Origin of the sequence: Microbacterium sp. NPDC079176 (genome assembly GCF_040686675.1) — a bacterium.
In the GTDB taxonomy this organism is placed as follows: domain Bacteria; phylum Actinomycetota; class Actinomycetes; order Actinomycetales; family Microbacteriaceae; genus Microbacterium.
On sequence record NZ_JBFBLM010000004.1, the window covers coordinates 341,446 to 540,073 of the forward strand.

The following is a 198,628-nucleotide window of genomic DNA, read 5'->3' on the forward strand; positions in this document are numbered from 1 at the left end:
GGCGGCTGGTCGTAGCTTCTAGGCATCGGGCAAGGTGCCCGTCGGGTCGGCCTCAGGATGACGACTCGTGACCCCCTGGTCGACTCGTTCGAATAACCGGGAGTTCCCCGGGTCGGGAGTGGGTCGTGACCTCACGTACAGCGCAGCAGTCCACCAGCACCGCGCAGCAGTCCACCCGTAAGACGACGACGCGAGCGGGGGCGGAGGGTCCTGATCAGGATCTTCGGACCTATGTGCTCGACACGTCCGTCCTGCTGAGCGATCCGCAGGCGTTCTTCCGGTTCGCCGAGCACTCGGTCGTCCTTCCGGTGGTGGTCATCACCGAACTCGAAGGCAAGCGGCACGACCCGGAGATCGGATACTTCGCCCGTCAGGCGCTTCGCCACCTCGATGACCTTCGCGTCGAGCACGGACGGCTGGACTTCCCCGTCGAGGTCGGCGAGGGCGGCACGCTTCGGGTCGAGCTGGCCAACACGGACTCCTCGGTGCTCCCGGCCGGCATCCGGCTGAGCGACAACGACACCCGCATCCTCTCGGTCGCGATGAACCTCGCGCAGGACGGTCAGGACGTCACGATCGTCTCGAAGGACCTCCCGATGCGCGTCAAGGCGGCCTCGCTCGGTCTGCGTGCCGAGGAGTACCTCGCCGAGCAGGCCGTCGATTCGGGATGGACCGGAATCACCACGCTCGACCTGTCCGGTGACGAGATCAGCGATCTCTACGAGAGCGAGGTGGGCATCAGCGAAGATGCGAGGGGCCTGCCGGTGAACACCGGGCTCATCATCCACTCCGAGCGCGGTTCCGCACTCGGCAGGATCACGGGAGACGGCGAGTACAAGCTCGTCCGCGGCGACCGCGACATCTTCGGCATGCACGGGCGGTCCGCCGAGCAGCGGATCGCGATCGACCTGCTCACCGACCCGGACATCGGCATCGTCTCGCTGGGCGGGCGCGCGGGCACCGGAAAGTCCGCCCTGGCTCTCTGCGCCGGCCTCGAGGCAGTGCTCGAACGACAGCAGCAGAAGAAGATCATCGTCTTCCGCCCGCTGTTCGCCGTCGGAGGCCAGGAGCTCGGCTACCTGCCCGGAGATCAGGGCGAGAAGATGGGCCCGTGGGGGCAGGCGGTGTTCGACACGCTCGGTTCGGTCGTGTCAGGCAACGTCATGGAGGAGGTCGTCGAACGGGGCATTCTCGAGGTGCTCCCGCTCACGCACATCCGCGGTCGGTCGCTGCACGACGCGTTCGTGATCGTCGACGAGGCGCAGTCGCTCGAGCGCAACGTGCTGCTGACCGTCCTCAGCCGCATGGGGCAGAACTCGCGCGTGATCCTGACCCACGACGTCGGCCAGCGCGACAACCTCCGTGTCGGCCGTCATGACGGCATCGCCAGCGTGATCGAGACGCTCAAGGGGCATGACCTGTTCGCCCACGTGACGCTGATGCGGTCCGAGCGCTCCGCGATCGCCGCCCTGGTGACCGAGCTTCTCGAAGGGGGCGAACTCAGCTGACCTGAGTGGTCCGACAGCGGATGCCGTGGTGTCACGGCATCCGCTGTCGCATGTTCCGGCGGATGCGTCGGCGATTCGCTTCCGTCGGCGTGGTCGTCGGATTACGCTCGTGGCACCGAACGCAGACGATGGAGTGATGCGCCATGAGTGACACAACGAAGACTGTCGAAGACCACTCGCTTCCCCCGGTGGCTGTCGATGAGAAGCCGCGCTGGACACCGCTGAAGATCGTCCTCTGGGCGGCGATCGCGCTGCTGGGCGGTGTCGCCTGGACGATGCTCGCCATCGTCAGAGGCGAGACGGTGAACGCGATCTGGTTCGTGTTCGCGGCGGTCTGCACCTATCTCGTCTTCTACCGTTTCTACTCGAAGTTCATCGAGCGCAACCTCGTCAAGCCGAACGACCGGCGCGCGACACCCGCCGAGTACAAGGCGGACGGCAAGGACTACGTCGCGACCGACCGTCGAGTGCTGTTCGGTCACCACTTCGCCGCGATCGCGGGTGCCGGCCCTCTCGTGGGACCCGTGCTCGCCGCGCAGATGGGCTACCTGCCGGGCACGATCTGGATCATCGTCGGAGTCGTCCTGGCGGGTGCCGTGCAGGACTACCTCGTGATGTTCTTCTCGATGCGCCGGGGCGGGCGCTCTCTCGGCCAGATGGCCCGCGACGAGCTCGGTCGATTCGGCGGCACGGCGGCCATCGTCGCCACACTCCTCATCATGATCATCATCACGGCGATCCTCGCTCTCGTCGTGGTGAACGCCCTCGGCGAGAGCCCCTGGGGCGTGTTCTCCGTGGCCATGACGATCCCGATCGCCCTGTTCATGGGCGCGTACCTCCGGTGGATCCGACCAGGCAAGATCACCGAGGTGTCGCTCATCGGGTTCGTGCTCCTGATGGCGGCGATCATCGGCGGCGGGATGGTCGCCGAGACCGACTGGGGTCAGGCGGTCTTCACCCTCGACCGCACGACGATCGCGTGGGGGATCATCATCTACGGCTTCATCGCCGCGGTGCTGCCGGTGTGGATGCTGCTCGCTCCGCGCGACTACCTCTCGACCTTCATGAAGATCGGCGTGATCGTGGCACTCGCCGTCGCGATTCTCTTCGTGCGGCCCGAGATCACCGTCCCGGCCTTCAGTGAATTCGCTGCGGGGGAGACGGGGCCGGTCTGGGCGGGTTCCCTCTTCCCGTTCCTGTTCGTGACGATCGCCTGCGGGGCGCTGAGCGGATTCCATGCGCTCATCGCGTCGGGCACCACGCCGAAGATGATCGAGAAGGAGAAGCAGACCCGCTTCATCGGCTACGGCGGCATGCTCATGGAGTCGTTCGTCGCGATCATGGCGCTCGTCGCCGCGATCTCGATCGACCGTGGTCTGTACTTCGCGATGAACTCCTCGCCGGCCGCGACCCTCGGCACCGTCGAAGGCGCCGTGCAGTTCGTCAACAGCCTCGGGCTGACGGGGGTGAACCTGACCCCCGAGATGCTCACGAGCACGGCCGAGGCTGTGGGGGAGGAGTCGATCGTCTCCCGGACCGGCGGTGCGCCGACCCTCGCTCTCGGCCTCGCGCACATCATGCAGCAGTGGATCGGCGGCACCGGGATGATGGCGTTCTGGTATCACTTCGCGATCATGTTCGAGGCGCTGTTCATCCTGACCGCGGTGGATGCCGGCACCCGTGTCGCGCGATTCATGCTGCAGGACTCGGTCGGCAACGTCATCCCCCGTTTCAAGGACACGTCGTGGCGGGTCGGGGCCTGGATCTGCACGGCGGTGATGGTCGCGGGCTGGGGCGCGGTGCTGATCATGGGCGTCACGGACCCTCTCGGCGGCATCAACACCCTGTTCCCGTTGTTCGGCATCGCCAACCAGCTGCTGGCGGCCATCGCGCTCGCCGTGGTGCTCACCATCGTCGCCCGCAGGCGCACGTTCACGGTTCTCTGGGTGGTCGCTCTGCCGCTGGCATTCGTGACGGTCGTCACCGTCACGGCGTCGCTGCAGAAGATCTTCTCGAGCGTGCCGCAGGTCGGCTACTTCGCCAATCACGTCGCCTTCCGCGACGCGCTGGCTGCGGGCGAGACGTCGTTCGGCACGGCGACCAGCGTCGCCGCGATGGAGGCGGTGGTGCGCAACACGATGATCCAGGGCATCCTGTCGGTGACTTTCCTGGTGCTGTCTGTGATCGTCATCACGATCTCGATCGTCAAGGTCATCCAGGCGGTGCGACCCGGGCCGATCATCGATCACGAGGACCCGGAGGTGCCGTCGCGTCGGTTCGCTCCGGCAGGACTCATCGCCTCACCGGAGGAGCGCGCGGTCGAGAAGGAGTGGAACGCGCTGCCCTCGTCCGCCCAGCCGACGAGGGGGCACTGATGTCTGCGGCGGTGACCGACGCGGCGCGCAGGATCTGGCACTCCGTCGCCTGGTACATGAACGGCGTGACAGGGCAGTCGCGGTACACGGCCTACGTCGCGCACGAACAGGAGCGGCATCCCGAGCGAGAGCCGCTCACCGAACGCGAGTTCTGGCGGGCGCACTACGCCCAGCAGGATGCCGACCCCGGAGCCCGGTGCTGCTGAGGGGCAGACGACGGATGCCGCAGGGAACGAGTCCCTGCGGCATCCGTCGTGTCAGTGTCCGGTGATCAACCCGGGTGGGTCATCGACAGCAGGTCGAGCTTCTCGTCGAGCTGCTCGAGCGTCAGGTCCCCGCGCTCGACATAGCCGAGGTCGATCACGGCGTCGCGCACCGTGATGCCCTTCGCGACCGAGTGCTTGGCGATCTTCGCCGCAGCCTCGTAGCCGATGAGCTTGTTGAGCGGGGTGACGATCGACGGGCTCATTCCGGCGAAAGCCGCGGCGCGGTCGAGGTTCGCCTGCAGTCCGTCGACGGTCTTGTCGGCGAGCACGCGCGAGGCGTTGGCGAGCAGACGGATCGACTCGAGAACGGCGGTGCCCATGACCGGGATCGCGACGTTGAGCTCGAACGAGCCGGATGCTCCGGCCCAGGCGACGGTCGCGTCGTTGCCGATCACTCGTGCGCACACCATCAGCACGGCCTCGGGGACGACCGGGTTCACCTTTCCGGGCATGATCGAGGAACCCGGCTGCAGGTCGGGGATGTGCAGTTCGCCGAGTCCGGTGTTGGGGCCGGAGCCCATCCAGCGCAGGTCGTTGTTGATCTTGGTCAGCGAGACGGCGATCGTGCGCAGCGCGCCGGACGCCTCGACGAGACCGTCGCGGTTGGCCTGTGCCTCGAAGTGATCCTTGGCCTCGGTGATCGGAAGCTCGGTCTCGGCCGCGAGGAGCTCGATGACCTTCTGCGGGAATCCGAGCGGGGTGTTGATGCCGGTGCCGGTGGCGGTGCCGCCGAGCGGGACCTCGGCGACGCGGGGGAGCGCCGACTGCACGCGCTCGATGCCGAGGCGCATCTGACGGGCGTAGCCGCCGAACTCCTGGCCCAGGGTGACGGGCGTGGCGTCCATGAGGTGCGTGCGACCCGATTTCACCGCGTCCTTCCACAGCTCGGCCTTCGCCTCGAAGGCGACGGCGAGGTGGTCGAGCGCGGGGATGAGGGTGTCGATGAGCGCCTGCGTGACAGCGATGTGCACCGAGGTCGGGAACACGTCGTTCGACGACTGCGAGGCGTTCACATGGTCGTTCGGGTGCACATCCGCACCGAGGATGCGCGTCGCGAGCGTCGCGAGCACCTCGTTCATGTTCATGTTCGACGACGTGCCGGAGCCCGTCTGGTAGGTGTCGACGGGGAACTCGCCGTCATGTGCACCGGATGCGACCTCGTCGGCGGCCTGGGCGATCGCGTCCGCGATGGCCCCATCGAGCGTGCCCAGCTCCTTGTTCGCGAGCGCGGCGGCCTTCTTGATGCGCGCGAGGGCGGCGATCTGCGTGGATTCGAGGCCCTTGCCCGAGATCGGGAAGTTCTCGACGGCGCGCTGCGTCTGTGCGCCGTAGAGTGCGTTCACGGGAACACGCACCTCGCCCATCGTGTCGTGCTCGATGCGGTAGCCCTGCGCGTCTGCGCCGCTGTGCTGGTCGGTCATTCCGAACCCTCCTTGGTTGCGGGGCTGTGCCCCTCGGTGTCGTTTCCGTCTGTGTCGAGTCCGACCGTGATGACGGGAATCGCGGTTCCCTCGGCCAGACGGTAGTTGGCGCCGACGATGCCCAGACGACCCTCGGCGACGGCGTGGGAGATCACCTCGGACGACTGCAGCAGGTCGCGGACCGTGTTGCGCAGGTGCTCCTGGCCGACCAGGTCGGCGTCGATCTCGGCGACCGTGGTCCCGCCACTCTCGACGAGCACCTTCCGGGCCGCAGGCACGATCGGTGCGATGAGCTTCCAGATGTGCGGCGGCAGCGGCGCCGCGTCGATCGCGGTGCCGTCGATGGCGGCGCGCACAGCACCGCACGAGTCGTGTGCGAGCACGACGATCAGGGGGACGTTCAGCACCGCGACCGCGTACTCGAGGCTCGCGACGATCGACTCGCCGATCACCTGACCGGCATTGCGGACGACGAACAGGTCGCCGAGCCCCAGGTCGAAGATGATCTCCGCGGCCAGCCGGGAGTCGGAGCATCCGAACAGGGTGGCGACAGGATGCTGCGCCGCAGCCAGGTGCTTGCGTCGGGCGACATCCTGATTCGGGTGCCGCGGGGCGTCATCGACGAATCGCTGGTTGCCCTCCTGCATCTGCTTCCAGGCGGCGGCGGGCGTGAGCGTGTCTGTCATGAGGGCTACTCCGAGAGGTCGCGGATCTGGGGGACGAGGGACTCGGCGAGCTCGGCGGTGGAGTCGGCGGAGCGTGAGCCGTAGAGCAGCAGGTAGTCGTCACCCGCCTGGGTGCCGATCGCATAGGTGATGTTCTGCTTCGCACCGGCATCGCCGAGGTCGTAGACGTCCCACTCCAGCCCGCCGATCGACGTCGTGTCCGTCGGCGCGGTTCCGTTGAGGCGCTGCGGGGCCCAGGCTGCGTCAGCATCGAAGGCCTGTGCCAGCTTGATGAATCCGCGCTCATCCTCGGCTGACGGGGCGAGGGTGACATCCCAGACCGTCGTCGCGCCGCTCGTGAGCTCGGCCGTGTTGACTCTCCAGAAGTCGGCCAGGTCGGGCACGATCACCGGGCGATCCATGGTGGACTCCACGTCCGCGGCTACGCCGACCACGTCGATCTTCTGGGCGGTCGCGGGTTCGCCACGGGGAACTGCGAGCACGATCACCGTGACGATGGCCAGCGTGACGATCAGAGCGGCCACCAGGCTGCGCACCGTCTGGCTCGAGCGATAGGCCTTGCTCGACGCGGCCTTGCGGGCCGCCGTCTCTTCGGGGGTCTCCGGCCGGCCCAGTTCGGCGACGATGGGAGCGGGCTTGCTCATGAGTCGTCTCCGTCGGCGGCACCGGTCGACGTCGCACGGGCGGCCTCGAGGCGACGCTTGGCGCCGAGCAGCCATTCCTCACAGCGGGCCGCCAGGGCCTCGCCGCGCTCCCAGAGAGCGAGCGACTGCTCGAGGGTCGGAGCGCCCTGTTCGAGCTCGGAGACGACCTTCACGAGCTCATCGCGAGCGGCCTCGAATGACAGCGTGTCCACAGGGGTGTCGTTCGGCGCACTCACGCCTCCATCCTACGCGGTACGCGGGACCCGCTCATCCGGAGCGGGGCACCGGTGCTTCCGCGATCTCGCCCTCGGAACGGGCCGCGACGGAGCCGCGGTCGACCGTGATCGTCAGGCTGCTGCCGGCCGGAGCGTCGGCGGCGTCGCGGAGGATCACTCCGCCCTCGAGATGGGCGATCGCATAGCCGCGCGACAGCGTGGCCGCGGGGGAGAGCGCCCGCAGTGAGGCTCGCAGCTCGCTCGTCGCACGGCCGGCCGCATCGTGCTGACGGGTGATCGTGTCGCGTCCCCGCGAAAGCAGCAGCCACACGTCCTGAGAACGCGACTCGATGATCGGGTCGGGGGAGCGCAGCGAGGGACGGGACCGCAGCTGCTCGAGCTGTGCGATGTCGTGCGACAGCCGCTGCGTCAGTCGGGTCGTGGCTCGGGATCGCAGCTGCGCGATCAGCGCCCGCTGCTCGCTGACGTCGGGTACGACGCGCTTCGCGGCATCCGTCGGAGTCGATGCGCGCAGGTCGGCCACGTCGTCCAGAAGCGGATGATCGTTCTCGTGTCCGATCGCGCTGACGATCGGAGTCGTTGCCGCGGCCACAGCCCGGACGAGTCGTTCGTCACTGAATCCGAGCAGCGTTTGCGGATCGCCGCCGCCGCGGGCGATGACGATCACGTCGACATCCGGGTCGGCGTCCAGTCGTGCCAGAGCGGCGAGGGTCTCGGGGACGCACCGGTCGCCCTGAACAGCCGCATACTCCGTGCGGAAGCGCACCTGGGGCCAACGCAACTCGGCGTTGCGGTGCACGTCCTTCTCGGCATCCGACTTCTCTCCCGTGATCAGGCCGATCACATGGGGGAGGAACGGGAGGCGCTTCTTGCGCGAGGCGTCGAACAGGCCCTCCTGGCGCAGCTGCAGTCGCAGCTTCTCCAGCTTCTCCAGCTGATCGCCGAGGCCCACGTGCTTCATCGCCGAGACGGCGAAGCTGAAATCGCCGGCCTTGACGAAGTAGTCGGCCTTGACGGCGGCGACGACATGGTCGCCGACAGCCAGATCGCCGGGGATCCGCGGGCGCACACTCGACCAGATCCTGATGGAGATCTGCGCGTCGGAGCGGGTGTCCTTGAGCCGGGCGAAGATGTTGCCCCCGCGCACGTTCCAGGAGGTGATCTCGCCTTCGACCCACACCGTGTTCCAGCGCGCCACGAAGTCGCGGATCGTCGCGTTCAGGCGTGCGACCGAGGTCGGTGCGTCGGCCGAGGAGTCGCGCGGGGCGACCGCATCCGCCGGCGGAGTCTCGCCAGGACGCGTCGATGCTTCGAAGACCGTCATGCGCTCGGTGCCCCTTCCCGCTCCTGCTCAGGTTCTCGGCGGTAGAATTCAAGGGTGACCTCGACTGCCGTTCATCTGCCTCTGCCGCGCATCCCCCGAGTACGTGGGGCGGCCGGGCGGCTTCAGGATAACCCGGTCGTCGGGAACAAGCGTGTTCTGCTCGCCGCTCCGCGCGGATACTGCGCCGGCGTCGACCGGGCTGTGGTCGCCGTCGAGAAGGCGCTCGAGCGCTACGGCGCGCCGGTCTACGTGCGCAAGCAGATCGTGCACAACATCCACGTCGTCACCGAGCTCGAGGAGAAGGGCGCGATCTTCGTCGAGGAGGTCGACGAGGTTCCCGAGGGCGCTCACGTCGTCTTCAGTGCGCACGGAGTCTCCCCCGCGGTCGTCGAGGCGGCGTCGGACCGCGGCCTGCACGCCATCGACGCGACCTGCCCGCTGGTCACCAAGGTTCACCGCGAGGCAGTACGTTTCGCCCGCGACGATTTCGAGATCCTGCTCATCGGTCACGAGGGGCACGAAGAGGTCGAGGGCACCGCGGGAGAGGCTCCCGAGCATGTGACCATCGTGAACTCGCCCGCCGAAGCCGACACCGTGCAGGTGAAGGACCCCTCGAAGGTGGTCTGGCTCTCGCAGACCACGCTCTCGGTCGACGAGACCATGGAGACCGTGAACCGACTGCGGGCCCGGTTCCCCGAGATGCACAATCCGCCGTCCGATGACATCTGCTACGCCACGCAGAACCGCCAGGTCGCCATCAAGAAGGTCGCGGCGAACGCCGACCTCGTGATCGTCGTCGGTTCCTCGAACTCGTCGAATTCGGTGCGCCTCGTCGAGGTCGCGCTCGAATACGGCGCGAAGGCCGCCTATCGCGTGGACTACGCCGAAGAGGTCAAGCAGGAGTGGCTCGACGGCGTTGCGACGGTCGGTGTCACCTCCGGCGCCTCCGTGCCCGAGGTGCTGGTTCGCGAGGTCCTCGACGCACTCGACGGAGCGGGTTACCGCGACGTCGAAGAGGTCAAGACGGCGGAGGAGGACCTCATGTTCTCCCTGCCCAAGGAGCTGCGACAGGATGCCGCGGGTCAGCGAGACGCGCGTGCGCTGGGAGGCCGTTCCTCCAGCGGGAACGCCTGACGGTGGCCGCCACAGAGGCGGCGCCGACGCTGATCGGCTCGGTGCAGCGCGCGCTCCGACTCGTCGACATGGTCGCGAACTCTCCGCGCCCGGTGCCGGTCAAGACTCTCGCCATGCGAACCGGCCTCACCCCGGGCACGACCTACAACCTCGTGCGCACACTGGTGCATGAGGGGTATCTCGTGAGCGAGCCCGACGGTCTGGTCCTCGGCGAGAACTTCCCCGCTTTCCGGCTGCAGTCCGACGCCGGGGGCGTGTTCTTCGCGCATGTCCGCATGGCCCTGCGTCAGACCGCCGACGAGGTGGGTGCTTCCGCATACCTGTCCCGCTATCAGGACGGCGAAGTGCACCTCATCGACATCGTGGATGCCCCGCGCAGTCCTCGGCTCGATCTGTGGGTGGGTCTGGATTCGAGCGCGCATGCCACGGCGCTCGGCAAGCAGATCCTCAGCGATCTGAGCCGAGAGGAGCGTGACGACTATCTCTCGCGGCATCCGCTGGAGGAACTCACGTCTCGCACGATCAGTGACCGGCGTGCGCTGATCGCGGAGCTCGACCGCTCTCCGGGATTCGCCGTGGACCGCGAGGAGTATGCCATCGGCAACACCTGCATCGCCGTTCCCGTGATCGCCCCGAGCGTCAGAGCCTCACTCGCCGTCTCGCTTCCTGTGGGACACCCGCGCTTCGATCGCGGCCTGCTCGGGAAGCTCAAGCTCGTGGCGAGGCGGTTGTCCATGCAGTTGGGGGCGGACGCTCTGGGCGGCGGCGCAGCCCGTCTGGCGACGCCGATCTGACGCAGCACGTGTCGCCCGTCTGATGCTCTTCACTATCTGAAGAAGTGCCTCTGGTGCTCGGGCACGCGCTTTCCTAACATGTGAGGTGTAGTCGTCTGTGCAATCGGCGCTACAGGTGGAGGAATGTCCCCAGCGTTCCTCACCCCACTTGGATGACGAGCGTCCCCAGCGTTCCGAGTCCGCGGCCCCGAGGAGTCCCCACTCCTCCGGGGCCGCCATTCTTTTGACGCCCGCAGTCTGTGAGTCGTGCAGAGACCGGGCGGATACCATGGCCGAATGACCGATCAGCGTCCTCAGTACGGCGAAATCGCGACCCTCGAAGAGCAGCGGAGGGCAGCAGGGCTGCCGCCGCTGGGCGAGGTGCCGGCTGTGGATGTGAGCGGGACCGAGGACGCGCCCGCTCCCGGTGACCGAGTCCCGTCCGCATCGGCAGCGGCTCGTCCGCGTCCCGTCGATCGCTTCGTGACCATCGCACTGCTCGCCTACGGGCTGATCAATGTCGTGATGACAGGACTGTCATACCTCGACTTCTCCACCGCGATGAATCAGATGATGACGGTGCTCGGCGTGGACGGCGAGTTCACCAACTTCGCTGAGGGCCGGATCTGGGGCACCGTCGCGGCGATAGTGCTCGCCGTGGGCTGGTCGCTCACCGCTTTCCTGTCGATCCGCCGCCTGCGCGCCGGCAAGCTCTCGTGGTGGGTTCCGCTGGTCGGTGCGGCCGTGACCCTGCTCGTGGCGTCTGTATGCGCCGCGATTCCGCTGATGAACGACCCGGCGTTCATCGACTTCGTCGCCAAGACGGCGGGTGGATGACCCCGTGAAACAGGAGATGCCCCCGGCCGTTCGGTCGGGGGCATCTGCGTTGTCCGGCTGGATCAGCTCTGGGACTGGCCGTACGAGCCGAGCTGGCGCGTGGACTCGACGACGCGAGCGGCCATGGCCGTCTCCGCGATCTTGCCCCAGGCGCGCGGGTCATACTGCTTCTTGTTGCCGACCTCGCCGTCGACCTTGAGCACACCGTCGTAGTTCTTGAACATGTAGTCCGCGATGGCACGCGTGTAGGCGTACTGCGTGTCGGTGTCGATGTTCATCTTGATGACGCCGTTGGCCACCGCGAGGGCGATCTCCTCATCGGTCGAACCAGAACCGCCGTGGAAGACGAGGTCGAGCGGCTTCGCGCCGGTGTTGTACTTCTCGGCGACCTGCTGCTGGATCTCTCCGAGGAGCTCGGGACGCAGCTTCACTCCGCCCGGCTTGTAGACGCCGTGGACGTTGCCGAACGTGAGGGCTGCGATGTAGCGCCCCTGCTCGCCGAGACCGAGCGCCTGGACGGCCTGGTCGACGTCCGCGAACGTCGTGTAGAGGGCATCGTTGGATCCCTCGTGCGCCACACCGTCTTCCTCGCCGCCGACGACGCCGATCTCGACCTCGAGGATGGCGTTGATGTTCTTCATGCGGGGCAGGAGATCCTTGGCGATCTCGATGTTCTCCGCGAGCGGCACGGCCGAGCCGTCCCACATGTGGGACTGGAAGATCGGGTTGCGTCCCGCCTTGACCTCGTCTTCGGAGGCGGAGATCAGCGGCTCGACGAAGCCGGCGAGAGCATCCTTCGGGCAGTGGTCGGTGTGCAGCGCGACGGTGATCGGGTAGTTCTTCGCGACCTCGGTCGCGAAGCGCGCGAAGGCGAGTGCGCCGGTCGCGCGGGCCTTGACCGTGTGGCCGGCGAAGTAGTCGGCGCCGCCGGTGGTGACCTGGATGATTCCGTCGGAACCTGCCTCGGTCAGGCCCTGGAGGACCGAGTTGATGGTCTGCGAGCTCGAGACGTTGAAAGCCGGGTACGCGAAGCCGCCGGCCTTCGCGCGGTCGAGCATTTCGGCGTACTGATCCGGGGTGGCGACGGGCATGAGAACTCCTGCGATTTGGGGAAGCCGGGACAGCAGTCACTCTATCGGGGCTGACTGCCCGATGCTGTCGGCGGTGACCGGGCGAGCACGCCCTCCTACCCGTGTGTTAAGAATCGGGATTCCTTCGTCGTCGCTCGACCGAAAACTGCCGTTTCAGACGTTCACACTGGTTAGGCTGACCGCATGGTTAGTCTTACAGCGGATCTCAGCCCCCTTCGTCCCGATCGAAACCTCGCGATGGAGCTGGTGCGGGCCACTGAAGCAGCCGCCATCCGCGCCGTTCCGTTCATCGGTCGTGGCGCGAAGGAGGCGGCGGACGGCGCCGCCGTCGATGCGATGCGTGCCTTCCTCGGGACAGTGGCCTTTCAGGGGCGAGTGGTCATCGGTGAGGGCGAGAAGGACAATGCTCCGATGCTCTTCAACGGCGAAGAGGTCGGCACCGGCAGCGGCCCGGAGTGCGACATCGCGGTCGACCCGATCGATGGCACCTCGCTGACCGCAGCAGGACGTCAGAATGCGCTCTCCGTCATCGCCGTCTCCGATCGCGGATCGATGCTCGACGCGTCCAGCGTCTTCTATATGGACAAGCTCGTCACGGGCCCTGCCGGTGTCGGAGTGGTCGACATCCGCCTGCCGATCGGCGAGAACATCCGCAAGCTCGCGGGGGCTCTCGGCAAGCCGGTGGACGAGATCGTCGTCTCGGTGCTGAACCGTCCGCGTCACGAGCAGCTGATCCAGGAGATCCGGGATGCCGGTGCCGGGACGCGACTCATGAGCGACGGCGACGTCGCCGGCGGGATCAACGCGGCGCGTCACGCGGCCCGAACCGACATGTGCGTCGGGGTGGGCGGCAGCCCCGAGGGAATCGTGACGGCGTGTGCGATCAAGGCTCTCGGCGGTCACATCCAGGGGCGTCTCTGGCCTCGCGACGACGATGAGCGCCAGCGCGGAATCGACGCCGGCCTCGACATGGACAAGGTCTACGAGGCCGACGATCTCGTGCGCGGGGACAACACGATCTTCGTCGCCACCGGCGTCACGGACGGCCAGCTGGTGGCCGGCGTCCGACGCGAGGGCGGCTACATCTACACCGAGAGCGTCGTGCTGCGCGGTGCCTCGGGAACCCTTCGCCGGATCGCCTCGGAGCACCTCGTCTCGAAGTGGCTCTGACTGCCGTGTCCTGAGCGCGCGGGTCGGGAACGGGCCCCTCATCGTTACCGACCCGGTACCGCCTGTGCGGTGCTGAGCCGAGCTTTCTCGTGGGTTCGTGTGACAATTGACACTGGATTTGTCGCCGTCGACGGAGCCGCCAGGCACCGCAGGCACAGGAGGGCAGACCGATGACAACGCAGCACACGAATGGTTCCCAGGGCACGCCGACCAAGATCGTGACGACGCCGACCGGCCGGATCATGCGGATCAACGTCGACGAGGCCGGAGTGCCTCTGCCGATCGCGACTCCGGCGGCGCCTGTCGTCAAGACGGCTGTCTCAGATCCCGCTCGACGTGCGGACGTGCTGTTCCGCAAGCGCCTCGACGAGGGGCACGAGATCAGCTCCTGGTGGATGGTCGGAGCTTTCGTCGTGACCAGCGGCCTCGTGATCCTGCTGCTCAGCGGCGTACCGGGCGTCGCCTGATCTCAGCGGCGGGGCTCTTCCGCCTCGACCGGTCGGGATGCTGAATCCGCGTTCGCCGATTCGTCGCTGACCCGGCCGCGAACGTCTCCGACATCGGCCTGGATCGACGTACCCGGCGCAGCGGACGCATCGTCAGCAGCATGGGGGATGCGGAGCTCGGAGCCGATCTCCGCACCGGAGCCGCTCATGAGCTCTGCCGAGGTGAAGCGTCGCGTCTGCGCGGTGATCGCCGGTGGGGCGGAGTCGAGCGTCGACGCGCTGATTCCGGGGAACTGCCTGGCCGTCACGAGCACACGGCTCTCGAGCGAACCCGCGAATCTGTTGTAGCTGTCGACCGTGCGCTCGAGTGCGCGGCGCAGATCGTCGGCGTGCCCCGCGAGGACGCCGAGTCGGTCGTAGAGCTGGGTGCCGAGATTCAGCAGTGCGCGCGCCTCGGTCGACACCTCTTGCTGCGTCCAGCTGTAGGCCACGGTCTTGAGCACGGCCCACAGATTCACCGGGGACGCGAGCGCCACCTTCTTCGTGAATGCGTAGTCCAGCAGCGTCGGGTCTTCGTCGATGGCTGCGGCGAGCAGCGACTCGCTCGGCAGGAAGCAGATGACGAACTCAGGACTGGCGTCGAGGCCCGTCCAGTACGCCTTCTTCGCGAGTGCGTCCACGTGCGCGCGAACGGCCTTCACGTGCTTCTGCATGTGGGAGCGACGCTGTGTCTCATGCGCGTCCCCGATCGGCAGTGCCGATGCCTCGAGGTAGGCATCGAGCGGAACCTTGGCGTCGACCGCGATCGATGTGCCGCCGGCGAGACGGATCACCATGTCGGGCCGTCCCTGACCCCGGTCTGACGAGATGCTGGACTGCAGATCGAAGTCGACGTGTCGGATCAGCCCTGCGGCCTCGACGACCCGTCGCAGCTGCGTCTCACCCCAGACCCCTCGTGTGGCGGTCGAGCGCAGTGCTCCGGCGAGCGACTCGGTCGTCGAGCGCAACGCCTCGTCGGACTCCTGCGCGCGCCTGAGCTGCTCCGCGAGCGATCCGAACTGCGCATGACGCTCCTGCTCGATCGCCGAGACCTTCTGCTGCATCTGCTGGAGACTCTCGCGCACGGGAGCGAGAGCGGTGAGCACCGCATTCTGCTGCTGCACCCGCTGCGCCTCGGCGCGCTGCTCGAGCCTCGCGTGCTCGACGGCATCCCGATACAGGTCGTACTGTCGGTCGCGATCGTCTCGAGCTGCGGCGAGCTCGGCCTCGGCGCGAGCGAGGTCTGCTGCTCCGCGCGATCCGCGGAGGAACCACCCCACGGCGGCGCCGGCCGCGAGCGCGACCAGGAGAAGAACGAGCGTGAGAGCATCCATGTGCTCCATGATGCGCTCGGCCACGGACATTCGTCCGGTGCGACTCAGGCGACCGCGCGCTCCGGGGTGGCGAGGACCGGCTCGGTCACTCGCAGCGACAATGCATCCGCCAGGGAGAAGACGTCGGACGCGCCGTGTCGGCGAGCGGCGTCGATGATGATGTGGGCGCACGCGAGCGCGTCCGCAAGCGCGTCATGGTGCGAGAAGCCGGTGAAGCCCGCAGCCTCTGCGGCCTTCGGGAGTCGGTACGACTCGATGTCGTAGGTCTTGCGAGCCACCTGCAGGCTGCACAGCGAGCGATACGGCGGGCAGTCGCCGCCGGTGGCCTCGGACGCCCGGCGGAGCACGTTGAGGTCGAAGCCCGCGTTGTGCGCCACGAGCACGTCGGCGCCGGCGAAGGCGCACAGGCGGTCGAACTGATCGGCCCAGGTGGCCGCGTCGATCACGTCGTGGGCGCGGATGCCGTGGATCTTGGTGTTCCACTCCTGGAACTCGTCGTGACCGGCGGGCGGGCGGATCAACCATCCGGCGGTGGCGACGATCCTGCCGTCGCGCACCCGCACGAGGCCGACGGAGCAGGCCGAGGCGGGGCTGGAGTTCGCCGTCTCGAAGTCGATTGCGGTAAAATCCAGTGGCACATCCCCACTCTCTCCCGGCATCCGAGACGCTCCAGGATGACGCGCCGTAGGCTGGCGACATGAGTACCGACCGAGCGACATCCTTCGGCGCCGAGGCCGCGAACTACGAGGCGGGAAGACCCGAGTATCCCTTCGAGGCCGTGTCGTGGATGCTCGATCCGATGCCTCACGGCTCCCGTCGCATCGCCGACGTGGGCGCGGGCACCGGAAAGCTCACACGTGTGCTCGCGCAGGCCCCGGATGCCGAGGTCGTCGCCGTGGATCCGGACGCCGCCATGCTTGCGACACTGCGGCGCAGCGTTCCCGGTGTTCCGACTTTCCAGGGAACAGCCGAACGGATGCCGCTGCCCGACGCCAGCCTCGACGCCGCCGTGCTGGGTCAGGCCTGGCACTGGGTCGAGCCGTCTGCGGCGTCCCTCGAACTCGGACGAGTCGTCCGCACCGGGGGAGTGCTGGGGCTGATCTGGAACATCCGCGACGAACGCGCGGACTGGGTGCGCCGTCTCACTGACATCATGCACAGCAGTCCGGCGGAGGACATGGTCAACGGACCCGGCTCCGACGGCCCGCGCATCGAGGCCCCCTTCACGGGGATTGAGAAGCAGCAGTGGGAGTGGACCCGGGCGATGAACCGGACGCAGTTGCATCAGATGGCGCGCTCGCGCAGCTACCTGATCGCGGCGTCGAACGACGAACGCTCAGAGATCACACGGCAGATGGACGCGCTGTTCGACGAGCTCGGACTCGACGGTGAGGGGACGATCGACCTGCCCTACGTGACGCACGCGTTCCGCGCCGTGCGAGCCTGACACCGACACCCGCAGGGGCTGCGCATCTGCGACCGGTAGACTCGACCCCCGTGGCTCTCACTATCGGAATCGTCGGCCTGCCCAATGTCGGCAAGTCCACCCTCTTCAACGCTCTGACCAAGAACGACGTGCTCGCGGCGAACTATCCGTTCGCGACGATCGAGCCGAACGTCGGGGTGGTGAACCTGCCCGATCCTCGTCTCGACAAGCTCGCCGAGATCTTCGGCAGCGAGCGCATCCTGCCCGCCGCGGTGTCGTTCGTCGACATCGCCGGCATCGTGCGCGGCGCGAGCGAGGGAGAGGGACTCGGCAACAAGTTCCTCGCGAACATCCGCGAGGCGGATGCCATCGCCCAGGTCGTGCGCGGGTTCGCAGATGACGATGTCGTGCACGTGGACGGTGCGGTCAATCCGGCATCCGACATGGAGACCATCAACGCCGAGCTCATGCTGGCCGACCTCGAGACCGTCGACAAGGCGATCACGCGGTACGAGAAGGAGGTGCGCGGCAAGAAGATCGAGCCCGTCGTCCTCGAGACCGCCAACGCGGCGAAGGATGCGCTCGAGCGTGGTGTGCTGCTGTCCGTCGCGGGCATCGATCTGACGCCGATCCGCGAGCTCGGACTCCTCACCGCCAAGCCGGTCATCTTCGTCTTCAACGTCGACGAGGGCGTGCTCACCGACGACGCCCGCAAGGCGGAGCTCGCCGCGCTGGTCGCCCCGGCGAAGGCCATCTTCCTCGACGCCAAGATCGAGTCCGAGCTGATCGACCTCGACCCCGAGGATGCCGCAGAGCTGCTCGCGTCGACCGGGCAGGACGAGTCCGGTCTCGACCAGCTCGCCCGCATCGGCTTCGACACTCTCGGACTGCAGACCTACCTCACGGCTGGCCCGAAAGAGGCGCGCGCGTGGACGATCCCCAAGGGATCCAAGGCGCCGCAGGCCGCCGGAGTCATCCACACCGACTTCGAGAAGGGCTTCATCAAGGCTGAGATCGTCTCGTTCGACGACCTCGTCGAGACCGGGTCCGTCGTCGAAGCCCGCTCCAAGGGCAAGGCGCGCCTCGAGGGCAAGGACTACGTCATGCAGGACGGCGACGTCGTGGAGTTCCGTTTCAACAACTGAGCGAGGTTCTGCCCGAGTGCTGAGGAGATCGGCACCGGCGCGTACGAAGCCGCGGGGTGCGAATCAGATCTCGTCGCTACGTCGAGCACGCACGGTCCAGCCGACCTGCATCAGTGCCTCCGTGAGGCGGTCGGCGGCAGCGCTCGCGACGTCGACGCTTGCGTCAGAGCAGACGTCGATGGCGATCGGCGGCGGATCGGCGAAGCGTGGGATCTGCACCTCTGCCCAGGCGTCGGGCGACAGCGGTACCCGAGGGGACGCGGTGCGGGCGTCTCGGATGGCGCTGTCCGCCGCGAAAGCGATGACGTCCAGCGCATGGAGCTTGGTGATCGGCATGTCCACCACGAGGGTGACGGCGAAAGTCGCGTCTGCGGTATCCCCGAATTCTGGCCTCACCGCATGAAGATATCACTGCGCGGTCGGTGCGGATACGAGCGTCACAGCGACGGGCGATGATCGCCATGCTGTGGAGTCGCGAGCGAACTCGGCGCGCACAGCCGGTCTAGCTGCGACGCTCGACATCCTGACTCAAGAGCTCGGGCCAGGCTTCGACATGTTCAGGAGTGCGGGCGACCGCCAGGGTCGCGTGCGGGAGCAGCTCGGCAAGGGATTCTGCGGTCCACAGCGGGTGGCCGGGGTCGTCCACCCAGGCCAATATCGTCGTCGGCACATCGATCCCTGCGACCGCCTCAGGGGCGGGCAAGTCGCTGAGCGCTGCACCGCGAAGCAACGACGGCAGAAGGGCATCGGCGACGTCGGGCCATGTCTCCGGTGCCGAGACGGCGGCCGGGGGTGGCGTCGATCCGCGCGTGCCGGCGAGGAACGCCTCCACACCATCGGCTTCGATCAGCGCAGCCGCGGCTCGGTAGATATCCGCTTGATCGGGTCTGGTCTTCCACCCGGTGGGCGGCACCATGAGTGTGAGTCCGGTGAAGCGGTCCGGCTCGAGCGACGCAGCGTGCAGAAGGGTCGCGGCACCCATCGAGGGGCCGACCCCGTGGACGCGCTCGCCGGGGAACCAATGATCGAGCAACCGCAGAAGATCATCCGCCAGGTTCGGCCAGCGATAGTCGTCGGCAACCTTCCGCCCGGTCGAACGGCCATGGCCGCGTGCGTCGTACCGCAGGAGTCGAGTTCCGCTCAGTCCGCGACCGAGGTCGAGATTGAGCACCCGGTCGCGGGCCCGACTCGACGTGAGGCCATGCAGCTGGACGACGGGGTGCCCGCCTTCATCGCTCAGGGCGACAGCCAGCTCGGCTCCGGGTACCTCGAAGGTGGGCATCAGGCTCCTCGATCGATGACTGAGCGAGTCTGCTCGGGCAGTCGTGTTGAGTGATCAGGTTATCCGGACGATATGGTGCTACCCATGCGACTGACCAACGTCACGCACCTCCGCCTCCCCTTCGGACGGCTCTGGGGGTACGACGTCAGCGCGTCCGCGCTCGGACGACCCCTGCCCGTGTCGTTCGACCAGCGACTGCATGTCGGGGCGGGTGACCGACCCGGCTCCTGGATGGCTCTGTCGTTCCGGTTGCCCGCACAGACCGATCGTGAATCGATCGCGGATGCGTGGCTGGCTGTCGTCGCTCGACATGGCACGCTGCGATCGGCCTTCGCACGTGGTGCGGACGGCGATCCGACGCTTCACGAGATCGAGATCAGCCCCGGAAGCTGGGTCGAGCATCAGGTGGGCCCTGGTCAGGCGGTCAATGACGCGCTGCGCGATATCCTCGACGCGGAGTGCTCCCCATACGGACGTCCGTCCCATCGGCTGTGCGTGCTGGAGACCGCTGCGGGGCTCACGGTCGTGATCGCGGCGGACCACGCGCACGTCGACATGTGGTCGATGCTCGTGATCGTGCGCGATCTGCTGTCCGCGCTGGACGCGGGCAAGACGGGCGCGAAACCGATGTCGACGCTGAGGTCGGCGCCGGCATTCGTCGAACACACGCAGGCGCTGCTGGACAAGGACCCTGCACCGGACCACGTGCGGCGGCGATGGGAAGCGATCATCGCGGACAGCGGCGGTGTGATGCCGCAGTTCCCCCTGTCGCTGGGCGCACCCGAGCCGCATCGCGAGCGCGTGGAAGTGCGCGATGTGTTCGATGTCGACGACGCCGCGGCATTCGCCGCGCAGGCCCGTGACGATGGCGTCTCCACGCTCGCATCTGCGGTCGTCGCGATGACTGCGGTGACGCGCGAAGTCGCGGGTACTGCGCTGCGAGCCGTGTTCCCCGTGCACAGTCGCTTCGAGGACGACTGGCATGACTCGGTCGGCTGGTTCATCACGAATTCCGTCCTCGAATCGGAGCTCGCCGAACCGCACGCTGCAGCAGCGGCCGTCAAGGAAGCAGTACAACTCGGTGCGTGGCCGCTCGCAGATGTGCTCGCACCGTGGGGTGGGATGCCGGTGGCTCCCGGGATGTTCGCGATCTCGTGGCTGGATCTGCGCAGGCTGCCCGTGCGGATCGACTCCGTCGGGCTCGACGCCCAGTACGTCAGCGCGGCAACCGACACCGACGGCGTCATGCTGTGGTTCATCCTGGACGAGTCCGGTCTGCACCTGAGATGCCGCTATCCCGACACCGCAGAGGCTCGCACCAATGTCGGCGGATGGCTCGACCTGCTCGTAGCCAGGATGCAGGCCGACGCGCGGTCCTCAGTGCGGGGACGACTGCAGGTGGCGGGCCGAACCTTCCGTGTCGAGCGGGCGACTCGGGATGACATCGAGGCGATCGCAGCGCTGCTGTCGGACGATCGATTCGGTGCAGACCGTGAGAGTGTCGAACTCGACCGATACGAGGCGGGCTTCCGCGCCGTCATCCGCGACGCATCCAACTACCTGGGGGTCGTCCGGGACAGCGCCGACCGCATCGTCGCCACCATGCAGTTGACCGTCATCCCGGGGCTCTCTCGCGGCGGGTCGACCCGACTGCAGATCGAGGGACTGCGTGTCGCGACGGCGGAGCGATCACGGGGCCTGGGCGCGGCGATGCTGGAGTGGGCGCACGAGTTCGGTCGTGCGCGGGGGGCGACGCTGTCACAGATCACCACAGACGAGGCTCGGGATCGCACCCGCGCGTTCTACACCCGGCTCGGCTACCAGACGGCCCACGTCGGGCTCAAACGGAACATCTAGCGCGCGTCACACCGCCAGGGCGTGCGGGTAATCCGTCGATCGTCCCTGGAAGCTCAGGATGCTCGGGTTCTGGATCATTCCGTCGCGGATCTCGATCGCGCGTGTGAGCGTCGAGCTCTCGGCCCACGCGTCGGGGCCTTCGAGAACAGTGCGGAGGAAAGGCAGGAGAGCTTCGCTGATGTCCCACGTGGCCGAGTTCCAGAGATACGACGGGCTGTGGTCGACGGCGTAGTAGTTCACGCCCTGACCCACCGTGAACATCGGCTCGTCGAAGGTCGTCGGGGTCGCCCACTCGAAGCCCATGCCCTCGTCGCACGACACATCGATGATCAGGCTGCCCGAGGCGAAACGGGACAGGTCCTCGGTGCGCAGATACGTCAACGGCGCCGCGACATCCTGCAGGGTGCAGTTCACGACGATGTCGTACGTCGCCAGGAAGTCGGGGAGCAGCACGGAGCCGTCCTCCGTCTCGACCTCGCTGAGGTGCGTGGGGCCGTCGTCGGTGTTCAGCTGAGTGAGGTGCGAGTTGTGGATGGGGGAGCCCACGGCGGCCGCCCCGCGCTGAGTGAGGACTTCGATGTCGTGCACCCCGTGAGCATTCAATGCCGTCACCGCGCCGCGTGCCGTCGCCCCGAAGCCGATGACGACTGCGCGCAGGCGCGGGCCGTAGTCCCCGGTCGAGCCGACGAGGCTCATCGCATGGATGACCGAGCAGTAGCCGGCCAGCTCGTTGTTCTTGTGGAAGACGTGCAGGCTCATGTCTCCCTGCGGGGTCCAGTGGTTCATGGCCTCGAAGGCGATCAGCGTGAGACGGCTGTCGATCGCGGTCTGCGTGAGAGCGACGTCCTGCACGCAGTGCGGCCAGCCCCACAGGATGCCGCCAGCGCTGATCTCGGCGACATCCGCGAGCTGCGGCTTGGGCAGCAGCAGCACGTCAGCGGAGGCGAGCACGTCAGACCGCGCGGCGACCCGGCCCACGCGGGACTCCACATAGCCGGCCTCCAGCTGGAAGTCGGCGCCGTACCCGTGCTCGACGATCATGCGAGCGCGCACATCCGCGTCGATGCGGTCGAGATGGCGGGGATGGATCGGGAGGCGCCGTTCGTTCTCCATCGAGGAGTTCGCCAGCAGGCCGAGGGTCAGAAGCTCCGGGCCGGAGGTCGGGGTATGGACGGACGAGCGTGTCGTGTCTGACAACGGGTTCCCATCTTCGGGGAACCAGAGTCAGCTCCTGGCCTGACTCTACGCCCCTGCGCGCCTGAGGTGGGGCGGGGCCGATCTCCGCCGACGGGCTCGACTACGCTGGAAAGCGATCCCTGACATCCGAACGAGGAGCCGCGCGCCCATGACCGATACCCAGATCTTCGAGCCAGAGGGCCGCGCGATCCCCTTCGTGGATGAGGGAGACGGTCCGGTCAAGCTGGTTCTGATCCAGGAGCAGGGACTCGCCGCCGACGTGCTGGGCGTCGCCGCGCACTATCTCGCCGAAGAGGCGGGTTTCCATGTGCTGCGGATCGGCCACCGCGCGGCATCCGATGCCTCGCTCGACGAGCGTGTCGACGACGTCATCGACGTGATCGATCACGTCGGAATCGAGGACACCTGGGTCGGCGGTCATGGCTTCGGTGGGACGATCGCACGCGCCCTCGTGGCAGCGCACAGCGACCGGGCCAACGGTCTGCTGCTGCTCGGCGTCGAGGACGTCGACATCGCCGTCGCACCGGCGATCCCCGTGCTGATCGTTCAGGGAACCGAAGACACCGACACCCCGGCCGCCACTGCCGAGGCGTTGCAGGCCACGATGCCTGACCGTTCCAGCATCAAGACGATCGCCGGCGACCACCTGTTCCCGATGCACCACCCGATCGAGACCGGCGTGATCATCGAGGAATACCTGGACTGGGACTGACTGATCACCAGCGCGCAGTCCGACTTCTGCGTACGCACCACGATGCAGCGCGAGGCGGCGGAAGGCTATGACGTGACCCTCGTGAGTGACGCGCACACGACGGTCTGACGAGAGTCGCGCTCTATATTGATCTCGTGACCCAGTATGCAGCTCAGGCCAAGACGAACCTGCTCGCCCTGGTGGGCTTCATCGCCGCGTTCGTGATCCCTCTTGCGGGTGTGATCCTGTCGATCTTCGCGCGCCGACAGCTGGACGCTCCCGGGAACACCGAGTCCGGCCGGGGCCTCGCTCGGTGGGCGATGGTGATCGGCATCCTCGGCACGCTCGCTCAGGTCGCCTTCTTCATCCTCTGGTTCTCGCTCTTCTTCCGCGCCGTGGCCTGACGGTCACCGGGCCGGGGCGGGCGTGGACCAGCCGTGAGCCTGACAGACTGGTCTGATGACCGCCACCCTCGTCGCCCAGAACCTGGCAGGCGGCTACGGCCACCGCATCCTCTTCGAGGGCCTCGACCTGACTGTCGCTCCCGGTGACGTCATCGGCGTGGTAGGTGCGAACGGCGCAGGGAAATCGACTCTGCTCCGCCTGCTCGCCGGTGTGGATGCGCCGATGGGCGGGTCGATCTCGCTCGCGCCCACCGACGCTTTCGTCGGCTGGCTGCCTCAGGAGCATGAGCGCGTCGACGGCGAGACGGTGGCGGGATACATCGCGCGCCGCACGGGCTGCGCGACGGCGACGAGTGAGATGGATGCCGCTGCAGCGGCGCTCGGCGATCCCACGCTCGCCCCGGCGGGCACGGACCCCGCCGACACCTATTCTCAGGCGCTCGATCGGTGGCTCGCGAGCGGTGCCGCCGATCTCGAGGAGCGCATCCCTGCGGTGCTCGCCGACCTCGGACTCCCGAGCACGAGCGGCGTCGCGGAGGACGCGCTCATGACCGGCCTGTCCGGCGGCCAGGCGGCTCGCGTCGGACTCGCCGCACTGCTGCTGTCGCGGTTCGACATCGTCTTCCTCGACGAGCCGACCAACGACCTCGACCTCGATGGGCTGGAGCGCCTCGAGGCGTTCGTACGCGGTCTCCGCGGCGGCGTCGTTCTCGTCAGCCACGACCGCGAGTTCCTGGCTCGCAGCGTCACCCGCGTGCTCGAACTCGATCTCGCCCAGGGATCGAATCGTCTCTACGGGGGCGGCTACGACGCCTACATCGAGGAACGCGCCGTCGTGCGTCGGCACCTGCGGGAGAAGTACGACGAGTTCGCCGACAAGAAGGCGGACCTCGTCGCGCGGGCGCGCACCCAGCGAGAATGGTCGAGCCAGGGCGTCCGGAACGCGATGAAGAAGGCTCCGGACAACGACAAGATCAGGCGCAAGGCGTCGACGGAGTCGAGTGAGAAGCAGGCGCAGAAGGTGCGTCAGATGGAAAGCCGGATCGCACGACTGGACGAGGTCGAGGAGCCGCGCAAGGAATGGCAGCTGGAGTTCACGATCGGCTCTGCGCCCCGATCGAGCAGCGTGGTCTCGACACTCAACGGGGCGGTCTTCCAGCAGGGCGCGTTCACGCTGGGGCCGCTGTCTCTGCAGGTGGACGTCGGCGACCGCATCGGAATCACCGGTCCCAACGGCGCCGGCAAGTCGACTCTGCTCCGTGGGCTCCTCGGACGACAGCAACCCGTCGAGGGGACCGCGGCGCTCGGGAGCAGCGTGCAGATCGGCGAGATCGACCAGGCTCGGTCGCTGCTGATCGGCGATTCTGCGCTCGCCGATGCGTTCGAGGCTCTCGTGCCCGAGATGTCGTCGGCCGAGGTGCGCACGCTGCTGGCGAAGTTCGGTCTGAGGGCAGACCACGTCACGCGTTCCGTCGAAGCCCTGTCACCGGGTGAACGCACGCGGGCGGCACTGGCGCTGCTGCAGGCGCGGGGAGTCAATCTGCTCGTCCTCGACGAGCCGACCAACCACCTCGACCTGCCGGCGATCGAACAACTCGAGCAGGCGCTCCAGTCGTACACCGGAACTCTGCTGCTGGTCACGCACGACCGACGGATGCTGGAGGCTGTCCAGACCGATCGGCGGTGGTCCGTCGAGAGCGGCCAGGTCACCGAACGCTGAGGCTCAGCGACCCTGACGCTTCTTGTAGGGCTTCGGCTGACCCTTCACGATGGGCGCGCGACCTTTGCCCTTGGACGCCTTGGCCTTGCCGCCCGCCGGGCCCGCCGTCTTCGGCGCGGGCGGGGGAGCGGCGGCCACGGTCGCCTGCGCTTCGGCGAGGAACAGCTCTCCCACGTTCGTGAGTCGCGGCGTCCCTTCGCGATTGATCAGCGTGTGTCCGACCTCGTCCTCGAGCTTGTCGAGAGAGGTGTATAGGGAGGCCAGGGGAATGCCCAGCTGGGAAGCGGCTCGGGGGAAGTGCAGCGTCTCAGCGAGGACGACGTAGCGACGGAGCAATGCCAGCTTCATGCGGGGGAACGGTCCTTCTGGATCCGCGACGATCACGGGTCTCCGTCTAACCTACGCGAGGCGGATGCGCGGCAGTCCCAGACGCACGGATGCCGCGGCTCGATGAGCCGCGGCACCCGGTGGCGGATCTCCTCAGGAGACCTGCGGAAGCACGGCGAAGGACACGGATCCCTCGTCATCGACGCCGGCGTCGAGCACCTTGTCATCGAGCGCGGCTGCGGCGGTCTCATCGAGGAAGAGTCGGGTGCCCGACACCTCGACGACCTGGTCGTCGGGTTCCGGGTCCGGCGTCACGAGGACGGCGAGGCGCGCACCCCCATCCGGTCCAGGGGCGGGCGTGGAGTGGATGCGAAGCCCGGCGTCGTCAGCGTCGGTCTGACGGCTGACGAGGGTGTTCACGATTGCGGTGGCGTTATCGGTGAGGGTGAGCACAGGACTCTCCTTCCGGTTGCGGTCACGACGCGGGTGCGGCGTGACGGGCCACGATTCCGCACTCGGCGGGACGATTCAACCCGACGCGCCCGTTCAGAGGGGTCTCACACCTGACGCAGAGGTTTTCTCAGGAACACCTGCTCGGTTCCGTCGCCCTGCGGCACGCGCTCGGCCTCCTCGTATCCGCATGACTCGTACAGGCGGATGTTGGCCTCGCTCAGACTGCCGGTGAAGAGCTCGGCCACATCCGCGCTCGACGCGCGTTCGGCCGCGTCGAGCAGCGTGCGCCCGATGCCCTCTCCCTGCATGTCGGGCGCGATCGCGATCCTGCCGATCAGTAGCACGCCGTCGTCCTCGACGAACCGGATGACCCCGACCAGCCGTCCGTCCTTGCGCGCCGCGAGGCCGCTGCTGGAACGCAGCTCGGCCTCCACTTCGGGGAGCGTCTGGGTCAGCGGGGGCATATCGGCGCTGCCGTAGATCTGCGCCTCCGACACGAACGCCGCGCGTTGCAGGGTGAGCACCTCACCCGCATCCGACTCCGAGGTCGGGCCGATCACCACATCCGATGCGTGGTCGTCGATCTCGGTCTGTGCTCTCTCTGATTTCGTCACTGCGCCACGATCTGATGAGACCGGGGGGACTGTCAACCCCCTCGATACGGGCCGCGAGCGGAGCTAATCTCGCAGTTTCCAACCCCAGGAGGACTCATGGCTGAGAAGAGCACGTCCAAGAGCGCGTCCAAGACCGGCACCGCATCCAAGCGCGGAGCGAAGACGACGAGAAGGCAGAACGCCGAGAAGGGATTCACGGCGTCGCCCACCCTCGCCGCGAACCTGCAGCTCGTGCTGGTCGACCTGATCGAGCTCTCACTACAGGGCAAGCAGGCACACTGGAACGTCGTCGGACGCAACTTCCGGGACACCCACCGTCAGCTCGACGAGATCATCGACGCCGCGCGCACGTTCAGCGACACGGTCGCCGAGCGGATGCGGGCACTGCACGCGGTGCCCGACGGACGCACGGACACGATCGCGGAATCGACCTCTCTTCCCGCGTTCCCGATGGGCGAGGTCTCGACGACCGACACGATCGACCTCATCACCGCGCGCCTCGAGGCGACGATCGGGACGATCCGCGACGTGCACGATGCCGTCGACGAGGAAGACCCCACGTCGGCCGACATCCTGCACGCGGTGCTCGAGAGCCTGGAGCAGTTCGCGTGGATGGTGAGTGCCGAGAACCGCACTCCCGCGACCAGCTGAGCTGACGTCTCACTCTCGTTCGTCCTCCCGCGTACGTTCGGCCTCTCGCCGGACCAGGCGCGGGAGGACGAGCCAGAGGAGGAGGACGGCGACCAGTGAGGAGACGAGCGCGATGAGCCCGGCGGCGCGATCGACGGTGAAGTCGATGATGAGGGTGGTCACACCGATCGTCAGTGCGGAGATCGCCACGAGGTCGATCTTCACGATCCGAGCGGCCACCCGGACGAGTTCGGGTTTGCGGCGGCGACCGAACAGCGCCCGGTGCATGCCCACCGGCGCGAGCGCCAGGATCGTCGCCAGCGCGGCGAGTGCCACCAGCACCACGTACAGATCCCTCTGGACCTCGTCCATGTCCTCGAAGCGGGGAGTGAAGGCGACGGCCAGCAGGAATCCGGTGAGGATCTGCGTACCGGTCTGCATCACTCGCAGCTCCTGCAGGAGCTCCTCCCAGTTGCGGTCGGCGCGCTCGTTCCGAGTCTCGTCGCGTCCGTCTCGTCGGTCGTCGAGCTCGCTCGACGGTGCAGATCGGTGGTCGGGTTCCATGCAGTCAGTTTTGCGGCACCGCTCGGAGTCTGTCCAGACTCTTGCGCAGATGCACTCGAGGAGCAGGGGATGACGCTTCCACCGATCCGCGAGTGGTGGCCCGGGCTGTCGCTCGAGGCGCGAGTCGAGGTGCTCGGAGATACCGCGCCGCACCTCGGCGCGCGAACGCGGGATGAGATCAGGACGATCACCGGGGCTGTGGTCGGCATGGCCGAGACGCTGTCCGACGACGATCTGGAGTACGCCCGTTCCGAGGCCCGGTCGGAGATCGAGCAGGAGGACTCGGCCTGAGACGGCGTTGTCAGCTGTCGCCGTTCGCGTGCTCCTCGCGCAGCCGCGGCACGGTGCGGCGTTCGGGACGGAGACCGGCCTTGTCTGCGTAGAACGCCCGGATCCTGTCCATGTCAGCGGCGACGTCCCCCGTCAGCTCGATCGTGGGGCCGAGTCCGGTGGTCATCGTGGTGCGGTCGACGAAACCGAGAGTCACCGGCATCCCGGTCTCTCGTGCGATCCGATAGAAGCCGGACTTCCAGTACTCGTTGCCCCCGCGAGTGCCGTCGGGCGTGATCACGAGGCCGAAGACGCCGCCGGAATGGACCTGCTCCACGACGTCGTTGACGACCCGCGCCGGGTCGGCGCGGTCCACGGCGATGCCGCCGAGACGACGCATGATCGGACCCCGCCACCCGCGGAACAGGCTGTTCTTGCCGAGCCAGTGCACCTCGATGCCCAGTCTCCACGCGATCGCCAGCATGAGCACGAAGTCCCAGTTGGACGTGTGCGGCGCACCGATGAGGATGGTGGGTCTCTGAGGAGTGGCCTCGGCGGTGAGGGTCCAGCGGCTGACTGCCCAGAAGAAGCGGGCGAGGAGTCGTTTGAGCACTCGTCCACCGTAGGGCAGAACGTCTGATGATCAGCCGCCCCCCGGCCGCCGCCGCATTTCCGCGCCATGCCGTCGCCACAGGCGTACGATCGAATGATGGCCAAGACACAGGACTCCGCCGAGCAGGACGCACCGACCGTGCTTCAGCCGCTGACCGGAACTCCGAACCTGCTTGATGACGACGCCGCCGGGTACTGCAGCGGCGGCGTCTGCCACTTCCCTGCGCCGAAGACGCAGTAGCAGGAGAAGCCGCCGCAGCGGGACGATCAGTGCCCGCCGTGCGCTCCGCCGGAGACGTCGTCTGCCGGCTTGCGGACGAAGGGGCTCAGCGCCACCGCAGCCAGCGAGATGATCGCGGCGATGAGGAATGCCATGCGGGCACCCGGCGCACCGGCGACCGCCGTGGGGAGCCCTTCGGCTTCTCCGGCGTGCAGGATGGCGGAGTACGTCACCGTCAGCACCGCCACGCCCGCCGCGCCACCGACCTGCTGGAGGGTGTTCAGCACAGCGGAGCCGTGTGAGTACAGCGAACGCTGCAGCGACCCGAGCGACGCGGAGAACAACGGCGTGAACGACATCGCGAGTCCGACCGACATGGCCGCCTGCACGATGATGAGGACCCACCACACGGTGTGCTCGCCGACGGTCGAGTAGTAGAACAGCGCGGCCGACACGAGGATCGTTCCGGGGATCAGCAGCGGGCGAGTGCCGCGTGCGTCGTACACCCGACCCATGATGGGGCCGAGCAGACCCATCAGCACCGAACCGGGAAGGAGGATGAGGCCGGACTCGAGGGCGTTGAGGCCGGCGACGTTCTGCAGGTACTGCGGCAGAAGGGTCAGCGTCCCGAACATCGACAGCGCGAGGATCGTCATGATGACGACCGAGAACGTGAAGTTCGCCGAGCGGAACACGCGCAGGTCGAGCAGTGCGTCGTCGACCCGCTGCAGCACCAGCTGGCGCCACACGAACAGCGCGAGTGCGACGGCACCCACGACGAGAGCGACGACACCGGCGGTCTCGCCGGATCCGCCTTCGCCGCCGAACTGGCTGAGACCGAAGACGATGCCGCCGAATCCGAGAGCGGCGAGCGGGATGGAGACGACATCGAGGGGGACCACTCGGGTCTCACCCAGGTTGGTCATCCACTTGACGCCGATGAGCAGCGAGACGAGCGCGATGGGCAGGATGATCGCGAACAGCGCACGCCAGTGGAGCGTCTCGAGGACCGCACCGGCGAGCGTCGGTCCGATCGCGGGAGCGAGCGAGATGACGAGTCCGACGCGCCCCATCATGCGTCCGCGCGACTGGGCGGGGACGACGTTCATGATGGTGGTCATGAGGAGCGGCATCATGATGCCCGTGCCGGCGGCCTGGATGACGCGGCCGGCGAGGAGGATCTCGAAGCCGGGCGCCACGAGGGCGACCAGGGTTCCGAGCGAGAACGAGATCATCGCGGCGATGAAGACCTGACGGGTCGTGAAGCGCTGCAGGATGAACCCGGTCGTCGGGATGACGACCGCCATGGTGAGCATGAACGCGCTCGTCAGCCACTGGCCGAGCTCGGGCGGGATGCCCAGATCGACGTTCAGATGGGGGATCGCGATGCCCATCGTGGTCTCGTTGAGGATCGCGACGAACGCGGCGACGAGCAGGAGCCAGATCACGCGCATGTCGCTGCGGGCGATCTCGCCGCTGCGCGCGGGAGGGGGCGTGGTGATCGACCCGGTGTCGACGGCAGACATACGGCCTCCAAGGCACTGAAGAGAGGGAGAGATCGCGCGAGTGCGCGGGGACCACTCAGCGTAACCACAGGTTCGGACATTTCATTCCGGATCCCTCTGAATCCGCTCTCAGCGGACGGACGCCCGCGCTGAGCGCGTCCCGGGGTCATGCGTGCTGACTACGCTGGCGACATGAGCATGGGTGGTGGACGCGGGGGATTCCGCGGTGTGGACGAGAGCGCACAGCGTCGGCTCAACGCCGAGGCACCGCGCATCAGCGGGCTCGGATCCAGGGTGATCGCGCTGTTCCGTCCGTACCGCTGGCGCATCTTCTGGACCGGCGTATTGGTTGTGATCGGCGCCGCCATCGCCGTGATCCCGCCGCTGATCGTGCAGCGCATCTTCGACGACGCGCTCTTCCCCGTCGACGGCGGTGGCCCCCAGCTGCAGCTCCTGATCTGGCTGGTCTCGGCGATGGTCGGGCTCTTCCTCCTCTCCGCCGTCCTCGGCGTCGCGCAGACCTGGCTCACCTCGACCGTCGGCAACAGCGTCACGGGCGACCTGCGGGTCCGGCTGTTCGAGCATCTGCAGGCCATGGAGCTCGGATTCTTCACCCGGACGAAGACCGGCGTCATCCAGTCGCGTCTGCAGAACGACGTCGGCGGCGTCTCGGGCGTCCTGACCAACACCGTGACCAGCATCCTCGGCAATGTCGTGACGGTCATCGCCTCCCTCGTCGCGATGATCCTGATCGATTGGCGGCTCACGCTGATCGCTGTCGTGCTCATGCCGTTCCTCATCATCGTGCAGCGACGCGTGGGGCAGGTCCGTGCGCGCATCGCCGGCGAGACCCAGGAGTCACTGTCCGAGCTCACCTCCATCACGCAGGAGACTCTGAGCGTGTCGGGGATGCTCCTGTCGAAGGCGTTCAACCGACAGCGCACCGAATCGCAGCGGTACCAGGCCGAGAACCGCAACCAGGTGAGGCTGCAGGTACGGCGGGCGATGAGCGGGCAGGGCTTCTTCGCGGTCGTCCAGGTGCTGATGGCGAGCGTCCCCGCGGTCATCTACCTCGTCTCGGGCTACTTGATCGCCGGCGGCACCGGCGCGATCACCGCGGGAACCGTCGTCGCCTTCACGACCGTCCAGGCCCGTCTGCTGCAGCCGCTGATGGGCCTCATGCGGGTGTCGCTCGACCTTCAGACGTCGTCTGCGCTGTTCGCGCGCATCTTCGAGTACCTCGACCTGGTGCCCGAGATCCAGGACGCCCCGGATGCGATCACGGTCGCTGAAGCGCCGGGGCCACGGGGACGGATCGAGTTCGCCGACGTCGTCTTCCGCTATCCGGACGCGGCACCCGATGCTCGCCCCACCCTGCAGGGCGTCTCGTTCGTGGCCGAGCCCGGTCAGCACGTCGCATTCGTCGGTCCCTCGGGTGCGGGCAAGACGACGGTGCTGTATCTGGCGCCGAGACTGTACGAGGCGCATGGCGGCGCGGTGCTGTTCGCGGGAGCGGACGTGAAGACCCTCACGCAGGAGTCGATCATCGACCAGGTCGGCATCGTCTCGCAGGAGACGTACCTGTTCCACGCGACGATCCGCGAGAACCTGCTGTACGCCAGACCCGACGCGACGGACGAGGAGATGATCGCCGCCTGCACCGCAGCAAACATCCATCACATCATCAGCGGGTTCGAAGACGGCTATGACACCGTGGTCGGAGAACGGGGATACCGTCTCTCGGGCGGTGAGAAGCAGCGCATCGCGATCGCCCGAGTGCTGTTGAAGGATCCGCCCGTGCTGCTGCTCGACGAAGCGACGTCCGCTCTCGACACGGTGTCGGAGCGCGTCGTGCAGGAGGCGTTGGACGAAGCGGCCAAGGGGCGCACGACGCTGACGATCGCGCATCGACTCTCGACGATCATGGGTGCCGACGTCATCCATGTCGTCGAAGCCGGCCTGATCGTGGAGTCGGGCACTCACGCCGAGCTCCTCGCGCGGGGCGGCCTCTATGCCGAGCTCGCCGCGCAGCAGGTGGCCGCTTCGCGAGTGCTCGATACGGAGAGGGCCGTCGAGACGGCCGTCTCGGGAGGCGTGCGCGCCGCCCTCGCCCACCGTCGGGCCGACCGGGCTCCGGAGGATTCCGCCGGGGCCGATGCGGTCGACGCGCTCACCGCTCCGGTTCCGCTGCTCGACGTGTCCCGTGCCGACGAGCGGGTCTACCCGGCCGAGGGGTGAGACGTGCTCAGTGCACCGACAGGCCGCCGTCGATGAACAGCGACTGCCCGGTGACGTAGCTCGAGCCGGCGCCGGCGAGGAACACGGCCGCGGCCGCGAAATCCGACGGCAGTCCGTTGCGTCCGATCATGGTCCGTGCGGCGAGGGCGGCGATCTGCTCGGGGTCCTCCTGCAGCCGGGCGTTGAGCGGGGTGAGCACGAACCCGGGAACGAGACTGTTGCTCGTGACTCCGGTGCCTCCCCATGCCTCGGCCTCCGAGCGCATCAGCGACTCCACGGCTCCCTTCGAGGCGCCGTAGACGCCGCTGCCGACGAACGCGCGGTGCGCCTGCTGTGAGCTGATGTGGATCAGGCGCCCGTAGCCCCGCTCGGCCATGCCGGTGGCATAGCGCTGGCCGAGCAGGAAAGGGGCGAGCGCATTCACGGTCATCGTCGCGTCCCAGTCGTCCTCGGTGATCTCGGAGAACGGCGGGCGGATGTTGATCCCTGCGGAGTTCACCAGGATGTCCGGCTCGCCGAACGGCGCGACGGCCGCTTCAGCGAGGGCTCGGATTCCCTCCCGCGTGCCGAGGTCTCCGACGACTCCTGCCGCCCGGCATCCGGCGCGGGTGAGCTCCGCCACGGTCTCGGCAATCCGCGCTTCACCGCGCGCCACGATCACGGTCGAGGCGCCTGCGCTCGCGAGTGCCGTCGCGATGCCGCGTCCGATGCCCGAGCTGCCACCGGTGACGACGGCGGTGCGCCCCTCGAGCGAGAAGAGGTCGGCGAGGTACTGGTTCATCGGTCTCCAGAGTGCGGGTCTCACCACGCCAGCGCGGCGGTGAGGGCGGGATCGGGGCGGGCGGCGGCGTGCTCGGGGAGTGCTTCGATCTCGGCGACGAACGCGTCGACCTCGTCTGAGTAGTCCGGTTCGGTGTGCGTGCGCGCGATCTCGAGCAGCGGCGGAATGTCCATGGCCAGGATCAGCTCGAGACGGGCAGTGACGGCGGCCTGTGCCCCCGCCTCGTGCAGCACGCGGATTCCTCCGCGCAGAGCCGTGAGATAGTCGCGCAGCACGGGGAGCTTCGCACGCCCCTGCGTGATCGAGGTGCCGTCCGCGCGCAGGCGCCAGCGCACCACGGTGTCGGGGATGACATCGAAGCTGCGCGCCCGTGTGTACATCAGCTGGGCGACCACCTGATCCTCGTAGGCGACGCCCTCGGGGAACCTCAGATCGTTCCAGAACTCGGTGCGGCTGACCTTCGACCAAGCCACGATGTTCGCGCTCGCTCGAGGGTGCTCCGCGATCGTGGTGGCGAGTCGTTCGGGCGACGTCGCTGCCGACACCCACGGCTGCACGCGCCCCGCGACGTAGCGCTCGCCGTCGAAGCGCGACCGCACGTAGGCGCCGGCGACGAAATCGCTGCCGGTCTCGGCGAGCGTCCCCACGAGTCGTTCGAGGGCAGAGGGCGTGAGTTCGTCGTCTCCGTCGAGGAAGCCGATCAGGGGAGTGTCGACGAGGTCGATGCCGACGTTCCGCGCGGCACCCAGGCCGCGGGACGCCTCGTGCTGCACCGCCCGGAACCGAGGATCCGATGCGGCTGCCGCGGCGAAGATCTCCGCCGTGTCGTCTGTGGATCCGTCGTCGATGAGGATCGCGTTCCACCGCGTCTCGGTCTGCGAGCGCAGCGACTCGAGTGCGGCAGGAGCGAAGGCGCCGATGTCGCGGCCGGGGACGATCAGGGTCACGATCGGGGCGGAGGCGGTCACGAGCCGAGTCTATGGCCGGCCGGTCGGGCTCGTCGTTCAGGGGTGGGTGACCGCGCGCACCGATTCGGCGACCAGCCCGGCGAGCCGTTCGGCCAGGTCGTGCGGGAGCGCCTCGCGTCCGAAGGTGAACCGCACAGAGGTCTGCGCGACCGCGGGGGAGATCCCGCATGCGAGAAGCACATGCGAGGGCTCGTCGCTTCCGGCGGCGCAGGCAGAACCGCTCGACGACACCACGCCCCGACGCTCGAGCTCGAGCAGGACAGCCTCCCCGCTGACTCCGGCGAACGTGAAGCTCGCTGTGCCGGGCAGCCGTGTCACGGGGTCGCCGGTGAGGGCCGCCTGCGGCACGAGTGCGTGCACCGCGGCGATGAAGCGCCCCGTCGACTCAGCGACCCGGGCGCTCGCCTCCTCGCGCTCCGCGTCGGCGAGCTCCAGCGCTGTCGCGAGGGCCACCGCGCCGGCGACGTTCTCGGTGCCCGAACGGCGTCCTCGTTCCTGGCCGCCCCCGTGCATGAGCGGCTCGAGCGCGACGCGCCCTCGCACGGCGAGAGCTCCGACCCCCTTCGGAGCTCCGAGCTTGTGCCCGGCGATCGCGACGGCATCCGCTCCGAGGCCGCTGAGCGGCAGCCACCCCGCAGACTGCACGGCGTCGACATGCACCGGGACGCCTGCCTCCCTCGCGGCTGCTGCGAGGGAGGCGACGTCCTGGACCGTGCCGATCTCGTTGTTGGCGTGTCCGAAGGCGACCAGTGCGGTGTCATCGCGCAGGGCCTGCGTCAGAGCGGCGACGGAGATCCTGCCGAGGCCGTCGACGGGGATCGGCGTCACCTCGACGTCGTGGAAGCGCCGCAGGTGGTCGGCGGATTCGAGGATCGACTCGTGCTCGATCGGCGAGACGACCAGATGCCGGCGACCGCGTGCGAGGGCTGCCAGCACGATGCCCTTCACCGCGAGATTGTTCGATTCCGTTCCACCGGATGTGAAGATCACATCGCCCGCGCGCATGCCCAGCACTCGGGCCACCCGCGACCGTGCGTCATCGAGTGCGCTCGCCGCGGCCTCACCGTACGTGTGGTGGCTCGACGGATTGCCGAAGACCCCGGTCAGGAACGGGCGCATGGCCTCGACGACCTCCGGTCGCACCGGAGCCGTTGCGGCGTGATCGAGATAGAGCATCCCCGTCAGTCGATCCGCACGTCGAGACCGAGATCGAGCGCCCGGGCGGAGTGCGTCAGGGCGCCGACCGAGATGACGTCGACCCCGGTCGCCGCGATCGCCCCGACCGTGTCGAGAGCGACCCCGCCCGAGGCTTCGACCTGCGCGCGATCGCCGATCATCGAGACCCCGGCGCGCAGGTCGTCGAGAGAGAAGTTGTCGAGCAGCACCGTGTGCGCACCCCCGTCGAGCACGGCGGGGATCTGATCGAGCCGGTCGACCTCGACGACCACGTGCGTCGTGTGAGGCAGCCGGGAGAGCGCATCCCGCAGAGCCGAGGCGAGGTCGACGCCCGAGCGCTTCAGCACCGCGAGATGGTTGTCCTTGGCCATCACCGCATCGGACAGCGAGAACCGGTGGTTGTGACCACCGCCCGAGAGCACCGCATGCCGTTCGAACGCTCGCATGCCCGGGGTCGTCTTCCGCGTGTCGGCGATCCGCGCCGATGTCCCCTCGACCGCGCGCACGTAGGCGGCGGTGGCTGTCGCGACACCGCTCATCCGCTGGGTGAAGTTCAGAGCGATGCGCTCGGCGGTGAGGATGCCGCGGGCCGAGCCGGATACCGAGGCGAGCACGTCGCCCGCCTCGAAGGCGTCTCCGTCGCCCACATGCACGTCGACCGCGATCGCCGGATCGGTGAGGTGGAACGCGGCCGCGAACACCTCGCCGCCGCTGAAGGTGCCCGCTTCGCGGGCGACGAGGTCGGCAGTGGCGGTGGCATCCGCGGGAAGCAGGGTCGCGCTCGTCAGGTCGCCCCAGGGGGCGTCTTCCTCGAGGGCTGCGCTGACCACGCGGGTGATGTGGGCGGCGGTGAGCATCAGACTGTCTCCAGGAGAGGTGAGGCGAGGGGTTCGCGGAAGTGCGCACCGACGGAATCGGTGCGAGCGAGCGCGGCAGACGCGGTCGCGCGGGCGAGCAGGAGGAGGTTCGCATCCTCGCGCTCGCGGACGGTGGCCGGCTCGGGAATCGCGGCGAGCCAGCGGCCGACGATGGTTGCGGCGTGTCGCAGACCCTCTTCCGAGCGCAGCAGGCCGACGTGGTCCCACATCAGGCGCTGCAGCGCTGCGCGACTGAAGTCGGCGCCGACAGCGATCTCGCCGGTGGATTCCGACTCCTCGGACAGAGGTGCGCGAGGCGCCGAGCCGCGCTGCGAGCTGACGGGAGGATGCTGCCAGGGCGTGCCGAGCGCGGCTGCCGCGCGGGCTCCGAAGACCGCGCCTTCGAGCAGCGAGTTCGAGGCGAGACGATTCGCGCCGTGCACGCCGGTGCGCGCGACCTCGCCCACGGCGAAGAGCCCGGGGACGGAGGTGCGCCCGTCGAGGTCGGTGACGACGCCTCCCATCAGATAGTGGGCGGCGGGTGTCACCGGGATCGGAGTGGAGGCCCAGTCGAGACCGCGTTCCCGCGTCACGCGATCAATCGTCGGGAATCGCTGCGCGAGTCTGAGTCCGCCGATCATGGTCGCGTCGAGACGCACCGGGGAGCCCTGTCGGGCGGACTGGCGGGCGATCGCCCGCGCGACGACGTCGCGCGGGGCGAGCTCGCCGTCCGGGTGGCTGTCGAAGACGAATCGCCGGCCGTCGGCGTCCACCAGCGTCGCCCCTTCGCCGCGGACCGCTTCCGAGACGAGGAAGGCGGGACCCTCGGCCAGGATCGTCGGATGGAACTGCACGAACTCGAGGTCGGCCACCGCGGCCCCGATCCGCACGGCGGCGGCGATGCCGTCGCCCGTGGTGCCGAGGGGATTCGTGGTATGCGCATACAGGTGCCCTGCGCCGCCCGTGGCGAGCACGACCGCGTCGGCGGAGAGCTCCGAGACCGCCCCGCCGACCTGGACCCGCACGCCGCGCACGACGCCGTCCTCGGCGATCACGTCGGCCAGAAAGGCGCCCTCCACGACGGTGACATCCGCGTCGCGGACCGAGGCCACCATCGCCCGGGTGATCTCTGCTCCCGTGGCATCCCCTCCGGCGTGCACGATGCGTGCGTGACGGTGCGCCGCCTCCCGCCCGAGCAGCAGCCGCCCGTCGGGTGAGCGGTCGAACGCGACGCCTCGGGCGATCAGCTCCGCGATCCTGGTCGCGCCCTCGTGCACGAGAACATCGACCGCGGCGGGATCCGAGAGTCCTGCTCCGGCATCGATGGTGTCTGCGGCGTGCTGTGCCGCCGAGTCGCCGACGCCGTAGATTCCGGCGACGCCGCCCTGCGCGTACCCCGTGCAGCCGTCGCCCAGCGCACCCTTCGTCACGACCGTGACCGAGTGACCGGTCTCGTGCGCGTGCAGGGCCGTCGTGAGTCCGGCGATGCCCGAGCCGACGACGACGACGTTCATCGGGCGCTCGCCGCCACGGGCGGCTTCGCCGCCAGCATCCGTTCGAGGGCGATGCGGGCGGGGTCGGCCACGTCCGCCGTCACCGTGATCCGATTCGGCGTGCGGCCCGCGACGAGCTCTTCGAGCACCCAGGCGAGATACCCGGGGTGGATGCGGTACATCGTCGAGCAGGGGCACACCACCGGGTCCAGGCAGAAGATCTCGTGCTGGGGGAACTGCGCCGCGAGGCGACGGACGAGGTTGATCTCGGTGCCGATCGCGAAGGTGGTCGGCGTGGTCGCCGCGGCGATCGCCCGACGGATGTAGTCGGTCGATCCCGCCTCGTCCGCCGCGTCCACGACGGCCATCGGGCACTCAGGGTGCACGATCACCCGGACCCCGGGGTGCTCGGCCCGCGCCTGGTCGATCTGATCCACGGTGAAACGGCGGTGCACCGAGCAGAACCCGTGCCAGAGGATCACCTGCGAGTCGACGAGCTGTGCCGCGGAGGATCCGCCGAGCGCCTGGCGCGGGTTCCACATCGGCATCCGCTCGAGCGGTACGCCCATCGCCTTCGCGGTGTTGCGGCCGAGGTGCTGGTCGGGGAAGAAGAGCACGCGCTGACCGCGCTCGAATGCCCACTCGAGTACGGTCTGCGCATTCGAGGAGGTGCACACGATTCCTCCGTGGCGCCCCACGAAGCCCTTGATCGCGGCCGACGAGTTCATATACGTGACGGGGATCACCGGCACCCGTCCACCCGCATCGGGTGTGTCGAGGTCGCCCAGCACGTCTGCGAGCTGCTCCCAGCAGTCCTCGACCTGATCGATGTCCGCCATATCGGCCATCGAGCATCCGGCCGCCAGATTGGGCAGGATCACGGCCTGGTCGGGTCCCGAGAGCAGATCAGCCGTCTCGGCCATGAAGTGCACTCCGCAGAACACGATCGCCTCGGCGTTCGGACGCTCCTTCGCCGCGGTCGCGAGCTGGAACGAGTCGCCCACGTAGTCGGCGTGCCGCACGACCTCTTCGCGCTGGTAGAAGTGCCCGAGCACGACGGCGCGGTCACCGAGGGTGGCCTTCGCGATGCGGATGCGCTCGTCGAGGTCGGCCTCGCCGGCATCTCGGTACTCGGCGGGGAGCTCTCCCTGCCGCGGAGCGCCGGTGGGGATGACGTCGCCCATCGACGACCCGGGACCGTATCCGGGGCGGGAGTCGAAGTCCCAGGGGCCGGCGGCGAGGTCGGTCGCGCACGTCGCGTCGGTCGAGGCGCCGGACACGATCGACTGGATCGCGTGATCGACAGAGGCGTCGATCGGCTGGACGACCGGTGTGGGAACGAAGGTGATGCTCATCGGGTGCTCGTCTCCTCGGGGCCGAGGGGGCCGTGATCGGCCAGCTCGACGTCGGTGTTGTAGCGGTACAGGCGGGCGGGTCGGTGGTTGCCGGTGCGGAACCGGTCGGTGGGAAGGAGGTTGCCGGCGGATTCGACCTGGCGGCGGAAGTTGGCCGGATCCAGGTGCTTGCCGAGAATGGCCTCGTACGCCTCGCGGAGATCCGCCAGGGTGAACTCGGCAGGAAGGAAGCCGTGGGCGACGCGGCTGTAGCCGACCTTGTTCCGCAGTCGCCACAGGGCGTACTCGACGATCTTCGTGTGATCGAAGGCCAGCGCCGGGAGCTCATCGAGGTCGACCCAGCGCACGTTCTCCGGAGCCTTGCCGGATGCCCGATGCGCCGCGCTCTGCGCGTCGACGTCATCCTGGCGGAGCAGTGCCCAGTACACGATCGACACGACGCGGGTGGGGGAGCGGTCGACGGCCCCGAAGGCGTAGAGCTGCTCGAGATAGCTCGGCGTCAGTCCCGTCGTCTCGGCCAGAGTCCTGGCTGCGGCGTCGACAGCCGATTCGGTCTCGGTGAGCCAGCCGCCGGGGAGGGCCCACTGGCCGGCGAACGGCTCGCGCGTGCGCAGCACGAGTGGCAGCGCGAGCACCGCCGAGCCGTCCTCGGCGCGTCGAAGGGTGAGGATCACGGTCGACACGGCGACGTCGATGCCTCTGCTTTGGGTCATATGTACCTTAACCTCCTGCTCCGATCTTAGTGTCATCTCGACTGTTAGTGCATCTTCATGACGCCACCGCCCCTGAGGCCGAAACGTTATATACCAGCGTTCTGGACTCTTGTCGCTAGGAAAGGGATTTGTTAGGTTACTGTCCTAACAAATCCCTTTCGGGATCTGTTGCGAACTCCGTCCGGAGTTCGACTCCACCCGGAGAAATCCCTCCTGCAGTGCAGCACCGAGAGGAAATACAGAATGATCCGTAACGGAAGGCGCAAGATCGCGCTCACCGCTGTGGCGGGGGCATCCGTCCTCGCCCTGGGCCTGACGGCCTGTGGCGCAGGCGGAGGCAACGAGGGGAGCGGTGGCGATGGCGACCGTGCTCTTCGTGTCTGGGCCGGCAGCCAGACCCCCATCACCGCGAACTACAACCCGTTCGCCCCGACCGTGCTCCACGGTGCACTCGGGCCGATCTACGAGCCGCTGTTCTTCTTCAACAAGACGGCGGATTCCGAGCCCGTCGGTCTGATCGGAGACTCGTACGAATACAACGAGGACGGCACGGTGATCACGATCGCCATCAAGCCCGATCTCAAGTGGAGCGACGGAGAGCCGCTGACCGCCGCGGACGTCGCGTTCTCCTTCACCTACGAGGCCAACAACCCTGAGGGCAACGGTCTCGTCTCGGCGGAGGCGACCGACGACACCACGGTCGTCCTCACGTACACGACCGCGCAGTACACGACCGAGTTCCAGCGCCTCGGTTCGACCTACATCCTCCCCGAGCACGTGTGGGCGGAGGTCACCGACTTCGCGAACTTCGCCAACGAAGAGCCGGTCGGCTCCGGCGCCTACGTGGTCGACAAGACGACGAGCGAGTCGTACACGCTCGTCGCCAACGAGAACTTCCGCGACGCCGACGAGCTCGGAGTCAAGAAGGTCCAGTACATCGCGGTCGACAACAACCAGACCGCACAGGACCTGCTCGCCGCCGGCAAGCTCGACTGGACGGGCATGTTCATCCCGAACCCGGACGACGTCACGGGCAACGGAGCGATCGATTGGATCAACACGCCGCAGGACCCGACCGTCCTGTACACGTGCTCGAACGCCGAGCTCGGCTGCACGGGTCCCCAGACCGACGTCGCGGTTCGACAGGCGCTCAACGTCGCGATCGACCGCGCGGCCATCAAGGACAAGGCGTTCGTCGGTCTGACCGGCGACATCTCGCCGACCTTCGCGCTGCTGCCCCGTGACGAGAAGTGGGTCGCGGACTCCGCCAACGAGATCAGCCCCCAGGAGGCGAACGCCGACGAGGCTGGCGAGATCCTCGAGGCCGCCGGCTACACGAAGGACGGCGACTTCTACGCGAAGGACGGCGTGCCGCTCGAGCTCAGCCTGATCTCGGTCGACGGCTGGACCGACTACAACGATGCGGCGAAGCTGATCGCCGAGCAGGCAGAGGCTGCCGGCATCAAGATCACGGCATCCACGGTGCAGTGGCAGGAATTCTCGGACGCCCGTCAGGGCGGTGAGTTCCAGCTGATCGTCGGCGGTGTGGTCGGAACCTCGGTGGCCGACCCGTTCCAGATCTACCGCGACTGGTTCGGCGGCACGACCGTCGGTTCGACCGCAGCGGTGGGCTCGGAGGTGCCCGCGGGGCGTTGGAACTTCAGCCGATACAGCAACCCCGTCGTCGACACGGCCGTCCAGGCCGCGATCAGCACGAACGACGAGGCAGAGAAGAAGGAGCTGTACGGCACGATCCAGACCGAGATCGTCCGTGATCTGCCCTACATCCCGCTCGTGATCAACGCGACGCAGACCTTCTACAACACGAAGGACTTCACGGGATGGCCGACGGAGGAGGACCTCTACGCCTTCCCGCCGTCCTGGGGTGCGATCGCGGCGGGCTACGTCCTGACGCAGCTCGAGCCGGCGAACTAAGCACATGGAGTCGGGGGAGCAGGAAGCACGGTCAGTGACATGAAGTTCTATGCACGAAGAATCGGGTTCTACGCGTTCACGCTATGGGCCGCGATCTCACTCAACTTCCTGCTTCCCCGGCTCATGCCGGGGAACCCGGCGGACATCATGATCGCCAAGATGCAGCGAGCGGGCGGGGAGGTCTCCGAGACCACGATCCGCAACATCAAGCTGCTTCTCGGCGGTGATGACTCGTCCCTCTGGGATCAGTACATCGCGTACTGGGGGCGCATGTTCCAGGGCGACCTGGGTATCTCCGTCACCAAGTTCCCCGCGCCGGTGAGCGAGCTGATCGGGCAGGCGCTGCCCTGGACACTCATCCTCGTCGGCACGGTGACCGTGATCTCCTTCATCCTCGGCGTCGTGCTCGGCGCCTGGGCAGGATGGAAGCGCGGAACGTGGGTCGACCACCTCATCCCGGCGACCACCGTGCTGCAGTCCATCCCGTACTTCTGGATGGCGCTGCTGCTCGTCTCGGTGTTCGCGGTCGGGCTCGGCTGGTTCCCGATCTTCGGCGGCTACGACGTGTTCGACTTCCCGGACGGTCCCGAGCCGACCTGGGCGTTCTTCATGGATGCGCTCTCGCACGCCATCCTGCCCGCACTAACGATCGTGATCTCGTCGGTGGGCGGCTGGATGTTCGGGATGCGCAACATGATGGTGCAGACCATGGCCGAGGACTACGTGCTCACGGCCGAGGCCAAGGGGCTCCGTCCGCGTCGCATCATGACCACGTACGCCGCCCGCAATGCCGCGATCCCGTCGATCGCCGGCTTCTCGATCACCCTGGGATTCGTTGTCGCCGGCTCCATCGTCATGGAGCAGGTCTTCACCTACCCGGGCATCGGGAAGCTGATGTTCCAGGCGGTCACGAACAACGACTACGCGCTGATGCAGGGACTCTTCCTCGTCATCACGATCACGGTGCTCGCCGCCAACTTCATCATGGACCTCGTCTATGGCTTCATCGACCCGAGGGCTCGCCAGAATGTCTGACACCGAGAACACAGTGCTGATCACGAAGGATCAGCCCATGACCCAGCCTGCGAGCACGATCTCTCTCGCCACCCAGCGGGGCCGCAGACGCCGCCGCGTCCTTCCCACCTCATCGACGAAGTTCATCATCGGCGCGAGCATCGTGATCGCGATCGTGCTGTTCGCGATCATCGCGCCGATCTTCTCGCAGGACCCTCGAAGCACCGACAACCCCGCACTGCTCCCGCCCTCGCCGGAGCACTGGTTAGGCACCACCAAGCTGGGCAACGACATGTTCGCCCAGCTCGCCATCGGCGCCCAGGGCTCGCTCCTCGTGGGCGTGGTAGCGGGCGGAATCGCCATCATCCTGTCGCTTGTCTTCGGAGTCCTCGCGGGGTACCTCGGCGGATGGCGCGAGGACACCCTGGCGCTGCTGACCAACGTGATGATCGTGATCCCCGGCCTGCCGCTGGTGATGGTGATCTCCTCCTTCGTCCCGCAGCGCAGCTGGCAGCTCGTCGCGTTCGTGCTCGGCATCACGTCCTGGGCCGGTGCCGCCTACGTGCTCAGGCTGCAGACCCGATCTCTGCGCACCCGTGACTACGTCTACGCGTCCAAGGTCGCGGGAGAGCGATCCTTCCGCGTCATCCTGGTCGAGATCATGCCGAACCTGCTGCCGTTACTCACCGCGCAGTTCCTGTTCGCGATCATCTTCGCGATCCTCGGCGAGGCCGGACTCTCATACCTCGGTCTCGGCCCCAACTCCTCCATCACCTGGGGGACGATCCTCAACGACGCGCAGTCAGGTCAGGCGCTCGGACGAGGCGCCTGGTGGTGGTTCGTCCCACCGGGAATCATGATCGCCATGCTCGGCGCCGGACTCTCGCTCATCAACTTCGCGATCGACGAGGTCATCAACCCCAAGCTCCGCAATGCACCCGACGCCGCTCGGCGCGTGCGCAAGGCGGCCAAGACGAAGGGGGTCGCCGCATGAGCGCTCCGGATGCCGTGCTGACCGCACGGGACGTGTCGATCGAGTACGAGGTGGATCCGCCCGTGAAGGCGGTCCGCAACGTCTCTCTCACACTCAACCGAGGCGAGATCCTCGGCCTCGCCGGTGAGTCCGGCTGCGGCAAGACGACGCTCGCCTACGGCATGAATCGGCTGCTCAAGGCTCCTGCGCTCATGACCAGCGGCGAGATCGTGTTCCATGACCGCGACGGCCACGACATCGACATCGTCGCTCTCGACGGCGATGGGCTGCGGGCCTTCCGCTGGGACAAGATCTCGATGGTGTTCCAGGGAGCGATGAACTCGCTCAATCCGGTCATCAGCGTCAAGGCGCAGATCTTCGACATCTTCGAGACCCATCGCCCCGGCATGTCCAAGAAGGACAAGCAGGCGCGGGCCGAAGAGCTGCTGACCCTGGTCGGGGTCGACCCGTCGAGACTGACGAGCTTCCCCCATGAGCTGTCCGGTGGCATGCGTCAGCGCATGATGATCGCGATGGCGCTCGCGCTGGACCCGCAGGTGATGATCATGGACGAGCCGACCACGGCGCTCGACGTGGTCGTGCAGCGCGGGATCATCCGCGAGATCATGCGGCTGCGTGAGCGGCTGGGCTTCGCGGTGATCTTCATCACGCACGACCTGCCCATGCTGATCGAGATCAGCGACCGCATCGCCGTGATGCTGCAGGGGCAGATCGTCGAGGAGGGCACCGCGGAGGAGATCTACCGCACGCCCCAGCACGAATACACCAAGAAGCTGCTGTCGAGCTTCCCGAGTCTGACCGGCGAACGCGGAGATTTCGTCCGCACCGGCAACCAGCCCAGTCAGGAGGAGGTCCGATGAGTGCTCCCACCCTCGAAGCCCGCAACCTGGTGAAGGACTTCACGCTGCGATCCGGCCTCAAGACGTCGGTCCTGCACGCGGTGAAGGACGTCTCGTTCACCATCGAAGCGGGGAAGACGGTCGCTCTCGTCGGCGAATCCGGGTCGGGCAAGTCGACGATCGCCCGGATGCTGATGAAGCTCGAGACGCCGACGGGCGGGCAGATCCTGCTCGACGGCAAGGACTCGGGCATGCGAGGCCGCGCCGTGGAGGACTACCGCTCCCAGGTGCAGATGGTCTTCCAGGACCCCTTCGCGTCACTCAACCCGTTCCACACGATCATCCATCACCTGGAGCGGCCGATCCGGCTCCACCACCCCAAGCTGTCTGGCTCCCAAGTGCGGGCGCGGGCGATCGAGCTGCTCGAGCGCGTGCGGCTGTCGCCCGGCGAGAGCTTCGCGGAACGTCGCCCGCATGAGCTGTCCGGTGGTCAGCGGCAGCGCGTGGCGATCGCTCGTGCGCTCGCCCCGGGCGCGCGGTTCATCGTCGCGGATGAGCCGGTCTCGATGCTCGATGTCTCGATCCGACTGGGAGTGCTCAACCTGCTGGCAGACCTGCAGCGGGAGGAGAACCTCGGCGTGCTCTACATCACGCACGATCTCGCGACGGCACGTCACTTCAGCGACGAGATCATGGTGCTCTACAAGGGCGATGTCGTCGAGCGCGGCCCCGCCGACGAGGTCATCCTCAATCCGCAGCACGAGTACACCAGGACATTGCTGGGCGCCGCGCCCGAGCCCGAGAACCTCGGGCGTCTGCGAGACGAGGTCAGAGCCGAGCTGGCGGGTCGCTGACCTCCAGTGGATGACGCCGCGCTCGCCTGGCGCCCCACCCTCGGGGCGTCGGGGGAGCGCGGCTTTCTGCGGCCTGTGCCGACGACGTCGACCCGCTAGACTGAGGCCACAAGTGAAGACAGGCCGAATGACCCACGCGGGAGAGCCCCGGCGAATGCAGCCGGGCACCGAAGGAGCAAGCCTCCCCGCCAATCTCTCAGGTACGCGTACCGCGCGGTTCCGGCCACTCTGAAAAGCGATCTCGAGCGACGCCGCGTCAGCTCGGATCCGCCGACGGTGAAAGCCCAGTCTCTGGGCGAAGCTCTCAGGCTCATGACAGAGGGGGAGTTCCCAGGAGCAGCGTCGCTGTTCCGCCCGATCCAGCCCGGGAGAACTCCATGTCCGACCCCCGCTACACCCCGCTGCGTGAGCGCCACGAGGCGCTCGGTGCATCGTTCACCGACTTCGGCGGTTGGCAGATGCCGGTGCGATACACGTCCGACCTCGCCGAGCACCACGCCGTGCGGCAGGCGGCCGGCATCTTCGACATCTCCCATATGGCGGAGTTCCTCGTCACCGGCGACTTCGCCGGGGAGTTCCTCGACTACTCGCTCGCGGGCCGGCTGTCGGCGATGGCGGTCGGCAAGGCGAAGTACTCCCTGATGCTCGCCGACGACGGCGGGATCATCGACGACGTCATCGTCTACCGGCTCGCAGACGACCGCTTCCTGGTGATCGCGAACGCGGGGAACCGCGGATTCGTCGACGCGGCGTTCGCATCGCGCGTCCGTTCGTTCCCATCGCGGATCGAACGCGAGATGCCCGCCAGGGCCGAGGGAGAGGACCGCAGCTTCGCGGGGTTCATCGGCGACAGGGGCGTGGACGTCGAAGACGTCTCCGACGACTATGCCCTGCTCGCGGTCCAGGGCCCCGCCTCCGAGGCGATCGTCTCGTCGACGCCGGGCATCACCGATCTCGGCACCCCATGGGCGGAGCAGAAGTACTACGCCTGGGCCGATGCGCTGTTCCAGGGTGCACCGCTGCTGCTCGCCCGCACGGGCTACACGGGTGAGGACGGATTCGAGCTTCTGGTGAGAGCCGCCGACGCACCCGCCCTGTGGGACGCCCTCGTCGAGGCGGGTAAGCCGCACGGGCTCGTCCCCGCGGGCCTCGCCGCGCGCGACACCCTCCGGCTCGAAGCGGGGATGCCTCTCTACGGTCACGAGCTCTCGCGCGAGACGAAGCCGTCTCAGGCCGGTCTCGGGCGAGTGGTGGTGTCCGACAAAGACGACTTCATCGGCAAGGGAGCGGTGCATGCCGCATCCGACGCTCCGGTGCTCGTCGGCCTGGTCGCCGAGGGCAAGCGTGCCGGACGCGCGGGCTACTCGGTGGTCGACGCGGACGGCATCGTGCTGGGCGAGGTCACCAGCGGTGCACTGAGCCCGACGCTCGGCCACCCGATCGCGATGGCCTACGTGGCACCTTCTTCCGCTGCCGCGGGAACCGCAGTATTCCTTGATGTGCGGGGGACCAGGATCCCCGCGACCGTGACCGCCCTGCCTTTCTACCGGAGGACCAAATGACCGATCTCAACGCACTCAGCTATACCGACGAGCACGAGTGGATCGCCGCTGACGGTGACACCGTGACCATCGGGATCACCGACTACGCGGCCGACAAGCTGGGAGACGTCGTGTTCGTCGAACTCCCCGCCGTCGGCACCGAGATCACCGCAGGGTCGGTCGTCGGTGAGATCGAGTCGACCAAGTCGGTCGGCGAACTCTACGCCCCGGTCACCGGCACGGTCGTCGAGATCAACGACGCCGTCGTCGACGACCCGTCGCTCGTGAACGCCGAGCCGTTCGACGGAGGCTGGCTCATCAAGGTCTCCGTCGCCGCCGGTGCGCTCGAGGGCCTGATGGATCGCGACGCGTACGTCGCTCTCACGGAGGGCTGATCGTCCAGTGGTCTCTTTCGCCGATCGTCATATCGGAACCACCGCCGCCGCCCAGCGCCAGATGCTCGACACGCTGGGCGTCGAGTCGAAGCTCGAGGACTGGAGCCCGGTCGAGGCGCTGATGCGTCAGGCCGTGCCCGCTTCGATCTTCACCCCCGCCTCCACGGAGTCCGTGATCCCGCGCGCAGCGAGCGAGACCGAGGCGCTCGCCGAGCTGCGAGCGCTCGCGTCCCGCAACACGGTGAACCGGCCGATGATCGGTCTCGGGTACTACGGCACGATCACCCCTCAGGTGATCCAGCGCAATGTGCTCGAGAATCCGTCGTGGTACACCGCGTACACGCCGTACCAGCCCGAGATCTCGCAGGGTCGCCTCGAAGCACTCATCAACTTCCAGACGATGGTCGCCGAACTGACCGGCCTGACCACCGCGAACGCGTCGATGCTCGACGAATCGACCGCTGTGGTCGAGGGGATGCTGCTGGCACGCCGCGCGTCGAAGAAGGCGTCGAACGTCTTCGCCGTCGACGCCGACGCGTTCCCGCAGACGAAGGCACTGCTCGAGACCCGTGCCGAGGCCGTGGGCATCGAACTGGTGTCCGTCGACTTCGCGGCGGGTGAAGAGCTGCCCGCCGAGCTGTTCGGCGTCTTCGTGCAGTACCCGGGGGCCTCCGGGCGAGTCTGGAACCCGGCGGCCGTGATCGATGCGGCGCACCTCGCGGGCGGGCTCGCCGTCGTCGCGGCCGACCTCCTCGCGCTCACCCTCATCGCGTCGCCCGGCTCGCTCGGGGCCGATGTCGCGGTCGGGACGACGCAGCGCTTCGGCGTGCCGATCGGCTTCGGAGGCCCGCACGCGGGCTACATGGCTGTGCGCGCAGGGCTCGAACGTCAGCTGCCCGGCCGTCTCGTCGGCGTCTCTGTCGATGCCGACGGCAAGCCGGCGTATCGGCTGTCGCTGCAGACCCGCGAGCAGCACATCCGCCGCGAGAAGGCGACGAGCAACATCTGCACCGCTCAGGTGCTGCTCGCCGTGATGGCGTCGATGTACGCCGTCTACCACGGTCCCGATGGACTGAAGGCGATCGCCCGGGAGGTCGCGGCCAAGACCGCGATGCTGCGCGACTGGCTCGCCGATGCGGGTGCGGACGTCGTGCACGACTCGTTCTTCGACACCCTCCAGGTGCGGGTGCCGGGGCGCGCTGCCGAGTTCGTGGAGCAGGCCCATCACGGTTTCGGCATCCTGCTGCACGCCGCGGATGCCGACACGATCGGCATCTCGATCGACGAGACCACGACGGTCGCCGAGCTCCATCAGGTCGCTCAGGTCTTCGGCGGTGCCCGGGAGCGCGCATTCGGATTCTTCGGCTCCGGTTCGCAGGGCGGCCTCCCCGGCGATCTGCTCCGTCAGGACGAGTACCTCACGCACCCCGTCTTCCACGCGCACCGCAGCGAGACGGCGATGATGCGCTATCTCAAGAGCCTCGCCGATCGTGACTATGCGCTCGACCGCGGCATGATCCCGCTCGGGTCCTGCACGATGAAGCTCAACGCGGCGACCGAGATGGCGTCGATCACGTGGCCGGAGTTCGCGGGCATCCACCCGTTCGCGCCGGCATCCGATGTCGCGGGGTATCTCGACATGATCACGCAGCTCGAAGCGTGGCTCGCCGAGGTCACGGGGTACGACGCCGTCTCGCTGCAGCCGAACGCCGGCTCGCAGGGCGAGCTGGCCGGCCTTCTCGCCATCCGCGGATACCACCTCGCGAACGGCGACACGCAGCGCACGGTGTGCCTGATCCCGTCGTCCGCGCACGGCACCAACGCGGCCTCCGCGGTGCTCGCCGGAATGAAGGTCGTCGTCGTGGCGTGCGATGAGCTCGGGAACGTCGACCTCGACGACCTGCGGGCGAAGATCGCGGCGCACGCCGACGAGCTCTCGGCGCTGATGATCACCTACCCGTCGACGCATGGCGTCTACGAGCAGGACGTGGTCGAGATCACGACCGCGGTGCACGACGCCGGCGGCCAGGTGTACGTGGACGGTGCGAACCTCAACGCGCTGCTCGGCTACGCCCGGTTTGGCGATCTCGGCGGCGACGTCTCGCACCTCAACCTGCACAAGACGTTCGCGATCCCGCACGGCGGCGGCGGCCCCGGTGTGGGCCCCGTCGCAGCCAAGGCGCACCTCGCGGCCCACCTGCCGTCGCACCCGCTCGCGCAGCGGGCGGAGCATGCGGGCGGATTCGTCTTCGAAGGCGGCGCGGTTTCGGCGGCACCGTACGGATCTGCGGGCATCCTGCCGATCTCCTGGTCCTATGTGCGGATGATGGGCGCCGACGGCCTCCGTCACGCGACCGCGGCCGCGGTGCTGTCCGCGAACTACATCGCCGCGCGCCTGGGCGAGCACTTCCCCGTGCTGTACGCGGGGGAGGACGGCCGGGTGGCGCACGAGTGCATCCTCGACCTGCGTCCGCTTCGCGAGGAGACCGGGATCACCGTCGACGACGTCGCCAAGCGACTGATCGACTTCGGCTTCCACGCACCGACCATGTCGTTCCCGGTCGCGGGGACTCTGATGGTGGAACCCACCGAGTCCGAGGACCTCGGCGAGATCGAGCGGTTCATCGAGGCCATGATCATGATCAAGGCCGAAGCGGATGCCGTCGCCGCCGGGCGCTGGCCCGCGGACGACAACCCTCTCGTCAACGCTCCGCACACCGCAGTCTCGCTGATCGCGGGGGAGTGGGAGCACGCCTACAGCCGTGAAGACGCCGCCTATCCGGTGCACGCTCTGGTGGCAGGCAAGTACTGGCCGCCCGTGCGCCGCATCGACCAGGCGTACGGTGACCGCAACCTCGTGTGCGCCTGCCCGCCGATCGAGGCGTTCGCCTGAACCGAATCCTGAGGGGTGACGGCGTCGTGTCCATGCGGACACGACGCCGTCACTCGTTTCCGTGCATTTCCGCGTGTTTCGGGGATGTTTCAGTTGGTCACCACTCAGTAACGGTTCATTAGCCGAGAGCAGCGTCCGCGAAACCGCGGGTTACAGTCAACTATCCCTACGCGTTCGACGATGAGCGCGCAGTCTGATGAATACCCGTCCACAGGAGGACACAAAGTGAAGCGCAACAAGATCGCCCTTGCGGGCACTGCGCTGTTCGCGATCGGCGCCCTGGCGCTCGCGGGCTGCGCGAGCGGTGGAAGCGGCAATGAAGGCGACGGCGGCTCCGGTGCGAACACCGACGCCGACGCCATCATCACCACGAACGGCTCGGAGCCCGAGAACCCGCTGATCCCCACCAACACCAACGAGGTGGGCGGCGGAAAGATCCTCGACGAGATCTTCGCCGGTCTGATCTACTACGACGCCGACGGCAAGCCCGTCAACGACGTGGCTGAGGAGATCACCACGGAGGACCCGCAGAACCTCACCGTCAAGATCAAGGAAGGCCTGACCTTCACCGACGGTGAAGAAGTCACCGCCGACAACTTCATCAAGGCGTGGAACGAGGGCGCCAAGGCGTCGAACGCTCACCTCTCCAGCTACTTCTTCGAGGACATCGAGGGCTTCAGCTACGACACCGACTCCGAGCTCACGGGTCTCAAGCAGGTCGATGACTACACCTTCACGATCGCGCTGAACAAGCCGGCATCCGACTTCGCTCTGCGTCTCGGCTACTCGGCCTTCTACCCGCTCCCCGACGTCGCGTTCGAGGACATGGAAGCGTTCGGTCAGAACCCGATCGGCAACGGTCCGTACATGATCGACGGCGAAGACGCGTGGCAGCACGACGTCCAGATCGACCTCGTCCGCAACGACGACTACGACGGTGGCCGTCAGGCCGCCAACGGCGGTCTGACCATCAAGTTCTACGCCACGCAGGAGGCCGCATACGCCGACCTGCTGTCGAACGAGGTCGACGTCATCGACGCGATCCCGACGAACTCGCTCCCGGTCTTCACCGACGAGCTCGGCGACCGTGCTGTGAACCAGCCCTCCGCTGTGTTCCAGTCCTTCACCATCGGCCAGTTCCTCCCGCACTTCAGCGGCGAAGAGGGCCAGCTGCGTCGTCAGGCGCTGTCGATGGCGATCAACCGCGAGGAGATCACCGAGACGATCTTCTCGGGCACCCGCACCCCGGCATCCGACTTCACCTCTCCGGTCATCGACGGCTGGTCCGACTCGGTTCCCGGCAGCGAGGTCCTCGACTTCGACCCCGAGAAGGCGAAGGAGCTGTGGGCTGAGGCCGACGCCATCGCACCGTGGGACGGCGAGTTCAAGATCGCGTACAACTCCGACGGCGGCCACGACGCCTGGGTCGACGCGGTGAGCAACAGCATCAAGAACACGCTCGGCATCGAGGCATCGGGTGACCCGTACCCGACCTTCCAGGACCTTCGCACGAAGATCAACGACCGCACCATCACCACGGCTGCGCGCTCGGGCTGGCAGGCCGACTACCCGGGTCTGTACAACTTCCTCGGACCGCTCTACGCCACCGGCGCAGGCTCCAACGACGGTGACTACACGAACCCCGAGTTCGACGAGCTCATCTCCGCCGGCATCAGCAACCCCGACGCCGAGGCTCAGATCGAGGACTTCACCAAGGCGCAGGAGGTCCTGTTCCAGGACCTTCCCGCGATCCCGCTGTGGTACTCGAACGTGACCGGTGGCTTCAGCGAGAACGTCGACAACGTCACGTTCGGCTGGAACTCGGTTCCGCTGTACTACGAGATCACGAAGGCCGGCGAGTAAGTCTGACGGCACTTCACCTGTGAGGCGGTGACGATTCTTCGTCACCGCCTCACAGGCTTGTGTTCACGTAGCTTTCTTTCCCCTCAAGAAGGGACAAGCGGATGCTCGGTTACATTCTGAGACGTCTCCTGCAGGTGATCCCGGTCTTCTTCGGAGCCACCCTGCTCATTTACTTCCTCGTGTTCGCCATGCCCGGCGACCCGATCCTCGCCCTGTTCGGCGACAAGACGCCCAACCCGGCGGTCGTCGAGCAGCTGCGCGCGCAATACCACCTGGACCAGCCGTTCATCGTGCAGTACTGGTACTACATCACCGGCGTCTTCCAGGGCGACCTGGGCACGACCTACTCGGGCCGCCCGGTCTCGGCTGTGCTCGCCGCCACGCTTCCTGTCACCGGCCGACTCGCAGTGATGGCCATCGCCATCGAGTTCGTGCTCGCCATCGTCATCGGCACCATCTCGGCGCTGCGCAAGGGCAAGCTGTTCGACAACGTCTCGCTCGTCGTGGCGCTGGTCGCGATCGCGATCCCGATCTTCGTGGTGGCGTTCCTCGCGCAGTACTTCCTCGCGATCCAGCTCGGCTGGTTCAAGCCCACGGTGGGTGCGGACAACGACTGGGGCGGGCTGTGGCTGCCGGCGATCGTGCTCGGTTTCAGCCTCTATGCAGTGAGCATGCGTCTCATGCGCAGCTCGGTCATCGAGACCCTGAACCAGGACTGGGTGCGCACGGCGTACAGCAAGGGCCTCTCGCGCAACCGCGTGCTGCCCGTGCACGTGCTGCGCAACTCCCTGATCCCGGTGATCACGAACTCCGCCACGAACTTCGGCGTGCTGCTCGTGGGCGCCACCGTCACCGAGGGCATCTTCAACGTCCCCGGTGTGGGAAACACGCTCTTCCAGGCGATCCAGCGCGGCGAGGGACCCACGGTCGTCTCGTTCGTGACCGTGTTCGTCATCCTGTACGTGTTGGTGAACCTTCTCATCGACCTGCTCTACGGTCTGCTCGACCCGAGGATTCGCTATGCCTGATCCCACATCTCAGAAGCACTACGTCGCTCCGATCGAGACGGAGTCGATCGCGGTCGACGCCGTTCGGATCTCGGACAAGCCCAGCAACCTCTGGCGTGACGCCTGGTTCGACCTGCGTCGTCGTCCGCTGTTCTGGTTCTCGGTCGTCCTCGCGCTGTTCTTCCTCGTGATGGCGCTGTGGCCGACTCTGTTCACCGCGACGCCGCCGAACAACGACTGCCAGCTGTCGAACAGCAACGGCGGTCCGACGGACGGACACCCGCTCGGGTTCACGTTCCAGGGCTGCGACATCTATGCGCGCATCGTCTGGGGTGCTCAGACGTCGCTGGCCGTCGGCCTCATCGCGACGCTGATCTCGTCCGTTCTCGGCCTGATCATGGGAGCTCTCGCGGGCTTCTACGGCGGATGGCTCGACTCGGTGCTCTCGCGCATCGGCGACATCTTCTTCGCCATCCCGTACATCCTCGCGGCCGTCGTCGTGATGACCGTGTTCCGGGATTCCCGTTCGGTGTGGACGCTCGCGTTCGCCATCGGAGCGTTCGCCTGGGCGTCCACGGCTCGCGTCGTGCGGGCCGAGGTGCTCCGCGTGCGTCAGGCGGACTTCGTGATGGCGTCGCAGGCGCTCGGTCAGTCGAAGTTCAAGATCCTCCTGAACCACGTGGTCCCGAACGCCATCGCTCCGCTGCTCGTCGTCTCGACGCTCGGCCTCGCCGCCGCGATCGTCGCGGAAGCGACGCTCTCGTTCCTCGGGGTGGGTCTCGGCAGCGACGTGATGTCGTGGGGAAATGACATCGCGAAGGCTCAGGCATCGCTGCGTGTCGCGCCGATGGCGCTCATCTATCCGTCGATCGCCCTCACCCTCGCGGTGCTGGCGTTCGTCACCCTGGGCGAGCTCATCCGAGACGCCCTCGACCCGAAGGCGAGGGCACGCCGATGAGCGAGCGAATCACCGAACAGGTCCCGCTGCTGAGCATCCGCGACCTGAGCGTCGCGTTCCGCACGCAGGAGGGTCTGCGCGAAGTGCTCCACGGAGTGAGCTTCGACGTCATGCCCGGAGAGACCGTCGCGATCGTGGGCGAGTCGGGCTCGGGCAAGTCCACGACGGCCACGGCCATCGTGAACCTGCTGCCCGGCACCGGCCAGGTCACCGCGGGATCGATCACCCTCGAGGGGCGTGAGCTCACGACGCTCAACCGTCGCGAGATCGAGGCCGTCCGAGGCCGGGACATCGGCTTCGTGCCGCAGGACCCGATGTCGAATCTCAACCCCGTCTGGAGCATCGGCTTCCAGGTGAAGGAGGCGATCCGTGCGAACGGCATCGCCCAGGGGCGCGACGCGGCCAAGGCGCGCACCGTCGAGGTGCTGCAGCAGGCCGGACTCGCCGACGCCGAGAAGCGTCTGCACCAGTTCCCGCACCAGTTCTCGGGAGGCATGCGCCAGCGCGCGCTGATCGGGATGGGCCTCGCGGCCGACCCCAAGCTGCTCATCGCCGACGAGCCGACCTCGGCTCTCGACGTCACTGTGCAGCGCGTGATCCTCGACCACATGGCGTCGCTCACCCGTGACAAGGGCACCTCGGTGCTCCTGATCACACACGATCTCGGTCTCGCAGCCGAGCGGGCGGACAAGATCATCGTGATGAACGGCGGCAACATCGTCGAGTCCGGTCCCAGCCGCGAGATCCTCGAGAACCCGCAGCACCCGTACACGAAGCGACTGGTCGCCGCGGCGCCCAGCGTCGCATCGCAGCGCATCCAGGCGGTGGTGGAGGACCGGGGGATCGAGACGCTCGACGACCTCGCCGACATCCCGCCGACGGTGCGCGTCGCCGGACTCACGAAGGACTACCGGATCCGCCAGGGGAACTTCCGCAGTGAAGCGTTCCGCGCTGTCGACGACGTGTCCTTCGAGATCCCTCGCGGCAAGACGCTCGCGCTCGTGGGCGAGTCGGGCTCTGGCAAGTCCACGGTCGCCAAGATGGTGCTGAAGCTCGAAGAGCCGACCAGCGGAACCATCGAGATCGACGGGCAGGATGTGTCGAGGCTGTCGAATGCGCAGGCGTTCGGTCTGCGTCGGCGCATGCAGCCGGTCTTCCAGGACCCGTACGGCTCGCTCGATCCACTGCGCAACATCGGCAACACGATCGCCGAGCCGATGCAGATCCACGGCGTCGGCGATCGCGCCTCGCAGCGCGAGCGGGTCGAGGAGCTGCTCGACCAGGTCTCGCTTCCGCGCGTCCTCGCGACCCGCTATCCGAACGAGCTCTCGGGCGGTCAGCGTCAGCGTGTCGCGATCGCACGCGCTCTCGCGCTCAAGCCCGACATCATCGTCCTCGACGAGGCGGTGTCGGCGCTCGACGTGCTGGTGCAGGATCAGGTGCTGCAGCTGCTGGCCGAGCTCCAGTCGGAGCTCGGGCTCACCTACCTGTTCATCACTCACGACCTCGCGGTCGTCCGAGTGTCGAGCGATCTGGTGTGCGTCATGGAGAAGGGCAAGATCGTCGAGCAGGGCACTGTCGACGAGATCTTCGCGAATCCCCAGCAGGAGTACACCGATCGTCTGCTCAAGGCGATCCCCGGGGCGACCATCACCCTCGGCGGTCACTGAGAGTGAGCATCGACCCTCGACCGGAGGCCGCACGGACTTTCCGTGCGGCCTCCGGGCCTGTCTCCCTCGTGCTGTGCTCGCTGCTCGCGATCTTCCTGCTCGGCGACGCCGTCGTACGCGCCGGCTGGGGCCAGATGCTCCTGCTCGCACCCTGGGTGCTGCTCGGACTCTGGGTGGTCTACGAGATCGCGTTCGTCTCGGTCGTCCGCATCGACGACCAGGGAGCGATGGTGCAGAACATGCTGCGTCGCACGTCGTTCGGCTGGAGCCGCGTGCGCGACGTCGACCTGCGCTGGCAGCTTGTCTTCTCGCTCGACGACGGCACCGACCTGTCGAGCTACGGAGGGCCGGCTCGAGCGCGGCCCGTGCGACGCGCGACCGGCGACGACGAGGCCAAGGCCCCTGTCGCGCTCCGCGACCTCACCGACGTCCGTGACCGCTGGCAGGCTGCTCTCTCCGGTGCGGACGCGCCGATCCGCCGCACGTGGGACTATCGGGCGCTCATCGCCCTCGGTGTCATCGTGCTCTGGGCCGTGGCGTCGATCCTGATCGCGAACGGCTGACCCCGCCTCGGCTCTCAGCCGGGCAACCCGAACAGCGCCGGCCAGGTCGCCGCAGCCCACGGGTAGCCGACGAACACGGTCGCGTCGATCAGGAAGTGCGCGACGAGGAACGGCATGAGCCGTCCGCTGCGCTGGAACAGCCATCCGAAGAGCAGGCCCATCGCGAAGTTGCCGATGAAGGCGCCGGGCCCCTGGTAGAGGTGGTAGCTCGCGCGCAGCAGTGACGTCGTCAGGATGACGGTCCACGGGCCCCACCCGAGCTGCTTCAGACGGGCGAACAGATATCCCAGCACCACGAACTCCTCCTGGAGCGATGCACGGGCTGCCGCGAGAAGGAGGATCGGCACGGTCCACCAGTGGGCGCCCTGGCCCGAGGGGTCGACCGCGACGAAGATCCCCATGGCTCTTCCGGCCAGGTAGAGCCCGATCCCCGGGATGCCGATCGCCGCGACGAGCAGTGCGCCCCGCCCGATGTCGGCACCCACGCGGGTCCCGTCGAGGCCGAGCCTGCCGAGGTGCGGCCTCGACGACTGCCAGAGCAGGAAGCAGACGAGCAGCACCGGGACGATCGAGAATCCGATCGAGAGGACCTGATAGACCAGGTCGAAGATCTCCCGATCGCTGCGGGACGGATTGAGCGCGGCCGTCTGATCGGCGAGAGGCGTCTCGTCGGTGAGTCGGTAGGCCAGCTGCACGATCGCGTACACCGCGGACTGCCCGAGCCCGAGAGCCAGCACGATCGCGATCTCCCACCACAGGCGTGCTCTCGGGGATGGGGCGTTCGAGGGGAGGCTCATGGCATCACCGATCGTACTCGCGCGGCTGGCACTGCTATGGCATGGGCGCGTGCACTTCGACAGCCCACGTGCGCATGAGCTGTCGCTCTTCGGCTGTGCAGATGTAGTCGTAGCCGTAGTCTCGACCGTCGAAGGTCAGGGTCCACAGATCCAGATAGGTCAGTGCGTAGCAGTCGGCGAACACCTCGCTGTTCCCCTGAAAGTGCCCCTGCTCGACGAGGACGCCAGATGACCCCAGCTCGGCCCCGTTCGCATCGCTGTCGGCTCGCATGTAGAGGTGCGAGAGCTCGTGCAGAACGACCAGACGGATGGCGGTGTCGCCGCCGAGCTGGTCTTCAGGCAGAAGGTGAACCGTCAGCGTTTCCTCGGAGATGCAGCCGATCGTCACACTTCCGTCATCCGGTTCTCCGGGGGTCCCGCACTCGGTGTCCGCGTTCCATGCGATGTCGATGAATCCCTGGCCGGCTTCGTCGACGATCGCCTCGCTGACCGAACCGGAGACGTTCGCTCGTCGCGCGGCGGCGTCGGCGATCCGCTGCTCGAGGCTCTGCCGGATGGCCTTGGCTTCGCTCGCATGGTCAGCGACCGACGCGTCGGTGACAGGGGGCTGCGAGATCGACGCCTCCAGGCGTCGGAACGTCATGAGGTCCGCGACCAGGGGAGCCACCGGGTTCGCCTCGATCTGTGCATAGAGCTCATAGAACCTGCTCCGCTCCGCATCGAACGCCGCCAGCGACTCGGAGCGGGAGCCGGTTCCCTGTGCTGCCGGCTGCTCCGGCGACGAAGAGGACGCAAACAGCCCTGCGACGACGAGCACCACGACGAGGGCGAAGCCCAGCAGAGCGATTCCACCGCAACCGAGGAGCGCGCACAGCCCGCCCCTTCCTCGCCGCGGAACAGGGGCTGGAGCTGGAGCAGCCATCGCCGCTCGGATCGCGGGATTGACTGCGAGTATCCACTCGCGCAGCTGCGGGTAGCAGGCGGGGTGATGCAGTAGGAGCGAATGCAGATCTCCCCGGCGTGCGGCTATCTCTGCGAGCAGAGCGGGTGGCGTCGCAGGATTCTGCACGGCGGCCAGGTCGGTGTCGTGCATGTGGCCGCTCATGCGGCCACGGTATCGCACAGCCCTCGCACCGGCGCGACGGTCGAGGTCGTACTTCGCCGTTCAGGAACGACTCGCCCGAATACGATAGTCTGGAACGTCGGCTTCTCGGCAAAACCCCTCACTCTTTAGGACATCTGCATGGCGCACGCCCTTCGCTCTGACCTCCGCAACGTCGCAATCGTCGCGCACGTCGACCACGGCAAGACCACTCTCGTCGACGCCATGCTGCGTCAGACCGGCTCGTTCGGCGAACACGCCCACGTCGATGAGCGCGCGATGGACTCGAACGACCTCGAGCGCGAGAAGGGCATCACGATCCTCGCCAAGAACACGGCGATCACCTACAAGGGCAAGCATGCTCAGGGCAAGGAGATCACGATCAACGTGATCGACACCCCCGGCCACGCCGACTTCGGTGGTGAGGTCGAGCGCGGCCTGTCGATGGTCGACGGCGTCGTGCTGCTCGTCGACGCCAGCGAGGGCCCGCTCCCGCAGACCCGTTTCGTGCTGCGCAAGGCTCTCGAGGCCAAGCTGCCCGTCATCCTCCTGGTCAACAAGACCGACCGTCCCGACGCTCGTATCGCCGAGGTCGAGGAAGAGGCCCACGACCTGCTGCTCGGCCTCGCGTCCGACCTCGTCGACGACGTGCCCGACCTCGATGTCGACGCCCTGCTCGACGTTCCCGTCGTCTACGCGTCCGGCCGTGCCGGCGCGGCCTCGCAGAACCGCCCCGCCGACGGATCGCTGCCCGACAACGACGACCTCGAGCCGCTGTTCGAGGCGATCCTCGAGCACGTCCCCGCTCCCGCCTACGACGACGAGCACCCGCTGCAGGCCTGGGTCACCAACCTCGACTCCAGCCCCTTCCTCGGTCGTCTCGCTCTGCTGCGCGTCTTCAACGGCACGCTGAAGAAGGGCCAGACGGTCGCCTGGGTCCGCGCTGACGGCACGCACCAGAACGCACGCATCACCGAGCTGCTCAAGACGCGGGCGCTCGAGCGCTACCCGGCCGATTCGGCGGGCCCGGGCGACATCGTCGCCATCGCCGGCTTCGAGAACATCACGATCGGCGAGACGATCGCCGACCCCGAGGATGTCCGGCCGCTTCCCGCGATCACCGTCGACGACCCGGCCATCTCGATGACGATCGGCACCAACACCTCGCCGCTCATGGGCAAGGTCAAGGGTCACAAGCTCACCGCTCGCATGGTCAAGGACCGTCTCGACAAGGAGCTGATCGGCAACGTCTCGCTCAAGGTCGTCGACATCGGACGCCCGGACGCCTGGGAGGTGCAGGGCCGCGGAGAGCTGGCGCTGGCCATCCTCGTCGAGAACATGCGCCGTGAGGGCTTCGAGCTCACCGTCGGCAAGCCGCAGGTGGTCACGAAGAAGATCGACGGCAAGACGTACGAGCCGTTCGAGCACCTCACGATCGACACGCCGGAGGAGCACCTCGGCGCGATCACGCAGCTTCTGGCGAACCGCAAGGGCCGCATGGAGAACATGACGAACCACGGCACCGGCTGGGTGCGCATGGAGTTCATCGTCCCGTCGCGCGGTCTCATCGGGTTCCGCAGCGAGTTCCTCACGACGACCCGAGGCACCGGCATCGCGAACGCGATCTCGCACGGCTACGAGCCGTGGGCCGGTTCCATCACGACCCGTCAGAACGGCTCGATCGTGGCCGACCGTCAGGGCGTCGTGACTCCGTTCGCGATGATCGCCCTGCAGGAGCGCATGTCGTTCTTCGTGCAGCCCACGCAGGAGGTCTACGAGGGCATGGTCATCGGCGAGAACTCCCGCGCCGACGACATGGACGTCAACATCACGAAGGAGAAGAAGCTCACCAACATGCGTGCGGCGAGCTCCGACACCTTCGAGTCGATGACGCCCCCGCGCCAGCTGACGCTCGAGGAGAGCCTCGAGTTCGCCCGTGACGACGAATGCGTCGAGGTCACGCCCGAGGTCGTCCGCATCCGCAAGGTGAATCTCGACGCGAACACTCGTGCGCGTGAGACCGCTCGCCTGAAGCGCCAGGACGCGAACGTCTGAGAATCGTCTGAGAGAAGGGGCCCTGTACCGCCGGAAACGGCGGTACAGGGCCCCTTTCTCACGAAACGTCCAGGAGTGCCGTTGCAGAATCGTTACCTTGCGCCTGGGGCGATCTCCCGATGAGTGTCCTGTGACGGGCGTACGACGACCCGAAAGTCGAACCCAATGCTTCACACCACCCGTGCGCTTCGGCGCGCCCACGCGGCGGCGACAGCTCGTAACGCCATCACGGCGCGTCGCCCGAAACTGATTCTCGGAACGATCACCGGAGGCGTGCTCGGCCTCGCTCTGACGGTCGGCATCGTGTCCGCCCCCGCGGCCGGCGCCGAGCTGCCGGACGCCGTCGCAGGCGTCACCTCGTTCGTCACCGGCGAGCCGGACGCCCCGGCCAAGAGCGCGGATGACTCGGCGCTCACGATGGTCGCCGCTCAGGATGCCGTCGCGGCAGCTGAGGCGCTGAACGCAGAGGTCGCGGCATCGGGCCTCGATCTGGGCGCCGCACCCTCGAGCGTCGACACGGCTGACGTGACCACGTGGGTCGATCAGCTGGCGGACCGTGATGACTTCTCGAACAGAGAGCTCTCGAGCCTGACCGCGTACGCAGTCACCGGAACGGACGAGATCGTCGCGGAGACCGCTGCGCTGCAGGCGTCCTATGTCGCAGCCCAGGAGGCGAAGGCCGCTGCGGACGCGGCTGCGGCCCAGGCGGCGGCTGAAGCCGCGGCGCTCGCTCAGACGAACACCGTCGACGGCGCGAAGGCCGCGGCTCGCGACATCGCGTCGAGCGAGTACGGCTGGGGCGAGGACCAGTTCTCCTGCCTGAACTCGCTGTGGACCAAGGAGTCCGGCTGGAACTACAAGGCGTACAACGCCTCGGGTGGCGCGACGGGGATCCCGCAGGCTCTGCCCGGAAGCAAGATGGCGTCAGCCGGGTCCGACTGGCAGACCAACGCGGCCACTCAGATCCGCTGGGGCCTCGGGTACATCTCGTCGGTCTACGGCACCCCCTGCAGTGCGTGGGGCCACTCCCAGTCGGTGAACTGGTACTGAGCCGCAGCTCCGCACACCCTCCCTCCGAGACCCACCCCGCCTGCGTGCGGTGGTGGGTCTCGGTGTGTCCGGACATGTGTCGCAACAGGGCACTGCATGCCCTAGGCAGCGCGACGCATTGGCACTACGGTGAGCGATGACGGCTGGGGGGTCGTGGACTCGAAGGAGAACGCATGGACGTCGCGGCGCTGGCTGGCATCCCGCAGCAGGTCTCGACGGGTGGGCTGCCCGGGTGGGAGAGGGTCGACCAGCTCGTGCGTGAGGCTCATCGTCTGTATGCGCAGGACCACGGCGGCGCGGTCGCCGACTACATCCCGGTGCTCGCCGAGGCCGACCCCGAGCTGTTCGGTCTCGCGGTCATCGAGGTCGACGGCGGCCTGCATGACGCCGGGGATGCGCAGCATCCGTTCTCGATCCAGTCGATCTCGAAGATGTTCGTCTACGCCCTGGCGATCCAGGAGCACGGCCATGAGCGGGTGCGCGACATCGTCGGCGTCAACAACACCGGCCTCGCCTTCAACTCGCTGATGGCGCTCGAGCTCAACGGCGGACACCCCATGAATCCGATGGTCAACGCCGGTGCGATCGCGACGACGGCACTGATGCCGGGGCAGACGGCTGTCGAGCAGTGGGAGCGCGTGCGCGAGGGGCTCTCTGCTTTCGCCGGCCGCGCGCTGAGCCTCGACGGCGTGGTGTACGCCTCGGAAGCCGCGACCAACGAGCGCAACCGGGCGATGGGCTGGCTGCTCCGCAGCTACGGACGGCTGGTCGGCGACCCCGACGAGGTCGTCGACGTCTACACGCGTCAGTGCGCTCTCAGCGTCACGGCCCACGACCTCGCGGTGATGGGGGCGACGCTCGCCGACGGCGGCGTGAATCCGATCACGGGCGAGCGGGTGGTCTCTGCGGACGTCTGCCGCGACACTCTCGCAGTGGTGGCATCCACGGGCCTCTACGAGGCCTCGGGTGAGTGGCTGTTCGAGATCGGGCTGCCCGCCAAGTCGGGTGTGGCAGGAGGGATCGTCGCCGTCGCGCCGGGCAAGGGTGCCGTCGCCGGATTCTCACCGCGCCTCGACGCGGCGGGAAACTCCGTGCGATCGCAGCTCGCCATCGGTCACCTCTCCCGCGCTCTCGGACTGAACCTGTTCGCCTCCGCGCCCGCGCCGACCGCTCGGTCGACGGACTGACCTCCTTTCCCGCTCAGAGGACCCTGCCATGACACTCACTTCTCCGGCATCCACGAAGACCTCCTGGATGCCGCTCGTCAGTCTCTTCCTCGCCCAGGTGCTCATGTCGTTCAACGTGGCAGCCCTGCCGATATCCCTCGGTGGCATGGTCAGTGAGTTCGGCGTGCCGCCGACGGTCGCCAGCACCACCATCGTGATGTACGGCCTCGCCGTGGCCGCCCTCGTGATGACCGGCGCGAAGCTCGGTCAGCGGGTCGGCTGGGTCCTCATCTTCCGGATCGTGATCGGCTTGTTCGCCGCGTCGTCGGTGCTGATGATCGTGTCCCCGAGCGTGGGCTGGGCCATCGCGGGGCAGGCGGTCGCCGGCGCCGCCGCAGCGATCATCGTCCCCTCGATCGTGGCGCTGATCGCCGAGAACTATCGGGGCGCGCAGCAGGCGACGGCGATCGGTGCGATCGGGTCCGCCCGAGCCATTTCGGGAGTCACCGCGTTCCTCATCGGCGGCACGCTCGGCACCCTGGTCGGATGGCGGCCGATGTTCTTCATCGTGTTCGGCATCGCCGTGGTCGTCTTCGCGTTCAGCTTCACGCTGCGAGGTGATGGGGGAGACGCGTCGATCCGCATCGACCTCGTGGCGTCGCTCCTCATCGGCGCGGCCATCGTGCTTCTGACCCTGGGTTTCAACAACCTCAACGGGTGGGGTGCCGTCGCTGCGACCGAGGCCGCACCCTTCAACATCCTCGGGCTCTCGCCTGCGCCCGCCTTCGTCGTCGTCGGGATCGTGCTCGGTCAATGCTTCTTCGTCTGGACTCGCCGTCGGATGGCCGAGGGCAAGGTGCCGCTGATCGACCTCAGCATCCTCGACTCGTCGAAGGAGCGCGCTGCCGTGTACGCGATGTTCATCGTCGTGGCGCTCGAGGCGTGCGTGAACTTCACCATCCCCCTGTACATCCAGATCGTGCAGGGAAGGACGCCCTTCGACACGTCGCTCGCGATGATGCCTTTCAACCTGACCGTGTTCATCACCGCCACACTCGTCGTCCGGTTCTACAAGCGCTACCCGCCGCGGGTCATCGGCGTCTTCGGCTTCATCCTCACCACGGTCGCGCTCGTCTGGCTGTCCTTCGTGGTGAACAACAACTGGGAGACGCTTCCGACGATCCTCGGGCTGGTCGTGTTCGGCATCGGTCAGGGTGCGCTCGTGACCCTCGTCTTCAACGTGCTCGTCACCGCGGCGCCGGCTGAGCTCGCGGGTGATGTCGGCTCGTTGCGCGGCACCACGCAGAATCTCGCCTCGGCGGTCGGGACCGCTCTGGCCGGCGCACTCCTCGTCTCGCTCCTCGGGGTGAGCATCGGCCGCGCGGTCGTCGAGCACCCCGAGCTGCCGCCGTCGCTCGTCGCGCAGGTCGACATGGACAACCTGAACTTCGCCAGCAACGACGACCTGCGCGCAGCACTCGAGCAGACGGATGCGACGCCCGAGCAGGTCGACGCGGCGGTGGCCGTCAACGAGGAGTCGCGTCTGGGGACGCTGCGACTCGGCCTGCTGCTGCTCGCGGGACTCAGTGCCGTGGCGATCCTGCCTGCATCCCGGCTGCCGAAGTACAAGCCGGACGAGATCCCGGACCCGTCACCGGTCTCGGGCTCCGCGCCGAAGTGATGCTCAGCGCAGCTCCGAGATGAGCACCGCACTGGTCGAGGCGACGGTCGCCTCGAACACGTGGGGCGCGTCTCCGGCGTACGAGAGATAGTCGCCCGGGTTCAGCAGCACGGGGGCGTCCGACGGACCGATCCGAGCCTGGCCGGAGATGAGGATCACGTGTTCGGTCGTTCCCACGTGATGCGGATCGGAGCGGCGTGGATCCCCCGGATCCGCGTGGATCAGGTACACATCCCGCCTCGCACCCGGCGGGCTCGCTGAGAGCAGGGTCGCGCTGTACGCGGCGACCGACGACGGGACGCCCGTGAGGTCATCGGCGCGGATGAGCGTCGGCGCGTTGCTCTGCTGATCGACGAGGACGGCGAACGGCACCCCGAGCGCGACGCCGAGCGCCCAGAGCGTCTCGACGCTGGGGTTGCCGGCACCGGACTCCAGTTGGGAGACGGTCGCCTTCGAGATTCCCGCTCGACGCGCCAACTCCGACACGGACAGTCCGGCTCTCTCCCTCTCTCTGCGCAGAGTGCGGGCGATGCGCGTTCGGAGTTCCTCCATGTGTTCATCATGTCAAACGATCGTTCGCTTGACTATCCCGGACACCGCGTTCAGAATGATGGTCATGTGTTCACCGCAGCGAACGATCGTGCGATGAGCGCCGACCGCGAGGTCTGGCGTGAAGCGCTGGGAGTCGTGCTCGCCACCAGCGCCTATGGCATCTCGTTCGGCGCGCTGGCCGTGGCATCCGGACTCGACGTCTGGCAGGCGTGCGTGCTGAGCCTGCTGATGTTCACGGGCGGGTCGCAGTTCGCCTTCGTCGGAGTCTTCGCCGCCGGAGGAGTGTCCGCACTGCCGTCGGCGATCGCGTCGGCCGCGCTGCTGGGAGTGCGCAATGTCGCATACGGCATGCGGATGTCACCCGTCGTCGGCACGACCACCGGACGGCGGATAGCGGCGGCGCACTTCACGATCGACGAGTCGACCGCCGTGGCCATCTCGCAGACTGATCCGCGGCTGAGGCAGGTCGGCTTCTGGGTCACCGGGATCGGCATCTTCATCGGCTGGAACATCACGACCCTGATCGGGGCACTCGTCGGCGACGTGCTCGGTGACCCCAAGACCTGGGGGCTGGATGCTGCGGCGGCCGCGGCGTTCCTGGCTCTGCTCTGGCCGCGCCTGAAGGAACGTCAGGCCATAGCGGTCGGGGTGGCTGCGGCGGTGGTGGCGGCCGCCCTCACGCCGTTCATCATGCCCGGGCTGCCCGTGCTCGTGGCAGCCGTCGTCGCGATCATCGTGGGCTGGTTCAACTGGCTCGGTCGAGTCGATGCCTCCGCACTCGACGGTGGGGAGGCCGCCGCGTGAGCATCTGGAGTGCGATCCTTCTCGCTGCGGTGATCTGCCTCGCTCTGAAGGCCGCCGGGTACCTCGTGCCGCCCTCGGTGCTCGAGGCACCGCGACCGGCGCGCATCTCCGATCTGCTCACCGTGGCCCTGCTCGCCGCGCTCGTGGCCGTGCAGACCCTCGGAGCCGGGCAGGCCGTCGTCGTCGATGCACGGGTTCCCGCTCTGCTCGTCGCGGCCGGGCTTCTCTGGCTGCGTCAGTCGTTCCTCGTCGTGGTGGTCGCGGCCGCCCTCGTCGCGGCTCTCCTGCGCCTGTTCGGGCTCGCTGTCTGAGCGCCCCTTCGCGGCGGCGCGCGTAGGATCGACTCGTGCGTATCGGATGGATCTCCCGGGTGCTCTCCTGGATCGCCGCGGCTCTCGTCGGCGGCGTGTTCGGCGTCGCAGGGACGATCGGTCACAGCCTCATGTGGGGTCCCGTGCCCGTCGGACTCATCGTCGGAGCGATCGCGTGCGGCGCGATCCTCGTCGCGATCCGCGCGCTCACCCACGACCGAGGCGCGACTCTCGCCGCGGGGCTCGGCATGCTCGGCATGCTGGTGCTCATCTCCGGCGTCGGGCCCGGGGGATCGGTGGTCGTCGAAGACACGCTCAGCGGTCGCATCTGGACCTATCTCGTCGCGGGGCTCGTGCTCCTCGCTGTCGCATGGCCCTCGTTCTCGCGGCTTCCGACTCGCACCGAGGCGCAGGCGTCGACGGCCGCGGCATCCGGCACGGCGCCCGGCGCAGACGAGGCGACCGCCCCTCGTGCCCCCGTCCTGGGCGATCGGACCGGCGGCGAGTCGTAGACTGGAGGGGTGACGTATGTGATCGCCCTCCCGTGCGTCGATGTCAAGGATCGCGCCTGCATCGACGAGTGCCCCGTTGACTGTATCTATGAGGGCGAACGCTCGCTGTACATCCACCCCGACGAATGCGTCGACTGCGGCGCGTGCGAACCCGTCTGCCCGGTCGAGGCGATCTACTACGAAGACGACCTGCCCGACGAGTGGCAGGACTACTACAAGGCCAACGTCGAGTTCTTCGACGAGGTGGGCTCCCCGGGCGGTGCGGCCAAGGTCGGCGTCATCGCACACGATCACCCGATCATCGCCGCTCTCCCGCCGCAGGGCGAGTAGTCCGTGAGTGTTCGCGATCTCGCCGACTACCCGTGGGATGCGGTCGTTCCCTACCGCGAACGCGCCGCGCGTCATCCGGACGGAATCGTCGACCTGTCGGTCGGTTCGCCCGTCGACCCGACGCCCGAGCTGATCCGCCGGGCACTGTCGGAGGCGACCGATGCGCACGCCTACCCTCAGACCGTCGGCACTCCCGCCCTTCGTGAGGCGATCGTCGAGTGGTACGCGCGGCGCAGGGGAGTGAGCGACCTGACCGTCGACAACGTCCTGCCCACCATCGGCTCGAAGGAGCTGGTGGCTCTGCTGCCGACTCTTCTGGGTCTGGGGGAGAGCGACATCGTGGTGCATCCCCGAATCGCCTACCCGACCTATGAGGTGGGTGCTCGCGTCGTGGGAGCGACCCCGCTGCCGTCCGACGATCCGACGGAGTGGCCTGACGGCACCAAGCTCATCTGGATCAACACGCCCGGGAATCCGGACGGCCGTACCTGGACCGTGGAGGAACTGGCTGCTGCGGTCGAGCGGGCTCGAGAGCTGGGAGCCGTGCTCGCGAGCGACGAGTGCTACGCCGAGCTCGGCTGGGACGGTCGATGGGCGACTGAGCCGATTCCGTCGATCCTCGACCCTCGCGTGACCGGTGGCAGCAGGGCGAATCTGCTCAGCGTCTACTCGCTCAGCAAGCAGTCGAATCTCGCCGGCTATCGTGCGGCATTCGTCGCAGGGTGTGCGCGCATCGTCGGCGAACTGCTCACCGCGCGCAAGCACCTGGGCCTGATGCCGCCAGAGCCGGTGCAGCACGCCATGGCAGTGGCGCTGGGCGATGACGAGCACGTCGCCGCTCAGAAGGCGCTCTACCGAGCGCGACGCGACATGCTGCGGCCTGCGCTCGAGGCGGCGGGGTTCCGGATCGACGGCTCGGAGGCCGGGCTCTACCTGTGGGCGACGGAGGGGCAGGACGCGTGGGCGAGCATCGAGCGGCTCGCCGATCTCGGCATCCTGGCGGGTCCCGGTCCGTTCTACGGTGAGTTCTCGACCCAGCACGTGCGACTGGCTCTGACGGCTTCCTCCGACAGGATCGCTGAGGGCGCGCGGCGTCTGCACGCACAGGCCGTGTAGGTTCTGGCCTCAGATCAGTGGTTCTTTTGTCGGTTGTCACAGTAGGCCTGTGTGCCTACTAGGCTGTAAAGGCGATTCGGTCGTGTATCGACGATCTCGAACTGACCTGGTGCACAGCGCCGTGACATCGCCACATCCGACTTGATGAAGATCCATGAGGAGGCCCGCGTGAGCGCAGCGGCAGAGCAGCAGGCGACGGCGAAGCTGACGATCGGCGATACGACCGCTGAATTCCCACTCGTGCGCGGCACGGCCGGCAACGACAGCATCGACTTCTCGACGCTGACGCGGCAGACGGGTTACACGGGACTCGACTACGGGTTCGTCAACACGGCGTCGACGAAGTCCGCGATCACGTTCATCGACGGAGACAAGGGCATCCTGCGCTACCGCGGGTATCCGATCGAGCAGCTTGCCGGTTCGACGAGCTACCTCGAGGTCGCCTGGCTCCTCATCTACGGCGAGCTTCCCTCCGCCGCCGAGCTCGCCGAGTTCGACGAGAAGATCCGGCGGCACACACTGCTGCATGAAGACCTCAAGCGCTTCTTCTCGGCGCTTCCGCACACCGCGCACCCCATGTCGGTGCTGTCGTCTGCCGTCGCAGCCCTCTCGACCTACTACGAGGGTCAGACCGACCCGCACAACCCCGAGCACGTCGAGCTGAACATGATCCGGATGCTGGCCAAGCTGCCGGTCATCGCGGCGTATGCACACAAGAAGAGCATCGGCCAGGCGTTCCTGTACCCCGACAACTCCCTCGGCTTCGTCGAGAACTTCCTGAAGCTCAACTTCGGCGTGCATTCCGAGGAGTATCAGGTCAACCCCGTGATGTCGAAGGCCCTCGAGCTGCTGCTGATCCTGCACGAGGACCACGAGCAGAACGCGTCGACCTCGACTGTGCGTCTCGTCGGCTCGACGGGCGCGAACCAGTTCGCCTCGATCTCCGCCGGCATCCAGGCTCTCTCCGGCCCGCTGCACGGCGGTGCGAACGAAGCCGTGCTCACCATGCTCGGGCAGATCCGCGATTCCGGTCAGAGCGTCTCGCGCTTCGTCGAGCGGGTGAAGAACAAGGAAGAGGGCGTGAAGCTGATGGGCTTCGGGCACCGGGTCTACAAGAACTACGACCCGCGCGCCAAGCTCGTCAAGGAGGCGGCGGGCGAGGTGCTCGCCGAGCTCGGCGTCACGGATCCGCTGCTCGACCTCGCTCAGGAGCTCGAGGAGCTGGCTCTCGCCGACGATTACTTCAAGGAGCGTCGCCTCTACCCGAACGTCGACTTCTACACCGGCGTGATCTACAAGGCGATGGGCTTCCCGACGCGCATGTTCACCGTGCTGTTCGCGATCGGCCGTCTGCCCGGTTGGCTCGCACAGTGGCGCGAGCTGCAGCTCGACCCGCAGACCAAGATCGGTCGCCCGCAGCAGCTCTACACAGGATCTCCCGAGCGCACCTTCCAGACCCGCTGAATCGACTCGCGATGCCTGTCGTGAGCGCGGAGGCCGTCGTGCCGGTGGATCCGGCGACGGCCTTCGCCGTCTCACAGACGACGGGTGCGATCCGACGCCGGTGGGATCCGTTCATCAGTGAGCAGCACTTCCTCGATGGCGCCGATGTCGCGGCCAAGGATGTGCGGACGTTCACCAGGCAGCGCTTCGGCTTGTCGATGGTGAGCCGGTATGTGTCCTACGCCCCGCCGAGGAACGTCGGGATGGTCATGGAGACCGGGCCGTGGTTCTTCACGAAGCTCGGCGGAGGCTGGCGGTTCACCGAGGTGCCTGAGGGCACGCTCGCCGTCTGGAAGTACAACTTCTCGTGTCAGCCGACCTGGCTCGCGCCGATCGCCGAGTGGATCGGCGCGCGGGTGCTCGGGCTCGAGATCCGTCGGCGCATCGCCGGTTTCGCCCGAGGGTGCTCAGATCCGCAGGTGCTGGCCGCCGTTCGCGGCTGACCTCGCGCAGGCGGGACGAAGAAGGCGGGTGCCCCGACGCTGAGCGTCGGCGCACCCGCCTGTATGTCTCTCGGGTCAGCGGCCCTGCGAACCGCGACCACGGCCGCCCTGGCCGCCGGAGCGGGATCCGCCCTGGCCACCCTGACGGCTGCCGGCCGTGGCGCCCTGGCCGCCCTGGCCCGAGCGCGGACGACGGCTGCGGCGCGACGGCGGGTTGGCCGCTGAATTGCGCTCGCCACCGGCGGGGCGCTGCTTCGACGACTGACGCTGCTGCTGCTGGGGCTGAACCGGAGCCGGACGAACGTGCGGCGCACGCTCGGGGACGAGCTCGGTGACGGCGTTCGACGTGACGGGCTCGAGCGCGGCGGTGATCGACGCCTTGCGCAGGAGGTCCTTCACATCACGACGCTGCTCGGGGAGGACCACCGTGACGACGGTTCCCGCGGCTCCCGCACGGGCGGTGCGGCCGGAGCGGTGCAGGTATGCCTTGTGCTCCATGGGCGGGTCGACGTGGACGACGAGGTCGACGTTGTCGACGTGCACGCCACGGGCGGCGACGTCGGTCGCGACGAGGACGCGCACGCCTCCGTCGGCGGGATCTGACGAGAAGGCGCCGAGGTTGCGCTCACGCGCGTTCTGCGAGAGGTTTCCGTGCAGATCGACAGCGGGGATGCCCGCCGCGGTCAGCTGCTTCGCGAGCTTCTTCGCCTGGTGCTTCGTGCGGGTGAAGAGGATGCGGCGACCGGTGCCCGAGGCGAGCTCGCGCACGAGAGTGGTCTTGTTGTCGGTGGAGTCGACGACGAGCACGCGGTGCGTCATCTCGCCGACGGGCACGCTCTCCTCGTCCACCTCGTGGCTCACGGCGTTCGAGAGGAACCGGCGGGCGAGGGTGTCGATGCCGCGGTCCAGCGTGGCGCTGAACAGCAGGCGCTGTCCGCCGGCGGGCGTGGCGGTGAGGATGCGGGTGACACCCGGCAGGAAGCCGAGGTCGGCCATGTGATCGGCCTCGTCGAGCACAGTCACCTCGACGGAGTCGAGCTGCACGACCCGCTGCTTCATCAGGTCTTCGAGGCGGCCGGGGCACGCGACGACGATGTCGACGCCGTTGCGCATGGCCTGTTCCTGGGGACGCTGGCTGACGCCGCCGAACACGGTGGTGACGCGCAGGCCCTTCGCCTCGGCGAGGGGCGCGATGGTCGCGGCGATCTGGGTCGCGAGCTCACGGGTCGGAGCGAGGACGAGTCCTCGGGGGTGCCCGGGGCGGCTCTTGCGCGACGAGGCGGCGAGGCGGGCGACGAGGGGGAGCGCGAAGGCGATCGTCTTGCCGCTGCCGGTGCGGCCGCGGCCGAGGAGGTCGCGTCCGCCGAGCGAGTCGGGAAGCGTGTCGCGCTGAATCGCGAACGCCTCGGTCTTGCCGTCCTTCGCGAGGACGGCGGCGAGGTCGGCGGGCACGCCGAGATCGAGGAAGGAAGTCATGAAGTATCTCCGAGAAATGCACGCACGAGCCGAGGGGCCGGGTGCGGAAGGTGGGCGACGGCGCGGGATCGCGCATCGTTTCGCCGTTCGAAATGGCCAGAACCAGGCAAGTGGCGCGGGAGCGTGTCGACGACGCAGACGTCTCGCAGTGCGAGTGGCGTCACCGCGACACTATCACGGCAGTCCCGGAGAAGGCTGAGACGGCCCGCTCTCAGCGAGTCGTGCGATCAGGCGTGGAGTGCGTCGTTGAGGGTCACACCGACGCCGGCGCGCTGCACGGCTTCGACCGCGCCGCTCAGCGAGTTGCGGCGGAACAGCAGTCCGTCGCGTCCGGACAGCTCGGAACCCTTGGCGGTGTTCCTGCCGCCGTCAGGCGTCGCCGGGCCGTCGACCAGCACGACCTTCGTGCCGGCCGTCACGTACAGTCCGGCCTCGACGACGCAGTCATCGCCGAGCGAGATGCCGATGCCCGCGTTGGCTCCCAGCAGCGTGCGTGCCCCGATGGAGACGCGGTGTGCGCCGCCGCCCGAGAGCGTGCCCATGATCGACGAGCCGCCGCCGATGTCGCTGCCGTCGCCCACCACGACGCCCTGGGAGATACGTCCTTCGACCATCGACGCACCGAGGGTGCCTGCGTTGAAGTTCACGAAGCCCTCGTGCATGACGGTCGTGCCGGGGGAGAGGTGCGCGCCCAGGCGGACGCGCGACGCATCTGCGATGCGCACACCGGCAGGCTGCACGTAGTCGGTGAGCCGGGGGAACTTGTCGAGCCCCTGAACCTGGATCCCTGAGCGCTGGAGCACGGGTCGAAGCCGCGCGGCATCCACGGGGTGCATGGGGCCGGCATTCGTCCACGCCACGTTCGGCAGATGCGCGAAGATGCCGTCGAGGTTGAGTTCGTTCGGTCGCACCAGGAGGTGCGACAGTGTGTGCAGCCGCAGATAGGCGTCAGCGGTCGAGGCCGGCGCCGCATCGAGATCGATCTGCAGCTGTACCGTCTGCACCGAGACGTTGCGACGTTCGTCCGGACCGGTGAACTCCTCGAGCGCCGCGAGCGCGGTGCCCGCGTCGTCGGCACCGGGCTCGACGGCCGTCACCTCGGGGAACCAGGCATCCAGTACGGTGCCGTCACCGGCGATCGTCGACAGTCCAGTACCCCACACGGTGCGCGCCTCAGTCATACCTCCACGGTATCGCGACAGGCGACGAGGGATGGTCCAGATGTCGGGGTAAGTAGGCTGGGGGCATGATGCTCGATCTGACCGCGTCCTCCGTCGACCTGACCCGTGCGATCTGCGACATCCCGAGCGTGTCGGGTGACGAGAAGGCGCTTGCGGATGCCATCGAGCAGGCGATCTCCGCGTATCCCCATCTCGAGGTGATCCGCCACGGCAACACGATCGTCGCGCGCACCGATCTCGGGCGAGCGCAGCGGGTCGCGATCGCCGGACACATCGACACCGTGCCGATCAACGGCAACGTGCCGACGAAGGACGTCGAGATCGACGGCGTCGAGTACATCTGGGGCCGGGGAACCGTCGACATGAAGAGCGGCACCGCTGTGCAGCTGAAGCTCGCCGCCGAGCTCACCGAGCCCTCGGTCGACATCACCTGGATGTGGTACGACAACGAAGAGGTGGAGGCCTCGAAGAACGGGCTGGCGCTCCTCGCCGCGGTGCGGCCGGATCTCTTCCAGGCCGACTTCGCGATCCTCGGCGAGCCGTCCAACGGCGAGGTCGAGGGTGGCTGCAACGGCACGATGCGCGCGATCGTGCGCACCACCGGCGTGCGTGCGCACGCGGCACGTGCGTGGATCGGTGAGAACGCCATCCATCGGGCAGCCCCGATCCTCGCGCGCCTGGCCGAGTACCGTGCACGAGAGATCGCGGTCGACGGACTCCTGTATCGGGAGAGCATGAGCGCCGTGCGCATCACAGGCGGGGTCGCAGGCAACGTGATCCCCGATGCCTGCGAGGTCGAGGTGAACTACCGGTTCGCTCCGAGCAAGTCGGCAGCAGATGCAGAAGCGCACATCCGCAACCTCCTCGCCGGCTTCGACGTGGAGATCACGGACGCCGCAGAAGGCGCGCGGCCGGGCCTCGACGCGCCGATCGCCCAAGACTTCGTGGCCGCCGTCGGCGCCGAGCCTCGCCCGAAGTACGGCTGGACCGATGTCGCTCGGTTCTCCGCCCTCGGCATCCCCGCCGTGAACTACGGACCGGGAGACCCGCACCTCGCGCACCATGACGAGGAGCGCGTGCCGCTCGCGCAGATCGACGCCGTCGAGCGAGGACTGCGCGCATGGCTCAGCTCGCGCTGACCGCGACCCGCCGGTGGGCCGCAGCGCCACTGGCGCTGCGCGTGGCCCTGATCTACCTCGCCGCTCGCGCGGTGACGACCGCGATGATGATCGCGGCGGCGACGCAGTCGACATCGCTGTCGAGGTTCGGCGCAGAACCGGGCCTCGCCGATTTCATCGTCGGGTGGGACGCGCAGTGGTACTGGCTCGTCGCCGAAGAGGGATACCCCTCGGATCTGCCGCTCACCGAATCGGGTGACGTCGCTGAGAACGCCTGGGCGTTCATGCCGGTGTTCGCCTTCGCCGCCAAGGCGATCGGCTTCGTGTTCGGGTCCTGGGGGATGGGCGCCTTCCTGCTGTCATTCGTGGCCGGCTACCTCGCCTGTCTCGCGCTGCACCGATTGCTGCGCGATCGGATCGGCGCGCGTGCGGCGATGTGGGCGGTGGTGTTCTTCGCCTCCGGACCGATCGCGGCGATGTTCCAGGTGGGGTACGCCGAGACCCTGTTCCTGCTGCTGCTCTTCCTGGCTCTCGATGCCACGGTGCGACGGAACTACGCATGGCTGTATCTCCTCATCCCCGTGATGGCGTTCACCAGACCGGGGATTCTCGCGTTCGCGCTGTACCTGGGTCTGCACGGCATCCTCCGCTGGTGGCATCGCAGGGATGATCCGCTCGCCCCGCGGGAGATCGTGCACATCGTGGCGCTCGGCGCACTCGCCACGGTCGCGGGCTTCTCGTGGCAGGTCATCGCCGGCGTCGTGACCGGCGATCCCGGTGCGTACCTGGCGACCGAGCTCTCCTGGCGTCGCAACTGGCTCGTGGGCGGTGTCGACGGGTTCGTGCCTTTCGAAGGGTGGGTCCAGGCATCCCAGTTCTGGTTCGGTCAGTGGGGACTCCCCGGCTCGTGGGGGCCGGTCGCCGTCGCGCTCCTGGTGGTGGCAGCGGGTGCCGCCCTGCTCTACGTGCCGCAGGTGCGTGCGCTGGGTCCCGACCTGCGGCTGTGGAGCGCGAGTTACCTCCTCTACCTGCTCGCGGTGTTCTTCCCTCAGTCGAGCACCTTCCGGCTGCTGCTGCCCGTGAGCCCGATCTGGGGAGCACTCGCGGTGCCGCGCTCGCGCGTCTGGCGGCTCGGGGTCCTGGCCGTCTGCCTGCTGGGGCAGTGGCTGTGGATATTCCACATCTACGCCCTGGGGAACACCTTCTGGCAGGTGCCGTGAATGTTAAGGCTTGATGCATTTCTTCATAGGGGACATCCAGGTTCCGGTAACACCCGATAAACTGATCGCATACCACCGGAGGAAAAGGAGCCCACGATGGCAGCGATGAAGCCGAGGACCGGAGACGGACCCATGGAGGCCGTGAAAGAAGGGCGACTCATCATCGTGCGCGTCCCGCTCGAAGGCGGCGGCCGTTTGGTCGTCTCCGTGAACGACGCAGAGGCGAAGGAGCTTCACGACGTGCTGGCAGCCGTCGTGACGCCCGCCTGATCGAACTCGAATTCGCGCACGCGGATTCACCAAGAGGGCGACGGATCGATGATCCGTCGCCCTCTTCCGTCCCTTCACGACGGTGTTCGGCTCAGCTCTCGCCGACGCTGATCAGCTGCAGCAGCCCCTCGCCGGAGGCAGAGACGGTCGCGAGCACGGCTGATGACTCCTGAGTCTCCTGCACGAGCGAGCGGTAGGCGGAGGTCACCTCGTCGCGCTGCACCGGATCGGCGACACGGCCGCCTCCGAGAATGCGGGGGACGAGAACCATTCCGCCTCGACGCACCAGCCGCAGGCCATGCTCGACGTAGTCGATGACGTTCTCGGGGTCGGCATCGACCAGCACGATGTCGTATGACGCCTCGTTCATGCGGGGCAGCACGTCGGCCGCGCGACCTGTGATGAAACGCGCCTTCGTCGCGGGGACGCGTGCGTCGGAGAAGGCCTGACGGGCGGCGGCGAGGTGCTCGGGCTCGTTGTCGATCGAGGTCAGCACCGCCTGCGGCGCGCCGCGCAGCAGCCAGAGCCCCGAGACTCCGGCGCCCGTGCCGATCTCGACGATCGATCTGGCACCGGTCGCGGCGGCCAGCACGGCGATCTGCGAGCCGACGGCCGCGCTGATCGGCGACGCGCCGAGTTCGATGGCGTGCGCACGCGCGCGGGCGATCGGCGACGGCTCCGCGATGGACTCGCGGATGAAACGTGCATTCGCATCGTTCTCGCTCATTGCCTGATTCTCCCGACTGAGATATGTGTTCTCCCAGGGTATGCGCTCGGTGCGCGGCACAACGGCAGGCGCGGCGGTAGCCTGGACAGATGCAGTTCGGGATCACCTTCGAGAAGCTGCTGCTCATCGGTCTGATCGCTGTGCTTCTCATCGGACCGGAGCGGCTGCCCCGCTACGCCGAGAGCGTCGCCAAGCTCGCTCGGCGCGCCGGCGAGTTCCTCCGCGACACCAAATCGCGTGTCCGCGACGAGATGGGTCCCGAGATCGACGACGTCGACTGGCGCAAACTCGATCCACGGCAGTACGACCCCCGGCGCATCATCCGCGACGCGCTCTTCGAAGACGACGCTGCGCCCGGTCCCGCCCGTGCGGAGGCAGTCGTTGCGGAGCCGACGGTGAAACCGGTGCGGACGGCGAGGGTGCGACCGGAGTTCTCGGTCGCGAGTCCTCCGCCGTACGATTCCGAAGCGACATAGCCCGAGTCTCCGCCCGGCGGAGCTCCGGTGCGAAGGCTCAGCCGATGCGCGCGCGCAGCGTGGCGAGGTCGTCGTCCGTCACCAGTGACCGGGGGATGGCGGTGATCGCCGACGCGCCACGCAGCTTGAGCAGTACCGCGTCAGCGCCTGCTCGCACGCTCTGGAAGGTGCTGTAGTCGATGTCGGACGAGCGACGCCCCGCGCCGATGTGCAGGGCAGTGTCGCCCAGTCGCACCCAGACGACGGTGCCTGGCGGGGTCGCCAAATGCACGGCACGCCGTGCTCCGACGATCGTCATCACGACGGCATAGACCATCAGACCGATGCTCGCGACGGGGAGCAGACCCGACAGCCCCGGGTTGCCTCCGGTCGCGCTCAGATTCAGGATGCTCAGCGCGAGCGCTGCAGCGAGGGCGATCCACATCACGATCGCCGCAGGACGAGTGAGCGCGTAGACCGCCGCATCTCGAGCCATTCCCCGAAGCAACCGCTCATCGACGGTGACAGTCATGGTCGGGCCTATCCGACATTCATGGGAAGCGACCGGCCGGCGAGTCCGCGCCCCTGTCCGGCGAGAGTGCGGGCCAGATCACGGATCGCCGTCGCCGCCGCATCGGCGCCGTCGCTCAGGACGACCGGCACACCGTCGTCGCCTCCGGAGCGCAGCGCGGAGCTGAGCGGGATCGACGCCAGCAGTGGGACGGACTGCGTCTCGGACAGCGCCTCTGCGACGGCGGCACCTCCACCCGAGCCGAACAGGTCTATCACGGTGCCGTCCGGCAGGGTGAGCGCGCCCATGTTCTCGACCACGCCGATCACCCGCTGACCGGTCTGACGCGCCACCAGCCCGCTGCGGATCGCCACGTCGGATGCGGCCGCCTGCGGGGTCGTCACGACGAGCACCTCGGCGTGCGGCAACAGCTGCCCGATCGAGATCGCGATGTCGCCGGTGCCGGGGGGCATGTCGATCAGCAGGATGTCGAGGTCGCCGAAGAACACGTCCGTCAGGAACTGCTGCACTGTGCGGTGCAGCATCGGACCGCGCCAGGCCACCACGGCCTCGCCGTCGCGCAGGAACATGCCGATGGAGATCGTCTTCACTCCGTGGGCGACGGGCGGGAGCATGAGGTCATCGATGCGCGTGGGCTGTGTCCCCGCGGGGATGCCGAGGAGCCCGGGGATCGAGAAGCCGTGCACATCGGCGTCGACGAGACCGACTGCGAGACCCTGCGCGGCGAGTGCGACCGCGAGGTTCGCCGTCACCGTGGACTTGCCGACCCCGCCCTTGCCGCTGGAGACGAGGATCACCCGCGTGAGCGAGTCCGGGCCGAAGGGCATCTGGCGCGGCGGCCGGCCGTCGCGCAGCTTCTCGGTGAGCGCCTTGCGCTCGGTGGGCGTCATGACACCGACCTCGACGTCCACCTCGGTGATCCCCGGCACGGAGGCGGCGGCCGCGCGGACGTCCGATTCGATGCGGGCGGCAGCCGGGCAGCCGACGATCGTGAGGACGATCGCGACGTGCGCGCGCGGACCGTCGACGTCGATCTCCCTGACCATGTCGAGATCGCCGATGGGGCGTCGCAGCTCGGGATCTGTGACCGCGGCTACGGCCGCCCGCACGGAATCAGCGGTGCTCATGATGATGCGGCGCGGCCGCGGGGGCGTCGCTCGACCGGCTCGTCGTCATGGTCTCCGAGCTCGGCGAGCAGCGACTTGAGCTCCTGCCGCAGCACATCGCGGGTCACGACCTGGTTGTTGCGCTCCTCGAGCGACATCCGCAGCGCGACGATCTCACGGGCGAGGTACTCGGTGTCGGCGAGGTTGCGCTCGGCCCGCTGACGATCCTGTTCGATCTGCACTCGGTCACGGTCGTCCTGGCGGTTCTGCGCGAGAAGGATCAGAGGGGCCGCGTACGACGCCTGCAGCGAGAGCATGAGGGTGAGGGCCGTGAAACCGAGCGCCGCGTCATCGAAGCGCAGGTGGTCGGGCAGCAGTGTGTTCCAGCAGATCCAGAGCACACAGAACAGAGTGAGGATCAGCAGGAACGCGGGGGTGCCCATGGCGCGGGCGACCCACTCGGTGAAACGGCCGAAGCGATCACGCGACGTCGAGCGCTGGCGGGAGGTGCCGCGGCCCAGGGGTGCGTCGAGCCGAGGCGAGCGCGAGCGGGAGCGGGGCATCAGCGCACCTCCTTGGAGACCGTCGGCTCGTCGCTGTCGTGCGTGCGCCAGTCATCGGGGAGCAGGTAGTCGAGGACGTCGTCGATGCTGATCGCGCCGACCAGTCGGTGGGCGGCATCGATCACGGGGAGCGAGACGAGGTCGTAGCTCGCCAGCATCCTGGCGACCTCAGCGGCGGACGCGGTGACCCGCACCGGCTCGAGGCTGTCGTCCATGATGGCCCCGAGACGTTCGTGCGGCGGGTAGCGCAGCATCCGCTGGAAGTGCACCATGCCGAGCAGCCGACCGGTCGGCGTCTCGAACGGCGGCAGGGTCACGAAGACCGCGGCTGCAAGGGCGGGGTGCAGCTCGTGGCGCCGGATGAGGGCGAGCGCCTCGGCCACTGTCGCGTCGGCCGACAGGATGATCGGCTCGGGCGTCATGAGTCCACCGGCCGTGTCGGGGCCGTAACGGAGCAGCATCCTGACGTCCTCGGCCTCTTCGGGCTCCATCAGCTCGAGCAGCTGCTCGAGACGATTCGGCGGAAGCTGCGCGAGGAGGTCCGCGGCGTCGTCCGGTTCCATCTGGTCGAGGATGTCGGCGGCGCGCTCGTCGCCGAGTCGATCGAGGATATGCACCTGCTCGTCTTCGGGCATCTCCTCCAGGGCATCGGCCAGGCGGTCGTCCGAGAGCTCCTCGGCCACCTCGATCATGCGCTGCTGGGGGAGGTCGAGCAGGGTGTTCGCGAGGTCGGCTGCGTGGAGCTCCGAGTACGACGCGACGAGCTGCTCGGCCGACTGGGACTCGCCGGGGGAGTGCTGCTCGGCGACCTCGCTCCAGGCTGCGAACGTGGTCGGTCCCTTCGCGAACGGAGAGGCGCTGGTCTTCGGTCGACGCAGGAAGAGCTGACTGATCGCCCATTCCCCGATGCGGTTCGGCTCGATGGCGACGTCTTCGATCACGGCGGTGCCGCTGCCGTCGACGAGGCTCACCCGACGCCCGAGGAGCTCGGCGAGAACGCGCACCTCGCCGGCGCGCGGTGAGAATCGGCGCACATTGATGAGACCGGTGCTGATCACCTGGCCCGCGCGGATCGACGTCACCCGTCCGATGGAGAGGAAGACCTGTCTGCGCCCGGGGATCTCGACGACGAGGCCGATGACGCGGGGAGCACCCGTACTTCGGTACACGATGACGACATCACGGACTTTGCCGAGCCGGTCGCCCACGGGGTCGAAGACGGCGCAGCCAGCAAGGCGCGCGGCGAATACCCGTTGTGTGCTCACTCGTCCAGCGTAGTCGCCGGTGTCGCAGGGGTGGCCCCCGGCGGCACCGCTGCACGACACACTCCCGGCCCTGTCACCACAAGGCATGGAACAATGGCGGGATGAGCATGCTGAACCGTCCAGCCGACAGCCGCGATGAGGGCGAGATCGTCGCCTCCACACGCGATTACGAAGGCGCCCAGAAGACGGTGTCGAAACTGATCGCCCAGGAGGTGCCCGCCCGGGACATCGCGATCATCGGACAGAGCGTCCGGACGGTCGAGCGCATCACCGGGCGTCTGGGCTATGCAGCAGCCGCCCGATCGGGAGCGATCAACGGCGTGCTCATCGGTCTCTTCCTCTCTGCGATCCTCGTGATCGGCAACCCGGAGGTTCCGATCCAGCTGTTCGTCGGATTCGTCTTCATCGGCGTCGCACTCGGGATGCTTCTGAGCCTCGTCACGTATGCGATCGTGCGGCGACGCCGCGACTTCGCGAGCGTCACGCAGTTCGCGGCCGATCACTACGAGGTCCGCGTCCAGGCCGCTTCGCTCGCGAAGGCCCGTCTCGCCCTGGGTGCGGCCACGCCGGCACCGGCGCGGGCACCGGTGAACCTCGACGAGCCGCCGCGGTACGGCGAGCGCATCACCCCCGGCGCGCACGAACCGGCCGGACAGCCGACGACCACGACACAGCCGACGCCCGAAGAGCCGACGCCCGGAGCCGATCCGACTCCCGGCAGCGAGCCGACACCGCCGCTGGGCGGCGGTGAGACTCCGCCTGCAGAGCCGGCCGTCCCGCCGAGGCCCGCGGATCCGGAGCCGCCGTCTCCCACGGCGCCCGGGACCGGTGGCGCGGGGGTTCCTCCGAAGTCTGCGGAGCCCGCCTGATGTCAGACGCACCCCGCGATCCGTCGACCCCGTCCGAGCGATCGGCGCAGCCCGCACCGCCGCCCGTGCCTCCCGTTCCGCCCTTCCCTGACGGGCAGCAGCCCGCGGCGCCGGCCCGTCCGCTGAACCCGTACGCCCCGCCGCCGGCGCCCGGCTCAGCCCCGCAGCAGTCGCACGGCTACGCACCGCCCCAGGGCTCCGCGTACGCACCGCCGCAGGGCTCCGGGTACGCACCGCCGCAGGCCCCGGGGTACGCGGCACCCCAGGCCCCGGGGTATGCGGCACCCCAGGCCCCGGGGTATGCGCCGCCTCAGGCGCCGGGCTACGCGCCGCAGCAATCGGCACCGGGCTACGCGCCGCCGGCCTACCCCGTACAGGGGTACCCCGTCGGCGCCTACCCTGCGGCCGTCCCCCCGCGGGGTCTGCTTCCGTGGGCACTGGGCCTGCTGATCCTCATCCCGTTCCCGTTCGTCGGCGGACTCGCGTCCGGACTCGCCATGGCCGTGAGCGGCGGGGCGTCCCGTCGATACGGCGGGGTCGCGCGTGAGAACGCTCGCGCTGCGCTGAACTGGGGGCTGACATACCTTCTGGTCTCCACGGTGCTCCTGGTCACGCACTTCGTGCTGCTGTTCGCGCTGACCTCCGATTCGCCGACCACCGGCTTCTACCCGCTCGGCATCCCCATCACGCTCTATTTCGCGCTCTCGGTGCTGCACGTCGTGCTCGTGATCGTGGGCATGGTGCGTGCGTCGAGCGGCAAGGTCATGCGCGTGCCGTTCGCCATCCCGTACCTGCGGGCCTGATGCTCGAGATCCCTGTCGAGCTGCCCTCCGGGGTGACGACGGTCTCTGCCGACTGGGCGCCCGGCGACAACGGCGCGACAGTCCTGATCGCCCACGGCGCCGGTGCGGGCAAGGACCATCCATTCCTCGTGGGATTCTCGGATGCGCTCTCGGACCGGGGATTCTCCACCCTGCGGTTCAACTTCCCCTACGTGGAGCAGGGGCGCAGGATGCCGGGGCCTGCGGCACACGCGATCGCGACGTGGAACGCGGCGGTGGCCTTCGCGCGCGATCTCGACGCGGAGGCCGCCATCTGGGCCACAGGCAAGTCCTACGGCGGACGCATGGCATCGATGGCCGTGGCCGAGGGACTGGCGGTCGACGGTCTCGTCTACCTCGGCTACCCGCTGCACGCTCCGGGCAGACCGGAGAAGCCGAGAGCCGACCACCTGCCGGCGGTCGCTGCGCCGCAGCTGTTCGTCGCGGGTACGAACGACCCCTTCATCCAACCTCTGACACAGTTCGATGACGTCGTCTCCACGTGTCAGGACGCCCGCGTCGTCTGGATCGAGGGTGGCGGTCACACCTTCGAGGTGAAGGGGCGCAAGCGTGCGGCATCCGACATCGGCGCGTCGCTCGCGCCGATCGTCGCGGAGTTCGTCCGGCCCTGACAGCATGGCAGGGTGAGTCTCGAACGCGTCGCCCTGATCTCCGATGTCCACGGAAACCTGACCGCTCTCGAGGCGGTGCTCGCCGACATCCATCGCAGGGGCATCACCCGCATCGTCAACCTCGGGGACACGGCGGGCAAGGGGCCACGAGGCGAAGACGCCGTGCGGCGCTGCCGCGACGTGTGCGAGGTGAACGTCCGCGGCAACTGGGACGACTTCCTGCCGACCATCCCCGACGACGGGCCGTCCGAGATGCTGTGGTGGCGAGATGAGCTGTCGGCGCCGAGCAGGGCGTGGCTCCGGTCGCTTCCGCTGAGTGTCGATCTGGTCCTCAGCGGTCATCGGATCCGCCTGTTCCACGCGTCGGCGCAGAGCCCGCACGTCCGCGTGCACTTCGCCCACACGCCCGAGCAGTTCTCCGCGATGTTCGAGGCGACGGAGATGACCGGCGACGGCCCGCTGCCCGATGTGGTGGGCTACGCCGACATCCACGACGCCTACATCGAATCGAACGACGGACGTACGCTGTTCAACGTCGGAAGCGTCGGGAACCCGCTCGACACACCCGTTCCGTCCTACGTGATCCTCGAAGGAGGACAGTCGGCGGACGATCCCTTCGGGATCCAGTTCGTGCGCGTGCCCTACGACGTCGAGGCCGAGATCGCCGTCGCCGAATCGCTCGACATGCCGACCGCCGATGTCTGGGCCGTCGAGCTCCGCACCGCCGTATATCGAGGGCGGCAGGCATCGCAGACGGCGACGCCATGATCGCTCAGAGGTTCGCGAGGTCCGGATCGTCGAGCAGACGCCTCATCGTCGACCGTCCCAGACCGCTCATGGCGGGGTTCGAGGACTCGTAGTACCAGACGAGGCCCATCGCCTGCTGCAGCGCCCAGGCTGCTCCTCGCCGCCACTCGCTGTCGGAGACGCGCAGACGGTCACGCACGACGGATCGCCCCCGAGCGTCGAACAGATGCCACGCGGCGACGAGATCGAGCGCAGGGTCGGCAGGGCCGAAGCCCCCGCCGTCGAGGACACCGACGAGACGATCGTCGGCCACCAGCAGGTTGAACGGCGTGAGGTCCCGGTGGCTCATGACGTCCGCACCCTCGCGGGGCGCGTCGCGCAGCGAGCTCCAGAGTCGATCCACGCGATCAGGATCGACCTGGTGCGCGCTGCGCTCGATGCAGAGCGCGACCCACTCGTCGTGGTCACGGAGAACACCACCGCGGCCGCGCCCGTCGAACTTCCGTCCGCGGGTCTCGGTCGACCGCAGCACAGTGATCAGCCCGGAGACGTCCGAGACGAGCGACTCCGACGATGCGTGGCCGGCGGGGGTCGCGGCGACACCCGCCAACCAGGTCTGGATCGACCAGGCAGAAGGATGCTCCTCGGTCGCCGCGGCGAGTCCGACAGGCCGCGTCGCCGGCACGCCGCAGACGTCGGCGAGCTCAGCCATCGCCGCGGCCTCGGTGCCGAGGACATCGCGCGATTCTGCGACGAGGGGGAACCGTGCCGCGAGGTCGTCGCCGATCCGGAAGATCGTGTTCACCGTGCCCGTCGAGCGGACGCGCTCGATCGGCAGATGGGCGAGCTCGGGGAACGTCTGCGCGATCAGCCGCGCAGCGCGATCGTCCGTGAGTGCGAGCTCGCCCTCGTGCATCCGTGAGGTCAGTGCTGGACTCGTGCGATCCAGGCTTCGACCTCGTCCGCCGTGCGCGGGATGTCCGCCGAGAGGTTCACCGGGCCGTCCTCGGTCATCAGGATGTCGTCCTCGATTCGCACACCGATACCCCGGTACTCCTCGGGAACGGTGAGGTCGTCGATCTGGAAGTAGAGGCCGGGTTCGATCGTGAAGACCATTCCCGGGGCGAGGATGCCGTCGTAGTACATCTCACGCCGGGCCTGAGCGCAGTCATGGACGTCGATGCCGAGGTGGTGCGACGTGCCGTGCACCATGTAGCGGCGGTGCTGCCCGCCGGTGTCGCCGTCCAGCGCCTCCTGTGCGCTCACGGGGAGCATTCCCCATTCGGCGACGCGCGCGGCGATGACGCGCATGGCCGCCTCGTGGACCTCGCGGAAGCGCACCCCGATTCGAGCCGCGGCGAACGCGGCATCAGCGGCCTCGCGCACCGTCTCGTACACCCGGCGCTGCACCTCGGTGAAGGTTCCGGAGACGGGGAGCGTGCGGGTGATGTCCGCGGTGTACAGGCTGTCCGCTTCGACGCCCGCGTCGACGAGGATGAGGTCTCCCGGCACGACCGTGCCATCGTTGCGGGTCCAGTGCAGGTAGCAGGCATGGGGACCCGATGCGGCGATCGTGTCGTACCCCTCGCCGTTGCCGTCTTCGCGCGCGCGGCGGTGGAAGACGCCCTCGACGACGCGCTCGCCGCGAGCATGAGCGATCGCGTCGGGCAGCGAACGGATGACGTCCTCGAATCCCTGCGCAGTGATGTCCACCGCTCGGCGCATCTCGGCGATCTCGTACTCGTCCTTCACGAGCCGCAGCTCCGAGACGAAGCGGGTGAGGTCGTCGTCCTCGTCGAGCACGAGCTCTCCCTCGGCGGCCGAGAACCTCTCGAGGTGGTCGGTCGCGATGTCGAGGTCTGCCGCGACGCCGGCGAGAGACGGGCGAGGGCCGATCCAGAATTCACCGACCGTGGCGTCCGCATAGAACTCCGTGGTGGTGCGATCGGCGCGCTCCCGGAAGTACAGCGTCACATCGTGGCCGGACTCGGCCGGCTCGAACACGAGGATCGAGTCGGGCTCGGCATCCGAAGCCCATCCCGTGAGGTGTGCGAAGGCCGAATGCGCACGGTACGGGTAGTCGGTGTCGTTGCTGCGCTGCTTGAGCGAACCGGCAGGGATGACGAGTCGCTTGCCGGGGAAGGCAGCGGACAGGGCGGCGCGACGCACGGCGGCGAACGGCGCCTGCGCTCGCGGCGCGGGGATCGACTCGGGGCGCTCCGCCCATCCGGTCGAGATCGTGTCGAGGAATCCGCGGGGGAAGGGCTGCTTCCGATTCGTGGTGATCGTGTCGGCGGGAGTCTCGGTCGTGGGCTCTGCGATCGTGTCGCGCTCAGCGGTGCTCATCCCTCCAGTCTGTCACCTGAGCGACGGCCACGGCATGTCAGCCTGCGGGTTCGAGCTGCACCACGAGACCGCGGTGGTCGCTTCCCGAGCCGCCGATCACGACGGAACCCGTCGTGGACCAGCTCGGCGACGCCATGACGTGGTCGATCGGGGTGCTCAGCAGCGCCGGCAGCGAGCTCGGCCATGTGCCGCTGTATCCGTTGCCGGAGCGGCTCGCGCCGTCGCGGCAGTACCCCATGTCGCCGCCGTCGACGCCGAGCCCCGCCATGTGGTCGATCGTCGCGTTGAAGTCACCCGCGAGGATGAAGTTCCCCTCGGGGCACTGGTCAGCGATCCAGCGCAGGTCGCTCTGCCACTGCGCCATGTCCTCCATCCGGGGCGCGACGGCGTGCACCGCGACGATCGTCGGACCCTCGCCATCGACCGGCATCAGCACCGCGCTGGGCACCGAGCCGGTGTTGTTGGAGCCGTCCTCGGACGACTCGATCACGGAGTACTCGCCGAGGTCGGGGGAGACGAGGACGGTCGTGTGCCAGGACTTGGGGCCGTCGACGACGTCGGGCTTGAACTGCACATGGTGCACCCACATGGGGTGATCCTGATCGCGCAGCAGCACGGCGATCTGCTCGCCCACCTCTTCGGTGGTCTCGGGCAATGCGACGACGTCAGCGCCACGCTCGAGGATCTCCCGCGCGATCTCCTCGGCGGACACCTCGTCGCCGGCGGTGTTCCAGGTGAGCACCCGGATGCTCGAATCGGTGGCGGCGGGGAGCGTGTCCGCGCCGAACCCGCGCATGAAGCCGATGACTCCCGTCGCACCGGCGCCGAGCAGGGCGACGATCAGTACGGATGCCGCGAAGCCGCGCAACGGCTTCGCGAGCAGGAGCAGCAGCGAAACGGCCGCGACGAGGAGGAATGCCGCCAGGACCACGCCGCGGGCGGCGACGATCTGCGCGAACGGATAGGTCTGCTCGAGATGGAAGAACTGCGGCCAGACGACGACGGCCGTCGCGATCGCGAGCAGCACGGTGACGAGGATCCCCAGTAGTCGAAACATCCTCTTCAGCCTAGAAGTCCTCTCTGTGAAGTCCCTAGAGCGACAGGCGTGCGCGGCCGACGTCCACGGTCGTCGGTACGCTCGGAGCATGGCCACCGCTCGATCCCGCCGTTTCGCCGGTCCGTCCGACCTGCACATGCACTCGAACCACTCGGACGGAACGGAGTCGCCCGGCGATGTCGTGCGCCAGGCACACCGGTTCGGGGTGCGCACGATGGCGCTGACCGATCACGATCGCACGACGGGGTGGGACGAGGCGGCGGCGGCGACGGCCGAGCTCGGGATGACGTTCATCCCCGGCATGGAACTCTCCGCGAAACACGAGTGGCGCAGTGTGCACGTGCTGGGCTACCTCTTCGATCCGCTCGACGAGGCGCTCGGATCCGAGACCGATCGCATCAGAGACGACCGGATCGGTCGTGCCGAGCGGATCGTCCGCAGCATCGGTCGTGACTACGACCTCGACTGGGACGATGTCCTCGCCCAGACCACTCTCGACGCGACGGTCGGCCGTCCGCACATCGCCGATGCCCTTGTGGCCCGCGGAATCGTGCGCGACCGCACCGAGGCGTTCGACGGGATTCTGCACCCCAGAGAGGGTTACTACGAGCCGCACTACGCGCCCGACCCGCTCACGGCAGTGCGTCTGATCACCGAGGCCGGAGGGGTGGCGATCATCGCGCACCCTGCCACGATCGGCCGCGACCACATGATGCCGGTGCCGTTCATCGAGCAGCTCATCGCCGCAGGCCTGGGCGGTTTCGAGATCGATCATCGGGAGAACACCGCGGCAGGCCGGAAGACGCTGCACGCGATCGCCGCGAAGCACGATCTCATCGTCACCGGCTCGAGCGACTATCACGGCACCGGGAAACCCAATCTGCCGGGCGAGAACACCACATCCGACGAGATGGTGGAGCGACTGATCGAGCGCGCGACCGGCTCCGCGCCCCGCTACGCCTGACGCCGGGACGGCAGAGGGGCGGATGCCGCAGCTGCAGCATCCGCCCCTCTGTGAGTCCCTGAGGTGGAGTCGATCAGGCTCCGACGACCGGAGCCGCTCCCGCGCCGCCCGAACCCCCGCGGCGACGACGGCGACGACGGGCCGGGGCCGGCTTGCCGTCGTGATGCTCCCTGCCTGCGCCGTCGTGGGTGCCGGCGCCCTCGGCGCCGCGGTCCGCTGACGGCGAGGACTGAGAGTCTCCGGCTGATGCGTCGGCAGCGCCCTCGGCGAACGTCGAGCCCACCGGGGTCGAGCCGCCCCGACGACGCCGACGACGGCGGGTGCCGCCCTCATCCGTGCCCTCGGCCGCGGCATCGGCCGCACGCTCGGGGCGCGGTGCGCGCTCGGTCTTCACCGACTGGGTCTTGGGAGCCGAGACGAGACGGCCCTTGGTGCCTGCGGGGATGTCGAGGTCACTGAACAGGTGCGGGCTCGAGGAGTAGGTCTCGACCGGGTCGGGCTGCCCGAATTCGAGGGCGCGGTTGATCAGCGCCCACTTGTGCAGGTCCTCCCAGTCGACGAAGGTCACGGCGATGCCGGTCTTGCCCGCACGGCCGGTGCGACCGGCGCGGTGCAGGTACGTCTTGTCCTCGTCGGGGATGGTGTGGTTGATGACGTGCGTGACATCGTCGACGTCGATGCCGCGGGCGGCGACATCGGTCGCGACGAGGACGTCGCGCTTGCCGGCCTTGAACGCGGCCATCGACCGCTCGCGCTGGTCCTGTCCCATGTCGCCGTGCACGCCGCCGACGTTGAAGCCGCGGTCGCTGAGCTCGTCGACGAGGCGCTGCGCGGCGCGCTTGGTACGGGTGAAGATCACCGTCTTGCCGCGACCCTCCGCCTGGAGGATGCGGGCGATGATCTCGTCCTTGTCGAGCGAGTGGGCGCGGTACACCAGGTGCTTGATGTTCGCCTGCGTGAGACCCTCGTCGGGGTCGGTCGCGCGGATGTGGATCGGGTTCGTCATGAACCGACGAGCCAGCGCGACGATCGGTCCGGGCATGGTCGCGGAGAACAGCTGGGTGTGACGGACGGCCGGGACCTTCTGGAAGATCTTCTCGATGTCCGCGAGGAATCCGAGGTCGAGCATCTTGTCGGCCTCGTCGAGCACGACCTCGGTCGCGTTGGAGAGGTCGAGCAGACGCTGGCCGGCGAGGTCGATCAGGCGACCGGGCGTGCCGACGACGATCTGGGCGCCCGCCTTGAGCTGGTCGATCTGGCCCTCGTATGCCTTGCCGCCGTAGATCGCGACGACGCTGGTGGAGCGGTTGCTCGTCAACAGGTCGATGTCCTCGTACACCTGCACCGCGAGCTCGCGCGTCGGCACCACGATGAGCGCCTTGACGCCGTGCTCGGGGTCGAGGCCGAGCCGCTGCACCACGGGGATGCCGAAGCCGAACGTCTTGCCTGTTCCGGTCTTGGCCTGGCCGATGATGTCCTGGCCCGGAAGGCCGAGGGGGATGGTCTGCTCCTGGATCGGGAATGCGTCGACGATGCCCTTGGAGGCGAGAGCGTCGATGATGTCCTGATCGATTCCGAGATCAGCGAAGGTTGTCAATGTTCAGATGCCTGTCCGGCGACCTGCGAGGATCGCCATGTTCACGGATCCACGCCGTCTCTTGTGCCACAGGCGCGGGCCCCGCTCCGACGGCGGGGACAGGGACAGCCTACCCGAGGGGGTGGCGACGCCCGGGAATATCGCGTCCCCCGGGTAGTGTGAACCCCGTGGTGAACTGGTTCTGGAAGCGTAGGACGCCCCGGCGCACGATGACGTTGCGCAGTCGGGGCGATCAAGGAGCGGCGACGCGGGTCGACTTCGCCGAACTCGCGCCGGAGCTGCCGCGATTCCTGGGACAGGCGGCGTACCTCCAGCTGGGGTACTTCGAGACGCTCACGCGGCTGATCAGGGCGACTCCGGAGCTCTCCGAGAAGGAGGCGCTCTCCCGGGCAGCCGGTGCTGCGCTCACCAAGCATCGGGCGATCGTCGAACTCATCGCGGAGCGCGGAGACGATCCGACGCAGCTCATGCTCCCGTTCCGGGAGAACCTCGACGCCTTCCGGCGCAAGACCATCGGCGCGCGTCCGCGGGAGACTCTCCTCGCCGTCTACATCACGGCAGGGATGCTCGACGACTTCTACTTCGCACTCGCCTCGAGCTACGGCGACACGGGGGAGAGGGTCGCGGAGATCCTCTCCGAGGACGACGCGCGACACGAGATCGTCGCCATCATCCAGGAGACGATCGACGGCGACGGCGAGTGGCGGTCGCTGCTCTCGATGTGGGCGCGCCGGCTCGTGGGGGACACGATCCTGGTGTGCCGGTCCGCGCTGCGTCAGCCCGAGCTCGCCGCGATGAGCGAGGACCGCGTCGAATTGGTCTACACCGAGCTGATGGGCGCGCACGCACGCCGCATGGATGCGATGGGTCTCGCCTCCTAGCCGACGGACCCGGCCGACGGCATCAGATGCCGAGCGCCGCCTTGGCCGCGGCATCGCTGCGTCGGCGCGACGCGACGATCACGACGGTGGCGACTGCCGCGATGCCGACGGAGCCCACGACGCTCGCGAGCCATAGCCAGATGCTGTCCTCGCCCACGCCGAGCCACTGCAGGCCGGTGTAGACGACGGCCGCGAGGGCCGTGGCGACAGCGGGGGTGAGAGCGACCCCGCGCAACTCCCGCCCACCGATCATGTAGTGGGCCGCGATGCCGAGCGCGCACGCCCCGACGAGAGCGAGGAGGATGTACATCGTGGGGTCAGGCGAAGAAGCCGACGCGACGAGACTCCTCGGTGCCGAGCTCGATGTACGCGAGGTTCGCGGTCGGAACCAGGTAGGAGTTGCCCTTGACATCGGCGAAGCTCAGGTGAGAAGTGTTCTGCTCGAGAGCCGAGGAGACCTGCGTGCGGACCTCGTCCGCGCTCGATGCGGTCTCGAAGCTGAGCTCGCGGCCGGTGTTGATGATGCCGATGCGGATTTCCACGCGTACTCCTGTTTTCCAGTCGACGATGCTGTGGTCGAGTCGACCTCGGAGGTCGACGACTGAGCCCAACTCTACCGGGCGGCGAGGTGACGGGATCCGCGGATCGGGCCGGTTTCGCCCTGAGCGCACACCGTCGCGAGACGCCGACGCCCGGCGATGTCGGCGCGCCGCAGTAGCGTGGAGGACATGACAGAGGATGCCGCGCAGAACGCCGTGATCGGTGCAGACGCCTCGGCATCCGGCGTCATCATCGGGGCGCCCGGCACGGGCAAGACCCGCACTCTCACCGAGCGCGTCGTCCATCTGCTCGACACAGCGGGGATGCGTCCGGAGCAGGTCCTCGTCCTCACTCCCAGCAGGCAGGCGGCGACCGCGCTGCGGGACCGCATCGGGGTCAGGATCGGTCAGGCCACTCCCGGGCCGCTGGCCAGGTCGCTCGGGTCGTTCGCATTCCAGGTGGTGCGCGGAGCGATGGTCCGCGAAGGGGCGGAGCCAGCGGCTCTGCTGACCGGCGCAGACCAGGACCGCCTGATCGCCGAGCTCCTCGCCGGCGATGCGGAGGACGAGCGCATCGACTGGCCGCAGGCGCTGAGCCCCGCCGTACGCGCCTCCAAGGGGTTCCGCTCCGAGCTCCGTGCCTTCCTCGCGGAATGCGTCGAACTGGGGGCGCAGCCAGACGAGCTGCGCACGTCCGATGTCCCCGCCTGGTCGTCCGTCGCCGAGTTCCTCGTCGAATACCGCGCCGTGCTCGACCTGGCACGGGCATCCCACCGCGACGCGGCAGACCTGCTCGCCGAGGCGTGCACGATCCTGCGCACCGCCGAGCCGAGTGCCCTCGGCCCTCTCGCCGACCTCAGGGTGGTGCTCATCGACGACGCGCAGGAGCTGACGCGCGGTGGCATCGCGGTGGTCGAGGCGCTCCGTGCGCGAGGCACGGCAGTGCTCGCCTTCGGCGATCCTGACATCTCCTCCGGAGCTTTCCGCGGCGCGAGCCCCGAGTTGTTCGCGCAGCTCGCCACGGCGCTGGGCGAGGTCCACGTGCTCGATGTCCCTCATCGTCAGGCGCCGGCGCTCACCGCGCTGACCCGCACCGTCACGCAGGCGATCGGCGTGTCGGGTCGCGTCGACCACAGGCGCGCGCCCGAGCCCGTCGCCGCGCACAGCCCGGGCGCCCCCGGCGACGTGAGCACCTTCATCGCCCCGTCACCGCATGAAGAGCTCGACCGCATCGCGGGTGTCATGCGCGAATGGCATCTCGTGGATGACGTCCCGTGGGATCGCATCGCGGTCATCGCACACGACACCAGGCAGGTCACGCAGCTCGACGCAGAGCTCGCCGCGCGGGAGATCCCGACGAGAGCCGCGGGCGTGCAACGTCCTCTCGGCTCCGAGCCGATCGTGCGCGACATCGTCGGCATCGTGCGCCTGGCCCTCACGCCGGCCGAGGAGCGGACTCCCCAGGACTGGGAGGAGGCGCTCCGCACTCCCTTCGGAGGCATGGATGCGATCGGGCTCCGACGCCTTCGCGCTCGTCTGCGCCATATCGAGCTCGACCTGGGGGGCTCGACGCCCGCACGGGAACTGCTGCGCCAGGCGCTGGCATCGCCCGACCACTTCACGCTCATCGACGCCCAGGAATCGCGCCTGGCCGCGCGCTTCGCCGCGACGATCGCAGATGTGGCCGCCGCGGCTGCCGACGGCGAGACGATCCACGATCTCCTGTGGCGGGTCTGGGACCAGGCCAGAGCGGTCGACGGGCGCAAGCTCCAGATCGCCTGGCGTGAGATGTCGTTGCAGACCAGCGGCGCGGAGACGGCGCGAGCCCTCGATGCGCTCGTCTCCCTGTTCGGTGCGGCCAAGCGATTCGTCGAGCGCACCCCGAACGAGAAGCCGGAGGTCTTCGTGCGCGACATCCTCGACAGCGAGGTGCCCGAAGACTCCCTCTCGAGTCCCGACCGGCCGGGCCGTGTGACCCTGCTCACACCGGCGACCGCACTCGGAACGGAGTTCGACGCGGTCGTGGTGGCCGGAGTGCAGGACGGAATCTGGCCGAATGTGCGGCTGCGCGGCGGGATGCTCCAGTCCTGGCGTCTCGCCGACGCACTGCTCGCATCCCGCACCGGAACCGCCGAGCACCCGCCCGAGGCACTCGACAGGAGCCGCGCCGCTCTGCACGATGAGCTGCGGCTGTTCGTCCGCGCCATCTCTCGTTCGCGGAGCAGACTCCTCATCACCGCGGTCGATGACGACGACATGACACCCAGTGCGTTCTTCGGCTTCCTCCCGCCGCCCGACCCGCCCGAGCTGCATGCCTCGGCCGAGCACCCGCTCACGCTGCGCGGTCTCGTGGCGCGTCATCGTCGGGTACTGACGACCTCGAGCGTCCGTGCCGCCCGAGACCACGCCTCCGCCCAGCTGGCGGTGCTCGCGCGGGAGGGAGTGCCGGGTGCCGATCCGGACGAGTGGTACGGAGTGATGCCGCCGACGACCGATGCACCGCTGCACGACCTCGCCGTCGACGCCGCCCGGGTCTCGCCGTCGCGGATGGAGTCCTTCGAGGAGTGCGAGCTGAACTGGGCGGTGTCCGCCCTGGGCGGCGACACCGTGATGCCGCCGTCGGCCGGAATCGGCACGATCATCCACGAGGCGATGGAGCAGGTGCCCGACGGCGAACTGGACCGTCTGTGTGACGTCCTGGCCGAGCATTGGCCGGAGCTCGATTTCGAGACGGCCTGGATAGGTCGCAAGGAGAGGCGCCGCGCCGATCTGTACATCGATCGACTGCACAGCTACCTGTCGGACGTGTCGGACGAAGGCGGTCGAGTGATCGCCGGCGAGGTGGAGTTCCGGTTCGCGGTCGAGGTGCCCGAGCAGGAGGGCATCGCGCCGGGCGTGCGTGTGGCGAGCGTCGACGGCGACCCCCATCCGCACCATGCGATCGTGCACGGCTTCATCGACCGGGTCGAGGCGTACACGGCGGGTGGTGGAGAGCATGCGAAGGCGCGGGGACAGAAGTGGACGCGCATGGCCGATGCGCAGAGCGGGGAGCGAGTCGTGGTCGTGGACTTGAAGACCGGCAAGTACGAGCCGGAGAGCGAGCAGAAGGTGGCGGACCACGCCCAGCTCGCCGCATACCAGGTGGCGGTGCAGGAAGGACTCGTGGCGGGAGCGGATCCTGCGGCCCTCGCCGGCGCGCGCCTGGTCTTGGTCGCCAAGACCCTGGCCGGCAGCGATTTCCGCGTGGCGCACCAGCACACCCTCGCCGGTGAAGAGCGTGTCCAGTTCCTCGGGCGGATCGCGGAAGCCGCCCGAGGGATGTCGGCGGCGAGCTTCACGGCCCATGTCGAGGCTCACTGCGCGGACACGCAATGGCGAGTCCAGCCGTGCCGCATCCACACCGTCGCCGCGGTGAGCGCGTGACGGCGTGGACGGGAGCGGGGAACGGGATCTCTGCTCTGGACGTCGCCGCCGCGCTCGGTCTCCCCGCACCGACGGAGGCCCAGCAGCGGGTGATCGAGTCGCCACCGGCGCCGGCTTTGGTGGTCGCGGGCGCGGGCAGCGGAAAGACCGAGACGATGGCCGGCCGCGTCGTCTGGCTGGTCGCGAACGGGCATGTGCGACGCGATCAGATCCTCGGCCTGACCTTCACGCGGAAGGCCGCGGGTGAGCTCGCGGAGCGCATCGGCGTCCGTCTGGCGCTCATCGACGAATATGGGAGACGAGGATTGCTGCCGCACCTGCCTGAGATCGTGGCGAGCGGTGCCCTCGATCGGGTGTCGAGAGCCGCGAACGCCAGACAGCGCGAGGTCGTCCGATCGCAGGTGCTCGACGAGCTCGCCGCACGTTTCGGCACCGGGGCGGTCTCGACCCCCCGTTCGGCCGAGGATTTGTTGATCCGTCCGAAGGTCTCGACCTACAACGCGTTCGCGGATGGCATCGTGCGTGAGCACGCGGCGCGCATCGGGCGCGACTCCGACGTCGCCATGCTCAGCCAAGCCGCATCCTGGATGCTCGTGCGCGACGTGGTGCTGCGCGCCGACCTGCCGGAGCTGGAGGAGATCGACCGGTCGGTGGCGGGGGTGGTCGACGCGGTTCAGAGATTGGCCGGCGACTCGCTCGATCACCGGGTCGATCTCGACCGCGCCGATCGCATCGCGCTGCGCCAGGCCGAGGCGTTCGAGCCGTACCTCAGCAACGCGGAGGTCGCGACCGCGGCTGCGAACCTGCGCGCTCTTCCCGCTCTGTCCGTCCTGGTGCGCGATTACATCGCCGAGAAGGAGCGCCGCGGAGTGCTGGACTTCGCCGACCAGGTCAGCGGCGCCTACGACATCGTGGAGTCGTCTCCCGACGTGCGCGAGGACCTGCGGCAGCAGCATCAGGTGGTGCTGCTGGACGAATACCAGGACACCTCGGTGATCCAGACGCAGTTCCTCGCCCGACTCTTCCGCGACACCGCGGTGATGGCGGTCGGGGATCCGCACCAGTCGATCTACGGATGGCGAGGCGCCAGCGCGGACAATCTGCACGCCTTCGCGCGCACCTTCTCCGAACACGAGAGCGTCGGCAACTACAGTCTGATGACGAGCTGGCGCAACGACCGGAGCATCCTCGGTGTCGCCAACCGCATCCTCGGTCCGCTGCGCAGGCCCGGATTGGATGTGCCACCGCTCGAGTCTCGTCCCGGCGCCGGCCCCGGGGCGGTCGAGATGAGCTTCCCGCTCACCGTCGATGACGAGGCTCGCGCGGTCGCCGAATGGTTCGCGGCGCGTCGCGCGGAGCACGACGACCTCGCGAAGCCGCATACCGGAGCGGTGCTGTTCCGGTCGAAGCGGCACATGCAGACGTTCGCGGCGGCCCTTGCCGCAGAAGGGATTCCGCACCGCATCCTGGGGCTCGGGGGACTCCTGGCGACCCCCGAGGTCGTCGATGTCGTGTCGACGCTGCGCGTGCTGCACGATCCGACGGCGGGCTCTGCGTTGATCAGGCTCCTCGTCGGTCCTCGATTCTCCGTCGGTGTCGCCGACATGGCGGCGTTGCAGCAGCTCGCGGCGGAGCTCTCCCGTCGGGACAGCGGGCTGCTGCCGCTGGACGACGAGCTCCGCAAACGCATCCGCGCGTCACGGGGGGCGGACGAGGCGCTGTCGATCATCGACGCCGTCGACGTGCTCCGCGGTCTCAGCGACGACTACCGCCTTCTCGCCGGGATCACGCCGGACGGGCGTTCTCGCATCCGTGCCGCGGGCGAGATGCTCGAACGCCTCCGACGGGCGTCGTCGCTTCCGCTTCCCGATCTGCTGAGGCTGATCGAGCTCGAGCTGCGTTTGGACATCGAGCTCGCAGCGAACGAGACCAGAGGGCCGGCGCGTATCGCGGCGACGCAGCTGCGCGCGTTCACTGACGAGGTTCGGTCGTTCCTCGCCGCAGACGAACGGGGGACCATCTCGAGTCTCCTCGCCTGGTTGGAGAAGGCCGAGAGCACAGACGAGCTGGTGCCGCGGCCCGAGCCGCCCGAACCCGGGGTCGTCCAACTTCTGACGATCCACGGATCCAAGGGGTTGGAGTGGGATGCGGTCGCCGTCGTCCGCATGGTCGAGGGCGAACTGCCGTCGCGCCCGACGGACACCTCAGGATGGTTCGGCTTCGGAGTGCTGCCGTTCGCTCTGCGAGGCGACAGCGCGGCCCTGCCGACCTTCAGTTGGATCGCGCCCTCGGACGAAGAACTCGATGCGGCGAAGCGGCTGAAGGCAGGTATCGCATCGCTGACCAGCAGGAGCAAGACAGCGCCGGGCGCGATCACGGTCTTCAAGGACGCCTACCGCGAGTATCAGCAGGAGGAGGAGCGTCGACTCGCCTACGTCGCCGTCACCAGGGCGCGCAGTCATCTGCTTCTGACCGGGGCCCACTGGGCGGGGCAGAAGCAGCCGAAGAAGCCGAGCCCCTATCTGACCGAGGCGATGGAGATTCTCGGAATCGCTCCGATCGAGCCCGTGGATCCGGACGAGAACCCCTACGACGGCCCCGGCGCAACGCTCACCTGGCCTCTCGACCCGCTCGGCGCTCGGCGTGGAGTCGTCGAGGCAGCCGCCGCTGCCGTGCGCGCGGCAGCCGACGGGGAGCCGGAGGCCGCTCCCGAACTGGCGCGTCTGCTCGCCGAGCGCGCCGCCCGATTGCGTGGCACCGACGCATCACCGCCCACCCGGGTGCCGGCCTCCCGCTTCAAGGACTACGTCACCGATTTCACCGGCACCGTGTCTTCCATCGTCCGCCCGATGCCTGAGCGGCCGTATCGGCAGACCCGGCTGGGCACGCTGTTCCACGCATGGGTCGAGCGGCGGAGCGAACTCGTCGGCGTCGGTCAGCGCGTCGACGAGGCGCTGTGGGAGGTCGACGAGGATGATCTCTCGTTCGTCGAGACCGTCGGCGGAGCGGAGGTCTCGTCCGCCGACGCCGCCGACCTCGAGACCCTGCAGTCGATCTTCGAGGCCAGCGAGTGGGGAGCGCTCAAGCCCATCGCGGTCGAGATCGAGATCGACTTCGCGCTGGGTGGCGCTGTGCCGGGTGACGAACGCCATATCGTCATCTGCAAACTCGACGCGGTCTATCGACGCGAAGATCGCGGCGGGCGCATCGAGATCGTCGACTGGAAGACGGGCAAGGCCCCACGCACACCTCGGGAACGGGAGGAGCGGATGCTGCAGCTCGCGCTCTACCGTCTCGCCTACCACCGTCGTTTCGGAGTGCCCCTGGAGGAGATCGACGTGGCGCTGTACTACGTCGCGGACGACCTCGTCATCCGCGGTGACCGCGTCTACTCCGAGTCGGAGCTCTTCCAGCGCTGGAGCGCTGCTCGGGCAGCCCGCTGAGCCTCGTCCTCCGGCGATCCCTCGTCTGAGCCGTCCGCTCGCTCAGTCCGCGCCGGGTCATCGACCGGGCGTCGCTCCGCGGTGGGCTCCTGCGCGGTGTGCCTGCGCACGCCTGAAAGATCTTCCGTCTCGAGACCACCGACCTCGAGACGACGAGCGGCGTCCGCGGCGGCGTCGCTGAGATCGCTCGTCGCCTGATCGTCGGCATCGCCATCAGGACCGTCGGCGTCGTCGTCGCGCCACAGCTCGTTCGGGTTGTACGCGTCGGTCTGCATCGACGTGTCGGCCCCCGCCGAGGCGCGTGCCGGCACTCTGTCGAGCGCGTCCAGGGCGGACTCGACGCCCTCGTTGCGCGACGCGATCACGCCGAGATCGTCGCTGTGCAATCCTTCGGCGAGTGCCTCGAGAAGGGCGGCGGCGTCGTCGACGATGTCGGGTCGGTGCAAGGAGTCGCCGTGGACGAGCCATCGGGCGAATTCGAGCTCGGCGAGCAGGCGTGCGCGCACCTCGAGAGCGCCGTCCGGCCCGCGGTCGGCGGCCCGAGCGTACGCGGCATGGACGTCGTGCGCCGCATCAGGGGCGGTGGACAGCCACGACAGATCGATCGCCGGATCTCCGACGGAGAGCGAATGCCAGCCGATGAGTCCGGTGACCTCGGGACCGAGATCCGGGTCGTCCCGGAAGATGAAGGAGGTCGACTGCACGCCGCCCAGCACGACCGTCGATTCGAACCGCCAGAGATCGTCATCGGCGACGGCGTCGCGCCATCGCACGGTGAGTCGCGCGGGGACGCGCCCGGTCGATGCCGCGGAGTCGATCAGTCGAGCGAGTTCGTCGCGGCTCTCCTGCGCAGACCGCGTCGCCAATCCGGCGCCTCTCACGACGGAGGTGGGCAGGGAGTGCACTGCCGCGATCGCCGCACCCATCGATTCGGCGGCGCCACGGCCGGCCGGCACCATCGCCGCCTCGATCTGGAATCCGGGCAGCAGCTCCGTCACGAGCGCGCGGGCGTCTGCGAGTCGCGTCTCGCCGATGTATTCCGGGGCTCGGAAGGGGAGCATCGCCCGCGCACCGGCCGTCAGAGCCCGCAGCGCGAGGGCCTCGGCGGCCAGCTCGCGTGAGGTCTCGTCGTCATCGGCGACACGGATCGCGAGCTCGCGCCCGTCTGCGAGAGTGGCGACCGCGGAGTCGAAGCGTCCGTCACCGTCGGCGCTGAGCGTGCGGGCCCCGATCACCTCGGCGCCGGGCAGTGCGGCAGTCACCGCCGCGGCTAGAGTGAATGGAGAGCGTCCCATGCCTCCAGGGTAGGTGGACGTGGGGGTGGTCCAGCTTCCGCCACGCCCGTGAGAGAGGGAGACGATGATCGCCGGCAGCAGCATATCCCTCGATCGCGCAGCGGATCTGCGGGTCGAACCCGGAGTCCTCGATCGTCTGCGCGCCGACGAGGCGACGCGGGTCATCGCCGTACGAGACGGCCGCGTGCGCATTTCGGGCGCCGACCTCGAATCGGCCACGCTGCTGCGGGTTCCCGCCGCCGAGATCGTCGATGCGACCTGGGCGCTCCTCGGGCGCGAAGGTGACGGTACCGCCGTGCTTCTCGCCGTTCTGCAGCCCGAGGGCGACACCGTCGACACCGCACCCGACGAGGTGTGGCTGGGACTCCGCGACCTCGGCGCGCGTCTCGGCTCGGGTGACACGGAGCTGCTCATCGAGGCGCTCGCGCTGGGAGGCTGGCTGCGGGACGCACCGTTCTGCCCCCGATGCGGCGGAGGGACGGAGCTGCGCCAGGCCGGATGGTCGCGCCGCTGCCTCGTCTGCGGTCGCGAGCACTTCCCTCGGACGGACCCAGCCGTCATCGTCGCGGTGGAGAGCTCTGACGGCGAACGGCTCCTGCTCGGGGCGAACGCCAATTGGGGCGGCCGGATGTACTCCTGCTTCGCCGGATTCACCGAGGCGGGCGAGTCGTTGGAGTCGACCGTGCATCGTGAGCTCGAGGAGGAATCCGGCGTTCGGCTGGCCTCGCTGCGTTACGTCTCGTCTCAGCCGTGGCCCTTCCCTCGCTCGCTCATGCTCGGCTTCCGTGCCGTCGCTCTGGATGAGCACGAGCTGCGGCCCGACGGGGAGGAGATCATCGACGTCCGCTGGTTCACCCGTGACGAGATCGGGTCCGCTCTCGCCGGTGACGGACCCGTCGGCCTCCCCGGACCCGCGTCCATCGCCCGCGCACTGATCCTCGACTGGTTCGAGGAGCGCGCGTGAGCGCGCTCGAAGCCCTCGACGATCGACAGCGGGAGGCGGCATCCGTGCTGCGCGGTCCTGTCGCCGTGCTCGCAGGTGCGGGAACCGGGAAGACCCGAGTGATCACTCACCGGATCGCCCATGGCGTCGACACGGGTGCATACTCGCCGTCGCGCGTCATGGCGGTGACCTTCACGGCCAAGGCGGCGGGCGAGCTCAGGGGTCGTCTGCGCGCGCTCGGCGTCGAGGGCGTGGCCGCGCGGACATTCCACGCCGCCGCCCTCGCCCAGCTGAACTTCTTCTGGCCCACACTGGCCGGATCGCCCGCTCCGTCGATCATCGACAACAAGGTGAGGCTGCTCGGCCAGGCTGCCGACGCGATGCGACTGCGGCCGAGCACCGCGACGCTTCGCGACCTCGCCTCGGAGATCGAATGGCGCAAGGTGTCGATGTTGTCGATCGAACAGCACGCGTCGCTCGGCCGCACGTTGAGCGGCGTCGACTCCGCTCAGTTCGTCGAACTGCAGCAGCGCTATGAGGCGCTGAAGGACGAGCGGCGCCAACTCGATTTCGAGGACGTGCTGCTGGCCTGCGCCGGGATGCTCGAGGCCGAACCTCGCGTCGCAGCGTCCGTGCACGAGCAGTATCGGCATTTCACGGTCGACGAGTACCAGGACGTCTCTCCGCTCCAGAACCGCCTGCTCGAACTCTGGTTGGGCGATCGCAAGGACATCTGCGTCGTCGGTGACGCGAGTCAGACCATCTACTCGTTCGCCGGCGCCGAACAGCGATTCCTCCTCGAGTTCGAGCGGCGGCATCCCGATGCCACGGTCGTGCGTCTCGAGACCAACTACCGTTCGCAGGCCCCGATCCTCGAAGCGGCGAACGCCCTGATGAAGGGGCGGCCGGGCGCCCTCGAACTCGTCCCGGCGAGAGAGACGTTCAACGCGGATTCGCCCACGGTCACGGCGTACGACTCCGAGCGCGACGAGGCAGAGGGGATCGCCGCCGCCGTGGCGGCGCGGATCGAGTCAGGGGCTTCGCCCTCCGAGATCGCCGTGCTCTACCGGGCTCATGCGCAGTCCGCGGTGCTGCAGCAGGCGCTCGCCGCCGAGGGCATCGCGACATCGGTGCTGGGTGGAACCCGGTTCTTCGCGATGCCCGAGGTGCGACAGGCGATCCTGGCCCTGCGGGCCGCCGCGGTCGCGCCGACCGAGCACGGTTTCCTGCCCGGGGTCCAGAGGGTCCTCCGCGAGCTCGGTCTCTCCGACGAGCCACCTGCGGCCGGGGGAGCTCAGCGCGACGGCTGGGAGGCTCGGCGGGCGATTCTGCGTCTCGCCGAAGACGCCGGACCCGATGAGACCCTGCGCACCTTCAGCGACGCGCTCATGGCGCGCGCGAAGGACCAGCACGAGCCCACCATGCGCACCGTGACTCTGTCGACGTTGCACGCCGCCAAGGGTCTCGAATGGCCGCATGTCTACCTCGCGGGGTGGGCGGAGGGCGCACTTCCGATCTCCTACGCCACCGGCTTCGAGGCGATCGACGAAGAGCGCCGCCTCGCTTACGTCGGCGTCACGCGGGCCGCGCGTACTCTCTCGCTGTCGTGGTCGCGCTCAGCGGGACGCGGGGAACGCGCCCCGTCGCGGTTCCTGGCAGAGATGGGAACGACTGCTCGCGGCACCGGCATTCTTCGTGAAACGTCACCGAGCGCCAGTCGCGGCGCCCCTCGCCGCTGACCTCCACGAACGAGCCCGGGGCCGCGCTCTCTGCGAGCAGCCGCGCGACGAGCATCGCCGCCTCCGTGATCCGCGCGGCACTGATCGGACCCGCGCCGCGCCCGATGAGTTGGGCGTGCATGCGGGGCCAGGCATCGTCGCGCTCGCGTTCATGCTCGTCGCGGCAGGTCAGGCAGGCCGATTCGCCGGGCACCACCAGGGGTCCGACCGTGATCCGTCCTCGCTCGAGCGCGACCGGCAGGTGCGAGGTGTCGTCGCGAAGGTAGCGTGCGAAGTGCAGCGCGGCCGCCGCACCTTCGACCAGCACGATGCCGATGTCGCGGGGATTCTCCCGCTCGCCGACGGCGATGCCCTCGTCGAGGAGCGCCTCGCGCATGCGGAACTCGCATCGCGCGTCGGCGACGTCGATGCTCTCCACCCACGCAGCCGGGGGAGCGGGAGAATCGTCGACGAGCAGCGGCTCGAGCCGCGACAGGAGCATCCGCGCCTCTGCGCGCGGGGCGCCGGCGGCATGTGCCACGACATCGAAGCCCCCGCGCCGGAATCCGGCGGCCATCCGAGCGATCAGACGCTCGACCCACGGTTCCGAGGCGGCGATGCGCAGCGTCCCCTCGATGCCGATCTGCAGTGTCTCACCGTCGCGCCAGAGCAGTGGAACCGCGGGGTCCAGGCGAGTGATGGTCTTGGGTGTCAGAGGAGACATCCCTCGATTCTGCGCAAAGCCGAGCTCCCGGTGGGGGAGTCGCGGGCATCCGTGGAAAAGTCCTCGAGACTCTGCCACCCCGTCGGTCACACGGGTCGGTCTCCCCCTGGGCCGTCGTCACCGTCGGTGTCCTGCTCGCCTTCGGGCGTCTCCGGCTGCTCTCGCGAGAAGTCGTCGCCATCCAGCAGACGTGCCAGCGCCTCGTCGAACTCATCGGCGACCGGCTGCTCTCCCCGCGCGCTCGCCTGCAGTCGCGCCACGAGCGCCGACGGGTCGTCGATGTCGTCCGACGTCGGCATGAGGTCGGCGTAGTCCCACAGGGAGTCGCGCCCGGCGATGCCCACGGCGTCTGTCACCGCCTGCCACATGGCCGACGCCTCGCGCAGACGACGGGGCCGCAGCTTGAGTCCGACGAGAGCGCCGAGTGCGTCCTCGGCGGGACCGCCCACCGCGCGGCGGCGGCGAGCGGCTTCGGCGATGCGGGCACCGTCGGGAAGACGGGAGGTGGCCTGCGCTGTCACGACGTCGACCCAGCCGTCGATCGTCGCGACGAGGTTCTCGAGTCGGGCCAGTGCCTCGCGCTGCGCGTCGGTCTGCGTGGGAAGCAGCGCACCGCCTTCGATGGCCGCGCGGAGCTCTTCGGGGTTGGACGGGTCGAGACGGCTTGCGACGTCCTCGAGTGCATCCACGTCGACCGTGACCCCGCGGGCGAAATCGGTGATCTGCGCCATGACGTGCAGGTGCAGCCACTTCGAGTGGCGATACAGCCGGGCGTATGCGAGTTCGCGGGTCGCGAGATAGAGGGTGATCTGGTCTTCGGGGATCTCGAGACCCTCGCCGAATGCTGTCAGGTTCTGGGGGATGACAGCGGCAGTGCCGGCCGGAAGCACCGGGATGCCGACGTCTCCGCCCGACACCACTTCGAGTGCGAGGTTGCCGAGAACCTGGCCGAACTGCGCCGCGAAGACCGAGCCGCCGAGACCGCGCATGAGCTTGCCCGCGCCCTGCACGACGTCGCGCATCTCTTCGGGCACCTGCGTGTCGAGCGCGCTGGTGAGCGCATCGGCGATGCTCGTCGACACGGGGCCGGCGATCTCCTTCCACACGGGCAGGGTCGCTTCGACCCATTCGCCGCGCGTCATGGCCTTCGGCGACTCGCCGAGTTCGGAGATCGTGGTCGCCTCGCCGAGCCAGAGGTCCGCGAGGGCGAAGGAGTCGACAAGCGAGGTCCGCGAGCCGTCGGTGATGCCGAGACCGTCGCGGTTGGCGATGTGCAGCGCCTGCCGCAGCGCGTTCTCCCAGGGATCGCCGCCGAACGCACCCTGCAGCTGCGACATGATCGTCTGCATCATCGCCGGGTCGATCTGGATCCCATCCATGCCCGCGAAGGCGTTCTGCAGCGCCTCGGGGTCGATGTCTCCGGCGCCCTGGCCGGACATCATGCGTCGGAGGAACTCTTGGAAGTCCTCGGGGGTCGGGTCGTTGTCTGACATGTCGCTCGCCTCTCAGCACGCCTAAAGCCGTGGCATCTACGCTAGTCACAGGATCGGCCGCGAGACCCCGAAGCGGACAGATCGCTGTACGCCGCCCGCGAACGACGGAGGAACCCTGTGGATCGAACCCGGTCTGTCAAGCTCGGACTGGGAGTCTGGGCGCTGGTCGTCGCGTTGATCGCGCTCGTCGTGCTGACCTTCCTCCCGACGCCTTACGTGATCCAGCGTCCGGGCCCGGTCTACGACACCCTCGGCACCGCGGCAGGAGCCGACGGCGAGCAGGTTCCGCTCATCCAGGTCGACGGCGCCGAGACGTTCGAGACCGGAGGGACTCTCGACCTCACGACCGTGCAGGTCGTCGGAAACCGTGAGCGCACCCCGAGCTGGTTCGAGCTCGCTCTCGCGTGGATGGACTCCTCACGAGCGGTGGTGCCTCTCGACTCCGTGTTCCCCGAGGGGGTCACGACGGAGCAGCGCGACGAACGCAACGCGACACTCATGGTGGACTCGCAGCACGAGGCGACCGCGGCAGCGCTCAACGAGCTGGGCTACGACACCGGAGCCGAGGTCGTCGTCCAGGAGGTCGTCGAGGATGCACCGGCCGAGGGAGCACTCGAGGCGGAGGACGTCATCACCGCAGTGGACGGCGCCGCGGTGACCTCCGCGAAGCAGCTGCGTCAGGCGATCCAGGATGGGGAGGGCGCGCCGGTCTCGCTCACCGTGCAGCGCTCCGGCGAGGAACAGGTGGTCGAGGTGACGCCCGTCGAGCAGACCGACGGTGACGTGACGACGTGGCTGATCGGTGTCACGTTGCGCACGGACTACGATTTCGAGATCGATGTGACGCTCCAGCTCGACAACGTCGGTGGACCCAGCGCCGGGATGATGTTCGCGCTCGGCATCATCGACACCCTCACCGAAGGGGAGTTGAACGGCGGCGAGAACGTCGCCGGCACCGGCACGATCGAGGCCGATGGGACGGTCGGGCCGATCGGCGGCATCCGTCAGAAGCTCTACGGTGCCCGTGATGCGGGGGCGGAGTACTTCCTCGCTCCGTCGACGAACTGCGACGAGGTCACCGGCCACGTGCCGGACGGACTGACCGTGATCAGCACCTCGACGCTGGAGGAATCGCTCGACGCGCTCGAGGTGATCGCGAACGGCGGCGACGTGGGATCGCTCCCGACCTGCGACGTCGTGACCTCCCCGTGACAGGTATGACAGCCGCAGCACAGTAAGGCGTGCCTAGGATGGGAGGGTGACCTCGACTTCTGCACCGAACCCGGCCACTCCCCGAACCTCGCGAAGAATCTTCGGTATCTCGCTGGCGATCATCGCCGCGCTGATCGCCGCCTTCTTCGTCTTCGCGTCGCTCTACACCGAATTCCTCTGGTTCGACCAGGTGGGCTTCGCGGGAGTGCTCACCACCCAATGGTTCGCCACGGCGGTGATGTTCGTCGTCGGATTCCTCGGCATGGCCGTGCCGCTGTTCGTCGCCATCCAGCTCGCGTACCGACTGCGCCCCGTCTACGTGCGGCTCAGCTCGCAGCTCGACAGGTACCAGGAGGTCATCGAGCCGCTCCGCCGCCTCGCGATGTGGGGCATGCCGATCTTCTTCGGCCTCTTCGCCGGCTTCTCGGCGGCCAGCCAGTGGAAGACCGTCTGGCTCTGGGCCAACGGCGTCGCGACCGACGCCACCGACCCGCAGTTCGGCGTCGACACCGGCTTCTACATGTTCGCGATGCCGTTCTACTCGATCCTGCTGGCTTTCGTGTCTGCGGTCCTGCTGCTCACCCTCATCGTCACCGCGCTGGTGTCGTACCTCTACGGGTCGGTCCGCATCGGTCAGGGCGAGCTGCGCATCTCGAAGCCCGCACGCATCCAGCTCGCTGTGATCGCGGGGCTGTACCTTCTGGTTCAGGCGGCGAGCCTGTGGCTCGACCGCTACAAGACCCTCGTCGCACAGGACGACCGCATCGTCGGCCCGGCCTACACGGGCGTCAACGCCACGATCCCCGGCCTCGCGATCCTCGCGATCATCGCCGCGCTCGTCGCCATCCTCTTCTTCGTCACGGCCGTCATCGGCCGCTGGCGGTTCCCTCTCGCCGCGACCGCGCTGCTCATCGTCGCCTCGCTCGTCGTCGGCGTCGGATTCCCGTGGGCCGTCACCACGTTCCAGGTCCGGCCGAACCAGAACGCCTACCAGGCGGAGTTCTACCAGCGGAACATCGACGGCACCAAGGAGGCGTACGGGGTCGCCGACCTCGAGACCACCCCGTTCGAAGCCGAGACCGATGCCGAGGCCGGCCAGCTGCGTGAAGACGCCGAGACCACCGCATCGATCCGCATCGTCGACCCCAACGTGATCAGCCCCGCCGTGCGACAGCTCGAGCAGTACCGCGGCTACTACCAGTTCCAGGAGAAGCTCGACGTCGACCGCTACGAGATCGGCGGGGAGATGCAGGACACGGTCGTCTCCGTCCGCGACCTCGACATGAACGGCGTCGACGTCACGAACTGGAACAACCGCGCCGCTGTCTACACGCACGGCTACGGCTTGGTCGTCGCAGCGGGCAACCAGCGCACGCCCGACGGCGAGCCGGTCTTCCTCGAGCGTGGCATCCCGTCCGACGGCTTCCTCACCCAGCAGGAGGAGTTCGAGCCGCGCGTGTACTTCGGCGAGAACTCGCCGGAGTACTCGATCGTCGGCTCTCCCGACGGAACCGATCCTGTCGAGATCGACTATCCGCGAGGCAAGGACGGCGCCAGCGAGACCAAGACGACGTTCGAGGGCGACGGCGGACCGAAGATCGGGAGCAGCTTCACGAAGCTGCTGTACGCGCTGAAGTTCCAGTCGGAGCAGATCCTGTTCTCGAACCTCGTGAACGAGGACTCGCAGATCCTGTACGACCGCGATCCCAAGACGCGCGTGCAGAAGGTCGCCCCGTACCTCGAGCTCGACAGCGACCCGTACCCGAGCGTCGTGGACGGCAGGATCGTCTGGATCGTCGACGGATACACCACGAGCTCGACCTACCCCTACTCGACGAACGTGAGCCTGTCGGATGCGATCGCCGACTCGAACCTCCCGTCGCCGACGCTCGCGATCGACGAGATCAACTACATCCGCAACTCGGTCAAGGCCACGGTCGACGCCTACGACGGTTCGGTCACCCTGTACGCATGGGACGACCAGGATCCCGTGCTGCAGACCTGGCAGAACATCTACCCGTCGACGCTCAAGCCGGTGAGCGACATGTCGGCCGATCTGATGAGCCACGTCCGCTACCCGACAGACCTGTTCAAGGTGCAGCGCGACATCCTCGGCACCTACCACATCGACACCGCCGGCTCCTTCGCGCAGCAGGACAACCGCTGGCAGACGCCGAACGACCCGCGCAGCGAGCAGGTCCTGCAGCCGCCGTACTACCTGACGATGCAGATGCCGGGTCAGGATTCCCCGCGCTTCTCGATGTTCTCGACGTTCATTCCTTCGGCGCAGGGCGGCAGCAACCGCGACGTGCTGATGGGCTATCTCGCGGTCGACTCGGATGCCGGATCGGAGGCCGGCGTGAAGGCGGAGGGCTACGGCCAGCTTCGGATGCTCGAGATCGACACCGATACGACCGTGCCGGGCCCCGGCCAGGTGCAGAACACCTACAACTCGGACACGGCTGTGGTGCCGCAGCTCAACCTGCTGCAGCAGGGCGAGTCCGAGGTGCTGTACGGAAACCTCCTCACTCTGCCCGTGGGCGGCGGTCTGCTCTACGTGCAGCCGGTGTACGTGCAGTCCTCGGAGGGCACCAAGCTGCCGCGTCTGCAGAAGGTCCTCGTGGCCTTCGGCGACAAGGTCGCGTTCGAAGACACGCTGACCGCCGCGCTCGACACCCTCTTCGGCGGTGATGCCGGTGCGACCGGTGGAGACGATGAGGTCGAGCCGACCGAGCCCGACCCGGACACCGGTGAGGTCCCGACCGAGCCGACGGTGCCGACCGACGCCGAGGCCGAGGCTCTTGCAGCCGCCCAGCAGGCGCTGACCGACCGAGAGGCCGCATTGAAGGCAGGCGACCTGACCAAGTTCGCCGAGGCCGACAAGCGCCTCACGGATGCCGTGAACACGCTGCTCGGACTGGAAGCCGCCTCGGGGGAGTAACACCCCGGCCCCGTCTGCACACGATGCCGTCCCTCGTTCGCGAGGGGCGGCATCGTCCGTTTCTGCCGACGCCCGCGGAGGCAGGCGACGGGCGCGACGAGCAGTCCGCTGACGCCGCCGCGATCCGTCCGCGCCGATCAGTCCGGTCGGTCAGTCCGCGTCGTAGCGGCAGGTCACGGAGCCCGTGCCGCTCTGCTCGACGACCAGCTCGTCGTTCCACAGAATCTGACAGCTCACGGTCGAGTCCGTGTCGTCGTCCGGGGCGGTGACGACGATCTCCGCCGAATCGCCGGTCGTCGTGTACTGCTTCCAGCCGCTGGAGGCCCACTCCTCGTCGTACGCCTGTGTGTCATCGGCGAAGGAGACCGTGAATGTGGGTCCGCCCGTGGCGCGCACCTCGACATGGTTGAGGCCGTTGCCGGCGAGGACGCCGACTGCCATCACGACGACGAGAATGAGATCGACCATGAGGGCGACCGCTGCGACGACGACGGCCGCCGTTCCCGTGCGAGCGACCGCGGAGCGTCTCGCTCGACCGCCCAGCAGGAGAGCGACGATCGCCAGCAGTGCGGCGGCTGCTGCGACCGGGAGCAGGGCCGGTACGGGCACGAGGAGCACGATCAATGCGACGGAGATCAGCAGAGCCACGGCGCCGATCCAGAGGCTGACGATCGCGCGCCGCGATGAGCCTGATGCGAGCGCGGGACGTTTCCGCGCGGCGCTGTCGGGAGTCTGCGTCATGATGGACCTCCGGGTCATTGTTTCCACCGACCGCGCCGCCGTCGACGGTCGCGCCGTTCGGTGGGACAGTCTAACGAGTGGATCCGCGGGCGATGCGGGTGTCGTCCTGTCGCGAGCGAAGGAGTCCGGGAATCGATTAGTCTCTCGGTGGAGCCGTCCCGACGCGTCGAGAGATGTCCGGGCGGCACTTGACGGAAATCGAGACTGGAGGGGATCGAGATATGCCTGACTATTCGGAGTTGCCGGACATCATCGGCAAGATGAAGCGCGCCGCGATCGACTGTTTCATGGCGGACCAGGGCTTTCACCCGAACTGGGGAAATGACCAGATCTACGCGAAGTGGGGCTTCATGCTCAACTTCTACAACCGGCCGAATGCCGCAGGCGAGGGTGGGGGCGACGGCAACGGCGTGAACCACTCGGTCGCACCGGCTTTCGACGACATCCGGGCCGCGATCGATGCCCGCGTGTCGAAGTGGCTTGATCTGCCGGACGGCGGCGACGCCTGCGAGGCGCCGGCGAGTGCGACCTCGGCGGCAGCCGCGATCCTCGGCACCTCGGGCGCGGGTGCGTCGGTGCAGAACACCGGTGCGATCGGCACAGCCAATGACTCGGTGCACGAGATGATGGCGAACAAGATCGAGGGCAGCTTCAAGCCCGCGTTCATCGACAAGTACTACATCCAGTTCCAGTCCGTCACCCACGGCCTGGGGGACGCATGCGTGATCCTCCAGCTCAACTACAGCGCTCAGGCCGCCATGTGGCCCGCCGCGCGACAGGACGTCGTGTCGATCTGCGACAGCGCTCGCGCCGCCTGGGACCAGAAGGCGGGGAACGCCGCTGCGGCCAACGGGACGCTCGTGCTGACCGTCGTCGGAGCGGTGGCGGGCGTCGTATCCGCGATCGTGACGGCCGGCACGGGCACGGTGGCCGCAGCAGCCGTGCTCTCGGGAATCGCCGGCGCGGCCAGCAGCGCCGTGCAGGGGATCGCCCGCAACGTCGTCATCGAGGGCAACACCTATTCCGACATCCTGTCGTCTCTCGACGAGGCGCTCGGCAATCTCGATAAGGCGCTCGAGAAGCAGGAGAACGAGCTCAACGACGCGATGACCGAAGCCGCGAGCATCATCCGCTCCGACAACGCCACCTACAATCTGGACGCGTTCGCTCTCGGCCCGTACCCGGTCGGTGACGGCACGATGAGCATGGACAGGAGCAATGCGACCGTGGTGTCGAACAGCATGGGCCGGATCGATACGGAGCTCGCCAGTGCCGCAGCGGCGCTCGGGAGCGCGCCGGCGTCGAACCCGACTCCCCGCGGCGCCGGTGTCGGGCGCTCGTCGAACGGCACGCATTACGCGGCGAGCGACCTCTACGCGCTGACGGCGCGCTGCCTGGCCCTCACCGTGGCCGAGTATGCCCGAGGGCATCAGCTGTTCGACGCGACTGTCGAGGACTTCTTCTCGTCGGATTCCGCGGCTTCGCAGGAGGTCTCGCGCCTCCTTGCCGAAGAGATCCTCAGCGCGAATCTGGGGGTGTGAGCTGATGGAGAGCCGTCATCTCGGACAGATCACCCTCGACGGCGGAACCGGAGGAGGCGCGATGAACGGCTCGGTGCCGTTCGACGGAGACGATGTGCAGGTGCGCATCGAGATCGACTATCCGGACCGCTTCGACGAGTCCGTCCTCAACGACGTCGATATGGTTCTCGACAATCTCGCCTTCCTCGACGAGATGGCGCGCACCACCATCTCCGAGGGAGTGCAGCGCGACAGCTCACCCGCGGCGAGTGTCTTCCGCACCTGGGAACAGGGCCGGGTCGGGGGCGCCTCGGCGGGTGACTTCGTGGACGCGCTCTCGGTCGCGCGCGTTCTCATCCTGCCGGACGGCGGAACCGCGAACAGGGACCGCGTCGTGATGAGCTACGTCGCGGCCGGCGCGGCGGCGCTGGGCAGCGTCCGAGTCAAGTTCGTCGAGCCGACCGGTCCTGAGCTCACACTCAGCTACCGCTGATCCTTCGCAGCCGAGCGATCTCGATGTCGCTCGGCTGCGAGGCCGGCGTGAGGTACACATGCGAAAGGCCCCTGATCGGAATATCTCCCGACCAGGGGCCTTTCGTGTGTCGCATTCTCGTTGCGGGGACAGGATTTGAACCTGCGACCTCCGGGTTATGAGCCCGGCGAGCTACCGAACTGCTCCACCCCGCGGCACGATCAATAGCCTAACACGCGAATCAGGAGTGCGCGAATCGAGCCGCGAGGACGCGTGTGCGAGAGGATGGGAGCATGCCAGAGACCCCCGCCGTGCCCGTCGCTGTGCCCGTCGCCGTCTGTCAGTTCGCCCCCACCGCCTCCCGTGCGGCCAACCGGGATCGGATCGCGGAGCTGACGGCGGAGGCCGCCGCACGCGGTGCCAGGCTGGTCGTGTTCCCCGAGTACTCGAGCTACTTCGTGGATCCGATGGACGCCACTCTCGCCGAGAACGCGGAGCCACTCGATGGTGAGTTCGTGTCGACACTGACTGCGCTGGCCTCCGACTACGCGGTGGTGATCGTGGCGGGGCTGGCCGAGCAGGCCTCGGACGCCGCTCATGTGAGGAACACGGTGGTCGCGGTGCGCGGCGACGGCATCCTCGCGACCTATCGCAAGCAGCACCTGTATGACGCCTTCGGCCAGACCGAGTCCGACTGGGTCGAGGCGGGGGAGGTCGGGGGAGCGGCGACGTTCGAGCTCGCGGGCATCCGATTCGGACTGATGACCTGTTACGACCTGCGATTCCCCGAGGTGTCGCGCACTCTGATGGATGCCGGCGCCGACGCCCTGGTGGTGCCGGCCGAGTGGGTCCGCGGTCCGCTCAAGGAGCACCACTGGACCACGCTGCTGGCGGCACGCGCCATCGAGAACACCGCGTACGTGATCGCCGCCGACCACCCGACTCCGATCGGCGTCGGGCACTCGCAGATCGTCGATCCGCAGGGCGTCGTGCTCGCCGGGGTGGGAACGAACGAGGGCATCGCGGTCGCGACAGTCGAGCGGAGCACGATCGATCGCGTGCGGGCAGTGAACCCGTCCCTGCGCGGGCGCCGATACGCCGTCGGTCCGCGCTGAACGAGAGCGTTCAGAAGCTCGTCGCGAGCCTCGTCGCCGCGTCCTCCAGGATCTCGACGCGTTTGCACGCCGCGAAGCGGACGAGCCCGGCGTACTCGCGTCGGCGTGACTGCGACACGAAGGCGGTCAGCGGGATCGCGACCACTCCTGCGCGTTCGGGAAGTGCGCGGCAGAACTCCGCGGCATCCGCTCCGCCGAGCGCTGACGCGTCGGCCACCGTGAAATAGCCGCCCTGGGGCGGATGCACGGTGAACCCGGCGGCGCGCAGGCCGGCGCCGAGTATCTCGTGCTTGCGCGCCAGCGTCGACGCGGCACCCGCGAAGAACGCATCTCCGAGGCGCAGACCCACGGCGATCGCCGGCTGGAACGGCGAGCCGTTCACGTATGTCAGATACTGCTTCACGGTCAGCACAGCGGTGATGAGATCGGCGGGGCCGTGCACCCAGCCGATCTTCCAGCCGGTCGCGGAGAACGTCTTGCCCGCCGACGAGATCGTGAGCGTGCGCTCGGCGGCACCCGGCAGGGTGGCGACGGGGGTGTGCGGGATCTCGAACGCGAGATGCTCGTAGACCTCATCGGTGACGATGATCGCATCGTGCAGATCGGCGAGACGGACGACCTCCGAGAGCACCTCGCGACCGAAGACGGCTCCGGTGGGGTTGTGGGGGTCATTGACCAGGATGATGCGCGTGCGGTCGGACACCACGTCCGCCAGCTGCTCGAGATCGGGCTGGAAGTCCGGAGCGCGCAACGGCACCGTGCGCAGTCGCGCGCCGGCGAGAGCGACCGCCGCCGCGTAGGAGTCGTAGTACGGCTCGAAGACGACGACCTCGTCGTCAGGACCGTCGATGAGGGCGAGCAGCGTCGCGGTCAGCGCCTCGGTGGCGCCGGCCGTCACGATCACCTCTGTGGAGGGGTCGACCTCGAGCCCGTAGAAGCGCCGCTGGTGTTCGCTGATCGCGGCGAGCAGGTCGGGGTTCCCTCTTCCGGGCGGGTACTGGTTCACCCCGTGGGAGATCGCGTCCCTGGCAGCGTCGAGCACTTCTGCAGGACCGTCCTCGTCGGGGAAGCCCTGGCCGAGATTGATCGCACCGGTTCGGGCCGCAGCAGCGGACATCTCTGCGAAGATGGTGGGCGCGACGGTTCCGTCTGGTGCGAGCAGACCGGCTCCCGCTGCCGTGCGCCGCCATGCGCCGGGGATGACACTCATGAAGAACAGGCTAAGGCCATAGGTGAAACTCATCTCCGCCATACGAAACGCACAGATACAGGCGTCACTCTGAGAGGGCGTTGTTGAAGGAGCACACACCATGAACGAAGACAGCACCCAGGACCACACGGCACCTGCGTCGAATGACGCAGCGCCGTCCACCGAGGCAGCAGAGGTCGTCGACCGTTCGACGACGGATGCCGCCGCTCAGACCCCCGGCATCGTCGCCGCCCCGGGGCCATATCAGGGACACCACGTTCCCGCGACGTTCACATCGTCACCCGCGCCGGCATTCGAGGCGCCGGCCGCCCCGGTGGCGCCGGACGCCCAGACCGTCCCGCAGCAGTACCTCGGAGCGCCGGGACACCACCCTGGCCACGCATCGGGACCGGTCGGCGGACCGGCCGCGGCCTCTCCCGGTGCGGCGTTCGGTCTGCACACCGGAGCGCAGCCCGGGCAGCCGGTCGACGGCTCCGTCAAGGTCAAAGAGCAGAAGCCGCGCGCCGGAGTGAAGTTCGCCGCGATCGTCGTGGCGGCTGCGCTCGTCGGCGGTGTCGCGGGCTTCGGCGGCGGAGCGATCCTCAACGGGATCTCCGACCAGAGTTCGACGGGCGTCGCCCAGGGTCCCGAGACCATCACCGTCAACAACCCCGGCTCCGTCAACGAGACGACGGCCGTCGCGACCGCGGCGCTCCCGTCGGTCGTCACCATCGAGGTGGCCGGCTCCGATCAGGGCGGCAGCGGATCGGGCGTCATCATCAGCGACGACGGCTACGTGCTCACGAACACTCACGTGGTGACGCTCGGCGGCGCAGTCGCCGATCCCACGATCCGCGTCACCACGTCGGACGGCCGCATCTTCTCGGCGACCGTCGTCGGGACCGACCCGATCTACGACCTCGCCGTCATCAAGCTCGAGGACGCGACAGATCTCACCCCGATCGACTTCGCAGACTCCTCCAAGCTCAACGTGGGGGACACCGCGGTGGCTCTGGGCGCGCCGCTCGGCCTGTCGAACTCGGTCACGACCGGAATCGTCAGTGCTCTGAACCGCAGCATCCAGATCGCGTCGTCGGCGCTTCCGGACTCGTCCTCGGAAGATGCTCCGCAGAACGAGCAGCAGACGCCTGAGGAGGGCGAGGGCCCGTTCCAGTTCGATCTGCCCGGCAACACCTCGCAGCAGACGTCGGAGTCGATCTCGATCGCCGTGATCCAGACGGATGCCGCCATCAACCACGGCAACTCCGGCGGCGCGCTCGTGAACAGCAAGGGCGAGCTCATCGGCATCAACGTCGCGATCGCGAGCTCCGGGAGCTCGGAGGAGTCGGGATCCATCGGGATCGGCTTCGCCATCCCCGCGAACATCGCTCAGCGGGTGTCGGAGGAGATCATCGCCGACGGCGCAGCCACCCATGGCCTGCTCGGGGCGTCGGTGCAGGATGCGGCCAGCGTCAAGGATGCCGACGTGTCGGGTGCCTACATCGCGGATGTCACCGGTGGCGGCGCCGCCGCGGCCGGCGGGCTGAAGGCCGATGACATCGTGACCGCGTTCAACGGCGTGCCCATCACGAGCGCCAGCGACCTCACGGCGCAGGTGCGGGCGGCAGCCGGGGGCAGCGACGCGAAGGTCACGTACATCCGTGGCGGCAAGGAATACGAGGCCGATGTGACCCTGGGCGACCTCGCCGGCTGACTCCGGCAACCGTGCTCACCGAGAAGGACGCCACCCCGCGATAGGCTCGCGGGGTGGCGTCCTTCTCTTTCGGCTCCGGCAATGCGGCCAAGCTGCTTCGGATACCGCTCTATCTCGCCGGACGCGCCGGCACCCTCGTGATTCCGCGAGGCGCCCGATGGGTGTTCGGGTGCGGTGCAGGCGTCGGGGATGGGGCTCTCGCCCTGCACCGTGTCGCCGCAGCTGAGGGGCACGACACCGTGTGGCTCACGTCCTCCGATCGGGAAGACCGCGATGCCGCGGCGCTCGGCCTCCGCACGATGCGCAAGGGCAGCCTACGAGGGTGGTGGACGACGGCGCGTGCCCGCGTCGTCGTCGTCACGCACGGCCTCGGCGACGTCAACCGCTATGCGGTGTCCGGTGCCTTCGTCGTGCAGCTCTGGCACGGCATCCCCCTCAAGCGGATCGGATTGGACTCACCCGCGACCACGCAGGTCCCGGACGTCCCCGGTGCGCCGCTGCTGCGTCGTCTCGTCGGCTTCCTGTACCGCCGAGCCGCTCAGCGGATCCGAGTCTTCCCGGCCGCATCGCACCGGTCGAGGGGTCGGCTCGAGTCGGCCTTCGCGCTCGGCGACGGCCGCGTCGTCGTCACGGGCGAGCCGCGCGTCGACGTGCTGTCCGCAGGCGACCCGACCGAGCGTCGGGCCGCCGCGTCCGATGCGCTGGCGCGCGTCGTCGGCGAATTGCCGACCGCATCTCGGACGATCCTCTACGCCCCGACCTGGCGCGACGGAGCCGATGATCCGGCAGTCCCGTCGGCGACTCAGTGGGTGCGGATCATCCAGATGCTCGAGCAGCGGGATGCCGTGCTGCTCGTTCGCTCCCACCCGCTCGGAGAGGGCGGGTATGCGCCTCCGCTGCCCAGCAGAAGGGTGCGGATGCTCGGCTCCGGCCTGCTGACCGACGTCACGCCGGTGCTGCCGGCGATCGATGTGCTCATCACCGACTACTCCTCGATGGCGTACGACGTGGGACTCTTGAGAATGCCGGTGCTGTTCCTCGCTCCCGACGCCGAGGACTACGCGCGGACGAGAGGCTTCTACGGTCGGTTCCAGGACGTCGCCGGCGACGACGCCGCGACCGGCTGGGACTCGCTCTTGCCGCAGCTGTCTGCACTTCTGGACGACGAGGACCTCTTCTCTGCACGCGCCGAGCGTTCGGATACGCTCAGCGCGGAGATGCACGCCTTCCGCGACGGCGGCAACACCCGGCGCGTCTACGAGACAATCCGTGCGCGGGGGATCCCCGCGCCGAAGGGAGCAGCATGACCACGGCCCGGATCGATGGGGCGGCAGAGACGCTGGTCATCGCAGGCGCCGGCCAGCGCCCCACCACCGCCGAGCTGATCGGGCCGCGCGCCCGGGTCGGCGCGCGCATCACCGGCGGAGGCAAGACCTGGAAGGCGACGTTCCCGCTGCGCGCGGCACGGTGGGGCGGCCCTGAGCTTCCCCTGCCGACTGGGGACTACGAGCTGCACATTGCAGACGTGGAGCTCGGTGATCTCCTCGTCGCAGCGGAGGTGCTGACCGGCGTGCGCGTCGCCGTCGACGGGACGACCGTGCGCATCGCGGCCCCGATCGATCCCGCCTATGAGACGAGCGAGGGGCAGGCGACGCTCGAGGGCCGCTACCTCGCGCATCCCGGGGCGACCGAGAACGCCGTCTTCTTCGAGAGCTTCTACGGACGTGCCGTCGGCTGCAACCCGCAGGCTATCGACCGCGCCTTGTTCGCGCAGGCGCCGGACGTCACGCGCTACTGGAGTGTGGTCGACCTGTCGGTGGCGGTTCCCGACGGGGCGATCGCGGTGGTCGAAGGCAGCCCGGAGTGGTGGCGTGCCCGCGCGGCATCCCGCCTGCTCGTGGTCAACGACTGGCTGCGCCGTCGCTTCGCCCGCAAGCCCGGCCAGAAGGTGCTGCAGACCTGGCACGGCACACCCCTGAAGCGGCTGGCGCTGCACCGTCCGGGGTTCGCTCCTCGACGGATGGCGGCGGTCATCAAGGAGTCTCGACGCTGGGACGTGCTCCTGGCACAGAACACCTACTCCGAGCGCATTCTCCGCAAGGCGTACGCATTCTTCGGACGGCCCATCTGGGTCGAGGGGTATCCGCGGAACGACGCTCTGGTCACCGGGGATGCCGCAGCGATCCGCGCGGACCTGGGCATCGCCGACGGCGAGCGCGTGCTGTTGTATGCGCCCACCTGGCGCGACGACCGACCCGAGATGGTCGACTTCATCGACGCGGAGGCGCTCGCCAGGCAGACGGACTCCGTCGTGCTCGTGCGCGGCCACTCGCGCACGATCGACACGGGACGGGACCGAGCGGGCGCTCGCGTGATCGACGTCACCGGATACCCCGAGACCTCGCAGCTTCTGCTCGCCGCCGACGTGTTGATCACCGACTATTCCTCGGTGATGTTCGATTTCAGTGTCACGGGCAAGCCGATGTTCTTCCTCGTGCCCGACCTCGACCACTATCGCGGAGAGCTCCGTGGGTTCTACTTCGATCTCGAGACCCGCGCCCCCGGCCCTCTGGTCCGCACGCAGGATGAACTGGTCGCGGCACTCGCCGACGGCGAGCACGGGAACGTCTATGCCGAGCGATATCGTGCCTGGCGGGCGCAGTTCAACCCGCGGGATGACGGTCGCTCCGCCGAGCGGGTCGTCGCGCGGATCCTGGACCAGGGGTACGTCACCCGGTGAGCCGGTCGGTGGTGCGGCGCGTCAGGGGAGTGGCGTGTTGCGGGTGCCGAGTCGGGACGCGTCGACCGTGTCGCGAGCGCCGCGCAGCACGCCCTCGATGAAGCCGAGGCCCCAGGAGAGGTGCATGGTGGGCAGAACCAGCAGTGTCCACAGTCTCTGGCGCAGCCCGCCACCGCCGGGGAGGCAGGCGACGCCCACCACGAGCAGCAGATACGCCACCAGCGGCAGATAGACCACGGCCCCGACGACGAGCGAGAGAGCGCCGGAGAGGATGCCGGTCAACTGCAGGACGCCGGTGAGGAGAGCGGCCGCGACGAGGACGACGAGCGCCGGGGGAGCGAAGTACCGGATGCCGTTGCGGCGTCCGTATCGTCGCACGAGTTCGCCGCGCCACGCGCCCGTGGCCCGGAACTGACGGGCGAGGCGCAGCCAGCTCTCGCGAGGCCAGTAGGTCACCGAGAGATCGGGATCGAACCAGACGAGATGTCCTGCCTGGCGGATGCGGAGGTTGAGCTCCCAGTCCTCTCCGCGACGTATCGACTCGTCGAAGAGCCCGACCTCGTCGAGCACCGACCGACGCATGACGCCGAGGTAGGCGGATTCGGCCTCGCCCTCGTGGGTGCCGCCGTGGTAAGCCCCGCCGCCGAGGCCGACGGGGGAGTTGTAGAGGCGCGCGACGGAGGTCTGGAACGGCGTGCGCCCGTCAGCGCGCATCACACCGCCGACGTTCGCGGCACCCGTGCGTTCGAGAGTCGCGAGGGCGAGGGCCGCATAGCCCGGAGCGAGTTCGGAATGGGCGTCGACGCGGACGATCGTCGCGAAGCGACTCGCTCGGATCGCGGCGTTCAACCCGACCGGGATGTGAGCTGCGGGGTTGTCGACGAGGCGGATCCGCGCGTCCCCGGCGGCCAGGCGCTGCGCGAGTTCCGTTGTGCCGTCGGTGGAAGGCCCGAGCGCGAGCACCAGCTCTGCGGGGACAGTGAGCTCCTGCTGGAGCACGGAGGCGACTGCGTGCTCCAGATAGGCGCGCTCGTTGAGCACGGGCATGACGAAAGACACTCCGTTCTCCGGGGCGGCGATGTCGTTGTCAGGCACATGACGATCATGGCATGCGCTTCTCGCGCGTTCGCTGATTCCCGGCACCGGTGATCTCGGAAGGCGTCAGGCGGGGCGAGCCGCCGCACTCGGTATCCTGGAGGGATGGGTGCTGTGTCCGATGCGAAGAAGGCCTACCGTCTGCTGAAGCGGGCGCTCGCCTCGCGCAAGGCTGTGCAGCGAGTGCGGCGGCGCCTCGCCGAGCGCGAACCGCACCCGCCGGAGCACTACCAGGTGGCGGTGTACTTCGCCGACGGCGACGTGAACATGTACCAGATGCGGCAGTGGTATCGCCCTCTCGTGGAGCTGTCGAAGCACTGGCCCGTCGTCGTGCTGTCCCGGTCGGCGACGGGCGCCGACAAGCTGCTCGACGAGGACGGTCCTCCCGTCGCCTTCGTCCCGACGATCCGTGATCTCGAACGCTTCCTCAGCACGCAGGACATCCGTGTCGTCCTCTACGTGAATCAGAACACCCGCAACTTCCAGATGTTCCGCTACGGCAGGCGCTGGCACGTGTTCATCAATCACGGCGAGTCGGACAAGATGTACATGACGACCAATCAGTACAAGGCGTACGACTACGCCCTGGTCGCAGGACAGGCTGCCCGTGACCGCCTGTCACGGACTCTCTGGGACTGGGACATCGATCGACGGACGATCGAGATCGGCCGGCCGCAGGCCGACCACTACTCGGGCACGCTGCCGTACGTTCCGGACGAGCGCACCGTGGTGCTCTACGCCCCGACGTGGGAGGGCGACCGCCCGAGCGCGCACTACGGGTCGATCGCCACCCACGGCGAGACCCTCGTCACGACGCTGCTCGCCTCGGAGAGGCACCGCGTGATCTACCGCCCGCACCCGCGAAGCGGCGTGATCGACGACGCGTACGGTGCCGCGCACCGACGCATCATCGCCGCCATCGCGGCCGCCAACGCCGCGGATCCGTCCGCACAGCACGTCTACGACGACGGCGCGGAGCTCGGATGGCAGCTGGCCGCCGCCGATGTCGCGATCGTCGACATCTCGGCGATGGTCTACGACCGCCTCGCAGTAGGCAAGCCGCTGATGATCACACGGCCGGCCGACGAGAGGGCATCGATCGACACCAACGGCTACCTGTCGGACTGTGAATGGCTCGACGCAGGCGCTGCGGGTGACATCGTCGCCGAGGTGGAACGCGTGCGTGCCGACGAGGTCGCCATCGCGAGGCTGCGCATGTGGGTGCAGCACTACTTCGGAGACACGACCCCCGGAGTGGCCACAGAGAAGTTCCACGCCGCGATCGCGCAGCTCATGCAGAAGTGGGATCGTTGGCAGGCGAACGAGATCGGGGCAGTGCGCACCGATGAGGACGATGACGACGAAGAGGCCGACGAAGAGGAGGTCTGACGTGGACCTTCCACTCACTGCCGCGGTCGCCTCATGTCTCGAGGTGCTGACCGAAGCAGGCTCGACGAACGACATCTTGAGCGAGCGAGCGCGCGATTCGCCGTCGACGCCGCACCTGTCCGTTGTCGTCACCGACAACCAGACGGCGGGGCGCGGCAGACTCGGCCGCTCCTGGACATCCGCGCCTGGCGCATCGCTCGCCGTCTCCGTGCTGCTGCGGAGGCTGCCCTCGGCGGCGGATTCGCGAGGCTGGATCCCGCTCGCGGCCGGAGTGGCGATGGCGGATGCGATCGCCGAACAGCTTCCCGACCACGACGTGGCGGTCAAATGGCCGAACGACATCTTGGTCGACGGCCGCAAGATTTGCGGAATCCTGGCGCAGGCGACTCAGGATGCGGTCGTCGTCGGAACCGGTGTGAACACGGCGATGACACGGTCGGAGCTTCCGGTGCCGACCGCGACGTCCTTCGCGATCCTCGGCGTCGAGGCCGACGCCGACAGGCTTCTCGCCACCTACCTGCGCGCACTCGATCAGCTGGTCTCCGAGCTCGCGGGAGCGGGCGACGCCGTCTCGAGCGGTCTCCACGCCGCCGCGACCGAGCGGTGCGCCACGATCGGTCTCGACGTCAGGGTCTCCCTTCCCGGCGATTCCGTCCTCGTCGGAAGAGCCACCGGACTCGACGTGGACGGTCGGCTCGTCGTGCAGGGGGAGGGTGCCGAGACATCGATCTCTGCCGGAGATGTGGTGCACGTCCGTCCGGCGTGAGTCTGACACGCCCGGCGCGCGAGCGGCGATGTCGGCGGTTGCGGGCACAATGGAGGGGTGACTCAGCCCGTGACTCTCGGCGGAAGGCCGACGATGCCACCGCCGGGTGCGCCCGCGGAAGAGCTGCTCATCGCCCGGTTCCGCACTCACGCCCGGAGGCTCTTCTGGTCGGCGCTCGTGCTCATCGCCGTCTTCGGTGCGACGTCCTTCTTCTACGACAACCTCCCGGCGCCGTTCGAGAACTGGATGCTGCTGAGTGCAGCCGGGGCGATCGTCCTCCTGTTGGTCGTCGTGCCCTGGGTCATCTGGTACTCGCGCTCCGTTACTCTCACCACGCGGAGGGTCATCGTCAATCACGGTATCGGCGCCCGCAACAGGCGGGAGATGTCGCACGCTCGGGGATACACGATCGGCGTCCGCCGCGGCATGATCCAGCGGATGTGGGGCGTCGGAACGATCACCCTCTCGAACGGGGTCGATGCGCCGTTGCGTCTGCCCAATGTCCCGAACGTGACGCTCGTGCACGAGACACTGGCCGATCAGATCGAGGTGAGCCAGATCCTGGCGCACCGCGATGCGCAGTCAGGTCACGACGGCACTGCCGGATTCTGAGCGCGGTACCGCGTCGGGCGGGACGCGTGAACGCCGCCGGCGCTGATGCGCGAGAATGGTCAGGACGAAATGGAGGCGGCCCATGGCGCTGCGCGTTGGTGTGATCGGTGGAGGCCAGCTGGCTCGGATGATGATCGCTCCGGCGGTCGAACTCGGACTCGATCTGAGGGTGCTCGCTGAGGACGAGGGGATGTCCGCGCAGCTCGCCGCGACGGCGGTCGGCGACTACCACGACCTCGAGGTCGTCCGCGCGTTCGTCCGCGACGTGGACGTCGTCACCTTCGACCACGAGCACGTGCCGCAGGAGGTGCTGCGGGCACTGGTCGCCGACGGGGTCGCCGTGCACCCGGGGCCGGACGCCCTGCAGTTCGCCCAGGACAAGCTCCTGATGAGGGCGAGGCTCGAAGAGCTCGGGGTTCCTCAGCCGGACTGGGCGCCGGTGCGCGACTCCTCCGCGCTGCAGGCATTCCTCGACGAGCACGACGGGCAGGGTGTCGTGAAGACCCCCCGCGGCGGATACGACGGCAAGGGAGTCCGCGTGGTCCGAGAGGCCGGCGAGGCTCAGGACTGGTTCGACGGGCTCGCCGACGGCGAGGCGCTGCTGGTCGAGGAGCTGGTCGGATTCGTGCGCGAGCTCGCGCAGCAGGTGGCTCGTCGTCCGGGCGGCCAGATCGTCGCCTACCCGGTGGTCGAGACGGTGCAGCGCGGGGGTGTGTGCGCAGAGGTGATCGCGCCGGCGCCTCATGCGGCCGAGCGCCTCGTCCGGGTCGCCGAGGAGATCGGTCGATCGATCGCGGAAGGACTCGGGGTCACCGGGATGCTCGCGGTCGAGCTCTTCGAGACCGACGATGAGCGCATCCTCGTGAACGAACTCGCCATGCGCCCGCACAACAGCGGCCACTGGAGCCAGGACGGCGCAGTGACCGGGCAGTTCGAACAGCACCTGCGAGCTGTTGCGGACCTGCCCCTCGGCGACACCGCGCCTCAGGCGGCGTGGTCCGTGATGGTGAACATCCTCGGAGGGCCGCAGACCGGCACGCTCGGCGACCGTTTCGCCGGAGCCATGTCCGAGCATCCGTCGGCGAAGATCCACACCTACGGAAAGAGCCCGCGACCGGGTCGCAAGGTCGGGCACGTCAATGTGACGGGCGACGACCTCGACGACGCGGTGTACGTCGCGCGCGCCGCGGCGGCGCACTTCGACTGAGCGTGCGGTCAGGGGTGTGCCGTTCGGGGTTTCTCCCAGCACCAGACCGTAGCCTGAGTGGGTGACTGAGCCACTGCACTCCTCCACCGCGCCCCTCGTCGGCGTCGTCATGGGTTCCGACTCCGACTGGCGCGTGATGAGCGACGCCTCTCAGTCGCTGAGCGACTTCGCTATCCCGCACGAGGTGGAGGTCGTCTCGGCGCACCGCACCCCCGACAAGCTCATGCAGTACGCGCGGGAAGCGCGCGGTCGCGGCATCCGTGTGATCATCGCAGGTGCCGGCGGGGCCGCTCATCTTCCCGGGATGCTGGCCTCGATGACCGCGTTGCCGGTCATCGGAGTCCCCGTTCCGCTCGCGTACCTCGACGGGATGGACTCGCTTCTCTCCATCGTGCAGATGCCCGCCGGAATCCCGGTCGCGACGGTGTCGATAGCGGGAGCGCGCAACGCGGGCATCCTCGCGGCGCGGATCCTCGGCACCTCCGACGATGACCTCGCCGATCGTGTCGAGGCCTACGCGCTCGACCTCGAAGCGCAGGTCGAGGAGAAGAACGATCGGCTGAAGGGGTCCCTGTGACCCTTGCGCCGCCGCGAGGTACGGCGCGACCACTGATCGAGAGCCGCCCGATCCGGCATCCGAACACCGCCGATGCGGGGATGATGACGAAACGCGGGTGGTGGCTGGTGCTGCTCAACCTGCTGGTGCCCGGTTCTGCCCAGGTTCTCGCCGGCAATCGCAGGCTCGGACGCTTCGGTCTCGGGGCGACGCTGACCGCATGGCTGCTCGTGATCGTGGGCGCAGGGCTGGCGCTGTTCGCTCGTCCTGTGCTGCTGTGGCTCACGGTGGGCGGAGGCTGGTTCTCCGCGGTCATCCTGACTCTCGTCCAGGTGCTGCTGATCGCCTACCTCGTGCTGTGGGTGGTGCTCACCTTCGATGTGCTGCGGCTCGTCCGACTGGTCAGGGTTCCGGGCCCGTCCAAGTTCGCGATCCCACTCGTCGCCCTGCTTCTGCTCGGTCTCGTCGGAACTGGAACGGCATACGCGGCGTCGTACGTCGGCACAGCCCGGGGAACGATCAGTACGATCTTCGGACAGAGCGGGCCCAGCCTGCCGCCGAGCGAGGGGTATTACAACATCCTGCTGCTCGGAGCGGACAGCGGCGAGGGCCGAGACTCGATGAGGTTCGACAGCATCTCGGTGGTCTCGGTGAACGCGACCACCGGCGCCGTGACGATCACCGGGATCCCGCGCGAGCTGCCCAATGCGCCCTTCAGCGAGGGAAGCCCGATGCAGGCTCTGTATCCCAACGGCTTCGAGGGCCACAGCTCCAGCGCGTGCGGCTGGAACGGCTGGATGAACCACGTGCGCAATGCCGCAGAGATCTGCCGTGACGACAACGGCACGGGCCTGTACCCGGACGCCGCATCGCACGGTTCCGATCCCGGCATCGAGGCGACCAAGGATGCGGCGGAGGGCGTTCTCGGCATCGAGATCCCGTACTACGTCTTCGTCGACATGCACGGCTTCGCTGCGCTCGTCGACGCGCTCGGCGGTGTGGACATCACTGTGACGGAGCGGCTGCCCAAGGGTGGCCCACCCGAGGGCACCGACCCGTATGACGTCGACGCATGGGCGATCGGGTGGATCGAGGTCGGCGAGCAGCACATGGACGGTGACACGGCGCAGTGGTATGCGCGATCGCGGTACACGACGAGCGACTGGGATCGGATGAAGCGCCAGCGCGAACTGCAGGAGGCGATCCTCGCGCAGTTCACCCCGCAGACGGTGCTCACGCGCTTCAACGAGGTGGCCGCCGCGGGTACCGCGCTGATCAGCACCGATCTGCCTCAGGACAAGCTGCCCGAGTTCTTCGACCTGATGACGAAGGCCCGGGAGCAGACCGTCGCCACGATCGAGCTCACTCCTGACAACGGGGTGGACGAGCACACCCCTGACTACGGGTACATCCACGAGCTGGTCCGGCAGACGCTGCACCCGCCGACGGAGACGCCGACGCCGACTCCGTGATCGGCGACGTCGATCGGGATGTTCTCCCTCGAACGGCCGGTGCACATGAGTGAGCCCACGGCCGCCACCTGAGAGTGAAGGTGGCGGCCGTGGGCCTCCGGTTCAGGACCGGATTCACCAGACGACGGTGATCGGAGGGGGAGGGATCACCGTCGTCCAGTCGGTTCCCGCTGAAAGCGGGGACCTGACCTAGGCGCGCTTACGGCGCGTGACGCCTGTGGCGACGAGAACTCCACCAGCCACCAGAGCAGCTGCCCCACCTCCGAGAACCCACGGCGAGACGCTGCCGCCCGTGAGGGCGAGCTCGAGCCCGCCGCCGGTGAGCGGAAGCTCCGTGCCCGCGGCCGCGACACCGGGATCGTGGTCGCAGCTCACCGCCGAATCGTGGCCGTGCGAGACGGTGATCGTCGCCGTGTACGACCGCGACCCGTCGAAGGCGAGTGCGTAGGAGCCCTCGCCGTCGGCCGGCGGGCGGAAGGTGACGACGAGGCTGCCGTCCGCCGCGGCCGTGTTGCCCGAGACAGCGGAGTCGCCCGCGTTGAGGCCAGAGACCGACACTCCGACGTTCTCAGACGGCAGGAAATAGCCTGCGCCGAAGACGACGGTGGACACTTCGCAGATGTCGATGATCGGATCATCGACGCTCACCCGCGGCGTGCCGGCATACGAGTCGGACTCGGTCGGAACGACCGGTGAGGCGGAGGCGACAGCAGGTGCCATGAGCACGAGTACGCCAGCGGTAAGGCTGATGGCAGCCAGTTTCTTCAGCATGATTCTCCCCAGAAATACACGCGGAATCGCCTTCGGAGACACCCCTGCATCCGACTGCGTGAGCTCTTCCTGTCCCCACGACAGAATTGCAGAACTCAGATATTCCCCAGTGAGAATGACCCTACATCATCGAATCAAGAAAGTCACGACGCGCAACGCAGTTGTTCGCGGGACACGTCGGGTGCGGTGACCATGGGCGTGTGATCGACCACCGTCAGTCGTTCTCCGGCGCCGGTTCCCTGATATTCGACGGTGATCGTCGACGATTCGCCCGGAGCCAGCAGCACCTCGTGCTGAACGGCGGAGCGGGAGCCGAGCAGAGCCGTTTGCACACTGACCTCTTCTCCGTCGCGATCGATATGAGACGGGGTCGCGCCCTCGGGGCCGTACACGGTGATCAGGGTCCTGGTCGACCCGGCGGGTACTCCGTAGAACCCGTTAGCGGTCACGTATGGCGGCAGCGCCGTCCCGGCGTCCGCGGGCGCGTCGTTCTTCCAGGTCACCGTCACCTGCGTGGTCGGTTCGCCGTCGCACGTGCCGATCGACGTCGTGATGGCCGCGTCCGCGTAGAAGTCCATCTTCCCGCCGGTCGTGTCGTTGAAGAGCACGCCGACGTGGGTCTGGGGGCCGTCCTCGGGCAGCGCCCCGCCGAGCGTCGACGCCGACAGGATCGCCTCCTCATCCTCATGCGCGCTCCAGATGCGGATGCGTCCCTCGTCGGCCGACTCGGCGAGGGCGGCGACGAGATCCTTCGGGGCCGCTTCGGTCAGTGCAGCGGACAGCAGCGCTCCCGCCGCCTGGGAGAAGATCTCATCCTGCGCCGCCGGATCGGGCACGCTGGCGTAGATCTCCGAGATCAGCAGGCCCACGACGGTGTCTTTCGTCGCGCTGAACGGCCCGAAGGTGAGCGGGCCCGTGGCTGCGACGAGGTTCTCCGTCATCACGGCGTCGACCGCGATGACGCCATCGATGGGGTGTCCGAATCGGTTCTGCCACCGCGCCGCGATCGCGGGGCCCGCTTCGGTGAAGTCCGGAATGCTCGTCAGGTTCTGCATATACCGACCGGGGCTGTCCTCGAAGAGGGCGACGGTCGACTCGCTCAACGGCAGCGGCGTGTCGAGGGAGGGGAAGTCCGGAACGGAGGCCTGCTGCACGAGCGTGATCCGGCCGTTCTCGGCGTGCAGCAGGGCGATCGCCCCGATGATGCCGCCGGACGATCGCAGCTCGGCATTGTTCTGCATCGCGAGCACATAGTTGCGGGGACCCTCTCCGCCGAGCATGCTCGGCAGCAGCGCGGACGCTCCATGCAGCGCTCCCACGACGGTGGCAGCCTGCGTGACGGCCGATCGCATCTCTCGCACGGCATCGGCGAGCGGAGGAATCGTCGCGCCCGCGTCGATGTCGAGCGCTCGCGTCTCCGCAGAGGTCAGCGTGGCACTCGCCTCAGCCAACGGGGGCTCGATCTGCGCGAAAGGCGTGAGGTCCACGACGCCACCCGAGAGGCCCAGACTCGCCAGATCGAGTTCCTCAGCGGCGGCCAGCACCGGAACGAGCGCGTCCGACGCGACGTCGTCGGCGATCTCGGCGACGTCGCTCACCGCCGAGAAGTTCGGTCCGAGCCAGGGCAGCAGACCGAAGCCTGACCAGATCGGATCGGATGTCAGGTCGTGCGCGGACCCTGCGTGGTGAGCGATGCGCGCAGAGAGCGTTGCGGCCGTGTCGAGGTCGCCCTGCCCGATCGCCTGCTTGAGCTTCGACGACGCCGCCGAGACCTGCTGCAGATCGTTCACAGCACCGATTCCGCGGATGCCCACCCAGCCGATCGCGAGCACGATGAGGGTCACGATCACGCCGATGGTCCACCGCAACCATCGACGACGCACAGGCAGACGTCCGTCACTCACCCCTGCATTCAAGCACGAAGCGAGATATCGGCGGCGGACGGCCCCGCAATCCTCCGCGCACCCGGTGCTGCTCCCAGGTTCGGGGCGGGTGGGCGATTACTGTTGTCGCATGGGTGCTCGGCTGCGTGTTGTTCTGGATCAGCTGACGCATGTCGTGCACGCGGACCACGCCTCAGCGGCGTCGGACCTCACCGCTGCGCTCATCTCGACCGCCCCCTCCGGGTGCGAGGTCGAGGCCATCGTCCCGTCGGGCGTCGACGTGCAGATCCCGGGTCTGGTCGACGTGCGCAGACTGTCACTCGCGCGGCGCGAGCTCGCGGCGTCCTGGCAGTTGGGCATCGTCCCCGGGGTGGGCGGGGGGCTCATCCATTCGCCGACCCTGATGGCTCCGCTGGTGCGTCACGACCGCCTGCACGACCTCGATCAGACGACAGTCACGCTGTGGGATCTGCAGGCGTGGGACGAGCCGGATTCGCTCACCAAGTCCGTGGTCGCCTGGCAGCGGGCGATGCTGAAGCGAGCCGTCAAGCACGCGGATGCCGTCGTGGTGCCCTCCCACTCGGTCGGTGAGCGACTGGCGGAGATCGCGAAGCTGAGCGGACGGATTCGCGTCATCCCTGGGGCCGCCCCAACTGCTCTGGTGATGCCCCTCGACGCGCGAGAACGACGAGCCGCTCTGTCCCTGACGGAAGGGTATGTGCTGCTCACCGGATCGGCGCAGTCGCTCGAGCACGGCTTCCGGGCAGCTGTCGCATCCGGCAGGGATGCCGTCGTGCTCGACGCTCCGGAAGGGGCAGAACCGCGACTCGTCGAGGTCGCAGTGGCCGCAGGGCTGCCTGAAGCGCGGGCCCACATCCGCGGCGCACTGTCGACGGAGGATCGGGCGGCCGTCTTCGCCGGGGCGTCGGCGCTGGTCGCGACCAGCCCACGCGCTGCGTGGCCATGGCGTGCGGTCGAGGCCATGACCCTCGGTGTGCCGGTGGTCGCCGTCGACAGCGGAGTCCATCGGGATGTGATCGCTGACGGGGGCGCGATCGTGCCGTCGACCGAGATGGTCGAGGCCGTCGTCGATGCGGTCGGCGACGGCGCACGGCGTCTGAGCGTGCTCGGCGCGGATCGATCGAGGTCGTTCTCCTGGCTCGGCGCGGCCGAGCGTGTGTGGGGACTCCACGCGGATCTCTGAGACGCACATCACCGCTGTCGTCGAGCTCGCCGACAGCGTCAGCGGGCTCTCAGGAGCGCATGACCTCGACGGCTTCCGCGCTCGGTCCGTCGAAGCGCACTTTGCCCTTCTGAAGCAGGATGCCGCGGTCGCACAGGTTCGAGACCATGTTGAGGTCGTGGCTGACCACGACGAGCGTCTTCCCCTCAGCGTGCAGTTCGCGCACGCGAGCGAGGCACTTCTTCTGGAACGGCTCGTCGCCGACCGAGAGGATCTCGTCGATCAGCAGGACGTCCATCTCGGTGTGGATCGCCACGGAGAACGCGAGTCTGAGGAACATGCCGGACGAATAGTGCTTCACCTCGGTGTCGATGAACTGCTCGATCTCGCTGAACGCGACGATCTCGTCGTACCGAGCCTCGGTCTCCTTCTTGCTCATGCCGAGGATCGCGGCGTTGAGGAAGATGTTCTCGCGTCCGGACAGATCGGGGTGGAACCCCGCGCCGACCTCGATCAGGCCGGCGATGCGGCCGCGAGTGAGCACGGTGCCGGCATCGGGCTCGAGAACACCCGAGATCAGCTTGAGCATCGTCGACTTGCCCGATCCGTTGAAACCGAGGAGAGCGACGGATTCGCCCTGCTGGATGTCGAACGACACGCCGTCCAGGGCGTGGAAGTCGGTCGTCAGCGGCTTGCGACGGATCGCGGCGAGAGCCGTCTCCTTGATCGAATGCGTGTGCCGGAGCTTGAACGTCTTGTGGACGTCGTCGATGATGATCCGCGGAAGTGGCTGCGCATCAGAGATCTTGGGCAAAGCGGCCCTCCAGTCGGCGGAAGACGAGCTGGCCGATGACCAGCGCGATGAGAGACGTCACGAGGGCGATGAGCCCGTACATCCACACGTCGGGGAGCGGGGACGCGTCAGGCCCGAGCGGGAACCAGACGCCGTAGTGGAAGAGCTCCACGGCGGCGGTGATGGGGTTCAGTCGATAGAGGACGAAGAGCCAGTCGGGTACGACATTGGCGACCTGCGTCCACTCGTACATCACGGGGGAGGCCCAGATCGCGACCATCACGATGATCTCGACGAAGCTCTGCGCATCGCGGAACGTCACGTTGATCGACCCGAAGAAGAGCCCGAGGCCACTGGCGAGCACGGCGATGATGACGAGTGCGAGAAGGATGGCGCCGAGCGAGGCGAAGGTGGGCGCCCACCCGAAGAACAGCGAGATGGCGATCACGACGATGATCTGCGGCACCGTGTTCACGGCGGCGATCATCATGCTGGCGATCGGGAACATCTCGCGAGGCAGGTAGATCTTCTTGATGAGCGCCGCGTTGTCGACCAGGGACCGGGTGCCGTTGGAGAACGCCTCGTTGAAGAAGGTGACGACGGTGATGCCCGAGAGCAGATAGATCGGGAAGTAGTCGACGCGGTCGTTCAGGCCGAGGAACACGCCGATCGCGACGAAGAACACCACGAACTGCACGAGTGGCTTCACGTACGACCACAGCCAGCCGAAGATGGAACCCCGATACCGGATCTGGACTTCCTTGCGCACGATGAGCGAGAGGAGATGCCGTTGCCGGAAGACCTCGAGGAGCCCTCGATTCGCGCCAGGAGTCGTCATTCTCTGGTCGTCGGCTGTGCGAGCCTGTTGCACCGCGATTCCACCTTCCGAGGCGCCGACGGTCTCGGGCGCACCGAGAGCAATCATACGATCCTCCGCGCGGTGTCCCTGGCAGATCGATGGGGATGCGTCCGAACGCGCGGCACAGGCGCAACCCAGGGTCAGGGGCTGGGCCGCTGGTAGGATCGCGGAGGTCTCGTGCGTCCGTCGATCCGAAAGCAAACTGTATCCGTGACACCTCTTCAAGCTCTCGATCAGCCTGCACTCTTCCGCTTCGAGGACCCGCAGACGGGCGCCGATCTGTCGGAGCGCGAACGCCGCCTTCTCGTCGGCGCGTTGAACTTCCACGCGCTCATGGCACCTCAGCGAAAGCTGCGGATCCATCTCTACGACGGCTCGGTGGAGACGACGCCTCGACTGACCGACGACAGCACGTTCGACGGACTCTCGAGGAACAACCGACACCGCATCGGGAGCTTCGACATCGTCAGCTCCGTCTCCGTCGAAGAGCGTGAGCCCGAGCGTGCGGAAGCGGCCTCGGCCCGTCTCGTGGCGTCGCCCGCCAGGCATCTGCACGTGTCATCCGACGATGTGCTCGACTCGGACCCTTACCGCCCGCAGCGTCCCGGCCTGGTCGGCCGGATCGCACGGAGCGTCAAGTCGCGCGCGCCGCTGCTCTACGACGACGCCCGGGACCTCTCGCTGCTCAGATTCCGCCGCAAGCTCACGACGGCCATCGAGCCTCGCGATTACGAGGCGGAGTTCCGTCCGGGGGGCGCACACGAGGACGACGTGATCGTGCCGGCCGGCCCGGTTCTCGACGGGGCGCCGAAGGCCGTGATCATCGGACTCCACTGGTTCGAGCTCGGTGGCGCCGAACTCTGGGCGTTCGAGACGGTGCGTCTGGTGCGCGAGGCCGGCTTCCTTCCCATCGTGCTGACCAATCGGGACTCTCACCAGCCATGGGTCACGCGGCCCGAGCTCGACGGAGCGCTGCTCATCCCGTTCTCCGAGCCCACCGTCACCTCGCAGACCGCCGGCGTCGAACCGCTGCTCCGCTCGCTGCTGCGCACCTTCGACGTGCGCGGTGTCGTCATCCACCACAACCAGTGGCTGTACGACCGGGTCGCCTGGATCGCCGCCTCGCGTCCCGGCATCCCCATCATCGACAGCACTCACATCGTCGAGTACACCGGCGGCGGGTATCCGCTGAGCAGTGCGATCGCGTCCCGATCGATCACGACGCATCACGTCATCTCGCCGAGCCTCGCCCGCTGGATGACCGATGTGCAGCGCATCCCTGCTGACCGTGTGGTCATGGCACCGCTCGGCGGACTCACCGTGAAGCCGAAGGATGCCGTGTTCCGTCCGCGGACCGCGGGTGAGCAGTTCACCGTCGCGTTCATCGGCCGGATGGCCCGGCAGAAGGCGCCCGAGGTGTACATCACCATGGCGAGGCGGTTGAAGCGCCAGGGATACTCGCTGCGTTTCATCCTTCACGGCGGCGGCGAGCTGTCGAGCTGGGTCGATGACATCATCCGTGCCGAGGGGCTGGGGGAGGACATCGTCCGACGCAGCTCGGACACCCCTGTCTCCGAGACGCTCGATGAAGCGCATGTGCTCGTCGTCGCGTCGCACAATGAGGGACTCACGCTCACGACGCTCGAGGCGATCGCACACGGTGTGCCCGTGATCTCGACGGATGTCGGGGCACAGAGCGACATCATCCCCGAATCCGCTCTGGTTCCGCGTCACGCACGTGTCGCCGCCCGTCGACTCGCCGAGGCGGTGGCCCCGCTCGTCGACGACGAGGAGTCGAGGGAAGCGCTGTGGCGGAAGGAGCGCAAGGCGGAGAAGAAGTTGCTGTCCCAGCAGTCCGCGAGTTCATGGTTCAAGGAAGAGGTGGGCTCATGGTGAGTGTCGCTGGAGTGGTCGTCACGTTCAATCGGCTCGAGAAGCTGAAGACGGTGATCGCATCGATCGAGGCGCAGACGCACGCCGTCGAGACGCTGTTCGTCATCGACAACGCCTCGACCGACGGCACGGCGGAGTACCTGGCATCCCTCGAGACGTCCGTCCCCCTCGAAGTCGTGACCATGTCGACCAACTCCGGGGGAGCGGGTGGCTTCTCCGAGGGGATGCTGCGCGGATACGCCTCCGGCGCGGACCACGTGTGGATCATGGACGATGACTGCTATCCGAAGCCGGAAGCGCTCGAGAGCCTCATCGCCGGATTCGACGGGGCCGTCCAGGAACTCGGCGGCGACGTCCCCTTCGCATGCTCCGTCGTCGAGTTCACCGACGGCAGCATCTGCGAGATGAACAACCCCGTGACGACGTGGGACTGGGGTCGTCTGCTCGTCAAGGGCCAGAACAATGTCATGGTCACAGCGTGCTCGTTCGTCTCCGTGCTCATTCCACGCTGGGCGATCGCGGAGTACGGGCTTCCCTACTCCGAGTACTTCATCTGGTTCGACGACCGCGAGTACACCCTTCGCCTCACCGCTCGTTGCCCCGGCGTGCAGGTGCTCGACAGCGTCGTGGTCCACGACATGGGCGACAACCGCGGAGTGAACTTCGCGATGGTCGACCGCAAGAGCCTCTGGAAGTTCTCGTACGGCGTGCGCAACGAGGCCTCCTGGCAGCTGCACCATCGCGGATTCCTGTACTTCATCGAGTTCGGCGCACGGCTCTTCGTGAGCCTGCACCGCGGTCGCGTCCCGCTGGATCTGCGCGCGAAGCTGCTCGGCAAGTGGCTGAAGGGCATCACCTTCAATCCGAAGGTCCGCTACCCGGAGGCTGAGGCGGCGTGAGCTGGGTCTCGATCCTGCCCGCACTGATCGTCACCGGAGCTCTTCTCTTCATCCCGGGACTCCTGCTCGGCTTCCTCCTCCGCCTGCGCGGAATGAGACTCCTCGCGCTGGCACCGGCGCTGAGCGTCTCCCTCGTCGCGGTCGCCGCCATCGCAGCGCCTTTCGTGGGAATCCGATGGAGCATCCTGCCCGTCCTCGTACTCACCGCGGTGGCGTCGCTCGCCGCCTTCTTCTGGTCGAAGCACGTCGGAGTCCCGACGAGACCACGCACGCACGTGAGCGCGAGGCAGCTGGTCGCGATCATCGTCTCCATCGCAGTGCCCGCTGCGCTGATCGCGTTCGTGCTCGTGCGGAGCATGCACGACCCAGAGTTCTTCTCACAGCGTTACGACAACTTCTTCCATCTGAACGCTGTGCAGTACGTCCTGGACACCGGGAACGCATCGCCGCTGTGGCTGGGAAGCATGACGTCGCCGGCCGGCGTCCCCTTCTACCCGTCCGGATGGCACGCGCTCGTCTCCATCGTCGTCGCCCTGAGCGGGGCATCCGTGCCCCTCGCCACCAATGCGATGATCATCGTCGTCGCGGCGGTCGTCTGGCCGATCGGCGCGGTGTTCCTCGTGCGCGAGCTTCTGGGACGAAACCAGATCATGACGGTGATCGCGGGCGCTCTGGCTGCCGCCTTCCCGGCGTTCCCCTTCCTGCTCCTGCACTACGGGGTGCTCTATCCGCTGTTCCTCGGCCTGGCCGTGGCTCCGGCCGCGATCGTCGTCGCCTGGTGGCTTCTCAGGCCCGGGCAAGTGTCACGTCGCCAGGACTGGGCCCTGCTGTTGGTGCTCGTCGTGCCGGGCCTGGGTGTCGCGCACCCCGGGGCTCTCATGGCGGTCGTCGCTCTCACGGTGCCCTTCGTCCTTGCCAGGCTTCTGCATCAGATGAGGGCTCCCGGACGCCCGCGGGTGATCGCGATCGGCCTGCTCGTCGCCTACGCCGCCGTCGGCGTGGTCCTCCTGCAGGTCGTGCGTCCCCCCGGAAGCCAGATCTACTGGCCCATCATCAACACCGTGCCCGACTCCATCGGAGAGGTCGTCGCGGCGAGCGTGTACGGCTACCCGAGTTCGCTCGGGATCACCGCGCTGATGATCATCGGCGCGTACAGCGTGATCCGCCGAGGCACCTATGCGCGGTGGTCGGTCCTGGCGATGGCGGTCATCTCCGCCGTGCTCTACATCATCGTGTCGGCGTCACCGTATGAGACGCTCCGGTTCTGGTTCACGGCCCCGTGGTACAACAACCCGCCTCGTATCGCCGCGTTCTGGGCGATCGGAGTCCTCCCGCTCGCTGCGCTCGGTGGCATCGTGCTGGTCACGTGGCTTCTTCGTCAGCGCCTGCTCGCGCCGGTGCGGCGCTTCTCCGAGCGTCTGCCGATCGTCCTGATCGCCGTCGTCGTGATCGCACTCGTCGGAGTCACCCAGAACGCCGCGATCCGGCAGGCGGCAGCAGATATCGAGTTCACCTACGAGCTGCGACCGGGTGGGCCGATCCTGTCTCCGGACGAGCTCGATCTCATGGAGGATCTCGACGAGCTCGTTCCCGAGGATGCCGTCATCGCGGGGGACCCGTGGACCGGAGCGTCCTTCGCCTATGGCGTGAGCGGGCGACGCGTCCTCATGCCGCATCTCCTGATGGATCTCACCGACGACGCCGAGGCGATCAACACGAAGCTGAACACAGACGGCGACTCTCCGCAGGTGTGCGACGCCCTCGAGGACACCGGTGTCGCGTACGTCCTCGACTTCAGCGCCGACGGCGACTTCCAGGAGAACGACGGCGACTACTCGGGACTCGAGGACCTCGAGAGCTCGCCTTACGTCGAGCTCGTCGAGCAGCGCGGAGATGCGAAGCTCTACAAGATCGTCTCGTGCGGACTCGGGTCATGACGTACGAGATCTTCGTGCCTTTCTGGGGAGACCCCGAACAGCTCTACGAGACCGTCGAGTCGGTGCGCGCCCAGACGGACCCGGACTGGCGGCTGACCGTCATCGACGACTGTTATCCCGATGACTCGGTCGCGGCGCACTTCGACGAGGAGTCGGACGAGCGGATCATCTACACCCGGAACGAGCACAACGTCGGGATCACCGAGAACTTCCGGGAGTCGGTGCGCCGCGCGTCCGGGGACTTCGTCACGATCCTCGGCTGCGACGACCTCCTGCACCCGAACTACGTGGCGGTCGTCCGCGCCGCGGCGCGTGCCGTGCCCCACGCGGATGTGATCCAGCCGGGAGTCCAGGTCATCGATGAGCGCGGCGCGGTCGTGCTGCCCCTCGTCGATCGGATCAAGCAGCGCCTGCTCACCCCGAAGGGCCAGGGGATCACCGTGTTCAACGGCCCTGACATGGCCACGACGCTGATCCGGGGCAACTGGCTGTATTGGCCCTCGCTCTCGCTGCGGGTCGAGACGCTGCGCAGGATCGACTTCACGGATGACCTCGCCGTCATCCAGGATCTCGCTCTCCTGATGGACATCGCGTTCGACGGGGGCACGCTGGCGTATACGCCGCCGCTCGCGTTCTCCTATCGGCGTCATCTGGCGAGCGCGTCTCAGAAGACGCTGCTCGACGGCAGCCGTTTCCTCGACGAGCGTCGGTACTACCGCATCGCGCGTCGATCGGCCGCTGCGCGGGGATGGAGCCGCACAGCGCGGACCGCGCGAGTACGTCTCATGTCCCGTCTGCACGGGATCGCCGCGTTGCCCCTCGTCCTGAGGCATGGCACGGCGCGGGGTGTGCGGTCGGCCCTGGCGCACGTCGCGGATCCCCGCTGAGGGTCGGCACGGGAAGCGGCTCAGCCGCTGTCTACGGGGCTGAGCGGCCTCGGCTGAGTCGCCGTGCCGCGGCGACGCGACGTGATGCCTCGCGCCAGGCACGGAGAAGCATCCACCGCGACTGCAGAGCCTTGCGGAGACCCCGTGGCCTCGGTGCCGACGCATTGGCATCGTGCAGCCGACGTCGCAGAACCGGGCTCTGCACATGCGCGAGCACACGGGCCGTGTTGCCGACCGTCGCGATCCACAGGTCGTGGGACTCGACCAGGAACCCCGGGAAAGGCAGGATCAGCTCCGAGGCCTCACGTCGGATCGCCATCGCGCAGCCGTAGTAGGGGGCATCGCCGGCCAGCAGACGCAGCTCGTTCGCCAGGGATCCGCCCGAGGGCAGCGGAGCGAGGCGCCAGGGTCGTCCGGTGAGCGGCGAGCTCAGTGGCGAGTCGTCAGGGAGCAGCACCAGGTCGCCGGCGGCGATCGAGCGGTCGCGGAGTGCCTCGACCAACAGGTCGCGACGCCCGGGGACCCACTCATCGTCCTGGTCGGAGAGGAAGATGACGTCACGGTCCGCCAGCGACAGCGCACGCTCGAACGTCTTGACGTAACCGAGGTTCTTCGGGTTTCTGTACACGGTCACGCGCGCATCGCGGTATGTCTCGAGAAGGGCGACGGTGCCGTCGGTACTCGCGTCGTCGACGATGACGACCTGATCGTCCGGCAGCAGTCCCGCGAGGATCGAGTCGAGTTGCTCGCGCAGATACCCTGTGCCGTTGTACGTCGCCATGCATACGCACACGGTCTCAGTCATGTGCGACTCCTCGCTCAGACGGTGCCACGAGAGCGAAAGCCGCCCGCCTCTCCCGCAGCAGATGATGTGTTCCGGCCGACCCGACGACGGCGAGGATCACGAGCTCCGAGGCGGCGAGGCCGGCGATGATCCCGCTGAGACCCCACTGGGACGCCCAGATCATGAGCGGCACTCCGACGACAGCGGCGCCGAGGGTGCCGTAGAGCACGTAGCGGTTGAGGCCGGCCGGCACCAGGACGTTGCGGATGAAGGGGGTCGTCAGGCTCGTCAGCGCGAAGGTGGCGCCGAAGCCCAGGAACACGGTGATCTCGGGCGTCGCCGCCCGGCCGAACAGGAGCGTGGACAGCACAGGGCCGAGCAGAGCCAGCGCCGTACCGCCGAAGAGAGCGAGGGCTGTGTGGAGGCCGAATGCCACGAGATGGCGGCGCGCCCGGCCATGCGCATAAGACACTTCGAGCACCCACTTCTGCAGAGTGTTCGACAGCACGGTGACGGCGAAGAGGGCGATGCGGAAGAACTTGTCGGCGGAGGTCGCCTGACCGCTGGCCGTCGCGCCGAGGAGGCCCTGGGCGAGCGGGATGGGCGCAGAGGTGTAGGTTCCGCCGATCGTCTCGGCCGCGGCGACCGAGACGTTCGCGCGGTATGCGCGCAGGATGCGCCGCCCGGCGAACGGAGGCACGGGTCGTCGGTAGAGGCGGAGATTCAGAAGCAGCGGGCCGGTGAGAAAGCCGATCAGAGTGAGGACCGGATACCACAGCAGCTGCTCGGTGAGCAGGAGGAGCGGGATCGCGAGAGCGACGCTGAGGCTCACCGGCACGGTCTCGAACAGCAGGACGACCCGCGCATCCCCGACGCCGACTGCGTACCAGACGACGGTCATGGCCGCGGCAGTGGTCGCCAGCGTGACGAGGGCGGCGACAAGGCGGAACTCGGGGGGAACCAGGGCCGAGCTGAGGGCGGCACCGACGAGTCCCGCCGCGACGACGAGCAGTCCGCGGCACCAGAACGAATCACCGAAGAGCTGACGTCGGGCGTCGTCGTCGGCACTGAGCGCGATGCGCGCTCCGCCCGAGATGTTCCAGCCGAATCCCGCGACTATCGCGCAGACGGTTCCCACGGCCTGAGCCGTGCCCACGGAGCCCCACGCCGCCAGACCGAAGACGTTCGGGATGATCGGCAGCAGGAACAGCGGCGCGATGAATGAGATCAGAGGAACGGCGCTGAAGCCCGCGAAGCGTGACAGCAGAACCTTCATCGATGGGACTCCTCGGACCATTGCGGCCCGACACCATTCCGGATGGCGCGGACGTGAACGCGTGCGACCCTAGACTACTTGAGTCGGCGTGAACGAGAGGTCAGGGTCCCATGGTTGGTGTCATCGTGCTCGCCGCCTACCGACCTTCCCGGGAACTCTTCACCCGCCAGCTCGCCTCGATTCGCGATCAGACGGTCACCGACTGGGAGTGCATCATCTCCGTCGACGGAGAACTGGAGACCGTCGAGAAGGTCGTCGCCGAGGTCGCGGCCGGGGACGAGCGCTTCCGCATCGTCGCGGACGGCAGACGCCTGGGTTTCTACCTGAACTTCGAGAGGGGTCTCGCAGCGGTGCCCGCCGAGACCGAGTGGGTGGCGCTGAGCGACCAGGACGACTTCTGGTATCCCGACAAGCTCGAGAAGCTGCTCCCGTACCTCTCGGATTCGGCGATCGTCTCCGGGCAGGCGCGTCTGGTGTCCCATCCCGGTGACGAGGTGCTCGGATTCACCGACCGCCGGCAGCTCGACCCGGCATCGACGATGATCGTGAATCAGTTCACCGGTTCGTTGTGCCTCTTCCGCCGAGACCTGCTGACGACGGCGCTGCCGTTTCCCCGCCTCTCCTCACACACGGTCGCGCACGATCACTGGCTCGCTGTCGTCGGGATGGCGCAGGGAGGCGGTCGCATCGTGGATGAGGTCGTGCAGGACTACGTGCAGCACTCCGCGAACGTGTTCGGCGACCCGAGCAGGCTGAGGCTCGGCCTGATCGCGACCCTGCGGAGAGCCTGGGGCAACGCCGTCACGTTCGCCGTGCGGTACGAGGGGGCGGCGTCACCGTCCGCGATGACGCGGATGCTGTTCTGGATCTATGTGGGGTGGCGCCAGCTCATGGCGCAGACGCTCCTGGAGCGTGATCCCCGCGCGGCACGCGCGATCGAGTTGGATCGGCTCTTCGGCTCGGGTCGGCGACTGCCGGTGACCCTGGGGATGTTGCGGAGGGTTCGCCGCGCGCGGGCCGTCCCGACGCCTTTCGTCATCGCCTATGTCGCGAGCTGGGCAGCGGGGTGGCTGATCCGGGGCCGGCGGCGCACCCCGACGGTGGCACGCTGAGCGGTCCGTTCGCAGATCTCGCGCCGGTCACACAGGGCGCGCGCGCCAGGTGACTCGAGCGGCGTCAGCGGCGAGTTCCGGGCTCATCCTGCCCAGGCGCTCAGCGCGTCCGTCACGGAACCCCGCGATGAGCAGCTTGCGCATGGTGGATCGGGGCCTGGACAGCATCCACGCGATGAGGAAGTACGCGTAGTCGGCTCGCGCGTCGCGACGCAGGCGCGCCCGGTGACGCGGATGCCGCCGTCCCACGACGATCCGATTCCTCGCCCTGTAGTAGTACCGGAACGGCGTGCTCAGCGTGAGGGTGGGAAGCACCGCTCCGAGCGGGCCGGGTACCCGGTAGCGTGCACCCAGGCGGTGGGGCAGGCGGAGGCCGGGGGCGACGATGCACGGAAGGTCGGCATCCAGGCAGCGGATCTCGAAGTCCGTATCCACGAGGTCGATGAAGAGGGCTTCGTCCATCAGCCCGACCCGTTCGAGCACCTCTGACGGAAGATACATGCCCGACTGGATCGCGTGGGCGGCGTGGACCACTCCCTGCGGCGTCGATGACCCGGCCTGGGAGACGTCCGCGAAGAACTCCGGAACCACGGGGCCCGCGGGAACGCCGTGCGCGCGCGCATGCTCGTGCGCGGCGCCCAGAGCGGCGACGAAGCCGGGGGCGATGGTCGAGTCCTGGTCGAATGTCACGACCGCGCTCGCGCCGTGTTCGATGGCGCAGCGGATGCCGTGATTCAGTGCCGCACCGATGCCGCGGTTGCTCTCCAACGTGATCACCTGCGCACCGGTCGATGCGATGTCCGCGCGGATCACGTCGAACTCTGCACCGCTGCCGTCATCGATCACGATGATGCCGGTGACTTGCGGAGCGAGATCTCCCAGAAGCGGAGGCACCTGTGCCGGGCGATGCACGGTGACGACGCCCCAGACATCGGCGCTCGGGGCTCCGGACGTCATGCCGGGGGAGCGCTGTCGGCGTCGCGGCCGCGGTGCTGAGCCTCCAGAGCGGCGATGCGGCGATCCAACCTGTCGATCTCGGCGCGCGACAGCGCCGCTTCCTCCGCGACGCGGCGGATCTCGTCCTCTGCCTGGGAGAGCTCCCAGGAGAGGTGCAGCGCGACTCCCAGGAGCAGGGTGATCGCGAGAGCGAACAGCAGGTTCGCCGGCACTTGCACACCGAGCAGCGATGTCGCCCAGAGCAGGAGCTGGGGGAAGATCCCGAGCAGCAGGACGCTCAGCGCGATGACGATCCACATCACCGCGTACTTCTCGCGAAGACGTCGCGTCAGCAGCATCCAGAAGACCAGTGCGAGGATGACGAGAGCGAGAGCGATCCCGACGATGACGATCATCGTGCGACCTCCGGTTCGCCCACGGATGCGGACCGACTCGTCGAACCGGGTCGTCGCAGCATCGCCAGGCCGAGGGTGAACACCGAACGCAGCAGGTAGATCGATGCTCCGATTGGGCCCTGACTCGGGGTGCCGTGCACGCGCGGCCGCATGGCCACCGGCACCTGCGTCACCGTCAATCCGGCGTGGCACGCTGCGACGAGCGAGTCGATGGTGTCGCCGAGGTACTCGGCGGGGTAATAGCGGACGTACTGTTCGATGGCTCTGCTGTTGGCAGCGCGGAAGCCGCTCGTCACGTCTGTCAGACGGGTCTTCGCGACCCGGGACACGGTCTTGGCCAGGAACACCATCGCCCAGTGGCGCGGGCCGCGAACCGAATAGTCGCCGACGTCCGCGAAACGTGCGCCGATCGAGATGTCCGCGGTGTCGAGACCGTCGAGGACTCGCGCGATGTCGACGGGGTTGTGCTGGCCGTCGGCGTCGACCTGGATGGCCCGGGTGTAGCCGTGGCGCTTCGCGTACGTGAAGCCGGTGCGCATCGCTCCGCCGACGCCGAGGTTGAAGGGGAGGGAGATGACCGTGGCGCCGGCCTCTCGCGCGACCGCGCTCGTGTCATCGGTCGATCCGTCGTCGACGACGAGCAGATCGAAGTCGGCGCTCGCTGCCCGGATCTCGTGCACGGTGCGTCCGACGTTGCGGGCCTCGTTCCATGCGGGGACGATCACGAGGACACGGTCCGACGACAAGCTCATAGTTCACCGATCCTATCCGATCGGCCGAACGCGACGATCACGTGATCGGAGCGCCCATGGCGTAGTCGGCCTTGAAGGCGGGGGCGAGCTGGAGCACTGCGGGTGCACGCCCTCCACCGAGTCTCAGCAGGACCGAGGGCGAGGTCACGTGCCTCAGCTTGCCGTTCTCGTAGAAGTAGACCTCAGGCGCGCCGGTGAACTGCACGAAGTCTGCTCCGCTGGTGAGATAAGGGGACCCGACCTTGAATCGCGAGAGATGCTCACCCAGGAGCACGTACTCCCGCGGCGGCGTTCCTCCATTCAGCTGGAGCAGGGTCTTGATGCTGCGAACGTGACGCAGCGTTCCGTTCTCGTATCGGTATATCTCGTCGCGTCCGGTGAAGCGCACGAAGGAGTTCGAGGGGAGGAACGCAGGGCCGGTGCCGAACCATCTGACGGTTGCCTGCGACCACGGCAGCACCTGCAACGGTCTCGACCCGTTGAGGGTGAGCAGATCGGCGGGGGACTGTACATGCCGCAACGTGCCTCCCGACGCGACGTAGACCTGAGCTGCGCCTTGCGGCTGGATGAACAGCGGGACGGAGACCGTCGTCTTCGCGTGGGGCATCGCGCCACATTCTCCGCTGCCGAGCTTCGTCGGCTTGATATCGCCGAACTGCGTGCCCGACACCGGATAGACCTTGCCGCCCGCGGCGATCAGTGTGCTGTTGCCGCACGAGACGACCGGGGTGAGCGTCGACCCGACCTTCGAGTTGGCTGCGACCGAACTCCTCGGCACCACGGTGAGGCTCGTGGCCCCGAACTCACCGGCGAGCGCGGTGCTGGGCACATGCAGCAGGCGGTCGCCGAGCAGCGTGAGATAGATATCGTTCGAATCTGCGGCGCGAACCAGGCTGTTCGCTTTGATCACGAGGAGGCCGATACTGATCGCCGCGGCCGCCGACGGATTCATCGAGGCGACATACCCCGGCGTTCCTCTGGACACCTCGAGCCATGTCTGCTGGTTGGCGACATGCCTGCGCAGACCTGACTGATACAGGTAGACCTCCGGCTCCGCCCCTGAGCGGAAGAACGACCCGACGGGTGCACCCTCGGAGAATCGGTCCGCCGTGGCGCCGGTGAGGTTGACGTACGAGCTGAACGCGTAGCCGAACAGGGCGATCTGAGCCGCGTCGACGAAGCGATGCCGGGTGCCGTCGGGCTCCAGGAGGTACAGGGTGCCCGTCCGAGGGTCATGCACGTATCGCGTGACCGGCTTGCCCTCTGGCATCGGGTCGAGATACGCCGCGGCCACCGACACGGCCCCGCCGAGCCTCGACCGCAGAGCGGCGTAGTCCTCGCCCGCGACGACATGGTGGCGCGTGCCGGACTGCACGAGATAGATCTCCGCGCGACCCGGGACCTGCGCGAGGGTGGCCGACGTGGCGCTCTGGGTCTGCGTGCTGCCGAACCAATCGGTGAAGAGCTGGTAGAAGTTGCGGTTGCCGTAGCTGGAGCACCCGTCCCCGCTGCCGTAGCCGGCATTGAGTGCCGCCCGGTTCGGCTGATACGGCGTGTAGTAGTAGAGCGCGGCGGTCGCCTTGTTCTCGACGCGGACCGGTGCCGAGCCGCAGGCCCTGTTGGGGTGGTACAGGATGTTCCAGGTCTTTCCCGGCGCGTAGTACGTGAACCAGCGCCCCTCGGCGTAGATCTGCATCTGCCTGGCCGCACCGTAGATCTGGTAGAAGAAGCCTGCGTATGCGGGGTCACACGCCGCCGTGTCCGGGCAGCCCTGACCGAGCGCCATGTCGAAGCGCCAGCTGCTCGGCCACGTGTGCGTGACGAGGCTCTGCTCCTTCTCGAGCATCACGATGAGCACCCGCGGGTTGATGCCGCAGGACTGCGCGACCCGCGCGATGATCGTGGCCGCCGATTCGTTGGCCGCCCCGCTGTAGCCCCGGCAATAGCTGTCGGCCGGACGGTTCGGCGTGTTCTGGCGGTAGTCCTTGAGGCAGACGTATCCAGCGCGGCACGACGCCACCTTCCCGCGGAAGAACGAGTCGATCTGACCGGCGGACATGGTGTCGCCCTGGAAGAAGACGGCATCGGAGATGATGTTCCCCGGCTTGAACTGCGCGAGGTTCGCGGTCTCACGGATCGACGCATCCGCCGAGCCCGTCGCCGCAGCTGACGATGTCAGCGCGGTCGCGGCTGTCGAGAGACCGCCGGAGGATGAGGGCGACACGGCACTGGCCGGCATCGCCACGAGCAGGGATGCGGCGAGGACGACAGCCGCTGCACTGGCGAGGAGGCCGAGCAGGTGGGGGGATTTTGAGCCGGTCACCTGCTCATTGTGACGGAAATGCACAGACGATGCCAGTGTGAACGATGTGACGCAAGTAAATCGTGTCTTTCTGAGTCCCAGCTGGGATGTGGCACGATATGGGGGTGAAAGGCATAATTCTCGCTGGCGGCTCAGGCACTCGACTGCACCCGATTACGCTCGGCATCTCCAAGCAGCTGATACCCGTGTACGACAAGCCGATGGTCTACTACCCGCTGTCGACGCTGATGCTGGCGGGGATCCGGGACATCCTGATCATCACCACGCCTCACGACGCCGAGCAGTTCGAGCGTCTTCTCGGTGACGGCTCGCAGTTCGGGGTCAATCTCACGTTCGCGCAGCAGCCGTCGCCGGACGGCCTCGCACAGGCCTTCGTGATCGGAGCCGACTTCATCGGCGACGACAAGGTCGCCCTCGTGCTCGGTGACAACCTGCTCTACGGTCCGGGGCTCGGCACCCAGCTCAAGCGCTACACGGACGTCGAGGGCGGTGCCGTGTTCGCCTACTGGGTCGCAGAGCCCAACGCCTACGGTGTCGTCGAGTTCGACGCCGACGGTCGCGCCGTCTCTCTCGAGGAGAAGCCGGAGCACCCCAAGAGCAACTACGCCGTGCCCGGACTCTATTTCTACGACAACGACGTGGTCGAGATCGCCCGCACCCTCGAGCCGAGCGCTCGCGGCGAGTACGAGATCACCGACATCAACCGCGCATATCTCGAGCGCGGCGGGCTCCAGGTCGAGGTGCTTCCTCGCGGAACCGCGTGGCTCGACACCGGAACGTTCGATCAGATGTCGGATGCCGGTGACTACGTGCGCACCATGGAGCGCCGCACCGGGCTGCGCATCGGCGTGCCGGAAGAGGTCGCATGGCGCCAGGGCTTCCTCACCGACGACGAACTGCGTGAACGGGCCACGAAGCTCGTGAAGTCCGGCTACGGCACATACCTGCTCGAGACCCTGGAAAGAGGTCGTTGATGTCGAACATCCTCGTCACCGGAGGCGCCGGTTTCATCGGCTCGAACTTCGTCCACTACGCGGTGGAGAACACCGATCACACAGTCACGGTGCTCGACGCGCTCACCTATGCCGGAAACCGGGCGTCGCTCGAGGGGCTCCCCGAGGACCGGGTGCGATTCGTGCACGGTGACATCACCGATGCCGAGCTCGTCGACGGGCTCACCGCAGAAGCGGACGCCGTGGTGCACTACGCGGCGGAGTCGCACAACGACAACTCGCTGCACAGTCCTCGTCCCTTCCTGGACACGAACATCATCGGCACGTACACGCTGCTGGAAGCGGCGCGTCGGCACGAGACGCGGTTCCACCACATCTCGACCGACGAGGTGTACGGCGACCTCGAACTCGACGACCCCGAGCGGTTCACCGAGCACACGCCGTACAACCCGTCGTCGCCGTACTCGTCGACGAAGGCCGGCAGCGACCTGCTCGTGCGCGCGTGGGTCCGCTCGTTCGGCGTCCAGGCGACAATCTCGAACTGCTCCAACAACTACGGCCCCTATCAGCACGTCGAGAAGTTCATCCCTCGGCAGATCACCAATGTCATCCGCGGTATCCGGCCGAAGCTGTACGGTGCCGGGGAGAACGTCCGGGACTGGATCCACGCGAACGATCACTCGTCCGCCGTGCTCACGATCCTGGAGAAGGGTCGGATCGGCGAGACCTATCTGATCGGCGCCGACGGGGAGCGGAACAACAAGGACGTCGTCGAGCTCATCCTCGAGGAGATGGGCCAGCCGCGAGACGCGTACGACCACGTCACGGACCGCGCAGGTCACGATCTGCGGTACGCGATCGACTCCACCAAGCTCCGCACCGAGCTGGGCTGGAAGCCGGAGTTCGCCGACTTCGAGTCCGGACTCGCCGCGACCATCGCCTGGTACCGCGACAACGAATCGTGGTGGGCGCCGTCCAAGGACCAGACCGAGGCGTTCTACGCGTCGAAGGGACAGTGACCCGGTGAGCGAGATCGACTTCGGAAAGCCTCTGAGTCGCACCGAGACGACGATTCCCGGGCTCGAGATCTTCGATCTGCCCGTGCACGGCGACTCGCGCGGATGGTTCAAGGAGAACTGGCAGCGCGAGAAGATGACCGCACTGGGCCTCGCCGATTTCGGTCCGGTGCAGAACAACGTCTCCTTCAACGACGCCGTCGGCACGACTCGCGGGATCCACGCCGAGCCGTGGGACAAGTGGGTGTCGATCGCGACCGGTCGGATCTTCGGGGCCTGGGTCGACCTGCGCGAAGGCCCGACATTCGGAGCGGTCTTCACGGCGGAGTTGGATCCTTCGAAGGCGATCTTCGTGCCTCGCGGCGTCGGCAACTCCTACCAGACCCTCGAGCCTGACACCGCGTACACCTACCTCGTGAACGATCACTGGTCGCCGGACGCCTCGTACTCGTTCCTGAATCTCGCTGACGAGACCGTCGCGATCGAGTGGCCCATCCCGCTCGCCGACGCCGAGGTGTCTGCGAAGGACCTCGCACACCCGCGTCTCGCGGACGTCGAGCCGGTCGCCCCGAAGAAGACCCTCGTCATCGGCTCGGGCGGGCAGCTGGGAACCGCGCTGCGAGCCGAGTTCGAAGGCGTCGGCAGCGTCGAATGGACGACGCGCGCGGATTTCGATCTCGGATCGACGACTCTGACCGACGCGCGACGGTGGCGCGACTACGACACGATCATCAACGCCGCCGCGTACACGGCCGTGGATCGTGCGGAGACGCCCGAGGGCAGGCGGGATGCGTGGGCGGTCAACGCCGCCGGACCGGCAGCTCTCGCTCGCATCGCTGCGGAGCACGGCATCACCCTCGTGCATGTGTCGAGTGACTACGTCTTCGACGGAACCGCCGAGCGACCGTACACGGAGGACGACGTCGTGTGTCCACTCGGCGTCTACGGCCAGTCGAAGGCGGCGGGCGATCTCGCCGTCTCCACAGCCCCTCGTCACTACATCGTCCGCACCTCGTGGGTGATCGGGAGTGGTGGGAACTTCGTGCGCACCATGGCGTCGCTGGCCGCGAAGGGAGTCGACCCGAAGGTCGTCGACGACCAGCGGGGGAGACTCACGTTCGCTGAAGAGATCGCGCGCCTCATCCGCACCCTCGTCGAGACCCGCCCGCCGTTCGGCGTCTACAACCTGACGTCCGAGGGCGAGAGCGTCACCTGGGCCGACATCGCCCGCCGTGTGTTCGAACTCGTCGGCGAGGATCCGGCGCGGGTCACGGGTGTGTCGACTGACGCGTACTTCGCCGCGGCGACGTCGCCCGTCGCTCCGCGCCCCACGAACAGCGTCCTCGACCTGACCCGGGTGCATAGCATCGGCTTCACCCCTCGCGTGGGAGACGAACTCCTCAGGGAGTATCTCGGGTCGTGAGCGTGTCGTTGCGGAGCGCAGACGCTCCGACCGCGGCGCCGAAGGCACAGGTGTTCCGAACCGACATCCAAGCACTTCGCGCCGTGGCCATCGGCCTGGTGGTGCTCAATCACCTCTGGCCGATGCGCCTGCCCGGCGGCTACGTCGGAGTCGATGTGTTCTTCGTGATCTCCGGCTTCCTCATCACGGGGCACCTGGTGGGCGAGATGACACGGACCGGGGGAGTGCGCCTCGGTGCGTTCTACGCCCGACGGATCCGGCGCCTGCTTCCGGCCGCGCTGCTCGTCCTCGCGGTGTCGCTCGTGCTTCTCGTGCTGTTCCTTCCCTACCCTCGCTGGGAGCGGGGCGCCTGGGAGGTCGCAGCGAGCGCGGGGTACGTCGAGAACTGGTTCCTGGCATCGATGTCGGTCAACTACTCGGCGCTCAATGATGCGGCGAGCGTGGTCCAGCACTATTGGTCTCTGTCGGTCGAAGAGCAGTTCTACATCGTCTGGCCCGTGCTGCTGGTGGCCGCGCTGGCCGTGTCGCGGCGCACCGGACGACCGGACACGCGACGCGGAGTGAGAGCGCGGACGGCCACGGCGCTGATCGCGGTCGTCGCGCTGGTGGGGGTCGCCTCCTTCGTCGCCAGCGTCGTCTACACGACCATGGCTCCGCCTCAGGCGTACTTCGCGACGTTCACGCGCGGGTGGGAGTTCGCGATCGGCGGGGCGGTCGCGCTGCTCGGCAGTCGAATCCCGCTCGGACGCGCTGCGGCCGACATCGTCAGCCTGCTCGGATTCGGCCTCATCGTCGTCGCCGCCTTCGCCTATGATCATGCGACTTCTTTCCCCGGGTACGCCGCACTGGTGCCGGTTCTCGGCACCGCAGCGGTGATCCTCGCCGGAAACTCGCACGCCGCTCTCTGGCATGCGAAGGTGACCGCACTGAGACCTGTGCAGTGGATCGGCGGAGTCTCGTACTCGCTCTATCTCTGGCACTGGCCGCTCATCGTCGTCCCCCCGTTCGTCATCGGTGGCGAAGCGAACACTCTCTCGAAGGTCGCGGTTCTGGCCATCTCGCTGGTGTTGGCCGTGCTCACGAAGAGGTTCGTCGAAGACGCCGGACAGACCTGGGGATATTGGCGCGGCTCCTCGCGCCGCGCGTTCGGGCTCATGGTCACGGGGATGCTCGTCATCGCGGCGCTCGTGGCGGCGGTCCTTGCCGCATATGCGGCGAGGGTCGAGGCGGACAGCCCACCGGACGACCTCGCCGCGTCGACGTGCGAAGGGCCTTCGGCGCTCGCACCGGGGGCCGAGTGCGACGACCCTTTCGGGGCTGCGGACTATTCGGTGATGACCAAGAAGAACGAGTACTTCTACACGCCTGCGGAGTGCGGCGAGTTCCTGCCGATTCTCACGTATGGGGACCTCAAGACCACCCACGAGTGCGATTTCTCGCGAGGCGAAGAGGATCCGACGAGGGTATGGCTCATCGGGGACTCCCACGCGCAGCAGTGGCAGGGAGCTGTGTTCGACATCGCAGAGGAGCACGGCTGGATCGTCGACACGAGTTTCTACGGCGGGTGTCCCGCCGCCGACGTCGAGTTCATCGGGTTCCGCAGCGCGTGGGGTGCCGCCGACGTCGAGAGGTGCCGCGAGTGGTCGAGCGACCTCGCCGACACCGTCGCCGAAGAGGATCCGGACCTCGTCATCACCGCGATGGCGTCGCGGCTCCAGCTGGTGGACGACGGCAGCGACCGGCCGCAGGTCGATCAGATGTCGGACGGACTGCTCGATTACTGGACGCGGTGGAGCGAGGAGGGGATCAAGGTGCTCGCGCTGGCGGATCCTCCGTTCAACGCTGAGGTCAGAAGCCCCGACTGCGTGCTGCACAATGCCGAGGACCCGAAGTCCTGCGCGCGCCCTCGAGCCGAGGCGCACCCGGTCGACCCGGTGGTCGTGGCGGGCGCTCAGGCAGAGTCACCGTCGATCAGCGTGCTGGATCTGACCGACCGATTCTGCGACGCGACATCGTGCTACGCCGTGGTCGGCGGCATCCCCGTCTACTACGACGCGGATCATCTCAATCTCGAATACGCCAGACTGCTGGGAACCGAGATCGACGCGGCGGCCGAGCGACTGCTCGCAACGGGCGGATAGGCTGGCAGAGGCAGACGGTCGACCCGAGACGACTGCGGCGACACCCCTCGCCGATACGCCGCCCCTCATGAAAACGACGCACCCGACACCGCTTCCTCCGACCGCGCCTGTCGCCGGGGATCCGCTCACCCGCCGCGCGGACATCGACGGTCTGCGCGCGCTCGCCATCCTGCTGGTCGTGGCGTACCACGTGTGGCTGGGGCGCGTCTCGGGCGGCGTCGACGTGTTCCTGATGGTCTCCGCCTTCTTCCTCACCGCGTCGTTCGTGCGACGAGTCGGGTCGGAGCGTCCGCTCGCGCTCGCGTCCTTCTGGTTGCGCCGCTTCCGGCGGCTGCTGCCCGCCGCGGCCGTGACGATCGTCGGCGTCCTCGGCGTCGCGTTCGCGGCGTATCCGCAGACCGAGTGGCCGCGCGTCTGGCGTGAGGCCTGGTCGAGTCTCTTCTACGTCGAGAACTGGACGCTGGCCCTGTCGGAGGTCGACTACTACGCTCGCGACTCCGCGACCCCGAGTCCGTTCCAGCACTTCTGGTCGCTGTCGGTCCAAGGACAGGTCTTCATCCTGTGGCCGCTCATCATCGCCGCGGTCTGGCTGATCCTCCGTCGTCGGCGCCACCTCGTCATCCCCGCACTCGCCGTCGTCTTCGGGACGATCTTCGTCGCCTCGCTCGCATTCTCGGTCGTCGAGACGATGCGCGCCCAGTCCTTCGCCTATTTCGACACCCGCACGCGACTGTGGGAGTTCGCGGCCGGCTCGCTCGTCGCGATCGCTCTCCCGCATGTCCGCGTCCGACCGTCGATCGCCGCACTCCTCGGTTGGGTCGGGATCGTCGGCATCGTCATGTGCGGAATCGTGCTCGACGTGCAGGGCGGATTCCCCGGGTATCTCGCTCTGTGGCCGGTGATCTGCACGGCGCTCGTCATCGTCGCCGGGCGCGACCGCCCGCGTGGCGGCCCCGCGATGATCCTCGAGTCGGCGCCGCTGCGATTCGTCTCCCATGACGCGTACGCGCTCTACCTCGTCCACTGGCCGGTCCTCGTGACCTGGATGATGGTGAGCGGCAGGTCCGAGCCGGGATGGCTGGCCGGCGCCGGTATCGTCCTGGTCTCGTTCGTGCTGGCGCGGATCGTGTCGACGCTCGTGGAGCGCCCGATCCGCGACGCCGCGTTCTTCGATGGCTCCCGTCGTCTCGGCGTCCTCGCACTCGCGGCCTCGGTCCTGCTGGTCGCCGCACCCCTCGCCGCCTGGCAGCTCACGATCCAGCATCGTGCGGCGGCGCTGATGGACAGCGACAGCGGCGGGTATCCGGGTGCCGCCCAGATCGACTCGCCGATCGATCTCGCCGTCACCGACCTCCCGCTGATGCCGCCGGCCACGGCGCTCGATGACGAGTGGGTGGACCTGAACGGCAGCTGCGCGGGAGACCTCGAACCTGTGGAGCCTGCGCTGGCAGGCAGCTGCGCCCAGACCGCGGCAGCGGAGGACTCCGACGCCTGGCGAGTGCTCGTGATGGGGGATTCGCACGCACAGCAGCTCATGTCGCCTCTCGCCGTTCTCGCCGATCAGCAGGGATGGGGCCTCGTCGCTCTGCTGAAGGGAGGGTGCGCCATCGGCATCGGAGCTCCGACCTGGTCGGCGGCGGGTACACCCTGCGACGAATGGCGCGCCGCGGCGATCGAGTATGCGATGAGGGTCCAGCCGGATGCGGTCTACCTGGTCGCGACCCGGGCGACGCCCTCGTCTCCCGAGGTTCTCGTCGAGGGGATCCGCGAGATCGCGGAGGAGCTCACGGCGAACGGCATCCAGGTGATCGCCGTGCGCGACAATCCTCGCTTCGATTTCGACATGTACGAGTGCGTGTCGGAGGATTCGGAGGTCGTTCCGGGTGCCGACGCCGCATCGTGCGACGTGCCCGAACTCGCCTTCGTCGACGGAGAGGATTTCGACGATCTCACGGCGGCTGACGGGGTGATCGCGGTGGACTTCCGACCCTGGCTGTGTCCTGAGGGCGTGTGCAGGGGCTCGATCGGCAACGTCGCCGTCTACATCGACGACAATCACCTCTCCGACTCGTATGGGCGCACGCTCGCCCCGATGCTCCAGCAGATGCTGGACGTGGGAGGGCCTCTCGGCACCGAGGCGGGCTGACAGGCAGCGCCGAGTGCGCTGCAGGTAGAGTTGTCTGCTGTGTGCCGCGCGACGCCGTGCGGATGTCAGCCTTGTGGGCAGAAAGCAGCAACATGGATCTTCTTGTCGTCGGGTCGGGCTTCTTCGGCCTCACCATCGCAGAACGCGCCGCCGATGCAGGCCGCAAGGTGACGGTCATCGACCGTCGCCACCACATCGGCGGGAACGCCTACAGCGAGGCCGAGCCCGAGACGGGCATCGAGGTCCACCGCTACGGCGCGCATCTGTTCCACACCTCCAACGCCACGGTGTGGGAGTATGTCAACCGTTTCACGAGCTTCACGAACTACGTGCACCGCGTGTACACGACGCACAAGGGCACCGTGTTCCCGATGCCGGTCAACCTCGGCACGATCAACCAGTTCTTCCAGTCGGCCTACACGCCCGACCAGGCACGGGCCCTCGTGCGCGAGCAGGCGGGGGAGTTCGACGTCAAGACGGCGTCCAACTTCGAGGAGAAGGGCATCGCGCTCGTCGGCCGCCCCCTGTTCGAGGCGTTCTTCCGCGACTACACCGCGAAGCAGTGGCAGACGGATCCGCAGAAGCTGTCCGGCGACATCATCAGCCGCCTGCCTGTGCGATACACATACGACAACCGCTACTTCAACGACACGTGGGAGGGGCTGCCGACGGACGGCTACACCGCGTGGATCGAGCGGATGGCCGATCACCCCAACATCGAGGTGAAGCTGAACGTCGACTTCTTCGATGAGGCTCAGCCCCTGAACAAGAGGGCGACGGTCGGACAGCTGCCCATCGTCTACACGGGCCCCGTGGACCGCTACTTCGACTACACGGCGGGTGCCCTCAGCTGGCGCACGCTCGACTTCGAGCAGGAGGTGCTGAACATCGGCGACTTCCAGGGCACCAGCGTGATGAACTACCCCGACATGGACGTGCCGTACACGCGCATCCACGAGTTCAAGCATTTCCACCCGGAGCGTAAGGACGTCTACGAGTCGGACAAGACGGTCATCATGCGGGAGTTCTCTCGCTTCGCGAACCGCGAGGACGAGCCGTACTACCCGGTGAACACCCCGACGGACCGTGACGGCCTGCTCGCCTATCGCGAGCTCACGAGGGGCGAGAAGGACGTGCACTTCGGCGGACGCCTCGGCACGTACCAGTACCTCGACATGCACATGGCCATCGGCTCGGCGCTGTCGCTGTGGAACAACTCGTTCTCGTAGACTCGACACCGTGAGTCACGCTGCTGTCGGGGCGCCCGGGACGCCCCGGCGCTATCTGCATTCTCTGTGGTTGTTGTCGGCCAGAGACCTCAAGGTGCGGTACTCGACGAGCCTGCTCGGCTATCTGTGGTCGGTGCTCGATCCGCTCGTCATGAGCGTGATCTACTGGTTCGTCTTCACGCAGATCTTCAACCGCGACGTCGGCGAGGACCCGTACATCGTGTTCCTCATCAGCGCTCTGCTGCCCTGGGTGTGGTTCAACACGTCGGTCACGGACTTCACGCGCGCGTTCAAGAAGGATGCGCGGCTCGTACGATCCACCGCGATCCCACGCTCGATCTGGGTCAACCGCATCGTGTTGAGCAAGGGAATCGAGTTCCTCTTCTCGCTGCCTGTGCTCGCTGCCTTCGTGATCATCAACCTGCTGGTCGAGCAGGATCCGGCGCACACGGTGCAGGTGGGCTGGGGAGTCCTCTGGGTGCCGGTCGCGATCTTCCTGCAGACCGTCCTGCTCGTAGGCCTGGGGCTTCTGGTCGCCCCGCTCTGCGTCCTCTTCGTCGACCTGGAGCGCACGACCGCGCTGATTCTGCGCGCCATGTTCTATGCGACTCCGATCATCTACAACGTCACCGACCTCCCCGGCATCTTCCAGACGCTCGGTGCATTCAATCCTCTCGCCGGGATCTTCATGCTCTATCGGATGCCGTTCTTCCCCGACCAGTGGAACCCCTTCACTCTGCTGGTCAGCGTGGGCATGACCCTCGTCATTCTGGCGCTCGGCGTATGGACCTTCCGGTCCCTCGAGCGCACCGTTCTGAAGGAGCTGGGATGACCGTCGCGATCGAGGCCAACGGGCTGGGCGTTCGGTTCCGCCGCAATCGCCGTGGGCGCCAGAACTTCAAAGACCTGTTCGCCCCTGCGGCGCGGCGGTCGCGCTCGGGTGAGTTCTGGGCACTGCGTGACGTCTCGTTCACGGTGCAGCAGGGGGAGTCGATCGGCGTCGTCGGGCGCAACGGCCAGGGCAAGTCCACGCTGCTCCGTCTCGTCGCGAACGTGCTGCTCCCCGACGAAGGGGCGGTGACCGTGCACGGTGGAGTCGCCCCGCTGATCGAGATCACGGGCGGCTTCGTGGGAGATCTGACCGTGCGGGAGAATGTCGCCTTGATGGCGGGTCTGCACGGAATGCCGCGCGACGCTGTCGCGCTGCGCTACGACGACATGATCGCCTTCGCCGAGCTGGCGGGATTCGAGGACACTCCCTACAAGCACCTGTCCAACGGCATGAAGGTGCGCCTGGCGTTCTCGGTCGTGTCCCAGCTCGACGAGCCGATCCTGCTCGTTGACGAGGTTCTCGCCGTTGGAGACAAGGCGTTCAAAGACAAGTGCTACAAGCGCATCGACGAGCTCCTCGCCGAAGGGCGCACGCTCTTCTTCGTCAGCCACAACGAGCGGGACCTCCGTCGCTTCTGCACCCGAGGTCTGTATCTCGACAAGGGCACGCTCGCCCTGGACGGGCCGATCACCGACGTCCTCGACCGGTACAACGCCGACTACAACCGCGGCTGAGCGGGATTCGCCGGCGATCTCCCGGTCATTCGCCGAGCTTCTTCTGTTCGACGTGCGCGTTGACCGCGGCCAGGTCGGGATGCGCGTCGAGCACCGCCACGATCCCGGTCGCGTCCAGCGACGCGGCACCGTGCTCTTCGATCAGCCTGCGGATGACCGTCAGGTCCTCCGGAGTGTCCAGCGTCACCCGATAGTGCGAGGCATCGACGTCCTGCGTGATCGAGTGGATGTTCGCCCGCGGTGACCCGCCCGCGTAGAGATAAGGGGTGACGTGTTCGCGCTCCGCCGGCTCGGTGGCGTTCCGGTCGGCGTCGGCGAGAGCGGCCGCGGAGAACACCTCGAAGTCGAAGCCTCGCGGGTACGTGCGCTGGAGGACGTTGGAGACATGAGCGTGAGGATCGTCCAGCTCGATGAATCGACGGACGCCGTCGAGGACCACGGCGGGATCGATCAGCGGGCAGTCCGACGTCACTCGGACGACGACATCCAACTCGGCGGAGGAAGCCGCCCCCGCGAACCGACTCAGCACATCGGTCTCGCTGCCGCGGAACACATCGATGCCGCGTGCGTGCCCGAGCGCGGCGAGAGGGTCGTCTGCGGCGTTCGTGGTGGTGGCGAGCACGATCGGCAGATCGGTGGCGGCGAGCCTGTCGAGGTGGTGGTCGAGCATGGAGCGGCCACCGGCCGGGATCAGCACCTTCCCCGGAAGACGGGTGCTGGTCATCCGCGCCTGCGTGATGATCCCGATCCGCGTCAACGCAGAGCCCTGAGGAGCGACTCGACGACCTGGTCGACCTGGTCGTCGGTGAGCTCGGGGTGGATGGGGAGCGAGAGCTCCTCGGCGTAGAAGGCCTCCGCGTTCGGGCACATTCCGCGGCGATAACCGGCGTCCGCGTACACGGGGTGCCAGTACACGGGCATGTAGTTGACCTGCACCCCGATGCCGTCCGCGCGCATCCGGTCGAAGACCGTCCGACGGCGTCCGTCGAGGATGCGCACCGGATAGAGATGCCGGATCAGCTCGACGTCGTCACGCTGGATCGGAGTACGGACCCCGTCGACGCCTGCGAGAGCCGCGTCGTAGCGCCGCGTGATCTCGGCGCGTCGCCGCCGGAACGAGTCGAGTCGGGCCAACTGGGCTATCCCGAGTGCGCAGGCGATGTCGTCCAGTCGGTAGTTGAAGCCGAACTCGTGCACCTCCTGATGCCAGGGGCCCTCGGTGGTCACGGCGAAGCGATCGGCATCCCGCACCAGCCCGATGAAGTGGAACTCGTGGGCGCGCTGGGCGATCTTCGGATCCTTGGCGACGAGCGCACCGCCCTCGCCGGTCGTGAGGTTCTTCGTCGGGAAGAACGAGAACGTCGTCAGGTCCGCGAGATCGCCGACGGGCCGACCCCGGTACGTGCTGCCGATCGAATGGGCGGCATCGTCGAGGACGAGCGCGTCCACACGCGCCGCGATCTCTGTCAGTCTGTCGTAGTCGGCGGGGTGTCCCGCATAGTCCACGGCGGCGATCACCTTGGTGCGTTCATCGACGAGGGCGTCGACCGCGTCCGGGTCGATGAGCGCTGTGTCCTCCTCGACGTCTGCGAAGACGATGTCGGCTCCGAGGACCGACGCCATCGAGGTCGTGGCGATGAAGGTCATCGGAGTCGAGATCACGGTGTCTCCGTGCGTGACCCCCGCAGCCGCGTACGCCATGTGCAGCGCCGCCGTGCCCGAGGTCGCGGTGACCGCCCGGTGCCCGCCGGCGATCTCGCCGAGTCGCGCTTCGAATGCGGCCACTGCCGGGCCGGTCGTGAGCCAGTCGCCACGGAGCACCTCGACGACGGCCTGGATGTCCTCCTCGGAGATCGACTGCCGTCCGTAGGGCAGCATCGTCAGATCCCCGCCTCGATGATCTCGGAGATCTCCTGCTGCGAGTACCACTGATCGTTGCTGTCCGACCGGTACGCGAAGCCCTCCGGCACGGGTACGGCTCCGGCGGGCATCTGATAGCCCCAGGACGCGAGGTCGGGCTGGATGATGAAGTACTTCCCATCGCTGACCGTGACGGCGCGACGGCCCTCTTCCGGGCTGATCATCTCCTCGTGGAGCTTCTCGCCCGGGCGCAGGCCCACATCGACGAGTTCCGCTCCCGGCACGACGGCGTGGGCGAGATCGGTGACCTTCATCGACGGGATCCGCGGAACGAGGAGCTCGCCGCCCTGCATGAGCTCGAACGTGTCGATCACCATCTCGACCGCCTGGGGGAGTGTGATGAAGAACCGCGTGCATCGAAGATCAGTGATGGGAAGCGGCTTTCCCTCGGCACCCAGGCGGGAGAAGAAGGGGATGACCGAGCCGCGGGATCCCATGACGTTGCCGTAGCGGACCACCGCGAACCGCGTGTCGTACGCGGCTGCGTAGTGATTGCCGGTGATGAAGAGCTTGTCGGCCGTGAGCTTGGTCGCACCGTAGAGGTTGATCGGACTCGAGGCCTTGTCGGTCGACAGCGCGACGACGCGCTTCACACCGGCGTCGATCGACGCCTCGATCACGTTCTGGCTGCCGAGGATGTTCGTCTTCACGAACTCGAACGGGTTGTACTCGGCCGTGTCCACCTGCTTGAGGGCAGCGGCGTGAACGACGTAGTCGACGCCGTGCAGCGCGCGAGCGAGTCGCCTCTCGTCGCGGATGTCGCCGATGAACCACCGGAGTCGAGGGTCGTCGCCGAACTGCTGCCGCACCTCGTACTGCTTGAGTTCGTCGCGCGAGAAGATGACGAGACGCCGGGGATTGATGTGGGTCAGGGCGTGACGTATGAACGCCTTGCCGAACGACCCGGTGCCGCCAGTGATGAGGATGCTCGCGCCCTCGAGAACCGACACTCTGTCTCCTCAGCGTTGTCGTGATGGCACGGATGCTCGGGTTGTTCCATGCCCGGCCTATCCTATCGGGTGGGCGCAGCCGCGCCCCCGAGGAGAGGGACGTGTGATGAGCGGGCGACGGGTCCTCCTGCACTGCAATGCCGGTGTCGAGGCGGGCATGGGGCACCTCATGCGCACTCTCACCATCGCCCGCGAGGCGCGGGACCGGGGGTGGACGGCGTCGGTGTTCGGCGATGTGGATGCGGTCGGTGCGGAGGTCCTGCGCCGGATGGATCCGGAACTCGAGCTGCTCACCGTGGACGGCGCCGCGGCGAGCCTCGGCGACTTCGCGGAGCTCGGGCGGGACGCCGACGTGATCCATCTGGACACCTATCGCGAAGTCCCCGATCTCTCGTCCCTCGCAGTGCTGCTCAGCAACATGCAGGATGGTCCGTTCGGTGTGCGCGATGCCGATCTGGCCATCGATGCCAATCTGGCGTCCGAGCGCACCTTCGCGAGTCCTGAACGCAGCCGGAGTCATCTGGCCGGGATCGACGCGGCTGTCGTACGCGCTCAGGTGCTCGCTCAGCGTGACGCCCGGAAAACGGCGGCGGCAGCGCCTCGCGTGCTGATCGTGATGGGCGGCACGGACCCTCACGGCGTGACCGCGCGCGTCGTCGCCGCGTTCGATCGCGTTCCTTCTCCGGTGGAGATCACGGTGATCGACCCCCGGCGGCGTCCCGACGTGCTGTCCGCGGCGGGGTCCTCGCGTCATGCCGTCCAGGTCCTCGGCTTCGTCGAGGACCTCCCCGCGATCGCCGCGTCCCACGACCTGGCCGTGACGGCTGCCGGCACCTCGGTCTGGGACTTCGCGTGCATGGGTCTTCCCATGGCGCTCGTCTGCGTGGCGGACAACCAGCGGGTCGGCTACCGTCAGGTCGTCGAACAGGGGCTCGCGGTGGGCCTCGGGGAGCCGCCCCATCACGGACTCGAGGAGAGGATCGGCGCGCTCGCCGATCTCCTGGCTTCTCCGGCATCGCTCGCCCGGACGGCCGCCGAGCTGAAGCGGACCGTCGACGGACTCGGGAGCTGGCGGATCGTGGCGTCCTGGGAACAGCTGCTGACGACCCGCCCTTCCGTCGAGCCTCCCTCCGGACTCGTCGCCCGTGCGGCGAACGTCGACGACGGGCGGAGACTGTTCGAGTGGCGCAACGACCCGGAGGTCCGCTCCGGCTCGCGCTCACGCGGCGAGATCGACTGGAGATCGCACACCGATTGGCTCGCGCGAAGCCTGCGGAACCCCGACCGGCGACTCCTGATCGTCGAGTCCGACGGAGTGCCGGTCGCCACCTGCCGATGGGACCGACGGTCGGCCGACGAGTGGGAGATCTCGATCACGGTCGCACCCGAGAGCCGTGGCCGCGGGCTGGCGGCATCGGTGCTCCAGGCCGCGGAGCGAGCCCTCGCCGCACAGCCGCCGGTGCGCATGGTGGCCACCGTGCACGGCGACAACGTCGCATCACGACGATTGTTCGAGCGCGCCGGCTATCTGCCGTACCTGCCCGCCGACGATGCCGGCTTCCTCACCCTCGCCCGGTGGCGGCTCTCGTAGGAGCGCGGTCTAGAGCGCATCCCAGGTCAGCGGGGTGCCGCGTTCGACGTCTCGCGTGAACGTGCGTCCGCTCACCAGGGCGAAGTCATCGGGGCGGAGTCCGCCGGCGGGGCGGATCGACCGCACGTTCTCGGGTCCCACGGTGTCGCCGGCTCGGACGTCGGCGACGACGAACAGCGAACGGCGAAGGGCGAGCACCGCTTCTTCCTGAGCGGTCGGTCCGAAGGACACACCGCTCGCGGACGCGACGCGCGCCTGTTCGGAGGCCACGACGAGAGCGCTGAACTCGTCGGGCGTGAGAGAGAAGTCCGCGTCGACGCCGCCGTCTGTTCGGTCGAGCGTGACGTGCTTCTCGATCACGACCGCGCCGAGGGCCGCAGCGGCGACCGCGACCCCGATCCCGAGCGTGTGGTCCGAGAGTCCCACCGGCACGTCGAAGGCGTCTCGGAGCGCCGCGATGTTGCCCAGTCGCGCCTCTTCGGGAACCGCGGGGTAGGCCGCTGTGCAGGCCAGCAGCACGAGCTGGGTGCCTCCGGCACCGCGGATGGCGGTCACCGCCGCATCGATCTCCGAGAGCGTCGCCATGCCGGTCGACACGATCATCGGCTTACCGGTGCGGGCGACCTCCCGGAGGAGCGGGATGTCGACGATCTCAGCGGATGCCGTCTTGTAGATCTCGACCCCCAGCTCTTCGAGGAACGAGACCGAGCTCGGATCGAAGGGCGTCGAGAAGGGGATGAGTCCGTGGCTGCGCGCGCGATCGAAGATCGGCGCATGCCACTCCCACGGCGTGTGAGCCTCCTGGTAGAGGGAATAGAGGTTCCTGCCGCCCCAGAGCCCGTGGTCGCTCGCGACCCGGAAGGCGGGCTTGTCGGAGTCGATCGTGAGCGTGTCGGCGGTGTAAGTCTGGATCTTGAGAGCGTCGGCGCCGGTGGCGGCGACCGCGTCGACGATCGCGAGCGCCCGATCGATGTCGCCGTTGTGGTTTCCCGACATCTCAGCGATCGTGAACACGGGGGAGCCGGTGCCGATGCTCGCCGTGGAGAGCGGGATGGTCTGCGAAGAAGTCACGCCGACAACTCTAGACGCGTCCTCTCCGTGACTCGCCGCCCCGCCGATGGGACAGCCGCCGCGGTGCCCTAAGCTGAGGTCTCATGGGGCGTGTGACGGATCTTGTCGGTGATGACAGGGCGATTGCCGGAGAGGTCGACTTCTACGACCGACTCCGTCCGCTCGTCACGGCATACGGGCGAGCGGATACCGCTCGTCGGATCGCCGTCGTCGGAAATCAGCCGCTCGAGCCGTCCGGCGAGCGCGCCGCGATGATCGACACGGCTGACATCGTGTTCCGAGTCAACGGCTTCCGTGTCGACGACGTCGACGGCATGCCGTCGGTGGGTCGGCGCGCCGACGTCGTCGTGTTCAATCGTGGTGTGCGTCCGACGCCCTGGTTCTTCGAGGGCTACTCCGAGCGCCTCTACCTGATGATCGAACCCGGGCGCCTGCTCTGGGAGAACCCGAAGCTCCCGGCCTTCTGGCCCGCGGATCTCGGAATCGTGACGATGCCGAACCGCGAGGTGGTGCTGCCACTCGGCGAGGCGATGGGAGCCGATCCGCGCAGCGGTGGCCAGTGGGCGACGACGGGGACGGTGATGCTCTGGATCGCCACCCGCCTGTTCCCGGACGCCACGGTCGATGCGGCCGGATTCTCCTTCGTCGACGCGCCGGATCAGACATCATGGAACCACGCCTACGGAGACCCCTCGGCGGTCGGAGCAGAGCACCGGATCGACCTGGAGTCGGCGCTCGTGCGGCACTGGATCGACTCCGGCCGCGTCACGTATCACCGCTGAATCCCACAGACCATCGACAATCACCCGAATGATTGAGGACTGAATGCTGAACCGACTCCGTCGCAGACTCGACGCCGTCGTCGAACGCCGTGTAGACGCGAGAGTGGACGCCCGCATGGGGCGTGCTCTCGAGCAGGTCGAACACGCGCAGCGCGACTACGAGGCACGCCTCGCGGGAACCCAGGCTGACTTCTCTTACATCAGATCCGAGTTCGATCGCATCGCTCCTCAGGTCGCCGCGCTCGAGCAGCGGTTCGAGTGGCTGCGCGTGCGCCTCGATGTGGCTGATCTGGAAGCCGACGAGGCGCTCAGCCGCGCCCAGTCGGAGCACGAGCGCGCGCGACTGCGCCTCGAACTCGCGGCGCACTACGAGGAGCGCCTGCGCCGCCTCGAGTCCGACGGCGACTGAGCCGAACGGATCGGGCCGCCGCCGCGGGGTCAGAGCCCGACGAGGCCTCGAAGCTGATTCGCAGCCGAGCGTGCGCTGTCGACGCTCGGCTGCATCCCTGCGGCCGCGTCGGAGTGCAGCGAGGTGAGCGCCTGGTCGTACTCGCTCAGCGCGCTGCCCCAGGCGGATTCGATGGATGAGGGCGGAGCGCTCTCGCCGAGCCGCTGCGCGTCGGCCTGGAGGCTCTCGATGACCTCGGTCGCGTCCTGTCCACTGGACTCGCTGACGATCTGCAGTCCTGTCAGCGCATCATCGAGCCAGCCCTGAACCTGTCCGCGGAAGGCGTCGACCGAGGGGTCCGCGACGGGGGGCGGGGTCGTGATCGGTGTCATCGTCGGAACGGGCTCCGCCGTCGGCTGAGGGGTCTCGGTCTGCGTCGGCGACGCTGACGGGGACGGGGACGGGGACGGGGATGTCGATGCCGACGCGGAAGGGGAGGGCGAGCCGCTGGCTCCCGGAGTCGGGGTCTCGCCCCGCGGGAGGAGGAAGAACAGCAGCACGCCCACGATGACGAGCACGGCGACGATGAGCCCGACGATGAGCCAGACACGACCACGATTGCTCGGCTTCGGCTCCAGTGGCGCCCAGCGGAGTTCCGGCTGCGGTTCGTCGGTCATGCGGTCAGTCCTCCAGAGCGGGCATGGGCGTCCAGGAGCGATCGCGGCCGAGCTTGCCGCCCTCCTTGAGTCCCCGGAACAGATTGCTCGTCCCTCGCACCGTGCGCTCGACGAAGAGGAGGCGGATGAGCTCCTTCGCGAACGTCATCGACGTCCCGAGGCCGAACAGCACGGGGTTGTAGTTGCGGTGAACGCGGTAGTACTGCTTGATGTACGCCCGGTTGCGCATGATGTAGAACCGGTAGGCGTTGCTCGAGGCGTTCATGTGGCGGATGCCCATGTCCCACTGCTTGATCTCGCGAGTGCGTCGCAGGACGAACTCGTCGACGATCACCGCAGTGGTCTTGCGCGAGGCGAGCCACCCGTACATCTGGTCATCCCAGTAGATGAAGAAGCGGTGGTCGGGCAGACCGATCTGCTTCACGATGGACCGATGGATGAACATGCCTTCGAAGCATCCGCTGTTCATCTCCTTGTAGCCCGACGCATCGAACCCGGACGGCGCGAACGGGATCGGGATGCCCATGCGCTCGGCGATCCGGTACTGCCAGTAGAACTCGCTGCCGTCGTAGTCGTATCGGCGGCCCTGGATGCTCTTGAACCGCGGGGCCCACTTGCCCATCTTCGCCAGGCCGTCGGTCACGACCTCGACGTCGTCGTCCATCATCCAGATCCACTCCGAACCCAGCTCGTACGCCGTGCGCATGCCTTCGCTGAAGCCGCCCGACCCGCCGGTGTTCGTCTCGAGGCGTCGGTAGATGATCTCGGTGCCGAGCCGAGGACGGAAGGAGTCGACGACCTCGGTGGTGTCGTCGGACGAGGCGTTGTCGATGATCACGACGTGGCCCGGCTTCGGGTCCATCGCCGTGATGCTCTCGAGGAGGCCGGTCAGGAGGTGAGACCGGTTGTACGTGACGATGACGATCGTCGCGGAGGCCGGGTCGAAGGGGGCGTGAGTCACGAGGTGAAATCTCCGGAGGCTCGGGGCCCGCAGGGCGCCGCGAGCAGATCCACCCTACCCGGAGCAGTTCGGAATCCGCCGAGGGCGCGGCGCGGAGGTCAGCGTTCGGGACGCAGCGTCGGGATCGCTCCGGTGTGCGCGGCGTCGATGTTCTCCCGCCACGACCTCGTCTGGCCGGCCCGCAGCGCACAGAGCACGAGCATGAACCAGCCCGCGCCGACGATCGTGAAGCTCTCGAACATCGACTCGACGGCGAGTGTGACGAGCATGAGCGGGGTCCAGGCGTAGACCACCGAACGTCGAGCGCTCGCGACGAGCCAGGACCGGACGGTGGCGATGCCGCCGAACAGGAGGAAGAGCACGAGGCCGGCGGCGCCCAGTTGCAGCAGGACGTCGAAGTACGCGTTCAGCGCGCTCTGGTGGTGGTCGTCGAGCAGGAAGTTGATGTACGTGAACGGGAACTCTCCGCGGGCCCACGCGCCGTACCAGCCCCACCCCTCGACCGGCTTGAGAGCGACGAAATCGAGGATCGTGTTCCACAGGGTCGCTCTGATCGAGAAGTCCGAACCGGCATCGAGCAGCGCGATGATCACATGGCGAAGTGCGAACGCGGCGGCGAGGGCGAGAGCGACGAGGACACCGAGCACCCACTGCACGATGGTCCGCCGCTCGGGCGGGGTGTGACGGACGATCGCGAGCGCGACGGCGACGACGCCGACTGCGGCCGCGAGCACGAGCACGGTGGGGGAGGAGGAGAAGAAGGCCAGCAGCGCCGCGAGCGCGATCGAGGGGATCGCGATGCGAGCGGTCAGCGACTGCGACCGCCACTCCACCACGAAAGTGATGAGTGCGATCACGGTGACGAAACCGAGCATGTTCCTGCTGCCGAAGATCCCCTGCACGGGTCCGCCGACGGCCAGGTCTCCCTGGATGCCGAGGAAGAGGAAGGGCGTGTCGAGCAGCACGCCGGAGAGGAGCTCCAGGCACAGAGACACGAGGAGGAGGAACCTCAGCGAGTCGCCCAGGGCGCGGACGGTCTGGAGGGTGTCGCGGATGTGGCCGACGGTGATCGCCAGGAAGGCGAAGCCGAAGAGCTCCATCCAACCGAAAGCGGTGTCGGACTTGTCGGTCGTCCACACGATGCTGACGGCGGCCCACGCCAGGAAGGCCAGCAGCGAGGACGGAGCGATCCGCAGCAGCGACAGCTCCTCCCTGCGCACCCACAGGATCCAGGCGCCGACGACGCACAGGACGGCGATGATCGTCGCGAGGGTGACCGATGAGGCGATGTGCTCGATCGCGAACGACGAGAAGACCGCTGTGAGGACCGCGATCGTGTACGCGCGGGCGAACTCGGCCGAGCCGAGCAGATCGCTCAGACGACGTTCGGGCGTCACGGAACCCGCCGGCTTCGCTCGCCGCGCTCGATCACACGCTCGCGTTCACCGACGCCGACCAGGGGCACGACCTTGATCTTGAACGAGAGCAGGACCAGCAGCATCCAGCCCCAGAGCATGATCGGGGTCGATTCCGTCAGACCCTGCACGAGCAGCACGACCGTGAAGAGGCTCGGAAGCAGAGTGATCGCCGAATAGTCGCGGTCCGACCTCAGATCCCAGCGCGGGCGGTCGATGGCGAAGAACCACGAACGCCAGAGCAGGCTGAGATAGGCGAGAGCCATGAGGACGACCCCCACCACGCCCAGCTGCATCAGCACGTCGAGCCACATGTTGTGCGCGTGGAACACCGTGATGCCGTGATCCTCGATCCATCCGGCGAAGGCAGGATCGAAGGGGACCCAGGGACTCGAGAACCCGTTGCCGAAGATCGGATGCTCCGCGGCACGCGCGAGGACCTTGTCCCAGATCTTGTCGGAGCGCCCGGTGAGGTCTGCGCTGCGACCGATGAGGGCGAACAGGGGTTCACGCAGGAGCCAGACGGCGGATCCGATGACCACGGCGCCGCCGATGAACAGCACATACAGTCGGGTTCGTGCGCCCGGAGACGTCGCGCGGCGCATCAGCAGAGCGACGACCAGGACTGCGGCGGCAGCGGCGGCGCACACGTATGCCGTCGCGGATCCGGCCCGGACGAGGAAGTATCCCGCGAGGAGGGCCCAGAGCGCGAGAGTGGTGCGCCAGCGCGTGCGCGCGGCGAACAGCACGCCGAAGGTGAGTATCGCGAACAGGCAGATGATGGCGAGCACGTTCGAATTGCCCACGATGCCCTGGATCCGGCCGCCGTCCACGAGGTTGCCGCGAACCCAGTACCAGTGGGCGTTGGTCTCGCCGTCCGGCCGCACGAAGAAGTTCGGCAGGATCGGAGCGTGGACCACAAGGGCGACCCACAGTTCGAGCGCGAGGGACAGGCCGAGGATCCACTTGAACGCGGAAGCGAGCGCCCGCACGATCTCGTGCCAGGTCAGCACATGGACGATGAAGAGCGCGTTCACCGTGACGGTGGCGAGCAGGACCCAGGTGATGATGGTCGCTCCGCGCCACTGAGACCACGCGACCGAGAGCAGGGCCAGCGTGGTGTACGCGACGGCGGCCCAGGGCAGGCGACGCCACGCGAACGCGGCAGGTCGCCGACGGGCGATCATCGGAACGCCGATGGAGAGCGTCGCGATCAGGAAGACGAGGAGGGTGATGAATGCGCCGATCTCGCCCACGAGGTTGTACACCGCCGAGTGCGCGAAGGTCGCGAACAGCACCAGGCCGATGTACCCGCGCAGCAGAAGATGCCCCGTGGACTCGCGCTCGGGAGCGGCGGGCGGGGCGGCGACCGGGTGCTTCGTGTATTGCGCCATCGCGTTCAGGCTACCGCGCGGAAGTCGGGAGTCACCGATGGGACGGTCGTGGCACCGTGGGTTCCCTGCCAATAGCCTGGTGGCATGCTGCTCAGTCTCTCGAATGCACCCCGTGATTACGCGTGGGGATCCCCGACGCTCCTGGCCGACCTGGAAAGCCGCACCCCCACGGGTGCGCCTGAGGCGGAGGTGTGGTTCGGCGACCACCCGGGAGACCCGTCCGACGTGCAGGGCGGCGGGACGCTGGACGCCGTCACGGGCGGTGCTCTGCCGTACCTGCTCAAGCTCCTCGCGGCCGCATCGCCCCTGTCCATCCAGGTGCACCCGACCGTCGAGCAGGCGAGAGCCGGGTGGGCGAGAGAATCGACGCTCGACGCCACGGACCCGACTCGCAACTACCGCGATGACAACCACAAGCCCGAGCTGATCGTCGCCCTGAGCGAACGGTTCGAATCCCTGAGCGGGCTGCGCCCCGTCGGCGACACCCTGGGCCTGCTGGGGGAGTTGGGGCAGAGCGCCGGGGTCGAGGAACTCGCTGATCGTCTCCGCGGTGAGGGCGACGTCCTGCGCGACACGATCGGCTGGCTGCTGTCCGGCGATGCGCGGTCCGTGGTCGACGACGTCGTCGCCTCGGTGAGCGCGGCCGCAGCCTCCGCGTCGGGCGAATGGGCCGAGACGCTCCGCGGTGTGGCGGCGATCGCGGAGACCTATCCGGGAGACCCCGGTGTGGTCGTCGCGCTGCTCATGAACCACGTGGTGCTTCGCAGGGGCGAGGGCATCTTCCTGCGGGCCGGGCTCCTGCATGCCTACATCGCCGGTCTCGGAGTGGAGATCATGGCGGCGAGCGACAACGTCCTGCGCGGCGGTCTCACGCCCAAGCGCATCGATGTGGCCGAGCTGCTCTCGGTCCTCGACACGACGACCGGCGAGGTGCCGGTGCTGCGCCCGACGACGGATGGTGCGATCACGGAGTACCCGGTGCCCGTCGCGGACTTCTCGCTGAGAAGAGTCGAACTCGACGGCCAGGACGTCGTCATCGACGTGGACGGACCGACGATGGTCCTCGCGACGTCCGGTCGCGTCAGGGTGGGCGGTGCGGACGGTGCAGTGCTCGATGTTCCGGTCGGCACCGTCGCGTTCGCGTCCGCCGACGAGGTTCGATTGACCGTCGGCGGCCAGGGCGAGGCGTTCGTCGCATCGCCCGGCGATCTCACCTCCGGCCGCTGACTCCTCGGGCGGACGTGCGACACGCCGTACGGAGGTCAAGAACCTTCAAGACCGGATTGAGGGTTTACGATCCGCGACTTGACCGATGGGAATGACACGGGTGTAATTAGTTGAGCACGGCCCGCCGAGGGGGCGGAATTTAGGGGTTGGAGAGCGAGATGACGGGTTACCGTTCAGACGTACCGGAGAACTGGTTCGTCGATCCGATCAACCTCGGTGTTCCCGGGGTTCGCAAGGTCGAGACCGACGATGACAATGCTCTCGCATGGCAGAGCGATGCACTGTGCTCGCAGACTGATCCTGAGGCCTTCTTCCCCGAGAAGGGCGGATCGACCCGTGACGCCAAGAGGATCTGCACGTCCTGCGATGTCCGCGGCGAGTGCCTCGAGTACGCGCTCAACAACGACGAGCGCTTCGGAATCTGGGGCGGTCTCTCCGAGCGCGAGCGCCGCAAGCTCAAGCGTCGCGCGAGCTGACCCGGCAGTGATTCGTCCGCGTTCATAGCTTCGCGGCCACGCCGGGTCGGGTCAGCCCCCGATTCCTGTCGCACGCATAGGCTGACCACGTCATGCCAGCCCGAGTTCACGCAATCATCGTCGCGCGCCCCGGTTCCTCCGCCCGCGCGCAGCTGCTCCGCACACTCGATGCGTTGCGCTCCCAGACGACGCCCGCAGCCGCCATCACCCTGGTGATGTGCGGCGACGCGGCGTCGGCTCGCGAGAGCGAGGCGGTGACCAGCACAGTCGAGGGCATCATCCAGGCGCGCGGCAACACCTCATTCGCGGATGCCGTCGAACTCGCCAGACCCCGCATCCTCGAGGGCAGCGCCGTCTGGCTGCTCGCACAGGACACCGCTCCGCACCCGCGAGCGCTCGAGCGCCTGATCGGCACTCTCGAACGATCTCCGTCGGCGGCGATCGTGGCGCCCAAGCTCGTGCAGACCGACAACGACCGCGAGATCGTCTCTCTGGGCGTCAGCATGACGACTCTGGGGCGCTCGGTGGAGCTGGCCGGCGGCGAGCTCGACCAAGGACAGCACGATGCCAGCGACGACGCGCTCGGTGCGGACATCCGCGGCATGCTGATCCGCGGCGAGGTCCGCGATGCGCTGCGTCCGGATCCGGCGCTCGCGGGAGCCGACCTGGGTCTCGACCTCGGAGTCCGTGCCCGCCTCGGTGGCGGACGCGTCGTGCTCGCGCCCTCGGCGCGCGTATCCGTGTCACCGGACGGACCAGGGACACCTCCGACCGCGCGGGGCAGGCGCGCGTTCGCGACCAGACTCGCCCAGCTGCACCGCCGCCTCGCTTATGCCCCGGCGATCTCCGTCCCGCTGCACTGGCTCACTCTGCTTCCTCTCGCGCTCTGGCGATCCATGGCCGACCTGATCGGCAAGCGGCCGGAGGCCGTCGCGCCCGAGTGGGCGGCTGCGGTGACGGCGATGTTCCGCTTCGGCGCGATCGCGCGGTCTCGTTCTCGCATCCGCTCCTTCCGCACCTCGAGCTGGTCGAGCATCGCCCCGCTGCGTGTGAGCAGCTCCGATCTTCGTCGTCGGCTGGATGACGGCCACGGCAGCGAGGGCGGAGCGGTCAGTGAGCTCCGGTTCTTCTCGGGCGGAGGCGCCTGGGCGGTGCTGGGCGCCCTCGTCGTCAGCATCGCGACCTTCACCACGATCCTCGCGTGGCCCGTGCTCGGTGGCGGTGCGCTGCTTCCGCTGCGGTCGACGGTGGGTGCGCTGTGGAATGACGCCGCCTGGGGGCTGCGCGGTCTCGGAGTCGACGTCGTCGGCGCCGCGGACCCCTTCTCCGGAGTGCTCGCTGTGCTCGGCTCTCTCTGGCCGGCCGCCCCGTCGTTCTCCCTCGTGCTCCTCTGGGTGCTGGCGCTGCCCCTCGCCGTGCTCGGCGGCTGGTTCGCGGCCACGCGAGTGACCGACCGTGCGGGTCTGCGCATCTTCGCCGGAATCGTGTGGGCGCTCGCTCCCACCTTCCTCACCGCGCTCGTCGACGGTCGCCCCGCCGCTGTGCTGGTGCACCTCCTCCTGCCCTGGCTCTTCCACGCCGGGGCGGTGGCCCATCGTTCGTGGGGCGCAGCAGGTGCAGCGTCGCTCCTCTTCGCCGCGGTCACGGCATGTGCGCCCTCGCTCGCCCCGGCACTCCTCCTGCTGTGGGTCGTGGCGCTCGGCATCACCCTCGCCGGCGCTCGTATCCGCGGAGCCGTCCGCCTGGTCTGGGTGCCGATTCCCGCCGTCGCCCTCTTCGCGCCGCTCGTGGTCTGGCAGCTGAGCCGCGGAGACATCCTCGCGGTGCTCGCGGATCCCGGCTCGATCTGGGCCGGTCCGCAGGCAGCGGCCGATGCCGCAGGCAGACTCGCGTTGGCCAGCGGATTCCCCAGCGGTGACATGGCCGGGTGGGCGACGTGGCTCGGCCTCGAGCTCGCGCCGTGGGTGGGGGTGCTGCTCGCCCCGCTCGCGCTCCTCGCTCTCGCATCAGCGGTCGCCCCGCGCTGGCGAGCCGGAATCACTCTTCTGCTCGTCGCGCTCTGCGGCCTGGCCACCGCGTTCTTGGCCGTGGGAGTCGCCGTGTCCTTCGCCCAAGGGACTCCCGTCGCCATCTGGCCGGGTTCGGGTCTCAGCCTCGCGTGGATCGGCGTCACCGGAGCCGCCCTCGTGACGCTCGACACCGCGGTGACCATGCCACGGGTCCGGGTGCTCAGCGCGGCGGTCGCCGGTCTTGCGATCGTCGTGTGCGCTGTTCCTGCCCTGGCCGCGGTCCACGCGGACGAGTCGGAGCTCCGAGACGGTCCCGCATCGACGCTGCCGGCGTATGTCGCAGCGCAGGCGGGTGCCGACCGTCAGATCGGAACCCTCGTGCTCACCCCGCAGAACGACGGCGGCCTGGCGACCGAGGTGGCGTGGGGCGGAAGCGAGACGCTGAGCGCCCAGACGACGATCCTCTCCACAGCGACGGAGCTGCGCGGCTCCGACCTCACGACGCTCGCGGTCGATCTGCTCTCGGCCAGGGACTTCGATGCGGCTGATGAGCTGGCTCGGACGGGGATCTCGTACGTCCTGCTCGCACAGGTCTCGGGTGAGGAGTCGGACCGTGCTCGCTCTCTGCGCACGGCCGCGGTGACATCGCTCGACCAGCGGGCTGGGTTCGTCCAGGCCGGCTCGACCGACCGTGGTGTGCTCTACAGGCTCGAGGCCGACGCCTCGCCACGGGCTCCGCTCTCGACCGCTCAGCAGGCGACAGCGCGCCTCGTGATCACGGTCCAGCTCGTGCTCGTGCTCGCGGCGCTGCTGCTGTCCGTGCCGACACGTGCGTCGCGGCGAGCAGCCCGCGCCCGCTCGCGCATCGTCGGACGAGCACCGGAAGAGCCGCTCGTGCTGCCTCGGCACCCCGAGGACCGCGACGGCGCCGCAGAACCGCACGGCGATCCGGAGGTCGCTGAGACAGCCGCAACAGCCGACGCCGCGCCCTCGGACGGGCCCGAGCCGGATGCGGCAGTCGAGGCCCATCCGTCGACCGAACAGGGTGAGGAGGAGCGGCGATGACCCGCAACCGCGCATTCCGGGTGGCGGCGACCGGCGCTCGAGTCCTGACAGGCGCCGTCGTCGCAGGAGCGTGCGTCGTCGGTGTCGTCGTCGGCATCACCGCGCCGTGGCCGACTGTCTCGCACGAGCCCGCTCAGGCGCAGGTGGCGCCCCTTCCGGGTGACACCGTTCTCGTCTGCAACGGTGACCTTCGCGCGGTCGGTCGAGATCCCTCCAACCCGCTCGAGATGGTGTCGGCGGCGTCTCCCCAACTGACCTCCGAGGGGTCATCCGGGCGACCGGAGTCGAGTCCCCTGCCTGCGAAGGACCTCGCCGACGGCGGATCCGCGCAACGCCTCGTGGGCCCTGTCGAGGGACGCCAGGCGCCGCTGCTCGGCGCCACGGAGTCGGTCAGCGTGCAGGAGGCGGACCTGTTCGGTCTCGCCGCGGCGCCCTGCCGTCCTGCGGGCATCGAGTCGTGGCTCGTCGGCGGAACGGTCGCCACCGGGACCGAGGACCTGATCGTTCTCACGAACCCCGGGGTCGTGCCCTCCACTGTTTCTCTCGGCGTGTTCGGGTCTGCGCGGGCGTCCAGCACCGTGATCGTCCCCGCGGAGTCTCAGGTCGCGCTCGCGCTGTCATCGATCGCCGCCGGATCGGACTTCCCGATCGTCAAGGTGACCGCGACAGGGTCGCCCGTGCGGGCTGTACTGCAGTCGTCGCTCACCCGGACCCTCGATCCCTCGGGCATCGACCTGCAGGATGCGGTTCCCGCTGCGCAGCGTCAGCCGGTGCTCCCGGGCATCCAGGTCTTCGAGAACCAGGGCGACAACGCAGACATGGCGGTTCTGCGGCTGATGTCACCCGAGGTCGATTCCCAGGCCGTCGTGACGGTCAGAGAGGTCGGTGCGTCGACGATCGCCGACGAGTTCACCGTTCCGCTCACCGCCGACGCACCCACCGAGCTGTCGCTCTCCGCGCTGTCGCCGGGGGACTACACGATGAGCATCGAATCGGACAACCCTGTGCTCGCCGCGGTGCGGCAGCAGGATGTCGCCGGGCCGCAGGACGATTTCGCCTGGGTCACGCCGGCGCCGGAGCTCGAGGATGACGTGTACGTCGCCGTTCCTGCCGGGCCGACGCCTCGCCTCGTGCTCGCCAACGACGAGGATGTCGATGCGACGGTGCAGGTCGCATCGACATCGGGCGGAGAGCCCGTCGAGGTCACTGTCCCCGCTCACTCGTCGGCGTCGGTCGATGTGACGCCGCGCACGGTGTATGCGCTGTCGACCTCGGCGCCGGTGCATGCCTCCGTCACGATGAGCGCGCCCGGAGCGCTCGCGGTCTGGCCGGTATGGCCGGCTGCGGGAGCGCAGCAGAGCATCACCGTCTACCCGTGACCTGCGGACCGGCGAGGACGGTCTCTGAGCTCAGTGCTCGTGGCCGCCGAGGTCCCAGGGCTCGCGGCCGACGTACTCGGCCGCAGCTCTGAACACGGCGCTCTCGATCGCCATCCTGCGGTGGGCGGAGTCGTCGTGTCCCGGCGGCAGCAGCCGTTCGATGGGAAGCCGGAAGAGCACGATGCGCGCCTTCTCGTGATCGAGGTACCAGCGCGGGACCTCGTCTGCGGCCTCGAACGCGGGCATGGCGCCGATCTCGAACCGCACCTCCTGCAGTTCGGGCCAGGTTCCTCGAAGGAACTCCACCGCAGTGCCGACGGTCAGATCGAACCGGTCGATGCGCCCGTCGAGAGGGGCGAGTGGAGGGCGCACGACCTCGCTGCGTCCGAGCCGACCGTGGCGCCCGTGCCTGGCCCCGCGGCGGGGTGCGTCAGAGGTGCGGGAGCGACGGGGCATAGCGAAAGTCTAGGCCGAGTCCGACGGGCGCGGCGGCGCGGCATCCGCTCATCCGATGAACCTCGACGTAGCCTGGCGTGAATGGACGGAAGACTCTGCTCTAAGGTCGGCTGCGCGCGCGAGGCCGTGGCCACTCTCACCTACGACTACGGCGATCAGATGGCCGCGCTCGGGCCCCTGGGGATGGCGCGCCACCCGAACGCGCATGATCTGTGCGCACAGCATGCGGACCGCCTGTCCGTTCCCGCGGGATGGCTCGTCGTCCGGCACGAGGCGCTTCGCGCCTGATATACCGTCCGCATCGCCGACGGGGACACGCCGCCTCGGGGCGGGTGGGTCATCGACGCATGCCGATACGCTGACCGCGGATGCGCCAGGGCGGCGCCGCCGGAAAGGCAGCCGTGATCGTCTGGCGACGCTGGATCTTCCCTCTTCTTCTCGTTCTCGTCTTCGGTGCGTGCGCCGCGGCTCTCGTGAAGATCGCGTTCTTCCCGGACGCCACAGAGGCGATGGTCAGCCCCGAGTCGTCGATCGTCGATCCCGTCATCCCGGTCGAACGGGGCTCGGTGGTGAACGCTCTCACCCTGAGCGGCAACGTCGCACGCGATGACGCGTTCCCGGTGCGGTCGGAGATCACCGGAACGGTCATCGCGGTGCATGTCTCCGACGGGGCGACCGTCGCGGCGGGGCAGAAGCTCTTCACGATCAGGCAGGACGAGCCCAAGAAGGATGTGGACGTCGTCGCGCCGGAGGCCGGCGACGTCTCGGAGATCGCTCTCGTGAAGGGTCAGGCGACATCCACCGGAACCGAGATCTTCACGCTCACGCCCGCGCGCTACCACCTGCTCGCGACCGTCGAGCCGGTCCAGCTGTACCGCCTGGTGAATGCGCCGGCCGACGCATCGGTGACGATCACCGGGGGGCCCGCGCCGTTCGTGTGCACAGGAGTGCGGGTGCAGGTGAGCGCCGAGGGCACAGCGAGCGTGCGATGCGCGGTGCCCGGTGACCAGGTCGTCTTCGCCGGTCTGCCGGCGACGATGGATCTGGCGCTCGGGCAGGTGGATGACGCCCTGGTGGTGCCGGTCACCGCTGTGCAGGGTGGCGCGGGCACGGGCAACGTCTGGGTCGATGCCGGCGACGGCGCTGAACCGGAAGAGCGAGCGGTCGAGCTCGGCGTGAGTGACGGGGCCATGGTCGAGGTGGTCTCCGGCCTCGAAGAGGGGGAGTCGATCCGCCAGTTCGTCCCCGGCTTCGTCGCCCCGGTCGAGGAGGTCTGCTACGAGGTGGCTCCCGGAGTCGAGCAGTGCGACAGCGGGGTCAGCTGGTGACTCTCGTCGCGCTGAGCGATGTGACGAAGAGCGTGCGGCTCGCTGACGACTCGGAGCTGGAGATCCTGCGAGGGATCACGCTCGAGGTCAGTGCGGGTGATCACGTCTCGATCGTCGGCAGGTCGGGCTCCGGGAAGTCGACGCTGCTCAACATCCTCGGGATGCTCGACGCTCCGACCACCGGCTCCGTGTCGTTCGAGGATCGCGAAGTGCGTCGGATGCGGTCGGGGCGGCTGGACCGGCTGCGCGGCGACAACGTCGGCTTCGTGTTCCAACAGTTCAATCTGCTCCCGGGGCGCACCGCGCTCGACAATGTGATGATGCCACTCGGCCATGCGCGCGGTCGGCTGTTCTGGAACAGGAGGCAGATCGCCGCTGACATGCTCGAGAGAGTCGGCCTCGGTCATCGCATCGAGCAGATCGCCGATCGACTCTCGGGAGGAGAGCAGCAGCGGGTCGCGATCGCGAGGGCCCTCGTGCGCAGGCCCGTGCTGATCCTCGCGGACGAGCCGACCGGCGCACTCGACATCGACACGGGCGCGTCCGTCATGTCGCTGCTCGACGAGGTCGCGACCGAGACCGACGCGGCGCTCGTGACCATCACGCACGACCTCCATGTGGCCGCCCGTGCCCGACGGCACTACCGACTCGACGCCGGGGTCCTCGAGCCTGCGGATCTCAGCCGCGCCTTCGAAGCCTCGACCCTCGCGGCATCCGTTCCCTCCGCATTCGTTCCCTCTTCATCCGTCCCGGCCGCATCCGCACCGGCGGCTGCGTCCACCGGGGCCGAGATGCCGACACCCGGCAGCATGCCGGCCATGCCGTACTCGCGTCGCGGAGCCGCGTCATGACCGGCATCCTCGGAGCGCTGTCGGATGCGTGGGCGGAGATCCGCGTCCACAAGCTGCGTGTGCTGCTCAGCCTGATCGGCATCGCGGTCTCGGTGGCAGCCCTCACCGGGGTCGTCGCCGTCTCGGAGTATCAGCGTCAGTTCCAGGCGGAGCAGTCGGATCGCTGGGGAGGCAGGGCGGCGACCCTGGTCGTCACGATCAGCAGCGACGACGGGGCGCCGGTCGACTTCGACGCCTTCGATGAGAGGTTCACGCGCGTCACGGAGCGGTTCGAGTTCAGCCACACGGCCCGGATCGCGCAGGGCATGGTCGTTCCGGTGCAGCTGCCGGACGGCATCGTCGATGTCAACTCACGATTGATCGATCCGCTCTACTCCGAGATCCACCGCGAGCAGCTGCTCGTGGGCCGATGGATGCGGGATGCGGATGCCGACGCACTCTCCCCGCCCGTCGTGATCACGGAGGCGCTGTGGGATCGCATCGGTCGCACGCCCGTCGCGGAGCATCCGATTCTCACGCTCGCGGGGCCTGCGGGTGGCACTTATCAGGTCGTGGGTGTCGCGCCTCGCCAGGGGTTCGGAGACGAGGAGCTTCGGGTCGACATCCTCTACGACGCGTATCGTGCCCGCGTCGATGCTCTGCCGGAGGGCGCCTGGCCGCAGTACGAGGTCTGGCTCGGACAGGAGCAGGTCGACGAGATCGCACCCGTGCTCGCCATGGATCTTCGCGCAGGGCTCCCGGACGGGCAGACGGTGTCGGTCAGCCGGTCGGACTGGGCCGCCCAGCCCGGTGCGCTGGATGCGCAGGCGACGTTCGAGATGGTCACCGGCGGCATCGCTGCCGTGATCCTCGCGCTGGGAGCTCTGAGTCTGATCAACATCCAGCTCGTCGCGATGCGGCAGCGAGTGCGTGAGATCGGCGTGCGTCGCGCATTCGGCGCCACCTCGGGCCGGGTCTTCTTCTCGGTCTTCCTCGAGAGCCTCGTCGCGACGACGGTGGCGGGGCTCGTCGGCATCGCGATCGTCGTCGCGGTGCTCCGTTCGGACTGGGTCGTCACCTCGCTGTTCTACGGGATCCAGGACGTGCCGCCGTTCCCGATGCGCGCGGCCTTCGTGGGGCTCGCCGCGTCGATCCTGGTGGGCGCCGTCGCCGGCTTCATCCCTGCACTGGTCGCCCTTCGCGTCAAGGTGATCGACGCGATCCGATTCTGACGGCGCCGGGGTTCGCGAAGAGACCGGTGTGCTCAGGCCCCGACGCGTCGGCCGGTGAGCTTCTCCGCTCGGCGGTCGGCGTTCTCCAGCGCTCTGCGCTCCCGCTCGCGCCGCAGCACGGTGATGCCGATGAGCGCAACCTCCGGGGCGGCCTGAGGCAGAGGCGAGACGAACGGCGATGCCTCGGTCAGGAGATCCTGCGCCACTCGGGCGCGAGCTGACGGGACCATCCGCTGAGCGCTCTGCAGGAACTGCGAGATGCGGCGCGCGAGACGGTCGGGGAGGCGCGCGACATCGGCGATCTGCGCCCAGCCGGCGAGCATCGGCGGCAGCACGGGGACGCTCGGGATCAGCTTGGGCGTGCGCACGCGCTGGCTGTAGGTGCCGGCGACCATGTCTCCGAGCCGCTGCGAGCGGGCGCTGAACGCTCCGGCGAGCACCGCGATGCTGCCCAGCGTCATGTAGATCTCGAGGACGCCGAGGAGTGCCCTGATGAACGCATGGCGGAAACCAGTCGCGCCACCGTCGAGTCGCACGATCCGACCCCCGACGGCGAGCTTGCCCAGGCTGCGGCCCTTGAGGGCGACCTCCATGGTGATCGGCAGCACCACGAAGCTGATCACGATCGAGGCGATCAAGGCGATCGTGTCTGTCGCCTGGGTCAGGACGCCGATGTCGAGGAGCCAGATCCGCAGGAAGATCGTCGACAGGAACACAGCGAGCCCGACCAGGAGGTCGATGATCGCGCCCGCGGCTCGCAACACGAAGCCGATCGGCTGCACGTCGATCGCGACGGCCTCGCCCGAGAGGACCTCGTCGGATGCATCGAGCGCGGCGGACATGAGTACAGTAAATCAGGTGGATGCCGATGCGCTGACAGATGCACGCCGCGCCGAGTGGGAACGGCTCGACCAGCTGAGCCGTGCTCGGCTCGACGGCGCGGGCGTCGACGAGCTGATCGTCCGCTACCGCGCGGCGTCCGCGGATCTCGCTGAGCTCAAGACCTCGGTGGGGGAGTCGCCTCAAGGTGCGTACCTCTCGACGATCCTCGTGCGCGCGCGGCTGCGACTCACCGGGGCGTCCGACAGCATCCTCACCCAGACCGGCCGATTCTTCTCGCTGCAGCTGCCCGCCGCGCTCTATCGACTGCGCTGGACGACGCTCGTGATCGCGGCGTCATTCATCGCGATCGTCGTCGGGACCGCGACATGGATCTCCGCAGATCCGGCACTCCTCGCGACCCTCGGCCCGCCGGACCTGCTGGAGCAGTACGCCGACGAGAGCTTCACCGGCTATTACACCGAGAACCCGGCCGCGGTGTTCATGGGCATGGTCTGGTGGAACAACGCCTGGATCGCCCTGCAATGCGTGCTGTTCGGCATCACCGGCATCTGGCCGATCAACGTCCTCGTGCAGAACGCGATGGGGCTGGGCGTGTCGGGCGCCGTCATGGCCGCACACGACCAGGTCGATGTGATGATCCTCTACATCCTCCCGCACGGACTGCTGGAGATGACGTCGATCTTCGTCGCGGCTGCGGCGGGTCTGCACCTGTTCTGGTCGTGGGTCGCGCCGGGACACCGTTCGAGAGGCGAGTCACTCGCGTCCGAGGGACGCTCGCTCGCGACAGTGGCGATCGGACTCGTCTTCGCGCTGTTCGTGTCCGGACTGATCGAGGGATTCGTGACGGGGTGGGCGCTGCCCTGGCCTGTCAAGATCGGCATCGGCGTCGCCGCCCTCGCCGCGTTCCTCATCTATATGCTCGTGATCGGCGGTCGAGCGTATCGCCGCGGCGAGACCGGAGACCTCGTCGAGTACGAGGCAGGTACGCCCAGGCTCCTGGCCGGCTGACTCTCTGCGTTCAGAGGCGCCCGGCGGCCTTCAGCTCCAGGTACCGGTCTGCGATCCTCGGAGGCAGCGACTCGGGGTCAGCGGCGATCGCCTCGCCTCCCGCGCGGCGCACCGCGTCGGCCACGTTCTCCGCGTCGCGCATCGTGCGTTCGGCCGCCGCAGCGAGGTAGATCTCCTCCCGAGATCCGCGCCGCGTCGTGAGATCCGCGATGCCGTCGTCGGTGACCGAACCGACGAGGATCGATGTCGACCTGCTCGCGTCGGGGAACGCACCGAGGAATCCGCGAGCCGACTCAGCCGCATCCTGAGCGGTGAGCACCACGATGAGCGACGGACGGGTCGTGAGCGTGCGCACGGCAGCGAAAGCACCCGGCCAATCGGTGTCGACGAGACGCGCGTGCACCGGAGCCATCGCATCGGTCAGCGCCGGAAGCAGCGCTGTCCCCTCCACACCGGTCACGCGCGCCCGCACGACCCGGTCGTACATGAGCAGATGCACGTGGTCGCCCGCACGCGCGGCGAGGGCCGCGAGCAGAAGAGACGCCTCCAGGGCGGCATCGACCCTCGTGCCGTCGCCGACGCGCGCGGCGGCCGTGCGGCCGGTGTCGATGATGATCACGACGTGGCGGTCGCGCTCCGGTCGCCACGTCCTCAGCATCGTGGTGCCCGCGCGGGCGGTGGCGCGCCAGTCGATCGACCGCACGTCATCCCCTCGGACGTACTCGCGGAGCGAGTCGAACTCGGTGCCCTGACCGCGCACCTGGATGCTCGTGTTCCCGTCGAGCTCCCGCAGACGGGCGAGGCGGGAGGGGAGGTGCTTCCGCGACGAGAAGGCGGGCAGCACCCGGATGGTCCCGCGTACGAGGTGACGGGCCTGCCGGCCGGCGAGGCCGAGCGGACCGAGCGAGCGGATCATCACGAACTCGCTCGCCAGCTCGCCGCGACGTCGTGGCAGCAGGGGGATGGAGACGCGTCGCCGTTCACCCGGCGGGACGCTGAGTCGCTGACGGGCCTCACCCGCTCCGGCCGTCGGCTGCCAGGCATCGCGGATCAGCGCATGGAGCGTCCGGGGACCCTGATTCTGCAGCGCGACGCTCACGGGGACCTGCTCGCCGATGCGGGTGCGCGTCGGCACGCGCCTGGTCACGACGACGGAGCGGGGGCTCGGAGCCAGCAGCACATCGACGACGATCAGCAGGACGCAGAGCAGCCCCCAGATGCCGAGGGCGGCATAGGGCGGGAAGTCCGCCAGCCCGGCGAGGACGAGCGGGACGATGCCGACGGCGACGGCAAGCGCGAGACGGCCGGTGACGAACACCTAGATCGGCACCCTGGTCTGCTGGACGACGGATGTGAGCACGGCATCCGCGGACACGCCCTCCATCTGGGCGTCCGGACGGAGCTGCAGCCGGTGCCGCCAGACGGGGACGAGCATCGTCTGCACGTGATCCGGCGTGACGGCAGAGGATGCGTTGAGCCACGCCCACGCCTTCGCAGCGGCGAGCAGACCCGTGGAGGCGCGGGGGCTCGCGCCGAGCTCGACCGAGGGCGACTCCCTCGTGGCTCTGGCGAGGTCGACGACATAGCCGAGGACGTCATCGGTGACCTCGACGCGTCCTGCCGCATCCTGAGCCGCACGGATCTCGTCCGCGGAGACGGTCGCCTCCACGCCGGTGAGCTCGCGCGGGGAGAAGCCGGAGGCGTGCTTGCGCAGCACGGACACCTCGGCATCCCGCTCCGGCATTCCCACGACCAGCTTCATCAGGAAGCGGTCGAGCTGGGCCTCCGGCAGCGAATACGTGCCCTCGTGCTCGATCGGGTTCTGCGTCGCGGCGACGAGGAACGGGTCGGGCAGAGCTCGGCTGACACCGTCGGCGGACACCTGACGTTCTTCCATCGCCTCGAGCAGGGCGGCCTGGGTCTTCGGAGGCGTGCGGTTGATCTCGTCGGCGAGAAGGATGTTCGTGAACACCGGACCCGCACGGAAGTCGAACTCGCCCGTGCGGGCGTCGTAGACCAGCGAACCGGTGACGTCTCCCGGCATGAGGTCGGGGGTGAACTGCACGCGCTTCGTGTCGAGGCCGAGCGCCCGGGCGAACGAGCGCACGACCAGGGTCTTCGCCACCCCGGGCACGCCCTCGAGCAGCACATGTCCTCGCGCGAGCAGCGACACCAGCAGGCCGGTCACCGTGCCCGCCTGGCCCACGACGGCCTTGTCGACCTCCGTGCGCACGCGGTGCATGGCCTGACGCAGCTCGGCGTCGTTGAAGTTCTCAGCGGTCACGTGGTGTCCTCGGCTTCCGGTCGGATGATGGATGGACGGCGGTTCGGCGGGGGCGGTTCATTCGGATCTCCGCTCCGTGAAGGACGAGGCGTCGACGGCGCTCTCGAGTTCCTGCAGTCGGCGCGCGAGGTCGATCAGTGACGGATCGTCGACGGGTGGCGCGCCCGCGAGCAGCTCGTGCAGCGAGCCACGCGGCACGCGCAGCCGGTCGGCTGCGGCATCCGCGACCTCCTCGGCACTCGCGGTGACAGCGAGGCCGAGCCTGCGCGCCAGGCGGCGCCGGCTCCCGTCACGGATAGCTTCGCCCGCGTGCGCGGCGTCGCCGGCCTTCGCGGTCAGACGTGCGCGACCGTGCATGGTCTCCGAGGCGCGCACCGTCACCGGCAGCGTCTCGGCGACGAGCGGTCCGAAGCGCTGACCGCGCCACAGTGCTGCCGCGACGCCGGCGAGCATGAGCAGCAGGATGGCCGGTGTCACCCATCCCGGTGTGAGCGACCCGAGGGTGTCCTCGGTCTCGCCCTCGATGTCCGTGTCGCCGAAACTGGGCACGTACCAGACGACGCGCTCGGTCTGTCCGAGCAGCGCGAGCGCGAGTGCGGCGTTGCCGTCATCCGCGAGATAGGCGTTGCTGAAGAGGCGCGCACCCTCGACGACGACATGCGTGGCTCCGTCGCTCTCATCGATGAGCACGGCCGCCGCGTCGTCGTCGCCGAAGCATCCCTCCACGCCGTCGGCGGGCGTGAACAGCCGATCAGGACGGATCGAGCCGACGTCCGCGAACTCGGGTGCGTCGCAGTCCGCCTGCACCGGGGTGAAATCCGGGGTGGCGTTGTCGCCGATCCTCAAGAGGCTCAGCAGGTGTGTGCTGCTCGACAGGAAGACCACCCGGTCGGCGGGATCGATGAGCTCGGTGATCGCCTCGTCGGAGAGCGTGTACGGATTCGCCATCACGAGCGTGGCGTCGTCATCGAGCGCTTGGCGTGCCTCGGTGCGCGAACGGAAGACCGAGACCTCGACGCCGTTCTCCTGCAGGATCTGCGCGATGGCCATGGCACCCGAGTCGCTCACGCTCTCGGGATCGAGCGAACCCCGCTGATCGGGCATGCGCACACCGACCTGTATCGCGACGAAGACGCCGCCGAGGACGAGCGCCACGATGATCAGCCATCCGAGCAGAGCTCGCGACCGTCGGCCTCGAGGCGCGCGTTCGGCGGTCGACGCGGGGACGTCCTGCTGCTCGAGAACGCTCACGCGGTCACTGCTTCCGGGCGCAGGGCACTGAGCCGGTCGTCTATCGCTGCGAGCTCCGCGTAGCGATCAGCGGTCGCGGGATGCCGCAGATAGCGCACGTCGTCGAAGAACACGGCGGCCTGGCGGACGGGCGTCGTCTCCGCAGGGAACACGACAGAGACCTCGCGCGCGATCGCCTGGGCCGTCGCGCCGGGGGACGGCTCGATGAGGTCGCGCTCGAGGAGTCCTCTCGCGAGCGCGCGGAACCGCAGGACCGTCGCCTCGTCCCAGTCCGCCGCTCGCGCGGCACGGTCGGCATCCGCACGCAGCTGCGCCGCCGAACGGTCGTCCTCGGCGCCGAGAAGCCCGGCACCCGGCCGACGGATCGCCTGGGAGCGGCGAGGGCGACCCCAGATGATGAGGGCCGCCACAAGAGCGCCGAAGACGATGACGCTGACGATGATCAGTGCAGACGGCCCGACGCTGGCGCCGTTGTCGGAGCTGAACAGATCGGCGAGGAACCGTCCGATGTCACGCGCGACGAGATCGAACCACGTCGGCTTCGCATCGGCATAGCGCGGGTCGGAGAGCTCCTGCTCGGCCCACTGTCTCGCCTCGTCTCCGTCGGGCACCAGCACATCGTCCAGCGGGCGGATCATGCAGATCCTTCGCTGCCCGCTCCGGGGGCCGCCCAGGTGGAGTCGTCCGCGGGCGCTGAGGATGCCGGGGGAGCGGCGGGCGCCGGTGCCGGCCGATACGCCGGTGGCTGAGGCGGGACGGTCGCAGCCGGCGGCGCGTACGGCGGCTGTGAAGGGGGAGGCTGAGTCGGGTACCCGTACTGCTGCCCGGGGTACGGCTGTGCCGGGTACTGCTGCCCGGGGTACTGCTGCCCGGGGTACTGCTGCCCGGGGTACGGCTGCCCTCCATACGGCTGCGCCTCATAGCCGGCCGGCGTCATCGTCGCCCATTCGGGCACCTGCTTGGGCGGCGGTGCACTCGAGACGGCGCGCGTGGCGTCGACGACGAAGGGGTCGCCGAGCTGTTCCTCCGTCCACCCCAGGTCGCGTCGCTCGACATGACTGATCAGCGCCTGGTCGAGACCCTCGTAGCGCATCCGACTGTCGAGATACACGAGGGTGCCTGCGGTGCTCTGCACCACGAGCGTGATGGCCTGCAGCACGAGGAGCAGGATCTGCGGGGCGAGGAGGGCGAAGACGAACCCCATGATCGCGGCAGTGTCCGCAGAGCCGGTCGGGGCGATGACCGATCCGAGCATCGAGCTCAGCAGCGACACGGGCAGATTCACGAGCTGCATCGCGGCACCCATGATGGCGCCGATCAGGAAGGTGACTCCCCAGGCGATCCAGAAGCGACCGCGGGTGAGTCGCCACGAGCGCACGAGCGCATCGCGGAGCTTCGCGCGCTCGAGGACGAGGATGGACGGCACCAGCAGCAGCTTGGTCGTCAGCCAGACCAGGAGGGGGATCGTCGTGAGCAGGACGAGCAGCACGAGGATGACGACGCCGCCGATGGCCTCAGCGGATCCGCCGAGCCCGCTGGCGACGAAGCCGGCGACGATGACGAAGAGGATGACGATCACACCGAAGATGAAGATGACCGAGAGCGAAGCGAAGGCGGCCAGCCGCCAGAACGACGGGGTCATCTTGCGCCAGAGGGTCTTCAGCGTGGCCTTCACCCCGATCGCGGCGTAGCCGATCTCGGCTCCGACGACGCCCTGCATCAGAGCGGTGAAAGCGACGGACGCGAGACCGACGGAGATGCCCGCGACGATGTTCATCGCGATCGTTCCGGCGAACACGGCCTCGAAGTCCGGGGAGGAGGGAGAGAGCGACTCGAGCCGCGTGAACGTCGTGACGAACACGAAGCCCATCACCGTGGCGCTGAGCACCACGACCGCGAGCTGGATCACGACGCCGAAGCCGAAGAGGACTTTGGGGTTGTGGCGCAGCGCGACGAACGACTTGCTCAACAGCATCCCGAACGTCAGCGGATGCAGGGGGATGATGCCCTTCTTCGGGGCAGGGGTCCATGTCTGGCCGCTCACCGGCACTCCCTCCGTCGTGCGCTCCCATCGTGTCACATGACCCGTCGGGCGCGTAGACAGGAGGACCGTGGTACTGAGTGCCATAAGGTAACAGTTATGACCTCACGCATTCTTGTGGTCGACGACGACACCGCGCTCGCCGAGATGATCGGCATCGTGCTGCGCACGGAAGGTTTCGAGCCGGTGTTCTGCGCCGACGGTGCGCGGGCGGTCGACGAGTGGCGCGCACAGCGTCCCGATCTCGTGCTGCTCGACCTGATGCTGCCCGGGATGGACGGCATCGAGATCTGCACACGCATCCGCGCCGAATCCGGAGTCCCCGTCATCATGCTCACCGCCCGCAGCGACACCGCTGATGTGGTCAGAGGACTCGAGGTCGGAGCCGACGACTACATCGTCAAGCCCTTCAACCCGAAGGAGCTCGTCGCTCGTATCAGAACCCGACTGCGGCCCACGTCGCAGAATGTGGGGGAGCAGCTGCGCGTGGGAGACCTCACCGTCGACGTCGACGCCCATGAGGTGCGCCGCGGCACGGCTCCGATCGCTCTCACTCCACTGGAGTTCCAACTGCTCGTCGCGCTCGCGTCGAAGCCCCAGCAGGTGTTCTCGAGGGAGATGCTGCTCGAGCAGGTGTGGGGTTACCACTACAAGGCCGATACGCGGCTGGTCAACGTGCACGTGCAGCGTCTGCGGGCGAAGGTCGAACTCGACCCGGACAACCCCAAGATCGTCATGACGGTACGGGGCGTCGGCTACCGTGCCGGGAGCGCGGGCTAGGCCCACGATGGCCGCGACCACAGCGACCACCACGGCGGTCGCTGTCATCCGCGACTGGCGTGGCTGGCCGACCGTCGTCCAGGCGTTGTGGCGCAGTTCTCTGCGATTCCGGACGCTCACGATCACGCTTCTGCTGACGTCCACCGCGATCCTGATCACCTGCGTGACGATGGCGCTGGTTATCCAGAACGATCTGTTCGAATCCCGCAAGAACGAGGCGCTCGAAGACGCGGCCCGCTCGGTGAACCAGGCGCAGGCGACCCTGGACGCGACGGCGCTGGGCGATGACCCGGCAGCCCTGCCGGAGCTGTGGGACAGCGTGCAGGAGGACCTCGGACGGAATTCGACGGCCGAAGGTCTCGCCGGATTCCGCATGGAGGTCGACCCCGACGTCCCGCTCAACGGCTTCACCGCCGGGCTGAGCGACAATCTGATCACCTCGGGCCTCAGGAACAGGGTGGTCGAGTTCGACGACTGGCAGTCCTGGCAGTCCGTATCACTCGAGGTCGGCGGCCGAGCTGTCCCCGGGATCATCGTGGGGCAGCAGCTGCGGGTTCCCGAGGCGGGGCCGTTCGAGATCTACTTCGCGTACGACCTCGCGGATGCAGACAACACTCTCACCTTCGTGCAGCGCACCCTGTGGGTCGCCGGCATAGGTCTGGTGGCGATCGTCGCCGCGATCTCCTTCATCGTTCTCCGCACCGTGTCGACGCCTATCGTCGAGGCTGCCGAGACGAGCGCGCGTCTGGCCTCGGGCGACCTCGGCGTCCGCATCGACGTGCACGGGGAAGACGAGATCGCGACCCTGGGACGCTCCTTCAACGCCATGGCCGACAGTATCGAATCCCAGATCAAGGAGCTCGGCGAGCTGTCACTCGTGCAGCAGCGCTTCGTGTCAGATGTGTCGCATGAGCTGCGGACTCCGCTCACCACGATCCGCCTCGCCGCAGACATGCTGAACGATCAGCGGGAGGAGTTCGATCCGACGACCGCTCGCACCACCGAGCTCCTGCACACGCAGGTGCAGCGGTTCGAGACGCTGCTGTCGGATCTGCTCGAGATCAGCCGCTATGACGCAGGCTCCGTGCAGCTCGAGCTCGAGGCGACGAGCCTCGCACATCTGGCAGAGGACATCATCGAGCAGATGCGTCCTCTCGCCGACGATCGCGGCAGCGAGCTGAGGCTCGTCGCCCCCGGCGGTTATTCGCCGGTCGACATGGATCCGCGGCGAGTGCGACGAGTCCTGCGCAACCTGATCGGCAATGCGATCGAGCACGGCGAGGGCCGACCGATCGTGGTCACCGTCGACAGCAATCAGCATGCGGTCGCCGCCGGCGTCCGCGACTTCGGGCTCGGCATGGACCCGGCGGATGCCGAGCGGGTGTTCGACCGATTCTGGCGCGCTGACCCCTCCCGCCAGCGCACTCTCGGGGGCACGGGGCTCGGACTGTCGATCGCGCTCGGCGATGCGACTCTCCACGGCGGATCGCTCGCGGTGTGGTCCGAACTCGGCGTCGGGACGAACTTCGTTCTGACCCTGCCTCGCCGTGGCGATGCGACGGATGGGCCTTCGCCCATCCCGATCGAGCCGCAGGAGCCGCTCGCCGAACTCGGCGATGCCACGCAGCCGATCCAGCTCGCCGATGTCCCGGCGGAGCTCTTCGATCGAGGGAGCATCGAATGACCGCGCGGACTCGGCGCGTGCTGCGCGGTCTCGTGATCACGGCGACCGTGCTCATCCTGTCAGCGTGCACAGGCCTTCCGACCAGCGGAGACGCACAGCCGGGAAAGCCCCTCGGGGCGTCCCCCGAGGGGCAGGACTTCCTCCCGCTCGCTTCGGGTCCGGTGGACGGCGCGGGGCCTGCGGCGATCGTCGAAGGCTTCATGGAGGCCGCGATCACCCCGGCCGACAACTGGAACACCGCTCGCAGCTTTCTCACCCCGGAGCTCGCATCGACCTGGCGTCCGAACACCGGCGTGTCGATCGATGTGAGCTCGGCGACCCGCTCGTTCAGTTCGAATGTCGACGAAGACGACGATGCCGATGACGGCGACACGGCCGACGTGAGGGTCGCCTTCGATCAGGTCGCCAGCGTCGACGCGACCGGAGCGTACTCCGAGGCGTTCGGCGCCTCGAACTCGGCCTTCGTGGTCGAACTCACAGACGGCCAGTGGCGGATCGCCGAGGCGCCGGACGGCGTGGTGATCGACGAATCCAGGTTCTCGCGCGTGTACGACGACTACGCGCTGCAGTACTTCGATCAGACGTGGGAACGACTCGTGCCCGATGTGCGCTGGTTCCCTCGACGCGCCACGGTGGCGACGACCATCGCGCAGTCGCTGATCGGCGGCGCGCCCAGCCCCTGGCTCGATCCGGCCGTGCAGAGCGCGTTCCCGCAGGAGGTGCAGCTCGCACGGGACTCCGTGCCGATCGACCCCGACCAGATCGCCGACGTCGCCCTGAACCGGGCGGCGCTGGGCCTCGACCCGACCACCCTCGCGCGCATGCGCACTCAGCTCCAGGCGACCCTGACCGCCGGGGGCGTGCAGATCGACCAGGTGCGCTTCACGGTCGACGGCCGCACACTGGAGGCCGGGGTCGTCGAGGTCGTGACGGACAAGGCCGATCCGGGCAGCCTCGTGCTGAAGGACGGGACTTTCGGCATGCTGGTCGGTGGAGAGATCACGCCGATCCCCGGCGTCTCGGACCAGATCGTGAACGCGGGTCAGCCCGTCACAGCGGTCGACGTGTCGGTCGACAGCTCCCACGCGGCCGTGCAGCTCATCGACGGGCACGTGTGGCTCGCAGGTGAAGGCAGCTTCAACGAGCTGGACGACCGCCCATCGCTGGTGCGGCCGTCCATGGATCCCTACGACTACACGTGGTCGGTCCCGTCTAACGCACCGGCGGCTCTGCAGGCGATCGGCAGCGATGTCGCCCCTCAGAGCATCGCGGGCGCGTGGCCGGAGGCCTCCTCCGTATCCGCCATCCGCGTCTCGGCGGATGGGGCCCGCGTCGCCGCGGCCGTCGTGATCGGGGGCGAGCGCTGGATCGTCGTGTCATCGGTGATCCGCGATGAGGCCGGGCTTCCGACCGAGCTCGGGCCCACCGAGCCGCTGGCGCAGCTCGACGGCGGCGCCATCGGCCTCGTCTGGATGGGCGCGGATCGTCTCGGACTGCTGACGGATCCCGCAGACCGGATGGTCGTCACGCAGGTGGTAGGAGGGCCTGGCACGTCAGAGGTGGCTCCGACCGGCGCGGTGTCCCTGGCGGGTGCGCGCGCAGCCACCGGTCTGCGAGTGCTGGGCGCGGACGGCGCCGTGTTCGCCCGTGCGGGCTCGGCATGGAGCGAGTCGATCAGCGGAGTCTCACTTCTCGCGACGCGTGCGGGGCACTGAGCGCGACTGTCCCTGCACGGCCGTCCGACATCGACTGACAGTCCATGACGGCCGCGTTCCGCGCAGCCTCTGCAGCCCCGGCGCCGGATTGTTGCGAGAGCATCGACGGATGTCACCGCATCCACCGGCCCGCGCCGTAGGACTCGAGATACTCGCCCTTCTGCTCGCGGCGACCTGCGCGGGGTGCGACCGGCCCGAGACGCTGCTCTGCGGCTCGTGCCGACAGAGCATCCGACCGGAGCCGCTCGTCCGCCGCACGCCCGCCGGACTGGAGGTCCGCGCGGCGATGCCCTTCGAGTCGGTCGCGGCGCGATGCATCCGCAGGATGAAGGACGACGGCGAGACGCTGCTCGCTCGTCCGTTCGGATCGGCGCTGGGGGAGGTGGTCGACGTGCTCGAGGCACGCCCGGATGCCGATCGGCCGCTCCACCTCGTGCCGATCCCGACATCAGTGACGGCCTTTCGACGGCGCGGCTACCGGGTGCCCGAGCTGCTGATCCGGCGGGCGGGTCGGCTTCCCGACCGCTTGCTCGTTCTGCGGGGTCGGCGCACGGATCAGCGAGGCCTCGATTCCGAGAGCCGAGCGGAGAACGTCCGCGGGAGCATGCGAGCGCGACGTGCGCTCGAGGGGGAGACCGTCGTGCTCGTCGACGACGTGGTCACGACGGGTGCGACGTTCGATGAGGCGGCTCGCGCGCTGACAGACGCGGGCGCACATGTCCTGGCCGCGGTCGCGCTCGCCGCCACGCCGCGTCACAGCGAACGGAATGTGAACGCATCGGGGACACGCAGCAACTGACCCGTGACATCCGAGGTCAGGCCGACTACCGTGGGGGGTCACAAGGCGACCACGGTCCGCCCTTGGCCGGGAGGACCGGGACAAGGAGGCAGCAATGGAAACGAGCATCGTTGGCGTCGGGGTGGGTATCACCGATCGATTCCGAGCCGTTGTCGAAGAGAAGATCGCCAAGATCCAGACGTTCGCGTCCCGTGCGCAACGGCTGGATGTCAAGGTCACCCACCGGGTGTACCGCAACGGTCATGTGCCGGACGAGACCGTGGAGCTCACGCTCGTCAGCAAGGGCCCCGTCGTGCGCGCTGAAGCCACGGACGGAGACAAGTTCGTCGCACTCGACATGGCCGTCGACAAGATGGCCGAGCAGCTTCGTCGAGCGAAGGAGAAGCGAGTCGATGGACGCCAGCACCCACGCGGGGCGCACTTCGAGAAGGAGAGCGGAGCGCTGCAGGGCATCGATGTCCAGCCGGCATCCGTGGATGTCCTGCGGGCCGTCGCGACCGGCAACGTGCCGATCCAGAACGAGGACGACGAGGTCTACTCACCGGTGGTCATCCGCACCAAGAACTTCGGAGCGGAATGGATGACCGTCGAAGAGGCCGTCGACCGGATGGAGTTGGTCGGGCACGATTTCTTCCTGTTCGTGGACGTGCGCACCGACCACCCGAGCGTCGTCTACCGACGCAAGGGCTGGGATTACGGTGTGATCGCTCTCGAGACGCAGGCTCCGCCCACTGAGGCGCTCGCCTCCTGAGGCTGAGACGACGACGGCCCGGCTCCAGAGGGAGCCGGGCCGTCGTCGCGTTGTGCGACGGCGTCAGTCGAAGATGCCGTCGAGGATGCTGCCGATGACGAGACCGCCGAGGATGCCCGAGGCGACGTCGCCGCCACCGCCGCGTCGGCCCCCGCCGCTCCAGCCGCCGCCGCCCCAGCCGTTTCCGCCGCCCCAGCCCTGATCCTGCGGCCGTGAGGAATCGATGTCGCGCTGGGCGAGCTGCAGGGCCTCAGAAGCCAGGTGTGCGACGCGTCGTGCACTGGCCAGAGCCTCGTCGCGCGTCTCTTCCGCCGGAAGCAGATCCGACAGATCGACCCGCAGCCTCTCGGCCTCGGCGAGGCGCGTGCGCGCGTCGGCGCCGATCCAGCCGCGGTGCCCGGCGATGAGTCCGCGGGCGACGCCGAGCTGGCGGTCGGCATCATCGATCGCATGCTGCACCTGCTGGATGCTGGGCAGCGGGTGCGCCTCGCGATGCCGAGCGGTGGCGATCGCGTCGTCGAGAGCCGTGTTCGCGTCGCGCAGCTGCGACAGCTCGGCGAAGGGATCCCCGGGGGTGCCCGCGGGCGACAGGGCGCTCAGCGCGTCCTGCAGCGCGGAGACGGCGGCCGCGACGGCCGGCACCTGGGGGGCGGTGCGCGCGGCGATGAGGTCGTTGCGTGAATCCGCGACGACCTCGGCAAGGGTCGACTCCGCACGCAGCGCTTCGATCTCGAAGTCCTCCACGGCGTCGAGCAGCGCGGAAGCGCGCCGCGTGGCCTCGGTGGCGGTCTCCAGTGCGAGGTTCGCCTCCTCGTTCTGCTTCGCCGCGCGGCGACGCTCTGAGACGGCCGCGCCGTGCGTTGCGAACGCGATCAGCTGCTCTGCTTCGGCGGCGCTCGCCGTGATCTGGTGCATCGCCGAGTCCGAGTAACGCGCGGAGAGACGCGCGACGGTCTCGTTCGTGTGCGGGATCCGTGCGCTCAGCGCCTCGGCATCGGCACGCACCTGGGCGATGATCTCGGGTGCGCGACGCACCTTCGAGATCGATGCCGCGAGATCCGACGTCTTCTCGTCGAGCAGATCCTGCGCCCAATCGCACAGCTGGATGATCCGCGCGTTGCGGGTGCGGAGCTCCTCAGGCGTGTCGGGAATCTCATCGTGGTTGAGCTGGTGGAGCTGGAATGCCTCGCGCAGATGCGTGCGCACCGCAGCGAGCGCCTTCTTCAGGTCACGAGTCAGCTGCTCCCCGAGTTCGGCCTCCGCGAACGCCAGCTCGTCGGACGTGCTCCTGATGCGCTCGTCCGCCGAGACGAGTGCCTGCTCAGCCCGGCGAGCCAGGTCGGCGTCCTGTGCGGCCAGCTCTTCCTGCTCGCGCTTGCGTCTGCCCCATATTCCAGCCATAGGACTGATCCTAGTTTCCCGGGCGACGCCGCTGGCTGTGCATACGCTTGAGGCGAAACCCGTCAGACGAGTGCCGCCACGTCTGCCCTCGAAGGCCTGCCACGTTTGGGTCGATCGGTCGTCAACTCGAGAGCGAGGGCGTGGACAGGGTGCTGGGCGAGCCGGGTCTGCACATGGTCGAGCCAGCGGACCTCGGCCTCCGCCGTGAAGATCATCGAATCGACGACGAGCGACCATGCGAGCCCCTCGGGGCTGTCGTCCTCGCGCGTCGCCCTCGTCGCGATGAGATCTGCGAGATGCTCTTCCGACGCCGCGCGCTGGGCCGCGATGACTCGGGCGGCGTCCGCGCCGGGGAGGGTTGCCGCCACAGCCAGCTTGATGGCGAGCTCGTTGCGCGTCGCCTGGCTTCGTGGCGCGGGAGACGCGAGCCAGCGGTCCACCTCGGACGCGCCGGTGGCCGTGATCTCCCAGTAGACGTGGCCGTGCTCGTCCGCTGCACCGCGAGCGACGAGCCCGTCACGCTCGAGGCGCTCGAGCGTGTTGTAGATCTGACCGACGTTGAGCGGCCATACCGAGCCCGTGCGGCGGTCGAACTCGTGCCGCAACTGGTAGCCGTAGCAGGGGCCCTGAGCGAGGATCGCGAGCAGACTCTGTCGGACCGACATATGGACCTCCCGGTGTCGTGGACCAATATATACATACTCGGAAACGCGTTGGCGGCACGCCATGCAGACGACGTGCAGACGACGTGCAGGTCACGGACCGGTAACATGACAAGGTATGCCTGGCACGCGCCCGACACGCGGCGCCGCCGGAACCATCGACAGGGAGATGACATCTGTGGCCAATCCTCTTGAGAAGCTGCTGCGCGCTGGAGAAGGGCGGGTCATCCGACGCCTGAACCAGGTGGTCAAGGCCGTGAACGCGCTGGAAGAGGACATCTCCAAGCTCACGGACGACGAACTTCGCAACGAGACCACCGAGCTGCGTGAGCGGTTCGCGAAGGGCGAGTCGCTCGATCAGCTCATGCCCGAGGCGTTCGCCGCCGTGCGCGAAGCGGCGAAGCGCACCCTCGGTATGCGCGCGTACGACGTGCAGATCATGGGTGGTGCTGCTCTCCACCTCGGCAACATCGCAGAGATGAAGACCGGTGAGGGCAAGACCCTGGTCGCCACCTTCCCGGCGTACCTCAATGCGATCGCGGGCGAGGGCGTCCACGTGATCACGGTCAACGACTTCCTCGCGAGCTATCAGGCAGAGCTCATGGGGCGCGTGTACCGGGCCCTCGGCATGTCGACGGGAATCATCGTCTCGGGCCAGACCCCGGCTGTGCGCCGCGAGCAGTATGCGTCCGACATCACCTACGGCACGAACAACGAGTTCGGCTTCGACTACCTCCGCGACAACATGGCGTGGCGCAAGGAAGACCTCGTCCAGCGCGAGCACTACTTCGCGATCGTCGACGAGGTCGACTCCATCCTGATCGATGAGGCGCGCACGCCGCTGATCATCTCAGGACCGTCTTCCGGTGAGGCGAACCGCTGGTTCGCGGAGTTCGCGAAGATCGCGCGCACCCTCGAGGCGGGCGTCGACTACGAGGTCGACGAGAAGAAGCGCACCGTCGGCGTTCTCGAACCCGGCATCGAGAAGGTCGAGGACTACCTCGGCATCGACAACCTGTACGAGTCCGCGAACACGCCGCTGATCTCGTTCCTCAACAACTCGATCAAGGCCCTCGCCCTGTTCAAGAAGGACACAGACTACGTCGTCATGAACGACGAGGTCATGATCGTCGACGAGCACACCGGTCGCATCCTGGTCGGACGTCGCTACAACGAGGGCATCCACCAGGCCATCGAGGCGAAGGAGGCCGTGCCGGTCAAGGCCGAGAACCAGACTCTCGCCACGGTCACGCTTCAGAACTACTTCCGCCTGTACGACAAGCTCGCCGGCATGACCGGTACAGCCGAGACCGAGGCGGCCGAGTTCATGTCGACCTACAAGCTCGGTGTCATCCCGATCCCGACGAACCGTCCGATGATCCGCAAGGACCAGTCCGACCTCGTCTACAAGAACGAGACCGCCAAGTTCGCGCAGGTGGTCGAGGACATCGCCGAGCGTCACGCGCAGGGGCAGCCGGTGCTCGTGGGCACCGTGAGCGTCGAGAAGAGCGAGTACCTGTCGCGGCTCCTCGCGAAGAAGGGCGTCAAGCACGAGGTCCTCAACGCGAAGAACCACGCGCGCGAGGCCGAGATCGTCGCTCGCGCAGGGCGCCTCGGTGCCGTGACCGTCGCCACGAACATGGCCGGTCGTGGAACCGACATCATGCTCGGCGGCAACGCCGAGTTCCTCGCCGTGCAGGAGCTCAAGGGTAAGGGACTCGACCCCGTCGAGACGCCTGAGGAGTACGAGATCGCGTGGGACGAGACGTACGAGGCGATGAAGTCCATCGTGTCGGAAGAGGCCGAGAAGGTCATCGAGGCCGGTGGACTCTATGTCCTGGGAACGGAGCGCCACGAGTCGCGCCGCATCGACAACCAGCTTCGCGGTCGCTCGGGCCGTCAGGGCGACCCCGGCGAGAGCCGTTTCTATCTGAGCCTCACCGACGATCTCATGCGCCTGTTCCAGTCGGGCGCCGCCGAGGCGATCCTCGCGCGCACCAACTTCCCCGACGACGTCCCGATCGAGTCGGGCCTGGTGTCGCGGGCGATCCGCAGCGCTCAGTCGCAGGTCGAGTCGCGCAACGCCGAGATGCGCAAGAACGTCCTCAAGTACGACGACGTCCTGAACCGTCAGCGCGAGGCGATCTACGCCGACCGCCGCCACATCCTGCAGGGCGATGACATCGCCGACCGCGTCCAGCACTTCATCGAGGACGCGATCAGTGGAGTGGTGCGCGATCACACCGGCGAGGGTCACAACGAGAGCTGGGACTTCGACGCACTCTGGACCGAGCTCAAGACGCTGTACCCGGTGAGCGTGACCATCGACGAGGTCGTGTCCGAGGCTGCCGGCCGCAAGGGTGGCATCACCGCAGAGGGTCTGACCCGCGAGCTGCTGTCGGACGCGAAGATCGCATACGAGACCCGTGAGGAGTCGCTCGGAGAAGCGGCGACCCGTGAGCTCGAACGACGCGTGGTGCTGCAGGTGCTCGATCGCCGCTGGCGCGACCACCTCTACGAGATGGACTACCTCAAGGACGGCATCGGTCTCCGTGCGATGGCGCAGCGCGACCCGCTCATCGAGTACCAGCGCGAGGGCTACGCGATGTTCCAGTCGATGATGGGGCAGATCAAGGAGGAGTCGGTCGGCTACCTCTACAATCTCGAGGTCGAGGTGCGTCGGGCGGGCGATTCGCAGACGGCCGAGGTCGAGGCGAAGGGCCTCGCCGAAGACGGTGGAGACCAGCGGCTCGAGTACTCCGCCGCGAACGACGCCGGCGAGGTCGAGGTCCGCAACGACCGCGGTCAGGTTCAGCAGGCCGCGACCGAGAAGCTTCGTCAGGCAGCGGCCGCGCGTCAGGCTCCCGCCGAGGAGGCCGAGTCGGCTGAGGCTCCGCGCGGCGCGTTCGGGCAGCGCACCGAGGGCTCGGCAGCTCCCGCGGGCAACCGCGAGCAGCGGCGGGCGCAGGGCAAGAAGAAGAAGTAGCAGAGCGCATGACGAGGGGCCGGTCCGTGGGGATCGGCCCCTCGTCGCGTCATTGTAGGCTTGCTCAATGACACCAACGCGCCACTTCGACCAGTCGTCGAAGCTCAAGAACGTCCTGTACGAGATCCGTGGAAACACGCTCGTCGAGGCGGCGCGGCTCGAGGCCGAGGGACATCGGATCCTCAAGCTCAACACGGGCAACCCCGCGATCTTCGGCTTCGAGGCACCCCACCAGATCGTGCACGACATGCTGGCCGCGCTTCCGACCGCCCACGGGTACAGCGACAGCAAGGGGATCATCTCGGCACGGCGAGCAGTCGTCAGCCGGTACGAGGAGATCCCCGGGTTCCCGCGATTCGATCCCGAGGATGTCTTCCTCGGCAACGGCGTCTCCGAGCTCATCACGATGACGATGCAGGCTCTTCTCGACGAGGGCGATGAGGTGCTCATCCCGGCACCCGACTACCCGCTGTGGACCGCCATGACGAGTCTTGCTGACGGCACCCCGGTCCATTACCTGTGCGATGAGGACAACGGATGGCAGCCCGACCTCGAGGACATCCGATCCAAGATCACTCCGCGCACCAAGGCTCTCGTCATCATCAACCCCAACAACCCGACCGGCGTGGTCTACTCACGCGAAGTTCTCGAGGGCATGGTGCAGATCGCCCGTGAGAACCAGCTGCTGCTGCTTTCCGACGAGATCTACGATCGCATCCTGTTCGATGATGCGGTGCACATCCCGACGGCGACCCTGGCGCCGGACCTGCTGTGTCTGACGTTCAACGGGCTCTCGAAGACCTACCGGGTCGCCGGCTTCCGGTCCGGGTGGCTGGTGATCACCGGGCCGCAGGACCACGCGAAGGGGTTCCTCGAGGGGATCAACCTGCTCGCCTCGACGCGTCTCTGCCCGAACGTCCCCGCCCAGTACGCGGTTCAGGCGGCTCTCGGGGGAGTGCAGTCCATCGACTCGCTGATCGCGCCGACCGGGCGCCTGCATGAGCAGCGTGACATCGCCTGGAAGGGACTCGAATCAATCCCCGGTGTCTCGTGCGTCAAGCCCGTCGGCGCGTTGTACGCCTTCCCGCGTCTGGACCCGAACGTCCACGAGATCAGGGACGACGCGAAGCTGGTCTACGACCTGCTGGTCTCCGAACACATCCTCCTCGTGCAGGGAACCGGCTTCAACTGGCCGACCCCCGACCACCTCCGACTCGTCACGCTCCCCGAGCCCCGCGTGCTCGCAGAAGCCGTCGAGCGCCTCGGGAACTTCCTCTCGAGCTACCGCCAGTAGGCGGCTCTGCTGATGTGGAGACGAGAGTCTCCACGACGCGGCGCACGCCGGCGACGAGGGACGAGCGCGGAGTGAGGTCCGCCATCGGTCGCGCGTGCAGGAGTGCGGCGTCGGCGGCCCGCTGATCGAAAGGGAGGAACGCGACGTCCGTGATGCCGGCGAACCTTTCGAGCGTGCGCCGGATCTGACCTCGGGCATCCACGCCCAGGGGGCCGGGGCGCACGCGGTTCACCACCACTCTGATGGGCGTCCGGGTCGTGAGCCGTCGTAGCTCGGCATGCTCCCTGATGAACCTGCTCATGCCGAGCGGGTCGGCCGCCGCGATGGCGATGATCACGTCTGCCTCCTGCAGCGCGGCAACGGTGGCTGCGTGGCGACGCGGGCCGGCGAGGTCGTACGTCGCCTCATCGTCGGCGTCGAAGGCGCTCGCGACGTCGACGACGGTCTCCTCTGCCCAGCTGCGGCATGCGCGCAGCGTCGCCTCCAATCGACGTGCGCCGAGTTCCGGCCAGCGCCCAGGGCGATTGATGCCCCCGAGGACCTCGATCTCTCCTGCGCTCGTGTCGAGGACGGTCGCCAGCCGTGTGAGTTCTGCCGAGTCGAGTGCGCCGAGTTCTGCCCGACGGCACGCGGCGGCGATCCCGGGCGCATCATCGCTGAGTCCCAGGAGCAGCGCGAGGGAGGGAGCGACGGTGTCGGCATCCACCAGGGCAGTGCGGCGTCCTGCCCTGGACAGCTCGACGGCGAGCTGGACCGCGACGGTCGATCGTCCCGGCGCACCGGACGGACCCCAGACCACCGTGACACGACGCGGAGATTGCGCGATTCGCTCGACGGAGCCCGCAAGGTCGGCGGTGAGCGCTGCAGCGATCTCCCAGCCGCGCGCTTCTGTCGGGAGTGCGGCCGCGAGGCCGTAGCGCCCGAGCAGTCTGCTGTCGCCGTCGCCGAGCGGCAGGATCCGCACCCCTGCCCTGTCGCAGTCGGCGACGAGCGCGGGCGTCAGCACCGCGCGGCTGGCGGGAACGATGACGGCATCGACGCCGTCGGGCAGGGGCAGGATCCTGCTCGGCGCGACGACGGAAACCACGCTGATGCCTTCGAGCTCGAGTTCCTCGGCCAGGGTGCGCGCACGGGAATCGGGTAGGGCGATGATTACCGACGTCACGAGGTCGAGCCGATCGGCACGACGGACAGGACAGAGCCGCCGGTGATCGCGGACAGCACATCGGCGACATCCGCTCGGTCGATCACGATCTCAGCCGTGGTGCCGTCGGCGGCGAGCATTCCTTCGGTCTTCATCACCGATGTGACGATCGCATCGGCGACGAGGATGCGCGGCGTCCCCGGGAGGGCGCCATCGTCCACCGGAGGAGAATGCCAGAGTTCGATGATGCTCCCGGCGCCCACATCGGCCGGGATGCCGGTGCTGCTTTCGACGACGATCGTGGTGGTTCTGTTCGCATCCGCGTCCTCGGCGGCAGAAGTCGGCATCAGCTCGCCGTCGACGACCGTCCGGGACGCGATCTGACCGGGCCGAAGGTCTTGGGGCGCGAGGTAGCGATCCGAGACGGCGCCGAGTCCCACGTCCACCACCTGGAAGTCACCGGAGACGAGCGCTTCGCCGAGCGGTATCGTTCGCGTCGCCTGGAGTACCGGTGTCGTGGCGCCGGAGGAGGAGACGACGGCCCACACGCCGGCGACAGACAGCGCGACCACGGCGATGCCGATCAGGAAGCGGGCATCACCCCAGACGGCACGCCGTGAACGGGAGAACTTGCTCATGGCGACATGGTCACAGAAATCGCCGCGGCTGCTCGAGACTTATCCACAGCATCGGATCGGCCCTGGCGTATCGGCACGGCAGGGGGAGAATGGGAGCATGCCCCATTCCTCTCCGGCCACGCAGCGCTTCCTGGCGCCGGCGCAGGTGGCGGAACTGCTGAGCATCGGGGTCGACGAGGTCATCGAACTCGTCTACGCGGGGCGTCTGCGCGGGTCCAAGCTCGGTGCACCCGCCCGGTGGCGCGTCGAAGAGTCGAGCCTTTCGGAGTATCTCGCCGAGCAGTCCGAAGAGGCCAGACGGATGGCACTGTGGCGCGAGGCCAATGAGGCGAGTTTCCCAGAGGTCTGGGGCACATCCCGCCGTCACGGCATCTGATCTCCCGCGGTCTGAACCGACGTGACGGCTGCGAACGGGATGATCTGGAACGCATGCACCGCCGAGGCGGTCCTCGCCTCGCCCGGGTCGTGCAGGGCGAGATCCAGATGGTCCGCACCCGCTCGGTCGATCGTCCCGTGGAGGTCGGATGCATCGACGCTGACGATTCTGACCGGAACCCGCCGCCGGGCGAGGTCACGGAGGACGAACCCGAGCGACATACGCTCGCGGAGCACGGGGGCGGGGTCGTCCTCTTCGTCCAGGCTCGACAGCAGCAGACCGTGATCGACGGTGAGTCCGCGGAGCGCGTGAAGGGGGACGATCACGGTCGACCGCGTCGTCCGTGATTCCTCGGCCTGCGCGATCGTCGCAGCGATCCAATCGGAGCCCAGCGCGTTCAGTCGTGCCCGAACGCGAGCTCCACCCGGCAGATCCAGGGTGGCGGGAGCGGCCGATGCGCAGAGCACTCTGAGCCGGCTGCGCAGCTCGAGCCTCGAGATGCGCAGGCGCTCCGACTCGGCGTCGAGCGCCGCGCGCTCGCTCTCCCACTCGGAGGCCAGCTGGCCTTCGAGGTCTTCGAACAGTCGATCCCAGTGCACGCGGACCACCGTAAATGAAGTCCGGGAGCGCATGTACGAGTTATCCACATACATCACGAACGCGACCGGATCGGCCAGTCGACGCATGCTCTACTTGGCGCAGTCTTCCCGATGGAGAGTGCCTCAGATGATGCTTCACGAGTACTTCGCACCACAGCCGACGCCCCGCGCCGAGCTGCCGGATCCGAGTCCGCTGCTGCGGAGCCTGACCCAGGGCGTGCTCGAGGTGCTCGCGGGAGTCAGAGAAGTCGATCAGCTCGCCCGCTGGTTCAATGAAGACGCGTACCGGAGTTTGCTGACGCGGGCGAATCTGTCGGCGAGGGCGCGCAGCGCGAGGGGGGTCTCGCCTGCGCGCCCGACTTTCGAGATCCTGTCGATCCGCGTGACGGAACCGGTGGACGGCAAGGTAGAGGCCGTCGTCGTGGTCGCGGGTCCCGGTCGCACCCGGGCGGTGGCGATTCGCCTCGAAGGTCTCGACCGACGCTGGCGGGCGACGTCGCTGGCCGTTCTCTGAGCGGACGCGCTCTAGGCTGGTGGGGTGTCAACGCTCAGCGACCTCGCCAATGCCCAGGGCCGTCTTGCCGAGAACGATGTCGAGTGGCTGCATCGACTCGCCGGCGACGGTCAGCTTCTCGCGGACCTCGCGTCGGCGGACATCGTCGTCTGGATCGAGACCGACGACGGATCGTTCGTCGCCGTAGCCCACGCCCGTCCGAGCGGAGCGGCCACCCTGTTCTACCGCGACATCGTGGGCGAGCGGGTGCGGCCGCAGTGGCGCACGCAGGTGCAGGGGGCGTTCGATTCGGCGGAGATCGTGGACTCGTCCTCACCGGATTGGTTCGAGGAGACCCCGACGCGCGTGAGGGCGGTGCCGATCGTCAACGAGCGCCGCGGCAGCGAGCACCAGGGGACCGTCATCGGCGTCGTCACCCGGCACACGAACCTCGGCGAGGCCCGGACGCCGTCGCGACAGCAGATCACGTTCGACGAGTGCGCGAACGACATCTTCCGGATGATCGCCGACGGCAGCTTTCCCGATCCGGCGGCTCCGACCTCCCCGCGCCGCGGAGCTCCCCGAGCGTCAGACGGCTTGATCCGGATCGACGTCGACGGCATCACGACGTTCGCCAGTCCGAACGCGCTCTCGGCGTTCAATCGCATGGGGTTCGATGACGAACTGGAGGGCGAGTCTCTCGCCGAGGTCACCACCAGGCTCGTGCCGCCGTCGCGACAGGTCGACGAGTCGCTGCCCGTCGTCGTGACGGGGCGCGCCCCGTGGCGCACCGACATCGAAGCACGCGGCGTCACTGTCTCGCTGCGGGCGATTCCCCTCAAGGATCACGGGACGCGCATCGGTGCCATCGTCCTGTGCCGGGACGTGTCGGAGCTGCGTCATCAGGAGCAGGAGCTCATCACCAAGGACGCGACGATCCGTGAGATCCATCACCGTGTCAAGAACAACCTGCAGACGGTCGCATCGCTGTTGCGCATCCAGGCGCGTCGTACGCACTCGGACGAGGCGCGCGATGCGCTGACCCAGGCGATGAGACGTGTGGACTCCATCGCGGTGGTTCACGACACCCTCGCTCAGGGGCTGACTCAGAAGGTCGACTTCGACGAGGTGTTCCACCGGGTTCTGAAGCTCGTCGCCGAGGTCGCATCCGCGCCGAACACCCGTGCGCGCACTCGGTCGACCGGGCGCTTCGGGGTCCTGCCGAGCGAGTATGCGACGCCGTTGGCTCTCGCGCTCACCGAGGTCGTCACGAACGCGGTGGAGCACGGCCTCGCAGGGCAGGAGGGCATGGTCACGATCGACGCCGCGCGCACCGAGGAGAATCTGCGCGTCACGGTGCACGACACCGGCAAGGGCCTGCCGGAGGGGCGCATCGGTCAGGGACTGGGAACGCAGATCATCCGCACCCTGATCCAGGGGGAACTCAGCGGATCGATCGAGTGGCGGGGGAGCGAGGGAGAGGGCACCGAGGTCGTCATCGACATCCCGCTCCGCTGGCTCACCGCGTGACGAGTCCGCTGCGGCGGTGAGCAGATACGCAGAAGCGGGGGGGGGGCGCGGCGGGGGGGGGGGCGGGACGCTGCCGGACACCCGCTGGGTGCGTGGGGTGGTGAGGGTGGTGTGGGTGGGTAGGGCGGCTTGGCGCCCCATCTT

181 protein-coding genes, 1 tRNA gene and 1 riboswitch are annotated in these 198,628 nt (G+C 68.1%); of the genes, 106 read left to right on the forward strand and 76 right to left on the reverse strand.

Going from position 1 to position 198,628, the window contains the following annotated elements:
- The first annotated feature begins 233 nt into the window (after positions 1–233).
- The 3 genes from AB0P11_RS12025 to AB0P11_RS12035 all read left to right on the forward strand — a co-directional run bounded on the left by AB0P11_RS12025 (position 234) and on the right by AB0P11_RS12035 (position 4,089).
- Positions 234–1,508: a PhoH family protein gene (locus AB0P11_RS12025; protein WP_363522351.1), complete on the forward strand. Its 1,275-nt coding sequence runs from the start codon at positions 234–236 to the stop codon at positions 1,506–1,508.
- 143 nt (positions 1,509–1,651) lie between these two features.
- Complete coding sequence (locus tag AB0P11_RS12030) at positions 1,652–3,883, forward strand: carbon starvation CstA family protein (protein WP_230100675.1); 2,232 nt, start codon at positions 1,652–1,654, stop codon at positions 3,881–3,883.
- Positions 3,883–4,089 carry a YbdD/YjiX family protein gene (locus AB0P11_RS12035; protein WP_230100674.1) on the forward strand — a complete coding sequence of 69 codons (207 nt, stop codon included), beginning with the start codon at positions 3,883–3,885 and terminating at the stop codon, positions 4,087–4,089. The genes AB0P11_RS12030 and AB0P11_RS12035 overlap by 1 nt, the downstream gene beginning before the upstream one ends.
- 65 nt (positions 4,090–4,154) lie before the next feature.
- Here AB0P11_RS12035 and AB0P11_RS12040 read toward each other — a convergent pair whose 3' ends face one another.
- From AB0P11_RS12040 to xseA, 5 genes are read right to left on the reverse strand one after another with little or no spacing between them, the layout of a single operon-like run.
- The gene (locus AB0P11_RS12040) at positions 4,155–5,570 is read right to left on the reverse strand and encodes a class II fumarate hydratase (RefSeq protein WP_053095522.1); all 1,416 of its coding nucleotides are present in this window, start codon (positions 5,568–5,570) and stop codon (positions 4,155–4,157) included.
- The gene (locus AB0P11_RS12045; protein ID WP_053095523.1) at positions 5,567–6,256 is read right to left on the reverse strand and encodes a carbonic anhydrase; all 690 of its coding nucleotides are present in this window, start codon (positions 6,254–6,256) and stop codon (positions 5,567–5,569) included. The genes AB0P11_RS12040 and AB0P11_RS12045 overlap by 4 nt, the downstream gene beginning before the upstream one ends.
- 5 nt (positions 6,257–6,261) lie before the next feature.
- On the reverse strand, positions 6,262–6,900 hold the full coding sequence (locus AB0P11_RS12050) for a DUF4245 family protein (protein WP_053095524.1): 639 nt from the start codon (positions 6,898–6,900) through the stop codon (positions 6,262–6,264).
- Positions 6,897–7,136, reverse strand: a complete 240-nt coding sequence (locus AB0P11_RS12055; protein ID WP_053095525.1) for an exodeoxyribonuclease VII small subunit — start codon at positions 7,134–7,136, stop codon at positions 6,897–6,899. The genes AB0P11_RS12050 and AB0P11_RS12055 overlap by 4 nt, the downstream gene beginning before the upstream one ends.
- Positions 7,137–7,167: 31 nt before the next feature.
- Positions 7,168–8,460 (reverse strand): exodeoxyribonuclease VII large subunit, encoded by a 1,293-nt coding sequence (gene xseA / locus AB0P11_RS12060; protein WP_056277973.1) that lies wholly within the window; start codon positions 8,458–8,460, stop codon positions 7,168–7,170.
- A gap of 54 nt (positions 8,461–8,514) precedes the next feature.
- Here xseA and AB0P11_RS12065 point away from each other — a divergent pair, with 54 nt between their 5' ends.
- From AB0P11_RS12065 to AB0P11_RS12075, 3 genes are all read left to right on the forward strand, one after another.
- Positions 8,515–9,594, forward strand: coding sequence for a 4-hydroxy-3-methylbut-2-enyl diphosphate reductase (locus tag AB0P11_RS12065; protein WP_230100672.1), 1,080 nt, complete (start codon positions 8,515–8,517; stop codon positions 9,592–9,594).
- 2 nt (positions 9,595–9,596) lie between these two features.
- Positions 9,597–10,388, forward strand: a complete 792-nt coding sequence (locus tag AB0P11_RS12070; protein WP_363522171.1) for an IclR family transcriptional regulator — start codon at positions 9,597–9,599, stop codon at positions 10,386–10,388.
- Positions 10,389–10,664: 276 nt separating this feature from the next.
- A complete protein-coding gene (locus AB0P11_RS12075) occupies positions 10,665–11,204 on the forward strand; it encodes a DUF6264 family protein (RefSeq protein WP_363522173.1) in 540 nt (179 codons plus the stop codon).
- A gap of 62 nt (positions 11,205–11,266) precedes the next feature.
- Here AB0P11_RS12075 and fbaA read toward each other — a convergent pair whose 3' ends face one another.
- The gene (gene fbaA, locus AB0P11_RS12080) at positions 11,267–12,295 is read right to left on the reverse strand and encodes a class II fructose-bisphosphate aldolase (RefSeq protein ID WP_056277981.1); all 1,029 of its coding nucleotides are present in this window, start codon (positions 12,293–12,295) and stop codon (positions 11,267–11,269) included.
- Between the two features lie 183 nt (positions 12,296–12,478).
- Here fbaA and glpX point away from each other — a divergent pair, with 183 nt between their 5' ends.
- Positions 12,479–13,465, forward strand: a complete 987-nt coding sequence (gene glpX, locus AB0P11_RS12085; RefSeq protein WP_053095530.1) for a class II fructose-bisphosphatase — start codon at positions 12,479–12,481, stop codon at positions 13,463–13,465.
- 170 nt (positions 13,466–13,635) lie between these two features.
- The gene (locus AB0P11_RS12090; RefSeq protein WP_053095531.1) at positions 13,636–13,932 is read left to right on the forward strand and encodes a hypothetical protein; all 297 of its coding nucleotides are present in this window, start codon (positions 13,636–13,638) and stop codon (positions 13,930–13,932) included.
- Between the two features lie 2 nt (positions 13,933–13,934).
- Here the strand turns inward: AB0P11_RS12090 and AB0P11_RS12095 are convergent, their stop codons facing one another.
- Together AB0P11_RS12095 and AB0P11_RS12100 are read right to left on the reverse strand one after the other, a co-directional pair.
- Entirely contained in the window at positions 13,935–15,284 is a 1,350-nt protein-coding gene (locus AB0P11_RS12095; protein WP_363522353.1) for a DNA recombination protein RmuC, read from the reverse strand.
- 44 nt (positions 15,285–15,328) lie between these two features.
- On the reverse strand, positions 15,329–15,922 hold the full coding sequence (locus tag AB0P11_RS12100) for an exonuclease domain-containing protein (protein WP_056277988.1): 594 nt from the start codon (positions 15,920–15,922) through the stop codon (positions 15,329–15,331).
- A 59-nt stretch (positions 15,923–15,981) separates the two neighbouring features.
- On the opposite strand from AB0P11_RS12100, the gene AB0P11_RS12105 reads away from it, so the two are divergent.
- Together AB0P11_RS12105 and ychF are read left to right on the forward strand one after the other, a co-directional pair.
- Positions 15,982–16,731: a class I SAM-dependent methyltransferase gene (locus tag AB0P11_RS12105; RefSeq protein ID WP_363522177.1), complete on the forward strand. Its 750-nt coding sequence runs from the start codon at positions 15,982–15,984 to the stop codon at positions 16,729–16,731.
- Positions 16,732–16,781: 50 nt separating this feature from the next.
- Positions 16,782–17,855, forward strand: coding sequence for a redox-regulated ATPase YchF (gene ychF, locus AB0P11_RS12110; RefSeq protein WP_056277996.1), 1,074 nt, complete (start codon positions 16,782–16,784; stop codon positions 17,853–17,855).
- A gap of 63 nt (positions 17,856–17,918) precedes the next feature.
- Here the strand turns inward: ychF and AB0P11_RS12115 are convergent, their stop codons facing one another.
- Together AB0P11_RS12115 and AB0P11_RS12120 are read right to left on the reverse strand one after the other, a co-directional pair.
- Positions 17,919–18,251, reverse strand: a complete 333-nt coding sequence (locus AB0P11_RS12115; RefSeq protein ID WP_285363091.1) for a hypothetical protein — start codon at positions 18,249–18,251, stop codon at positions 17,919–17,921.
- 106 nt (positions 18,252–18,357) lie between these two features.
- The gene (locus AB0P11_RS12120) at positions 18,358–19,137 is read right to left on the reverse strand and encodes an alpha/beta hydrolase (RefSeq protein WP_363522180.1); all 780 of its coding nucleotides are present in this window, start codon (positions 19,135–19,137) and stop codon (positions 18,358–18,360) included.
- A gap of 84 nt (positions 19,138–19,221) precedes the next feature.
- Between AB0P11_RS12120 and AB0P11_RS12125 the strand changes: the two genes are divergently transcribed.
- Entirely contained in the window at positions 19,222–20,994 is a 1,773-nt protein-coding gene (locus AB0P11_RS12125) for a GNAT family N-acetyltransferase (RefSeq protein ID WP_363522182.1), read from the forward strand.
- 6 nt (positions 20,995–21,000) lie between these two features.
- Here the strand turns inward: AB0P11_RS12125 and AB0P11_RS12130 are convergent, their stop codons facing one another.
- Positions 21,001–22,107 (reverse strand): N(5)-(carboxyethyl)ornithine synthase, encoded by a 1,107-nt coding sequence (locus AB0P11_RS12130; protein ID WP_363522355.1) that lies wholly within the window; start codon positions 22,105–22,107, stop codon positions 21,001–21,003.
- 232 nt (positions 22,108–22,339) lie between these two features.
- On the opposite strand from AB0P11_RS12130, the gene AB0P11_RS12135 reads away from it, so the two are divergent.
- From AB0P11_RS12135 to AB0P11_RS12145, 3 genes are all read left to right on the forward strand, one after another.
- The gene (locus AB0P11_RS12135; RefSeq protein WP_053095540.1) at positions 22,340–22,903 is read left to right on the forward strand and encodes an alpha/beta hydrolase; all 564 of its coding nucleotides are present in this window, start codon (positions 22,340–22,342) and stop codon (positions 22,901–22,903) included.
- A gap of 134 nt (positions 22,904–23,037) precedes the next feature.
- A complete protein-coding gene (locus AB0P11_RS12140; protein WP_056278008.1) occupies positions 23,038–23,286 on the forward strand; it encodes a hypothetical protein in 249 nt (82 codons plus the stop codon).
- Positions 23,287–23,341: 55 nt separating this feature from the next.
- Positions 23,342–25,006 (forward strand): ABC-F family ATP-binding cassette domain-containing protein, encoded by a 1,665-nt coding sequence (locus tag AB0P11_RS12145; protein WP_056278010.1) that lies wholly within the window; start codon positions 23,342–23,344, stop codon positions 25,004–25,006.
- Between the two features lie 3 nt (positions 25,007–25,009).
- Here AB0P11_RS12145 and AB0P11_RS12150 read toward each other — a convergent pair whose 3' ends face one another.
- The 3 genes from AB0P11_RS12150 to AB0P11_RS12160 all read right to left on the reverse strand — a co-directional run bounded on the left by AB0P11_RS12150 (position 25,010) and on the right by AB0P11_RS12160 (position 26,349).
- Positions 25,010–25,354: a LysR family transcriptional regulator gene (locus tag AB0P11_RS12150; protein ID WP_053099048.1), complete on the reverse strand. Its 345-nt coding sequence runs from the start codon at positions 25,352–25,354 to the stop codon at positions 25,010–25,012.
- A gap of 132 nt (positions 25,355–25,486) precedes the next feature.
- On the reverse strand, positions 25,487–25,786 hold the full coding sequence (locus AB0P11_RS12155) for a Fe-S cluster assembly protein HesB (RefSeq protein ID WP_053095543.1): 300 nt from the start codon (positions 25,784–25,786) through the stop codon (positions 25,487–25,489).
- Positions 25,787–25,890: 104 nt separating this feature from the next.
- Complete coding sequence (locus AB0P11_RS12160) at positions 25,891–26,349, reverse strand: GNAT family N-acetyltransferase (protein WP_363522357.1); 459 nt, start codon at positions 26,347–26,349, stop codon at positions 25,891–25,893.
- 147 nt (positions 26,350–26,496) lie between these two features.
- On the opposite strand from AB0P11_RS12160, the gene AB0P11_RS12165 reads away from it, so the two are divergent.
- Positions 26,497–27,051, forward strand: coding sequence for a DNA starvation/stationary phase protection protein (locus tag AB0P11_RS12165; protein WP_053095544.1), 555 nt, complete (start codon positions 26,497–26,499; stop codon positions 27,049–27,051).
- A 9-nt stretch (positions 27,052–27,060) separates the two neighbouring features.
- Here AB0P11_RS12165 and AB0P11_RS12170 read toward each other — a convergent pair whose 3' ends face one another.
- Complete coding sequence (locus AB0P11_RS12170) at positions 27,061–27,594, reverse strand: DUF6328 family protein (protein ID WP_056278016.1); 534 nt, start codon at positions 27,592–27,594, stop codon at positions 27,061–27,063.
- Positions 27,595–27,663: 69 nt separating this feature from the next.
- On the opposite strand from AB0P11_RS12170, the gene AB0P11_RS12175 reads away from it, so the two are divergent.
- Positions 27,664–27,885 carry a hypothetical protein gene (locus AB0P11_RS12175; RefSeq protein ID WP_285363088.1) on the forward strand — a complete coding sequence of 74 codons (222 nt, stop codon included), beginning with the start codon at positions 27,664–27,666 and terminating at the stop codon, positions 27,883–27,885.
- Positions 27,886–27,895: 10 nt separating this feature from the next.
- Here the strand turns inward: AB0P11_RS12175 and AB0P11_RS12180 are convergent, their stop codons facing one another.
- The gene (locus AB0P11_RS12180) at positions 27,896–28,477 is read right to left on the reverse strand and encodes a 1-acyl-sn-glycerol-3-phosphate acyltransferase (RefSeq protein WP_187249373.1); all 582 of its coding nucleotides are present in this window, start codon (positions 28,475–28,477) and stop codon (positions 27,896–27,898) included.
- A 96-nt stretch (positions 28,478–28,573) separates the two neighbouring features.
- Between AB0P11_RS12180 and AB0P11_RS12185 the strand changes: the two genes are divergently transcribed.
- Positions 28,574–28,717: a hypothetical protein gene (locus tag AB0P11_RS12185; RefSeq protein ID WP_164481686.1), complete on the forward strand. Its 144-nt coding sequence runs from the start codon at positions 28,574–28,576 to the stop codon at positions 28,715–28,717.
- A 26-nt stretch (positions 28,718–28,743) separates the two neighbouring features.
- On the opposite strand, the gene AB0P11_RS12190 is transcribed toward AB0P11_RS12185, so the two are convergent.
- Positions 28,744–30,222 carry an MDR family MFS transporter gene (locus tag AB0P11_RS12190; RefSeq protein WP_053095548.1) on the reverse strand — a complete coding sequence of 493 codons (1,479 nt, stop codon included), beginning with the start codon at positions 30,220–30,222 and terminating at the stop codon, positions 28,744–28,746.
- A gap of 171 nt (positions 30,223–30,393) precedes the next feature.
- On the opposite strand from AB0P11_RS12190, the gene AB0P11_RS12195 reads away from it, so the two are divergent.
- Positions 30,394–32,439, forward strand: a complete 2,046-nt coding sequence (locus AB0P11_RS12195; RefSeq protein WP_053099050.1) for an ABC transporter ATP-binding protein — start codon at positions 30,394–30,396, stop codon at positions 32,437–32,439.
- 7 nt (positions 32,440–32,446) lie between these two features.
- Here AB0P11_RS12195 and AB0P11_RS12200 read toward each other — a convergent pair whose 3' ends face one another.
- Genes AB0P11_RS12200 through AB0P11_RS12230 form a run of 7 tightly spaced genes read right to left on the reverse strand, consistent with a single transcriptional unit; the run spans position 32,447 to position 39,782 of the window.
- Positions 32,447–33,220 carry an SDR family oxidoreductase gene (locus tag AB0P11_RS12200; protein WP_072590985.1) on the reverse strand — a complete coding sequence of 258 codons (774 nt, stop codon included), beginning with the start codon at positions 33,218–33,220 and terminating at the stop codon, positions 32,447–32,449.
- A gap of 20 nt (positions 33,221–33,240) precedes the next feature.
- On the reverse strand, positions 33,241–34,188 hold the full coding sequence (locus AB0P11_RS12205) for a glycosyltransferase family 2 protein (RefSeq protein ID WP_363522189.1): 948 nt from the start codon (positions 34,186–34,188) through the stop codon (positions 33,241–33,243).
- Between the two features lie 36 nt (positions 34,189–34,224).
- Positions 34,225–35,364 (reverse strand): cysteine desulfurase family protein, encoded by a 1,140-nt coding sequence (locus tag AB0P11_RS12210; RefSeq protein ID WP_072590987.1) that lies wholly within the window; start codon positions 35,362–35,364, stop codon positions 34,225–34,227.
- 5 nt (positions 35,365–35,369) lie between these two features.
- Entirely contained in the window at positions 35,370–36,221 is an 852-nt protein-coding gene (nadC, locus tag AB0P11_RS12215) for a carboxylating nicotinate-nucleotide diphosphorylase (protein WP_056278027.1), read from the reverse strand.
- Positions 36,221–37,735: an L-aspartate oxidase gene (gene nadB, locus AB0P11_RS12220; protein ID WP_363522192.1), complete on the reverse strand. Its 1,515-nt coding sequence runs from the start codon at positions 37,733–37,735 to the stop codon at positions 36,221–36,223. The genes nadC and nadB overlap by 1 nt, the downstream gene beginning before the upstream one ends.
- Positions 37,732–39,069 carry a quinolinate synthase NadA gene (gene nadA, locus AB0P11_RS12225; protein ID WP_285363081.1) on the reverse strand — a complete coding sequence of 446 codons (1,338 nt, stop codon included), beginning with the start codon at positions 39,067–39,069 and terminating at the stop codon, positions 37,732–37,734. Before nadA ends, nadB begins: the two co-directional genes overlap by 4 nt.
- Complete coding sequence (locus AB0P11_RS12230) at positions 39,066–39,782, reverse strand: NUDIX domain-containing protein (protein ID WP_072590991.1); 717 nt, start codon at positions 39,780–39,782, stop codon at positions 39,066–39,068. The genes nadA and AB0P11_RS12230 overlap by 4 nt, the downstream gene beginning before the upstream one ends.
- Positions 39,783–40,025: 243 nt before the next feature.
- Here AB0P11_RS12230 and AB0P11_RS12235 point away from each other — a divergent pair, with 243 nt between their 5' ends.
- The 13 genes from AB0P11_RS12235 to AB0P11_RS12295 all read left to right on the forward strand — a co-directional run bounded on the left by AB0P11_RS12235 (position 40,026) and on the right by AB0P11_RS12295 (position 56,308).
- Complete coding sequence (locus tag AB0P11_RS12235) at positions 40,026–41,717, forward strand: ABC transporter substrate-binding protein (protein ID WP_056278036.1); 1,692 nt, start codon at positions 40,026–40,028, stop codon at positions 41,715–41,717.
- A gap of 39 nt (positions 41,718–41,756) precedes the next feature.
- Positions 41,757–42,752: an ABC transporter permease gene (locus AB0P11_RS12240; RefSeq protein ID WP_053095557.1), complete on the forward strand. Its 996-nt coding sequence runs from the start codon at positions 41,757–41,759 to the stop codon at positions 42,750–42,752.
- Positions 42,753–42,789: 37 nt separating this feature from the next.
- Positions 42,790–43,725 carry an ABC transporter permease gene (locus tag AB0P11_RS12245; RefSeq protein ID WP_230100670.1) on the forward strand — a complete coding sequence of 312 codons (936 nt, stop codon included), beginning with the start codon at positions 42,790–42,792 and terminating at the stop codon, positions 43,723–43,725.
- Positions 43,722–44,585, forward strand: a complete 864-nt coding sequence (locus AB0P11_RS12250) for an ABC transporter ATP-binding protein (RefSeq protein WP_053095559.1) — start codon at positions 43,722–43,724, stop codon at positions 44,583–44,585. The genes AB0P11_RS12245 and AB0P11_RS12250 overlap by 4 nt, the downstream gene beginning before the upstream one ends.
- Positions 44,582–45,418 carry an ATP-binding cassette domain-containing protein gene (locus AB0P11_RS12255; protein WP_072590993.1) on the forward strand — a complete coding sequence of 279 codons (837 nt, stop codon included), beginning with the start codon at positions 44,582–44,584 and terminating at the stop codon, positions 45,416–45,418. Before AB0P11_RS12250 ends, AB0P11_RS12255 begins: the two co-directional genes overlap by 4 nt.
- A gap of 127 nt (positions 45,419–45,545) precedes the next feature.
- Positions 45,546–45,640, forward strand: a riboswitch (glycine riboswitch).
- A gap of 155 nt (positions 45,641–45,795) precedes the next feature.
- A complete protein-coding gene (locus tag AB0P11_RS12260; RefSeq protein ID WP_363522197.1) occupies positions 45,796–46,980 on the forward strand; it encodes a glycine cleavage system aminomethyltransferase GcvT in 1,185 nt (394 codons plus the stop codon).
- Positions 46,977–47,354 (forward strand): glycine cleavage system protein GcvH, encoded by a 378-nt coding sequence (gcvH, locus tag AB0P11_RS12265; RefSeq protein ID WP_072590995.1) that lies wholly within the window; start codon positions 46,977–46,979, stop codon positions 47,352–47,354. The genes AB0P11_RS12260 and gcvH overlap by 4 nt, the downstream gene beginning before the upstream one ends.
- A 7-nt stretch (positions 47,355–47,361) precedes the next feature.
- Positions 47,362–50,247, forward strand: coding sequence for an aminomethyl-transferring glycine dehydrogenase (gene gcvP, locus AB0P11_RS12270; protein ID WP_072590996.1), 2,886 nt, complete (start codon positions 47,362–47,364; stop codon positions 50,245–50,247).
- Between the two features lie 225 nt (positions 50,248–50,472).
- Positions 50,473–52,110, forward strand: a complete 1,638-nt coding sequence (locus AB0P11_RS12275; RefSeq protein WP_150115049.1) for an ABC transporter substrate-binding protein — start codon at positions 50,473–50,475, stop codon at positions 52,108–52,110.
- Positions 52,111–52,211: 101 nt separating this feature from the next.
- Positions 52,212–53,138 (forward strand): ABC transporter permease, encoded by a 927-nt coding sequence (locus tag AB0P11_RS12280; RefSeq protein WP_053095564.1) that lies wholly within the window; start codon positions 52,212–52,214, stop codon positions 53,136–53,138.
- Positions 53,131–54,075, forward strand: coding sequence for an ABC transporter permease (locus AB0P11_RS12285; RefSeq protein WP_053095565.1), 945 nt, complete (start codon positions 53,131–53,133; stop codon positions 54,073–54,075). Before AB0P11_RS12280 ends, AB0P11_RS12285 begins: the two co-directional genes overlap by 8 nt.
- Positions 54,072–55,745 carry an ABC transporter ATP-binding protein gene (locus AB0P11_RS12290; protein ID WP_053095566.1) on the forward strand — a complete coding sequence of 558 codons (1,674 nt, stop codon included), beginning with the start codon at positions 54,072–54,074 and terminating at the stop codon, positions 55,743–55,745. Before AB0P11_RS12285 ends, AB0P11_RS12290 begins: the two co-directional genes overlap by 4 nt.
- A gap of 2 nt (positions 55,746–55,747) precedes the next feature.
- Entirely contained in the window at positions 55,748–56,308 is a 561-nt protein-coding gene (locus AB0P11_RS12295) for a PH domain-containing protein (RefSeq protein WP_295104154.1), read from the forward strand.
- 14 nt (positions 56,309–56,322) lie between these two features.
- Here AB0P11_RS12295 and AB0P11_RS12300 read toward each other — a convergent pair whose 3' ends face one another.
- Both AB0P11_RS12300 and AB0P11_RS12305 read right to left on the reverse strand, forming a co-directional pair.
- The gene (locus AB0P11_RS12300; RefSeq protein WP_363522202.1) at positions 56,323–57,105 is read right to left on the reverse strand and encodes a type II CAAX endopeptidase family protein; all 783 of its coding nucleotides are present in this window, start codon (positions 57,103–57,105) and stop codon (positions 56,323–56,325) included.
- A 34-nt stretch (positions 57,106–57,139) separates the two neighbouring features.
- The gene (locus AB0P11_RS12305) at positions 57,140–58,210 is read right to left on the reverse strand and encodes a hypothetical protein (RefSeq protein WP_157538134.1); all 1,071 of its coding nucleotides are present in this window, start codon (positions 58,208–58,210) and stop codon (positions 57,140–57,142) included.
- 138 nt (positions 58,211–58,348) lie between these two features.
- On the opposite strand from AB0P11_RS12305, the gene typA reads away from it, so the two are divergent.
- The 4 genes from typA (at position 58,349) to AB0P11_RS12325 (ending at position 64,159) form a co-directional block, all read left to right on the forward strand.
- Positions 58,349–60,262 (forward strand): translational GTPase TypA, encoded by a 1,914-nt coding sequence (gene typA, locus AB0P11_RS12310; RefSeq protein WP_053095568.1) that lies wholly within the window; start codon positions 58,349–58,351, stop codon positions 60,260–60,262.
- A gap of 165 nt (positions 60,263–60,427) precedes the next feature.
- Positions 60,428–61,312 carry a phospholipase gene (locus AB0P11_RS12315; protein WP_187249386.1) on the forward strand — a complete coding sequence of 295 codons (885 nt, stop codon included), beginning with the start codon at positions 60,428–60,430 and terminating at the stop codon, positions 61,310–61,312.
- A gap of 173 nt (positions 61,313–61,485) precedes the next feature.
- Positions 61,486–62,499, forward strand: a complete 1,014-nt coding sequence (gene glsA / locus AB0P11_RS12320; RefSeq protein ID WP_053095570.1) for a glutaminase A — start codon at positions 61,486–61,488, stop codon at positions 62,497–62,499.
- 28 nt (positions 62,500–62,527) lie between these two features.
- The gene (locus tag AB0P11_RS12325; protein WP_363522206.1) at positions 62,528–64,159 is read left to right on the forward strand and encodes an MFS transporter; all 1,632 of its coding nucleotides are present in this window, start codon (positions 62,528–62,530) and stop codon (positions 64,157–64,159) included.
- Between the two features lie 3 nt (positions 64,160–64,162).
- Here the strand turns inward: AB0P11_RS12325 and AB0P11_RS12330 are convergent, their stop codons facing one another.
- A complete protein-coding gene (locus AB0P11_RS12330) occupies positions 64,163–64,711 on the reverse strand; it encodes an XRE family transcriptional regulator (RefSeq protein ID WP_187249387.1) in 549 nt (182 codons plus the stop codon).
- Between the two features lie 93 nt (positions 64,712–64,804).
- Between AB0P11_RS12330 and AB0P11_RS12335 the strand changes: the two genes are divergently transcribed.
- From AB0P11_RS12335 to AB0P11_RS12365, 7 genes are all read left to right on the forward strand, one after another.
- Positions 64,805–65,515, forward strand: coding sequence for an AzlC family ABC transporter permease (locus tag AB0P11_RS12335; RefSeq protein WP_056279009.1), 711 nt, complete (start codon positions 64,805–64,807; stop codon positions 65,513–65,515).
- The gene (locus AB0P11_RS12340) at positions 65,512–65,826 is read left to right on the forward strand and encodes an AzlD domain-containing protein (protein ID WP_053095573.1); all 315 of its coding nucleotides are present in this window, start codon (positions 65,512–65,514) and stop codon (positions 65,824–65,826) included. Before AB0P11_RS12335 ends, AB0P11_RS12340 begins: the two co-directional genes overlap by 4 nt.
- Positions 65,827–65,861: 35 nt before the next feature.
- The gene (locus AB0P11_RS12345) at positions 65,862–66,338 is read left to right on the forward strand and encodes a histidinol dehydrogenase (RefSeq protein WP_230100669.1); all 477 of its coding nucleotides are present in this window, start codon (positions 65,862–65,864) and stop codon (positions 66,336–66,338) included.
- Between the two features lie 9 nt (positions 66,339–66,347).
- On the forward strand, positions 66,348–66,668 hold the full coding sequence (fdxA, locus tag AB0P11_RS12350) for a ferredoxin (protein ID WP_042542002.1): 321 nt from the start codon (positions 66,348–66,350) through the stop codon (positions 66,666–66,668).
- A 3-nt stretch (positions 66,669–66,671) separates the two neighbouring features.
- The gene (dapC, locus tag AB0P11_RS12355; protein WP_363522210.1) at positions 66,672–67,784 is read left to right on the forward strand and encodes a succinyldiaminopimelate transaminase; all 1,113 of its coding nucleotides are present in this window, start codon (positions 66,672–66,674) and stop codon (positions 67,782–67,784) included.
- Positions 67,785–67,952: 168 nt separating this feature from the next.
- Entirely contained in the window at positions 67,953–69,248 is a 1,296-nt protein-coding gene (locus AB0P11_RS12360) for a citrate synthase (RefSeq protein ID WP_082586615.1), read from the forward strand.
- A gap of 11 nt (positions 69,249–69,259) precedes the next feature.
- A complete protein-coding gene (locus AB0P11_RS12365; protein WP_056278076.1) occupies positions 69,260–69,730 on the forward strand; it encodes an SRPBCC family protein in 471 nt (156 codons plus the stop codon).
- 75 nt (positions 69,731–69,805) lie between these two features.
- On the opposite strand, the gene AB0P11_RS12370 is transcribed toward AB0P11_RS12365, so the two are convergent.
- Positions 69,806–71,206: a DEAD/DEAH box helicase gene (locus AB0P11_RS12370; protein WP_053095576.1), complete on the reverse strand. Its 1,401-nt coding sequence runs from the start codon at positions 71,204–71,206 to the stop codon at positions 69,806–69,808.
- 227 nt (positions 71,207–71,433) lie between these two features.
- Positions 71,434–72,387 carry a 2,3,4,5-tetrahydropyridine-2,6-dicarboxylate N-succinyltransferase gene (dapD, locus tag AB0P11_RS12375; RefSeq protein ID WP_363522213.1) on the reverse strand — a complete coding sequence of 318 codons (954 nt, stop codon included), beginning with the start codon at positions 72,385–72,387 and terminating at the stop codon, positions 71,434–71,436.
- Positions 72,388–72,452: 65 nt separating this feature from the next.
- Here dapD and dapE point away from each other — a divergent pair, with 65 nt between their 5' ends.
- From dapE to AB0P11_RS12390, 3 genes are all read left to right on the forward strand, one after another.
- Complete coding sequence (dapE, locus tag AB0P11_RS12380) at positions 72,453–73,526, forward strand: succinyl-diaminopimelate desuccinylase (RefSeq protein WP_056278082.1); 1,074 nt, start codon at positions 72,453–72,455, stop codon at positions 73,524–73,526.
- Positions 73,508–74,725: a hypothetical protein gene (locus tag AB0P11_RS12385; protein ID WP_053095579.1), complete on the forward strand. Its 1,218-nt coding sequence runs from the start codon at positions 73,508–73,510 to the stop codon at positions 74,723–74,725. The genes dapE and AB0P11_RS12385 overlap by 19 nt, the downstream gene beginning before the upstream one ends.
- 96 nt (positions 74,726–74,821) lie before the next feature.
- Entirely contained in the window at positions 74,822–74,995 is a 174-nt protein-coding gene (locus AB0P11_RS12390; RefSeq protein ID WP_067122349.1) for a DUF3117 domain-containing protein, read from the forward strand.
- Between the two features lie 91 nt (positions 74,996–75,086).
- Here AB0P11_RS12390 and AB0P11_RS12395 read toward each other — a convergent pair whose 3' ends face one another.
- Positions 75,087–75,722: a class I SAM-dependent methyltransferase gene (locus AB0P11_RS12395; protein WP_053095580.1), complete on the reverse strand. Its 636-nt coding sequence runs from the start codon at positions 75,720–75,722 to the stop codon at positions 75,087–75,089.
- Positions 75,723–75,811: 89 nt separating this feature from the next.
- On the opposite strand from AB0P11_RS12395, the gene AB0P11_RS12400 reads away from it, so the two are divergent.
- Positions 75,812–76,198 carry a twin-arginine translocase TatA/TatE family subunit gene (locus AB0P11_RS12400; RefSeq protein WP_053095581.1) on the forward strand — a complete coding sequence of 129 codons (387 nt, stop codon included), beginning with the start codon at positions 75,812–75,814 and terminating at the stop codon, positions 76,196–76,198.
- Between the two features lie 37 nt (positions 76,199–76,235).
- Here AB0P11_RS12400 and AB0P11_RS12405 read toward each other — a convergent pair whose 3' ends face one another.
- The 4 genes from AB0P11_RS12405 to AB0P11_RS12420 are packed head-to-tail and all read right to left on the reverse strand — an operon-like array spanning position 76,236 to position 79,643.
- A complete protein-coding gene (locus tag AB0P11_RS12405; protein WP_363522217.1) occupies positions 76,236–76,709 on the reverse strand; it encodes a YcxB family protein in 474 nt (157 codons plus the stop codon).
- An 8-nt stretch (positions 76,710–76,717) separates the two neighbouring features.
- Entirely contained in the window at positions 76,718–77,836 is a 1,119-nt protein-coding gene (locus AB0P11_RS12410; protein WP_363522219.1) for an Mrp/NBP35 family ATP-binding protein, read from the reverse strand.
- On the reverse strand, positions 77,833–78,378 hold the full coding sequence (locus AB0P11_RS12415; protein ID WP_053095584.1) for a DUF1003 domain-containing protein: 546 nt from the start codon (positions 78,376–78,378) through the stop codon (positions 77,833–77,835). The genes AB0P11_RS12410 and AB0P11_RS12415 overlap by 4 nt, the downstream gene beginning before the upstream one ends.
- Positions 78,378–79,643 carry a CBS domain-containing protein gene (locus AB0P11_RS12420; RefSeq protein ID WP_053095585.1) on the reverse strand — a complete coding sequence of 422 codons (1,266 nt, stop codon included), beginning with the start codon at positions 79,641–79,643 and terminating at the stop codon, positions 78,378–78,380. Before AB0P11_RS12420 ends, AB0P11_RS12415 begins: the two co-directional genes overlap by 1 nt.
- Positions 79,644–79,744: 101 nt before the next feature.
- On the opposite strand from AB0P11_RS12420, the gene AB0P11_RS12425 reads away from it, so the two are divergent.
- Genes AB0P11_RS12425 through AB0P11_RS12440 form a run of 4 tightly spaced genes read left to right on the forward strand, consistent with a single transcriptional unit; the run spans position 79,745 to position 82,733 of the window.
- Positions 79,745–80,512: a general stress protein gene (locus AB0P11_RS12425; RefSeq protein WP_363522222.1), complete on the forward strand. Its 768-nt coding sequence runs from the start codon at positions 79,745–79,747 to the stop codon at positions 80,510–80,512.
- Positions 80,512–81,315 (forward strand): DUF4870 domain-containing protein, encoded by an 804-nt coding sequence (locus AB0P11_RS12430; protein WP_363522224.1) that lies wholly within the window; start codon positions 80,512–80,514, stop codon positions 81,313–81,315. The genes AB0P11_RS12425 and AB0P11_RS12430 overlap by 1 nt, the downstream gene beginning before the upstream one ends.
- Positions 81,315–81,965 (forward strand): alpha/beta family hydrolase, encoded by a 651-nt coding sequence (locus AB0P11_RS12435; RefSeq protein WP_363522226.1) that lies wholly within the window; start codon positions 81,315–81,317, stop codon positions 81,963–81,965. The genes AB0P11_RS12430 and AB0P11_RS12435 overlap by 1 nt, the downstream gene beginning before the upstream one ends.
- 12 nt (positions 81,966–81,977) lie before the next feature.
- Entirely contained in the window at positions 81,978–82,733 is a 756-nt protein-coding gene (locus AB0P11_RS12440) for a metallophosphoesterase family protein (protein ID WP_363522228.1), read from the forward strand.
- Between the two features lie 4 nt (positions 82,734–82,737).
- On the opposite strand, the gene AB0P11_RS12445 is transcribed toward AB0P11_RS12440, so the two are convergent.
- Genes AB0P11_RS12445 through AB0P11_RS12455 form a run of 3 tightly spaced genes read right to left on the reverse strand, consistent with a single transcriptional unit; the run spans position 82,738 to position 86,115 of the window.
- Positions 82,738–83,628 carry an aminoglycoside phosphotransferase family protein gene (locus tag AB0P11_RS12445; RefSeq protein ID WP_363522230.1) on the reverse strand — a complete coding sequence of 297 codons (891 nt, stop codon included), beginning with the start codon at positions 83,626–83,628 and terminating at the stop codon, positions 82,738–82,740.
- Positions 83,629–83,636: 8 nt separating this feature from the next.
- On the reverse strand, positions 83,637–85,058 hold the full coding sequence (locus AB0P11_RS12450) for an aminopeptidase P family protein (RefSeq protein ID WP_363522232.1): 1,422 nt from the start codon (positions 85,056–85,058) through the stop codon (positions 83,637–83,639).
- A 37-nt stretch (positions 85,059–85,095) separates the two neighbouring features.
- The gene (locus tag AB0P11_RS12455; RefSeq protein WP_056278102.1) at positions 85,096–86,115 is read right to left on the reverse strand and encodes an endonuclease/exonuclease/phosphatase family protein; all 1,020 of its coding nucleotides are present in this window, start codon (positions 86,113–86,115) and stop codon (positions 85,096–85,098) included.
- An 88-nt stretch (positions 86,116–86,203) separates the two neighbouring features.
- Here AB0P11_RS12455 and AB0P11_RS12460 point away from each other — a divergent pair, with 88 nt between their 5' ends.
- The gene (locus AB0P11_RS12460; RefSeq protein ID WP_363522235.1) at positions 86,204–87,079 is read left to right on the forward strand and encodes a PHP domain-containing protein; all 876 of its coding nucleotides are present in this window, start codon (positions 86,204–86,206) and stop codon (positions 87,077–87,079) included.
- 73 nt (positions 87,080–87,152) lie between these two features.
- On the opposite strand, the gene AB0P11_RS12465 is transcribed toward AB0P11_RS12460, so the two are convergent.
- Positions 87,153–88,676 carry a DEAD/DEAH box helicase gene (locus AB0P11_RS12465; RefSeq protein ID WP_363522237.1) on the reverse strand — a complete coding sequence of 508 codons (1,524 nt, stop codon included), beginning with the start codon at positions 88,674–88,676 and terminating at the stop codon, positions 87,153–87,155.
- 167 nt (positions 88,677–88,843) lie between these two features.
- On the opposite strand from AB0P11_RS12465, the gene AB0P11_RS12470 reads away from it, so the two are divergent.
- Positions 88,844–89,557, forward strand: a complete 714-nt coding sequence (locus tag AB0P11_RS12470; protein ID WP_053095594.1) for a ferritin-like fold-containing protein — start codon at positions 88,844–88,846, stop codon at positions 89,555–89,557.
- Between the two features lie 22 nt (positions 89,558–89,579).
- On the opposite strand, the gene AB0P11_RS12475 is transcribed toward AB0P11_RS12470, so the two are convergent.
- Together AB0P11_RS12475 and AB0P11_RS12480 are read right to left on the reverse strand one after the other, a co-directional pair.
- Complete coding sequence (locus AB0P11_RS12475) at positions 89,580–89,867, reverse strand: hypothetical protein (protein ID WP_363522239.1); 288 nt, start codon at positions 89,865–89,867, stop codon at positions 89,580–89,582.
- A gap of 7 nt (positions 89,868–89,874) precedes the next feature.
- Positions 89,875–90,099, reverse strand: a complete 225-nt coding sequence (locus tag AB0P11_RS12480) for a DUF3107 domain-containing protein (RefSeq protein WP_053095596.1) — start codon at positions 90,097–90,099, stop codon at positions 89,875–89,877.
- A gap of 186 nt (positions 90,100–90,285) precedes the next feature.
- On the opposite strand from AB0P11_RS12480, the gene AB0P11_RS12485 reads away from it, so the two are divergent.
- Together AB0P11_RS12485 and AB0P11_RS12490 are read left to right on the forward strand one after the other, a co-directional pair.
- A complete protein-coding gene (locus AB0P11_RS12485) occupies positions 90,286–93,519 on the forward strand; it encodes an ATP-dependent DNA helicase (RefSeq protein WP_363522241.1) in 3,234 nt (1,077 codons plus the stop codon).
- Complete coding sequence (locus AB0P11_RS12490) at positions 93,483–96,962, forward strand: ATP-dependent DNA helicase (RefSeq protein WP_082586549.1); 3,480 nt, start codon at positions 93,483–93,485, stop codon at positions 96,960–96,962. Before AB0P11_RS12485 ends, AB0P11_RS12490 begins: the two co-directional genes overlap by 37 nt.
- Here the strand turns inward: AB0P11_RS12490 and AB0P11_RS12495 are convergent.
- Positions 96,908–98,257 (reverse strand): phosphotransferase, encoded by a 1,350-nt coding sequence (locus tag AB0P11_RS12495; RefSeq protein WP_363522244.1) that lies wholly within the window; start codon positions 98,255–98,257, stop codon positions 96,908–96,910. The genes AB0P11_RS12490 and AB0P11_RS12495 overlap by 55 nt on opposite strands.
- Before the next feature lie 64 nt (positions 98,258–98,321).
- On the opposite strand from AB0P11_RS12495, the gene nudC reads away from it, so the two are divergent.
- Both nudC and AB0P11_RS12505 read left to right on the forward strand, forming a co-directional pair.
- The gene (gene nudC / locus AB0P11_RS12500; RefSeq protein ID WP_363522246.1) at positions 98,322–99,221 is read left to right on the forward strand and encodes an NAD(+) diphosphatase; all 900 of its coding nucleotides are present in this window, start codon (positions 98,322–98,324) and stop codon (positions 99,219–99,221) included.
- Complete coding sequence (locus tag AB0P11_RS12505; protein WP_053095601.1) at positions 99,218–100,939, forward strand: ATP-dependent helicase; 1,722 nt, start codon at positions 99,218–99,220, stop codon at positions 100,937–100,939. Before nudC ends, AB0P11_RS12505 begins: the two co-directional genes overlap by 4 nt.
- A gap of 789 nt (positions 100,940–101,728) precedes the next feature.
- Here AB0P11_RS12505 and AB0P11_RS12510 read toward each other — a convergent pair.
- On the reverse strand, positions 101,729–103,135 hold the full coding sequence (locus AB0P11_RS12510) for a zinc-dependent metalloprotease (protein ID WP_363522248.1): 1,407 nt from the start codon (positions 103,133–103,135) through the stop codon (positions 101,729–101,731).
- A gap of 117 nt (positions 103,136–103,252) precedes the next feature.
- On the opposite strand from AB0P11_RS12510, the gene AB0P11_RS12515 reads away from it, so the two are divergent.
- Entirely contained in the window at positions 103,253–104,347 is a 1,095-nt protein-coding gene (locus AB0P11_RS12515; protein ID WP_082586550.1) for a PDZ domain-containing protein, read from the forward strand.
- Between the two features lie 46 nt (positions 104,348–104,393).
- Positions 104,394–107,288, forward strand: a complete 2,895-nt coding sequence (locus AB0P11_RS12520; RefSeq protein ID WP_363522251.1) for a UPF0182 family protein — start codon at positions 104,394–104,396, stop codon at positions 107,286–107,288.
- A 150-nt stretch (positions 107,289–107,438) separates the two neighbouring features.
- Here AB0P11_RS12520 and AB0P11_RS12525 read toward each other — a convergent pair whose 3' ends face one another.
- Positions 107,439–108,029, reverse strand: a complete 591-nt coding sequence (locus AB0P11_RS12525; protein WP_056278129.1) for a hypothetical protein — start codon at positions 108,027–108,029, stop codon at positions 107,439–107,441.
- 221 nt (positions 108,030–108,250) lie between these two features.
- Here AB0P11_RS12525 and AB0P11_RS12530 point away from each other — a divergent pair, with 221 nt between their 5' ends.
- Entirely contained in the window at positions 108,251–109,570 is a 1,320-nt protein-coding gene (locus AB0P11_RS12530) for a hypothetical protein (RefSeq protein WP_053095606.1), read from the forward strand.
- A gap of 4 nt (positions 109,571–109,574) precedes the next feature.
- Complete coding sequence (locus tag AB0P11_RS12535; protein ID WP_053095607.1) at positions 109,575–110,042, forward strand: hypothetical protein; 468 nt, start codon at positions 109,575–109,577, stop codon at positions 110,040–110,042.
- A 120-nt stretch (positions 110,043–110,162) separates the two neighbouring features.
- Here AB0P11_RS12535 and AB0P11_RS12540 read toward each other — a convergent pair.
- Positions 110,163–110,236, reverse strand: a tRNA-Met gene (locus AB0P11_RS12540).
- Positions 110,237–110,314: 78 nt separating this feature from the next.
- Here AB0P11_RS12540 and AB0P11_RS12545 point away from each other — a divergent pair.
- A complete protein-coding gene (locus tag AB0P11_RS12545) occupies positions 110,315–111,136 on the forward strand; it encodes a carbon-nitrogen hydrolase family protein (RefSeq protein WP_056278131.1) in 822 nt (273 codons plus the stop codon).
- A gap of 10 nt (positions 111,137–111,146) precedes the next feature.
- On the opposite strand, the gene AB0P11_RS12550 is transcribed toward AB0P11_RS12545, so the two are convergent.
- Positions 111,147–112,346: an aminotransferase class I/II-fold pyridoxal phosphate-dependent enzyme gene (locus AB0P11_RS12550; protein ID WP_363522254.1), complete on the reverse strand. Its 1,200-nt coding sequence runs from the start codon at positions 112,344–112,346 to the stop codon at positions 111,147–111,149.
- A gap of 100 nt (positions 112,347–112,446) precedes the next feature.
- On the opposite strand from AB0P11_RS12550, the gene AB0P11_RS12555 reads away from it, so the two are divergent.
- From AB0P11_RS12555 to AB0P11_RS12565, 3 genes are read left to right on the forward strand one after another with little or no spacing between them, the layout of a single operon-like run.
- Positions 112,447–114,039: a trypsin-like peptidase domain-containing protein gene (locus tag AB0P11_RS12555; RefSeq protein WP_072591023.1), complete on the forward strand. Its 1,593-nt coding sequence runs from the start codon at positions 112,447–112,449 to the stop codon at positions 114,037–114,039.
- 53 nt (positions 114,040–114,092) lie between these two features.
- On the forward strand, positions 114,093–115,346 hold the full coding sequence (locus tag AB0P11_RS12560) for a CDP-glycerol glycerophosphotransferase family protein (RefSeq protein WP_363522257.1): 1,254 nt from the start codon (positions 114,093–114,095) through the stop codon (positions 115,344–115,346).
- Positions 115,343–116,779 (forward strand): CDP-glycerol glycerophosphotransferase family protein, encoded by a 1,437-nt coding sequence (locus tag AB0P11_RS12565; protein ID WP_363522259.1) that lies wholly within the window; start codon positions 115,343–115,345, stop codon positions 116,777–116,779. Before AB0P11_RS12560 ends, AB0P11_RS12565 begins: the two co-directional genes overlap by 4 nt.
- A gap of 21 nt (positions 116,780–116,800) precedes the next feature.
- Here AB0P11_RS12565 and AB0P11_RS12570 read toward each other — a convergent pair whose 3' ends face one another.
- Positions 116,801–117,826: a glycosyltransferase gene (locus AB0P11_RS12570; RefSeq protein WP_053099055.1), complete on the reverse strand. Its 1,026-nt coding sequence runs from the start codon at positions 117,824–117,826 to the stop codon at positions 116,801–116,803.
- 153 nt (positions 117,827–117,979) lie between these two features.
- On the opposite strand from AB0P11_RS12570, the gene AB0P11_RS12575 reads away from it, so the two are divergent.
- The 6 genes from AB0P11_RS12575 to AB0P11_RS12600 all read left to right on the forward strand — a co-directional run bounded on the left by AB0P11_RS12575 (position 117,980) and on the right by AB0P11_RS12600 (position 123,876).
- Positions 117,980–119,263: a CDP-glycerol glycerophosphotransferase family protein gene (locus tag AB0P11_RS12575; RefSeq protein ID WP_056278141.1), complete on the forward strand. Its 1,284-nt coding sequence runs from the start codon at positions 117,980–117,982 to the stop codon at positions 119,261–119,263.
- Position 119,264: 1 nt separating this feature from the next.
- Positions 119,265–120,029: a biotin--[acetyl-CoA-carboxylase] ligase gene (locus AB0P11_RS12580; RefSeq protein ID WP_230100650.1), complete on the forward strand. Its 765-nt coding sequence runs from the start codon at positions 119,265–119,267 to the stop codon at positions 120,027–120,029.
- A gap of 57 nt (positions 120,030–120,086) precedes the next feature.
- Positions 120,087–120,641, forward strand: a complete 555-nt coding sequence (locus AB0P11_RS12585) for a PH domain-containing protein (RefSeq protein ID WP_056278146.1) — start codon at positions 120,087–120,089, stop codon at positions 120,639–120,641.
- Positions 120,642–120,723: 82 nt separating this feature from the next.
- Positions 120,724–121,848 carry a 5-(carboxyamino)imidazole ribonucleotide synthase gene (locus AB0P11_RS12590; RefSeq protein ID WP_363522262.1) on the forward strand — a complete coding sequence of 375 codons (1,125 nt, stop codon included), beginning with the start codon at positions 120,724–120,726 and terminating at the stop codon, positions 121,846–121,848.
- 109 nt (positions 121,849–121,957) lie between these two features.
- Complete coding sequence (gene purE / locus AB0P11_RS12595) at positions 121,958–122,425, forward strand: 5-(carboxyamino)imidazole ribonucleotide mutase (RefSeq protein WP_053099056.1); 468 nt, start codon at positions 121,958–121,960, stop codon at positions 122,423–122,425.
- An 80-nt stretch (positions 122,426–122,505) separates the two neighbouring features.
- Positions 122,506–123,876: an LCP family protein gene (locus AB0P11_RS12600; RefSeq protein WP_222839157.1), complete on the forward strand. Its 1,371-nt coding sequence runs from the start codon at positions 122,506–122,508 to the stop codon at positions 123,874–123,876.
- Positions 123,877–124,065: 189 nt separating this feature from the next.
- Here AB0P11_RS12600 and AB0P11_RS12605 read toward each other — a convergent pair whose 3' ends face one another.
- Positions 124,066–124,647: a hypothetical protein gene (locus AB0P11_RS12605; RefSeq protein WP_053095618.1), complete on the reverse strand. Its 582-nt coding sequence runs from the start codon at positions 124,645–124,647 to the stop codon at positions 124,066–124,068.
- 143 nt (positions 124,648–124,790) lie between these two features.
- Entirely contained in the window at positions 124,791–126,551 is a 1,761-nt protein-coding gene (locus AB0P11_RS12610) for a DUF4012 domain-containing protein (protein WP_230100649.1), read from the reverse strand.
- Positions 126,552–126,660: 109 nt separating this feature from the next.
- Between AB0P11_RS12610 and AB0P11_RS12615 the strand changes: the two genes are divergently transcribed.
- Positions 126,661–127,734, forward strand: a complete 1,074-nt coding sequence (locus AB0P11_RS12615; protein WP_363522265.1) for a glycosyltransferase — start codon at positions 126,661–126,663, stop codon at positions 127,732–127,734.
- A 49-nt stretch (positions 127,735–127,783) separates the two neighbouring features.
- Here the strand turns inward: AB0P11_RS12615 and AB0P11_RS12620 are convergent, their stop codons facing one another.
- Together AB0P11_RS12620 and AB0P11_RS12625 are read right to left on the reverse strand one after the other, a co-directional pair.
- Positions 127,784–128,527, reverse strand: a complete 744-nt coding sequence (locus AB0P11_RS12620; RefSeq protein ID WP_053095621.1) for an ABC transporter ATP-binding protein — start codon at positions 128,525–128,527, stop codon at positions 127,784–127,786.
- The gene (locus tag AB0P11_RS12625) at positions 128,511–129,344 is read right to left on the reverse strand and encodes an ABC transporter permease (protein WP_053099057.1); all 834 of its coding nucleotides are present in this window, start codon (positions 129,342–129,344) and stop codon (positions 128,511–128,513) included. Before AB0P11_RS12625 ends, AB0P11_RS12620 begins: the two co-directional genes overlap by 17 nt.
- 231 nt (positions 129,345–129,575) lie before the next feature.
- Here AB0P11_RS12625 and AB0P11_RS12630 point away from each other — a divergent pair, with 231 nt between their 5' ends.
- Genes AB0P11_RS12630 through AB0P11_RS12645 form a run of 4 tightly spaced genes read left to right on the forward strand, consistent with a single transcriptional unit; the run spans position 129,576 to position 134,981 of the window.
- Positions 129,576–131,261, forward strand: a complete 1,686-nt coding sequence (locus tag AB0P11_RS12630; protein ID WP_056278150.1) for a glycosyltransferase — start codon at positions 129,576–129,578, stop codon at positions 131,259–131,261.
- A complete protein-coding gene (locus tag AB0P11_RS12635; RefSeq protein ID WP_056278153.1) occupies positions 131,255–132,157 on the forward strand; it encodes a glycosyltransferase family 2 protein in 903 nt (300 codons plus the stop codon). The genes AB0P11_RS12630 and AB0P11_RS12635 overlap by 7 nt, the downstream gene beginning before the upstream one ends.
- Positions 132,154–134,094 carry a DUF6541 family protein gene (locus AB0P11_RS12640; RefSeq protein ID WP_363522269.1) on the forward strand — a complete coding sequence of 647 codons (1,941 nt, stop codon included), beginning with the start codon at positions 132,154–132,156 and terminating at the stop codon, positions 134,092–134,094. The genes AB0P11_RS12635 and AB0P11_RS12640 overlap by 4 nt, the downstream gene beginning before the upstream one ends.
- Positions 134,091–134,981 (forward strand): glycosyltransferase, encoded by an 891-nt coding sequence (locus AB0P11_RS12645; RefSeq protein WP_320487933.1) that lies wholly within the window; start codon positions 134,091–134,093, stop codon positions 134,979–134,981. The genes AB0P11_RS12640 and AB0P11_RS12645 overlap by 4 nt, the downstream gene beginning before the upstream one ends.
- A 31-nt stretch (positions 134,982–135,012) precedes the next feature.
- On the opposite strand, the gene AB0P11_RS12650 is transcribed toward AB0P11_RS12645, so the two are convergent.
- Both AB0P11_RS12650 and AB0P11_RS12655 read right to left on the reverse strand, forming a co-directional pair.
- Positions 135,013–135,786: a glycosyltransferase gene (locus AB0P11_RS12650; RefSeq protein ID WP_363522272.1), complete on the reverse strand. Its 774-nt coding sequence runs from the start codon at positions 135,784–135,786 to the stop codon at positions 135,013–135,015.
- Positions 135,779–137,041, reverse strand: a complete 1,263-nt coding sequence (locus AB0P11_RS12655) for a hypothetical protein (protein WP_056278164.1) — start codon at positions 137,039–137,041, stop codon at positions 135,779–135,781. The genes AB0P11_RS12650 and AB0P11_RS12655 overlap by 8 nt, the downstream gene beginning before the upstream one ends.
- A 110-nt stretch (positions 137,042–137,151) precedes the next feature.
- On the opposite strand from AB0P11_RS12655, the gene AB0P11_RS12660 reads away from it, so the two are divergent.
- The gene (locus AB0P11_RS12660) at positions 137,152–138,153 is read left to right on the forward strand and encodes a glycosyltransferase (RefSeq protein WP_363522274.1); all 1,002 of its coding nucleotides are present in this window, start codon (positions 137,152–137,154) and stop codon (positions 138,151–138,153) included.
- 27 nt (positions 138,154–138,180) lie between these two features.
- On the opposite strand, the gene AB0P11_RS12665 is transcribed toward AB0P11_RS12660, so the two are convergent.
- From AB0P11_RS12665 to AB0P11_RS12680, 4 genes are read right to left on the reverse strand one after another with little or no spacing between them, the layout of a single operon-like run.
- A complete protein-coding gene (locus AB0P11_RS12665; RefSeq protein ID WP_363522276.1) occupies positions 138,181–139,110 on the reverse strand; it encodes a glycosyltransferase in 930 nt (309 codons plus the stop codon).
- Complete coding sequence (locus AB0P11_RS12670; RefSeq protein WP_053095630.1) at positions 139,107–139,505, reverse strand: DUF2304 domain-containing protein; 399 nt, start codon at positions 139,503–139,505, stop codon at positions 139,107–139,109. Before AB0P11_RS12670 ends, AB0P11_RS12665 begins: the two co-directional genes overlap by 4 nt.
- Entirely contained in the window at positions 139,502–140,257 is a 756-nt protein-coding gene (locus AB0P11_RS12675) for a glycosyltransferase family 2 protein (RefSeq protein ID WP_285363049.1), read from the reverse strand. Before AB0P11_RS12675 ends, AB0P11_RS12670 begins: the two co-directional genes overlap by 4 nt.
- Positions 140,258–140,294: 37 nt before the next feature.
- The gene (locus tag AB0P11_RS12680; RefSeq protein ID WP_363522279.1) at positions 140,295–142,580 is read right to left on the reverse strand and encodes a hypothetical protein; all 2,286 of its coding nucleotides are present in this window, start codon (positions 142,578–142,580) and stop codon (positions 140,295–140,297) included.
- 104 nt (positions 142,581–142,684) lie between these two features.
- Between AB0P11_RS12680 and rfbA the strand changes: the two genes are divergently transcribed.
- The 8 genes from rfbA (at position 142,685) to AB0P11_RS12720 (ending at position 153,054) form a co-directional block, all read left to right on the forward strand.
- Positions 142,685–143,554, forward strand: a complete 870-nt coding sequence (rfbA, locus tag AB0P11_RS12685) for a glucose-1-phosphate thymidylyltransferase RfbA (RefSeq protein ID WP_363522281.1) — start codon at positions 142,685–142,687, stop codon at positions 143,552–143,554.
- Positions 143,554–144,552 carry a dTDP-glucose 4,6-dehydratase gene (rfbB, locus tag AB0P11_RS12690; protein ID WP_363522283.1) on the forward strand — a complete coding sequence of 333 codons (999 nt, stop codon included), beginning with the start codon at positions 143,554–143,556 and terminating at the stop codon, positions 144,550–144,552. The genes rfbA and rfbB overlap by 1 nt, the downstream gene beginning before the upstream one ends.
- A gap of 4 nt (positions 144,553–144,556) precedes the next feature.
- The gene (rfbD, locus tag AB0P11_RS12695) at positions 144,557–145,972 is read left to right on the forward strand and encodes a dTDP-4-dehydrorhamnose reductase (protein WP_363522285.1); all 1,416 of its coding nucleotides are present in this window, start codon (positions 144,557–144,559) and stop codon (positions 145,970–145,972) included.
- A complete protein-coding gene (locus tag AB0P11_RS12700) occupies positions 145,969–148,113 on the forward strand; it encodes an acyltransferase family protein (protein WP_363522287.1) in 2,145 nt (714 codons plus the stop codon). Before rfbD ends, AB0P11_RS12700 begins: the two co-directional genes overlap by 4 nt.
- A gap of 67 nt (positions 148,114–148,180) precedes the next feature.
- Positions 148,181–150,259, forward strand: coding sequence for an acyltransferase family protein (locus tag AB0P11_RS12705; RefSeq protein WP_056278184.1), 2,079 nt, complete (start codon positions 148,181–148,183; stop codon positions 150,257–150,259).
- A gap of 92 nt (positions 150,260–150,351) precedes the next feature.
- Positions 150,352–151,488 (forward strand): UDP-galactopyranose mutase, encoded by a 1,137-nt coding sequence (gene glf, locus AB0P11_RS12710; protein ID WP_363522290.1) that lies wholly within the window; start codon positions 150,352–150,354, stop codon positions 151,486–151,488.
- A gap of 10 nt (positions 151,489–151,498) precedes the next feature.
- Positions 151,499–152,320, forward strand: a complete 822-nt coding sequence (locus AB0P11_RS12715) for an ABC transporter permease (protein ID WP_295105250.1) — start codon at positions 151,499–151,501, stop codon at positions 152,318–152,320.
- On the forward strand, positions 152,317–153,054 hold the full coding sequence (locus AB0P11_RS12720; protein WP_053095640.1) for an ABC transporter ATP-binding protein: 738 nt from the start codon (positions 152,317–152,319) through the stop codon (positions 153,052–153,054). Before AB0P11_RS12715 ends, AB0P11_RS12720 begins: the two co-directional genes overlap by 4 nt.
- Positions 153,055–153,079: 25 nt before the next feature.
- Here the strand turns inward: AB0P11_RS12720 and AB0P11_RS12725 are convergent, their stop codons facing one another.
- Genes AB0P11_RS12725 through pseB form a run of 3 tightly spaced genes read right to left on the reverse strand, consistent with a single transcriptional unit; the run spans position 153,080 to position 155,924 of the window.
- Positions 153,080–153,922, reverse strand: coding sequence for a glycosyltransferase family protein (locus AB0P11_RS12725; RefSeq protein ID WP_363522292.1), 843 nt, complete (start codon positions 153,920–153,922; stop codon positions 153,080–153,082).
- The gene (locus AB0P11_RS12730; RefSeq protein ID WP_363522294.1) at positions 153,808–154,932 is read right to left on the reverse strand and encodes an aminotransferase class V-fold PLP-dependent enzyme; all 1,125 of its coding nucleotides are present in this window, start codon (positions 154,930–154,932) and stop codon (positions 153,808–153,810) included. Before AB0P11_RS12730 ends, AB0P11_RS12725 begins: the two co-directional genes overlap by 115 nt.
- 2 nt (positions 154,933–154,934) lie before the next feature.
- Positions 154,935–155,924: a UDP-N-acetylglucosamine 4,6-dehydratase (inverting) gene (pseB, locus tag AB0P11_RS12735; protein ID WP_056278197.1), complete on the reverse strand. Its 990-nt coding sequence runs from the start codon at positions 155,922–155,924 to the stop codon at positions 154,935–154,937.
- A 106-nt stretch (positions 155,925–156,030) separates the two neighbouring features.
- Between pseB and AB0P11_RS12740 the strand changes: the two genes are divergently transcribed.
- On the forward strand, positions 156,031–157,515 hold the full coding sequence (locus tag AB0P11_RS12740; RefSeq protein WP_363522296.1) for a bifunctional UDP-2,4-diacetamido-2,4,6-trideoxy-beta-L-altropyranose hydrolase/GNAT family N-acetyltransferase: 1,485 nt from the start codon (positions 156,031–156,033) through the stop codon (positions 157,513–157,515).
- Positions 157,516–157,524: 9 nt separating this feature from the next.
- Here the strand turns inward: AB0P11_RS12740 and pseI are convergent, their stop codons facing one another.
- Positions 157,525–158,586 carry a pseudaminic acid synthase gene (gene pseI, locus AB0P11_RS12745; RefSeq protein ID WP_053095644.1) on the reverse strand — a complete coding sequence of 354 codons (1,062 nt, stop codon included), beginning with the start codon at positions 158,584–158,586 and terminating at the stop codon, positions 157,525–157,527.
- Between the two features lie 92 nt (positions 158,587–158,678).
- Between pseI and AB0P11_RS12750 the strand changes: the two genes are divergently transcribed.
- Entirely contained in the window at positions 158,679–159,368 is a 690-nt protein-coding gene (locus tag AB0P11_RS12750; protein WP_363522299.1) for a hypothetical protein, read from the forward strand.
- A 43-nt stretch (positions 159,369–159,411) separates the two neighbouring features.
- The gene (locus AB0P11_RS12755) at positions 159,412–159,777 is read left to right on the forward strand and encodes a hypothetical protein (protein ID WP_053095645.1); all 366 of its coding nucleotides are present in this window, start codon (positions 159,412–159,414) and stop codon (positions 159,775–159,777) included.
- Between the two features lie 29 nt (positions 159,778–159,806).
- Here the strand turns inward: AB0P11_RS12755 and AB0P11_RS12760 are convergent, their stop codons facing one another.
- The 4 genes from AB0P11_RS12760 to AB0P11_RS12775 all read right to left on the reverse strand — a co-directional run bounded on the left by AB0P11_RS12760 (position 159,807) and on the right by AB0P11_RS12775 (position 164,203).
- Positions 159,807–160,433, reverse strand: a complete 627-nt coding sequence (locus tag AB0P11_RS12760) for a hypothetical protein (RefSeq protein ID WP_363522301.1) — start codon at positions 160,431–160,433, stop codon at positions 159,807–159,809.
- A gap of 4 nt (positions 160,434–160,437) precedes the next feature.
- Entirely contained in the window at positions 160,438–161,394 is a 957-nt protein-coding gene (locus tag AB0P11_RS12765; protein WP_053095647.1) for a glycosyltransferase family 2 protein, read from the reverse strand.
- Between the two features lie 98 nt (positions 161,395–161,492).
- Positions 161,493–162,791 carry an O-antigen ligase family protein gene (locus AB0P11_RS12770; protein WP_363522303.1) on the reverse strand — a complete coding sequence of 433 codons (1,299 nt, stop codon included), beginning with the start codon at positions 162,789–162,791 and terminating at the stop codon, positions 161,493–161,495.
- Positions 162,788–164,203: an O-antigen ligase family protein gene (locus AB0P11_RS12775; RefSeq protein WP_285363038.1), complete on the reverse strand. Its 1,416-nt coding sequence runs from the start codon at positions 164,201–164,203 to the stop codon at positions 162,788–162,790. Before AB0P11_RS12775 ends, AB0P11_RS12770 begins: the two co-directional genes overlap by 4 nt.
- A gap of 84 nt (positions 164,204–164,287) precedes the next feature.
- Here AB0P11_RS12775 and manA point away from each other — a divergent pair, with 84 nt between their 5' ends.
- From manA to AB0P11_RS12795, 4 genes are all read left to right on the forward strand, one after another.
- Complete coding sequence (gene manA / locus AB0P11_RS12780) at positions 164,288–165,430, forward strand: mannose-6-phosphate isomerase, class I (protein WP_363522305.1); 1,143 nt, start codon at positions 164,288–164,290, stop codon at positions 165,428–165,430.
- A gap of 158 nt (positions 165,431–165,588) precedes the next feature.
- Positions 165,589–165,906, forward strand: a complete 318-nt coding sequence (locus tag AB0P11_RS12785) for a WhiB family transcriptional regulator (protein ID WP_072591048.1) — start codon at positions 165,589–165,591, stop codon at positions 165,904–165,906.
- A 92-nt stretch (positions 165,907–165,998) separates the two neighbouring features.
- On the forward strand, positions 165,999–168,980 hold the full coding sequence (locus AB0P11_RS12790; RefSeq protein ID WP_363522308.1) for a glycosyltransferase: 2,982 nt from the start codon (positions 165,999–166,001) through the stop codon (positions 168,978–168,980).
- Positions 168,977–170,359: a DUF5719 family protein gene (locus AB0P11_RS12795; protein WP_056278215.1), complete on the forward strand. Its 1,383-nt coding sequence runs from the start codon at positions 168,977–168,979 to the stop codon at positions 170,357–170,359. Before AB0P11_RS12790 ends, AB0P11_RS12795 begins: the two co-directional genes overlap by 4 nt.
- A 30-nt stretch (positions 170,360–170,389) precedes the next feature.
- Here AB0P11_RS12795 and AB0P11_RS12800 read toward each other — a convergent pair whose 3' ends face one another.
- On the reverse strand, positions 170,390–170,731 hold the full coding sequence (locus AB0P11_RS12800) for a metallopeptidase family protein (protein WP_053095652.1): 342 nt from the start codon (positions 170,729–170,731) through the stop codon (positions 170,390–170,392).
- Between the two features lie 165 nt (positions 170,732–170,896).
- Between AB0P11_RS12800 and AB0P11_RS12805 the strand changes: the two genes are divergently transcribed.
- The 4 genes from AB0P11_RS12805 to AB0P11_RS12820 all read left to right on the forward strand — a co-directional run bounded on the left by AB0P11_RS12805 (position 170,897) and on the right by AB0P11_RS12820 (position 174,205).
- Positions 170,897–171,103, forward strand: a complete 207-nt coding sequence (locus AB0P11_RS12805) for a DUF3499 family protein (RefSeq protein ID WP_053095653.1) — start codon at positions 170,897–170,899, stop codon at positions 171,101–171,103.
- 80 nt (positions 171,104–171,183) lie between these two features.
- Positions 171,184–172,143: a biotin/lipoyl-binding protein gene (locus AB0P11_RS12810; RefSeq protein ID WP_363522311.1), complete on the forward strand. Its 960-nt coding sequence runs from the start codon at positions 171,184–171,186 to the stop codon at positions 172,141–172,143.
- The gene (locus AB0P11_RS12815) at positions 172,140–172,994 is read left to right on the forward strand and encodes an ABC transporter ATP-binding protein (protein ID WP_363522313.1); all 855 of its coding nucleotides are present in this window, start codon (positions 172,140–172,142) and stop codon (positions 172,992–172,994) included. The genes AB0P11_RS12810 and AB0P11_RS12815 overlap by 4 nt, the downstream gene beginning before the upstream one ends.
- Positions 172,991–174,205, forward strand: a complete 1,215-nt coding sequence (locus AB0P11_RS12820; RefSeq protein WP_363522315.1) for an ABC transporter permease — start codon at positions 172,991–172,993, stop codon at positions 174,203–174,205. Before AB0P11_RS12815 ends, AB0P11_RS12820 begins: the two co-directional genes overlap by 4 nt.
- Before the next feature lie 32 nt (positions 174,206–174,237).
- Here AB0P11_RS12820 and AB0P11_RS12825 read toward each other — a convergent pair whose 3' ends face one another.
- Positions 174,238–175,047, reverse strand: coding sequence for an RDD family protein (locus AB0P11_RS12825; RefSeq protein ID WP_053095655.1), 810 nt, complete (start codon positions 175,045–175,047; stop codon positions 174,238–174,240).
- Positions 175,048–175,063: 16 nt separating this feature from the next.
- On the opposite strand from AB0P11_RS12825, the gene AB0P11_RS12830 reads away from it, so the two are divergent.
- The gene (locus AB0P11_RS12830; protein ID WP_053095656.1) at positions 175,064–176,056 is read left to right on the forward strand and encodes a stage II sporulation protein M; all 993 of its coding nucleotides are present in this window, start codon (positions 175,064–175,066) and stop codon (positions 176,054–176,056) included.
- A gap of 10 nt (positions 176,057–176,066) precedes the next feature.
- Here the strand turns inward: AB0P11_RS12830 and AB0P11_RS12835 are convergent, their stop codons facing one another.
- The 5 genes from AB0P11_RS12835 to AB0P11_RS12855 form a co-directional block, all read right to left on the reverse strand.
- Entirely contained in the window at positions 176,067–177,374 is a 1,308-nt protein-coding gene (locus AB0P11_RS12835) for a DUF58 domain-containing protein (protein ID WP_363522318.1), read from the reverse strand.
- The gene (locus AB0P11_RS12840; protein ID WP_285363175.1) at positions 177,375–178,298 is read right to left on the reverse strand and encodes a MoxR family ATPase; all 924 of its coding nucleotides are present in this window, start codon (positions 178,296–178,298) and stop codon (positions 177,375–177,377) included.
- Between the two features lie 99 nt (positions 178,299–178,397).
- Positions 178,398–179,591 carry a DUF4350 domain-containing protein gene (locus AB0P11_RS12845; protein ID WP_363522320.1) on the reverse strand — a complete coding sequence of 398 codons (1,194 nt, stop codon included), beginning with the start codon at positions 179,589–179,591 and terminating at the stop codon, positions 178,398–178,400.
- Complete coding sequence (locus AB0P11_RS12850) at positions 179,588–180,229, reverse strand: DUF4129 domain-containing protein (RefSeq protein WP_363522322.1); 642 nt, start codon at positions 180,227–180,229, stop codon at positions 179,588–179,590. The genes AB0P11_RS12845 and AB0P11_RS12850 overlap by 4 nt, the downstream gene beginning before the upstream one ends.
- Positions 180,226–181,635, reverse strand: coding sequence for a hypothetical protein (locus AB0P11_RS12855; RefSeq protein ID WP_363522324.1), 1,410 nt, complete (start codon positions 181,633–181,635; stop codon positions 180,226–180,228). The genes AB0P11_RS12850 and AB0P11_RS12855 overlap by 4 nt, the downstream gene beginning before the upstream one ends.
- Before the next feature lie 96 nt (positions 181,636–181,731).
- On the opposite strand from AB0P11_RS12855, the gene mtrA reads away from it, so the two are divergent.
- From mtrA to raiA, 5 genes are all read left to right on the forward strand, one after another.
- Positions 181,732–182,412 (forward strand): MtrAB system response regulator MtrA, encoded by a 681-nt coding sequence (mtrA, locus tag AB0P11_RS12860; protein WP_053095661.1) that lies wholly within the window; start codon positions 181,732–181,734, stop codon positions 182,410–182,412.
- 7 nt (positions 182,413–182,419) lie between these two features.
- Positions 182,420–184,096 carry an MtrAB system histidine kinase MtrB gene (mtrB, locus tag AB0P11_RS12865; RefSeq protein WP_053095662.1) on the forward strand — a complete coding sequence of 559 codons (1,677 nt, stop codon included), beginning with the start codon at positions 182,420–182,422 and terminating at the stop codon, positions 184,094–184,096.
- The gene (locus AB0P11_RS12870) at positions 184,093–185,811 is read left to right on the forward strand and encodes a GerMN domain-containing protein (protein ID WP_363522327.1); all 1,719 of its coding nucleotides are present in this window, start codon (positions 184,093–184,095) and stop codon (positions 185,809–185,811) included. The genes mtrB and AB0P11_RS12870 overlap by 4 nt, the downstream gene beginning before the upstream one ends.
- Positions 185,812–185,920: 109 nt before the next feature.
- Entirely contained in the window at positions 185,921–186,610 is a 690-nt protein-coding gene (locus AB0P11_RS12875) for a phosphoribosyltransferase family protein (protein WP_363522329.1), read from the forward strand.
- A gap of 94 nt (positions 186,611–186,704) precedes the next feature.
- The gene (gene raiA / locus AB0P11_RS12880; protein ID WP_363522331.1) at positions 186,705–187,361 is read left to right on the forward strand and encodes a ribosome-associated translation inhibitor RaiA; all 657 of its coding nucleotides are present in this window, start codon (positions 186,705–186,707) and stop codon (positions 187,359–187,361) included.
- 63 nt (positions 187,362–187,424) lie between these two features.
- Here raiA and AB0P11_RS12885 read toward each other — a convergent pair whose 3' ends face one another.
- Entirely contained in the window at positions 187,425–188,762 is a 1,338-nt protein-coding gene (locus AB0P11_RS12885) for a hypothetical protein (protein WP_053095666.1), read from the reverse strand.
- A 62-nt stretch (positions 188,763–188,824) separates the two neighbouring features.
- The gene (locus AB0P11_RS12890; RefSeq protein WP_056278246.1) at positions 188,825–189,427 is read right to left on the reverse strand and encodes a PadR family transcriptional regulator; all 603 of its coding nucleotides are present in this window, start codon (positions 189,425–189,427) and stop codon (positions 188,825–188,827) included.
- Positions 189,428–189,602: 175 nt separating this feature from the next.
- On the opposite strand from AB0P11_RS12890, the gene secA reads away from it, so the two are divergent.
- Both secA and AB0P11_RS12900 read left to right on the forward strand, forming a co-directional pair.
- Positions 189,603–192,410 carry a preprotein translocase subunit SecA gene (gene secA, locus AB0P11_RS12895; RefSeq protein WP_072592251.1) on the forward strand — a complete coding sequence of 936 codons (2,808 nt, stop codon included), beginning with the start codon at positions 189,603–189,605 and terminating at the stop codon, positions 192,408–192,410.
- A 67-nt stretch (positions 192,411–192,477) separates the two neighbouring features.
- Positions 192,478–193,704 (forward strand): pyridoxal phosphate-dependent aminotransferase, encoded by a 1,227-nt coding sequence (locus AB0P11_RS12900; RefSeq protein ID WP_053095668.1) that lies wholly within the window; start codon positions 192,478–192,480, stop codon positions 193,702–193,704.
- Here AB0P11_RS12900 and AB0P11_RS12905 read toward each other — a convergent pair.
- On the reverse strand, positions 193,628–194,869 hold the full coding sequence (locus AB0P11_RS12905; protein WP_363522335.1) for a P-loop NTPase: 1,242 nt from the start codon (positions 194,867–194,869) through the stop codon (positions 193,628–193,630). The two genes, AB0P11_RS12900 and AB0P11_RS12905, sit on opposite strands and share 77 nt — an antisense overlap.
- On the reverse strand, positions 194,866–195,486 hold the full coding sequence (locus AB0P11_RS12910) for a hypothetical protein (RefSeq protein ID WP_363522337.1): 621 nt from the start codon (positions 195,484–195,486) through the stop codon (positions 194,866–194,868). Before AB0P11_RS12910 ends, AB0P11_RS12905 begins: the two co-directional genes overlap by 4 nt.
- Before the next feature lie 97 nt (positions 195,487–195,583).
- On the opposite strand from AB0P11_RS12910, the gene AB0P11_RS12915 reads away from it, so the two are divergent.
- A complete protein-coding gene (locus AB0P11_RS12915; protein WP_056278255.1) occupies positions 195,584–195,862 on the forward strand; it encodes a helix-turn-helix domain-containing protein in 279 nt (92 codons plus the stop codon).
- Here AB0P11_RS12915 and AB0P11_RS12920 read toward each other — a convergent pair.
- Positions 195,850–196,461 carry a hypothetical protein gene (locus AB0P11_RS12920; RefSeq protein WP_285363028.1) on the reverse strand — a complete coding sequence of 204 codons (612 nt, stop codon included), beginning with the start codon at positions 196,459–196,461 and terminating at the stop codon, positions 195,850–195,852. The two genes, AB0P11_RS12915 and AB0P11_RS12920, sit on opposite strands and share 13 nt — an antisense overlap.
- A 127-nt stretch (positions 196,462–196,588) precedes the next feature.
- On the opposite strand from AB0P11_RS12920, the gene AB0P11_RS12925 reads away from it, so the two are divergent.
- The gene (locus AB0P11_RS12925) at positions 196,589–196,975 is read left to right on the forward strand and encodes an Rv3235 family protein (RefSeq protein WP_363522340.1); all 387 of its coding nucleotides are present in this window, start codon (positions 196,589–196,591) and stop codon (positions 196,973–196,975) included.
- A gap of 24 nt (positions 196,976–196,999) precedes the next feature.
- Positions 197,000–198,484, forward strand: coding sequence for a PAS domain-containing sensor histidine kinase (locus tag AB0P11_RS12930; protein ID WP_053095672.1), 1,485 nt, complete (start codon positions 197,000–197,002; stop codon positions 198,482–198,484).
- The last annotated feature ends 144 nt before the right edge of the window (positions 198,485–198,628 follow it).

Bases quoted from the DNA above. Each gene is read 5' to 3' on its own strand.
- AB0P11_RS12170 (WP_056278016.1), bottom strand. From the start codon at position 27,594: ATGGAACCCGACCACCGATCTGCACCGTCGAGCGAGCTCGACGACCGA.
- AB0P11_RS12840 (WP_285363175.1), bottom strand. From the start codon at position 178,298: ATGCACCGCGTGCGCACGGAGGTCGACAAGGCCGTCGTGGGCCAGGCG.
- mtrB (WP_053095662.1), top strand. From the start codon at position 182,420: ATGGCCGCGACCACAGCGACCACCACGGCGGTCGCTGTCATCCGCGAC.
- AB0P11_RS12035 (WP_230100674.1), top strand. From the start codon at position 3,883: ATGTCTGCGGCGGTGACCGACGCGGCGCGCAGGATCTGGCACTCCGTC.
- nadC (WP_056278027.1), bottom strand. From the start codon at position 36,221: ATGCTCACCGCCGCCCACATCACCCGCGTGGTCAGCGCAGCCCTCGAG.
- dapE (WP_056278082.1), top strand. From the start codon at position 72,453: ATGATGCTCGATCTGACCGCGTCCTCCGTCGACCTGACCCGTGCGATC.
- AB0P11_RS12210 (WP_072590987.1), bottom strand. From the start codon at position 35,364: ATGCTCTATCTCGATCACGCCGCAACGGCTCCGGTGCGACCGGAGGTC.
- AB0P11_RS12730 (WP_363522294.1), bottom strand. From the start codon at position 154,932: ATGCTGCCCTACGGACGGCAGTCGATCTCCGAGGAGGACATCCAGGCC.
- purE (WP_053099056.1), top strand. From the start codon at position 121,958: ATGGGTTCCGACTCCGACTGGCGCGTGATGAGCGACGCCTCTCAGTCG.
- AB0P11_RS12290 (WP_053095566.1), top strand. From the start codon at position 54,072: ATGAGCGAGCGAATCACCGAACAGGTCCCGCTGCTGAGCATCCGCGAC.
- AB0P11_RS12755 (WP_053095645.1), top strand. From the start codon at position 159,412: ATGCTGAACCGACTCCGTCGCAGACTCGACGCCGTCGTCGAACGCCGT.
- AB0P11_RS12135 (WP_053095540.1), top strand. From the start codon at position 22,340: ATGACCGATACCCAGATCTTCGAGCCAGAGGGCCGCGCGATCCCCTTC.
- AB0P11_RS12455 (WP_056278102.1), bottom strand. From the start codon at position 86,115: ATGTTTCGACTACTGGGGATCCTCGTCACCGTGCTGCTCGCGATCGCG.
- manA (WP_363522305.1), top strand. From the start codon at position 164,288: ATGCTGCTCAGTCTCTCGAATGCACCCCGTGATTACGCGTGGGGATCC.
- AB0P11_RS12370 (WP_053095576.1), bottom strand. From the start codon at position 71,206: ATGACTTCCTTCCTCGATCTCGGCGTGCCCGCCGACCTCGCCGCCGTC.
- AB0P11_RS12315 (WP_187249386.1), top strand. From the start codon at position 60,428: ATGCTTCACACCACCCGTGCGCTTCGGCGCGCCCACGCGGCGGCGACA.
- nadA (WP_285363081.1), bottom strand. From the start codon at position 39,069: ATGAGCATCACCTTCGTTCCCACACCGGTCGTCCAGCCGATCGACGCC.
- AB0P11_RS12645 (WP_320487933.1), top strand. From the start codon at position 134,091: ATGACGTACGAGATCTTCGTGCCTTTCTGGGGAGACCCCGAACAGCTC.
- AB0P11_RS12575 (WP_056278141.1), top strand. From the start codon at position 117,980: ATGGGTGCTGTGTCCGATGCGAAGAAGGCCTACCGTCTGCTGAAGCGG.
- AB0P11_RS12590 (WP_363522262.1), top strand. From the start codon at position 120,724: ATGGCGCTGCGCGTTGGTGTGATCGGTGGAGGCCAGCTGGCTCGGATG.
- AB0P11_RS12570 (WP_053099055.1), bottom strand. From the start codon at position 117,826: ATGCCCGTGCTCAACGAGCGCGCCTATCTGGAGCACGCAGTCGCCTCC.
- AB0P11_RS12805 (WP_053095653.1), top strand. From the start codon at position 170,897: ATGGACGGAAGACTCTGCTCTAAGGTCGGCTGCGCGCGCGAGGCCGTG.
- AB0P11_RS12875 (WP_363522329.1), top strand. From the start codon at position 185,921: ATGTCACCGCATCCACCGGCCCGCGCCGTAGGACTCGAGATACTCGCC.
- AB0P11_RS12200 (WP_072590985.1), bottom strand. From the start codon at position 33,220: ATGAACCAGTACCTCGCCGACCTCTTCTCGCTCGAGGGGCGCACCGCC.
- AB0P11_RS12040 (WP_053095522.1), bottom strand. From the start codon at position 5,570: ATGACCGACCAGCACAGCGGCGCAGACGCGCAGGGCTACCGCATCGAG.
- AB0P11_RS12395 (WP_053095580.1), bottom strand. From the start codon at position 75,722: ATGAGCGAGAACGATGCGAATGCACGTTTCATCCGCGAGTCCATCGCG.
- AB0P11_RS12495 (WP_363522244.1), bottom strand. From the start codon at position 98,257: ATGGGACGCTCTCCATTCACTCTAGCCGCGGCGGTGACTGCCGCACTG.
- AB0P11_RS12120 (WP_363522180.1), bottom strand. From the start codon at position 19,137: ATGCCCACCTTCGAGGTACCCGGAGCCGAGCTGGCTGTCGCCCTGAGC.
- AB0P11_RS12330 (WP_187249387.1), bottom strand. From the start codon at position 64,711: ATGGAGGAACTCCGAACGCGCATCGCCCGCACTCTGCGCAGAGAGAGG.
- AB0P11_RS12600 (WP_222839157.1), top strand. From the start codon at position 122,506: ATGATGACGAAACGCGGGTGGTGGCTGGTGCTGCTCAACCTGCTGGTG.
- AB0P11_RS12720 (WP_053095640.1), top strand. From the start codon at position 152,317: ATGACCGTCGCGATCGAGGCCAACGGGCTGGGCGTTCGGTTCCGCCGC.
- AB0P11_RS12285 (WP_053095565.1), top strand. From the start codon at position 53,131: ATGCCTGATCCCACATCTCAGAAGCACTACGTCGCTCCGATCGAGACG.
- AB0P11_RS12655 (WP_056278164.1), bottom strand. From the start codon at position 137,041: ATGAAGGTTCTGCTGTCACGCTTCGCGGGCTTCAGCGCCGTTCCTCTG.
- AB0P11_RS12870 (WP_363522327.1), top strand. From the start codon at position 184,093: ATGACCGCGCGGACTCGGCGCGTGCTGCGCGGTCTCGTGATCACGGCG.
- AB0P11_RS12775 (WP_285363038.1), bottom strand. From the start codon at position 164,203: ATGGCGCAATACACGAAGCACCCGGTCGCCGCCCCGCCCGCCGCTCCC.
- dapD (WP_363522213.1), bottom strand. From the start codon at position 72,387: ATGACTGAGGCGCGCACCGTGTGGGGTACTGGACTGTCGACGATCGCC.
- glf (WP_363522290.1), top strand. From the start codon at position 150,352: ATGGATCTTCTTGTCGTCGGGTCGGGCTTCTTCGGCCTCACCATCGCA.
- AB0P11_RS12890 (WP_056278246.1), bottom strand. From the start codon at position 189,427: ATGTCGGTCCGACAGAGTCTGCTCGCGATCCTCGCTCAGGGCCCCTGC.
- AB0P11_RS12670 (WP_053095630.1), bottom strand. From the start codon at position 139,505: ATGATCGTCATCGTCGGGATCGCTCTCGCTCTCGTCATCCTCGCACTG.
- AB0P11_RS12450 (WP_363522232.1), bottom strand. From the start codon at position 85,058: ATGAGCACCGCTGAGCGCGACACGATCGCAGAGCCCACGACCGAGACT.
- AB0P11_RS12255 (WP_072590993.1), top strand. From the start codon at position 44,582: ATGAGTGCTCCCACCCTCGAAGCCCGCAACCTGGTGAAGGACTTCACG.
- AB0P11_RS12435 (WP_363522226.1), top strand. From the start codon at position 81,315: ATGCTCGAGATCCCTGTCGAGCTGCCCTCCGGGGTGACGACGGTCTCT.
- AB0P11_RS12705 (WP_056278184.1), top strand. From the start codon at position 148,181: ATGAAAACGACGCACCCGACACCGCTTCCTCCGACCGCGCCTGTCGCC.
- AB0P11_RS12445 (WP_363522230.1), bottom strand. From the start codon at position 83,628: ATGCACGAGGGCGAGCTCGCACTCACGGACGATCGCGCTGCGCGGCTG.
- AB0P11_RS12250 (WP_053095559.1), top strand. From the start codon at position 43,722: ATGAGCGCTCCGGATGCCGTGCTGACCGCACGGGACGTGTCGATCGAG.
- AB0P11_RS12280 (WP_053095564.1), top strand. From the start codon at position 52,212: ATGCTCGGTTACATTCTGAGACGTCTCCTGCAGGTGATCCCGGTCTTC.
- AB0P11_RS12075 (WP_363522173.1), top strand. From the start codon at position 10,665: ATGACCGATCAGCGTCCTCAGTACGGCGAAATCGCGACCCTCGAAGAG.
- raiA (WP_363522331.1), top strand. From the start codon at position 186,705: ATGGAAACGAGCATCGTTGGCGTCGGGGTGGGTATCACCGATCGATTC.
- AB0P11_RS12405 (WP_363522217.1), bottom strand. From the start codon at position 76,709: ATGACTGTCACCGTCGATGAGCGGTTGCTTCGGGGAATGGCTCGAGAT.
- AB0P11_RS12195 (WP_053099050.1), top strand. From the start codon at position 30,394: ATGAGCATGGGTGGTGGACGCGGGGGATTCCGCGGTGTGGACGAGAGC.
- AB0P11_RS12240 (WP_053095557.1), top strand. From the start codon at position 41,757: ATGAAGTTCTATGCACGAAGAATCGGGTTCTACGCGTTCACGCTATGG.
- AB0P11_RS12475 (WP_363522239.1), bottom strand. From the start codon at position 89,867: ATGTACATCCTCCTCGCTCTCGTCGGGGCGTGCGCGCTCGGCATCGCG.
- AB0P11_RS12810 (WP_363522311.1), top strand. From the start codon at position 171,184: ATGCGCCAGGGCGGCGCCGCCGGAAAGGCAGCCGTGATCGTCTGGCGA.
- AB0P11_RS12105 (WP_363522177.1), top strand. From the start codon at position 15,982: ATGAGTACCGACCGAGCGACATCCTTCGGCGCCGAGGCCGCGAACTAC.
- AB0P11_RS12625 (WP_053099057.1), bottom strand. From the start codon at position 129,344: ATGACGACTCCTGGCGCGAATCGAGGGCTCCTCGAGGTCTTCCGGCAA.
- AB0P11_RS12430 (WP_363522224.1), top strand. From the start codon at position 80,512: ATGTCAGACGCACCCCGCGATCCGTCGACCCCGTCCGAGCGATCGGCG.
- AB0P11_RS12535 (WP_053095607.1), top strand. From the start codon at position 109,575: ATGGAGAGCCGTCATCTCGGACAGATCACCCTCGACGGCGGAACCGGA.
- AB0P11_RS12555 (WP_072591023.1), top strand. From the start codon at position 112,447: ATGAACGAAGACAGCACCCAGGACCACACGGCACCTGCGTCGAATGAC.
- glsA (WP_053095570.1), top strand. From the start codon at position 61,486: ATGGACGTCGCGGCGCTGGCTGGCATCCCGCAGCAGGTCTCGACGGGT.
- AB0P11_RS12885 (WP_053095666.1), bottom strand. From the start codon at position 188,762: ATGGCTGGAATATGGGGCAGACGCAAGCGCGAGCAGGAAGAGCTGGCC.
- AB0P11_RS12390 (WP_067122349.1), top strand. From the start codon at position 74,822: ATGGCAGCGATGAAGCCGAGGACCGGAGACGGACCCATGGAGGCCGTG.
- AB0P11_RS12915 (WP_056278255.1), top strand. From the start codon at position 195,584: ATGCCCCATTCCTCTCCGGCCACGCAGCGCTTCCTGGCGCCGGCGCAG.
- xseA (WP_056277973.1), bottom strand. From the start codon at position 8,460: ATGACGGTCTTCGAAGCATCGACGCGTCCTGGCGAGACTCCGCCGGCG.
- AB0P11_RS12665 (WP_363522276.1), bottom strand. From the start codon at position 139,110: ATGACGTCCGGAGCCCCGAGCGCCGATGTCTGGGGCGTCGTCACCGTG.
- gcvH (WP_072590995.1), top strand. From the start codon at position 46,977: ATGACCGATCTCAACGCACTCAGCTATACCGACGAGCACGAGTGGATC.
- AB0P11_RS12190 (WP_053095548.1), bottom strand. From the start codon at position 30,222: ATGTCTGCCGTCGACACCGGGTCGATCACCACGCCCCCTCCCGCGCGC.
- AB0P11_RS12305 (WP_157538134.1), bottom strand. From the start codon at position 58,210: ATGAGCGGCCACATGCACGACACCGACCTGGCCGCCGTGCAGAATCCT.
- AB0P11_RS12175 (WP_285363088.1), top strand. From the start codon at position 27,664: ATGACGCTTCCACCGATCCGCGAGTGGTGGCCCGGGCTGTCGCTCGAG.
- AB0P11_RS12385 (WP_053095579.1), top strand. From the start codon at position 73,508: ATGGCTCAGCTCGCGCTGACCGCGACCCGCCGGTGGGCCGCAGCGCCA.
- AB0P11_RS12185 (WP_164481686.1), top strand. From the start codon at position 28,574: ATGGCCAAGACACAGGACTCCGCCGAGCAGGACGCACCGACCGTGCTT.
- AB0P11_RS12485 (WP_363522241.1), top strand. From the start codon at position 90,286: ATGACAGAGGATGCCGCGCAGAACGCCGTGATCGGTGCAGACGCCTCG.
- AB0P11_RS12635 (WP_056278153.1), top strand. From the start codon at position 131,255: ATGGTGAGTGTCGCTGGAGTGGTCGTCACGTTCAATCGGCTCGAGAAG.
- AB0P11_RS12925 (WP_363522340.1), top strand. From the start codon at position 196,589: ATGATGCTTCACGAGTACTTCGCACCACAGCCGACGCCCCGCGCCGAG.
- AB0P11_RS12050 (WP_053095524.1), bottom strand. From the start codon at position 6,900: ATGAGCAAGCCCGCTCCCATCGTCGCCGAACTGGGCCGGCCGGAGACC.
- AB0P11_RS12130 (WP_363522355.1), bottom strand. From the start codon at position 22,107: ATGGAGAACGAACGGCGCCTCCCGATCCATCCCCGCCATCTCGACCGC.
- AB0P11_RS12740 (WP_363522296.1), top strand. From the start codon at position 156,031: ATGAGCGGGCGACGGGTCCTCCTGCACTGCAATGCCGGTGTCGAGGCG.
- AB0P11_RS12565 (WP_363522259.1), top strand. From the start codon at position 115,343: ATGACCACGGCCCGGATCGATGGGGCGGCAGAGACGCTGGTCATCGCA.
- AB0P11_RS12325 (WP_363522206.1), top strand. From the start codon at position 62,528: ATGACACTCACTTCTCCGGCATCCACGAAGACCTCCTGGATGCCGCTC.
- AB0P11_RS12530 (WP_053095606.1), top strand. From the start codon at position 108,251: ATGCCTGACTATTCGGAGTTGCCGGACATCATCGGCAAGATGAAGCGC.
- glpX (WP_053095530.1), top strand. From the start codon at position 12,479: ATGGTTAGTCTTACAGCGGATCTCAGCCCCCTTCGTCCCGATCGAAAC.
- rfbB (WP_363522283.1), top strand. From the start codon at position 143,554: ATGTCGAACATCCTCGTCACCGGAGGCGCCGGTTTCATCGGCTCGAAC.
- AB0P11_RS12410 (WP_363522219.1), bottom strand. From the start codon at position 77,836: ATGAGCACCGCTGATTCCGTGCGGGCGGCCGTAGCCGCGGTCACAGAT.
- AB0P11_RS12760 (WP_363522301.1), bottom strand. From the start codon at position 160,433: ATGACCGACGAACCGCAGCCGGAACTCCGCTGGGCGCCACTGGAGCCG.
- AB0P11_RS12820 (WP_363522315.1), top strand. From the start codon at position 172,991: ATGACCGGCATCCTCGGAGCGCTGTCGGATGCGTGGGCGGAGATCCGC.
- AB0P11_RS12550 (WP_363522254.1), bottom strand. From the start codon at position 112,346: ATGAGTGTCATCCCCGGCGCATGGCGGCGCACGGCAGCGGGAGCCGGT.
- AB0P11_RS12785 (WP_072591048.1), top strand. From the start codon at position 165,589: ATGACGGGTTACCGTTCAGACGTACCGGAGAACTGGTTCGTCGATCCG.
- AB0P11_RS12615 (WP_363522265.1), top strand. From the start codon at position 126,661: ATGGGTGCTCGGCTGCGTGTTGTTCTGGATCAGCTGACGCATGTCGTG.
- AB0P11_RS12425 (WP_363522222.1), top strand. From the start codon at position 79,745: ATGAGCATGCTGAACCGTCCAGCCGACAGCCGCGATGAGGGCGAGATC.
- AB0P11_RS12365 (WP_056278076.1), top strand. From the start codon at position 69,260: ATGCCTGTCGTGAGCGCGGAGGCCGTCGTGCCGGTGGATCCGGCGACG.
- AB0P11_RS12460 (WP_363522235.1), top strand. From the start codon at position 86,204: ATGGCCACCGCTCGATCCCGCCGTTTCGCCGGTCCGTCCGACCTGCAC.
- AB0P11_RS12545 (WP_056278131.1), top strand. From the start codon at position 110,315: ATGCCAGAGACCCCCGCCGTGCCCGTCGCTGTGCCCGTCGCCGTCTGT.
- AB0P11_RS12660 (WP_363522274.1), top strand. From the start codon at position 137,152: ATGGTTGGTGTCATCGTGCTCGCCGCCTACCGACCTTCCCGGGAACTC.
- AB0P11_RS12235 (WP_056278036.1), top strand. From the start codon at position 40,026: ATGATCCGTAACGGAAGGCGCAAGATCGCGCTCACCGCTGTGGCGGGG.
- AB0P11_RS12795 (WP_056278215.1), top strand. From the start codon at position 168,977: ATGACCCGCAACCGCGCATTCCGGGTGGCGGCGACCGGCGCTCGAGTC.
- AB0P11_RS12675 (WP_285363049.1), bottom strand. From the start codon at position 140,257: ATGAGCTTGTCGTCGGACCGTGTCCTCGTGATCGTCCCCGCATGGAAC.
- AB0P11_RS12230 (WP_072590991.1), bottom strand. From the start codon at position 39,782: ATGACCCAAAGCAGAGGCATCGACGTCGCCGTGTCGACCGTGATCCTC.
- AB0P11_RS12045 (WP_053095523.1), bottom strand. From the start codon at position 6,256: ATGACAGACACGCTCACGCCCGCCGCCGCCTGGAAGCAGATGCAGGAG.
- AB0P11_RS12030 (WP_230100675.1), top strand. From the start codon at position 1,652: ATGAGTGACACAACGAAGACTGTCGAAGACCACTCGCTTCCCCCGGTG.
- AB0P11_RS12510 (WP_363522248.1), bottom strand. From the start codon at position 103,135: ATGTCAGACAACGACCCGACCCCCGAGGACTTCCAAGAGTTCCTCCGA.
- AB0P11_RS12650 (WP_363522272.1), bottom strand. From the start codon at position 135,786: ATGACTGAGACCGTGTGCGTATGCATGGCGACGTACAACGGCACAGGG.
- AB0P11_RS12605 (WP_053095618.1), bottom strand. From the start codon at position 124,647: ATGCTGAAGAAACTGGCTGCCATCAGCCTTACCGCTGGCGTACTCGTG.
- AB0P11_RS12260 (WP_363522197.1), top strand. From the start codon at position 45,796: ATGTCCGACCCCCGCTACACCCCGCTGCGTGAGCGCCACGAGGCGCTC.
- nudC (WP_363522246.1), top strand. From the start codon at position 98,322: ATGATCGCCGGCAGCAGCATATCCCTCGATCGCGCAGCGGATCTGCGG.
- AB0P11_RS12165 (WP_053095544.1), top strand. From the start codon at position 26,497: ATGGCTGAGAAGAGCACGTCCAAGAGCGCGTCCAAGACCGGCACCGCA.
- AB0P11_RS12245 (WP_230100670.1), top strand. From the start codon at position 42,790: ATGACCCAGCCTGCGAGCACGATCTCTCTCGCCACCCAGCGGGGCCGC.
- AB0P11_RS12825 (WP_053095655.1), bottom strand. From the start codon at position 175,047: ATGTCCGCCGCGCTCGATGCATCCGACGAGGTCCTCTCGGGCGAGGCC.
- AB0P11_RS12900 (WP_053095668.1), top strand. From the start codon at position 192,478: ATGACACCAACGCGCCACTTCGACCAGTCGTCGAAGCTCAAGAACGTC.
- AB0P11_RS12300 (WP_363522202.1), bottom strand. From the start codon at position 57,105: ATGAGCCTCCCCTCGAACGCCCCATCCCCGAGAGCACGCCTGTGGTGG.
- typA (WP_053095568.1), top strand. From the start codon at position 58,349: ATGGCGCACGCCCTTCGCTCTGACCTCCGCAACGTCGCAATCGTCGCG.
- AB0P11_RS12910 (WP_363522337.1), bottom strand. From the start codon at position 195,486: ATGAGCAAGTTCTCCCGTTCACGGCGTGCCGTCTGGGGTGATGCCCGC.
- AB0P11_RS12790 (WP_363522308.1), top strand. From the start codon at position 165,999: ATGCCAGCCCGAGTTCACGCAATCATCGTCGCGCGCCCCGGTTCCTCC.
- AB0P11_RS12850 (WP_363522322.1), bottom strand. From the start codon at position 180,229: ATGATCCGCCCGCTGGACGATGTGCTGGTGCCCGACGGAGACGAGGCG.
- AB0P11_RS12150 (WP_053099048.1), bottom strand. From the start codon at position 25,354: ATGAAGCTGGCATTGCTCCGTCGCTACGTCGTCCTCGCTGAGACGCTG.
- fbaA (WP_056277981.1), bottom strand. From the start codon at position 12,295: ATGCCCGTCGCCACCCCGGATCAGTACGCCGAAATGCTCGACCGCGCG.
- AB0P11_RS12145 (WP_056278010.1), top strand. From the start codon at position 23,342: ATGACCGCCACCCTCGTCGCCCAGAACCTGGCAGGCGGCTACGGCCAC.
- AB0P11_RS12335 (WP_056279009.1), top strand. From the start codon at position 64,805: ATGAGCGCCGACCGCGAGGTCTGGCGTGAAGCGCTGGGAGTCGTGCTC.
- AB0P11_RS12125 (WP_363522182.1), top strand. From the start codon at position 19,222: ATGCGACTGACCAACGTCACGCACCTCCGCCTCCCCTTCGGACGGCTC.
- nadB (WP_363522192.1), bottom strand. From the start codon at position 37,735: ATGAACGTCGTCGTCGTCGGCTCGGGCATCGCCGGACTCACGACGGCC.
- mtrA (WP_053095661.1), top strand. From the start codon at position 181,732: ATGACCTCACGCATTCTTGTGGTCGACGACGACACCGCGCTCGCCGAG.
- AB0P11_RS12415 (WP_053095584.1), bottom strand. From the start codon at position 78,378: ATGCCCCGCTCCCGCTCGCGCTCGCCTCGGCTCGACGCACCCCTGGGC.
- AB0P11_RS12400 (WP_053095581.1), top strand. From the start codon at position 75,812: ATGCAGTTCGGGATCACCTTCGAGAAGCTGCTGCTCATCGGTCTGATC.
- AB0P11_RS12525 (WP_056278129.1), bottom strand. From the start codon at position 108,029: ATGACGCAGACTCCCGACAGCGCCGCGCGGAAACGTCCCGCGCTCGCA.
- AB0P11_RS12090 (WP_053095531.1), top strand. From the start codon at position 13,636: ATGACAACGCAGCACACGAATGGTTCCCAGGGCACGCCGACCAAGATC.
- AB0P11_RS12095 (WP_363522353.1), bottom strand. From the start codon at position 15,284: ATGGATGCTCTCACGCTCGTTCTTCTCCTGGTCGCGCTCGCGGCCGGC.